Here is a 211,937-nt window from a genome sequence, read left to right as displayed (position 1 = left end):
ACCCAACACCACCAACGGCCACACCCGCCGCACCGCCAACACCACCACCACAAAAACCTGCAACCCCAACCCCACCCACGGCCCAAACCGCGGATCCTCTTCACGCGGGAAGCCGCCCCCGAAAGCGATGAAGACGTTGAGTGCGACGAGTGTGGTGACGAGGATGGTGTCCTGAACGGCGCTGCGGCCCAACCATCGAATCGGCTCTATCACGCGGTCACCCTACTGTCACCCATACGCTGCGGAAGCAGACCTGATCCCTACGAAACAGCGGAGGGTACGAAAGTGGGTAGCGCGCCGCCGAAGTTGCAACCTTGGTCGCTTCCACTCCACACGAACCGCTCTGCCTGCTTCACCGTCCGGCTTGTTTGGCTGTTCAGGAACGGAACAGCCAAGGGGTCGGAGGAGCAGTGCCAGAGCAGATGCGGCAGTCCGCACGGGACGGGTCGGAGCAGGCGGTGCCCGGCGGCGTCGCCCCGCGCCCGCTCTGTGCGCCGCGGCCCGGACGCCGTCCGGACCGCCGCGCCGTCCACTGGTGGCTGACGCAGAACCTCCTGATCGTCGTGCCGGTCCTCGCCGGACTGGCGGCCCTGGCGCTGCTGCCGCACGCCCCCGCCTGGCTGTGGCCCGTGTTCGCGGTGCTGTGCCCGCTGGGGGCGGGGTACGCGCTACTGACGCCCTGGTACCGCTACCGCATCCACCGGTGGGAGGTGAGCACCGAGGCCGTGTGCGCCACGTCGGGCTGGCTCGTCCGTGAATGGCGCGTCGTGCCGTTCACGCGCATCCAGACCCTGGACACCGAGCGCGGCCCGCTGATGCAGCTCTTCGGCCTGTCCGCGGTGACCGTGACGACCGCTTCGGCGGCGGGGCCGGTCACCATCGTCGGCCTGGACAAGGATCTCGCGACCGCCCTGGTGCAGGACCTCACCGAGCGTGTCCGGGCCCTGCACGAGGACGGCACGTGAGCACGCGTACGCCGGTGCTCGACGCACCCGAGACACCCGACGAGCCGCGGCTGCCCGCTGGACAGTCGTGGCAGCGGCTCCACCCCCGCATGATCGTGGTCAGCGTGAGCTGGCTCGTGGGCCCGGCGGTGCCGCTGCTCGGCGCCATGCTCGTGGCCCGTGACCTGCTCAACTCTCACGGCCTGATCGTCCTCGGCTCCTACATCGTGGTGGCCGGTGTCCAGGCCGGACACGAGTGGGTGCGCTACCGGACCACCCGCTTCCGGATCACCGACAGAAAGGTCGAGCTGCACTCCGGGCTGTTCTTCCGTACCGACAAGTCGATTCCCCGCGACCGCGTCCGCAGCGCCGACCTGACCGCGAACCCCGTGCACCGCCTTTTCGGGCTCGCGGCCGTCAAGGTCGGCACCGGTCAGCACACCGCCCGCAGCGAGGACGACGAGCTGGTGCTCGACGGGATCTCGCGCGAGCAGGCGCTCCAGTTCCGGGCGCTGCTCCTGGACCGGAGCGGCACGACGAACCCCGACGGCACCGCCGCGAGCCCGGAGCTGCCCGTTCCGCTCGCGCGGATGCGCTGGTCCTGGGCCCGGTACGCGCCGCTGACCGTCACCACCGTGGCCGGGGTCCTGGCCGTGGTCACCGGTGGCTCCAAGCTCCTCGACACCCTCGGCCTCGACATCACCGACAGCGGCACCGCGCGGAACGTCTGGGACTGGCTGTCCTCCGTGCCGCTCGCCCTGGCCATCGCCGCCGTGGCGGTGGTGCTGCTCGCCGTCGGCGTCGCGGGCTCCTTGGTGGGCTTCGCCGAGGCATGGTACGGCTACCGGCTCGAACGTGAACCGGAAGGCTCCCTTCACCTGGTCCGCGGGCTGCTCACGTCCCGGTCGGTGTCCGTGGCCGAGCGGCGGATCTGCGGGGTGGAGCTGACCCAGCCGTTGCCGCTGCGCCTGCTCTCCGCGGCTCGCCTCAACCTCCTCGCCACGGGGCTCGGCGGGCACAGCGCCCGCTTCTCCAACCCGGCGCAGCTGATGCCTGCCGCGCCACTCGACTCCGCGCACCGGATCACGGCGGACGTCCTCGACCTGACGTCCTCGCCGATCACCCAGGCAGCGCTGCGGGGCCACCCCCGGCCCGCCCTGCGCCGCCGTCTGGTGCGCGGATGCCTGCTGGCCCCGGCAGGGGCGGCCGCCCTCGCCGGGGCGGGCGCGGGCAGCGGTCTGCTGCCCTGGTGGACCGTCGCCGCGGCCGTCCTGCTCACCGCGGCCTGCGGCGCCCCGCTCGCCCGGGACGCCTACCGCGGCCTCGGCCACGCGCTGCACGGGGACTACCTCGTCGTACGACAGGGCACCTTCGTCCGTCGCACGGTGGCGCTCAGGCGCGAGCGGATCGTCGGCTGGACCGGTAGGCAGTCGTACACACAGCGCCGCGCCGGGCTGTGCACGCTGACCGCCACCACCGCCGCGGGCAAGGGCTCCGTCCGGATCCGCGACATCGGCGTCGCCGAGGGACTCGGCTTCGCGGAGGCGACGCTGCCGGGCCTCCTCGCCCCGTTCTGTGGCACGTCGACCGAGCAGCACCACTAGCACCACCCGATGCCTCGCATCACAAGACCAAGCCCGAACCACAAGTCCCTTGAAAGACCAAGTACTCCGGTGTGTTCCGGAGTGGAGGAAGGAACCGTGTTCAAAGCACTAGGACGTTTCGTCGTCGGACACCGCTGGCTGGTGATCATCGGCTGGCTCATCGCCGGGGCGGCCGTGATCGGCTACGCCCCCTCCCTGGCCACCACAACCGATCAGGCAGAGTTCCTTCCCAAGCACTACGAGTCGATCCAGGCGCAGAAGATCCAGGAGAAGGCGTTCCCGAAGGGCTTCAGCCCCTCGGCGATCGTGGTGTTCATGCGCGAAGACGGCAAGGCCCTGGACAAGGCCGACTCGGCCGAGATCACGAAGGTCGGCAAGGCCCTTCAGGCCAAGAAGTACGAGAAGGTCGAGGAGGTCATCACCGCGCCGCCGTCACCGCACAGGACGGTGCAGACGGTCATGGTGTCGATGACCGACGTGAAGGCGGGCGACAAGGGCCAGCAGCACGCGGTCAAGGACATGCGGGACGACCTCAAGCCTCTGGTCGCCGGCTCGGGTCTGAAGGTGGGCGTCACGGGTGACGCCGCCAGTCAGCTCGACAACGAGGAAGCCTCCAAGAAGGCCGACGGGCTGATCTTCATCGGCACCATCGTCCTCATCATCCTCCTGATGACGATCATCTTTCGCAGCCCCACGATCACCGTCCTCACCATTGTCGGCATCACGCTCGTCTCCCAGATCGCCAACGGACTGATCGCGATCGCCGCCAAGGAGTTCCACCTCAAGGCCGACAGTTCGGTGTCGTCCCTGCTGATCGTGGTGCTCTTCGGCGTCGGCACCGACTACATCCTGTTCCTGATGTTCCGCTACCGGGAGCGACTGCGGCTCGGTGAGGACCCGAAGAACGCGATGATCTCCGCCGTCGGCCGGGTCGGCGAGGCCATCGCCTCGGCCGCCGGAGCCGTCATCGTCTGCTTCCTGGCGCTGCTGCTCTCCTCGCTCAGCTTCCTCGTCTCCATGGGCCCGGCCCTGGCCATCGCCATCGGAGTGACCCTGCTCGCCAGTCTCACCCTGATCCCGGCGATCATCTCGCTGATGGGCACCAAGGTGTTCTGGCCGTCCAAGTCGTGGCAGCGTGAGCCGCGCGCGGCCCGCTTCGAGGCCGTGGGCAAGTCCGTGGCCCGCCGCCCCGGCCTGTTCGTCATCGGCTCCGGGCTGCTCATGATCGTGCTCGCCCTTGGCTCGTTCGGCTACAAGCCGACGTTCGCGAGCCAGGAGGACGAGAACTCCAAGAAGGAGTCCCAGGTCGCGCTGCACGCCATGACCAAGGACCTGCCGGCGGGCAGCACCAATCCGAGCACCGTCCTGATGCGCTCCACCAACGGCGCGAAGCTCCGCGACGCGGACATGAAGTCCTTCGTCACCCACCTTGAGCAGGTCAAGGGCGTGGGCAGCGCCTCGCGCACCCAGCTCAGCAAGGACGGCACGACCGCCGAGTTCAACGCCGTTCTGACGATGGACCCCAACGGCCGCGAGGCGATGGATCTGGTACGAGGACCGCTGCGCACCGCGGCCCACGAGGCGGCACCGCCGGGCACCGAGACGAAGGTGGGCGGCATCACGTCGGTGTTCGTCGACATCAACAAGGCCATCAACCGGGACTTCTCGGTGGTCTTCCCGACGGCGGCGGCGCTCATCATGCTCATCCTCGGCCTGCTGCTGCGCAGCATCGTCGCGCCGATCTATCTGATGGTGTCGGTCGCGCTCGGCTTCGGTGCCACGCTCGGCGCCAGCGTGCTCCTCTTCCAGCAGGTCGAGGACCAGTCGGGCCTGACGTTCTTCCTGCCCGTCATCATGTATTTGTTCGTCGTCGCCATCGGCACCGACTACAACATCCTGATGGTGGCGCGCCTGCGGGAAGAGGCGAAGGAAGGGCTTGGCGCGCGTGAGGCCACCGCCAAGAGCATCCAGCACGCGGGCCCGACGGTGGCCGCGGCCGGTGTGATCCTCGCGGGTTCGTTCGCGTCGATGATGCTCGCCAGCGATGTCTCGCTCGCCCAGATCGGGTTCGCGGTCGCCTTCGGCATCGTCATCGGCGCGTTCGTGATGGCGATGTTCTTCACGCCCGCGCTCACCGCTCTGCTCGGGCGGGCCGCTTGGTGGCCGCGCCGCATCAGGCCGGAGCAACCGCGGCAGGGCGTGCCTCCGCACGGCGGGCCCCACCACCAGCAGCCGGTTCCGGCCCGGGGCGGCGATTCGTACGCCCAGGGCGGCCGACGGGACTGACCAACTGCCCCGACCTCCACAAGGTTCGTGCCCCACCGCCTCTCGCGGTGGGGCACGAACCTTGTGGGGGAAATTCTTGCGTGTGGGGGGGATGTTCGAAGCCGGACTCTCGCCTGTTGCTCTTATTCGGCGATTTTCGTGCGGCCGACCCAGCGCAGCTTCAGCGGGCCTGACACGCCGGATTCCTCGGCACGGGCGGTCGAATTGAAGTGGACCGGAGCGTCGATGAACTCGTAGTGCTCATAACCGTTTCCGAGCCGAATCTTGATCTTCTCCTCGGAGCAGATCACTTCGTTGAGCTCGGCGAGGACGACAGTCCCGGAAAGCGTGCTCGGACCGCCTTCGAGGTGGACGGAGTCCAATGTGATGGCGGAGATGCTGTTGTCGATTCCTCGCATGGGTCACCTCTCGGCTTGGCGCCTCTGACGTGTGAGATTGTTCTGCGGCCGCGCGGGGTTCGGATAGCCCCAGGGGACCCCTCAATAACCCCTATCGCACTGGCGCTTCACACGTGGCCATGACCCGGAGCGGTTCACGAACGCACAGCCGAGCGTCCGCGAGCTCGCTGAACTTCTCCCCGAGGGGCTGGATGACGTTCTTCTCGACCTCGTAGTAGTTGGTGAGCGCGGACAGCGGCACCCGGCGCAGGTGCCAGCGCCCCGAAAGGTTGCAGCCGACCGCCGAGTTGGGCGTGAAATGGCCGGTCATCCAGCCGTGGCGCTCGCCGTCCTGGGTGCGCTCCAGGCGGAAGTGGTTGAACAGGCTCTGCGCGGTGGTGCGCACCGTCTCACCCGGGTCCTCCGGCTGCGGGTCAGCCACACCGAACCAGCACTCGGGCTCCCCGGCGTCCTTGACGTAGGCGTCGTTGAAGCCGAGCCACGGCCAGACGAAGGCGATGTGACGGGCGTCCGCAGTGCGTACGTCGTCGGCCCGCCACTCCTCGGGGATCCGGTCGGCGTCGATGTAGAAGCGGCCGAGCCAGCTCGGCAGCCACAGGTAGTACGGGTAGGAGCTGTCGTCGGACAACAGGTAGCTGTTGGCATTCGAGAACAGTTCGTTCCCGGCTATGGGGCGCAGTCGCACCCCGTACTCCGGCAGGCTGAAACGCACGCTGAGGACTTCGAAGAACGACCGTACGTCCTGGAAGTAGGCGGACAACGTGCCATATGCGTCCGAGGTTTCGGCGACGACATCTTTGCGGAAGATCATGAGTTTCTCTCCGGCGTGCTAAGACATGTACGTGAACGCGACTGTAGATCAACAGGAGAGTGGGGTAAACCATGCTGCGGCAAACACGGATACGCAGGCGAACGCGCGAACTCACCGGCCGTTTCCGGCCGTTTCGTGGCTCGATATCGCGATAGTCGGCGCCGGAATCGGCGGCTGCCTGCTGGCGTATCGCCTGGCACGCCACAGAGAACGCGCGGGGGAATTGCGCCCCGAGCGGGTGGCTCTATTCGAGCGCACGCACCGGGTGGGCGGCCGATTGTGGTCGGTGCCGATGGGGGAGGGCCTCCATGCCGACCTGGGGGCGATGCGCCTGCACCGCGGCCTTCGCCAGGTGCTAGGCGTCGTCCAGGAGGCCGGCCTCGCCTCCGACCTCGTGCCCTTCGACTTCGGACGGCCTGAGAACCCCGTCCACGTACGCGGAAGGAGCCTGCGTCAACGCCACTTGACCGACGCCGCGAGACTTCCGTACGACCTGGCGGACGGCGAGCGCGACCTGAGCCCCGGAGACCTGGTCCTGCGTGCGGCGAACACGCTCGTGCCCGGCTTCGGCGAGCTGCGCCGGGCCCACCACGAGGCGCTGGAGCAGGGGGACGCGCGCCGGGCCGCGCGGTGCGTGTCGGAATGTCGCGGGCGCATCTCCCAAGTGGCCGTCGGCGGGCGCCCGTTGGCGCAGGTTACGTACCCCGAAGCCCTGCGGGCGGTGCTCGGTGCCGAGGCTGTCGCCCTCCTTCATGGCACGGGTGGGTACGACATCGTCGACAGCGGCGAGAACGCCGCCGAACAACTCGGCATTCTCTTCCGCACCCCGCCGCACGCCGAATACGTCACGCTGCGCCGCGGCATGCAGAGCCTGCCGCTGGCCCTGTGCGACCGGTTCACGGCGGCGGGCGGCACCCTCCGCACCGGGCACCGGCTCCTGCGCGTCGACCGCGCGACCCCCGGGCAGCGGAGTCGGGCGGCACCGGACGACACCACACACACGGGCCCCGTCGGCTACCGGCTGACCTTCGCCCTGGAGGACCCCGAAGGCCGCGCCACCGGGGAACACGTCCACATCCACGCGCGCACCGTCGTCCTCGCCCTGCCGCAGGGCCCGCTGCTCCGGCTCGACCAGGAGGGGCTGCCCTTCACGCCCCGGCTGCGCGCCGACCTGGCCGCGGTCGAGGCCGTGCCCGCCCGGAAAGTCTTCCTGCTGTACCGGACGGCCTGGTGGGAGGGGCTCGGCATGACGCGCGGCCGCGCCACCACCGACCTGCCGCTGCGGCAGCTCTGGTACGGCGGCACCTGCCCGCTGCCGGGCCCCGCCCGCGGCGACGGCCCCGCGCTGCTGCTCGCCGCGTACCCGAGCGGTTCCGCCACCAGGACGTGGGACGCCCTGCGCGAGCGGCCCGGCGCCATGGCCGACTACGCCCACCGCCTCGTCGCGCGGATGCATGACGTGCCCCACCTGAAGGCCCCGCTGTCCGCGCTCTCGCAGGACTGGAACAGCCCGCCGCACGACGGCGCGTGGCACGTGTGGCGCCCAGGGTACGACCCCGACGTCGTCGGGCCCCGGGTCCGTACGCCGCTGCCCGGCGAGGCGGTGCACATCGTCAGCGACTGCTGGAAGGCCGACCCCGGCTCGGTCGAAGGGGTCGTCGCCGACGTGGAAGCGGTGCTGAGGGAGCAGCTGGGATGCGGTCGGCCGCCGTCGCCGCAGGCTCCTACCACCGGCTAGATACGGATCACGGGATTCAACGTGGTGTGTCTCTTCCATCCTGGAGGCGGCCGTCGATGACGGGCGGCTCGCCGATAACCCCATGCACGCGAAGTCCGTGCGGTGGCCCAAGGCGCCGCAGGGGCGGCGCGAGGCTTGGCCGTTGGAGAGAGCGCTGCGAGTCCACGACGTCATCGACCCGCGCAATCGGACAGCTGTCGTGGTCGGTCCGGGGTGCGGGCTCCCTCCGCGCTTCGGTAACGCTGTCGCGGCGAACTGGAAGGCCGGAGGGTCCGTCGTGACCTTGGCATGGTGGCTCGGACACCCTTCCCTGGCGATCACCCTCGGTTACTATGCTTGCTTCATGCCCGATCCGAGGCAGGGAGCAAGGGGCGTACTGCCATCGACGGTCTGCTCGGGGCGCGGGAAGGGCCGGATGACCGGTGGAAATTCCCCAGATTTTCCCCAGGACCGTTGGACGGCGATTCCCGCTGTTGCCCCGCTCTGAAGCGGGTCGTTGGTTTGCGAGGCTGAAGAGACGGATGGCCCGGGAAAATGTTGAGTGAGGTCGTTGCGACCCGTTATGTGACACCCCTGCGTGAGGGCGGGTCGCTCCCCGGCATCGTCGAGGCCGACGATCTCGGGACGTATGTCATGAAGTTCACCGGGGCCGGCCAGGGCCGCAAGACGCTCGTCGCGGAGGTCATCTGCGGCGAGCTCGCCCGCAGGCTCCGGCTGCGCGTTCCGGAGCTGGTCACCATCCAGCTCGACCCGGTCATCGGCCTGTCCGAGCCCGACCAGGAGGTGCAGGAGCTCCTCAAGGCGAGCGGCGGCCTCAACCTGGGCATGGACTACCTGCCGGGTTCGCTCGGCTTCGACCCGCTCGCCTATGAGGTGGGCGCGGCCGAGGCCGGCCGGGTGGTCTGGTTCGACGCGCTGATCAACAACGTCGACCGGTCGTGGCGCAACCCCAACATGCTGGTCTGGCACGGCGACCTGTGGCTCATCGACCACGGCGCCACCATGATCTGGCACCACAACTGGCCCGGCGCCGCGGCCTCCGCCGCCAAGCCCTACAACGCCTCCGACCACGCGCTCGCGCCCTTCGGGCCGGACATCGCCGCCGCTGCCGCCGAGCTCGCGCCGCTGATCACCGAGGAACTCCTGACCGAGGTCACCGCCCTCGTCCCCGACGAGTGGCTGGTCGACGAGCCCGGTTTCGGGACGACCGACGAGCTGCGCCGCGCCTATGCCGAGCCGCTGCTCGCCCGCGCCGCCACGATCCACGAGCGGATCGTCCTCGACGCTCCCGCGGCCACCAAGCCCTCGCGGCCCCCCGGCTGGCTGACCGACCAGATCAAGCCCTGGCCGCACCCGACCAAGCAGAGCAAGAAGGACGCCGACCGTTGAGCAAGCGCGATGTCTTCGAGTACGCGCTGCTGCGCGTGGTGCCACGCGTCGAGCGCGGCGAGTGTTTCAACGCCGGAGTGCTGGTCTATTGCCGCGCCCACTCCTTCGTCGCGGCGCGCACCCATCTGGACGAGACGAAGCTGAAGGCCCTGGACCCGGATGCGGACGTCGTGGGCGTACGGGCCGCGCTGCGCGCCGTGGAGGGCGTCTGCGGCGGTGGCGAGGCGGCCGGTCAGGCGGCGGGTGACGACGCGGGGCGGCGCTTCCGCTGGCTGATCGCGCCGCGTTCCACGGTCGTCCAGCCCGGTCCGGTGCACACCGGCCTGACCGCCGATCCGCGGGCCGAGGCCGAGCGGTTGCTGGACCTGCTGGTGCGCTGAACCAGCCCCGGCGGGGGTGTGACATGCGCCGGGGGATCCGTGGGCCGTTGACACCGGGTGCCAGGGCTTCTAGCGTCACGTCTGCTGAAGCTACTAAGCGGTTGCTCAGTGACTGAGGGCCGCGGATCCCAGGGCGAGGAGAACAGCATGTCCACCACCGAGCAGCGTGTCGCCATCGTGACCGGGGCGGCGCGGGGCATTGGCGCCGCGACCGCCGTCCGGCTTGCGGCCGAGGGCCGGGCCGTCGCCGTACTCGATCTCGACGAGGCGGCCTGCAAGGACACCGTCGACAAGATCACCGCGGCGGGCGGCCGGGCCGTCGCCGTCGGCTGCGACGTCTCCGACAGCGCCCAGGTGGAGGCGGCCGTGGAGCGGGTGGCCGCCGAGCTCGGCGCGCCGACCATCCTCGTCAACAACGCCGGCGTGCTGCGCGACAACCTCCTCTTCAAGATGAGCGAGTCGGACTGGGACACGGTCATGAACGTGCACCTCAAGGGCGCGTTCCTGATGGCCAAGGCCTGCCAGAAGCACATGGTGGACGCCAAGTGGGGCCGTATCGTCTCGCTCTCCTCGTCCTCCGCGCTCGGCAACCGCGGGCAGGCCAACTACTCCGCCGTCAAGGCCGGCCTCCAGGGCTTCACCAAGACCCTCGCCAAGGAGCTCGGCAAGTTCGGCGTCACCGCCAACGCGGTCGCCCCCGGCTTCATCGTCACCGAGATGACCGCCCAGACCGCCGCCCGCGTCGGCATGGGCTTCGAGGACTTCCAGGCCGCGGCCGCCACCCAGATCCCGGTCCAGCGCGTCGGGCACCCCGAGGACATCGCCAACGCCATCGCCTTCTTCACCGGCGACGCCGCGGGCTTCGTCTCCGGGCAGGTCATGTACGTGGCCGGCGGACCGCTCAACTAAGGCCGGGGGCAAGGAACATGACTGAACTTCCTGAACTGTCGGGCAAGGTGGCCCTGGTCACCGGAGCGAGCCGCGGCATCGGCTACGGCATCGCGGAGGCGCTCGTGGCCCGCGGCGACCGGGTGTGCATCACCGGACGCGGCGAGGACGCCCTCAAGGAGGCCGTCGACAAGCTCGGCTCCGACCGCGTCGTCGCGGTCCCGGGCAAGGCCGCCGACGAGGCCCACCAGGCCGCCGCCGTCGAGCGCACGATGGAGGCGTTCGGCCGGGTCGACTTCCTGGTCAACAACGCCGGTACGAACCCGGTGTTCGGCCCGATCGCCGAGCTCGACCTGAACGTCGCGCGCAAGGTCTACGAGACCAACGTGATCTCCGCGCTCGGCTTCGCACAGCAGACCTGGAAGGCCTGGCAGAAGGAGAACGGCGGCGCGATCGTGAACATCGCCTCGATCGCCGGAGTCTCCGCCTCGCCCTTCATCGGCGCGTACGGCATGAGCAAGGCCGCCATGGTCAACCTGACCCTCCAGCTGGCGCACGAGTTCGCGCCGTCGGTGCGGGTCAACGCGATCGCCCCGGCCGTGGTCAAGACCAAGTTCGCGCAGGCGCTGTACGAGGGCCGCGAGGCGGAGGCCGCCGCGGCCTACCCGATGGGCCGGCTCGGCGTGCCCTCCGACATCGGGGGCGCGGCCGCGTTCCTCACCTCCGACCAGTCGGCCTGGGTCACCGGACAGACCCTGGTCGTCGACGGCGGCCTCTTCCTGAACGTCGGGGTGCACTGACGCGACAGCGCCGGGGGCGCACTGCGGCACCGTCCGTCACCCCTGAGCGGTTTTGCTCCTGAATATGCCAAGTGCCCTGCTGAGACAGTCGGTTGACCCAGCGGGGCACTGCGGTATGGTCTGCCGATCCATGGCCGACCGAGGAGCGTGCACGTGTTCAGAGGGACCAACTGCCGACCCGCCGTGACGGCCCTTGCGTCCATATCCCTGCTGGCCGGATGCGGTCTGATTCCGGGCGGATCGTCCGGCGCTCCGCAGGAGATCACGGTGGGTACGACCAGTGAACCGAGCACGCTCGACCCGGCGGCCTCCTGGGACGGATCGTGGGAGCTCTACCGCAACGTCTTCCAGACCCTGGTGGCCTTCCCGACCGGCAGCAGCGCCCCGCAGCCGGACGCCGCGCGGTCCTGCGCCTTCCAGGACAAGTCGAGCCGCACCTTCACCTGCACCCTGCGCAAGGGGATGACGTTCTCGGACGGGACGAAACTCGACGCGAACGCCGTCAAGTACTCCTTCGACCGCATCGTGAAGATCAATGTGAAGGCCGGCCCCAAGGGACTGCTCAGCAGCCTCGACAAGGTCACCGTCGACAACGACCTGACCGTCACCTTCCACCTCAACAAGCCGGACGCCACCTTCCCCTATGTGCTCGGCGCGCCCGCCATGTCCATCGTGGACCCCGCGGCGTACCCGGCGGACAAGCTCCGCGACGACGGCGGGCTCACCGGCTCGGGCCCCTACACACTGGAGTCGTTCAAGGCGGGCGACCGGGCGGTCCTCAAGAAGAACAGCAGTTACCAGGGGTTCGCGCAGCGCCAGAACGACGGCGTCACCATCCGCTACTTCCGCGACTCCCAGGGCATGCTGGACGCCCTCAAGGGCAAGCAGATCGACATCACCTACCGCGGCATCACGGCCGACGAGGTCGAGGACATCCGGGGCGAGAAGGCTGCGGGCAAGCCGTACCAGCTGGTCGAGAACACCGGCACCGAGATCCGTTTCCTGGTGTTCAACCCCAAGGACCCCGAGGCCGCGAAGCCCGCGGTGCGCCGCGCGGTCGCGCAACTCGTCGACCGCGACGCCCTGGTCGCCAAGGTCTACAAGGGCACCGCCGAGCCGCTGTACTCGATGGTCCCCACCGGGGTGAACGGGCACACCACCAGCTTCTTCGACACCTTCGGCTCGCCCAGTGTCCCCAAGGCGAAGGACATCCTGCGCAAGGCCGGCATCACCACCCCGGTCCCGCTCACGCTCTGGTACACCACCGACCGCTACGGCTCCTCCATGGCGGCGGAGTTCAAGGAACTCAAGCGACAGCTCGACGCCTCCGGGCTCTTCGACATCACGCTCAAGAGCAGTCCCTGGAAGGTGTACAGCGAAGGGTTCCAATCCGGTGACCTGCCCGTCTTCGGACGCGGCTGGTTCCCCGACTTCCCCGACCCGGACAACTTCATCGCGCCCTTCGTCGGCAAGGAGAACGCCGTCGGCACGCCCTACGACCAGCCCGAGATCACCAGCCAACTCCTCCCGCAGTCCCGCGAGATCTCCGACCGGGGCGCCGCGAGCAGGCAGTTCGAGCGGGCGCAGGACATCCTCGTCGACGACGTACGGCTCCTCCCGCTGTGGCAGGGCAAGATCTACCTCGCGGCCAGTGACGACATCGCGGGCGGCGAGCGCGCCATGGACCCGCAGACGGTCATGCAGATGTGGGAGCTGCACCGCAAGACCAGCTGGTAGGAGCGGGCGCGGGCGGCGTTGTCAGTGGCGGCGGGTAGGTTCGGGATTCCGCGAGAGAGTGCGGGAACCGAATGTCCCACGGAGGTTGTTGACGTGACCGATACCGCCATGCTGCCCGAGTCCTGGCAGGGCGTCCTCGGCGAGGAGCTCCAGAAGCCGTACTTCGAGGAGCTCACCGCGTTCGTCGAGGAGGAGCGGGCGAAGGGCCCCGTCTTCCCGCCCCGCGACGAGGTGTTCGCGGCGCTGGACGCGACCCCGTACGACAAGGTGAAGGTCCTGGTCCTGGGACAGGACCCCTACCACGGCGAGGGCCAGGGGCACGGCCTGTGCTTCTCGGTGCGGCCCGGGGTGCGGACGCCGCCCTCGCTGCGCAACATCTACAAGGAGATGCGCGACGAGCTGGGTCTGGACGTCCCGGACAACGGCTATCTCATGCCGTGGGCCGAGCAGGGCGTGCTGCTGCTCAACGCGGTGCTCACGGTGCGCTCGGGCGAGGCCAACTCGCACAAGGGCAAGGGCTGGGAGAAGTTCACCGACGCGGTGATCCGGGCCGTCGCCTCGCGGCCCGACCCGGCGGTCTTCGTGCTGTGGGGCAACTACGCGCAGAAGAAGCTCCCGCTGATCGACGAGGAGCGCCATGTCGTGGTCAAGGGCGCCCACCCCTCGCCGCTCTCGGCCAAGAAGTTCTTCGGGTCCCGCCCGTTCACACAGATCAACGCGGCGGTCGCGGCGCAGGGCCACGCCCCCATCGACTGGCGCATCCCCAACCTGGCCTGAGCTCCACCGGGCGGAGGCCGGGCGGCGGGCGCCCGTCGGCGGGACGTGTGACGGCGTCCGGCTGACAGGTCGGGGCGCCCGCCCGAGCCTCAGGCCGATTGTCAGTGGCGGCGGTTAGCGTCGAAGCCGTTGGAGTTTCGGGACGACGGGCGGAGACAGCGGTGACGGACATGCAGGAAGCCCCGGGGGACCTCGTGATGACCCGGATCGGGCAGGCGATGATGCTGCTGCACGGCGGGGACCGCGAGGAGGCCCGCAACCGATTCGGCATCCTGTGGTCGGAGATCGGTGAGAACGGTGACGCGCTGCACCGCTGCACCCTGGCCCACTACATGGCGGACGCGCAGGACGACGCCGGGGACGAACTGGCCTGGGATCTCAGGGCGTTGGCGGCGGCCGACGGCTTGACCCAGTCCCGTCTCGAAGAGCACGACGCCTCGGCCGCGGTCCGCGCCTTCTACCCCTCGCTCCACCTCAACCTCGCGGCCGACTACGTCAAGCTGCACCGCCCCGAGGACGCCCGGCTCCATCTCGACCGCGCCCATGACGCACTGGACACGCTGTCCGACGACGCGTACGGGTACAGCATCCGTGAGGCGCTGCGCCGCCTGGAGCGGCAGCTGGACACGGTATGAGGCAGCGGCTTCGGCGCCGGTGCTCTGACGTAGCGTCAGTTCCCATATGTGGCATGACAGATGCGGGCCTCGGGGCTGTCCTCGCGCCAGCCGCCGTAGCGTCGGCCTAGGGCACAGATGTCACCGCCCGGGGCGGTCGGCGGCGGGGCGGTACGGGGGCGGCGCTTCCCGGGGGTGGCGGCGGGGCGCGTCGGCTCCTGCTCCTCGTCGCGTGAGTGCCGCTCGCGGCGGGGCGGGTCCGGCCGGGCGTGCGGCTCCCGGGGTGGCTCCGGGACCGTGGGTGGCGCGGAGGCTCTGAGGGAGGGGGCATCGGGAGGCTGGACCGTGTCCAGCGCCTCGCGTGCCGGGGCCTGGACGGCCCCGGGGGCCTGTTGCTGCCGGGCCGGCGGGGCGGGTGGCGCGGCGGGAGCGGGACCGCCCCCGACCGCGACACAGCCCGCGACGCATCCGCAGACGGCCAGGGTGGCCGCGGCCGTCAGGAGCCTCAGCGCGTTGCGGGTGCGGTGCATCCGTCAACTGTGCTGGCTGTGGCCGCCGTTGGGCCACCTCGGCCGGGCACAATGGCCCGCACGAGTGACCCGCCGGCTGCCCGAGTGACCCGCCCGCTCAGGCTCCCGTCGAGCCGTCGATGGCCTCGCGCAGCAGATCGGCGTGGCCGTTGTGACGGGCGTACTCCTCGATCATGTGGGTGTAGATCCAGCGCAGGCTGAAGTGCCGGCCACTGCGCGCGGTGCCGACGCTGAGTTCGTCGAGGCCGTGTCCGGCCGCGGCGGCGCGTGCGGCGGCCACCTCGCTCTGCCAGGTGGCGAGGGCCTCCGCATAGGTGTCCTGGGGGCCGAAGTGGAAGTCGCCGTCCGGATCCTCCTCGGTGCCGTACACGCCTTCGTCGGTACCTCCGGCGAACACCGAGACGAACCACCAGCGTTCGACCTCGCAGAGATGGCGTTGCAGGCCGAGGAGGGTGAGCTCGGAGGTCGGCACGGCGGCCCGTCTCAGCTCCTCGTCGGTGAGCCCCGAACACTTCTGGGCCAGGGTCTCGCGGTGGTACTCCAGCCAGCCTTCGAGCATGGCCCGCTCGGGGGCGTCCAGGGCGGGCTCGGTGCGCTCGGGGGTTTCGGCGGACGGGACGGGGGACGGTACGGCGGAGGTCGTCATGCCGCCCATCCTGTCGGCCCACCCGCCCCCCGGCCACCGGTTATCGCCCCGCCTCGGCCCGCACCGGTCCTGCCGGGGATTGGGGAAAGCTCGCCGCCCGTACCGCCCGGCACGGAGAAAGCTCGCCGCCCGTATGCTGACCAGCAAGGACGACGGACACCGCTCGGCGACAGGAGAACCCCCGTGAAGGTCGGATGCATTGGGCTCGGGGACATCGCGCAGAAGGCATACCTGCCCGTGCTGAGCGCCCTGCCGGGTACGGAGCTGCACCTCCAGACCCGCACCCCGGCCACCCTCGACGCCGTGGGCGACGCCCATCGGATACCGGCCGGGCAGCGGCACACCGACCTCGCGTCCCTGCTCGCGCAGGGGCTGGACGCCGCGTTCGTGCACGCGCCGACCGCCGTGCACCCGGAGATCGTGAGCCGGCTCGTCGAGGCGGGCGTGCCGACGTACGTCGACAAGCCGCTGGCCTACGAACTCGCCGAGTCCGAGCGGCTCGTGGCGCTCGCCGAAGAGCGCGGGGTCGGCCTCGCCGTCGGCTTCAACCGGCGCCTCGCCCCCGGCTACGCCCAGTGCGCCGACCACCCGCGTGAACTGATCCTCATGCAGAAGAACCGGGTCGGCCTCCCGGAGGACCCCCGCACCCTGGTCCTCGACGACTTCATCCACGTCGTGGACACCCTGCGCTTCCTCGCCCCCGGCCCGATCGAGCACACGGTCGTACGGGCCCGCGTCCGCGACAGTCTGATGGAGCACGTGGTCCTTCAGCTCTCCGGCGACGGTTTCACCGCGATCGGCACCATGAACCGGATGAACGGATCCACCGAGGAGATCCTGGAGGTCTCGGGCCAGGACACCAAGCGCCAGGTCCTGAACCTGGCCGAGGTCGTGGACCACAAGGGCCAGCCGACCGTGCGCCGCCGCGGCGACTGGGTCCCGGTCGCCCGCCAGCGCGGTATCGAGCAGTCGGTCCTGTCGTTCCTCGACGCCGTACGGGCCGGAGAGACGCTCAGCGCGCGGGACGCGTTGGCGACCCATGAGCTGTGCGAGCGGGTGGTGCGGGAGGCGTGGGAGCAGGCTTCCTGAGCACCCGCGCCGCCTCGCCCGCGCAGAACAGGGCGAGCGCCGCGAGGGCCGCGTACACCGCCCAGTCGCCGAGGCGCACATAGGGCGTGGTGCCGGTGGCGAGCGGCACGTCGTACACCGCGGCGGTACTCGCGGAGGTGGGCAGCCACCTGCCGACGCGGCCGCCGTCGGGGCCGTAGGCCGCGCTGATGCCGGTCAGGGTCGCGTGCACCATCGGGCGGCCCGTCTCGGCGGCGCGCAGCGCGCCGAGCGAGGCGTGCTGCGCGGGCGCCCAGGTGTCCTGGAACGACGAGGTCGAGGACTGCGCGACGAGCAACTGCGCGCCCATGCGCACCAGATGACGGCTCATGTCCGGGAAGGCGGACTCGAAGCACACCAGCGGCCCCACCCGCGCCGCGTCCGGCAGGGTCATCACCACGGGAGTGGTGCCGCGCTGCCGGTCCTCGTCGGCGGCCTTGCCGACCGACGTCGCCCAGCCGAGCAGCGACCGCGCCGGGATGTACTCGCCGAACGGCACGAGCCGCATCTTGTCGTAGCGCTGCCCGGTCGGCCCGTCGGGCCCCACGAGGACCGAACTCTTGAAGATTCCCGGCTTGTCCGACCTGCGCGCGTCCACGTTCACCAGGATGTCCGCGCCGAGGTCCTGGGAGAGCTTCGCGATCCGCGCCGCGAGATCCGGCCGGGACGTCAGGTCCTGCCCCACGCTGCTCTCGCCCCATACGACGAGGTCCACATGCTGCCCGGCGAGTGAGCGGGTCAGCGCCTCGCTGCGGGCGAACCGGGCGTCCCCGTTCTCGATCACGCCCGGCTGCACCACCGCGACCTTGAGCCGGCCGTCGCTCGCCATGTGCGGAGCCCACATCCACACGGCACCCGTGGCGAGCGCGCACACCACGAGCACGGAGACCATGGCGGTACGCACCCGGGAGAGGGCCACGCAGAGGGTGACGGCGGTGTTCACCGCCACCACCAGCAGGCTCACCAGCCACACCCCGCCCACCGACATCAGCCGCAGCGCCGGAGTCACCTCCCACTGGCTCGCGCCGAGCAGCCCCCACGGCCCGCCGAGCCCCTGCCACGACCGGACCAGTTCCACCGCGAGCCAGCCCGAGGGGACCACCACGACCGCCACGAGCGCGCGCGGCACGGAGGGACGGCCACCCATGACGGACCGGACCAGCACACCCCATGGTGCCCACAACAGCCCGAGCAGCGCGGCCAGGACCACGATGAACACGTTGAGGCTGGGGAAGAGCCAGTGGTGCACCGCGAGCATGAACCCCGTACCGCCGAGCCAGCCGTCGAGAGCGGCCCGCCGGACGCTGCTCGCGGAGCGCACCAGGAGCAGCAACGGCACCAGCGCGAGGTAGGCGAACCACCACAGCGAGGGCGCGGGGAAGGCGAGCGCGGGCAGCGCGCCGGCGAGCACCGCGGCCGCGCCGCGCCACCAGGCCGAACTCAGACGCGGACCGTGACGGCCGACCGTGATCCGCATGCCGCGCCTCCTCGCCCACCCCCGTGATCAGTGGTGTTCTCGCCCTGCCAGTGTGCGGGAGAGCCACCGCCGCGCACAGATGACCCGGCGCGCGGCGCGTCCCTCCCGTCGCTCATGCCCCGGCGAGGGCCCCCGACACCCGCCGCCACTTCTCGTGCACGGTCACCGACCGCAGCCGCCAGCCCGTGTCCGTACGGACGAGCGAGAACGCGTAGCGCCCCCCGGACTCGAAGCCGGGCGCGGGCGGTGTGCCGTCGCCGTCGGTGCCGAAGCACATGGGGTTGAGGTAGTCGGCGCTGAGCTCCGCCCGGTCGCCCGGGTAGCCGCCGAGGTCCTGGAGGGTGAGCAGGCGGTTGGTGATCAGGTGCTGGCGGACCGGGAAGAGCCGCATGGTCTCTTCGAGCCAGCGCGCCACCTCCTCGGCCGGTCCTTCGATGCCGCCCGCCGGGCGGTAGTCCGCGCGGCCGTCGGCGGCGAACAGGGCGCGGTAGGCGGTCCAGTTCCCGTCGTCGACGGCCGCGGCATATCCGGTGATGAGTTCGTCGATGGCCAAACGGTCGAGCAGGGTTCCGAGATCCACGCGCTGCGTCATCGGGTCAGTCTCCGGCAGTGGGCCGCGAACGCCAAGAGGCCCGCACTTGTGGCTGCTTGGGACCACGTGCTACCGCTGGCGCCATGACAGACGAGACGGTTCCGGTGGTACGCAGCGAACGGCGCGGCCCGGTCACCACGGTGATCCTTTCGCGGCCCGGAGTGCGCAACGCGGTGGACGGCCCCACCGCCCGCGCGCTCGCCGACGCCTTCCGTGCCTTCGAGGCGGACGAGGCGGCGGCGGTCGCCGTGCTCTGGGGCGAGGGCGGTACGTTCTGCGCGGGCGCCGACCTCAAGGCGATCGGCACCGCACGCGGCAACACGGTGACCGAGGACGGCGACGGGCCGATGGGCCCGACCCGGCTGCGGCTCTCCAAGCCGGTGATCGCGGCGGTGGCCGGGCACGCCGTGGCGGGTGGTCTGGAACTGGCGCTCTGGTGCGATCTGCGGGTCGTGGAGGAGGACGCGGTGTTCGGGGTGTTCTGCCGACGCTGGGGCGTGCCGTTGATCGACGGCGGGACGGTCCGGCTGCCGCGCCTCATCGGGGCCGGCCGTGCCATGGACCTGATCCTCACCGGGCGCCCGGTGGACGCCGCCGAGGCCCGGGCCATCGGACTGGCCGACCGGGTCGTGCCGAGCGGTACCGCCCGGGCGCGGGCCGAGGAGCTCGCCGCGGAGATCGCCGCCTTCCCGGGCACCTGTATGCGCCACGACCGGATGTCGCTGCTCGAACAGGAGGGCCTCGCCGAACCCGAAGCGCTGCTCAACGAGGTGCGGCACGGCGTGCACGCGCTCGGGGAGGCGGCGGAGGGCGCGGCGCGGTTCGCGGCGGGAGCGGGCCGCCACGGGACGTTCGAAGGACAGGACTGAGGAACGGCGGCCCTCTCCGGCCTCCGGGGGAGGCGCGTTCCTCCCGTGGGGCGGCCGCCTTCCCGAGGGGCGGCCGCCTGTCCTGAGTGCGGGCGGCGCGGTGCCGTGCGGTGTCACGTCCGGCGCGGGCGGCTCCGCGCGGTGGCGTGTTACGGCTCGCGCACGTACGGCGTGGTCACCGTCAGCGGGACGAAGCCGAGGCGCTGGAGGATGGGCCGGCTCTGATCGGAGGCGTCGACCTGGAGGTAGCGGTAGCCGCGCTCGGCGGCGATACGGGCGCGATAGGCGATCAGGGCACGGTAGATGCCCCTGCCGCGCCACTCGGGGACGGTGCCGCCGCCCCAGAGACTGGCGAACTCCGTGCCCAGGTGGAAGTCCATGCGGGCCGCGCTCACCGGAAGGTCCCCGGCCATGGCGACGACCGCCGTCACGCTGTCGGGTGCCTCGGCGAACTGGGCGAGCAGGCGTTCACCGAAGCGGGCGGAGCCGTTGCCGAAGGCCCGGTCGTGCACCAGCGCCACCAGCTCCACCCCGGCCTCGTCCGTCACGGGGTGGAGGGTGATGCCGGCCGGGGGTTCGGGGGCGTGGGGGAGGTCCGCGACCCGGGCGACCATGACGGTCTCGGCGGGCTCGGCCTCGAACCCGGCTGCCAGCAGCCGCTGTCCGAGGTCGGCGGGCCGGTCGTGGGCGTACAGCTTCCACTCCCACGCGTGGCCAAGCGAGGCGAAGTGCCGTACCTGGGCGGCGATTTCGGCGTCCGCGTCCGACTCGGTGAGGCGCGACCAGAGGACACCGTTCCACACATGGCCGGGGCCGACCTGCCGGAGGACACCGCCGGACCGCTCCACCGTGGCGCTCGGTCCGTCGGGCCGGGCCCGCTGTCGCAGCTGGAGGTCGAAGACCGTGAGCAGTGCGTCGTCGGTGGCGCCGTCCGGCGCGGGGGTGGTCTGCATTCGGCCACTTCAACACCGTGAGGAGGGCCGCGGCAACCGGAATTCGGGGGCGGGGATCAGCTTCGGCGGATCGGGGCTCAGGTTCGCGGCTTCGCGGCCGTTCCCCCGGGGAACGGGGCCGGTTCGCCGACCGCGGCAGCCCAGTCGGCAAGCAGCCGCTCGTACTCCTCCGCGGGCCACTGCCCGTCCGCGCCGTCGACGAGCGCACGGATGGCGTCGTTGGCGGCATCCGCGTCGGACGGCGCGGGGCCGGGACGCTCGGGGGAGGTAGACATATGACCAGGCTACGGGTCAGGTCGGCCGAACGACCCCGCCGAACCGGCCGAACCCCAGGTGGGAGCGGTGCGGGGTGGGAAAGGTCACAGGCCGAGGGGGGTTTGGAGCGACGTACGTCACGCCGCCTGGGCGGTGTCGCCCCGTACGGCGGCGGCCCATTCGACCAGGAGCCAGTGGTAGCGCTCCTCCTCCTCGGGCGAGAGGCGGCCGTCGGACTGATCCCACAGGGAGCGGATATCCGCGTTCACCACGTCGGCAGGGCGAAGGAATCGGCGGTCGGAAGTCGGGGGCATGGGACAAGCCTACGGCCATGAGGTGACCCACCGCCACGGAGTGGGAACTCTCAGCCAACATTAAGCAGTTGGAGAGGGACGGGGCGGTCGACGGGTGCCGCGCCGGAAGGGGCAGCCGGGCGGCGGGATCCGGCCGTCGCCCGGGGCCCGCGACAACTGACCGGGGCGGTGCGGGCGTTGACCCGCGCCCGGAGCGGTGGGGGCGCCTATCCTCGCGGCATGGAGCAGAGCGAGGTTCTCAAGCGAGTGATCGGCATTCTCACCGAGGCCGGGGACTACCGCCGCCGGATCGAGGAGGACGGCGAACGAGGGCCCCGGGACACGGAGATCGGCATCGTCACCGCCCTGCTCAACGAGACGATGCCGCATATCGAGATCCCGGCCGACGCGACGCCCCAGGAGATGGCCACGCTCGTGGCGAGGGAGGTCGGCGGGGCCATCCGTCAGCTCGTGGCCGCCTTCAGCCTGGCGTTCGTGGCCCTCGCCCAGGTGCACGACTCCGGCGAGCCGGACGTGTCGTCGGCCGATGTGCTCCAGGACCTGGCCCTGCGCGCGGAGGAGGTCAGGGGGGAGGGCCCGGAGGCATCGGAGGGCTGAGTCCTCAACTACCGCCCCAGGAGACCCGGTTCGGGCCCCCGCCCCGGTGGGCGGCGGGGTCAGAGGCCGCCGCCCGCGTCCGGGCTCAGGGTGCCGGCCGCGATGAGGGCGAACAGGGCCACGCCGAGCACGATGCGGTAGACCACGAACGGCATGAAGCTCTTGTGGGAGATGAAGGCCATGAACCAGGCGATCACCGCGTAGCCCACCGCGAAGGCGATGACCGCGGCGAAGAGGGTGGGGAGCATCGGCGCCTGGCCGGGGCCGCCCGCGTCCTTCAGCTCGAAGACCCCGGAGGCCAGTACGGCCGGGATGGCGAGCAGGAAGGAGTAACGGGCCGCCGCCTCGCGGGTGTAGCCCATGAGGAGGCCGCCGCTGATGGTGGCGCCGGAGCGGGAGACGCCCGGGATGAGGGCCATGGCCTGGCAGATGCCGAAGATCAGCCCGTCCTTGGTGCCGAGTTCCCGCAGCGACTTGCGCTCCTTGGCGGCGCGATGCCGTCCGCCGGACTCGTCGCGGGCCGCGAGCCGGTCGGCGATGCCGAGGACCACGCCCATCACGACCAGCGTGGTGGCGATCACCCGCAGATCGCGGAAGGACGTGTCGATCTGGTGCTTCAGGACGATGCCGAGCACCCCGATCGGGATCGAGCCGACGATGACGAGCCAGCCCATCCTGGCGTCGTGGTCGTCGCGCAGCGAACGGTCGGTGAGCGAGCGGAACCAGGCCGAGACGATCCGCGCGATGTCGGAGCGGAAGTAGATCAGGACGGCCGTCTCGGTGCCGATCTGCGTGATCGCCGTGAACGCCGGGCCCGGATCGTGCCAGCCCGCGAACGCCGCGGTCAGCCGCAGATGTGCGCTGGAGGAGATGGGCAGGAACTCCGTAAGCCCCTGAACGAGCCCGAGTATGAACGATTCGAACCAAGACATGGGTTACTGCGCCATCCAAGGGGGGTCGGGGCCACGGCCGGTCGGCACGACGGGGACCGGCCGGAGCACCGGGGCGGCGGCACGGCCACACCGGTGATCTTGCGCGGATCGAGCCGCACGGTAACGGGCCCGGGTTAACGGATGGTTGACGCCGGGCGGCCTGCGGGAAGCGGCCCCGCCGGACCCGAAACGGGCCCCGATCTCCGCATCCCGCCTCCGCATTCGATCTCCGCACCCCGGCTGCGCCGCCCGGGCGCTGCGCAGCCCGCGCAGCGCCGGCGCATCAGGCCCCGCTACCGCCCCGCCCGCGCATACCGCCCCGCTTGCGCCACGCCACGACGGCGGCCCCGGCCCCGCTCAGCACGATGAAGCCCATCGCGATCAGGAACGCGGGCGATGTCGGGGACGAGGCGCTGCCGCCCGCGACCACGTACGCGAGGGTGTTGGGCACCGAGCCGAGGCCCGTCGCCACGAGGAAGGGCGTCCAGCTCATGCGCGAGACCGCCGCGCAGTAGTTGGCGGCGGCGAACGGCACACCGGGGAACAGGCGGATCGCCATCATCGAGCGGAACCCGTGCCGCGAGAGCTGACCGTCCGCCGCCTTCAGCCAGCGCCCCCGCACCAGTGGCCGCAGCGCGTCCTGGCCGAGCACCCGGCCGAGCCCGAACGCGATGCCCGCGCCGAGGACCGTGCCGACGAGCGAGGACACGAATCCGGCCGGCGTCGCGAAGAGGGCACCCGCGGCCAGATTGAGGATCGGGCGCGGTACGAACGCGGCCGTGCACAGCCCGTACGCCACCGCGAAGAGCACCACCGCCCAGGCCCCGCCCATCGCGGGTGGCCAGCCGTCGGCGAGCAGCCGTTGCGGCTGGAGGACCAGGACGGCACTCCCGGCGGCCGCGAGCACCACCACGAGCAGCGCGAGCCGCGACCACGGCGAGAGCAGTGCTCTCCCACAGCGGGCGGCGAGACCTGGCGTCGGTCGGGCAACGGGCTCGAACATCAAGGGAGACTAACCGACCGGGGCGGGCGCCCGTCGTAAGGGAGCCCTTCCGGCCCACTGCGACCGGCCGGCATCAGGCAGGCGCCCGGTGCGAGCGCCCCCCCGCGGCTCTTTCGCCGCACACAACTTCCGCCCGCGGAAAACCATTCGACGCGCCGTCGCCCGCCAGGGATGATCGGCGGCATGTCCAGGTACGCCTTCCTCGCAGCGCCGTCCGCAGTCGCGGACGCGCCGAAGGCTGCCGTCCTCATCACGGCCGACGCAGTCGAGACCGTGGCGCCCCTCGGCGGCGCCCGAAGCTGACCCTTCCCGGAAAGTCCGGCGGACCCCACACGGGGAGGGTCGGCCGGATCCAGGGGTCCAAGCGATGCTCCGCGACCATGCGAGGACACTCAGCCATGCCCAAGACGGCATACGTACGCACCAAGCCCCACCTCAACATCGGCACCATGGGCCATGTCGACCACGGCAAGACCACCCTGACCGCCGCCATCACCAAAGTGCTCGCCGAGCGCGGCACCGGCACCTTCGTGCCGTTCGACCGCATCGACCGTGCCCCGGAGGAGGCCGCCCGCGGCATCACCATCAACATCGCGCACGTCGAGTACGAGACCGACACCCGTCACTACGCCCACGTCGACATGCCGGGCCACGCCGACTACGTCAAGAACATGGTCACCGGCGCCGCCCAGCTGGACGGGGCGATCCTGGTGGTCTCCGCGCTCGACGGGATCATGCCCCAGACGGCCGAACACGTCCTGCTGGCCCGCCAGGTGGGCGTCGACCACATCGTGGTGGCGCTCAACAAGGCGGACGCCGTCGACGACGGCGAGGACGCGGTGCTGAGCGACCTGGTCGAGCTGGAGGTCCGTGAGCTGCTGTCGGCGAACGGATACGGCGGGGACTCCGTGCCCGTCGTGCGGGTGTCCGGCCTCAAGGCCCTTGAGGGCGAACCGCGTTGGACCGAGGCGATCGGCGCGCTGCTCGACGCGGTCGACACCTATGTTCCGATGCCGGAGCGCTACGTGGACGCGCCGTTCCTGCTGCCGGTGGAGAACGTGCTCACCATCACGGGCCGCGGCACCGTCGTCACCGGGGCCGTGGAGCGCGGCACCGTGCGCGTCGGCGACCGGGTCCAACTCCTGGGCGCGGACGTCGAGTCGGTGGTCACGGGCCTGGAGACCTTCGGCAAGCCCATGGACTCGGCGCAGGCCGGCGACAACGTCGCGCTGCTCCTGCGCGGGGTGCCACGCGACGCGGTCCGCCGCGGGCATGTGGTCGCCGAGCCGGGCAGCGTCACCCCGAGCCGGAGGTTCACTGCCCAGGTGTACGTCCTTTCCACGCGCGAGGGCGGGCGCTCCACACCGATCGCGACCGGCTACCGGCCACAGTTCTACATCCGCACCGCGGACGTGGTCGGGGACGTCGACCTCGGCGATCTCGCCGTCGCGCGGCCCGGCGACACGGTCACCCTCACCGTCGAGCTCGGCCGGGACACGCCCCTGGAGCCGGGCCTCGGCTTCGCCATCCGCGAGGGCGGCCGCACCGTGGGCGCCGGAACGGTGGCCACGCTGCTGTGACCGGTCGGCCCGCCGCCCCCCAACACCCCGGGGGCGGCGGGCCGTTGGTGTTGCGGCACACTTCGATCATGACGGACACGGCACTGGTACTCGGATCGGGCGGGCTCACCGGCGTGGGCTGGGAGATCGGCATCCTGCACGGCCTTGCCGAGGCGGGCGTGGACCTGACGGACGCCCGTCTGGTCGTGGGGAGTTCGGCGGGCGCGGTCGTCGGGGCGAATATCAGCGCGCGCCGCTCCACTCTCGCCGACCTGTACGAACGTCAACTCGCCTGGCCGGCGGGGGAGATACCCGGGCACCTGGGCCCGGGCAAGCTCTTCCGCTTCGCGCGAGCGGTGCTCTCCTCCGCCACCCCCGAGGAGTACGGGGCGAAGATGGGCCGGATGGCGCTCGCGGCCCACACCCCGAACGAGGCGGACCGCCGCGCGGTCATCGCCGGGCGGCTGCTCACCCACGAGTGGCCCGAGCGGGCCCTGAAGCTCACCGCGGTCGCCGCGGACACCGGCGAGTTCCGTGTCTTCGACCGGGATTCCGGGGTGTCGCTCGTCGACGCGGTCGCCGCGAGCTGCGCGGTCCCGCTGGTGTGGCCCCCGGTCACCATCGAGGGACGCAAGTGGATCGACGGCGGGCTGCGCTCCACCTGCAACGCGCATCTCGCGGCGGGCTGCGACCGGGTCGTCGTCCTCGCGCCGGGCCCGGCGGGCGGCGGCCCGCTCGATTCGCCGGCCACCCAGGCGGCCGCCCTCACCGCCGCGGGCGCGCGGGTCGAGCTGATCACCCCCGACGCGGCGGCGAAGCGGGCCTTCGGGCGCAACAGCCTCGACCCCGGGCGCCGCGCCCCGGCGGCCCGGGCCGGCCGGGCCCAGGCCGCGGCCCACGCCCGGGCGGTGGCGGCACTGTGGACCGGGGCGTAGGGCCCGGCAGCCCGCGACCGGCGGCCGGGCGCACAATGGGAGGGTGAACGACGACCCGCGTGCCGAGCCGATACCCGTCGTCCGGGAGGTCGACTGGGGCACCGCCAGACTGCTGCCCGACGTCGACCGCGAGCGCGCCTGGCTGCTGACCGTGGGCGGTGCCCCGCAGTCGTACGTGGACCTGGACGACCCCACCTACATCGAGTTCGAGTACGTACGCCGCCTCGCCCATGTCGTGGACTGCGCGGCCGGTGACGGCGACCCCCTGGACGTGCTGCACCTCGGCGGAGGCGCGCTCACTCTGCCCCGCTATGTCGCGGCGACCCGGCCGGGCTCGCGCCAGACCGTGGTGGACGCGGACCGCGCGCTCCTCCAACTCGTGCGCGAACACCTGCCGTTGGCCCCGGACGCCGGGATCGAGGTGCACGCGGCGGACGCCCGGGCCTGGGCCGAAGCCGCACCGCCCGGCTCGGCGGACCTGTTGATCGCGGACGTCTTCGGCGGCTCCCGCGTGCCGGCCCATCTGACCTCGGTCCAGTACGCGCGCATCGCCCAGCGCGTCCTCAAGCCCGGCGGAACCTACGTCGCCAACCTCGCGGACGGCGCGCCCTTCGCCTTCCTGCGCTCCCAACTCGCCACGTTCCGGGCGGTGTTCGCGGAGGTGGCGCTGATCGCGGAGCCGTCGGTGCTGCGCGGCCGGCGCTTCGGCAACGCGGTGCTGCTCGCCTCGGCGCGCCCGCTGGACGTCGCGGCCCTCGCCCGGCGCACGGCGGGGGACGCCTTTCCGGCCAGGGTCGAGCACGGCGATTCGCTGCGGCGCCTCATCGGGGACGCGGGCCCCGTCGACGACGCGGACGCCCGGCCCTCACCCGAGCCGCCCGACGGCGCCTTCAGCCTCGGCTGACACGTCGGGTCCGCCCACGGCCACCGGCTCGGTGCGCCGGGTCAGCCGGCGTACGTCCGGTACGCACAGCACGGCGGCGGTCAGCAGCACGACAAGGGCCGAGCAGCCCCACAGTGCGCTGGTGCGGCCGACCGCGCTCTGCGCGGGGCCGGCGAGGGCGGTGGCGAGCGGCACCATCGCGATCGAGCCGAGCCAGTCGTAGGCGGACACGCGGGAGAGCTTGTCCTCCGGGATCTCCTGGTTGAGGGCGGTCATCCAGGAGACGCCGAAGACCTCGATCGAGACGCCGGTCAGGAGCATGACCGCCGCCAGCGCGCCCACCGGCAGCGGCACCGCGAGCGCCGCCGAGGGCAGGGCGAGCGGGAACACGCAGAGGCTGCCGGCGAGCAGCAGCCGGCGCGGCTTCCAGCGCATCATCAGGAACGCCCCGCCGACCGTGCCGGCGCCGAACGCGGCGAGTGCGAGACCCCAGGGTCCCGGCCCGCCGAGATCGTCGCGGGCGACCAGTGGCCCGTAGACCGCCTCGGCCGCCGCGACCACGGCGTTGACCACCGCGAACTGCACGACGATCGACCACAGCCACGGCCGGGAGACGAACTCCCGCCAGCCCTCGCGGAGATCGGAGATCATTCCGCTGCCCGCCTCGCGCGGCGGAATGTGGCTCACATCCAGGAAGGCGCGCAGCGCGCCCGCGACCGCGAAGGCCGCCGCGTCGATCGCGAGCACCCAGCCCGCGCCGAAGGCGGCGATCAGGGCGCCGCCCAGGGCCGCCCCGCCGATGCCCGCGCCGTGCATCGCCATCCGGTAGAACGCGAAGGCGCGCCCCGCCTCCGCGCCGCTCACGCTGGACATCAGCATGCCTTCGGAGGCCGGCCCGAAGAAGGCCTGGCCCACACCGCCGAGCGCGGTGAGCGCCATCATCTGCCAGAGCCGGGGCTCGCCGGTCAGGACCAGGAGCGCGAAGGCGCCCTGGGAAAGGAAGTTGAGGGTGTTGGCCGCGACCATCACCCGGTGCCGCGGCAGCCGGTCGGCGAGTGCGCCGCCGACCAGCAGGAAGAGGACGAGCGGCACCGTGCGGGCCGCCGCGACCAGGCCCACGTCGCCCGCGCCGCCGCCGGACTGCAACACCGCGAACGCCGCCGCGATCAGTGCGCCCTGGCTGCCCAGGTTCGTCACGACCGCTGCGGCGGTCAGCAGGCTGTAGTTGCGGCCGGCCCACGAGGGGCGGCGGGTCGGAGCGGGGACGGCGGCGGAAGTCACCCGAGGACTATCGCCGCCACCGCCCCCGCACGCCAAACGGTTTGTCGCCGGCCGGCGTCAGGAACTGGTGGTGGGCACCAGACGGATGGTGGTGAGGATCTTCTGGATGGTGTCCTCGTCGACCGCGCCGGGCACGCCGGTGTTCGCGATGAGGCTCCAGGCGGCGAGGTCGCCCTTGGCCGTCTTGAAGCCGAACAGCACGGACTGGCCCTCGGTGGAGCACTTGTCCGTCTTCTTCACCCCCGTGGTCTTGGCGCGCACCACGCTGCCCTGGAGCCCGGACTTGGTGGTGTACGGGACCGGCTTCTCGGAGGTGATGTGGTTCTTGTCCGGCTGGGTGTAGGCGTAGTACAGCCAGTCGTCGGCCTGCTCGGCCGCGTCCCCGGTGGACTTCGCTCCGTTGGCGCCCTTGGTGCCGACGCTCGCCAGCGCGGTGTTGTCGTCGTGGCCGCCGGCGTTCTTGGAGGTGCACCACTTCGACTTGAAGTAGGCCGGAGCGGACATCATCATGCCGCCGAACCCGTTGGGGTCCGCCTTGTCGGACCAGCCCACGCTCATCCCGGGGCTGTCGACCTCCCAGTCCGGCGGCACGTCGAAGGCGTCGCCGCGGGTGGGGTTCACCACGACCTTCCAGCCCGCGATGACCGGCTTCACGTCGGTGCCGGCGCCGCGCGGGTTGGCCGCGGGGGAGGAGGGCGCGGCCGGGTCGGTACCCGGGGCGGACGGCGACTTCGTGCTCTTGCCGTCGGCCTGGCTGCTGGACTTGCCGTCGTCCTTGAGGACCACGAAGCCGGTCACGCCGGCGGCCACGACCACGGCGACGGCCGCCACGACGGCGATGATCGTGGTCTTCTTCTTGTCGTTGTTGCCCGGCGGCTGCGGCGCCCCGGGCGGCCCGCCCACGGGGTACTGCGGCACCGTCGGCTGCTGGTACGGATTGGGTGCCTGGTAACCCTGCGGCGGATACCCGGGCTGCGCCGGCTGCTGATACGGATTGGGCTGCTGGTACCCCGGCTGCTGGTACGGGTTCTGATTCGGATCCTGCGGGTTCTGCTCGCCCCCGGGCGGCTGCTGTCCTGGCCACATGGCGAGTAACCATAGAGGTGCGCCCCGGCTGCTGCTACGGCCGCCCCCGCAAGGGATGGCCAAGGCTCGCTACCCATGGGTAACATCGGGCCCCATGAGCGCAGATCAGATGTCCGTGGGCGAGATGCTCACCGCGACCGTCCCCATGGCCCGCACCCTGAACCTGGAGTTCCTGGAGACCACCCCCGAGCGTGCCGTGGTGCGCCTTCCGGACCAGGCCGACTACCACAACCACGTGGGCGGACCGCACGCCGGAGCGATGTTCACGCTCGCCGAGTCCGCCAGTGGCGCCATCGTCATCGCCGCCTTCGGCGACCAGATGCACCGCGCCGTGCCGCTCGCCGTGAAGGCGGAGATCGGCTACAAGAAGCTCGCCAAGGGGGTCGTCACCGCGACCGCCACCCTGGGCCGCCCGATCGCCGAGGTGGTGGCCGAACTGGACGCGGGACAGCGCCCCGAGTTCCCGGTCCACATCGAGATCCAGCGCGCGGACGACGCCGTGACCGGCGAGATGACCGTCGTCTGGACCCTGCGCCCCCACTCCTGACCCCTCCGAGCGCAGGCTACGGAACCCGAAGGCGTCCCGGCTCCGGCCGGGGCGCCTTCTCCATGTTCCGAACGCCGACCGCGCGCCCGCATTGACTCTTCCACCGGACGGTCCTACGTTTCCCGGCGCCTCGTGGCGCCTGACGGGTTGTCAACTGGGTCGTGGCGCATAGTGCGTTCACACCTCGAACGTCGGCCCGCCGCCTGCTGTGCCGCGGTCCACCACGTCGTGCCCGCACACAAAGGAGTGACGGTCCATGTCCGACACCGTTTCCCGAAGGTCAGCACTGCGTCTGCTCGGCGGCGCCGCCATGGTCGCGGCCGCCGCGACCGGCACCCTCGCCGCCCCCGCCCGCGCGCTCGCCGCGGCCCCGGCCTCCCGCAGGGTGGAGGACCTCCTCGCGCGCCTCACCCTGGACGAGAAGATCGGCCTGCTGCACGGCGCCGACGACCCGGGCAGCCTCGGCCAGGCCGGTTACGTCCCCGGCGTGCCGCGGCTCGGCATCCCCCCGCTCAGACTCGCCGACGGGCCGGCCGGCGTCCGCGTCGCCGCGCACGCGACCGCCCTGCCCGCGCCGGTGCTGCTCGCCTCCGCCTTCGACCCCGGACTCGCCCGCGAGTACGGCGAGGTCATCGGCCGCGAGGGCCGCGCGCTCGGCCAGGACGTCCTCCTGTCGCCCATGGTCAACCTCATCAGGACCCCGTACGCCGGACGCAACTACGAGACGTTCTCCGAAGACCCGCTGCTCAGCGCCGACCTCGTCGCCGAGGAGATCCGCGGCATCCAGAGCCAGGGGCTCATCGCCACCGTCAAGCACTTCGCCCTGAACAACCAGGAGAAGGACCGCATGACCGTCGACGTGCGGATCGCCGAACAGCCCCTGCGCGAGCTCGAACTACGCGGCTTCGAGGCGGCCGTCGGCGCCGGAGCGGGCGCGGTGATGGGCGCGTACAACAAGGTCAACGGAACCTTCGCCTGCGAGAACAAGCCAATTCTCAGCGACATCCTGCGGGGCGACTGGGGCTTCGAGGGCTGGGTCATGACGGACTGGTTCGCCGCGCACAGCACCGGCGCCGCCCTCGCCGCCGGGCTCGACATGGAGATGCCGAGCGGCGACTACTTCGCCGATGCCCTGGGGGACGCCGTGCGTGACGGCAGCGTTCCGCAGGCCCTGGTCGACCGGGCGGTGCGCCGGATCCTGACCGTCATGGACCGCTTCTCGCTGCTCGACGGGAGCGCCCCCGCCCGCCCCGTCCGCGACGCCCGGCGCGGCGCGCGCACCGCGCTCAAGGTCGCCCGGGCCGGCGCCACCCTGCTGCACAACCGGCATGCCACCCTGCCGCTCACCGGCACGGCCGCCCGCTCCATCGCGGTCATCGGCCCCACCGGAAGCATCCCGTTCGTCAGCGGCGGCGGCAGCGCACACGTCGTGCCCGACCACGCCCAGAGCCCGCTCGACGCGCTGCGCGCCCGGGCCGGCGACGGCGCCCGCGTCGACTACGCGCTCGGCGAGGACCTCTTCGGCAAGCCGCTGCCCGGCACCTCACCGGGCGCCGACTTCGAGGCGCAGCACGTCGAACCCGGCGCCACCTGGACGTACGACGGCACCCTCACCGTCACCGGCGACGACGAGTGGAGCTTCGTCATCCACTACTCGGGGGACCGGCCCAAAGTGCTGCTCGACGGCACCGACCTCTTCCCGCCCGCCCCCGGCCTCGGTGAACTCTTCGCGGGCGGCCTCGTCAGCACCGCGCCGGACGGACTCGCGGTCCGCCGCAGCAGCCCCCTGCGCCTCACCGCGGGTACCCACCGGCTCGCCGTCACCGCCAAGGGCCGCGACCGGGGCCAGCTGTTCCGCCTGCGCCGCACCACCGGAGCCACCCGCGCCGCCGACGTCGCCGAGGCGGTGCGCACCGCCCGCGCCGCCGACAGCGTGGTGCTGTTCGCGTACGAGGACGCCACCGAGGGCGCCGACCGCACAAGCCTCGCCCTGCCGGGCCACCAGAACGAGCTGATCGAAGCGGTCGCCGCCGCCAACTCCCGCACCGCGGTGGTGCTCAACACCTCGTCGTGCACCACCATGCCGTGGCTGGGCCGCGTCGGGGCGGTCCTCCAGATGTACTACCCGGGCCAGGAGGGCGCCGAGGCCACCGCCGCCGTCCTGTTCGGGGACTGCGACCCGGGCGGCCGCCTCACCCAGACCTTCCCCGCCGCCGAGGACCGCCACCCCATGGCCGGGAACCCCCGCCGCTACCCCGGAGTGAACGGCACCGAGGAGTACTCCGAGGGCATCCACCTCGGCCATCGCTGGTACGAGACCGAGGGCGTGACGCCGCTGTTCCCCTTCGGGCACGGCCTCTCCTACACCACCTTCGCCTACACCGACCTGAGCGTGCGGCCCGACGGCGACGGGCTCGCGGTCCGCTTCACCGTGCGCAACACCGGCGCCCGTACCGGCATCACGGTCGCCCAGGTCTACCTCGGCCCCTCGCCCGACCTCCGCCTCGACCAGGTCCGCCGCGCCCTGGCCGGCTACCGCAGACTGCGCCTGGAGCCGGGCCGGGCGCAGGAGGTGACCGTGCACATCACGCGGCGCTCGCTGTCCTCGTGGGACGGCGACCGGCACGGCTGGGTGCTCGGCACCGGAACGCGTGAGGTGAGCGTGGGGGTCTCGGCGGCCGAGCCGCGCCTGGTGGGCCATGGCCGGGTCGGATCGCGGCCGCCCGGCGGCCGGGCCTGAGCGGGTAGGCTTCCCGGCGTGCGCCAGGGGGGCGCACGCCGGGCTCCGGCCCGGGGCTAGCGGGAGGAATGCGGCGTTGCACATCCAGGATTGGCTGGAGAACATCCCCGCCGTCAGTGTCTATCTTCTGGTGGCACTGGTCATCGGGGTCGAAAGCCTCGGCATCCCGCTGCCCGGCGAGATCGTCCTGGTGAGCTCGGCACTGCTCGCCTCCCAGCAGGGCCACATCAATCCCGTCGTGCTCGGTGCCTGCGCCACGGCCGGCGCGGTCATCGGCGACTCGATCGGCTACGCGATCGGCCGCAAGGGCGGCAGGCCCCTGCTCGCCTGGCTCGGCCGCAAGTTCCCCAAGCACTTCAGCGAGGGCCATGTCGCCATGGCGGAGCGATCCTTCCAGAAGTGGGGCATGTGGGCCGTCTTCTTCGGCCGTTTCATCGCGCTGCTCCGCATCTTCGCGGGGCCGCTCGCCGGTGTCCTGCACATGCCGTACTGGAAGTTCCTCATCGCCAACGTGCTGGGCGGCATCTGCTGGGCGGGCGGCACCACGGCCGTCATCTACTACCTCGGCATCGTCGCCGAGTCCTGGCTGAAGAACTTCTCCTACCTCGGCCTGGTGGCGGCACTGCTCATCGGAGTCGCCTCGATGCTGGTCGTCAAGAACCGCGCGAAGAAATCCATGGCGGAGGCCGAGGCCGCCGGCTCCCCGCGGGAGAACGTGCCCGCCGGCGACTGATCACCACCGGGGGCGGGTCCGTCCGGGTGTCAGCTTCAGCGCTCCGGGTCCTTCAGGAGCACGCTCATGGCGTGCCCGAACAGGAGCCGCCCCGCGCGAGCCGTCAACGCGTCCAGCGCGCGCGGCAGCCCACGGACGCGCAGGTCCTCACGCCAGATCAGATACGTGCCGGCCCCCGGTGCATGTCCTGGGGGCCCGCCCTCACCGGCCGTGCCCACCTCGATCTCGGCCCATCCCGTGATGACCCGGCCCCGCTTCTCCAGGCGGCACACGCCCGGCGCTGCCCCGGCCGGCGGCTCCCAGCGGGTGATTTCCATGCGGTCGTCGAAGCCCAGCGGGCCGAGCCGGGTGCGGGCCACGAAGACCGTGCCCCGGCCGCTCGGCGGCGGGGTCTCCACGGTGATCCGGGTCAACGGCACGCCCTGGGCGTGCCGTTCCCAGTCGGTGAGCCGGCGCCAGGCCTCGGCGGGGGCGAGCGGTGTGCGGCGGTCGATACGGAACAGTGCCATCGCGCGATCGTAAGCGGGCCCCCGGCCGCGCGGGCCCAGGCGCGGTCGCTTAGCGTGACACCCGGCGCGATGGATCCGTCCCGAGTGGAATCCGTTCAAGGAGTGGCGCATGGCAGAGCAGGCGTTGGTCGTGGCAGTGGGCGGCAAGACGCCCGGCATCGCCCCGACCGCATTCACCGCACCCACCTCGGTGGTGCTCGGCGAGGTGACCCTGGGCGCGGGGGCGAGCGTCTGGTACCACGCGGTCCTGCGGGCCGACTGCGGGCCGATCGTGATCGGCGCCGAGAGCAACATCCAGGACAACTGCACCGTGCACGTGGACCCGGGCTTCCCGGTCACCGTCGGCGAGCGCGTCACCGTCGGGCACAACGCGGTGCTGCACGGCTGCACCGTCGAGGACGACGTGCTGGTCGGCATGGGCGCCACCGTCCTCAACGGCGCCCGGATCGGCGCGGGTTCGCTGATCGCGGCGCACGCCCTGGTACCGCAGGGCATGGTCGTGCCACCGGGTTCGCTGGTCGCGGGCGTACCGGCCAAGGTCCGGCGCGAGCTGACCGACGAGGAGCGCGAGGGCATCAAGGTCAACGCCCTGATGTATCTGGGCCTGGCCGAGGACCACCGCAAGGCGCACGCCGGCTGACCGGCCGTCCTCCCGCGCCGCCGGCCGGGGTCCCGTGCTGAGCGGAAGATCACAGGCGTCGGCCCTGATCGGCCGGGTCGGCGATGAGTACCGTGAGCGGGTGCCCAAGAACAGAAACACGTTCTCGTCGCTGACCGCCTGGCGGCGTCGCATCGCCTCCCGCGCGGTCCACGCCGGCTGGGCCCTGGTCAGGGAGGCGGGCGCGGTCACCGCCGAACGTCCGGGGCGGCTGCGCTTCCGCCGGATCGGCTCCGGCACCCGCCTCGCCTTCCCGCAGGGCACGGTCTTCGGCGAGCCGTGGATCGAGCTGGGCGACCACTGCATCATCGGCGAACAGGTCACCCTCACCGCCGGGATGATGCCCGGCCTCGACCTCGGCGCCGAGCCGATCCTGACCCTGGGCAACGGTGTCGTACTGGGCCGGGGCAGCCATGTCATCGCCGACACGACGGTCAGCATCGGCTCGGACACGTACTGCGGCCCGTACGTCTACATCACCTCGACCAATCACAGCTACGACGATCCGCGCGAGCCCGTGGGCAAGCAGTGGCCGCGCATGGAGCCGGTGGAGATCGGCCCGGGCTGCTGGCTCGGCACCGGGGCCGTGGTGCTGCCCGGGGCCCGGCTCGGCCGCAACGTGGTCGTGGCGGCCGGCGCGGTGGTGCGCGGCGAGGTGCCCGACCATGCGGTGGTGGCCGGCGCGCCCGCGCGGATCGTACGGACCTGGGACGAGGAGAACGGCTGGCAGCCGCCGCTGCGCACGCCCGCGCCGGTGCCCATCCCCGAGGGCATCACTCCCGAACAGCTCCTCGCCATCGCGGAGTTGGCGCCCGAAGAGGCCTGAGAGCCGTGGCCGGGCCGCCGCCCGGGTCCGGACGGGGACTCGGCCCTGGGCTCCGGTCAGCCGCTCGCGAGCAGGACCGTGCCGACCAGCGCGAGACCCGCCCCCGCCGCCTGCACCGCCCGCAGCCGCTCCTTGAGGACCCCGCGCGCGGCGAGCGCGGTGACCACCGGGTAGAGCGAGGCGAGCACCGCCGCGATGGTGACCGGACCGTGCTGGGCGGCGATGGAGTACGTCCCGTTGGCGGCCACGTCGGCGAGGCCGACGAAGGCGAGCGCGGGCAGGGCGAGCCACACCGCGCGCGGCCCGCCCTGCTCGGGCAGCGCGCGGGCGCCGCGCCGTACCGAGACGAACAGCGCGGTGCCGCCGACCGCGACGTTGGTGACGCGCTGCACGAAGAGCGCGAGGAAGAGGCCGGTCACGGTGGTGGACGCCTCGGAGATCAGCGACATGACCGCCCCGAAGCCGAAGGCGGCGAGCAGGGTGAGCAGCACGGCCTGGCGGCGCACGGCGGCGCCCCGGAACTCCGGGCCGCCCGCGAGCAAGATGCCGGCCACGGCCACCGCGATCCCGGCGAACTGCAACACCCCCGGCCGCTCTCCGAGGACGAGCCCGACCCCGACCGGCACCGCGACGCCCAGCGAGCCGAGCGGGGAGACGACGCCCATGGGGCCGAGCGCGAGGGCCTTGTAGAAGCTGAGCATGGCGACCGGACCCACGGCCCCCGCCGCCACCGCGAACCAGAGCTGCGGGCCTGCCTCGTGCCACCCGCCGGTGGCGATCACGACCGCGCCGAGCACCACCACGGCCACCGTCTGCGAGGCGACCACGACGGTCAGGGCGGGCATCCGCCGGGTGAGCAGCCCGCCGCCGAAGTCGGCCAGTCCCCACAGGAGGCTGGTGGCCAGGGCGAACAGTGCTGTCATGGGGGCCTCGCAGTACAGTGCGGTGACACAGGAGAACAGTGGCGTGTACCGCAGGATAGTGCACTGTATTGAACTGTGTCATCAAAGATATTGGACGGCCCCTCTCGGGCCCACTTCATGGACGGAATGTGTCGGACCTCGAACTGCTGACCCAGTCACTGGCCCGCAACGTCAAGCGCTGGCGCACCGAGCGCGGCTTCACCCTCGACGCGCTCGCGACCCGGGCCGGCGTCAGCCGCGGCATGCTCATTCAGATCGAGCAGGCCCGGACCAACCCCAGTGTGGGCACGGTGGTGAAGATCGGTGACGCGCTCGGCGTGAGCGTCACCACGCTGCTCGACTACGAGAGCGGCCCCAAGGTCCGCATCGTCCCGCCCGACCAGGCCGTCCGGCTCTGGTCCACCGAGCGGGGGAGCTACAGCACGCTGCTCGCCGGCACCGAGGCGCCCGGCCCCCTCGAAATGTGGCACTGGCACCTGATGCCGGGCGACGGCAGCAACTCGGACCCGCATCCGGCGGGCACCATCGAGCTGCTCCACGTCACCGAAGGCACCCTCACGCTCGTCGTGGACGGGGTCGACCACGCCATCCCCGCCGGCCATTCGGCGTCCTTCGAGGCCAACGCCGCGCACACGTACCGCAATACGGGCTCGGAGCCCGTCACCATGACGATGGCGATCTCGGTCCCGTTCGAACGCTGAGCCCCCAACTGCCTTTCCGGCAGGGCCTGTTAGCGTTGATGGTGGACGTGACCGGTTCGGTGTCGCCTTCTGGACGATTTCGGCCCGGGTCTGGCAATGGGGGCCGAGTCGGGTGGAGGCTGGCTATCGTCACTCCCGCGACTCCGGGGGGCGACGCGAAGCGGAGTTCACCTTGGACGAAACCACTCGTGCGAGTGGATTCCGCGCCGACGCCGAACCTGGGCACGGGCCAAGGCAGTTGTGGTGTCCCGGGGAGGCGGCAGTGGCCGGACCAGTCGCTCGTGGCGCTTGAGCGCACATGGGCACGGCGTGCGGCCGCATTGCACGAGGTACCAAAACCCATGCTCGCTCTATGAGCCCCGTCCACGCGGTGACCCGGAGAAGACCCCGCCGCGAGGACGGCGCGCTACGATCCGAAAGGCGCTCACGTGGACGCTCTCGTCTCGGCGGCCGTACGGCCCGGCCCCGCCCTCCACAGGCCGGCCCCTCAGTGGCTCCCCCTGGTGCAGCGGGCGGCGGCGCAGGGCGCCGGCCGGGCCCCGGCGAATCTGACCAGGGTGATGGCGGCGTACGGGAGCCCCGCGGTTCCCGCCGCGTCCGCCTTCCAGTCGGCGCTCTGACGGGCGGAACGACTCAACCCATGGACCGGCCGATTCCGCCTGCCCTGTCGCAGTTCGTGCTGAAGGTACACAGCCGATGCGACCTGGCGTGCGACCACTGTTACGTCTACGAGCACGCGGACACCAGTTGGCGGGGCAAGCCCCGCGCCGTCTCGGAGGACATCCTCGCCCAAGTGGCGAACCGTATCGCCGAGCACGCCCGACACCATCGACTCCCCGCCGTCCACGTCGTCCTGCACGGCGGCGAGCCCCTGCTGGCGGGCCCCGGCCGGCTGCGCCGCGCCGCCGAGGAACTCCAGCGGGCCCTGCACGGAGTGTGTTCCCTCGATCTGCGCATGCACACCAACGGTGTGCTGCTCGACGAGACGTTCTGCGAACTCTTCCTGGAACTCGGCATCAAGGTCGGTGTCTCCCTCGACGGCGACAAGGTCTCCAACGACCGCCACCGCCGCTACGCGGACGGCCGCAGCAGCCACGCCAAGGTCATCCGGGCGGTCGAACTCCTCAACCGCCCGCGCTACCGGCGCCTGTTCGCCGGGCTGCTCTGCACCATCGACGTAGAGAACGACCCGGTCGCCGTCTACGACGCCCTCGTGGAACTGTCGCCGCCGCGCATCGACTTCCTTCTGCCGCACGCCACTTGGGACACGCCGCCGCCCCGCCCGGGCGGCGCGGCCACCCCCTACGCCGACTGGCTCGACGCGATCTACGGCCGCTGGGACGCGGCGGGGCGCCCGGTCCCGGTCCGCATCTTCGACTCCGTGCTGCGCACCCTGCGCGGCGAGAGCAGCCTCACCGAATCGCTGGGGCTCGCGCCCGCCGACCTCGTCGTGATCGAGACCGACGGCACCTTCGAACAGGCCGACAGCCTCAAGACGTCCTACGACGGCGCCCCCGCCACCGGCATGAACGTCTTCACGCACTCGCTCGACGACGTCCTCCAGCACCCCGGCATGCTCGCCCGCCAGCAGGGCGCCGAGCGGCTCTGCGAACAGTGCCGCGCCTGCCCGGTCGTCCAGTCCTGCGGCGGCGGACTCTACGCCCACCGCTACCGCTCCGGCGGCAGCGAGTTCGACAACCCCTCGGTGTTCTGCCCCGACCTGTTCGCCCTGGTCACCAGCGTGCGAGACCGGGAGGCGGCCAGGCCCGCACCGACCCCGTCAGCCGCCGAACCGGCCCTGCAAGAGGCCGACTTCGAGGCGCTGGCGGCCGGTTTCGGCGGAGCGGACACCGTGACCCGGCTGGCTGCGGCCCAGCTCGACATCAACCAGGAACTGCTCGCCGCCGTCAGCGAGCAGCGCATCGCCCCGTCCGACCGCGAAGGCGCCGCCGCCTGGGACCTGTTGACCCAGCTCGACGCCGAGGTGCCCGACGAACTCGCCGGTGTCCTCGCCCACCCCTACACGCGGCCGTGGGCGCTGAGCGTGCTCGAAGGCCGGGTGGCACCCGGCCCGGGCCTCGCCGAGATCGCGGCCACCACCGCGCTGCGCGCCCGCCTCGACCGCGCCGTCGCGGTGCCGCTGCGCGACGGCCTGCTACGGCTGCCCGGGCTCGGCACCGTACGGCTCGACGGCTCGGCCACCCATGCCGAAGTAAGCGCGGGCGCCGAGGGGTTCACCGTGCGGGCCGGCGCGTTCGGGCTCGACATCGGCTGGCACGAGGGCATGGACGGCCCTTCCCCGCACTGGCGTCCCGTACGCCTCTTCGCGGGCGACGGCTGGAGCGTGGCCATCGAGGACACCGACCCGCTGCGCGACTGCCACGAGTGGCCCGTCGCCGAGCGGCTCGCGTCCGGCGAGGCCAAGCTGTGGTCCGAGGACCTGACCGGGGCCTGGTCCCTGATCCGGCGCGAACTGCCCGCCTACGCCGACGGCGTGGCCGCGGGGTTGCGGCTGATCACGCCCCTGCACGCGCCGGACGGCAGCGATGTCAGCGCCGCCTGCAAGGACGCCTGGGGCGCGATCGGGGTGGCGCGGCCCGCCTCGCCCGAACAGCTCGCCCTGCTGATCGTCCACGAGTTCCAGCATGTGAAGCTCGCCGCGGTCCTCGACACGGTCGACCTGTACGACAAGGCCGACCGTGACCGCTACTACGCCCCCTGGCGCGAGGATCCGCGCCCGATCGGGGGCCTGCTCCAGGGAACGTACGCCCACATCGCGGTGACCGACTTCTGGCGGGTGCGCCGCCAGAAGGCCGGTACGGACCGCGAACGGGCCGCAGCCGAGGCCGAGTTCACCCGCTGGCGGCAGCAGACGGGGGAGGCCGTGGAGGTGCTGCTCGGTTCGGGATCCCTCACCGACCTGGGGCAACGCTTCGTCGGACGCATGGGTGAGACCGTCTCAAGGTGGCGGGGCGAGGCCGTCTCGCCGGCCGCGCTCACCGCCGCACAGGACTCCGCCAGGCGTCATCGTGCCGCCTGGAAGACCCGAGTCGAAGGCGGCTCCGAGTGAATTCACCTGCGAATTGAGCGAATTCTCCCCCTAATTGGTTGATCCACTCGACGAACGCCGCATGATTTCGGTCATGATCTGATCGAAACTCCGTGAGTGGATCGACCCATGGGTTTGTTCGTTCTGTTCCGCCGGAGAATCCTCCGTTCCTACACTGAGGTCCCATCCACTTGGACCGGGGGAGACAGTGGTGCAGGGATCAGTGGGGGCCGGGGGAGATGAGCAGAAGCCGTACTTCTTCCTCAGCTACGCGCACACACCGAAGAGCGACCCCAAGGACAAGGACCCCAACCTGTGGGTCCAGCGGTTCTTCCGGGACCTCTGCGCCCATGTGATGCAGCTGACGCCTCTCCCGGCCGGCAGTGCCGGCTTCATGGATCAGCAGATGCAGCCCGGTGAGGGCTGGCAGGAGCGGCTCTCGGAGGCGCTGGCCTTCTGCAAGGTGTTCGTACCGCTCTATTCGCCGCGCTATTTCCTCAGCGAACAGTGCGGCAGGGAGTGGTTCGCCTTCTCCAGCCGGGCCGCCTCGCAGAACACCCGTCACAGCAACAACAACAGCAATCCCGTCACCGGAATAGTGCCCGCACTGTGGGTGCCTGTGCCGACGAGACAGCTGCCCCAGCCCGCCGAGCGGCTCCAGTTCAACCACGCCACCTTCGGCGACGAGTACGCCGACGAGGGCTTCTACGGGCTCATCAAGCTCAACTACCTGCGGGACCAGTACGAACGCGCCGTCTACCGGCTGGCCAAACGCATCGTGAGCGTGGCCCAGCAAGCCCAGCTGGAGCACGGCGACCCGCACCAGGACTATGCCAAGGTGCCGCCCGCCTTCGGACCGACCGGTGGCCCGGCCCGTGAGATGGAGGTCTCCGTCCTCGCCTGTTCGCGCTCCAGCCTCCCCACCGGACGCAGCCCGGACTGCTACGGAACCGAGGCCCTCGACTGGAACCCCTACCACCCCGCCTCCTCCAGACCGCTCGCCGACCACACCGTCGACGTCGTACGCAACCTGAACTACACCGTGCACCTCAGCGACTTCGAGGCCGAGCCCCAGCGGCTCCTCGCCTCCGGCCCACCCGGGCCCGGTCTGCTGCTCCTCGACCGCTGGGCCCTGGACGCCCGGCGCCGCCGCGAACTCCTCGACCAGCTCGGCGCCGGCCGTCGGCCCTGGATCAGCGTCATGGTCCCCGGGAACGTGGACGACCCCGAAACCCGCGCGCGCAACGAGGAGTTGTCGCAGCAGACCGACGCCGCGCTCGCCACCCGGGTCGACGAGAGCGACGGGCACCGCACACCGAGCGCCGGACTGCCCACCCTCGAAGCCTTCAGCAAGGCGATCCCGGGGGCCGTGAAGGCGGCGGTCAAACACTACGAGGCCAACGCGCCGACCTATCCACCGCCCGGAAGCGGTGGGCCGATGCCCCGAGTGCTTCCGGGCGGCATCGGCTACGGCGCGGGTGGCCCCAGCGGCCGCGGTCAGAGCACGGACCAGGACAAGAACCACGGTGATAAGGCGGAGGGCTCATCAGATGACTGAGAACCGCAACGGGACCGTCGTCACGTTCTACTCGTACAAGGGCGGCACCGGACGGACCATGGCGCTGGCGAACTGCGCCTGGATCCTGGCGGCCAACGGGTACCGGGTCCTGGCGGTGGACTGGGACCTGGAGGCGCCGGGTCTGCACCGGTTCTTCCACCCCTTCCTCGACCTCGCCGACCTGGAGGCGACCCCGGGTCTGATCAACCTGATCACCGACTACCAGGACGAGGCCCGGCGCCCGGCCGACCGCGAACCCGACTGGCACCGCGAGTACGCCCGGGTGCGCCCGCACGCCACCTCCCTCAACTGGAACTTCCCCCAGGGCGGCAGCCTCGACTTCCTCTCGGCCGGCCGGCGCAACCGCGACTACCCCTCCATCGTCGGCAAGATGGACTGGGACGACTTCCACGAGCGCTTCGGCGGCGGCCAGTTCTTCGACGCCATGCGCGACGACATGCAGCGCCACTACGACTACACCCTGATCGACAGCCGCACCGGGCTCAGCGACATCGCCGACATCTGCACCGTCCAGATGCCCGAAGTCCTCGTCGTCTGCTTCACGTTGAGCGACCAGAGCATCGACGGCGCCTCCGCGGTGGCCCGCGACATCGAGGAGCGCTACCACGAGCGGCGCATCCGCATCCTGCCCGTCCCGATGCGCATCGACGACGGCGAGAAGGAGAAGGCGGACGCCGGACGGGCCCTGGCCCGCGAGAGCTTCCCCGGGTTCCCCAGCGGCCTCAACCCCGAGGAGCTCGGCAACTACTGGGGCACGGTGGAGGTTCCCTACCGCCCCTTCTACGCGTACGAGGAGATCCTCGCCACCTTCGGCGACGCCCCCAACGTCAGCAGCTCCATGCTCAGCGCCTGCGAACGGCTCACCTCCGTGCTCACCGGCGGACTCGTCAACTCGCTGCCGCCCATCGACGAGGCCGACCGGCTCACCCATGTCGCGGCCTACACCAGGCGCCGGCCCATGCCGCCGTCGAACCTGGTCCTCACCCACGTCGCCGAGGACCAGATGTGGGTGGACTGGCTGGTGCACGTGCTGACCGTGGCCGGCTTCCATGTCGTGCCGGTCGATGTCCGCGCACCCCGAACCGGCACTCCCGAGGTCGAGTTCACCACCGGGATCGGCTACCGCGTCATCCCCATCGTCTCGCAGTCCTACCTCAACTCCGAGCGGGCCAGGAGCTCCTGGGAGACCGGCAGCGGGCTCGACGCGGCCGGCGTGCGGCGCCACATCCTGCCGGTGCGCGTCGGTGACGTACGGCTCAGCCCGCCGCTCAGCAACCGCGGTGTCATCGACCTCGTCCGCCTGGACGAGAACGACGCGGCGGCCGCCGTTCTCAACGCGCTCGACCGGTCCGAGGCGGTCGCGGCCTTCGTCTCCGCGCCGGCCGGGCCGCGCTATCCGGGCAGCGTGCCCAAGATCTGGAACGTCCGGCCCCGGCACGCCTGGTTCACCGGACGCACCACCGTCCTGGAGCGGCTGCGCGACCAGCTGCGCGGCGACAGCCGCTCCGCCCAGCGCTTCCCGCAGGTCCTGTACGGCCTCGGCGGCGTCGGCAAGACACAGGTGGCCCGGGAGTACGCGCACCGCTTCCGCGCCGACTACGACCTGGTGTGGTGGATCGAGGCGGAGCAGCCCGACCGGGTGGTGTCCTCGCTCGCCGAACTCGCCGCCGAGATGGACCTCAGGGCCGGTGACGTGGTGGCCGAGGCCGCCGCGGCCGCCCTCCAGGCGCTGCGGCGCGGCGCTCCGTACTCCCGCTGGCTGCTGATCTTCGACAATGTCGAGGACCTCGACCGGGCGCTGAAACTGCTCCCGGAGGAGATGGAGCCCATCGCGGGCGAGACCTACGGCCACATACTCGCCACCTGCCGCAACAAACCCGCCTCGACGAGGGTGGAGGGCATCGAGGTCGAGGTCTTCACCCGCGCCGAGAGCATCGAGCACCTGTGCCGCCGGGTCACCAAGCTGCCCGTCGCCGACGCCGACCGGGTCGCCGACGCGGTCGGTGACCTGCCCCTCGCGGTCGAGGTCGCCGCCGCCTGGCTCGCCGAGACCGCGACGCCGGTCGACGCGTATGTGGAACAGCTCAGGGAGCAGAGCACCAAGGTCCTCTCCCTCGGCAAGCCCGAGGACTACTCGGAGCAGATCGGCGCCACCTGGAACATCTCCATCAGCCGGCTGCGCGACGAATCCAAGGCGGCGGTACGCCTGTTGGAGCTCTGCTCGTTCTTCTCGGCCGAGCCCATCTCGATGCGGCTGATCGGCAGCGACTCGATGTTCGAGTCACTCCTGCCGTACGACCCGGATCTGCGCGAGCGGTACATGCTGGGCAAGGTCATCCAGACGCTGAACCGGTTCGCGCTCGCCAAGGTCGACCCGGCGGACAGCAGCATCCAGGTGCACCGGCTGGTCCAGGCCGCGGTGCGGGCCGGGCTCAGCGAGGAAGAGGTGGACACCGCCAAGCACGAGGTGCACCGCATCCTCGCCGAGGCCCGTCCGGTCGAGGGCGTCGACCGGGACAACCCCGTCAACGACCCCAAGAGCTGGCCCAGTTTCGAGCTGATCTGGCCGCATCTGAGCGCCTCCGGCATCGCGGACTGCGACGAGGAGAAGGTCCGCCAGCTGATGGTCGACCGCATCCGCTACCTGCTCAAGCGCGGCGAACTGGAGAGCGCCCGGGTGCTCGGCACCCAGCTCAACAAGGTCTGGACGCGCGAGCTCGGCGAGAACGACCTCCAGACCCTCAACATCCGCTTCGAGCTGGCCAACGCGCTGCGCGCCCAGGGCAAGTACCAGGAGGCCCGGGCGATGGACGAGGACACCCTGGCCCGGCAGATCAGCGTCCTGCACAAGGACCACCCCAACGACGACCACCCCAGCATCCTCATCACCACCGGGAGCCTCGCCGCCGACCTGCGCGCGCTCGGCCGGTTCGACGAGGCCCTCACCCGGGACCTGCGGATCTACCACGGGCTGCGCCAGATCTTCGGCGAGAACCATCCCCGTACCCTCATCGCGGCCAACAACCTCGCCATCGACTACCGGCTCAGCGGCGACAGCGAGGCGGCCCGCCGGCTGGACGAGGAGACGGTGGAGCGGCGCAGCGCCCTGCTGGGCGAGGAGCACCCCTTCACCCTCACCACCAAGGGCCACCTGGCGAGGGACCTGCGCGAGAGCGGCGAGTACACGGCCTCCATCCAGGTACTGCGCGCGGTGGTGGCGGCGTTCGAGCGCGTCCTCAACGCGGACGTGCCCGAGGCGCTGCGCACCGCCAAGAGCCTCGCGGTGTCCCTGCGCAAGGCCGGGCACCCGCACGAGGCCAAGCGGCTCACCGAGGAAACGTACAACCGCTACCGCGGCCGGTACGGGACCAAGGCGCCGGACGCGCTCGCCTGCTGCCTGAACCTGGCCGCGGACTTCTCGGCGACCGGCGACAAACAGGCCGCCCTCGACCTCGCCCTCCAGGCCTACGAGGGCTACCAGAGCACCCTGGGCGAGGAGCACCCCTTCACCCTGGCCTGCCGCAACAACCTGTACATCTACCAGCGGGGCCTCGGCGCCGCGGAGGAGGCGGCGCGCGGCGGCGAGGACGTGCGGGCGGCCCTGGAGGAAGTCCTCGGTTCCCGGCACCCGTTCACGCTGTGCGCGGCGATCAACCTCGCCAACGCCTACGGCGACCTCGGCCGCCCCGACCTGGCCGAGCGCTGGGAACGGGTAGCGCTCAAGGGCCTGTTGGAGCGGTTCGGGCCGACCCACCCCGATGTGCTCGCCTGCCGCTCCAACCTGGCGATCACCCTGCGCGCGGCCGGCCGGGAGGAGGAGGCCCAGCGACTGCGGGCCTCCATCCTGGAGCCGGCCGCCAAGCAGCTGGGCGTGGACCACCCCATCGCCGAGGCGGCCCGCGCCTGGCGCCGGATCAACCGCGACCTGGAGCCGCAGCCGGTGTGAGGGGTGGGCGGGGGAGTGCCCGGGCCGGACGGGCCCGGGCACTCCCGGCTCGGCGTGCTCCTTCAGCGACTCACCAAGTGGCCCAGCTCAGTACGCGTCACCAAGTGGCCCAGCTCAGCACGCGGGTGAGCACCCGCAGTGCCCCGAAGTGGGCCGCGCCCCGCTCGACGATCAGCTGGGCCCCCGGGATCCGCTCGGCCAGCCAGCGGGTGTGCTGGACGGGCGCGAACACGTCCTGCTCGCCGTGCCAGAGCAGCACCGGCGCGGTGATGGCCTCAAGCCGGAAGTCCCAGTCGGTGCTGAACGCCATCACGTCGTCGACCCAGCCGTCGGCCGAACTCCGCAGTCCTTCCTCGAAGTTGCGCTCCAGCATCGCCCGGATGCCCGCGTCCGCGACGATGCCCCGGTCCGGCTTGGGAAGACCGTGCCGCATGTCGTTCACCGAACGCCGCGGATCGGACCGGATGGTGATCGACCGCATCTCCAGAGCGGTGGTCAATTGACCTTTTCCGGCAGCCGCGTTGATGTACTCACGCACATTGGACTCGGTCATTCCCTCGAACCAGTCGAGCCCTTGGGCATCGCGCGGCGCGAGTCCGACCAGGGCCGCCGCCCGCGCCGTGCGGTCCGGGAGCAGTGCCGCGCAGGCCAGCGCGTGCGGGGCGCCGCCGGAGCGTCCGACGACGGCGAACTCGTCGAGGTCCAGGGCGTTTGCGATGGCTTCGACATCGGCCGCCGCGTCCGCCACCCGGCGCCCCGGCAGCCGGTCCGAATCGCCGTAGCCCGGCCGGTCGAACGTGATCAGGCGGACCCCGAGGCGGTAGAGGACCGCGCTGCGGGGTGCCGGGCCGAGCCGGCTCCCCGGGGTGCCGTGCAGCAGGAACACCGGTCTGCCCTTCGGGTTCCCGTAATTCTCAACCGCTAAGTCCCGCCCGTCCCGGGTACGAATCAGCTCCCCCAACTGGTGCCTCCCGCTAGGTCTGGTTGGCGCCAGTATGAGCGTGTGTCATTCAGTGGTACATACCCGCACTCGTCGAATGCGGGCGGAGCCCGGGTCCACTCAGCCGAGGCGCGGGATCTCGATCGCCGGGCACCGGTCCATGACCATGGCGAGCCCCGCGTCCCGGGTGCGCCCGTAGGCGTCCTCGTCGACGACCCCGAGCTGGAACCAGACGGCCTTGGCGCCGACGGCCACGGCCTGATCGGCCACCGCTCCGGCGAGCTCGCTGTTGACGAAGACGTCCACGACGTCGACGGGGAAGGGGATCGCGTCCAGGGAGGCGTAGCCCTGCTCGCCGTGGACGGTCTCGGCCTTGGGGTGGACGGGCACGATCCGCTTGCCGAACCGCTGGAGGACCTCGGCCACGCCGTAGGCCGCGCGATGGCGATTGTTGGAGAGTCCAACCACGGCCCAGGTGTCGCCGGTGTCGGTGAGGATCTTGCGGATGGTGTCCTGATCGGCGTACACAGCGGTCTCCTGGGGTGTCCTCGGTCGGTTCACGGTCGATGGGGCCACGGGCCGCGGTCGCCGGTGGGCGAGCCGCGGTCCACGGCCACTGGGACAACACCCGCGGCCGTCACCGGCATTCCTGTCACGCGCCCGGAGTGCGCCCCGAACGGTCGCCGTCGACGGCCGTGTGCCGCAGCCGGCGCGCCCGCCCGTACTCCCGGAGCAGGACCCGTACGGCCCCCGGCACCGAAGGGCGGGCCGATGCCTTCAGGAGCCCGGCGCCCTTGCGGGCGGCGGCAGCGGCGGTGAGTCCGTCGAACGCGATGAGCGCGCGCACCAGGGGCCGGCCCGGCGCCGGGACGGTCGTGACCAGCGGGCGGCTCGCCGCGAGGGTCGCCCGGGCCTGCCCGAGGACGGCGGTGATCAGCGCCCGGGTGCCGGGGAGATCACGGGCCTGTTCCAGGTCGTCACGGGTGACCCCGTGCCGCTCCAGCGTCTCGCGAGGGATGGTGAGGCGCCCGTCGGCGAGGTCCTCCGCCAGGTCGTTGACGAAGTCGAGGCGCTGGCTCGCGTCGATGAAGGTACGGCACCTCGCGCGGAACTCCGCGCCGTCACCCTCCGGCGCGAGCAGACAGGCGACGAGCATGAACGCGGGCAGCGAGTACGCGTCGATGTACGCCTGATGGTCCGCCTCGGTCGCGAATCCGGCGAAGTCCAGATCGGCACGGGCGGTCCCCAGGTACTCCTCGATGTGGCCGCGCAGCCGGGGGTGGGCCGTGAGGGTGTCCAGGACCGGGCGGATCACCGGGTGGTCGGCCGTGCCGGTGGCGAGCGCGTCCCGGACCTGCCGCTCCCAGGTGGCGTACGCCGCGGCCCGCCCTTCCTCGGGGCCGCTGTCGAGCAGGTTGTCGCTGTGGTGCATGAAGGCGGTCATGGCCACCACGTGCGGGAACAACGGCCGGGGCAGCAGCAGTCGGGCGGCCAGATGGGCGCTGCGCTTGAAGCGGGCGGCCAGTTCGCGCTGGCGCGTGTAGTCGTCGCGCAGCCCGGGGTCGCGGATGCCCGCGGCGTCGAGTGCCTGGTTCCACGCGCTCATCGTGGCCTCTCCTGGGGGTGTGGATGCGGGTCCCCAGTTGATCACGGTGGCGCGGTGCGACCGTTGCCGGAAAACCCGGTGCACCTCTTGCGCACCGCTCCCTAGACTCGCCCTGCGCGGCACCGACCGGGTGGCGCGCCGCCCGTCGAGTGACGGGCGAACGAGCGAAGAGCAGGGGAGTCGGGCCATGCGTACGCAGCGCGCCGTCGACTTCGCCCCTTCGAGCCGGTACGACGTGATTTTGGTGTCTCGCGTCGCCCGGTGACGGCTGCGCGGCCTTCACCGCATGTCCTCCGACATTTCTGACGTAACGTCAAACTCCTGCGCACACAGTGCTGTTGGAGTGCCCCGCACGCCGAGTGCCCCGACGTCGTCCCCCATCGCGCTGTCACCTTCCGCCGCTTCCCGAGCCCGCTCGGCGAAGACGCCCGAAAGGCCTCAGGCCATGCGCACCAACCGGCTCGACCCTGCCGCCACGTACCTCTCCGCCGTCCGCAACCTCGGTATCCTCGCCCATGTGGACGCGGGCAAGACGACGGTCACCGAACGGATCCTGTTCGCCACCGGTGCCGTCCACAAGCGGGGCGAGGTTCACGACGGGACGACCGTCACGGATTTCGACCCGCAGGAGCGCGACCGGGGCATCACCATCTTCGCCGCCGCCGTCAGCTGCGACTGGGACGGGCACCGCGTCAACCTCATCGACACCCCCGGCCACGTCGACTTCGCCGATGAGGTCGAACGGTCCCTGCGGGTCCTCGACGGGGCGGTCGCGGTGTTCGACGCCGTCGCCGGAGTCGAGCCGCAGAGCGAATCGGTGTGGCGGCAGGCGGACCGGCACGGTGTGCCGCGGATCGCGTTCGTGAACAAGCTGGACCGGGCGGGCGCCGACCTCGACACCGCGGTCGCCTCGATCAGGGAGCGGCTCGGCGCCGTGCCCCTGGTGGTGCAGCTGCCGATCGGGCGCGAGGACGGCTTCACCGGCGTCGTCGACCTGGTACGGATGCGCACCCTGGTGTGGCACGACGACCTGTGCACCGCCGGGCCGGTCGGCCCGGCGCTGCTCGACGAGGCACGGCGACGCCGCCGCCTCCTGGAGGAGACGGTCGCGGAGCTCCATCCGGACGCGCTCGAAGAGTTCTGCGCGGCCTCGGAGCTGGCCGAGGACACCCTCGAACGCGCCCTGCGCGAGCTGACCTTGAGCGGGGACGCCGTGGTGGTGCTGTGCGGCTCGGCCTACCGCAACCGCGGTATCGAGCCGCTCCTGGACGCGGTGGTCGCCTATCTGCCCTCGCCCGCCGACATGCCGCCGGTCCGCGGTATGGGGGAGGGCGAGGGCGAAGGGCAGGAGCGGGCGCCCGACCCGGCCGAGCCGTTCGCCGCGCTCGCCTTCAAGGTGAACGCGACGGCACGTGGCCGCCTGACCTGTCTGCGGATCTATTCGGGCACCCTGCGCAAGGGCGACTCCGTCCGCGACGCGGCGAGCGGACGCATCGAACGGATCGCCCGGATCCTGCGGGTGCAGGCCGGCCGGCACGAGGAGAGGGAGGAAGCGATGGCGGGGGACATCGTCGCGGTGGCGGGCCTCAAGGCGGCCCGGCCGGGCGCGACGCTGTGCGCACCGGACGCACCCGTGCTCCTGGAGCCGCCCTCGGTGGCCGACCCGGTGGTGTCGGTCGCGGTCGAGGCCGGCCGCGGCACCGACCCGGAGCGGCTCTCCGCTGCCCTGGCCCGCCTGGCCGAGGAGGACCCCTCGCTCGTCGTGCGGACCGATCCCGAGACCGGGCAGACCGTGCTCTCGGGTCTGGGCGAGCTCCACCTGGAGGTCGCGGTGGAGAAGATCCGCCGCGACCAGGGGGTGGCGGTCAACGTCGGACGGCCGCGGGTCTCGTACCGCGAAACCGTGCTGCGCGGCGTGAGCGGCCTCGTGTACCGGCATGTCAAACAGGACGGCGGGGCAGGGCAGTTCGCCCAGGTGGTCCTCGATGTCGAACCCATGAGGGAAGGGGGATTCGAGTTCCGCTCGACGGTGGTCGGCGGCCGGGTGCCGCAGGAGTACGCCCGTGCCGTCGAAGCCGGCTGCCGTGACGCGCTGGCCGAAGGCCCGCTCGGCGGTCATCCCGTCACCGGACTGCGGGTCACGCTCACCGACGGGGCGACCCACTCCAAGGACTCCTCGGAGCCGGCGTTCCGCGCGGCCGGCCGCTTCGCGCTCCGCGAGGCGCTGCGGACCAGTGTGATGGGGCTCCTCGAACCGGTCGCGGAGGTCACGGTGACCGTCCCCGAGGACGGCGTGGGGGGTGTTCTCGGGGACCTCGCCGCCCGGCGCGGCCAGGTGTCGGCGTCCACCGCCGGCGCCGGGTCCGCGGTGATCACGGCGACGGTCCCGCTGGCCGAGCTGTTCGGGTACGCCTCGCGGCTGCGCGGTCGGACCCAGGGCCGGGGCACCTTCAGCACCCGGCCCGCGCCGCTCGCGCCGGTACCGGCCGCCGTGGCCGACGCGCTCCTGGCGCGCTGACCCGCCGCCGCCCCGCCCCGTCCCGGTCCGCCGGGGCGGGGCGGGCGCGCGACCGCGCATAGGGTGGCCGGATGCAGGAGCAGTACCGGACCATCGCCCGAGAGGGCGTGCACGAGAGCGAGATCAACAGGTCCCGCTTCCTCTGCGCGCTCGCGCCCGCCGCCACCGAACAGGAAGCGCAGGACTTCGTCGCCCGCGTCCGCAAGGAGCACCCGACGGCCAGCCACAACTGTTTCGCGTACGTCATCGGCGCCGACGCCTCCGTACAGAAGGCCGGCGACGACGGAGAGCCGGGCGGCACCGCCGGAGTGCCCATGCTCCAGATGCTGACCCGGCGCGAGGTGCGCTATGTGGTCGCTGTCGTCACCCGTTACTACGGCGGCGTGAAGCTGGGCGCGGGCGGTCTGATCAGGGCGTACGGCGGTGTCGTCGGCGAGGCCCTGGACGCGATCGGCACCATCGTGCGCCGGCGGTTCCGCCTCGCCACGGTCACGGTCGACCACCAGCGTGCGGGCAAGCTGGAGAACGACCTGAGGGCGACGGGGCGCGCGGTGCGCGAGGTGCGGTACGCCGAGGCCGTGACGATCGGCATCGGCCTGCCCGAGGCCGACGTGGAGGGCTTCCGCGCCTGGCTCGCCGACGCCACCGCCGGCACGGCGACCCTGGAGCTCGGCGGAGAGGTGTACGGGGACGCGTGAAGCACGCGGAAAGGGATGTTCAGGACAAAAGCCCCCCAGTATGTGGCGCCCCGGGAACGGGACTTCGGGCGCGGGCCGGAGCGCGACGTCGAAGGCGGGCCGGAGCGGGGCGTCGGGGCTGGGCCGAAGTGTGACTTCGGGGGCAAAGGGGGCGGAGCGGACAGGGGTGTGTGGGGCCCGGGACGAAGGGATGTCACCGTTGCCGCCCGGGCTGTCGTACCCCACCGTTACTCTCGGGGATCATGAGAGTTCTGCACACCTCGGACTGGCACCTGGGCCGGTCCTTCCATCGGGTCGACCTGCTCGGTGCCCAGGCCGCGTTCATCGACCACGTGGTGGCGACGGTGCGTGACCGGGGTGTGGACGCGGTCCTCGTGGCCGGGGACGTGTACGACCGCGCGGTGCCACCGCTCGCCGCCGTCGAGCTCTTCGACCGGGCACTGCACCGCCTCGCCGACCTCGGGGTGCCGACCGTGATGATCTCCGGCAATCACGACTCGGCGCGCAGGCTCGGCGTCGGGGCCGGTCTGATCGAGCGGGCCGGCATCCATCTGCGCACCGACCCGGCGGGCTGCGGCACCCCCGTCATGATCGGCGACGTCGCCTGCTACGGGCTTCCGTATCTGGAGCCGGCCCTGGTCCGCGACGAACTGGCCGCGCCGAAGGCCGGCCACGAGGCGGTGCTGGCCGCAGCCATGGAGCGGGTACGGGCCGACCTCGCGACCCGCCCGGAAGGGACCCGCTCCATCGTCCTGGCCCACGCCTTCGTGGCCGGCGGCGAGCCGAGCGACAGCGAACGGGACATCACCGTGGGCGGAGTGGCCGCCGTGCCCGCCGGGGTGTTCGACGGCGTGGACTACGTGGCCCTCGGCCACCTGCACGGCAGCCAGACGATCACCGAGCGGGTGCGCTACTCGGGCTCGCCGCTCGCCTACTCCTTCTCCGAGGCCACCCACCGCAAGTCCATGTGGCTGGTCGACCTCGCCGCCGACGGAGCCCTCACGGCCGAGCGGATCGACTGCCCGGTGCCCCGCCCGCTCGCCCGCATCCGCGGCCGCCTGGACGAGCTCCTGGAAGACCCGGCCCTGGCCCGGCACGAACAGGCCTGGGTGGAGGCCACGTTGACGGACGCGGTGCGCCCGGCCGACGCGATGGCCCGGATCGGTGCCCGCTTCCCGGGCACCCTCAGCCTCGTCTTCGACCCGGAGCGGGCCGACGGCGACCCACGGGCCTCGTACGCGCAACGGCTCAGTGGCCGCAGCGACCAGCAGATCGCGGAGGACTTCGTGGCGCACGTACGCGGCGGCAGCGGCCCCGACGATCGCGAACGGACCGTTCTGCAAGGGGCGTTCGACGCCGTGCGGGTGGACGACGGAGTCCGCGAGGTGGCCCGGTGAGACTGCACCGCATGCGCGTCACCGCCTTCGGCCCCTTCGCGGGCAGCCAGGAGGTCGACTTCGACGCGCTGTCCACGGCCGGGCTCTTCCTGCTGCACGGCCCGACGGGCGCCGGCAAGACCTCGGTGCTCGACGCGGTCTGCTTCGCCCTGTACGGAGCCGTGCCCGGCGCCCGCCAGAGCCCCGGCACGCCGCTGCGCAGCGACCACGCCGCGCCGGACGTCTTCACCGAGGTGCTCCTTGAACTGACCGTCGGTGGGCGGCGGTTGGAGGTAACCCGCCGTCCGCAGCAGGACCGGCCCAAGAAGCGCGGCAACGGCTTCACCACCGAAAAGGCGCAGACCTGGCTGCGCGCATACGACCCGGCGCAGGGCGCCTGGCAGGCGCTCAGCCGCTCGCACCAGGAGATCGGCGAAGAGCTCGGGCAGCTGCTCGGGATGAGCCGCGAGCAGTTCTGCCAGGTCGTGCTGTTGCCGCAGGGCGAGTTCGCCAAGTTCCTCAGGTCGGACGCCGAGGCACGCGGCAAGCTGCTCGGCAGGCTCTTCGACACCCGCCGGTTCGCCGCCGTGGAGGACCGCCTCGCCGAGCTGCGCAGGACCGCGGAACGCCAGGTCAAGGAGGGCGATGAGCGGTTGCTCGCGCTCGCCCAGCGGATGGCGCAGGCCGCGGGCGACGGCGCGGAGGCACGCGCCTGGCCGCTGCCCGACGCCCGGCCCGGCGACCCGGGCCTCGCCTCCGCGGTCCTTCAGTGGGCGGCGGTCGCGCGCAGCGCGGCGACCGAACGCCTCGACATCGCCTCGGCCGCGCTCGCCGCCGCCGAGCACAGGCAGGACCGCGCCCGCCGCCTCGCCGAAGAAGCCCGGCACCTCGCCGCGCTCCAGGCGCGGTACGCCGAAGCCCGCGCCGAAGCCGACGAGTTGGCGGCCCAAGGCCCCGAGCAGGACGAGCTGCGGGCTCGCCTGGAGACCGCCCGCAAGGCCGAACGGGTCGCGCCCGCTCTGGAGTGGCGGGAGCAGGCCCAGCGTGAGCACCGCACCGCGACCGCCGAACGGGACCGCTCGCGCGAACGCCTGCACCCCGACCTAGCCGATGCCGGAGCGGATCAACTCGCCGCCCTGGAACGCCGGATGCGCCAGGACCTCGGCGCGCTGGAGTCCGCCCGCCGCGCCGAGCGCCGCAGCATCGAGATCGACGAGGAGCGCTCGCGGCTGGACCAGCGGTCCCGCGCCGACGAGGGCGTCCTCACCGACACCGCGGATTGGCTCGGGCGCTGGGAGGACACCCGGCTCGACCACCAGACCCGTATCGAGGCCGCCCATGAGGCGGCGGCCCACGCCGAACACCTCGCCGGACAGCTCGAACCGGCCCGCCGCCGCCTCGCGGCCGCCCGCGAACGCGATGCGTTGCAGGACCGCCTGGGCGAGGCCGAGCGCCGCCACGAGGGCGCCCGCGAAGCAGCCAACGCGGCGCACGAGCGATGGCTGACGCTGCGCGAGGAGCGGCTGCGCGGCATCGCGGCCGAGCTGGCCGCCCGCCTCCGGGAGGGCGAGCCCTGCACGGTGTGCGGCTCGGCCGAGCACCCCGCGCCCGCGCGCCCCGGCACCGGCCAGGTCGACCGGGCCACCGAGGACGCCGCGCAGCAGGCCCACCGCGAAGCGGAGCGCCGGCGGGCCGAGGCCGAGGCCACCCTCTCCTCGGTGCGCGAGGAGATCGCGGGCGCCCGGGCCGGGGCGGGAGCCGCGAGCGTGGCCGAACTGGCCGACGCGGCGCGCGAGTTGGAGCGGGAGCACCGAGTGGCGCGGGACGCGGCGGGCGGGCTGCACGAGGCCCGGCTCGCCCTGGCCTCGGCGGAGCGGGAGTACGAGCAGCGCCTGGCAGCCCAGCGCACCGCGCAGCAGAACATCGCCGCCCGGACCGCGAGCCGTGAGGCCCTCGACCGCGAACAGGCCGCATTGGAAAGCGAGTTGAGCCAGGCACGGGCGGGCGCGGCCAGCGTCGCGGAACAGGCCGGTCTGCTCGAACACCGCGTGGCCATCCTCGCGGAGGCCGCGGAGGCGGTCCGTGCCGTCGAGGACAGTGCGGCCCGGCTCAAGGAGGCCGACGGGCGGCTCTCCGAGGCGGCGTTCCGGGCCGGCTTCGACACCCCCGCCGCGGCGTCGGCCGCCCTGGTAGACGAGCGCGGCCAGCGGGACATCCAGCACCGGCTCGACGCCTGGCAGCAGCGGAAGGCCAGCGTCGGCGCCCGCCTCGCCGAGCCGGAGACGGCCGCCGCGGGCCGGGCCGCACCGGCCCGCACCGAGGAAGCGGCGGCCTCGGCCGCCGCCGCCGAACGAGCCCTGCGGGACGCGGCATCCGCCCTCGCGGCGGCCCGGGCCCGCTGCGCGGAGCTGCGCACCCTGAGCGCCCGCTCCGTCGAGGAGACCCGGAGGGTCGGCCCGCTGCGCGAAGAGTACGAGCGCGTGGCCTCGCTCGCCGGGCTCACCGCGGGCACCTCCGCCGACAACGAGCGCAAGATGCGCCTGGAGTCCTACGTCCTCGCCGCCCGCCTGGAGCAGGTGGCGGCCGCCGCCACCGCCAGGCTCCAGCGCATGTCGGGCGGCCGCTACACCCTGGTCCACTCCGACGCCCGGGGCGGCCGGGGCCGCTCGGGCCTCGGGCTGCACGTGGTGGACGCCTGGACGGGCCGGGAGCGGGACACCGCGACCCTGTCCGGCGGGGAGACGTTCTTCGCCTCCCTCGCCCTGGCCCTCGGCCTCGCCGACGTCGTCACCGACGAGGCGGGCGGCGCGCGCCTGGACACCCTGTTCATCGACGAGGGTTTCGGCAGTCTCGACGACCAGACCCTGGACGAGGTCCTCGATGTCCTGGACTCGTTGCGCGAACGCGACCGCAGCGTGGGCATCGTGAGCCACGTGGGCGATCTGCGCCGCCGCATCCCCGCCCAGCTCGAAGTGGTGAAGGACCGTAGAGGGTCCGCGGTGCGGCTGCGGGGGATCGAGGGGTCCGGCTCAGTGGCCGATCGCGCGCCGGGGCAGCGGGGATGAATAGACCACGCTCGTCGTGACGGAGCCCAGCGTGCCGATCCGCCCGGCGATCTCCTCCAGGTGGCTCATCGAGCGGGCGTTGACCTTGATGACGAAGCAGTCGTCGCCCGTGACGTGGTGGGCCTCCATGATCTCCGGGGTCGCCTGCACCAGATCGTGGAACGGCTTGTAGTTCCCGTTCGGATAGCGCAGCCGCACGAAGGCGAGAATCGGCCGGCCGAGGCGTTCCTGGTCGACGACGGCCGTGTAGCCCGCGATCACCCCGGCCTCCTCCAGGCGGCGCACCCGCTCGGTGACGGCGCTGGCCGACATCGAGACGGCCCGGGCCAGCTCGGCGAAGGTGGCCCGGCCCCGCTCCTGAAGGGCTTCCAATATGCGCCAGTCGGTGGCGTCCGGGGAATACGCGTTCATGCCGCCCAGACAACCGTGAAATCCCCGGCAGATCAAGGGTTGCCCCGGGGATCGGACCTTCCGCGCGGGATCGGCGGACCCTAGATTTTCAGCCATGACGACACAGCTCACCGCCCCCGCCGATCCGGCCCCGGACAACCCGGTCCCGCACCTGTCCCCGGACCCGGCCCCGGACAACCCGGTCCTGCGCGTCGCTCCGGCCGCGCCGGCGGACGCCGCCGCCTATTTCCGCGCCTCCCTGGTCTTCCACGCGGACGTCTCCGACGTGGCCGCCGCCCTCGGCGACGGGCGCGACCCCGGGTTCGTCGTCCTGGACTCCCGTTCCACCGCGTCCTGGGACCAGGGCCATGTGCCCGGCGCCGTCCACCTGCCGACCGCGCTGATCGCGGAACAGGCCGAGCGGCTCCTGGACAAGTCCGTGCCCGTGGTCACCTACTGCTGGGGCCCCGGCTGCAACGGCGGCACCCGCGCCGCCCTGGCCCTCGCCGAACTCGGCTTCCGGGTCAAGGAGATGCTGGGCGGCTTCGAGTACTGGGTGCGCGAGGGCTTCGCCTTCGAGACGTGGGAGGGAAGCGAGCGGCGCGCCGCCGATCCGCTGACCGCGCCGCTCGGCGCGGACGACTGCGGCTGCTGAACCGCTTCGCGGCGGTGCCCCCGGGACCGCCGAACTCCTGGGTGGCGGCACCCCGAAACCGCCGAACGCCCGGGTGGCGGCGCCCCCGCGACGGCTGAACTCCCTTGCGGGGGCGGCCTGTTGAGCAGGTCGCCCCCGCCGAGGACTCAGAGCTTGGAGAGCTCGTCGACCAGGTCGTCCAGGCCGAGCGAACCCTGCGAGAGGGCCGCCATGTGCCAGGCCTTCAGGTCGAAGGCGTCCCCGTGACGGGCCCGGGCGTTCGCCCGCCCGAGGAGCCAGGCGCGCTCGCCCAGCTTGTAGCCGATCGCCTGCCCCGGCATCGACAGATAGCGGATCAGCTCGCTCTGCACGAAGTCGGCCGGCCGGCTGCTGTGGCCGCTGAAAAACTCGTGGGCCAGCTCCGGCGTCCAGCGCTCGCCCGGGTGGAACGGCGAATCCGCCGGGATCTCCAGCTCCAGGTGCATGCCGATGTCGATGATCACCCGGCAGGCGCGCATCATCTGCGCGTCCAGGTAACCCAGTCGGCGCTCGGGATCGGTGAGGAAGCCGAGCTCGTCCATCAGGCGTTCCGCGTACAGCGCCCAGCCCTCGGCGTTGGCGCTGACCTGGCCGACGGTCGCCTGGTAGCGCGAGAGCTGGTCGGCGATGTGCACCCACTGCGCGATCTGGAGGTGGTGGCCCGGCACGCCCTCGTGGTACCAGGTCGACACCAGGTCGTACACCGGGAAGCGCGTCTCGCCCATGGTGGGCAGCCAGGTGCGGCCGGGGCGCGAGAAGTCCTCGGAGGGGCCCGTGTAGTACGGGGCCGCGGCGCCGCCGGGCGGCGCGATGCGGGACTCCACCTTCCGTACCCGCTCGGCGAGTTCGAAGTGGGTACCGTCGAGCGCCTCGATCGCCTCGTCCATCAGGGACTGCAGCCAGTCGCGGACCTCGTCGACGCCCTCGATGTGCGCGCCGTGCTCGTCGAGGTGGGCCAGCACCTCCCAGGGCCCGGCGTCGGGCAGGATCTTGGCGGCCTCGGTCTTCATCTCGCCGAGCAGCCGGTGGTACTCGGACCAGCCGTAGGCGTACGCCTCGTCGAGGTCGAGCGCGGTGCCGTTGTAGTACTGCGACCAGCGCTGGTAGCGCTCGCGGCCCACCGTGTCGGAGGCACCCTCGATGCCGGGCGCGTACACGTCGCGCAGCCAGTCGCGCAGGGCGGTGAGGGCGGCGGACGCCTCGGCGGCGGCCGTGTCGAGTTCGGTGCGCAGGGACTCGGGTCCGGGGGCGGCGAGGCCCTCGAAGAAGCCGGTGCCGACCCATTCGCCGAGTTGGCCGACGACGGTCTCGGTGGCTCGCGGACCACCGAACAGCTTGCGTTCCAGGCCGAGTTCGAGTGAGGCGCGGTAGCCCTCCAGGGCGGCGGGCACCGCGCGCAGCCGGGAGGCGAGCGCGCGCCAGTCCTCCTCGGTCTCGGTCGGCGAGATCGTGAACGCCATCCGGACGTCGTGCACCGGCGAGTTGAGGTTGCTGACCTTGCGCAGCCCCTCGTCGGCCTCGTGCACGCCGAGTTCGGAAGTGAGGCGCTCCCGCAGCAGCCTGCCGCAGCGCCGCTCGGCGTCGCTGTCCGCGCCGGGCTGGCGCTCGGCCTCGTCGAGGCGGGCGAGCGTGGCGCGCGCCAGGCCGGCCAGGGCCGACTGTCCTGCGGGGGAGAAGTCGGGCAGCAGGGCGTGGCTCGCCCTGACGCCCAGATAGCTCCCGGTGATCGGGTCGAGTTCGATGAGTGCGTCGACGTAGGCGTCGGCGACCTGGCGGGGCAGCGCGCTGCTGGAAGTGTCTGGCATGCGGACATCCTCTCTGAGCGCGGGCTCCGCGTCACCACCCATCTTGCCGGGACACCTGGCAGGGGTGCCCGAAGCACCCGCGCCGGGCCTACCCGCGTCGCGTGGTGGAGCTCATCCGGGCGCTCTTGGCGAGGCGGGCCGTGACCACCAGGGTGCCCTCCTCGATCTGGTAGTCCAGGGGCAGCCCGAGGCCGCGCATGGCCGCGACCATGCCGGTGTTGGAGGACTGGGTGACGGCGTACACACTGTCGCAGCGGGCCTCCACGGCCAACTCGACCAGCCGGCGCAGCAGTTCGGAGCCGATGCCGCGACGCTGCCAGGAGTCCTCGACGAGCAGCGCGACCTCGGTCTCGTCGCCGTCCCAGAGCAGATGGCCGAGCGCGACCAGGCGCCCCGACGCGGTCTGCACGGCGAGAGTACGTCCGTAACGTGGGCTGAGCAGGTGCCCGAGGTAGCGGTCCGCGTCCGCCACGGGCCCGTGGTAGCGCAGGCCGAGGGTGCGGTCGGAGCAGCGCTCGTGCAGCGCCTTGGCTGCTTCGAGGTCGCTCGGGGCGGCGCGTCGCACGGTGATCTCGTTGCCCTCGGGCAGCGTCAGGACGTCCTCGCCGCGCGGCACGCGGGGGCCGAGCCGGGCGTCCAGCTCGACCAGGGCGCGCGCCCTGGCGAACTCGGTCGGGGTGAACGGCAGATGGGGCCGCTCGATGGTGATCGCCCCGCCGCTGGGATCGCGCAGCCGCATGACGGTGGATTCCAGTACGCCCTCGACCGGGGCGGTCTCGCCGGTGGCGCGGCCCGTCAAGGAGACCGCGGGCAACGAGTGGATGGTGCAGCGGCCGAGCAACTGGCGCAGCGCGAGCGGGAGTTCGGCCGCGTCCAGGGCGGTCCGGGTCGCGAGGCCGAGGACCCGGGTCGGCGCGTCCACCAGGTCGTGGGCGTCGGCCCGTTCGGTCCAGGTGTCGGCGCCGCCGGCCGCCGCTACGGCCCGGGACAAGTCGGCGGCCGACAGTTCGGCCGGGGTGCGCAGCAGGAACTCGTCCACGGTGCCGTCGGCGAGCGGGTGGGTCTGGAGCGTGAGGATGTCCACACGGCGCTCGGCGAGGACGGTGCACAGCGCGGCGAGGCTGCCGGGCGCGTCCCGTACGGTCGTCCGCATCCGCCACAGCGCCGTCTCGCGGGGCGTGCTGTCGCCCTCGCCGTCGGCCGCCGTGGCGTCGGTATCGCTCGTGCCGCCGGTGTCCGGGAACGGGGGAGCGTGGCTGTTGCGGCGGGCCCACCAGATGTGGAAGACCGCCGTGGCGATGAGTGCCACGGCCGACGCGACCAGCAGGAACGGCCCGTCGGGACCGTGTGCGACCACATTCGAGAGCCCATCGGCGACGGCCACCGCCGTGAAGAGCGCGGCCAGTTCGACGAGGTCCCGCCGCCAGTGGTGACGGCGGCGGGCGGGCTGGTGGGAGAGCTGTCCTTGGATATCAGTCATGGCATCACTGTGACGCAGCGGTGTTGCGTGATCACGAACGTTTTGTGACTGACGGGTTAAGTGTGCTTCTGATGCTCTTTTGGCTGTTTTCCACAGGTCGTGGCCTGGAGCGATCGCCTCCGCCTCGCGGCCTGTTCGCCCGTGCCGTCGGCCTCACTGCCCGACGAGGCCGGCCCGCAGCACCTGGGTGAAGAGTACCGAACCTCCCTGCGCCCGCAGCCGCACGGTGAGGTCGCCCGAAGCGCCGTCGATCTCGATCTCGCCGTAGTTGGGCGGGGCCTCCATGGGTGAGGCATTGGCCGCGGCCGGTGCGTGGGTGAAGACCGGACGCGGGCCGAACGTGCCGTCCAGCTTGTTCGCGGGGAAGCCGCCCGCGGCGAGCGGCCCCGACACGAACTCCCAGAAGGGCGCGAAGTCCTGGAACGCCGCGCGCTCGGGCTCGTAGTGCGTGGCGGCGGTGTAGTGCACGTCCGCGGTCAGCCACAGCGTGCCCGTGATGCGGCGGTGCTTGATGAACCGCAGCAGCTCCGCGATCTGGAGCTCGCGCCCGAGCGGGGTTCCCGGGTCGCCCTGGGACACGGCCTCGAAGTCGGTGGCCCCGTCCACGACGACGATCCCGAGCGGCATGTCCGCGGCGATGACCTTCCACACCGCACGTGAACGCGCCAACTCACGCTTCAGCCATTGGAGTTGCTCGGCGCCGAGGATCCCGACCCGGTCGTCGGGCTGCCGGTCGGGGGAGTTGGCGTTGCGGTAGGTACGCATGTCGAGCACGAACACGTCCAGGAGCGGACCGTGCCGCAGCACCCGCTGCACCCGGCCCGCACGGTCACCGGTGCCGAGCGTCGAGATCGGGAAGTACTCGCTGAACGCCCGCCGCGAACGGGCCGCGAGGACGTCGATGTCCTTCTCCGTGTAGCGGGCGTCGTCCAGGATCTGCCCGGGGTACCAGTTGTTCCGGACCTCATGGTCGTCCCACTGCACGATGGACGGCACCTGGGCGTTGAACGCGCGGACGTTCTCGTCGAGCAGGTTGTAGCGGAAGTTGCCGCGGTACTCGGCGAGGGTCTCGGCGACCTTCGACTTCTCCTCGGTGGTGACATTGCGCCAGACCCGCCCGTCCGGCAGCGTGACGCTCGGCAGGATCACGCCGTCCGCGTAGATGTTGTCGCCGCTGCTCAGGAAGAAGTCGGGGTCCAGGCGCCGCATCTCGTCGTAGACGCGGTAGTCGCCGAGGTCCGGGTTGATGCCCCAGCCCTGCCCCGCGATGTCCCCCGACCACAGGAAGCGCACGTCGTCGTGCCGATGGTCGGGCGCGGTGCGGAAGGTGCCGGTGACCGGGCGGCTGGTGCGGTCCGGGTCGTCGGGATCGGACAGGGTGACCCGGTAGTGGATCTGCTCGCCGGCCGGCAGGCCGTGCAGCGCGGTCGTGCCGGTGAAGTCCGTCCCCGGGCCGAGCAGTGGACCCCGCCATCTGCGGGCGCGGCGGAAGGATTCGGTGGCGGACGTCTCCACCAGCATCCGGGCCGGACGGTCCGAGCGCGTCCAGATGAGCCCGGACGAGGCGGTGATGTCGCCGGCCTGGACGCCCCAGGAGGCACTCGGGCGCCCCGAGCGGGCGAACGCGGGGGCCGCGGTGAGCCCGGTCGGCAGGGCGAGGCCCGCCGACGCGGCGAGGGAACCCTTCAGTACGGAACGGCGGTTGGGCATCGGTGTCGCCTCCTGGGGAGGGTGGTCGCTGGCTGCCCTGCCATGCCTAGTGGGCGCCTGCGGCGCGGGTGCGAACACCGGGTGAACAACCGGCCCGCGCCCCAGGGGGCCGGGCCGGGGCATTGGTGCGGGGGAGCGGATCAGGCGAGCCGGATCGTCGGACGCACCGGAACGGTGTCCACCGGGCGGCTTCCGTCCAGGATGACGCGGGTGACCAGGGCGGGATCGTCGTTCATCGGCACATGGCCGCAGCCCGGCAGTCGTACGAGCCGGGCGCCGGGGACGGTCAGCTTGGCGCGCACGCCCTGGCGGCGCAGCAGCAGCCGGTCCTTGCTGCCCCAGGCGACGGTCACCGGAACGCCGGGTACGTCGTCCGCGAACCGGACCCCCTGCCCGGCGAGCAGGGTCTGCTCGAAGCCCGGGGCGTTGCGCAGTGCCAGCGTCTCGGCCATCACGGCCTCGGGGGAGCGCCGGGCGGGCCGGGCGTAGATCATGCTGGTCAGCGCGGTGCGCCCGGCGGCCGTGCGCGACATCCGCTCGATGGCCGGGAGCGGCAGCGCCTTCGCGACGTGTCGCATGGTGCGCAGGACGGAGAACGCGTACTGCCGCTCGGACGGTGTCCAGAAACCGGCGGGCGAGAGCGCCGTCACGGACCGTACGAGCTTCTCGCGGCCCAGCTCCAGGGCGAGCAGCCCGCCCAGCGAATTGCCCGCGACATGCGGCCGGTCGATGCCGAGGGCCGCGCACAGCGCGCCGAGGACCGGCACCACGGTGGCCAGGCCGTAGGAGACGCCGTCGGGCAGTGCGGACGAGGCGCCGAAGCCGGGCAGGTCGATCGCGATCACATCGCGGTCGGCGGCGAGGAGATCGACGACCGGGTCCCAGGCCTGGTGGTGGTGGCCGATGCCGTGGAGCAGAAGGAGCGGCTCGCCGCTGCCTTCGCGCCGGTAGGTCACCGAGGTGGAACGGCTCCCCAGGGGAGTGTCGATCGTGAACGAGACCTCTGCGCTCATGGAGCTGCTCCCTGTCCTGCGGTCCGCGGTTAGACGTCCTGTCAGCAACAACTACCGCTCAGTAGCTTGGAGTTCAAGAGACATACCGGACAGGGGGGCGGGCCCGCGGTTACCGCCGTTCGTGGTCCGAGCCCCGGCCGTTCCCGAAGCGGGCCCTTTGTCGCAGAGCCTTCACGGCGGCACGAACGCCGTGTGAACGCTCTGCGGCAACCCTCGTGTGCGCTCCGTAACGGAACGAGGATTGGTCTTGACCAAGGGGGTGGGCCGCCCTATGGTCGCAGAGTTAGTGCAGGAACCTTTAATAAACAAGGGCACGGAAAGCCGCCGCGGACACGGCGATTGCGGAGGATCAGGGTGGGGACCACGCAGCTGGAATCGGTGCCGGAACCGAAGTACTGGCACCTCAAGACGGTACTCAGCGAGGCGCTCGACTCGGACTTCGCGGTGGGCGAGATCCTGCCCAATGAGCGTGACCTCGCGGCCCGGTTCGGCGTCGCGCGCGCCACGCTCCGCCAGGCACTGGAGCAACTCGAACTCGAAGGCAGGCTCCAGCGCCGCCGCGGCGTCGGCACCACGGTCGCCCCGCCGCGCACCGCCGTCTCGGTCGCCACCGCCCGGCACGACTGGCCCGGCGCGCCCGGCGACGACTGGCAGACCGCCGACGCGACGACCGCCGTACCGCCCGCCGCGGTGCGGAGCCTGTTCGACGCGGCCGGCGGCGAGGAGATGCACATCGTCCGTCGCACCCGCGTGGCACACGGCCAGGCCGTCGCCGCCGAGCTCCTCTACGTTCCGGCCGGCTCGGTGCCCGAGCTGTCCGCGATCGACGTGCCCCCGAGCCCGGCCCGCGGCCGCGCCGTGCTGCGCGAGCTCCAGCGTCTGGACCTCGAAGGCCAGGACCGCGCCGTCGAACTGGGCTCGGCCCGCGCCGACGACGCCAAGGAACTCGACCGGCTCCCCGGCGCGCCCGTCCTCGTCGTGACCACCCGCTACTTCGCCGAAGGCCGCACCATGGCGGTCTCGGTCGCGACCTACCGCGCCGACACCTGCCGCCTCACCTTCGGCGACTCGGGCGATGTGGAGATCAGCCACCCGGGCCAGCAGCGCCGCGCCTCCTGACTCACGATCCACCGCCGGAAACGGTACGGCCCGCGGCTCCCGAGGAGCGGCGGGCCGACGCACGGTGACGGAGCCCCGGACGTCGTGGGCTCGTACGCGGGGCGGCTCAGCGCCGGGCCGTCACCGTTCCCTCGACGGCGAACAGCTCTTCCTCGACATGGTCCAGGGCGAGCCGCAGCGCGCCCGTCGCCACGGCCGCCTCGCCCAGCAGGGAGAGCACCACGCGGGGCGGGCGCAGACAGTAACGCGCCAACTCCCTGCGCAGCGGCTCCAGTACGCCGTCGATCCCGGCCGCCCAACCGCCCACGACGACCAGCTCCGGGTCGAGGGCGAGCACGAGAGCGGCCACATCGTGCACCAGCCGCTGAAGGAATCGCTCCACCGCCGCCTGCGCCCGCTCGTCGCCCTGCCGGGCCAGTGCGAACACATCGGCGACGGCCTGCTCGTCCAGCGGATGCAACGGCTCGCCCGTCGTCGAGAGCAGCTTCTCCGGGGTGACATCGCGGCCGAGCAGATGCAGCGCGCCGATCTCACCCGCCGCCCCGCCGAAGCCGCGGTGCAGCCGGCCACCGATCAGCGAGCCCGCGCCGGGGCTCAGTCCGGCCATCACGAAGACGATGTCGTCGGAATCGGCCGCCGCGCCCTTCCAGTGTTCGGCCACGGCCGCGGCGTTGGCGTCGTTCTCGACCAGGACCGGGCAGCGGAAGGAACGCCGCAGCCGCTCGCCGAGCGGAAGCCCCGTCCAGTCGGGCAGCGCGGTGCCAAGCCGCACGGTGCCGTCGGCCTCGACGATCCCGGGGCTGCCGACGCCGACCGCGCGCAGCGAACTGCGCGCCACCCCGGCCCGGCGCAGCACATCGGCCACGGTCATCCGGACCCGCTCAAGCCGCTCGTCGGCCGAAGCGGTCTCGGGGACCTCGCGCGAACCCGCGCCGAAGATCCGGCCGTCCAGGCCGGAGAGCAGCGCGGCAACCCGGTGCGGGCCGATCTCTATGCCGAGCAGATGCCCGGCCTCGGCGCGGAACCGGAAGCGCCGCGCGGGCCGTCCCTGACGCCGGGCCTCGCCCTCCTCGGGCGCGGACTCGACGACGAGCCCCGCCTCCATCAGGCCGTCGACGACGCCCTCGACCGTGGGCCGGGACAGACCGGTGATCCGGGTCAAATCAGTCAGCGTGGGAGATTCCGCACCTCTGAGGGCGTGCAGCACCACCGCGGAATTGATCCTCCGCAGCAGAGAGGGGTCCCCGCCGGTCAGCCGCCCCAACGTGTGTCCTCCCAGCTCGTGCGCGTGTCTGCCGGATCGTACTCGCTGGTCAGGTGTACGGCGAGCGGCGGCCGGTAACGGAGGCGCATCAGCTCGGGGCCACGAATCCGGACTCGTACGCGGCGATGACCGCCTGAGTGCGATCCCGGGCGCCCAACTTCTGGAGCACCGCGCTGACATGGGTCTTCACCGTCTCCGTACCGACGATCAGCCGGCCGGCGATCTCCGCGTTGGAGAGCCCGCGGGCCATCAAGCGGAGGACCGCGGCCTCCCGCTCGGTGAGTGCCGCCTCCGCCAGGGCGGTCCGTGGGGAACCCTTGCCGTACTCGGAGGCGAGCGCGCGCACCGCGGCCGGGAACAGGAGCGAGTCGCCCTCCGCCACCAGCCGCACCGCGTGGACGATCTCGGCCGGCCGGGCGCGCTTGAGCAGAAACCCGTCGGCCCCGGCACGCAGCGCCTCGTACACGTACTCGTCGTTCTCGAAGGTCGTCACGACCAGGATCTTCGGCGGGTCGTCGACCGTGCGCAGCACCGCTCGTGTCGCCTCTATGCCGTCCAGGAGCGGCATCCGTACATCCATCGCGACCACATCCGGCCGCAGTTGCCGCACCAGGGGGATCACCGCCGCGCCATCGGCCGCTTCTCCCACCACCTCGATGTCGGGCTGGGCCTCAAGCACGGCCCGCAGACCCGCGCGGACCAGGGGCTCGTCGTCGACCAGAAGTACGGTTACCGGCATTCGGCCAGCCTAGTGGCTGCCCCGGAAGCGGCCGGACGGCCTGTGGACAACCCGTACCCGGACCGGGACCACCGCGAACGGGGCGACAACTGTGGACAGGTGCAGAGCGAGGCCGGGGCCGGAACCGGGGCCGGAACCGGGGCCGGAACCGGGGCCGGTTCCGAGACGGCCCGGGGCCGACCACCCGGTCCCGAAACCGCCCGGGACCGGGTGGTCGGCCCCGGGTCAGATCAGGGTGTCCAGGGGCAGCCGCACCCGCACACGCCACTCGCCCTCGTACGCCCCCGTCTCCGCCTCCCCTCCGAGCAGCGCGGCCCGCTCCCGCATCCCCCGTAGACCGCTGCCGCCCTTTCCACCCGGTGGCACTCCGGTCAGCGGATTGGTCACGTCCATCTCAAGTCGCTTGCCGAGCACGGCCATGCGGATCCGCACGGGCACCGGCCCCGAATGCCGCAGAACATTGGTGAGCGCCTCCTGGAGGATGCGGTACCCCTCCCGCGACACCGGTCCGGGGACCAGTTCGAGAGGGCCGGTGAACTCCGCCTCCACCTCGGCACCCGAGCCACGGGCCGAGTCGATGAGCCGATCGGCCTCCAGGAGCGTGGGGCGCTGGCTGGCCGGAAGCCCTGTCTCGCGCAGCACGAGCAGCACCCGCTCCAGATCCTCCAGAGCGGCCCGCCCCGTCTCCTCGATCGCGGCGAGGGCCCGGTCGGTGAAGGCCGCGTCCCCGGCCGCACGCGCCGCACCCGCCTGCACCACCGCGACGGTCAGCGCGTGGCCGATGGAGTCGTGGATCTCGCGGGCGATGCGGTTGCGCTCCAGCAGCAGCTCGGTCCGCTCCTCCAGCGCGGTGAGCCGCTCGGAGGCCGACGGCCCGAGCAGCGTGCGGGCGATGAAGGTGATGAGGCGTCCGGCCGGCACCAGACAGAGCAGCATGACCGCGACCGGCACCAGGGCGAACGGTATGAGCCAGACGTGGGCCGGCAGCCAGGGTGCCATCCATCCGTAGACGACCGGAGGGCCGCCCAGGCCACGCGCGACGAGGTCCACGGACATGGCCGGGAGCCAGACGGTCCCCACCATGGTGACGGCGGACAGGACGAGCCGTGCCTCCAGCCAGAGCACGGTCCGCCAGCGGTCGCGCCAGGTGGCCGACGGCGCGACCGCGATCGAGGCGTCGGGCCTGCCGCGCTCGCGGGGGGTGAGCAGTAGCTGCGCCTGAATGCCCTCTTCGAGCCGCACCGCGGGTATCAGCCCGAGCGGCACGACGAGCAGCCCGACGACCCACGCGTGATCCATGTCGATGAAGAGCCAAATGGCCACGAACGCGGTGGGAATGAGCAGGTGCAGCCATCGTGTGTAGGTGACCGGGCGGGCCAGCAGGCGGAGGAAGCGGCGCATTCGCCCATCGTCCCAGCGTGATCCACGTCGCGGCTCCCCCGTACGGGGGAGCCGTTCCCCTCCGTCGGGGGAGGTGCCCGACCTGCGCGGGCGGCCACGCTTGGGGCATGACACGGATCGACGTCCAAGACCTCCGCAAGGAGTACGGCTCCACCCGGGCGGTGGACCGGCTCACGTTCGCGGTCGAGCCCGGCCGGGTAACCGGCTTCCTCGGCCCCAACGGTGCGGGAAAGTCCACCACGCTGCGCATTCTGCTCGGCCTCGACCGGCCGACGTCCGGCACCGCGCTGATCGGCGGCCGCCGGTACGCGGACCTGGCGGAGCCGCTGTGTGAAGTGGGGGCGCTGCTCGATGCTCAGGCCGCGCACGGCTCGCGTACCGCCCGCGCCCATCTGCGCGCCCTCGCGGCGAGCAACCGCATACCGGTGCGGCGCGTGGACGAGGTGCTTGAGGAAGCGGGGCTCGCGGCGGTCGCGGGGCGCCGTATCAAGACGTTCTCCCTCGGAATGCGCCAGCGGCTCGGCATAGCGGCCGCCCTGCTCGGTGACCCGGCCACCGTCATCCTGGACGAGCCGTCCAACGGCCTGGATCCCGAAGGGATCGTCTGGACAAGGGAGTTGATGCGCGCACTGGCCCGCGAGGGCAGGACGGTGCTCGTCTCCAGCCATCTCATGCATGAGACCGCGACCTTCGCCGACCACTTGGTCGTCCTCGGCCGCGGCCGGCTCCTCGCCGACACCGCGATGCGCGATTTCATCGACTCCCGCATCAGGTCCAGGGTCCGGCTGCGCACCACGGAGGGGGGCCGCCTTCGGAGCCTTCTGCTCGGCAGGGGCTTCGACCCCGTGCAGCGGGAGGACGGGCGCTGGACGGTGGAGGGCGCGCGCGTCGAGGACATCGGCGCGATCGCCGCCCGCGAGGGCATCCCGGTCCTCGAACTCGCCCAGGAGGAGGCCACATTGGAGCAGGCCTACCTCGACCTGACCGCAGACGACGCGGAGTACGTGTCCGCCGTCCCGACCTCGAACCAGGAGGCCTGAACCGTGTCCTTCCCCGCGGCCCTTCACACCGAGTGGATCAAAATACGCTCGCTGCGCTCCCTGGTGGGCACCCTGCTGGCGGTGCCCTTGGCGACGGCGGGCCTGTCCCTCCTCATCTGCGGCACCCTCGGCCGCCCGACGGCCGGCAGTACGGACTTCGACCCGGTGCTCTTCTCCTACTACGGCCTGAACTTCGGACAGTTGGCCGCGATCGTCTTCGGCGTCATCGCGATGGGAGGGGAATACAAGAACGACGGCATCCGGATATCCCTGGCGGCCGTGCCCAACAGGACGCTGTTCTACGCGGCCAAGCTCGCGACGCTCGGCGGATCCGTTCTCGCGGTCGGTCTTGTGGCGAGCCTGATCAGTTTCCTCGGGGGCCAAGCCTTGATGGACCACGGTTTCGGCGTAGGCATCTCCGCTCCGGGAGCGCTGCGCGCGGTGGTCGGCTGCGGCTGCTACCTGGCTCTGATCAGCCTGCTGGCCGCGGGGGTCGCCGCCGTGCTGCGCAGCGTCACCGGCGCCCTCAGCGTGCTCGTGCCGCTGTTCCTGATACTGCCGTTCGTGGTGGGAGACATGTCGCAGGGTGGTGGCGCGGCCGACTTCCTGCCCGATCGGGCAGGACAGCAGATCCTGCTCCAGCACCCCGCGGGGGCGCTCGGGGCGTGGAGCGGGACGACGGTTCTCGTGGCGTGGACGGCGCTCGCGGTGGGCGCGGGCTGGTGGGCACTGCGGCGGCGCGACGCCTGACCGAATGGCGTCGCAACAGAGGCTGACGGCACGCCAATTGTCAGTGCCCGGCGGTTTACTGACGGCATGACCACCGCCCTGTATCTCCAGCACATCGACTGGTTGCGCTCCCGGGAGTTCCCCGCGGAGCGCAGCCGAAGCGGCTCGGGTGTGAGCGGGCCGGGATATCACTGCTCATGCCTGAGCGCGGACGAAGAGGAATGGGAGGACCTGACGGAACGCCTCGAAAAGCGAGCCCAGTGCGTCGTCGATCACGATGCCCTGGTGGCGGAGCTCACCCGACGCTGGGAGGAGCCGCAGTGGATAAGTCTCTGGAGCGCCCAGGCCCGGCTGGTCGCCGGAGAGTCGATACCGGAGCCCTGGGCCGAGTTCGCCGTCGGGTTCGACTTCCTGCACCTGTGGCGGATGGATGGCCGCTGGATCGCGATCGGCCTCGATCTGGAGGCGGAGGGCCCGGGCTGGGACCTCAGCGTCACGGTGACGGAGATCGACCCGCCGTAGCGAGGAGACCGGCAGACCGTGATGCGGGGATCGACCCGCCGTAGCGAGGAGACCGGCAGACCGTGGTGCGGAGGTCGACCCGTCCTGGCCGGGGGGCCACGGCGCCCCCGCCCTGGCCGGGGCCGCCGTCCTCGATTCAGGACGGCCTCGGCCACGATTCAGGACGGCCTCGGCCACCCGCGCCACTCCGCGCATCGGGGTCCAACTCCCCACTACCGCAAGGGTTCCGCCCCCGCGCTCGTATCCGGGGCAGGCCTAGACCGGGTCGCCCTGCGCCGCGAGGCGCAGCCGGGCGTACTCCTCGGCCATGGTCTGGGCGGTCCAATGGGCGTTGAGGCCGCTGGGGTTGGGCAGCGCCCACACCCTGGTCGTGCCGATCGTGTGTTCCTGCGGTCCGATCCTGGCCTTGCGGTCGCCGAAGGCCGTCCGGTAGGCGGTCACACCCACGACGGCGAGCCATTGGGGTCGCAGCCGCTCTACCTTCGCCGTGAGGAGGCGTCCGCCCTCGCGGAACTCCTCGGCGTCGATCTCGTCGGCCCGCGCGGTGGCGCGGGCCACCACATTGGTGATGCCGAGTCCATAGGAGAGGAGTTCGTTCTGCTCGGCGGGCTTCAACTGCCTCGGGGTGAAGCCGGACAGATGCAGCACCGGCCAGAAGCGGTTGCCGGGGCGGGCGAAGTGGTGGCCCGTGGCACCCGACATGAGGCCCGGGTTGATGCCGCAGAACAGGACGGACAGACCGCCCGCGATCACGTCGGGGATGACGGTGTCGCGAGCGGCCTGGAGTTCCTCGGGAGTCAGCACGGGGGCAGGCTCAGAGGATCGAGCCGGGCGCGTAACCGGCCGCAGCGGGGTGCTGCTTGACGATCTCCTCGATGCGGGAGACCACGGTGCCCACCTGGTCGCCGGCCGCACCGGTGAAGGACAGCTTGTCGGCCATGAGCGCGTCCAGCTGGGCCCGGTCGAGCGGCATGCGCTCGTCGGCGGCCAGCTTGTCGAGGAGTTCGTTGCGCTCGGCGCCCTGCTCGCGCATGGCGAGGGCGGAGGCCACCGCGTGCTCCTTGATGACCTCGTGCGCGGCCTCCCGGCCGACTCCGGCACGGACGGCGGCCATGAGGACCTTCGTCGTCGCCAGGAACGGCAGGTAGCGGTCCAGTTCACGGGCGACGACGGCCGGGAACGCGCCGAACTCGTCGAGCACCGTCAGGAACGTTTCGAGCAGGCCGTCGAAGGCGAAGAACGCGTCGGGCAGCGCGACCCGGCGGACCACCGAGCAGGAGACGTCCCCCTCGTTCCACTGGTCGCCCGCCAGCTCGCCGGTCATCGAGGCATAGCCACGCAGGATCACCATCAGGCCGTTCACGCGCTCGCAGGAGCGGGTGTTCATCTTGTGCGGCATCGCGGACGAGCCGACCTGGCCCGGCTTGAAGCCCTCGGTGACCAGCTCGTGCCCGGCCATCAGGCGGATCGTCTTGGCGACCGAGGACGGCGCAGCGGCCAGCTGTACGAGCGCGGTGACCACGTCGTAGTCGAGCGAGCGCGGGTAGACCTGACCGACGGAGGTGAAGGCGTGGGCGAAGCCGAGGTGGCCCGCGATGCGCTGCTCCAGATCGGCCAGCTTCGAGGCGTCGCCCCCGAGGAGGTCCAGCATGTCCTGGGCGGTGCCGACCGGGCCCTTGATCCCGCGCAGCGGGTAGCGGGCGAGCAGGTCCTCCAGGCGGCCGTACGCCACGAGCAGCTCGTCGGCAGCGGTCGCGAAGCGCTTGCCCAGCGTCGTGGCCTGCGCGGCCACGTTGTGCGAGCGCCCGGCCATGACCAGCTCGGCGTACTCGCCGGACAGCTTGCCGAGGCGGGCCAGGACCGCGACCGTACGGTCCCGCATCAGTTCGAGGGAGAGCCGGATCTGGAGCTGTTCGACGTTCTCGGTCAGGTCGCGCGAGGTCATGCCCTTGTGGACCTGCTCGTGCCCCGCGAGCGCGTTGAACTCCTCGATGCGGGCCTTCACATCGTGGCGGGTGACCTTCTCGCGCTCGGCGATGGAGGCGAGGTCGACCTGGTCGACGACGCGCTCGTAGTCGGTGAGCGCTGCCTCGGGCACCTCGATCCCCAGGTCCTTCTGGGCACGCAGCACGGCGAGCCACAGCCGGCGCTCCAGCTTGACCTTCTGCTCGGGGGACCAGAGGACGGCGAGCTCCGCGGAGGCGTAGCGGCCGGCCAGGACGTTCGGGATGCGAGGCTTCGCAGACACAGCAGTCACGGGTCCAGAGTCTACTGGCGATTTCTGCAGGCCAGCGCCCCACCCCGGTTTGTGCCTTGCTACGAGAGGGGGTGCCGCGCACGGAGTGCGACAGGTCATCGGCTCCCGGTGACGGCCGGGCTCACGCCTCGGTGCCGGTGCCCAGTTCGAAGCCGAGGGCCTCGGCTGCGGCGGCCGGAGTGGGCTGGGCCCAGCGCTCCACCATCGCCTCTCGCGAGGACAGCGAGCGCAGCTCCGCCCGGTCCAGGTACAGCACGCCGTCGAGGTGGTCCGTCTCGTGCTGGACGATACGGGCCGGCCAGCCCGTGAACACCTCGTCCACCGTGCGGCCCCGCTCGTCGAGAGCGCGCAGCCGCACGCTCTCGTGCCGGGCGACGACCGCGCCCCAGCCCGGCACGCTCAGGCAGCCCTCGAAGAATGCCGCCCGGCCGCTCCCCGCGGGCTCGTACGACGGGTTGACCAGGACCCGGAAGGGCTGTGGCACCCGGCCCCTGACCTGCCGGATCTCCTCGGAGACCGCCGCCGGGTCCTCGATGACGGCGAGCCGGAGCGGCAGACCCACCTGTGGTGCCGCTAGGCCGACGCCCGGTGCGGCACGCATCGTCTCGCGCATCGCCTCGATCAGCCGGTCCAGGCGCCTGGCGTCGAGCCGGCCGTCGAGCGGCTCGGTGGGACGCCGCAGAACGGGGGCTCCGGCGGAGACGATCGGCAGCGGGCCGGAACCGGCGAGGAGTTCGTCGACGAGGTCGGTGAGCGAGGAGGACGACATGTGCACAGCATGCCAAGAACGATCACCCGGTGAGCGCTCGGGTCCGTGTCGGCTGCGTGAACGATCCGACCGCGATCCCGCTCGATCCCGCTCGATCCGGCCTCGATCCGGCTCTGATCCGACCGCGATCCGGCTCGGCCGCGACCTCGATTCGCCTCCCATCCGACCGCACGGGAATGCGCGAGCCGCCCCGGATCTTTCCTCTAGGGGTGCGCATGGCTGGGGAGAGCGCACATCCCGGTCCGCGCACCGCCCCATGCCGAGATTCCGAACACCGAGCGAGGAGACCATGCCCCACGCGTCCGTCCGCACCGAGATTCCGGCGCACCCCCTGGACAACCCCGCCTACGCCGCGCTGACCGGTCCGCACGCACGGTTCGCCGAGGGGCGCGGCAGGGTGCTGCGGTACGAGACCGACGTCTCGCCCTGGCTCGGGCTGCCCGTGGAGCCGGACGCCGCCGACTGGGCGGACCTCGCGGCTCTCGTCGGCCCCGGCGCCGAGGTGGCGCTGCCCGGAGTGCGAGCCGTGCTGCCCGAGAGCTGGGAGATCACCTTCGATGTGCCCGGCGTGCAGCTCGTCGACGAGTCGCTCGACGCGCGCCACGACGACGAGGCGGTCCCGCTCGGCGCGGCCGATGTCCCCGAGATGCTGGCCCTCGTGGAGCGCACCCGGCCCGGCCCGTTCCTGCCCCGCACGGTGGAGCTCGGCACATACCTGGGCATCCGGCGCGAAGGCCGGCTGATCGCGATGGCGGGGGAGCGGCTGCGCCCGCCGGGCTGGACCGAGATCAGCGCGGTCTGTACGGACGAGGCATTCCGCGGCCAGGGCCTGGGCACCCGCCTGATCCGCGCGGTCGCGGCCGGCATCCGGGAGCGCGGCGAGACGCCGTTCCTGCACACTGCGGCCGCCAACACCGGCGCCATCAGGCTGTACGAGTCCCTCGGCTTCCGCGTCCGCCGTGACGCACGCTTCGTCGGCGCCCGGGTTCCGGAGCGGGACGTCGTGGGATGACGGCCGCGGTGCCCTGAGGCGCCCCTGGGGCGCTCAACTTCCTTGCTGCGGGCCCGAGCTGACGGATCATCCGGCGGCGCGGGCTCTCGGGCAGCGCAGCCTCAGTCGTCGGCCTGCCCCCGGTCGTCGACCCGCACCCACTCCGACACCGGCCCCACCGGCCCGCCCTCGGCCGGGGTGACAAAGAACGCCCGGCCCTCGGCGGGGCTGTAGTGCGCGCCGTGGCGGCCGTCCCCGGTGGAGCGGCCGGTGAGGCGGCGTCCGATCCACGGCCCCAGGTGCTGGCGCGCGAAGCGCAGATCGGCGCTGCGGCTCGCGGCCCAGCCGGGGCGGGCGGGCGGCGGCAGCGGCGATCGCCAGTCGTCCTCGGCGTCCAGGCCCAGCGTCTGCCAGACGGCCTCGGCCACCCTGCGATGGCCCTCCGCCGTCAGATGCAGCCGGTCGAAGTCCCACATGTGCTGCTCGGCCAGCGCCGGAGCGCCGTAGAGGTCGACCACCAACGCCCCGTGCCGCTCGGCGAGTTCGTCGACGTGCGCGAAGAGTTCCTCCATGCGCGGCCGGAAGCGGTCGAGGACCGGTCCGTTGCGGCCCGGGCTGCGCATCAGGACCAGCTGCTTGCACGACGGGGCGAGCTGCTCGACCGCCTCCGTCAGGAGTCCGCGCACCCGGTTCATGTCGCACTTGGGGCGCAGGGTGTCGTTGAGGCCGCCGACCAGGGTGATGACGTCCGGGCGCAGCGCGGCCGCCGCGGCCACCTGCTCCTCGACGATCTGCCCGATGAGCTTGCCGCGCACCGCGAGGTTCGCGTAGCGGAAGCCGGGGGCCCGGTGCGCGAGACGGGTGGCGAGCACATCGGCCCAGCCGCGGTAGGACCCGTCGGGAAGCCGGTCGGACATGCCCTCCGTGAAGGAGTCCCCGATCGCGGCAAAGCTGGTGTATGAGGCATTCATCTCCATGGCGGGAGCGATCCTACCGCGCGGTAGCCGGTCGGCTCGGGGCGGTCGGAGCCCTGGCCGGGACCGTGATCCCAAAGAGGCCGGTCAGGCCCTGTCGGTGCGGCCGATTACGCGGTATGCCAGGAACACATCAAGTTTTACGATCCCGGCCGGTACGACGGCCGGTGAGAGAGCGAGCGTGCGATGTTGTTCACCGCGGCCTTCTGGAAGGCCACCGCCGAGCGTGCGATCCGCACCTTCGCCCAGGCGCTCGCCGCCGTGCTGACGGCCGGCGCGACGAATCTGCTCGACGTCCACTGGACGGCCGCGTTCGCGACCGCCGGAATGGCCGCGCTGCTCGCCGTGCTGATGGCGGTCGGCTCCTCGCAGCTGGGCCAGCCGGGCCCGGGTCTCACCGAGACCACGAACCCGGCCCGTCCCGCCAAAGCCTCCAAGTAGCGGGAGAACGCGGTGGCGGGGCGGCGGCGCGGCGTCGCTCAGGCAGCGGTCGCGGGCGGGCGCCCCACCAGCTCGCGCAGCACGTCCTCCATGGTGACCAGACCGGCCAGCTTGCCGTCCTCGTCGAGCACGGCCGCCAGGTGCGTACGGCTGCGCCGCATCGCGGTCAGCACGTCGTCCAGCGGGCTGGCCGCGCGGACCCGGGCGATCGGCCGCAGCGCGGCGACGGGGAACGCCACCTCCCGGGGCGTCGCGTCCAGGGCGTCCTTGACGTGCAGATAGCCCAGGATGCGGCTGTCCTCGTCGACGACCGGGAAGCGCGAGAACCCGGAGCTCGCGGCGAGCCGCTCCAGCTCCTCCGGCGTGGTGCCGACCGCGGCGCGTACCACCTCGTCCAGCGGTACCACGACGTCCCGCACCGGCCGGCGCCCCAGTTCCAGGGCGTCGTGCAGGCGCTCGGCCGCCCGGTCGTCGAGCAGTCCCGCGTCGCCCGCGTCCGTCACCAGACGGGCCAGCTCGTCGTCGGAGAAGGTCGCCGCCACATGGTCCTTGGCGTCCACCTTGAGCAGCTTCAGGATGGCGTTGGCGAAGGCGTTGATCGCGAAGATCACCGGGCGCAGGGCTCGCGCGAGGGTCACGAGCGGCGGCCCGAGCAGCAGCGCGGTGCGCGCGGGCTCGGCGAGTGCGATGTTCTTCGGCACCATCTCGCCGAGCAGCATGTGCAGATAGGTCGCGACCGCCAGGGCGATCACGAACGACACCGGGTGGATGAGCCCGTCCGGTACGCCCACCGCCTCGAAGACCGGCGCCACCAGGTGCGCGATGGCGGGTTCGGCGACCACACCGAGCACCAGGGTGCACAAGGTGATGCCGAGCTGCGCCGCGGCCATCAGGGCCGAGACGTGTTCCAGGCCCCAGATGACGCTGCGGGCACGGCGGTTGCCGTCCTCGGCGAGCGGTTCGATCTGGCTGCGGCGCACCGAGATCAGCGCGAACTCGGCCCCGACGAAGAAGGCGTTGACGACCAGGGTGGCCAGGCCGATCAGGATCTGGATCACGGTCATCGGCCGGCCTCCTCGTCGTCCTCGGTGTGCAGCGGCGCGTGCAGCAGCACGCGGGCCGCGCGCCGCCCGGCGGCGTCGACCACGTCCATGCGCCAGCCGGCCAGCTCCACCCGGTCGCCGACCCGCGGGATCCGGCCGAGCTCGGTCGCCACCAGACCGGCGAGGGTCTCGTAGGGGCCGTCCGGGACGCGCAGGCCGATCACGGCGAGCTGGTCGTCGCGGGCGGCGCCGTCCGCGGAGTACAGGGTGCGGCCGTCGGCGTCCTGGCCCGCGGGCGCGAGGTCGGGGGTCTCGTGCGGGTCGTGCTCGTCGCGCACCTCGCCGACGACCTCCTCCACGATGTCCTCAAGCGTCACGACGCCCGCGGTGCCGCCGTACTCGTCGATGACGACGGCCATGGTGCGCTTGCCGTACAGCTGGTCCAGGAGCCGGTCCACGGTGAGCGTCTCGGGGACGAGCAGCGGTTCGCGCAGCAGCGCGGTCACCGGGTGCAGCCGCCGGCGTTCGGCCGGCACGGCCAGGACGTCCTTGATGTGCGCGATGCCGACGACCGAGTCGAGGCTGCCCCGGTAGACGGGGAAGCGGGACAGGCCGGTGGCGCGGGTCGCGTTCGCGACATCCTCGGCGGTGGCCTGGATATCGAGCGCGGTGACCTGCACGCGGGGCGTCATCACGTTCTCGGCGTTGAGTTCCGCGAGGCTGAGCGTGCGTACGAACAGCTCCGCGGTGTCCGCCTCCAGGGCGCCCTCCTTGGCGGAGTGGCGGGCGAGGGCGACCAGCTCCTGGGGGCTGCGCGCGGAGGCCAGCTCCTCGGCGGGCTCCAGGCCGAAGCGGCGCACGAGGTGGTTGGCCGAGGTGTTGAGGTGACTGATCAGCGGGCGGAAGGCCGCGCTGAAGGCGCGCTGCGGGGCCGAGACGACCTTGGCGACGGCGACCGGCGAGGAGATGGCCCAGTTCTTGGGGACCAGCTCACCGACGACCATCAGGAACACGGTGGAGAGCACCATGCCGAGCACCAGGGCCACCGAGCTCGCGGTCGCGCCGGACAGGCCGATCGCTTCGAGCGGACCGGTGAGCAGCTTGGCGATCGACGGCTTGGCGATCATGCCGATGACGAGCCCGGTGACGGTGATGCCGAGCTGGGCGCCGGACAGCTGGAAGGTGAGGCTGCGTACGGCCTTGAGGGCACTGGAGGCGCCGCGTTCACCGCGCTCGACGGCCCGTTCCAGGTCGCTGCGCTCGGCGGTGGTGAGGGAGAATTCGGCCGCCACGAAGACCGCGCACACCAGCGAGAGCAGTACGGCCGCCAGGAGCAGGAGCACTTCGGTCATCGGGTCACCTCCGTCCCATGATCGGGCAGCGGGAGGCGGTGCGCGCGGTGTCGCGCGGCGGTACTGGTACTGGGAGGCTCGCCCATGGGCGGACGCTCACACCTTTCAGTCGACGGGTGGGGGTCCACCCATGGTAAAGCACTGGCAAAGTACGGCTGGGGCCGACCGCTCAGGCCGGCGGCTTCACCCAGCGTCGCCACTGCTCCTCGACCTTGTATCCCGCGGCCGCCCAGGCATGCCGCGCGAGCTCGTTGCGTACCAGCACCATCGCATCCGCCCGGCGGCCACGAGGAAGGCCTGGCCGATGCCGTTGCGGCGCCGGCCGGGATGGGCGGCGAGCCGGTACGGATGGCAGCGCCGGCCGTCGAATCTGATGCCCTCACGTGACGGTACTCCGGTTGCGGGTATCCACCTGCGCCACTGGAGTGGATGGCGTGAGGCACAAGGACGCTACGCTCGGCCGGGCTCGCGGGCCTCGGGCATCTCGTTGTCCACGGCGTCAGTGCTCTCGTGGCCGGTAGGGCATCTGAGTGTCTGAGTTCCCTTCCACTTCCAGGGTTCCGGCCCTGGACATGGATCGGGTCGAGGTGGGGCGACAGGTTCCCCGCACGGCAGGCAGTAGGTCCATCCTGTGTCCGGGTCGGGGGTGCACTCCGTTCCACAGGTGGGGCACCGAGTGGGGGACCCTTCAGGCGATGTCGTCGTACCCGCCGGCCTTGATGGCAGCGAAGAAGTCGGCCCATGACTCCTTGGTCATGGTCACCACGTCGTCAGGGGCGCCGCTGTCCCGGAACGCGATAACGCCGGGCACGTTCGTCGCGATCTCGGGGCAGTTGTTCTGAGTGCGTGGTCGGCACAGGCTCACAGGCTGATGAACTCGAACGGCTCCGTACGGGATTCCATCGTGTGCTCCTTCGGCGGTTGCGACTGGACAGCGCCCATTCGGCGGGCCTCGGCCATGAATGCGTAGGGGCCCAACCCTCGGGCACCGGTAGTGATGACCGAACGGTTCTGCCGCGCGATGCTGAGCGCGAGCAGGTACAGAGCGGTCAACGTCTCATCCGGGCTCAACTCACTTGGTGCAGACGTGACGTCCTCGGTCACGAGACGTGCTCTCGGCCGGTAACGGCGGCCGTGGTCTCCGCCCTGATCACATCTGCCAGCTTCGCGGCCAGATCGGCGGGCAACTGCCCCACGTCCACCCAGGTCGTCCCTCTGCGGGTCACCATCGGACGGAGGTGCATGATCTGAGATGCCCCGGCCCCCATGTCACTCAGGGCCACTCTGAGCGCGTCCGTCGCGTCCTGCGCATGATCCCACGCCTCGTCCCAGTCCTGCGTGTTCATCATCGACGGCCCCCTTCACGTGCGGGTGGTTGCGCACCTCCGCCGCAGCGTCGTACGCCGCACTCCACTTCTCGGCCTTCCTGGCCTCTTCCAGCTCGGCGATGAGCGCCTTGCACACTCCGCAGCCTTCGGCGGGGGTGCAGTCGTACAGAAATGCTTCTACCGCCCCGACCAGTTCCACGGGCGGCTGTGGGTACTTGGCAGGTGTGGTCATGGCATCTCCTCTTCGGCAGCGTCCTTGATACCTGACCAGTGTCGTCCGAATCGCGACAACTCCCCACATTCATGCACGTGTTGGACTAGAAATCATCGGCGGCAGCGTTCGGCCCATGCCGTCAATTGCTCTCTCGCTGAGTTCCCGAACAGGGCTCGCTCCTCGTATCCGGTGAACCGGCGGATGAGTTCTTGGATGTCTCGGCTGTCGCGGAACACGATTGCGCCTAGGTCCAGTTCTGCCGTCGCCAGGGCATCGTCGTAGACCGTGAAGGTGTTCAATGCGCCGGGGCCCAGGTGAGTGCCCATGGGGATCACGCCCAGCCGGATGTTCGGCCGGCGACTCAGTGAGACCAGACGGTCGATCTGCATCGCCAGCTCATCGGGCGGGATGAGTGGGTAGCGCACTGCTTGTTCCGTGAGGAGAAACGTGAAGTGCTTCGACCGGTCGAAGAGAACCCGTTGCCGGTCCAGCTTCATTGCTACCGCTTTGGCGTGCTGCTCTGGCGGTGCGCTTGAAAGGCTCGCGCGTACGTACTCAGGCGTCGCCAAAAGGCCGGTAACCATGGACAGCAGGAAGTACCGAAACACGGTGGAAGATGCTTCGAGCCCGGCTAGCTGTGCCTGTTTCTTGTCCAGTCCTTTCCTGCGGAGCGTCCTTCCGTCCTGCCACTCGGTTTGAGCTATCCGCGCGAGGGCCATCACCTCAGCGGCCATGGCAGGGGATGCTCCAAGGCCCCTGAGGAGCTGTTCTACGTCCAGTAGCGAGGGGCGGCTTCTATTGCCCTCAATACGGCTGATCTTTGATTGGCTCATATTGCAACGTGTGGCAAGCCGGACCCCTGAGAGCCCGGCTTGCTTCCGCAGGTGTCTGAGCATGGCCGCAAGCTCGCGGCCCGACTGGTCCAGCTGCTCAGGCTCGATGGCCACCGTTCACGTACTCCCTGAACGGCACCGATTCGGCAAGCGCGATGCGCTGGTACTCGACGAACGGGCCGGGATCGCCCTCGTACAGTTCCCGGCTGATCTGCTTGCCGTCCGGCTGGTAGTGCATCAAGACCACGGTGGCGTGGTCGAAAATCCAGAAGTCACCGACGTCTTCCGGCAAAGGGTTCAGCCGGTCGGTCACGTCGAGAATCCGGATGTCTTCACCGGCTGGAGCCTGGTGCTGGTAGTAGCGCTCGAACTCGAACCTCAGATAGTCGCTCAGCGGCTGCCGGACGATGTGCACGCGTCCCACGTTCCGCGTCCGCACCATCGCGATCCAGGAATCTTCGTACGGCCCGGGGAAACGGGCCCCTGCCTTGAACGCTGCGAACTCTTCCGCTTCCTGCGGTACGAGGTACTGGGGCAGGGTCTCAAGGCGCCAGGCCTCCCGCTGGAAGGTCTTGAACTTGGCCGCCCACTCCTCACCATCCAAGAGCACGGAACGCCTCCCTGAGTGTCTCCTCGGGGATCTCTACGAGCCCCTCGCCGGTCGGCGGGTCGAAGGCTGCGGACGTGTCGCCCTGGACGACGAACGTGCCTCGCTTGGTGCGGTAGACGTTCGGACAGTCTCCCTGTCCGCACTCGCCGTTCCCGTTGCCTGTCAGCCGGGTCAGTTCCTCACGTGCCATGGCGCTTCGAACCCCCTTGCACGGGCCCCTGCGGGCCGGTCGGGTCGACGGTACGAGCGGGACGGGTGGGTCGTCCATGCAGGAACGCGACTATGCGCGTTGTCGCATAAAGAGGTCCGGGTCAGGCGTAGGCCAGTGTTCTGAGCTGAAGGTTGGCGACCCGTCGAACCCGGCGATCACCGTGCCGGCCAGTTCACCGTCCAGCACATCCCAGCACCGTTCTCCGGCGCGGGGCGAACCGTCGTGGCGTGCGGGGCGGCGAAGAGCCGCAGCCGCTCCAGGACGCTCGCGGAGGTCGGCCGGTCCATCCGGTCCACGATCCGGCCGTCCGCCAGGAAGAGCACCCGGTCGGCGCGGCCCGCGGCGCCCGGGTCGTGCGTCACCATCACCACCGTCCGGCCGAGCGCGTCCACCGCCTCCCGCAGGAACGACAGGACCTCGGCGCCGGCCCGCGAGTCCAGGTTGGCGGTCGGCTCGTCGGTGAAGATCAGCTCGGGCCGCGAGGCGAGCGCCCTGGCAGACGCGACCCGTTGCCGCTGGCCCCCGGACAGCCGAGCCGGGCGGTGCCCGAGCCGGTCGCGCAAACCCCAGGGTGTCGATGGCCCGGTCCACCCACGCGCGGTCCGGGGAGCGGCCCGCGATGTCCAGGGGAGGGTGATGTTCTCGGCGGCGGTGAGCGTGGGCAGCAGGTTGAACGACTGGAACATGAAGCCGATCCGGTCCCGCCGCAGCCGCGTCAGCTCCCGGTCCTTGAGACCCGTGATCTCGGTGTCCCCGACCCGGACCCGCCCTGCCGAAACGGTGTCGAGCCCGGCCAGACAGTGCACCAGAGTCGATTGGCCCGAGCCCCGAACGGCCCATCACCGCGGTGAACACGCCCCGGGCGATGTCCACGTCGACCGAGTCCAGGGCGCGGACCGTGGTCTCACCGCTGCCGTACGCCTTGGTGAGCCCGCGCGCCCGTGCGGCGAATCGCGCCGGGGGATCCGTGCAGTACGCGTGTGCCGTCGCGGGTATGGACAGGGCCGCCTCCCGGGCAGGGCGTCGGGGTCGCGCTCCATTCCCTTGCCGGACAGCGCTCCATTCCCGTGCCGGACAAGGGAGTAGAGCCACGGGGGAGCGTAGGGCTCATTCGCCCGGGCCGAGCGGTGGGCGCCGGGCCGTCCCCAGCACACAGGGGGAGGAGGGCATCGCGATGCCCTCCTCGGGCACCCGTAGACGGCGGTGGTCCACGATCTCGAAGCCCGCCGCCGCGATCGCGCCCAGCGGGTCGCGCGCGGTGTGGCAACCGCCGAACAGCCTCGGCCACACCGTGCGGTCCAGGCCCCGCTGCACCGCCGCGAGCGCCCGGCCCTCGGCCCGGCCGTGCTCGAAGAACCGCAGCTCGCCGCCCGGACGCAGCACCCGCCGGATCTCGCCGAGCGCCCTCGGGAGATCCCGTACCGAGCACAGCACGAGCGAGGCGACCGCCGCGTCGAAGGCCTCGCTCTTGACCGGGAGGGCCTCCGCGGAGCCGGGTACCACGTCCACCGGGACCTCGGCCCGCAGCGCCGCGCGGACCGCCAACTGCCTTAGCGTGCGCTCCGGTTCGAGCGCCACCACCTCGGAGACCGCCGCCGGATAGTGCGCGAAGTTGAGCCCGTTCCCGGCCCCGATCTCGATGACGCGCCCCGAGAGCCCGCCGAGCAGTTCGCGGCGGTACGCCGAGATCCCGGCCCGCAGATCGACCGCCTCGCTGTAGCGCGCGTAGAAGCGGGCGAAGACGGGGTGGTGCACGGCATCCGGGGCGATCTTGGTGCGCTGCGCCATGTCGGACCTCCTGAGCCTGGGCAGCCGGTCGGGGCCCGCGCCCCGGACGGTCGGGGCCCGCCTGCCGGAAAGCACCGTCGGACGGGCCCCACCGGGATTGTCCCCGCGCCCGGCCCGCTCACCCGTCGGCGCCCGCCACGAAGCAGAACTCGTTGCCCTCGGGGTCGCACATCACCTGGAAGGACCCCTGGGCATCGGTCACCGCTGCGCCCACCGGCGTCGCCCCCCGCCGAACGGCCGCCGCCCGTGCCCGGCGCACGTCCTCGACCGCGAGGTCCAGATGCAGCCGGTTCTTGGCGGCCTTCGCCTCCGGCACCCGCTGGAAGGCGAGGCGAGGCGCGCCCGGCGGATCGACGTACGCCCACGACGCGTCCCGCGCCACGGTGCGCCCGCCGAGCAGCCCGGCCCAGAAGCGGGCGAGCCGCCCCGGGTCGGCGCAGTCCACGACGAGCTGCCCGAGGCGGGCCCGTAACACAGCCATCAGATACTCCAAACGCCGCCGAGCGCCGGGGCGAGCCAACCGGCCGCTCGGGTACGGAAGTCGGCGGGCGCCAGCCGTCCGGCGCCCTCGGGCACGGTGCCGAGCAAGGGCGCGCCGGCCGACTCCGGAAGGTCCACGAGGTTGCACCGCGAGGCCAGGTCCGGTTCGGCAGGCCAGCTGCCCACGACGACCCCGGCGAACTCGATGTCCCGGGCCCGCAGGGCCTCGCCGGTCAGGGCCGTCGAGTTGAGTGTGCCCAGTCCGGCGGGCGTCACCACCAGAACGGGGGCACCGAGCAGCCGGGCCGCGTCCGCGAGGGTGCCGCCCTCGTCGTCGAAGCGGACCAGCAGACCGCCCGCGCCCTCGACCAGGACCAGGTCGTGCTCGGTGGCCAGCTTGGCCGCCGCCTCGGCGACCTCCTCGGGCCCGACGGGGGTCATGCCCGCCCGGCGGGCCGAGGTGTTGGGCGCCAACGGCTCGGGGAACCGGGCCAGTTCGGCCCCGGTCACCGCCTCGCCCGCGAGCCGCCGCACCTCCGCGACATCGCCGGGTTCGCCCGGCGCGACCCCCGTCTGGGCCGGTTTCAGGACGGCCACCGAACGGCCGCCGGCGAGTGCCAGGGCGGCGACGGCCGCCGTGGTGATCGTCTTGCCGATCTCGGTGCCCGTACCGCTCACCACCAGAATCGTCATCTCAGCCCTCCCGCGCCGCCGCGCACACCGCGCGGCAGACGCGCGCCAGATCGTCCTCGCCCGTCACATAGGGCGGCATCGTGTAAATCAGGTCCCGGAACGGGCGCAGCCACACGCCCTCGCGCACGGCCGCCGCGGTCGCCGCCTGCACATCGACCTCGTGGTCCAGCTGGACCACGCCGATCGCGCCGAGCACCCGCACATCCCGTACACCCTCGATCGTCCGGGCCGCGCCGAGCCCGTCGAGCAGACCGGCCTCGATGCGCTTGACCTCGCCCCGCCAGTCCTGGCCGAGCAGCAGGTCGATCGAGGCGAGCGCCACCGCGGCGGCCAGCGGATTGCCCATGAACGTCGGCCCGTGCGCGAGGACCGGGACCTCGCCCGAGGAGATGCCCTCGGCGACCCGGGTGGTGCACAGCGTCGCCGCCATGGACAGATAGCCGCCGGTCAGTGCCTTGCCGACGCACATCACATCCGGCGAGACGCCCGCGTGGTCCGCGGCGAACAACGCCCCCGTGCGGCCGAAGCCGGAGGCGATCTCGTCGAACACGAGCAGCACGCCGTACGCGTCGCACGCCTCGCGCAGCACCCGCAGGTACTCCGGTGCGTGGAAGCGCATTCCGCCCGCGCCCTGCACCACCGGTTCCACGATCACCGCGGCCACCTCGTCGGCGTGGCGCGCGACGGCCTCGCGCAGCTCCCGCGCGTACGCCTCGTCGAACTCGGCCGGAGGAGCGTCCACGAAGACCTGTCGGGGCAGCGCGCCCTGCCACAGCTCGTGCATCCCGCCCTCGGGGTCGCACACCGACATCGGCTGCCAGGTGTCCCCGTGGTAGCCGCCGCGCCAGGTGAGCAGGCGCTGTTTGCGCGGCTGTCCGACCGAGCGCCAGTACTGGAGGCACATCTTCACGGCGACTTCGACCGAGACCGACCCCGAGTCGCTCAGGAAGACGTGCTGGAGCGGCTCGGGGGTGATCTCCACGAGCCGCGCGGCGAGCCGGACGGCGGGCTCATGGGTGAGGCCGCCGAACATGACGTGGCTCATCCGGTCCAGCTGGCCGCGCACCGCCGCGTTGAGCACCGGATGGTTGTAGCCGTGCACGGCCGACCACCAGGACGCCATGCCGTCGATCAACTCGCGCTGCCCGTAGGCCGGTTCGGCGAGCCGGAGCCGTACGCCCGACGCCGACTCGACCAGCAGCTGCTCCTGGCGGTTGGGCATCGGGCCGTACGGATGCCAGACGTGCCGGCGGTCCAGGTCGAGCAGTTCCGCGGGGGAGTGCTCAGACATTGGGCGCGAGGTCCGTTCCGGCGCCCCGGCGACGCACCGCCACCAGGTCCGTGCGCGCCTGGTCGGCGGGCACCTGCTCGGGCACCTCGGCTGCGCCGTGGCCGCCGCAGGGGCCGCAGCCGCCGCCTTCGTGGGAACCGCAGGCGCTGTCCTCGTGCGAGCCGCAGCCCGCGGGGCTCGTGCCGCAGGCGGATGCGGCGAGCGCGTCGGCGCGATGGCGCGGCAGGGTCGTGGTGTCGGCGCCCTCCACCTCGAACCCGGCGTCCGCGATCATGTCGAGGTCGGCCTGTCCGGCCTGGCCCTCACTGGTCAGGTAGTCGCCCAGGAAGATCGAGTTGACCAGGTGCAGCGCGAGCGGCTGCATCGAACGCAGATGCACCTCGCGGCCCCCGGCGAGCCGCACCTCCACGTCCGGACACACGAACCGGGTCATGGCGAGGATGCGCAGGCACCGCTGCGGGGTGAGGTTCCACTCCTTGGCGAGCGGGGTGCCCTCGAACGGGATCAGGAAGTTCACCGGCACCGAGTCAGGGTCGAGCTCGCGCAGCGAGAAGACCACGTCCACCAGGTCCTCGTCGGACTCGCCCATGCCCGCGATCAGACCCGAGCAGGCCGAGAGGCCGGCGCCGTGCGCCTTGGTCACGGTGTCCACGCGGTCCTGGTAGGTGTGTGTGGAGGTGATGTCCCCGTACGTCGCCTCGGACGTGTTCAGGTTGTGGTTGTACGCGTCCGCGCCGGCCGCCCGCAGCCGCTCGGCCTGGCCGTCGGCGAGCAGCCCGAGACAGGCGCACACCTCGACGCCCTCGTTCTGCTCCTTGATCGCCTCGATCGTCTCGGAGACCCGGTCGATGTCGCGGTCCGTGGGGCCTCGGCCGCTGGCCACCAGACAGACCCGCTTCGCGCCGCCCGCGACGCCCGCGGCCGCCGCCTTGGACGCCTCGTCCGGCTTGAGCCAGGTGTACTTCAGGATGTCGGCCTTGGAGCCGAGCCGCTGTGAGCAGTACGAACAGTCCTCGGGGCACAGGCCCGACTTCAGGTTGACCAGGTAGTTCAGCTTCACCCGACGGCCGAACCACTGGCGGCGCACCTTGCCGGCCGCGGCCACCACATCGAGCAGTTCGTCGTCGGAGGTCGCCAGTACGGCGAGTGCCTCTTCGCGGGTCGGCAGTTCGCGCCGCAACCCCTTGTCCACCAGCGTGTTCAGCAGGTCCATGGCGCCGATCTTCGCGCACGGCACCGCCCGCGGCCAAGGTAGGGATCCCACAACACAGCCCGTTGGAGGTGTGTGTATCGCCACACCATGCCCGGGCATGGCAGCGGCTAGGGTCTGTCGGCAGCCTACAAAAGGGACTCCACCATGCCGCGAGCGCCGTTCGACTGGATCGACGCGGAATCGGAGCGCCGCGAGCGCGCCGGTCTGGTCCGCACCCTGCGCCCGCGCGCCGCAGGGCAGGACCTCCTGGACCTGGCGGGCAACGACTACCTGGGCCTCACCCGGCACCCGGCGGTCGTCGCGGGCGCGGCCGGGGCGGCCCGCCGCTGGGGCGCGGGCGCCACCGGCTCGCGCCTGGTCACCGGCACCACCGAGCTGCACGCGGAACTGGAGCGCGAGCTGGCCGATTTCTGCGGCTTCGAGGCCGCCCTCGTCTTCTCCTCCGGGTACGCGGCGAACCTGGCGGCGCTCACCGCGCTCGGCCCGCACGGCTCGCTGATCGTGTCCGACGCGGGCAATCACGCCTCCATCGTGGACGGCTGCCGCCTGGCCCGGGCCCGTACCGAAGTGGTGCCGCACGCCGAACCCGAGGCCGTCCGCAAGGCCCTGGACGCCCACGGCGGGCCCGGGCTCGTCGTGACGGACTCGGTGTTCTCGGTGGACGGGGACGCCGCTCCACTTCACCCACTCGCCTTCGCCTGCCGGGAGTTCGGGGCCGCTCTGGTCGTGGACGACGCGCACGGGTTCGGGGTGCTCGGCGAGGGGGGCCGCGGCGCGCTGCACGCGGCCGGGCTCGCGGGCGCCGTCGACGCGGTCGCCACCGTCACCTTGTCGAAATCGCTCGGCAGCCAGGGCGGCGCGGTGCTCGGCCCGGCCCGGGTCATCCGTCACCTGGTGAACGCGGCCCGCACCTTCATCTTCGACACCGGCCTCGCTCCGGCGGCCGTGGGCGGCGCGCTCGCGGCCCTTCGACTGCTGCGTACGGAACCGGAGTTGGCGGACCGGGCCCGTGCCGTCGCGGCCGAGCTGCACACCAGGATCACGGCCGCCGGCCACCAGGCGGTACGCCCCGACGCCGCGGTGGTCTCCGTGCGGGCCCCCTCGCCCAGGGCCGCGGTCGGCTGGGCCGCGGACTGCCGGGCGGCCGGGCTCGTGGTGGGCTGCTTCCGTCCCCCCTCGGTGCCGGACGGCATCTCGCGGATCCGGCTGACCGCGCGCGCGGACCTGACGGAGAGTCAGGTCGACATGGCGGTGGGCGCGATCCTGAGGACCGCGCCCACGATGTGACGATCCGTCAACTCGGCTGCGTGACGGTGGAGACGAAGCGTTGCCAGGCGGGTGCGCCGAAGAGCAGTGCGGGCCCGTCGATCCGTTGTGAGTCGCGTACGGCAAGCAGCTCGCCATTGAGCCGGGCCGTCTCGACACAGTTGTTCATGCCCACGCTGCGGCTGCTGCGCCGCCAGGTGGCACCGGTGAGGGATGTGCTGGAAGGAACGTGCGCAGGGCGTGCGGACATCATGCCTCCCCACTCGCCCGACCTAGCCCGGTCCTTCCCGGGCCGTCCTGGCGATGAGATCCAACGATTCCGTGGAGGAAAGCGCGAGTGCCTGGACGGTCTGGAACGCGGCACTGTACGCCTCAAGGTCTTCTCTCCGCTCCAGATAGAGGCTACTCGTCAAGTGGTCGATAACAACCACATCCAGATCAGAAATGGCCGGAAATGAAAACATAATGAAAGGGCCGGTGAGCCCGACATAGCCGCCGCGCTGGAACGGAATGACCTGTAACCGCACATGCGGCAGTGAGGCCATATCGAGCAGATGCCGCAATTGCTCCCGCATGGCGGCCCGGCCGCCCACCCACCGGCGCACCACCGCCTCGTCCAGGACCGCGCTCAGTGTCAGCGGTGCGTCTCCGCGCAGCACCTCCTGGCGCGCGATCCGCACCTCCACGAGCGAGTCCACCTTGTCCGGCGGCAGCCCCCGGAGCGCGGCCCGCGTCACCGCCCGCGCGTACGCCGGGGTCTGCAACAGGCCGGGCACCACCGAGGTTTCCAGAGTGCGCGCCGAACGCGCCTGCGACTCCAGGCTGATGAAGTCGCGGTACTGCGGCGGCAGCAGGCCCCGATAGGCGTGCGCCCAGTCGGCCCCGCCGCCGCCCGCCGAGTCCGCCAACGCCTCAAGCAGTGAACGGAGTTGGGGGTCACCGACTTCGTACGCGTCGAGGAGGCGGGTGACGTCCGCCGGTTTCACACCACTGCGCCCGGTCTCGATCCGGCTCACCTTCGACTGGTGCCAGCCGACCAGAGCGGCCGCCGCCCCGCTCGTGAGCCCCGTGGCATCGCGCAGTTTGCGCAGCTCCTCGCCGAGCTTGCGTCTGCGCACCGCCGGTCCATGCCCCATGACGGCCTCCTTCGCCTCCGGCGATGGGTAAGTGTGAGCCCAAATACGCTCTGCCGTCGGACAGTTCACCGCTTTGAGCGACAGATATATGCATATCTTGGTGGATCGCACCCGAGACCGGCACGATGAGTGGCACTCTGGCGCGAAGCACAATCCGAGGCCGTAGTCGTCTTCGCGAGCGCTCTTCCGCCACGAGTCAACTGCCGGTCCGGGTGGGAAAGGGACAGCGTCGCCATGGCAGACCACCTCGAAGCAACCGTCACTCTGCCGAGCGCCCCCGCCTCGGTCTCCGCGGCACGGCGGTATGTCGCCGGGGTCCTCACCGAATGGGGCCTGCCCTCCGGCGCCGAGGCCGCCGACACGGTTCGGCTCATCGTCTCGGAGCTCGCCACCAACGCGGTCCAGCACACCTTCGGCCAGTCGCCCACGTTCACCGTCGACATCCGGCTGGAACGCGAGGAAGAGCTGCGGATCGGCGTCACCGACAGCCATCCGCGCTGGCCGAAACGATTGCCCGCGGCCGTTCAGCAGGACAACGGCCGGGGCATGGTGATCATCCGCTGGCTCGCGGCCGAGTCCGGCGGCCGGCTCTCGGTCGCGCCCACGGCGGACGGCGGCAAGACGGTCTGGATCGCCCTGCCGTGGACGGCGTCGGTCCAGAGCGGCTAGCCGGCCCGCGAGGCCCGTCGGGCCCGTGAGGCGGCCCGGGCCGCCCGAGGCCCGGTCAGGCCCGTCAGGTCCGCGAGGCGCGCCCGGGAGCCCCCGGTGGGCCCGGCGCGCACCGGGGACCGTCCGACGGGGCGTCAGCCCACCCGCCCGTACCAGACGGCGCTGCTCCAGATCCGCTCCAGGCGGACCACGGCGCCGGTCTTGGGGGAGTGCCAGATGCGGCCGTTCCCGGCGTAGATGCCGACGTGGTAGACGCTGCCTCCGGAGTGGAAGAAGACCAGGTCCCCCGCCTTGCGGGCGGACGCGGTGACATGCCGGGAGCTGTTGTACTGCTGCTGCGCCGAGCGCGGCAGCTTGCGGCCCGCCTGCTTGAACGAGTAGAGCGTGAGCCCCGAGCAGTCGAAGCGGGAGGGGCCGGAGGCGCCGTACTGGTAGGGCGATCCCTTCTTCGACGCGGCCACGTGGAGCGCCCGGGAGGCCACGGCCGCGGCGCTCGCCCCGGACGTGCCGCCCGGAGCCAGCGTCGTGCCGCCCGTGATGGCGAGGGTGAGGGCACAGACGGTGCCGAGCCGGACCGTCAGGGACGGGACGTGTGTCTGCGCGGTCATGCGCAACCCTTCGTCAAACCGCCTGCGAAGGATGACCTGTCGGGTTCGGACTGGCGAAGATGCCCGGCCGCGCGAACGGCTTCACCCCGAGGGACGGCCAAGGCTCGGCCGCCCCGAAGAAATCGGGTCCTCCACTCCTGCCGGTCCACTCCTGTCGACCAGACGTCCGGAACGGCGGCAGGACTCGGCGTCCGCCCGGACCGCCCCGCCGCGGTGGCGGGGGCTTGTCGTCTCAGGGATCTTCACGCACCGACTGTCGGATTTGCGGCCCGAAACGGCTTTCTGTGAGGCTCCTCACGAGTGCCCCATTCGGGTGGACACGGGCGAATGCATGCTGCTCCAAACGGGCTTGGCGAGCCTCGTACCTGCGAAGAAGGATCGTTTCAGCACGGCGGTCACGGGCCGTAAGCGGCTCATAAGGGTCAGGGAAAAGTGCCGCCGGTGAGCCGAACGGGGGTAGCCCGTTTGGTTCGTTTCGCGCGGTGTTCGAGCGCGTCGCGTATCCCCGGCCCGCTCACAGCGTCGACTGCGGGGGGACCGCGAGCCGTCCCGCGCGCCGTTCGCCGTCCAGCACGCGCAGTGCCCGCGTCAGCGTCGGCGCGTACACCCGTGTCTCGCCCCGCGCGTGCATCAGCGTGAGGGCGTCCTTGAGCTCGGCGGCCCGGACCACCAGCGCCTGGGCCGCCCGTAGGGCTCCGTAGGTGTCATGGCCGTGGGCCGGGTTGATCCGGCCGAGCAGATCGACCACCGCGAGATAGGAGTCGATGAACTCGGCCTCGGCGCGCGTGAGCGCGGGCAGCGGCGGAAGCTCCGGTGGCAGCACGGCACCTCACCTGCCGTGCCGGGACGTCTTGCGGCTTTCGAGCACGTGGTCGGCGAGTCCGTACGCCACGGCCCCCGCGGCGTCGAAGACCACGTCCCGCTCGATGTCGGCGGCCACCCGCTCGGCGTCCTTGCCGGTGTACCGCGCCAGGAGACCGGTCAACAGGGCCCGCCCACGCAGGACTTCGGCCGCCTGGAGCTCCAGATCGGAGGGCCGGCCCCGCATCGGTTCCTCGATGGACGGCTGGCGCAGAAGCACCCGGGAGCCGGGCTGCACGGCCCGCTTGCCGGGGGTGCCGGCCGCGAGCAGCACCGCGGCAACCGAGCCCACCTGGCCCAGGCAGAAGGTCCGCACGTCACAGGTGACGAACCGCATCGTGTCGTGGACCGCGGTCATCGCGGTGAGCGAGCCGCCGGGGGAGTTGATGTAGAGCGAGATGTCCCGGTCCGGGTCCGTGTGTTCCAGGTGCATGAACTGGGCCATCACGTCGCTGGCGCACGCGTCGTCGACCGGGGTGCCGAGAAGGACGATCCGCTCCTCGTAGAGCTTGGAGTACGGATCCAGGGTGCGGATGCCGGCGGCTGTGCGCTCCTCGAACTCGGGGAGTGCATGGCGGGCGGCAGGGCGGAAGTTCATGGCGTACCTCTCCTCGGCCGGAGGGCCTGACGGCCTCTGTGAGAAACGTACAGGATGTACAGAACGCGGGGAGAGGGAGGGAGCGGCACCCTGGGAGAAGCCGCAGCTCGGAGGGTGTGCCGCTGTGAGCGAGCAAAGGATTTGCGCCGTTCCGGGCCCCTGTTGCCCGTCCGGGTTGGCGCACGGGGCGCTCTCCCCCGAGCGGCTCGCGGATGGCTAGCGTGCGTCGGCACGGGGGTCACCTGGGGAGAGGGCTCATTGAAGTGTTCTATTTCGCGTTCCGTCTCGTGCTGCTGCCGCTGCTGCGGTGGCTGTTCCGTCCGACCGTGGAGGGGGCCGGGCAGGTGCCCGGGACAGGAGCGGTGATCCTCGCGGGGAATCACCAGTCGTTCACCGATCAGTTCCTGCTCGGTGTGACGCTGCGGCGCCGGCTCACCTTCCTGGCCAAGCAGGAGTACTTCACCGGGCCGGGCCTCACCGGCCGGGCGACGGCCGCCTTCTTCCGCGCGCTCGGGCAGATCCCGGTCGACCGCTCCGGCGGGGAAGCGGCCCGGGCCGCGGTCGACACCGCGCTCGAAGTGCTGGGCGGAGAAGGCGCGTTGGGGATCTTCCCGGAGGGGACCCGCTCGCACGACGGACGCCTGTACAAGGGCAAGGTCGGGGTCGCGGCCATGGCGTTGCGCTCCGGCGCCCCGGTGGTCCCGGTCGCGATCATCGGTACGTTCGAGGCGCAGCCGAAGGGGCGCAGGCTGCCCCGGCGCGTACCGGTCACCATCCGCTTCGGCGAACCCCTGGACTTCTCCCGCTATGCCGGGATGGAGGAGGAGCGTCTCGTGCTGCGGGCGGTGACGGACGAGATCATGTACGCGGTGCGGACGCTGTCGGAGCAGGAGTACGTGGACGTGTACGCGGTCGAGGCCAGGACCGCGTGGGAGGCGGCCGCCGCGGCCGCCTGACGCCCGCGCGGCGGACGGCGGGTCGCCTCGGGACGGCGGGTCTCCCGGCGGGGCCCGCCCGTCCGTGCCGCATGCGCCGGAGCCGGGCGGGTCGCCTCTGACCTGCGTACTTGCCGTCCCGTCCGGAGCTCGTCGGCTTCGGTGGGCGGCGTCTAAGCTTGACGGCATGGCCTACGAGATTCCGGTGACGCAAGCCCGCGCAGAGCTCGCGGAGCTGATCAACCGCGTGGTGTACGGCGGGGAGCGGGTCGTGGTGACGCGCCACGGGAAGCCGCTCGTCGCGCTGGTCTCCGCCGCTGACCTGGAGAAACTGGAGGCCGAGCCGCAGCAGGAGGAGCAGGTGATCACGTCCCTGTCCGCGGTGCGCCCGCTGCCGACCGCCACCCCCGCCGAACCCCGGCGCTTCGGGATCGCCGCCGAACACCGCGATCCCCGCATCGGGGACTGAGCGGAGCGCCACGGCCGTCGAGCCGTTCGTCGGTGGACCAGCCATCGCCGTTCAGGTCGAGCCGTTCACTACGCGTGCGACGGGCCGGGTGACCCGCTTCCGGCGCCCCGAGTGCCCTATACACGCACCTGGCCCGGTTCGGCGCTCCTTGAACGATCATGACTTTCTAAAGTGTCAGTTAACGCGCCGGAAAAACTTCCGCCCTAACGTGCAATGGCTGGCCAAGGGGCCGGGAGATGGTCGTCAACAACCTGTTGAAGTCGGATACGGTTCCGCTGCGTTCGGGCGGGAGGTGCCGGTCCGATCCGTCTCCGCCCCGGACGCTCGCTGGGCCCGTCCACGGCTGTCCGTGACGGGGAGGGCACGAGTGTGAGGTGGGAAGCGTGCAACTGACGCCGCACGAGCAGGAACGCCTGCTCATCCATGTAGCCGCGGACGTGGCGGAGAAGCGCAGGGCCCGTGGGGTGAAGCTCAATCATCCCGAGTCCGTCGCCCTCATCACCTCGCACATCCTGGAAGGCGCCCGTGACGGCCGTACCGTCGCCGAGCTCATGGCGTCCGGACGGAAGCTGCTCTCCCGCGACGAGGTCATGCCGGGCATCCCGGAGATGATCCACGACGTGCAGGTCGAGGCGACCTTCCCGGACGGCACCAAGCTCGTCACCGTCCACGAACCGATCGCCTGACGGGGGCCGCCGCCGTGATTCCCGGAGAGATCCTCTTCGCCGAGGACCCCATCGCCCTCAATGAAGGCCGTCCGGTCGTGCGGATGACCGTCCTCAACGCCGCCGACCGGCCCGTCCAGATCGGCTCCCACTACCACTTCGCCGAGGCCAACCCGGGCCTCGACTTCGACCGTACGGTTGCCCGGGGCAAGCGACTCAACATCGCCGCGGGCACCGCCGTCCGCTTCGAACCCGGTATCCCCGTAGACGTAGAACTCGTCCCCCTGGCCGGCCGGCGCATCGTGCCCGGGCTGCGCGGCGAGACCGGAGGCTCCCTCGATGACTGACCTCGACCGTGCCGTCTACGCCGATCTGTTCGGCCCCACCACCGGCGACCGCATCCGGCTCGCCGACACCGCACTCCTCGTCGAGATCGAGGAGGACCGCTCCGGCGGGCCCGGACGCTCGGGCGACGAGGCGGTGTTCGGCGGCGGCAAGGTGATCCGCGAATCGATGGGGCAGGCGCGCACCACCCGCGCCGAAGGCGCGCCCGACACCGTTGTCACCGGCGCCGTGATCATCGACCACTGGGGCATCGTCAAGGCGGACGTCGGCATCCGCGACGGCCGGATCACCGGCATCGGCAAGGCCGGCAACCCGGACACCATGGACGGCGTCCACCCCGACCTCGTCATCGGCCCCGAGACCGAGATCATCGCGGGCAACGGGAAGATCCTCACCGCGGGGGCCGTCGACACCCACGTCCACTTCATCTCGCCCACCCTCATCGACCAGGCCCTCTCCTCCGGCATCACCACCCTGGTCGGCGGCGGCACCGGGCCCGCCGAGGGGAGCAAGGCCACCACCATCACCCCGGGCCCCTGGCACCTGGCCCGGATGTTCGCCGCCCTGGAGAACTCGCCCGTCAACATCGGCCTGCTCGGCAAGGGCAACACCATGTCGCGCGAGGCCATGCACTCCCAACTGCGCGGCGGCGCACTGGGGTTCAAGATTCACGAGGACTGGGGCGCGACCCCCGCCGTGATCGACGCCTGCCTGAGCGTCTGCGACGAGACCGGCGCCCAACTGGCCATCCACACCGACACGTTGAACGAGGCGGGCTTCGTCGGCGACACCCTCGCCGCGATCGCGGGTCGCTCGATCCACGCCTACCACACCGAAGGCGCGGGCGGCGGACACGCACCCGACATCATCACCGTGGTCTCGCAGCCCCATGTGCTGCCCAGCTCCACCAACCCGACCCGGCCGCACACCGTCAACACCATCGAGGAACACCTCGACATGCTGATGGTGTGCCACCACCTCAACCCGGCCGTGCCGGAGGACCTCGCGTTCGCCGAGTCCCGCATCCGGCCTTCCACCATCGCCGCCGAGGACTTCCTGCACGACCTCGGCGCCATCTCGATCATCTCCTCCGACTCCCAGGCCATGGGCCGGATCGGCGAGGTCGTGCTGCGCACCTGGCAGACCGCGCACGTCATGAAGGTGCGCCGGGGCGCGCTCGCCGGTGACGGGCGGGCCGACAACCACCGGGTGCGGCGCTATGTCGCCAAGTACACGATCAACCCGGCCGTCGCCCAGGGCCTGGACCGCGAGATCGGCTCCGTCGAGTCCGGCAAGCTCGCCGACCTGGTGCTGTGGGAGCCCGCGTTCTTCGGCGTGAAGCCCCAACTCGTCATCAAGGGCGGCCAGATCGCGTACGCGCAGATGGGCGACGCCAACGCGTCGATCCCCACCCCGCAGCCGATCCTGCCGCGCCCCATGTTCGGCGCGCTCGGGAAGGCGCCCGCCGCCAACTCGCTCAACTTCGTTTCCCAGGCGGCGATCGAGGACGGCCTGCCCGAACGGCTCGGCCTGGACAAGCGGTTCGTGGCCATCGAGAACACCCGTCGGGTGAGCAAGGCGGACATGCGCGAGAACGATGCGCTGCCGGACGTCCGCGTCGACCCGGACACGTTCACCGTGACCATCGACGGGGACGTGGTGGAGCCCGCGCCGGCCGCCGAACTGCCCATGGCCCAGCGGTACTTCCTCTTCTGACGGGCTGTCATCACATGAGTCGCGCTGCCCTGCTCGTCCTCGCCGACGGCCGCTTCCCCGCCGGGGGCCACGCCCACTCCGGCGGGGCCGAGGCGGCCGTCAAGGCGGGCCGCATCCGTACCGCCGCCGACCTCGCGGAGTTCTGCCGGGGCCGGCTGCACACCGCGGGCCTCACCGCCGCGGCCCTCGCCGCGGCGGCGGCCGCCGGCCTCGACCCGCTCCTCCTGGACGAGGCCGCCGACGCCCGCACGCCCTCACCGGCCCTGCGGGCCACCGCCCGCAAGCTGGGGCGCCAGATGATGCGGGCGGCCCGGGCCACCTGGCCGTCGGCCGGACTCGACACGCTGGCCGCGGCCCGGCCGCGCGGCGCCCACCAGCCCATCGTGCTCGGCCTCGCCGCCCGTGCGGCCGGGCTCGGGCCCGAGGACGCCGCGCACTGCGTGGCGTACGAGGTGGTGAGCGGGCCGGCCACGGCGGTCGTCCGGCTGCTGAGCCTCGACCCGTTCGACGCGACGGGCGTCCTCGCCCGGCTCGCCCCGGAGCTGGACACGGTGGCCCGGCGGGCGGCCGTCGCCGCGGCGGAGGCGGTGGTGGAGGGGATCGACGCGCTGCCCGCGGCATCGGCCCCACTGCTCGACGTCATGGCCGAGGCGCATGCGGCCTGGCCGGTGCGGCTGTTCGCCTCGTAGGAGCCGCACCCTCCGTCCTGGGGGCTCCCGCCCCCAGACCCCCGGCCCCGCCCGAACGGCGCTCGTCCTCAAGCGTGGGACGGGCCAAGGGTGTTGAAGCCCGCCCGAACCTCGAAGGCCGCCCGCCCAAGGGTGGTGCCGGCCGCTCCCGACACTCAACCTGGAGACCTCCATGCACCTCGACCACTCCCACGACGGCCCCGCCCCCGTCAGCGCCGACGCCCACCGCCCCGACGGCCGGCGCCGGGCGCTGCGCGTCGGCCTCGGGGGGCCCGTCGGCTCCGGGAAGACCGCCACCGTCGCCGCGCTCTGCCGGGCCCTGCGCGACCAGCTGTCCATCGCCGTCGTCACCAACGACATCTACACCCGTGAGGACGCCGCCTTCCTGCTGCGCAACGCCGTACTGCCGCCCGAGCGGATCCAGGCCGTGGAGACCGGGGCCTGCCCGCACACCGCCATCCGCGACGACATCTCCGCCAACCTCGAAGCCGTGGAGGACCTGGAGGACACGGTGGGGCCGCTCGATCTGATCCTCGTCGAGTCCGGCGGCGACAACCTCACCGCCACCTTCTCCAAGGGCCTCGTCGACGCCCAGATCTTCGTCATCGACGTCGCCGGGGGCGACGACATCCCGCGCAAGGGCGGCCCCGGGGTGACCACCGCCGACCTGCTGGTGGTCAACAAGACCGACCTCGCGCCGTACGTCGGGTCCGACCTGGAGCGGATGGCCCGGGACGCCAAGGAGCAGCGGGGCGAACTCCCCGTCGTCTTCCAGTCGTTGAGGTCCGACGAGGGTGTCGCCCGGGTCGCCGGCTGGGTGCGGGAGCAGCTCGCGGCATGGGCGGCCTGACCCTCGGCGCGCGCGGGGTGCGCGCCACCGCCCGCATCGTCGCCACCCCCGAAGGCCTGCCCGTCCTTGAGGGCGGGGGTCCGCTCGCGCTGCGGCGCACCCGGGCCCGCGGCCCCTACCACCGGGTCACCGTCGTCGGCGCGATGAGCGCCCCGCTCGGCGGCGACCGGATCGCCGTCGAGGCCGAGGTGCGCGACGGAGCGGGGCTGCACGTCGACTCGGCGGCCGCCACCATCGCCCTGCCCGGCCGCGAGGGCGAGCGCGCCCACTACGACGTACGCCTCACCGTCGGCGAGGACGCCGAGCTGCGCTGGCTGCCCGAGCAGCTCATCTCGGCATCCGGCAGTGACCTCGCCATGCGCACCCGCGTCGACCTCACCCCCGGCGCCCGCCTCGTGTACCGGGAGGAGCAGGTGCTCGGCCGGCACGGCGAGCCGCCCGGCACCCTCACCACCCGCCTCACCGTGTACCGCGCCGGGCACCCGCTCCTCGACCAGGAGCTGGCGTACGGTCCGGGGGCACCCGGCGGCTGGGACGGGGCGGCGGTACTCGACGGGCACCGGGCCGCGGGACAACTGCTGCTCGTGTCACCGGAGTTGGCCGACAGCCCGACCGAGGCCAGAATGCTGGGGGACCATGCGGTCCTCACCCCGCTGGCCGGGCCCGCCCTGCTCGTCACGGCCGTCGCCCCGGACGCACGGCTGCTGCGCCACACCCTGGACGACGCCCTGAGAAGCCACCTCGCGACACGCTGACCGCTGAGCGGAACACACACACCGGCTATCGGTTCGGTAAAAAAACACCTGTACGGCCTGTGCACAGTGGGCTCACAGACGAAAGGATCCCCCGACAGGCCCAAATGGAGCGCTGAGACTGACAGCGCACTTCAGCAGGGGGAGGTACCACTTGAGACGCACCGCAGTGCTCGGCTCGGCCGGCACACTGATCGCGGGCACGCTGATGGTGGGCGCGATAGCGGCTCCGGTCGCCAACGCCGACAACCGCGACCACGGTCGGTCCGAGGCGCGTGGCGCGCAGGTCGCTGCCGACAGGGCGGCCAGGCAGGGCATCGACTGGACGGACTGCCCCACCGACTGGGCGATCGCCAAGCCCATTCAGTGCGGCTACGTCAGCGTCCCGCTGGACTACGCCCGGCCCAACGGCAAGCAGATCAAGCTCGCCGTCGACCGGATCGGCAGCACCGGCACCAAGGCCGAGCGCCAGGGTGCCCTCATCTACAACCCGGGCGGTCCCGGCGCCTCGGGCATGCAGTTCCCGACCCGGGTGACCAAGAAGAACCCGCTCTGGACCAACACCTCGAAGGCGTACGACTTCGTGGGCTTCGACCCGCGCGGCGTGGGCCACTCCACGCCGATCTCGTGCGTGGACCCGCAGGAGTACGCCAAGGGCCCGAAGGCCGACCCGGTTCCGAGCAGCGAGGCCGACAAGCGCGCGCAGCGCAAGCTCGCCGCCGAGTACGCGGACGGCTGTGCCGAGCGCAGCGGCTGGATGCTGCCGTACATGACCACGCCGAACACCGCGCGCGACCTGGACGTCATCCGGGCCGCCCTCGGTGAGAAGAAGCTCAACTACCTGGGCGTCTCCTACGGCACCTACCTGGGCGCGGTCTACGGCACGCTGTTCCCCTCGCACGTCCGCCGCATGATCGTGGACAGCGTGGTCAACCCGGACCAGGACAACATCTGGTACCAGGCCAACCTGGAGCAGGACGTCGCCTTCCAGGCCCGCTGGAACGAGTGGGAGGACTGGGTCGCCAAGTACGACGCCACGTTCCACCTCGGTACCACCCGGGCGCAGGTCGAGGCGCAGTGGCTGAAGCTGCGCGCCGACGCCAAGAAGAATCCGCTCGACGGCAAGGTCGGCCCCGCCGAACTGCTCGGGTTCTTCCAGAAGGCCCCGTACTACGACTCGTACTGGGTCCCGGTCGCCAAGGCGCTCAGCGCCTATGCGGCGGGGGACAGCAAGCCGGTGGTCGCGGCAGCCGCGTCCGACATGACGGACATCGCGGGCAACATCGCCTCCGAGAACGGCAACGCGGTCTACACGGCCGTCGAGTGCGCGGACGCCAAGTGGCCCACCAGCTGGCGCAAGTGGGACCGGGACAACACCCGGCTCAACAAGGACTATCCGTTCCTGACCTGGTCCAACGCCTGGATGAACCTGCCGTGTGCCACGTGGCCCACCAAGCAGCAGAACCCGGTCGAGGTCAAGACCGGCAGGGGCCTCCCGCAGGTCCTGATCGTGCAGTCCACCAACGACGCCGCCACCCCGTTCCAGGGCGCCGTCGAGCTGCACAAGGCCTTCAAGAACTCGCGCCTGATCATCGAGAAGGGCGCCGGTTCGCACGGTGTGACCGGTCTCGTCAACCCGTGCATCAACTCGCGCGTGGACGACTACCTGCTCACCGGCAAGACCGACAAGGCCGACTACACCTGCACCCCGCACGCGACGCCCGTTCCGTAGGCGGTGGTTGAGAGCAGTGAGTGATGGAGGGGCGGCCGGGAATTCTCCGGTCGCCCCTGTTCTCATGGCGCCGCGCTTCGTGGCGCCGACCCTTTCATGGCGCCGCGCTTCATGGCGCCGACCCTTTCATGGCGCCCGGCGACGCGCGGACCCGGCGGGCTCAGCCGATGAGGCCCCGGAAGCGCCGCGACTCCTCCGCCTTCACATCGGCCGCGTACCGGTCCACGTACTCCTGGCCCGACAACTCCATGACCTTGTACATGATCTCGTCGGTGACCGCCCGCAGCACGGCCTTCTCGTCCTCCATCCCCTCGTACCGGGAGAAGTCGAGCGGCTCGCCGAAGCGGATCGACACCCGCTTGATCCTCGGCACGACCTGGCCGGGCGGCTGGATCTCGAAGGTGCCGACCATGGCGCACGGGATGACCGGAGCCCCGCCCCGGATGGCCATCACCGCGACGCCCACCTTGCCCTTGTACAGCTTGCCGTCGGGCGAGCGGGTGCCCTCCGGGTAGATGCCGAGCAGCTCGTCCTTGGCGAGCACCCCGAGCCCCTCCCGGATCGCGGCCTTCCCCGCCTCCTTGCCGGACCGGTCCACCGGGATCTGTCCGACCGCCCGGAAGAACGCGGCGGTCAGCCGGCCCTTGATGCCGGGCCCGGTGAAGTACTCCTGCTTGGCGAGGAAGGTGATGCGCCGCTTCAGCATCACCGGCATCAGGAAGTGGTCCGAGAAGGACAGGTGGTTGCCGGCGACGATCGCGGCGCCCTCGTCGGGAATGTGCTCAAGCCCTTCGAGCCGGGGCCGGAAGAGCAGTCTCAACAGGGGCCCCAGGACTGCGTACTTGAGGATGTAATAGAGCACCCGCGAGCTCCTCACCATGCAGAAGGGTGGCCAGTGTAGGGCGAGGTCCGGGCCGCTGTAACCACCGACGGCCGGTCCGGCGGGGGATCGATCAATCGATCATTTGTGCGCGAGTTCTTGAGCGGACGAAGCCCGGCGTGTACAAACCGTTCACGTCCCGTGCGCATCCCCCTTCCACTGCCGCCCCTTCCTCCCCCTTTCCCCCGTTCCGGGCTGGAGTCCCCATGACCACTCCCTGGTCCCGCCGTGGCTTCCTGTACGCGACCGGCGCCTCGGCCCTCGCCCTGGGGACCGTCGCCGCCTCGAGGGCGAGTGCCGCCGATGCCTACGACGCGCTGCGCGCGACCTGGCGCACGCTGATCCTCGGATCCGGCTTCGCGCCCACCGCCGAGCCGTTCAAATCCCGGCTCGCCGACCTCGGCACCTCGGCCGCGTCCCTCCTGGCCGCCATGGCCCCGGCGAGCGGATCGCTGTGGCCCGACGCCGGGTACGCCGACCCCGATCCCGACACCGACCAGGAGTCCTTCGGCTACTCGGCCAGGATGAACGACAGCTACAACCGGCTCCGCACCATGGCCGAGGCCTACAGCCGGCCGGGCACCGGCCTGACCGGCGACAGCGGTCTGGCTTCGGCCGTCGCCACCGGCCTCGACCACCTCCACGCCGACGTCTACGGCGAGAGCAGGTCCAGCTTCGGCAACTGGTACAACTGGCAGATCGGCGCCCCGCAGGCCCTGCTCGACATCTGCGTCCTGCTGTACGACCACCTCTCCTCGGCCCAACTGGCCGGCTATCTCGCGGCAGTCGACCACTTCGTGCCGGACAGTGCGGTCGCCGCGTACTCCGGCACCAGCACCGGCGCCAACCGGGTCGACCTGTGCCGGGTGCTCGCCCTGCGCGGAGTCCTCGGCAAGAGCTCCGCGAAGCTGTCCCTGGCCGCGAGCGCGCTCTCCCCGGTCTTTCCGTACGTGACGGCGGGAGACGGCCTCTACGCCGACGGCTCCTTCATCCAGCACACCTATGTGCCCTACACCGCCTCCTACGGCTCGGTGATGCTCGGCGGCCTCGGGATGCTGTTCGCCCTGCTGGCCGGATCCGCCTGGGCGGTGTCGGACCCGGCCCGGCAGATCGTGTTCGACGCGGTCGAGAACGCCTGGGCGCCCTTCCTCTACAACGGCCTCGCGATGGACGGCGTCGCCGGGCGCGCCATCAGCCGGGGCGTCTCGGCGGGCGATCCGGCCGCCCGCCAGCAGGACGACCATGTGCGCGGCCACGCGATCCTCGCCGCGATCGTGCTGCTGGGCCAGGGGGCGTCCAGCGCCGAGAACACCCGCTGGCGCGGGCTCGTCAAGGGCTGGATGCGGCGCGACTACTACAGCCCGCCACTGAGCGACGGCTTCCTCACCGTCCCCGACCTCGCTCGGCTGAAGGGAGTCGAGGACGACAGCGCGCTCGCCGCGATCGCCGAGCCCGTCGGCCACCGGCTCTTCACCCACATGTCCCGGGCCACCCACCGCCGCCCCACCTGGGCCGCCTCGATCAGCATGGCCGACCGGCGGATCACGTACTACGAGACCGGCAACGGCGAGAACCTGCACGGCTGGCACACCGGCTCCGGAATGCTCTACTGGTGGGGCGACACCTACGCCAACGGCCAGTACAGCGACGCCTTCTGGCCCACCGTGGACCCCTACCGGCTGCCCGGCACCACCGCCTCGCGCAAAGTCCTCGCGGACGCGGCGGGCGGTGACTGGGGAGCGTCCCGGCCCGATGTGAACTGGGTGGGCGGAGCCACCGACGGGCAGCGCGCCTCGATCGGCCAGTACCTCAAGGGGCTGCAGAGCACCCTGGTCGCGAAGAAGTCCTGGTTCTGCCTCGACGACGCGATCGTGTGCCTGGGCGCCGGCATCACCTGCCGGGACGGTGCCGTCGTCGAGTCGACGGTCGACAACCGCAACCTCGGGCCGACCGGCGGCTCCGCCCTCACCGTCGACGGCGTGGTCCAGCCGTCCGGCTACCCCTGGTCGGCGACGCTGACCGGCGCCTCCTGGGCGCACCTCGCGGGCCACGCCGGCTATGTGTTCCCCGGCCGGGCGACCGTACGGGCCCGTCGCGAGGAGCGCACCGGACGCTGGAGCGACGTCAACAAGGGGAGCGCACCGGCACCGGTCAGCCGTCGCTACCTCACCCTGTGGGCCGACCACGGCACCGACCCGTCCGGCGCCGGCTACGCCTACGTCCTCATGCCGGGTGCCTCCGCGGCCCAGACCGCGGCCCGCGCCGCCGACAGCGGCTGGCCGACCGTCCTGGCCAACACGGACGAACAGCAGGGCATCGCGGTGCCGGCGCTCGGCTTCACCGGGGTCAACTTCTGGTTCGGCGGGAGTGCCGGCGCGCTCACCGCCGACGCCCCCTGCTCGGTGCTGGTGAGTGAGCGCGGCGACGGGACGGCCGTGATCTGCGTCAGCGACCCGATGCGCGCGCGGACCTCGCTCACCCTGACCTGGCGACGGTCCGTCGCCTCCGTCACCACACGCCCGGCCACGCTCACGGGCGCCACCACCGGAGCCTCGCTGACCCTCACCTTCGGGGACCTGAGCGGCACCGGGGGAGCGACCCAGCAGACCGTCGTACGCCTCGGCTGACCCCGCCGGACGGGGCGCTAGGTGCTGCGGGACGTCGCGGCCGTCCCGAGCGTGGTCAGCCCGAGCACCACCCAGCCGAACCACAGCCAGCCGTTGCTGCCGAGCGCCACCGTGTACGCCGTGATCACCACCAGCATCACCAGGGTGAGCACCGTCATCGACTTCGTCGAACGGGGCATCGCGTCCCCTTCCTCCCGGCAGGTGCCGTGAGGACCATGGTCCCCCCGCGAGGGGCCCCGGCGCTACTGGCCGCGCGTGTTCAGCGAGGCGAGATAGGCGTTGTAGGCCTGAAGCTCACGGTCGCCGTCCCGCTCGGCGGCACGGTCGGTGCGGCGTGCCTGGCGCTTCTCGGTGGCGTACCACTGGAAGACCAGCGCGATCAGGACGAGCACCGAGGGGATCTCGCTGAACGCCCAGGCGATGCCGCCGGCCGCCTGCTGGTCGGTGAGCGCGTCGATGGCCAGTGAGGCGGGCGGGTTCTTGTACGTGCTGATCATGGGCTCGCTGGCCATCATCAGGGCGATACCGAAGAAGGCGTGGAAGGGCATGCCGGCGAAGAGCTCCAGCATCCGCATCACGTAGCCGGGCCGGTGCGGCCCCGGGTCCACGCCCATGATCGGCCAGAAGAAGACCAGACCGACCGCGAGGAAGTGGACCATCATCGCGATGTGCCCGGTCTTGGACTCCATCAGGAAGTCGAAGATCGGCGTGAAGTAGAGCCCGTAGAGGCTCGCGATGAACAGCGGGATGGTGAACGCCGGATGTGTGATGATCTTCATGTACCGGCTGTGCAGCAGCATCAGGAGCAACTCGCGCGGGCCCTTGCGGCCGCGCGTCGCGGAGACCGGCAGCGCGCGCAGGGCGAGGGTGACCGGCGCGCCCAGCAGCAGCAGGATGGGCGACAGCATGCTGATCACCATGTGCTGCACCATGTGCACGCTGAACATGACCATGCCGTAGTCGTTCAGCTTGGTGCACATGACGAATGCGATGGTCAGGACGCCCACGGTCCAGAAGATCATCCGGCTGACCGGCCAGCTGTCGCCGCGCCGCCGCAGCCGCACCACCGCCCACGCGTACAGGGCGAGCCCGAGCAGGCAGCCGATGAGGAAGAAGGAGTCCGCCGACCATGCGAGGCCCCGCGCCAGCGTGAACGGCGGCAGGTCCATGTTCATGTCCATGCCGTGCCCGCTGTGATCCATCCGCTGACTCCTGATTCGTACCGGTTGTCCCGCACCAGACTAGAACCGCCCCCGGCCGGCGATGCGGGCGGGGGCGGTTCATCGCGTACGAAACGATCCGGAAGCGGCCTCTGCGACGGAGGCTAGAGCACGCACTCCGCTTCGGCGTACCGCTCGGCCGGGACGGTCTTCAAGGTGGCCGTCGCCTCGGCGAGCGGGACCATCACGATGTCGGTGCCGCGCAGCGCTGTCAGCATCCCGAACTCGCCGCGGTGGGCGGCCTCCACCGCGTGCCAGCCGAAGCGGGTGGCGAGCACCCGGTCGTAGGCGGTGGGCGTGCCGCCGCGCTGGACGTGGCCGAGGATGACCGGGCGCGCCTCCTTGTTCAGGCGCTGCTCCAGCTCGATGGAGAGCTGGCGGGCGACGCCGGCGAAGCGCTCGTGGCCGTAGACGTCGGTGCCGCCCACGTCGAACTGCATCGAGCCCTCGCGCGGCTTGGCTCCCTCGGCGACGACCACGATGGCGAACTTCTTGCCCGCCGAGAAGCGCCGGCCGACCAGCTCGGTCAGTTCGTCGATGTCGAAGGGACGCTCGGGCACGACGATGGCGTGCGCGCCGGCGGCCATGCCCGAGTGCAGGGCGATCCAGCCGGTGTGCCGGCCCATGACCTCGACGATCAGCACCCGCTGGTGCGACTCGGCGGTGGTCTTCAGACGGTCGAGCGCGTCGGTCGCCACGCCCACGGCGGTGTCGAAGCCGAAGGTGACATCGGTCGAGGCGATGTCGTTGTCGATGGTCTTGGGCACACCGACGATGGGCAGACCCGCGTCGGACAGCAGGGTCGCGGCCTTCAGGGTGCCCTCGCCGCCGATCGGGATGATCGCGTCAAGACCCAGCTCGGCCACATGGCCCTTGGCCCGCTCCACGCCGTCGCGCAGATGCGCGGGCTGGACGCGGGAGGAGCCGAGAATAGTGCCGCCACGGGCCAGGATGCCGCCGACCGCGTCGAGGTCGAGCTTGCGGTAGTCGGCTTCGAGCAGGCCCCGCCAGCCGTCGTGGAAGCCGATGACCTCGTCGCCGTGGTCGACCACCGCACGGTGCACGACGGATCGGATGACAGCGTTCAGGCCGGGGCAGTCGCCGCCGGAGGTGAGCACACCAATTCGCATTGCCCGGAGAACCTTTGCAACGTGGGCCGACGACCGGACCACGTCGTCCGGTTGGATCCCCGTCACCCTACCGGCGCAGGGTGACGGGGGCCGAATCGGAGGTCCGACTGATGGACGTAGTACGAACGTACGAACCGTCAGGCGGGCTGGGTCGCCGACGCGATGCGCTCCGCGCGCAGCGCCTCGTACCAGCGGTCGTCGGTCGGCGGCAGCGCGTTCACGTCGAGCGCCAGCTTGAGCAGCAGGTCCGCGATCTGCGGATTGCGCGCGAGGACCGGGCCGTGCATGTAGGTGCCGAACACGGTGTCGTTGTACGCGCCCTCGGTGCCGTCGCCGGTGCCGTTGCCCTTGCCCAGGCGCACCCGGGCGAACGGGCGGGCCGTCGGGCCGAGGTGGGTGACGCCCTGGTGGTTCTCGAAGCCGGTCAGCTGGGGCAGGCCGAGCCGCTCGTCGATGTCGCCCAGCACATCGCCGACGCAGCGCTCGCCCTCGCCGCGGGTCGAGACGACGTCGAGCAGTCCGAGGCCCGGCTCGCGTTCGCCGAGGTCGTTGATGAACTCGTGGCCGAGGATCTGGTATCCGGCACAGACCGAGAAGATGATCGCGCCGTTGGAGGCGGCGCGGCTCAGCCCGGTGTCGCGGCGCAGCCGCTCGGCCGCGAGCCGCTGCGGCCGGTCCTCGCCGCCGCCGATGAGGTAGATGTCACCGGAGGTCGGGATCGGCTGGTCGCTGCGGACGTCGAGCCGGTGCACGTCCAGGCCGCGCTGGCGCGCCCGCCGCTCCACGACCAGGGCGTTGCCCTGGTCGCCGTAGGTGCTCAGCAGGTCGGGGTAGACCCACACGAGGCGCAGGCTGTTGTCTGCCATCGCTTGTTTGCTCCTGCCTTGCTCAGTTGCCGACGACGCGGCGGACGTCCTGGAACGCGGTGTAGTTGGCGATGAGTTCGATCCGCCCGGGCGGCGCCAGCTGCGCGCACTCCTCCAGGTTCTCGCAGACCCGGAAGTCCAGGTTCGCGACCTCCAGGCGGACCGCCAGGTCCAGCTTGCGGTCGCCGATCACGAAGATCGGGTGCCCGGCGAGCCGGGTGTAGTCGACGTCCCACAGCCACGAGGTGTCCGTGCCGTCGGCGCCGCGGGCGTTGACGGACAGGACGACCGGGGTCGGCGGCGGGTCGATGAGGGAAAACGTTTCGAGCCAGCCCGCCGGGTTCTTCGCGAGCAGCAGCCGCAGCTCCCGGCCCTGGAAGCTGACCACGTCGTAGCGCCCCGCGACCGCCTGCACCTGGTACATGCGCTCCAGGGCGACCTGTGGCGGCACCCCGAACACCGCGGCGACCGCGGCGGAGGTGGCGGCGTTCGCCTTGTTGGCGCGGCCGGGCAGCTGGAGGTGGATCGGCCAGGCCGAGCCGTGCGGGTCGAGGACGTAGTCGCCGTTGAGCACCCAACTGGGCGCCGGGCGGCGGAAACCGCACTCGCCGCAGAACCAGTCGTCGCCCGGGCGCTGCATCACACCGCCGCAGGCGGGGCACGACCAGGCGTCGTCCTTCCACTCCTGACCGGCCGCCACCCACACCACGTTGGGGGAGGACGACGCCGCCCACACGACCAGCGGGTCGTCGGCGTTGGCGATCACCACGGCCTTGGAACCGGCGAGCCCCTCGCGCCACTTCTCGGCGAGCATCCGGGTCTCGGCGGCACGGTCGAGCTGGTCGCGCGAGAGGTTGAGCAGCGCGATCGCCTTCGGCGTCACATCGCGCGCGACACCCGCCAGATACTTCTCGTCGACCTCGATGACGCCGTACTTCGCGTCCGAACCGCCCGCGAGCGCCGACGTGATGCCGGCCGGCATGTTGGCCCCGAGCGCGTTCGACACCACCGGGCCGCTGGCCCGCAGCGCCTCGGCGATCAGCCGGGTCGTGGTCGTCTTGCCGTTGGTCGCCGACACCAGGACGACGTCCAGATGAGTGGCGAGCCGCCCGAGCAGATCGGGGTCGAGCTTGAGCGCGACGCGCCCGCCGATCACCGATCCACTGCCCCGCCCCGCCGCGCGCGACACGGCCGCGGCGGCCTTGCCCGCGGTCACGGCCAGCTTGGCTCGCGGTGACAGGGGCCCGGCACCTCCATCGTGTCCTGACATCGTCCTTGATCCTCCTTGCGCCTGGGTCAGGTGTCAGCCTATCGAGATCCGGTCAGCGGCCCGAACCGCGCCACCATCCGGAATGCCGCCCGGTCACCGGAACGTACGCTTGCGCCCATGCGCCACCGTCCCATTCCCGGCAGTTCCGGCTCCGTACGAGAGATGAGTCTCCTCGGTGCCGGGTCGCTCCACGCACCCTGCGAGCCCGTCACGGACTTCGGTCCCGCCCTGCGCCGGCTCGTCGAGGACATGTTCGCCACGATGTACGCGGCCGACGGTGTCGGCCTGGCGGCCAACCAGATCGGCGTCGCCCAGCGGGTGTTCGTGTACGACTGCCCCGACGACGAGGACGTCCGGCATCTGGGGTACGTCGTCAACCCCCGTCTGGTGGCGGCGGACGGCGTCGAGGTGCGCGGCCCCGAGGGCTGTCTCTCGCTGCCGGGCCTGGAGGCGCCGACCTCGCGCTTCGACCGTGCGGTGGTGGAGGGGGTGGACCTCTCCGGCGCGCCGGTGCGGGTCGAGGGCACGGGGTTCTTCGCGCGGTGCCTCCAGCACGAGTGCGACCACCTGGAGGGCGTGGTGTACGCCGACCGGGTGGCGGGCCGCCACGGGCGCCGCTTGCAGCGCGCGATCCGCAAGGCCGGCTGGAGCTGACATGCCTGGGGCTCCGCCCCAGAACCCGGTTCGCGCCTGAACGGCGCTCGTCCTCGAACGCCGGACGGGCCGAGGTGGCCCGCGCTGCCCGCCGTCAGGGGCGGGGTCGGGGTCAGAACCCCGGGCCGCCCACGCGGTCGCCCGCCGCCGCGAGCCGCCCCCACAGCAGGTCGGCCAGGGCCCGCACCAACTCCGCGCGGGAGCAGGGGCGTTCGCCCAGCCACCAGTCGCCCGCCGCGTGCATCATGCCGACGATCCCGTGGCCCCAGACCCGCGCGAGCACCTCGCTGCCCGGCCCCAGATCGATCCGCTCCGCGATGACCACGCCCAGGTCCTCGCCCATGCGGCGAAGGAGCGGCGCCGAGTGCCGGCCCACGTCGAAGCCCTGCTCGGACTCGGGCGCCGGCGCGTCCTCGGCGGGGTGCATCAGGAACCGGTACACCTGCGGGCGCGCCTCGATCGCCGCGAGATAGGTCTCCAGGGTCGCCTCGACCCGCTCGCGCCGCTCGGCCGGCGCGTCGAGCGCGGCCCGCAGCGCGGAGAGCAGGGCGTCGGTGTGCCGCTTGGCGAGGGCCCGGTAGAGCCCGCCCTTGTCGCCGAAGTGGCGGTAGAGGATGGGCTTGGTGATGCCCGCCTCCGCCGCGATCGCGTTCATCGAGGCCTGCGGGCCGTCCCGGAGCACCACCCGGTCCGCCGCCTCCAGCAGCTCGCGCCGTCGGCGCTCCGCCGCCGTGCGCTGCTGTTCGGCCTGCTGCGTGGTCTCCATGGGTCTCTTCTCCCCGCCCGTACTGCGCGTCCCGCACTTGCGTCTTCCGTGGGTTTCCTGGTCTCGGAAGCCTTGCGCAACGTAACACTCCGCCCGCCTGCGGTGCTGCGCGGCCGGTGGCCGGTTGACAGGGGCTACCCGTCGGTAACAGACTGCGGTTACCGCAAGTAACGCTTGGAGTGGTGGAGGGGAACATGGCCGAGTTCACGATGGATCTCAACGACGACCAGAAGCAGGTCCGGGACTGGCTGCACGGCTTCGCCAAGGACGTGATCCGCCCCGCCGCCGCCGAGTGGGACGAGCGCGAGGAGACCCCCTGGCCGGTGATCCAGGAAGCCGCCAAGGTGGGAATCTACTCCCTCGACTTCTATGCTCAGCAGTTCTTCGACCCGACCGGCCTCGGCATCCCGGTCGCCATGGAGGAGCTGTTCTGGGGCGATGCGGGCATAGCGCTCTCCATCGTCGGCACGGGCCTCGCCGCCGTCGGCGTCCTCGCCAACGGCACCGAGGAGCAGATCGGCACCTGGATACCCCAGATGTACGGCGATGTGAACGACGTCAAGGTCGCCGCCTTCTGCTCCTCCGAGCCGGACGCCGGTTCCGACGTCGCCTCGATGCGCACCCGGGCCGTGTACGACGAGGCCAAGGACGAGTGGGTCCTCAACGGCACCAAGACCTGGGCGACCAACGGCGGCATCGCGGCCGTGCACGTCGTCGTCGCGGTCGTCGACCCCGAGCTCGGCTCCAAGGGCCACGCCTCCTTCATCGTGCCGCCGAACACCCCGGGCCTGACGCAGGGGCAGAAGTTCAAGAAGCACGGCATCCGCGCCTCGCACACCGCCGAGGTCGTCCTCGAAGACGTCCGCGTCCCGGGCAGCTGCCTGCTCGGCGGCAAGGAGAAGCTCGACGAGCGGCTCGCCCGGTCCCGCGAGAAGGCGAAGGCGGGCGGTGGCGAGCGCGTCAAGAACGCCGCGATGGCCACCTTCGAGGCCTCCCGCCCGGCCGTCGGCGCGATGGCGGTCGGCACCGCCCGGGCCGCGTACGACTACGCGCTCGAATACGCCAGGACCCGGGAGCAGTTCGGCCGCCCGATCATCGACAACCAGGGCATCGCCTTCCAGCTCGCCGACATGCGCACCCGGATCGACGCGTCCCGCCTGCTGGTGTGGCGTGCGTCCTGGATGGCGACCACGGGCAAGAAGTTCGAGTCGGCCGAGGGCTCGATGTCCAAGCTGTACGCGAGCGAGACGGCGAAGAAGGTCACCGGCCAGGCGATCCAGATCCTCGGCGGCAATGGCTTCACCCGCGAGTACCCGGTGGAGCGTATGCACCGAGATGCGGCGATCTACACCATTTTCGAAGGCACCAGCGAGATCCAGCGCCTGGTCATCGCCCGCACCCTGGCGGGCATGCCGATCCGCTAGCGCCCGGAGCGCGGCCCGAAGATCCGGTCGAGGTGATAGCCGAGCGCGGCGATCACCTCGGCCGCTTCGCGCCGCCCGTGCAGCATGTCCCCGCCGAGCCCGACGGCCCCCGACACCAGGAGGCCGGCCTCGTGGCGCGCGTCGGGCCCGCCACGGCAGACGCCGGCCTCCTGGGCCCGCGTGATGATGTCCGCGGCACGCGAAGGCGCCCCGCCCTCGAAGGAGGGGGAGCGCCAGGGGTTCGCGGAACCGGGTCAGGCGGGCAGGTTCGCCTCGACCAGCGCGACGACCTCGGGGGCCTCGGGCTCGGTGCGGGGGCGGATGCGGGCCGCCACCTCGCCGGTGGGGGAGATCAGGAACTTCTCGAAGTTCCACTGGATGTCGCCGGCCTCGCCCTTGGCGTCCGCGGTCTTCGTCAGCTCGCTGTAGAGCGGGTGACGGCCCTCGCCGTTCACATCCGTCTTCTCCAGGAGCGGGAAGGTCACCCCGTACGTGGCCGAGCAGAACGTGCCGATCTCCTCCGCCGTGCCGGGCTCCTGGCCGCCGAACTGGTTGCACGGGACGCCGAGCACGGTCAGACCGCGCTCGCCGTACTGCTGCTGGAGCCGCTCAAGACCGGCGTACTGCGGGGTCAGACCGCACTGGGACGCCACGTTCACCACGAGCACGGCCCGGCCCTTGTAGTCGGCGAGCGAGGTCGGCTCGCCGGTCAGGGTGCGCAGCGGGATGTCGTACAGGCTCATCGGTAACTCCTTCTGGAAAAAGGTGAGTTGATCAGTCGGTGGCCGGGGTGAGCGGACGGAAGAGCCCCTCCTGGACCACCGACACGAGCAAGTGGCCCGCGCGGTCGTAGATCCGGCCGCGGGCCAGGCCCCGGCCGCCCGTGGAGACCGGGGACTCCTGGTCGTACAGGAACCACTCGTCGGCCCGGAAGGGGCGGTGGAACCACATCGCGTGGTCGAGCGAGGCCATGTCGAAGCCGCGCGGTCCCCACAGCGGCTCGACCGGGATGCGCACCGCGTCCAGGAGCGTCATGTCGCTCGCGTACGTCAGCGCGCAGGTGTGCACCAGCGGGTCGTCGCCGAGCGGGCCCACCGCGCGCATCCAGACCGCGCTGCGCGGATCGGCGTCCTTGATCTCCTCGGGCGTCCAGCGCAGCCGGTCCACGTAGCGGATGTCGAACGGCTGGCGGCGCGCCATCCGCTCAAGGGCTTCCGGCAGCGCACCCAGGTGTTCGCGGATCTCCTCGGTGACCGAGGGCAGTGACTCCGGGTCGGGGAACGCCAGGCGCGGCGGCAGCTGATGCTCGATGCTGCCGTGCTCCGGGCGGTGGAAGGAGGCCGTCAGATTGAAGATCGTGCGGCCCTGCTGCACCGCCGTGACCCGCCGGGTGGTGAAGGACCGGCCGTCGCGGACCCGCTCCACCTGGTAAACGATCGGCACCCCGGGCCGTCCCGGGCGCAGGAAGTAGGCGTGCAGCGAGTGCACCGGGCGCTCGCCGTCCGTGGTGCGCCCGGCCGCGACGAGGGCCTGGCCCGCGACCTGGCCGCCGAAGACCCGCTGGAGGGACTCCTCGGGGCTGCGGCCGCGGAAGATGTTGACCTCGATCTGTTCGAGGTCGAGCAGATCGACGAGTCTCTCCGCCGGGTTGGTCATGTCGTCGCGGTCCTCTCCGAAAGGGGGGTGGGTCAGAGTTCGCCGACGTCGGTGACGCGCAGCACCGCACGGCCCTCTTCGTCAGAGGCCGCCAGGTCGACCTCCGCGCTGATGCCCCAGCCATGGTCGCCGTTCGGGTCGGCGAACGTCTGGCGGACGCGCCACAGGCCGTGCGCCGCGTCCTCCTCGATGGAGAGCAGCTTGGGGCCGCGCGCGTCGGGCCCGGTTGCGAGGTCGTCGTACTCGTCCCAGTACTTGTCCATCGCCTCGCCCCACGCGTCCGCGTCCCAGCCGGACTCCGCGTCCAGCTCGCCGAGCGCGGTGAGGTTGTCCAGGGCCGCCAGCTCCACCCGGCGGAACATCGCGTTGCGCACGAGCACCCGGAACGCGCGGGCGTTGGCCGTGACCGGCTTGACCTCGTCGGCCTTCTCCTGCGCCTCCTCGGCGGTCTGCACCTCGGGGTTGGCGAGCTGCTCCCACTCGTCCAGGAGCGAGGAGTCGACCTGGCGGACCATCTCGCCGAGCCAGGCGATCAGGTCCTCCAGGTCCTCGGTCTTGAGGTCGTCCGGAATGGTGTGGTCGAGCGCCTTGTACGCGCTCGCCAGATAGCGCAGGACGATGCCCTCGGTGCGCGCCAGCTCGTACCACGAGGTGAACTCCGTGAAGGTGAGCGCCCGTTCGTACATGTCACGGATGACGGACTTCGGCGACACCGGGTGGTCGCCGACCCACGGGTGCGACTTCTTGTAGACGTTGTAGGCGTGCCACAGGAGCTCCTCCAGCGGCTTCGGATACGAGATGTCCTGGAGCCGCTCCATGCGCTCCTCGTACTCGACGCCGTCCGCCTTCATCTGCCCGACGGCCTCGCCGCGCGCCTTGTTCTGCATCGCGGCGAGGATCTGGCGGGGGTCGTCCAGCGTCGACTCGACGACCGAGACCATGTCGAGCGCGTACGACGGCGACTCGGGGTCCAGGAGGTCGAAGGCGGCGAGCGCGAAGGTGGACAGCGGCTGGTTCAGCGCGAAGTCCTGCTGGAGGTCGACGGTGAGCCGGATCGTGCGGCCCTCGGCGTCCGGCGTCTCCAGCTGCTCCACCACACCGCCGTCGAGCAGCGAGCGGTAGATCGCGATGGCCCGGCGGATGTGCCGCAGCTGCGCCTTGCGCGGCTCGTGGTTGTCCTCCAGGAGGTGGCGCATCGCCTCGAAGGCGTTGCCCGGCCGGGCGATCACCGAGAGCAGCATGATGTTGGTGACCCGGAAGCGGGAGGTCAGCGGCTCCGGCTCGGAGCCGATCAGCTTCTCGAAGGTGGTGTCCGACCAGCCCACGAAGCCCTCGGGGGCCTTCTTGCGCACCACCTTGCGGCGCTTCTTCGGGTCGTCGCCCGCCTTGGCGAGCGCCTTCTCGTTCTCGATGACGTGCTCGGGCGCCTGCGCCACGACATAGCCGGCCGTATCGAAGCCGGCCCGGCCCGCACGCCCCGCGATCTGGTGGAACTCGCGGGCCCGCAGGGTGCGCACGCGGGTGCCGTCGTACTTCGTCAGGGCCGTGAACAGCACCGTGCGGATGGGGACGTTGACGCCGACGCCGAGCGTGTCGGTGCCGCAGATGACCTTCAACAGGCCTGCCTGCGCCAGCTTTTCGACCAGGCGGCGGTACTTGGGCAGCATCCCCGCGTGGTGCACGCCGATGCCGTGCCGGACGTAACGGGACAGGTTCTGGCCGAACTTGGTGGTGAAGCGGAAGTTGCCGATCAGATCGGCGATCTTGTCCTTCTCCTCGCGCGTACACATGTTGATCGACATCAGCGACTGCGCCCGCTCGACCGCCTGGGCCTGCGTGAAGTGCACGATGTAGACCGGTGCCTGCCGGGTTTCGAGCAGCTCGGTCAGGGTCTCGGTGATGGGCGTCGTCACGTACTCGTACGAGAGCGGCACGGGCCGGCTGGCCGAGCGGACGACCGCGGTCTCGCGGCCGGTGCGGCGCGTGAGGTCCTTCTCGAACATCGAGACGTCGCCGAGCGTGGCGGACATCAGGACGAACTGGGCCTGCGGGAGTTCCAGGATCGGGATCTGCCAGGCCCAGCCGCGGTCGCCCTCGGCGTAGAAGTGGAACTCGTCCATGACGACCTGACCGACGTCGGCGTGCTTGCCGTCGCGCAGCGCGATCGAGGCGAGGACCTCGGCGGTGCAGCAGATGACGGGGGCGTCCGCGTTGACGGAGGCGTCGCCGGTCAGCATGCCGACGTTCTCGGTGCCGAAGAGCTTGCACAGGTCGAAGAACTTCTCCGAGACCAGCGCCTTGATCGGCGCGGTGTAGAAGGTGACCTCGTCCCGGGCCAGCGCGGCGAAGTGCGCACCCGCCGCCACCAGGCTCTTTCCCGATCCCGTCGGGGTGGAGAGGATCACGTTCGCCCCGGACACGACCTCGATCAGCGCCTCCTCCTGGGCCGGGTACAGGGTGATGCCCTGGCCCTCGGCCCAGGTGGAGAAGGCCTCGAAGAGGGCATCGGGGTCGGCACTCGGCGGCAGCTGATCGATAAGGGTCACGACCCCATCTTGCCTGGCGCGGGGCCGGAAGCGGGAACCGGCCACCGGCGCGAAGATCATCGCAGGTAGGCTGCCAGCTCGGCCCGTCCGCGGACGGGCCGTCAACTGGGTTGCTGAGCAAGAGGAATGGGGCGGGGCACGGCCATGATGGGACCAGCGCACTCACTGTCGGGGGCCGCGGCCTGGCTCGGGGTGGGCGCGGCCGCGGCCGCCGCCGGGCACGCCATGCCGTGGCCGGTGCTGGTCGTCGGGGCCCTGATCACGGCGGGCGCGGCACTCGCGCCCGACCTCGACCACAAGTCTGCGACGATCTCGCGCGCGTTCGGGCCGATCTCCAAGGCGCTGTGCGGCATCGTCGACGACCTCTCGCACGCGGTCTACAAGGCGACCCGGGGCCCCGGCGACCCCCGCCGCAACGGCGGCCACCGCACCCTGACGCACACCTGGCTGTGGGCCGTCCTGATAGGGGCGGGCGCCTCGGCGGCGGCGGTGTTCGGCGGGCGCTGGGCGGTCCTCGGCATCCTCTTCGTCCACCTGGTGCTCGCGGTCGAAGGCCTGCTGTGGCGGGCCGCGCGCGTCTCCAGCGACGTCCTGGTGTGGCTGCTCGGCGCGACCAGCGCGTGGATCCTGGCGGGTGTCCTCGACAAGCCCGGCAACGGGTCGGACTGGCTGTTCACCGGCCCCGGGCAGGAGTACCTCTGGCTGGGCCTGCCGATCATTCTCGGCGCCCTGGTGCACGACATCGGCGACGCGCTGACGGTCTCGGGCTGCCCGATCCTGTGGCCGATCCCGCTCGGCCGCAAGCGCTGGGCCGCCCTCGGCCCGCCCAAGGCCATGCGCTTCCGGGCGGGCAGCTGGGTCGAGCTGAAGATCCTGATGCCGGCGTTCATGGTGCTCGGCGGGGTCGGGGCGGCGGGGGCGCTGAACTTCATCTGAGGCCTTGGGGGCCGCCCCGGGCGAGCGGCGGTGGGTCCGCCTCCGGCGGGGATCGACCCGCCCCACCCCTTCCCGAAACCCTCCGGGGGCATGGGTGAGGTGCGTCCTCGACAGCGGCACGTGGGCGGCCGCTCGCGCAGTTCCCCGCGCCCCTGAAGGCGTACCGACCCGCGCCCTGCGAGACGCCGACCGTCAGGAAGGGTGCCGTCGGGGGCGCGGGGAACTGCGCGCCGAGCCCCGCACGGCCGGCAGCGAGGAGTGGGCCGGGGGCTCGGCCATGTGGCGCCGGTAAGGGGATGCCGCCGAGGGGCACGGGGAACTGCGCGACCAGCCCCGCACGGCCCGCAGGGAGCAGTGGACAAGGGGCTCTGCCATAACGCGCCGAGGGCGAAGGGCGCCGCTAAGGGACGCGGGGAACTGCGCGACCAGCCCCGCACGGCCCGCAGGGAACAGTGGACAAGGGCTCTGCCATATCGCGCTGGGGCGAAGGGCGCCGCTGAGGGGCGCGGGGAACTGCGCGACCAGCCCCGCACGGTCCGCGGTGAACGGCGGGTGAGGGGCTCGGCCATGTGGCGCGGGTAAGGGGATGCCGCTGAGGGGCGCGGGGAACTGCGCGACCAGCCCCCCCCGCACGGCCCGCACGGCCCGCACCTCCCGCCCACCCCGCAGCGAAGAGCGAACAAGGGGCCGGGGCCCAGCGCCCCGGTGGGCCAGGGCCGGGCAGGGGCCCGGTGCCGGAGTGCCGAGCCCCCTGCCGCGCGCCGCAGGCTAGCCGTGCCAGGAGCGCCAGAGCGCCGCATACGCGCCGTCCGCCGCCACCAGTTCCTCATGGCTGCCCAGCTCCGCGATCCGCCCGCGCTCCACCACCGCGATGACATCCGCGTCATGCGCGGTGTGCAGCCGGTGCGCGATCGCCACCACCGTGCGCCCGTCCAGGACGCGGGCCAGCGAGCGTTCCAGATGGCGGGCCGCGCGCGGGTCCAGGAGCGAGGTCGCCTCGTCCAGGACCAGCGTGTGCGGGTCGGCCAGGACCAGCCGGGCCAGCGCGATCTGCTGGGCCTGGGCCGGGGTGAGGGACAGGCCGCCCGAGCCGACCTCCGTGGCGAGGCCGTCATCGAGGCCCCGCGCCCATCCGTCCGCGTCGACCGCGCCGAGCGCCGCCCACAGCTCGGCGTCCTGCGCACCCGTGCGGGCCAGCAGCAGGTTGTCCCGGAGCGAACCCACGAACACGTGGTGCTCCTGGTTGACCAGGGCGACATGCTCGCGCACCCGCTCCGCCGGCATCCGCGACAGCTCCGCCTCGCCCAGCGTGACCCGCCCCTCGCGCGGCGAGTAGATCCCGGCAAGGAGGCGGCCCAAGGTCGACTTGCCCGCGCCGGACGGGCCGACCAGGGCGACCCGGGTGCCGGGCGCCACCGAGAGCGAGACCTCGTGCAGCACGTCCACGCCCTCGCGGTAGCCGAAGCGGACCTCGTCCGCCTCGACGTGCCGCCCCTCGGGACGTACCCCCGGGTCACCCGCGTCCGGCTCGATGTCCCGGACGCCGACCAGGCGCCCGATCGACACCTGGGCCACCTGGAGCTCGTCGTACCAGCGCAGGATGAGCCCGACCGGCTCGACCAGCATCTGGGCGAGCAGCGCGCCCGTGGTGAGCTGGCCGACCGTGATCCAGTCCTTGAGGACGAAGACCCCGCCGATCGTCAGCACCGACACCATGATCGTCATGTGGGTGATGCTGACCACCGGGAACAGCACCGACCGCAACCACAACGTGTACCGCTCCCACGCCGTCCATTCGGCCACCCGCCGGTCGGACAGCGCGATGCGGCGCGCGCCCAGGCGGTGCGCCTCGACCGTGCGCCCCGCGTCGACCGTCTCGGTCAGCGCGGAGGCGACCGCCGCGTACCCGGCGGCCTCCGAGCGGTAGGCCGCGGGGGCCCGCCGGAAGTACCAGCGGCACCCCACCACGAGCACGGGCAGCGCGATCAGCACCGCGAGCGCGAGGGGCGGAGCCGTGACGCCGAGCGCGCCGAGCAGCAGCGCCGCCCACACCACGCCGATGGCGAGCTGCGGCACGGCCTCGCGCATCGCGTTGGCCAGGCGGTCGATGTCCGTGGTGATCCGGGACAGCAGGTCGCCCGTACCGGCGCGTTCGAGGACGCTCGGCGGCAGCCCCACCGAGCGCACCAGGAAGTCCTCGCGCAGATCGGCCAGCATCTCCTCGCCGAGCATCCCGCCGCGCAGCCGCACCATCCGTACGAACACCGTCTGGATGATCAGGGCTGCCGTGAACAGAGTTGCCACACGGCCGAGTTGAAGGTCCCGGGACCCGTTCGACAGGTCCTCCACGACGCCGCCGAGGAGGTAGGGGCCGACCATCGACGCGATCACGGCGACGGCATTGACCCCGACCAGGACCGTGAACGCCCCGCGGTGGCGCCGCATGAGTTCGCGTACGTACGCGCGGACCGTCGCCGGGGTGCCCACCGGCAGGGTGGTGGCCGAGTGCGGGGCCGCCGGGTCGTACTCCGGTGCTGCCACGCCGATCATGCCGACTCCTCCACTTTCTCCATGGCCCGGGCGGTCTTCCGCGCCGTCGCCTTCGACTCCTCCTGGTCCGTCTCACGGGTGACCACCGCGCGGTACCGGGCGTCGGTGCGCACCAACTCGCGGTGCACGCCCACCGACGCGACCTCGCCCTCGTGCACGAACACGATCCGCTCGGCCAGGTCGAGCAGCAGCGGTGACGACGTGAACACGACCGTCGTGCGTCCGGCGCGCAACCGCTTGATGCCGTCCGCGACGCGCGCCTCGGTGTGCGAGTCGACCGCCGAGGTCGGCTCGTCCAGGACGAGGACCTCCGGGTCGGTCACCAACGACCGCGCCAGCGCGAGACGTTGACGCTGGCCGCCCGAGAGCGAGCGGCCGCGCTCGGTGATCCGGGTGGCCATCGGATCCTGCCCCGGGTCCACCGACGCCTGCGCGAGGGCCTCCAGTACGTCACCGCACTGCGCCGCCGCCAGCGCGTCCGCCGCCTCGACCTGCCCGGACGACGGCACGTCGAGCAGCTCCCGCAGCGTGCCCGAGAGCAGCACCGGGTCCTTGTCCTGTACGAGGACGGCGGTGCGGGCGCTCTCCAGCGCCAGCCCGTCCAGGGCCACCCCGCCGAGCAGCACCGAGGACTCCCCGGACGATTCGGCGGGGTGTCCGCCGAGCCGGTCCGCGAGCCGTCCGGATGCGTCCGGGTCGCCGCACACCACGGCCGTGAACCGGCCCTCGGGTGCCAGCAGCCCGGTCGCCGGGTCGTACAGATCACCCGACGGCGGAGCCACCGACGGCCCGGACGACACCCCCGTGTCCGTCCCGGCCGGGTCGGTGACCCGCTGGAGCGCGAGCACCCGCGCGGCCCGCTTCGCGGAGGGCCGCGAGAACGAGTACGCCATCGCGATCTCCTCGAAGTGCTGCAACGGGAACATCATCAGCGTCACCGCGCTGTAGACGGTGACCAGTTCGCCCACCGAGATCCGCCCCGCGAGCGCCAGGTGCGCCCCGTACAGGACGACCGTGATGAGCAGAACGCCGGGCAGCAGCACCTGGACCGCCGAGATCAGCGACCACATGCGGGCGCTGCGCACGGCGGCCCTGCGGACCTCCTGCGAGGCCTCGCGGTAGCGGCCGAGGAACAGTTCCTCGCCGCCGATGCCGCGCAGCACCCGCAGACCGGCGACCGTGTCGGACGCCAACTCCGTTGCCCGGCCCGCCTTTTCGCGCTGGACGTCCGCGCGCTTGGTGGCGTGCGGCAGCAACGGCAGGACGGCCAGGGCGAGTACGGGTGCGCCGATCGCGACGACGACGCCGAGCACGGGTGCGTAGATCAGCAGCCCGACACAGATGACGACCAGGGCCGCGGCGGCCGCGGCGAACCGCGAGAGCGCCTCCACGAACCATCCGATCTTCTCGACGTCACCGGTGGACACGGCCACCACCTCGCCCGCCGCCACCCGGCGCGTGAGCACCGAGCCGAGCTCGGCCGTCTTGCGCGCGAGCAGCTGCTGCACCCGGGCGGCAGCCGTGATCCAGTTGGTGACCGCCGTGCGGTGCAGCATCATCTCGCCGAGCGCGATGGCCACACCGAGCAGCACGTTCAGACCCGCGGCGAGCGCCAGCCGATCGCCCGAGCGGTCGATGGCCGCCTGGACGGCGAAGCCGACCGTCAGGGGCAACCCGGCGATGCCGCACTGCTGGAGCAGCCCCCAGCCGAGGGCCTTGAGCTGGCCACCGAGCTGATTGCGGCCGAGCCAGTAGAGAAAACGGGGACCCGAGCGGACATCCGGTTCGCCTGGATCCGTGTAGGGAAGATCGCGAATCTGCATGGCGTCCCGGGATTCCTTGCATCGAGTGGTGAAGCGTCACGTGGTGGCGCGTCGAGTGGTGGAAGCCGTGCAAGGTTCGCTCCATCCGGTTGCTGATTTCAATCGGTTTTTCCGCGTTGGGGCCCAGAACCCGCCATGGTCCGGGCCCCGGGTCTGGCGCCCCGGCCGCGCCCGCGCTTCACTCCTGACCCATGAGACGACGAAGGATCATGTCCATGCTCGGCGGCCTCACCCTGGCCGCCGGGCTGCTGCTCGGCGCGGGCCCGGCCCACGCGGCCGGCACCCCGCCCGCCGAGTTCGGCACCGACTGGCACGACCCGCTGACCGCGGCGCCGCCGGTGGCAAAGCCGCACACCCGGTCCTGCCAAGTCACCCTGGCCGAGGCCCGGTTCCGCGACTTCACGCCGTACAGGGGGAGTTACACACCGCCCAAGGACTGCGGCGACCGATGGAGCAAGGTGGTGCTCCGCCTCGACGGCAACGTCAAGGGCCGTCAGTACGACCGGCTCGGCTACCTCCACGTGGGCGGCACCGAGGTGCTGCGCACCTCCACGCCGGAGCCCTCGGTGGACGGCATCGCCTGGCACGTCGAGAAGGACGTCACCCGCTACAGCCCCGTCCTCCGCTCCGCGCAGCCCGTCGAGATGCTCATCGGCAACACCGTCGACGACACCTACACCGGCGTCATCGACGTCAAGGTGACCCTCACCTTCTACGCCGCCGACCGCCGCACTCCGCCCGCCGCGACCCCCGACGCGGTGCTGCCGCTGGACACCGCGGCGATCACCACACCGCGCAACAGCGAACGCGTCGTGGCCGAGGTGTACGCGACCGGCTCGGGCGGCGGCTGCGAGGAGTTCTGGTACCTCGCCGTGCCCGAACCCGCCCCGTACTCCTGCAAGGCCCCGGCCGGTCCCAACCGCGAGGTGCAGATCAAGGTGGACGGCCAACTCGCGGGCATAGCAGCTCCGTTCCCCACCGTCTGGACGGGCGGCTGGTCCAACCCGTTCCTCTGGTACGTCCTGCCCGCGCCCCGTGCCTTCGACGTCAAGCCCGTCGAGTACGACCTGACGCCGTACGCCGCGCTGCTCAACGACGGGCGCCCGCACCGGGTCGAGGTGTCCGTCGCAGGGGTGCCCGCCGGCCAGGCCGGCTGGTCCACGCCCACCAATCTCCTCATCTGGCAGGACCACGGGAGCAGGGTCGTCACGGGCTCGCTGACCCGGCACGAGGAGTCGACGCCGGTCAACTCGACGACGTATAAGCCCGGTTCACCCGAACTGCGGCTCGACGCCGCGAGCGACCACCGCCTCACCACGGCCGGATACCTCGACACCTCGCACGGCCGCGTCACCACGACCGTGACCCGCTCGGTGTCGGCCGACTCGGTGCACCGCTGGACCGAGGGCGAGAACACCGATGCGCTGAAGGGGAGTTGGCGCGACGACCAGAGCGTGACGACCTCCGGCCGAGGCCCCTCGGTGACGGCACGCGACCACCGGACGTACACGATGGACGGCGCGACGACCATCGGCGCGGACAGCCGGCTGCGCACCGCCATCACGCTCGGCGACCGCGCGGACTCGATCACCCTGCGCGGCGCGCGCCCCACCGCGTTCTCGCACCTCGACGACACCTACGCGGGCGACGCGTCCTGGACGATGAACGTGCCGCGCGAGCAGCGCCACGCGACCGGCACCTCCGCCGAGCGCTACCGCTTGTACGGCTCGGACGGCTGCTACGACCGGGCCCTGAAGACCGCCCAGGGCACGCTGACCGAAGACATGCGGCGCTGCTGAACTCCCCGGTGCTCCCGGCCCGCACGGGGCCGGGAGCACCGGGCCCTCACGCTTCGGCGGGCTTCTCGGAGTCCATGCCGGGACGCGACCTGCGCCACTCGCCCCGGGTGAAGTCCGGGATCTGCTGCGGCAGTCCGCGCTGCTTGATCGACTGATGACTCAGCGGGACCGGCGAGGTCCAGGTCGCCGCGTCGTACACGTCGAAGTCCGGCACGAGACCCAGGCGCATGCACTGCATCAGGCGGAACACCAGCATGTAGTCCATTCCGCCGTGCGCGCCGGGCGGGTTGGCGTGCTCCTTCCACAGCCAGTGGTCCCACTCGGCGTACTTCGAGAAGTCGCCCCACTCGTCGTTCCTGTGGTCCGGCTCGATGTAGATCCGCTCCGGATAGTCCTCGAACAGGCCCTTGGTGCCGCCCAGGCTGTTGATCCGGCTGTAGGGGTGCGGCGTCGACACGTCGTGCTCAAGGCGGATCACCCGGCCCTTGGCGGTCTGCACCAGGCTGATGGTGCGGTCGCTCCCGATGTACGACTCCTTCCAACTCGGGTCGCCGGAGGGCATGTTGGCGGCACGGTACTGGGAGAGGCCGAGCGAGGGGGAGCCGACGCTGACGATGCTCACCGCGCGGTCGCCCCGGTTGAGGTCCATGTAGTTGGCGACCGGGCCGAACCCGTGGTTGGGGTACAGGTCGCCGCGCAGACGGGTGTGCCAGAGCCTGCGCCAGGGGCCCTCGTAGTAGGCGGGGTCGAACATCAGCGAGCGCAGGTCGTGGTTGTAGGCGCCCGCGCCGTGCAGCAGGTCCCCGAACTTGCCCGCGTGCGCCATGCGCAGCACCCGCATCTCGTTGCGCCCGTAGCAGCAGTTCTCCAGCTGCATGCAGTGTCTGCGAGTCCGCTCGGAGAGGTCCACCAGGGCCCACAGCTGGTCCAGCTGGAGCGCGACCGGACACTCGACACCGACATGAACCCCGTTCAGGAGCGCCGACCTGGCGATCTCGAAGTGCGAGTCCCAGGGGGTCGCGACGTGGGCGAAGTCGATGTCGCCGCGCCGCAGGAGCTGCTCGTAGTCGTGGTCGCCGTGGACGTAGACGGCGGGCGCGGGCTGCCCGGCGGCGGTCACCTTGGCGGCCACCCGCTCCGCCTTCGCCTTCACGGGGTCGCACAGCGCCACCACCCGCACGCCCGGCACGGCCAGATACAGCTCGGCCATCGCGGCGCCGCGGTTGCCGAGGCCGATCATCGCGACCCGCACGGTCGAACGCCGCTGGAACGGCACCCCGATCATGGTTCTGCCCTGACGCGGAGGCTCCTTGGCGGCGGTCCCTTCCGCCGCCGTCCCCGCCTCCTGTCCGCCCGGCTGCCGTACGGGCTGTTCCGCCGCCTCGGCCGTGCCGCCGAACGCCCCGAGCCCGAGCCCGGCGCCGGCCGCCCCCGCGGTCCACAGAACGGAGCGCCGGCTGACGTCCTGGTGCTCCGGTACTGCGTCGTTCATCGAGCCTCCTGGTGATCGACAGGAATTCCATGGGCTGAGATTTGCGCGACCTTTGCCGAACCTGGGTAGCGACCTTGAAGGAAGGTCCGGCCTGCGCGCAAGAGCCCCGCCGGTCTCTTGATACCGGCCCAGGAAGGCTTGGTGACGTTTCATCAGGGAACGGGGGCGTACGTGTCGCCCGCGCGGCCCGCCCCCGTGTGCCCGTCCATCAGCTCCGGCGGAGGTACTCCGGTCCCGGGCGCGTGGCCCGCTCCAGCTCCAGGAGCACGGAGTAGTACCGGCGCCCCGTACCGCGTTCGAGGCCCACCTCACACATCCGGTTCGCCGACAGATGCGCCTCGTACGGCCGCGCCCGCACCTCGGCGGCCTCCCGGGCGGTGGCCGACGCGGTCAGCTCCGGATGCAGCATCCCGCGGTCGCCCGCGAAGGCGCAGCACCCCGCGTCGTCCGGGACGACGACCTCGTCCGCACACGCCGCCGCGACGGCCCGCAACTGGGCCTCGTCCCCCAAGTGCCCCATGGAACAGGTGGGATGGAGGACGGCGGAGCGCGCGGTGCGCAGGATCGTGAGCCGCGGGAGGAGTTCCTCGGCGGCCCAGACCACCGAGTCGACGACCGTCAGCTCGCGGTGCAGCTCCCGGTTGTCGTCGCTGAGGTAGGGCACCACCTCGTGCGCGATGCCGAGCGTGCACGACGAGGCGTCGACCACCAGCGGGAGCCGCCCGCCGGCGGTCCAGCCCCAGGCGGCCTCGACGATGCGGTTGGCCATCACCGCATTGCCCTCGGTGTACCCCTTGGAGTGCCAGATGGTGGCGCAGCAGGTGCCCGCCACACCGTCCGGAATCCACACCGGCCGCCCGGCCCGTTCGGAGACCGCGACCAGGGCCTCGGGCAGCGAGGGCCCGCGGAAGCCGTCGGGCTCGCCGAAGATGCGGTTGACGCACGCCGGGTAGTAGACCGCCGAGGCGCCGACGCGCTCGGTGCGCGGCAGCCTGGCACTCGCGGCCCCGGGAATCTGCGGCAGCCACTCCGGTACGAGGTCGGGGCGCACGGCCTTGCGGGCCAGGCCGGTGACGCGCTCCAGGAGCCGGTCGCCGATCCTGTCGGCCGCCGCGACCGCGAGCCGGGCCGACGCCTCGACGGCTTTGAAGTTCCGCGCGGCGAGCGCGGCGACGCGCTCCTCGCGCGCACTGTGCCGCTGGTGCCGGAAGCCCTTCATCAGGGCGCCGGTGTCGATGCCGACCGGGCAGTCGAGGGCGCATGTGGAGTCCCCGGCGCAGGTGTCGATCGCGTCGTAGCCGTAGGAGTCGAGCAGCGCGGCCTCGACCGGCGAGCCGTCCGGCTGGCGCGTCATCTCCCGCCGGAGCACGATCCGTTGGCGTGGGGTGGTGGTCAGGTCCTTGCTCGGGCACGTCGGTTCGCAGAAGCCGCACTCGATGCAGGGGTCGGCGACCAGCTCCACCTTCGGGATGGTCTTGAGGCCCCGCAGATGCGCCCGTGGATCGCGGTCGAGCACGATGCGCGGCGCGAGCACCCCGTCCGGATCGATGACCTGCTTGGTGCGCCACATCAGCTCGGTCGCCCTGGGGCCCCACTCCAGCTCCAGGAACGGCGCGATGTTGCGGCCCGTGGCGTGCTCGGCCTTCAGCGATCCGTCGAAGCGCTCCACGGTGAGGCGGCAGAACTCGTCCATGAACGCGGCGTAGCGGTCCACGTCGGACTGCTTGGAGGCGTCGAAGGCCAGCAGGAAGTGCAGGTTGCCGTGGGCGGCGTGACCGGCGACGGCGGCGTCGAAACCGTGCCGCGCCTGGAGTTCGAGCAGGGCCGCACACGCCTCGGACAGGCTGGACGGGGGCACCGCGAAGTCCTCCGTGATCAGTGTCGTACCCGAGGGGCGGGAGCCGCCGACCGCGGTCACGAACGCCTTGCGGGCCTTCCAGTACCCGGCGATCGTTCCCGGATCCCGGGTGAACTCGTTGGTCACCGAGGCGACGGGGGCGACCAGTTCGAGCCCCGCGAGCACCTGGGCCGCGGCCCGCTCGTACGCCTCCTGGGCCGCCGGCGCGGGCGCCCGGAACTCCACCAGGAGCGCCGTGGTGTCCTTGGGCAGGCCGGCCCAGTCGGCGGGCACTCCCTTGACGCTGACGGAGGCCCGCAGCGTATTGCCGTCCATCAGCTCCACGGCGATCGCGCCCGCCTCGTTGAACAGCGGCACGGCCGCCGCCGCGGCGGGCAGCGAGGGGAAGAAGAGCAGGGCGGTGGAGACCAGGCGGTCCAGCGGCAGGGTGTCGAAGACGACCTCCGAGATGAACCCGAAGGTGCCCTCGGATCCGACCATCAGCCCGCGCAGGATCTCGACCGGCGTCGACCCGTCGAGGAAGGCGTCCAGACGGTAGCCGTTGGTGTTCTTGATCGTGTACTTGGCGCGGATCCGGGCGGCGAGCTCCGCGTCCGCCTCGATCTCCTCCTTGAGCTCCAACAGGCCTGCGCAGAGCCGGGGTTCGGCATGCGCGAGGTCGTCGTCGGCCCTCGGGTCCCCGGTGTCGACGACGGTCCCGCTCGGCAGGACGAAGGTGAGGGAGGAGACCGTGCGGTAGGAGTTGCGGGTGGTGCCCGCCGTCATGCCCGAGGCGTTGTTGGCGACGACCCCGCCGATCGTGCAGGCGAGGGCACTGGCCGGGTCGGGTCCGAGCACCCGGCCGTGCCGGGCGAGCGCGGCATTGGCGCGCACGACGGTGGTCCCCGGGAGCACCCGGGCCCGCAGCCCGTCGTCGAGCACCTCGATCCCCGCCCAGTGCCGGCGCACGTCGACCAGGATGTCCTCGCCCTGGGCCTGTCCGTTCAGGCTGGTGCCCGCGGCCCGGAAGACGACCTCGCGGCCCTTGCCGTGCGCGTACGACAGGATCGCGGAGATGTCGTCGATGTCCTCCGCGACGACGACGGCCCGCGGCACGAAGCGGTACGGGCTGGCGTCCGAGGCGTAGCGCACCAGGTCGGAGACCTTCCAGCGCACCTTGTCCGCGCCGAGCAGCGCGATCAGCTCCGAGCGCAGTGGCTCCGGGGTGCCGGCCGCGAGGCGGTCGGGGACCCGGTCGGGGGAGGGCTGGCGGCGCCCCGTGGGGCGCAGGCTTCGCGGATCGGGCTCCAGCAGCGGCATGACCACGGCCTCCTCGGGTCCGTCAGCAGCGGCGCTCCGGGGATCCGTCCACCAGAGCCGTCAGCAGTCCGCCGAGCACCTCGCGCTGGTCGGCGTCCAATGGAGCCAGGATCTCCTCCGCGGCGCCCCGGCGCGCGCTGCGCAGCGCGCGCAGCGTGCCGCGGCCCGCGTCCGTGAGCTCGATCCGGATCACCCGGCGGTTGGTGGGATCGGGCACCCGCCGCACGTCGCCGCTCTCCTCCAGGGCGTCCACCAGCGTGGTCACGGCCCTCGGCACGACCTCCAGCCGGGCGGCCAGGTCGGCCATGCGCGGCGGCTCGCTCCAGTGGGCGAGGGTGCGCAGCAGCCGGGACTGCGCGGGCGTGATGCCCACCGGCTCCAGGTGCTGCTTCTGGATCCGGTGCAGTCGGCGGGTCAGCCGCAGCAACTGCTCGGCCAGCAGGCCGTCGGCATCGGGGGCCCGGGAAATGTGTGGCTGCATACGGGAACAATAACAGGACCTGGTTCATTGTGAGTATAGGTAACAATGAGCTATGCTCCCGAAGTCATCACCGCGCCGCCCCCGGGCGGACGCCCTCACACCCCTCGAAGGAGCCCATGCGCCCCGAACAATCCACCTGGACGCCCCCGCCCCGCGGCTCCGAGCCGCAGGAGCCGGCGCAGATCCGCCGCATCCTCGGCCTCTTCCGCCCCTACCGCGGCAGGCTCGCCGTGGTCGGCCTTCTCGTCGCCGCCTCCTCGCTCGTCTCGGTCGCCTCGCCGTTCCTGCTGCGCGAGATCCTCGACGTGGCCATTCCGCAGAACCGCACGGGCCTGCTGAGCCTGCTCGCCCTCGGCATGATCGCCACGGCGGTCGTCAACAGCGTCTTCGGCGTGCTCCAGACGCTCATCAGCACCACCGTCGGCCAGCGCGTCATGCACGACCTGCGCACCGGCGTCTACGCCCAGCTCCAGCGGATGCCGCTCGCGTTCTTCACGCGCACGCGCACCGGTGAGGTGCAGTCCCGGATCGCCAACGACATCGGCGGCATGCAGGCGACCGTCACCTCCACCGCGACCTCGCTGGTCTCCAACCTCACCGCCGTCGTCGCCTCCGTCGTCGCGATGCTCGCGCTCGACTGGCGGCTGACCTGCGTCTCGCTGCTTCTGCTCCCCGTGTTCGTGTGGATCAGCCGCAGAGTGGGCCGCGAACGCAAGAAGATCACCACCCAGCGCCAGAAGCAGATGGCCGCGATGGCCGCCGAGGTCACCGAATCGCTCTCGGTCAGCGGCATCCTGCTCGGCCGCACCATGGGCCGCGCCGACTCCCTGACCAAGAACTTCGCCGACGAGTCCGAGCGCCTGGTGGACCTCGAAGTGCGGTCCAACATGGCCGGGCGCTGGCGCATGTCCACCATCGGCATCGTCATGGCCGCCATGCCCGCCGTCATCTACTGGGCTGCCGGGCTCGCCCTCCAGACCGGCGGCCCCTCCGTCTCCATCGGCACCCTGGTCGCCTTCGTCTCGCTCCAGCAGGGCCTCTTCCGGCCCGCCGTGAGCCTGCTGTCCACGGGCGTCCAGATGCAGACCTCGCTCGCGCTCTTCCAGCGGATCTTCGAATACCTCGACCTGCCGGTCGACATCACCGAGCCCGCCGAGCCCGTACGGCTGCCCCAGGCGCGGGGCGCGGTCCGCTTCGAGGGCGTCGACTTCCGCTACGACGAGAAGCAGGAGCGGCCCACCCTCTCCGGCATCGACCTCACCGTGCCCGCCGGCGGCAGCCTCGCCGTCGTCGGCCCCACCGGCTCGGGCAAGTCCACGCTCAGCTATCTGGTGCCGCGTCTGTACGACGTGACCGGTGGCCGCGTGACGCTGGACGGCGTCGATGTGCGCGAGCTCGACTTCGACAGCCTGGCCCGCTCGGTCGGCGTGGTCTCCCAGGAGACGTACCTCTTCCACGCATCGGTCGCGGAGAACCTGCGCTTCGCCAAGCCCGAGGCCACCGACGAGGAGCTGGAGGCGGCCGCCCGCGCGGCCCAGATCCACGACCACATCGCCTCGCTGCCGGACGGCTACGACACCCTGGTCGGCGAGCGCGGCTACCGGTTCTCGGGCGGTGAGAAGCAGCGTCTGGCCATCGCCCGGACGATCCTGCGCGACCCGCCGGTCCTCATCCTCGACGAGGCGACCAGTGCGCTCGACACCCGTACCGAGCAGGCGGTGCAGCAGGCCATCGACGCGCTGTCCGAGGGCCGCACCACCATCACCATCGCCCACCGCCTCTCCACCGTGCGGGACGCGGACCAGATCGTGGTCCTCGACGGCGGCGTGATCGCCGAGCGTGGCACCCACGAGGAGCTGCTCGACCAGGGCGGCCGGTACGCGGCCCTGGTCCGCAGGGACGCGCAGCTGGCCCCCGTCCCGAGCTGAGACGCCTGTCCGGAGCCGAGACGCCCGTACACGGCGACGCCGCCGCTCCCGTGGGACGGGGAACGACGGCGCCGGGCGTGACGATCGTCAGACGAGCCAGCCGATGAAGTGGAGGACGCCGGCGAGCAGGTCGGTGATGAGGTTCATGGTGGTGCTTTCTCCTTGTACAGATGGCTGCGGCATGGGAACAACGCCGCTGTGGGACCGCGCAACCCCGGTCTGCAGCCCGTCGCTTGCGCCCTGCAAGCATCCTTCGCCACAAGGGAGTTGAGCAACGAATCCGGTGACGATCACGCGTACCGGCGAACATCCGATCCCCTGTTCGTGTGTTCCCCGCGGGGCGGGATCGCGCGTGTCGGCCCCGATTGGATGTCTCTTTTGTCCGATCTATGGGGGTAGCGTGCCGCCATGAGCGAGACCGCAGACCGACGACGCCCCCGACTGACCCGCCGTGGCCGGCTGCTCCTGCTGCTGTTCGCGCTGCTCCTGGTGATCGCCGTGGTGCTCGTCCTGGTGCTGCGCCGGACCGGCGCCCCGGCCCGCACCCTCCTCGTGCCCGAGGGCTGGCGGGCGAGCCAGGTCTACGCGGCCGTCGACAAGCGCCTCGATGTGCCGCCCGGCACCACCAGGCAGGCCGTGGCGAAGGCCGGCCTCAAGCTTCCGCCCGAGGCCAAGGGCAACCCCGAGGGGTATCTGTTCCCCGCGACCTACCCGGTCACGGACGACACGACCCCGGCCGGTCTGCTCGCCTACATGGTCGAGACCGCCACCAAGCGCTTCGGGCAGGACCGCATCACCGAGGGCGCCCGGCGCGGCGCGCTGACGGTCTATCAGGTCGTGACCATCGCCGGAATCGTGCAGGCCGAGGCCGACACCACGGCCGACATGGGCAAGGTCTCCCGGGTCATCCGCAACCGGCTGGCCCGGGGCATGCCGCTCCAGATGGACTCGACGCTCAACTACGCGCTCAACCGCTCCACCCTTGCCACCACCACCGGCGACACCAGGACCGACAGCCCGTACAACACCTATGAGCACAAGGGCCTGCCGCCCACCCCCATCGCCAACCCCGGCCAGGAGGCCGTCGAGGCCGCCATCAACCCGACCCCGGGCGACTGGCTGTACTTCGTGACGGTGGCCCCCGGAGACACCCGCTTCACCGACAGCTACGCCCAACAGCGCCTCAACGTACGGGAGTTCAACGAGAACCAGAAGAAGTCGACAGCGGGCGCGGGCTGAAACCGGAACCGGGCCCGGTGCTCGGCTCGGGGCCGAGGTCGCGATCGAGCAGCCGCTTGATCTCCCGTACCGCCGAGCGGCCGGCCCGGTTCGCGCCGATCGTGGACGCCGAGGGGCCGTAGCCGACCAGATGGACGCGCTCGTCCCTGGCCGCCCTCGTGCCCTCCAGGCGGATGCCGCCGCCGGCCTCGCGCAGCCGCAGCGGGGCGAGATGGTCGATGACCGGCCGGAAGCCGGTGGCCCACAGGATGACGTCGGCCTCGACGCTCCGTCCGTCGTTCCAGGCCACCCCGTGCTCGGTGATCCGGTCGAACATCGGCAGCCGGTCCAGGACACCCCGGGCGCGCGCCGCCCGTACCGCGTCGTTCACCGGCAGCCCCGTCACCGACACCACACTCCGCGGCGGCAGCCCGAGCCGTACCCGCTCCTCGACCAGCGCCACGGCCTCGCGCCCGGCGTCCTCGTCGAAGGGCCCCTCGCGGAAGACCGGCGGGCGCCGCGTCACCCACGTCGTGTCCGCGGCGACCTCGGCGATCTCCATCAGATGCTGGGTGCCCGAGGCCCCGCCGCCCACCACGATCACCCGCAACCCGGCGAACGCGTCGGGACCCGGATAGTTCACCGTGTGCAACTGCCGTCCCCGGAACGCCTCTTGACCCGGATAGCGCGGCCAGAACGGCCGGTCCCAGGTCCCGGTGGCGTTGATCAGCGCGCGGGTGGCGTAATCGCCCTCCGAAGTCTCCACGAGCAGCCGGCCGCCCTCGCCCTCGCGCACGGCGTGCACGTCGACGGGCCGGTGCACCCGCAACGCGAAGGCGTCCTCGTACGCGGCGAAGTACGCGCCGATGACCTCCGCGGACGGGCGGTCGGCAGCAGCGCCCGTCAGCTCCATGCCCGGCAGGGCGTGCATCCCGTGCACCTTGCCGTAGGTGAGCGAGGGCCAGCGGAACTGCCAGGCGCCGCCCGGCCGCGGCGCGTGGTCGAGCACCACGAAGTCGCGTCCGGGCTCCAGACCCGCCCGCCGCAAGTGGTAGGCGCCGGACAGGCCCGCCTGCCCGGCGCCTATGACCACCACGTCCACGTCTCGCACCCCGAAGTCGTCCACGGTTCTGCCAACCACACGGGGTGCGGGGATCTTCCCGGGCTTCGCTCAGCGGCCGCCGCCCACGAGCAGCGGGGCGCCGCCGGGCGCGGAGGCCGGGCGTCCGTTGGCCGCGGGCACCCCGAGCAGCGGCGAAGCCGGGATGGTCGCCAGGAGTCCGCGCGCGGCGAGCTCGGGAGTCACGCCCTCGCCGAACCAGTACGCCTCCTCCAGATGCGGATAGCCGGACAGCACGAAGTGCTCGACGCCCAGGTCGTGGTACTCCTCGATCCGGTCGGCCACCTCCGCGTGGCTGCCGACGAGCGCCGTACCCGCCCCGCCCCGCACCAGGCCCACGCCCGCCCACAGGTTGGGCGAGATCTCCAGTCCGTCCCGCGAGCCGTTGTGCAGGGCGAGCATCCGCTGCTGGCCCACCGACTCGCTCTTGCCGAGCGCCTGCTGGGCCGCCGCGATCGTCTCCGCGTCGAGATCGCCGAGCAGCCGGTCGGCCGTGGCCCACGCCTCGCGCGAGGAGTCCCGCGAGATGGTGTGCAGCCGGATGCCGAACCGCACCGTGCGCCCGCGCTCCTCGGCGAGCCCCCGGATCCAGTCGATCTTCTGCTTCACCTGCGCGGGCGGCTCGCCCCAGGTCAGATACACGTCCGCGTGATCGGCGGCCACCGGCCCGGCCGCGGGCGACGAGCCACCGAAGAAGATCTCCGGCAGCGGGTCCGGCGGCAGCGCGGTCAGACCGCCCTCCACCTGGTAGTGCTCGCCGTGGAAGTCGTACGGCAGCCCGCTCCACACCCCGCGCACCACGGACAGGAACTCCGAGGTCCGCGCATAGCGCCGGTCGTGGTCCAGATGGTCGCCGAAGCGCCGCTGCTCGGTCGAGTCGCCGCCGGTGACCACGTTGAGCAGCAGCCGGCCGCGGGTGATGCGCTGGTACGTCGCCGCCATCTGGGCCGCGAGCGTGGGGGAGATGACGCCGGGCCGGAAGGCGACCAGGAACTTCAGCCGCTCGGTGTGCTGGGCGAGCGCGACCGTCGTCAGCCAGGCGTCCTCGCACCAGGTGCCCGTCGGCGTCAGGACCGCCTCGAAGCCCAACTGCTCGGCCGCCTTGGCTATTTGGGCCAGGTACTCGATGTCGGGCGCCCGCACCCCGGTCACCGGAGTGATCCGCGAGCGCTTGATGCCGCCGTCGGTGTAGGCGTGCCGGTCGACCAGGGTCCGGCCGTCACCGCCGGTGGGCAGGAACCAGTGCAGATGGACGGTCATCAGGAGGAGGCCTTTCCGTACGAGCGGGGCGCGGTGGTGGAAGCGGGCAGGGAGCCGTTGAAGCGGGTGTCGACGTAGTCCTTGAAGATGAAGCGCCGCGGGATCAGCTTCAGACCGGCGAAGGTGTCGGCGATCTGCTGCTCGGAGGCGATGGCGGCGTCGTCCACGGCGACCGGGACCCGGGTGCCGTTGCTGCGCTTCACCGAGTCGAGCGCCACCGAATAGGGCAGCCCGGTCTCCTTCGACCAGACCTTCGCCCAGGCCTCCGGGTGCTTGAACACCCAGTCCTGGGCGCGGTTGAGGCGCTGGAGGTAGTCCCCGATCGCCTTCGCCTTGACCGGGTCGCCCAGGGCGTCGGGCGCGGCGACCTGGAAGCTGAGGCCGTTGACCTGGCCCTCGCCGGTGGTCAGGATCCGCCCCTTCCTGGAGCCGAGGACCTGCGAGGTGTACGGGTCCCACACGGCCCAGGCGTCGACCTTGCCGCGGTTGAAGGCGGCCAGGGCGTCGGCCGGCTGGAGGTAGTTGAGCTTGACGTCACCGATGCCGAGCCCGGCGTTCTTCAACGAGGCGAGCAACTGGTAGTGGGCGGAGCTGCCCTGGGCCACGGCGATCGACTTGCCCCGCAGATCGGACGCCGTCTTCAGCGGCGAGCCGTCGGGAACGAGGATCGCCTCGCCCGCGGAGGAACCGTGGCTTGCCGCCACGACCTTGATCCTGGAGTTGGCGCCCGCGGCGAACACCGGGGGAGTGTTGCCGACCGCGCCGATGTCGACGGCTTTGGCGTTGACCGCTTCGAGCAGCGGCGGCCCGGAGGTGAAGGTGGACCACTTGATCTTGTAGTCGAGGTGGTCGAGTTCACCGGCCGCCTTCAGGATGGCCTCCGAACCGCCCTTCTGGTCACCGACGTTGAGCGTGACCGAGCCGGAGCCCGAGCCGGATCCGGTCTTGGTGTCGGCGGCCGAGTTCCCGCCGCAGGCGGCCAGGAGCACGGTGAGCGGCAGGAGCGTCAGGACGGGCAGGGTGTGGCGTCGCATGAGTACGTTCTTTCCTTTGCGGTGTGCGCAGGCGGGTGCGGGGTGTGCGGAACTCTCCGGGGTCCGGAGCGGACGGGTTTGGGTGCTGCCACCGGGCGGCCGGGGCGGAACCGGAGGCGTCAGGCGGCCGGGGCGGAACCGGTTGCCGTGGGCTGCTCCACGCCCAGTTCAGCCAGGAGGCGGGAGCGCAGCGCCGCGAAGCCCAGGGCGCCGACGGTGCGGGGCCGGTCCAGCGGGACGGGGGTGTCGTGCGCGATGGCGCCGTCCCGCATGACCAGGACGCGGTCGGCGAGCAGCAGCGCCTCGTCCACGTCGTGCGTGACGAGCAGCACCGCGCAGCCGCGCCGCTGCCACAGCTCGGCGACGAGCTGCTGCGCCTTGATCCGGGTCAGCGCGTCGAGCGCACCGAACGGCTCGTCGAGCAGCAGCAGATCGGGCTCGCGCACCAGGGCCCGGGCCAGTGAGGCGCGCTGGGCCTCGCCGCCGGACAGCGTCTTGGGCCAGGCCCCGGACCGATGGCCGAGCCCCACCTCCTCCAACGCGCTCTCCGCGACGGCCCGTTCGGGCTTGCCGGGCAGCCCGAGCAGCACATTGCGCCACACCCGCTTCCACGGCATCAGGCGGGGTGCCTGGAAGGCGACGGCCCGCCGCCTGGGCACGAGGACCGTGCCCTCGATCTCCCGGTCGAGCCCGGCGAGCACCCGCAGCAGGGTGGACTTGCCGCAGCCGCTGCGGCCGAGCAGCGCGGTGAACTCCCCCGCGCGCAGGGTGAGATCGAGCCCGTCGATGACCGGTCGTCCGTCGAAGGCGCGGGTCAGGCCCTCGACCCGGACGGCGTCGGCGGTGGCCGTGCCGGTCACTGGCCGGTGAAGGTCGGTCGCCATTGCAGGAGCAGCCTTTCGAGAGTGCGGACGACGGCGTCGGCGAGCAGGCCGAGGAAGGCGTACACCACCAGGCAGACGACGATCACATCGGTGCGGAAGAACTCGCGGGCCTGGTTCATCAGGAATCCGATGCCGGCGTCCGCGTTGATGGACTCGCCGAAGACCAGGGCCAGCCAGGCGGTGGCCAGCGAGTAGCGCAGGCCGGTCATCGCGCCGGGCAGCGCGCCCGGCAGGACGACATGGCGCACCAGACCCCAGCGGCCGAGCCCCAACGCCTGTCCCGCTTCGACGAGTTGGGCGTCCACGCCACGGATGCCGGCGTACACGTTCAGGTAGAGGTGGAAGGCCACGCCGAGCGCGATCAGGGCGACCTTCGGCGCCTCGCCGATGCCGAGCCAGATGATGAACAGGGGGATCAGCCCGACCCACGGCACGGTGCGCAGCATCTGCACGGTGGCGTCGATCAGGTCCTCGCCGAGCCGGGAGAGCCCGGACACCAGGGCAAGGGCGATCCCCGCCACGCCGCCGATGAGCAGACCGACGGCGACCCGCTGGAGCGAGATGGCCATCGCCGAGGGCAGCGTGCCGTCCGAGACCAGATCGGCTCCGGCGCGGGCCACGGTGCCGGGCGAGGCGAGGGTGTCGGGGCTCAACACCCCGGTGGCGCTGAGGACTTGCCACAGTACGAGCAGGGCCACCGGCCCGACGGTGCGGCGCAGCCAGCGCGGCACCGAGCGCAGCGGGCCGCGCCGGGAGGCGGCGGGAAGGACCGGTTCGAGGGCGGGGCCGACGGGCGACGCGGCCTTTTCGGCTGGGGCGGATACGTCCGGCGGGGCATGGTCGACGGTCATGGGGGCTCCATGGTCGGGAGAGGAGGGGACCCGGGACCCCGGCAGCGTCGGCCGCCGCACCACGGCACGGGCCCACGCCGAAGCGGGGCCGTGCGGGGCGGTGGTGCGGGGCGTGCCGACCGGCCGTACGCGTCAGCGGGCGGCGGCGGGGCTCAGGAGGAGAAGAAGGCGTACGAAGGTGCCGGGAGGGACGTCACACCCGCGACCGGCCGGGGAAGGGGCCGTCGGGCGCCGCAGGGCGGAAGGGGACGTCAGCAGCCGCGACAACAACAAGCGGCGGACGCCACCCGCAGCAGGTCGATGTGACCGCGCGTGGTGAGCAGGGCTGTACGCGACATGGCGTGAACGTAGCGACCCGTTCCGGACGAGGTCAACGGTGTCTCGCTCCTCGGACGCCCGATCTTGCCCGTTGGGCAGGCCGCCGGTGCGGCTGCCGCGTGTACCGGGTGGGTCGGCGGGAAGATGGGAGGCATGTCCGACACCTTCACCACCCACGTACTGAACCTCACGACCGGCTCCCGCGAGACGGTCACCGATCTGACCGGGGACTGCGCGGAGTTCCTGCGGCAGCGCGCCGCGGGCCGCGACGGCCTGCTCAACGTCTTCGTGCCGCACGCCACCGCCGGAATCGCCGTCCTGGAGACCGGCGCGGGCAGTGACGACGACCTGCTCGCGACCCTGCACACCCTGCTCCCGGCTGACGACCGCTGGCAGCACCGGCACGGCAGCCCCGGCCACGGCCGCGACCACGTGCTGCCCGCGCTGGTGCCGCCGCACGCCACGCTGCCCGTCGTCGACGGCCGGCTCGCGCTCGGCACCTGGCAGTCGGTGTGCCTGGTGGACACGAACAAGGACAATCCGAACCGCCAGGTACGGCTGAGTTTTCTCGGCTGAGTACGGTGAAAGCCACTTCAACAGTGGGTGAGTTGACGGTGTGGCATCATGGCCGCGTTGTCCGCCCGGGGTCGGGAGCCTGAATCCGGGGAACCAGTCGAATCGGCATTGCGACAGCCTGCTTCTCCGGCGTGGAAGGCGTGGAAGGCTAAGGATGAAGGTGTCTGGCTCTGCGTTACCGTCGCCGGAGGACCGTCGGCTCAGGCGCCGTCTCAAAAAGGTTCGTCAAACCTGTGAGGCGCTGCTCGCGGACTGGGGCATGGAGCACGGCTGCGGCATTGATGAACTGCACGGCTATCTCAGCGCACAGAACCAGCGGCCGATCCATCTGATTCCGATGCCCTTCCCGGAACGTCATCTCTTCGGCCTGTGGCTGAAACTCGACGATTTCGACATCATCGCTTACGAGAAGGCGGCCTCGGCATCACACAAAGAACACATCATTGCCCATGAGCTCTCCCATATCGCCTTCGCGCACCGGGGTTCCGTGGAATTCGATCACAGTGATACGAGTCAGTTGTTCACGGATGTCGAACCGGCCGTGGTGCAGAGCATGTTGATGCGTTCCCGCTACAGCGACGACGAGGAGCAGGAGGCCGAGACGATGGCATCGCTGATCCTCGCCCGCGCCACCAAGCGCTGGCTGGAGCCGGCCTGGGGCGTCCCCGAGGAAGCCGCGGAGATCGTCGCCCGCATCGAGAACGGCGTCGGCCACGCGGACCCGTCATGAACGCGGTCAACGGAGTCCTCACCTGGGTCTGCGCGCTCGGCGGCATCGCGGCCTTCGGCTACCGCCTGCCGGACCTGGTGCGCAGGAAGCACGACGTCGCGCTGTGGGCGCTGTGCATCTACTTCCTGTGTTCCGGGATCAGCTTCCTGGTCGACCTGGACGCCCTCAGGGTGCACATCTCCAACCTCTTCGGGCTGCCCAACATAACCTCGCTGATCGTCCAGGTGGCCGTCGTCGTCCTCACCGCGGCCCAGCAGGTCGTCCTCGTGTACTGGTCGTCCCCGCCCGAGGAGGCCCGCAGCCGGGCGCGGCGCCGGGTGCTGTTCTTCGGTGCCGCGCTGTGCGTCCTGATCGTGGCCTCCCTCGCCGTCAGCCCGGTCGCCAGCGCCAAGACGGCCACCTCCACGATCCTGCTCAGCATCCAGGACTCCCGGTACGCGCTGTACATGTCGTTCTACCTCGTCATCTGCGGCATCGGGCAGTTCGAGACGGTCCGGCTCTCGCTGCGCTTCACCAAGATGGCCAACCGGCAGTGGCTCAAGGTCGGCATGCGCACGGTCACCGTCGGCGCCAGCCTGATCCTGGTCTACTGCGTCACCCGCAGCATCCAGATCGCCGGCACCCAACTGCGCTTCGACGCCTCGGAGCTCGATCCCATCCAATGGTCGTGCGGCACCATCGGCGCCCTGCTCCAGATCACCGGCTGGACCATCCCGTCCTGGGGCATCCACATCACCCGCGCCGGGGGCTGGCTGCGCAGCTACCGCTCCTACCTGCGGCTGCGCCCCCTGTGGTGGGCGCTCTACGAGGCCTCGCCGGACATCGCGCTGGACCCGCCCCACTCTTGGGCGCGCGACCTGATCCCGCCGCGCGATCCGCACTACAGCCTCTACCGGCGGGTCATCGAGATACGGGACGGCCAGCTGATGCTCCGCACCTCGCTCTCGCTCGCCGACTTCTCCCGCGTGGCCCGCTCCCTCGGCCTGCCCGAGGACCCCACCTCGCCGCTCGGCGAGGCGCTCCAGGTGCGGGCCGTCCTGGACCGCCCGGCCGATGAGCGGGAGGAGGAGGCCGACGCCGCGGAGATCCCCGCCCGGCCGCCGTACGACGACTTCCGCGACGAGGTGGAGTGGCTGACGCGGGTGGCGTCCTCGTTCACCGCACTCACCCAGGGCCGGGCGGTGCGCGCACCCGACAGAATTGCCTCATGACCGAGCCGCCCCACCCGTACGCCATGGCATCCGGGGCCCTGACCGCCGTGGCGCGCATGGCAGTTCAGCACCTGGTGGCCGTGGACGCGGCACACGGGGCGACGGCGGCGCTCCCCGCCGTACGCGATCTCCTGGCGGACGTCCCCGAGCTGACGGCCGCCCCCGGCGCCCCGCACGGCCGGGACGCCGACACGCTCGCGGCGCTCGCGGAACTCTGCGAAGTGATCGGCTGGATCCTCTTCGACGCGGGCCTGGACGGCCGGGCCCACCGCATGAACACCCGGGCCCTGGCGCTCGCGGAGCGCTGCGGAGACCGGGCCACCGCCCGCCTGGTCCTGCTCAACGACAGCATGCTGCACACCCGGGCCGGCCGCCCCCGGGCCGCCCTGGACGCCGTGGCCCGCGTATCCGGGCCCCGGCCCCTGCCGGCCCTGGTCGCCACCCTCGTCCTGGTCCGCCGGGCCCACGCGGTGGCCCTGCTCGGTGGGCGGCGGGATGCGGACCGCCTCATCGCGCGCGCCCGGAGCCGGTTCCTCGACGGCGCCTCGCGCCAGGACCCGCCCTGGGCCTGGTGGATCGACCGGGCCGAACTCACCGGCCACCACGGCTGGGTGCTGGCCCGCCTCGGCGACTGGGACCGGGCGATTCCCCTCCTGTACGAGGCCGCCACCGCCCCCGGGCCGTCCTACCGCCATCTGTTCACCGCCGAGCTGCTCGCGGCGCTGAGCGGCGCCCGCGCCTGGCGTGATGCCGAGGAGCTCATCGCGGAACTCGCCCCGCGCGCCGGGGACATCGGCTCCGCGAGGACCACCGAGCGCCTCGCCCGTACCGCCACCCGGCTGCGCGGCTGCGCGCAGGCGCCCGTGAACCTGCGGGCGGCGGCGGCCTTCCTGCTGGAGTCGGTGCCGCCGCCCCCCGGTGGCCGCCAGGACGGTCCCTCCCGCTAGGGTCCCGCCAGGGCCGGCAGGACAGCACCACCCTCACCACCTCCACCAGAACCCGACAGACAGGGATCACATGCTGCACATCAGGGTGTCCACGCCCGCGGCCGCCGCCCTCGTGGCGGTCGCTCTCCTCTTCGTCACCGGCGGACAGGTCTCCGAGGTCGCCTACGGCAGGACCGTCACGCAGGCGGAGACGTCACCGGCCGCCACCACGACCAGCCCCTACGTGGCGACCCACCTCTACTTCGGAACAGGCCGCCACAACGGCGAACCACCCATAACGGACGACCAGTTCATGAAGTTCGTCGCGGACGTGATCACCCCCCGCTTCCCCTCGGGCCTGACCATCCAGCAGGGCCGAGGACAGTGGCGGGACAAGACCGGCAGCATCAACAAGGAGATCTCCTACGAGCTGACGGTGCTCTATCCCGCCGGAGAGGCCCGCACCCACAACCCCGACATCGAGTACATCCGCAAGCTGTACTGCTCGATGTACGGGCTGGAGTCCGTCGGGCGCGCCGACGTCAAGGCCCAGGCCGGCTTCTGACCCGCCCCGGCCCGTCCGCCCGGTGCACGGGCTCGCGGGCCCGCGCGCGCTCACGGACCTGCGTACGCCCGCAGGCCCACGCACGTACGCCCGCAAACCCACGCACGCTTACAGCGCGAGCTGGCGCACCACGAAGAGCATCGCGCCGAGCAGCACCAGCACCGCGCCCGTGACCAGCGCGTCCAGGTCGGTGACCCCGGCGAACGAGAGGCGCCTGCCGCCGACCCCCGCGGCGCTCTCGCGGGGTGCGGCGGGGGCGGGCCGGATGACGGGCGCCCCCTCGGCGCCCGCCGCCCGGTCCGCGCCGTCGGCGGGCGTCGGGGCGGGAGCGGGCGAGGCGCAGTTGAGCACCCCGGCGACATCCTGGCGGAAGCCGCCGGGGCCGAGGACGCTGAACCGGTAGCTCTGCCGGTCGGCGACCGGCACCAGGATCGTCCGCGCGCCACCCGGCTCGACCGAGGCCGCCACGCCCGCCAGTTGGAAGGTGAACGGGACGTCGCCGCCGTTGCGCGCGGTGACGTCCACACCGCCCCGCGCACAGTCGTCCACGGCGGCGACGGCCGGTTCGGGTCCCTTCGCGGGCAGTGCCGCGCCCGTGCCCGCGACGGTACTCACGGCCGCGAGCACGACGGCCCAGCGGGCCGCCCGCTGCTTCGGTACGTGCCTCACGGAAATCCTTCGGAGTGGGGGAGGGGCGGAGCGGGGACACCTTCCAGTACGTGCGTCGATGCCCGGGCGTTCAACTGCCCCCGCCCACGGCTCTGTTGGAGCAGCTCCCGCACGTCACCCCGTGCCCGCGTCACAGGCCCGGCGCGCCCCAGACCGGGAACCAGCGCGACAGATCGCCCTCGACGCGCAGGTCGTCGGCGACGACCGCCCGGACGCGCAGCTCCAGCGCGTTGTCCCGCTTCTCCCCGGGCAGCGGCGCGAAGGGATAGAAGGTGCCGCGCTTGTAGAGGTACACCAGGGCGAACGACGCTTCTCCGGGATGCTCGAACCCGACCATAGAACACAGGAGTTGGGGACCGAAGCCACTGCCTTCGAGGGCGGTGTTCACGGCGTGCAGATCGCCGACGAGCGCGGCCAGGTCGTCGGGAGCGCGCCGGGAGAGCAGCCACGAGTAGCCGTAGGCGTCCCGGCTGAACTCCACCGACTCCGCGTCCCGTGCACTGTCCGCGTTCAGCAGGTCCGTCAGGTCCGCGCGGATCCCCGCGAACGCCGAGCCCTCCACCGACGTGAAGCACACCGAGCCCCGGCCCGTCGGCGTGAACCCGGCGGCCGCCCGAAGCGTGACGGCGGCCGACGGCAGGGCGAACAGCCGGTCCAGATCGGGCGCGGCGGGCCGGGTGCGGCCGAGCAGGATGTCCAGGAAACCCATGCGCTCCGTCCTCCGTGCGGGATGAGGGGGCCGTGCCGTCCTCGGCGACCCTGCCGGGACTCAGGCCGGGCGGCCCAGCTCGGTGGAGATCTTCGCCAGGCCGTCGAGCCGCTGCTCCAGGCTCGGGTGGGTGGAGAAGAGCCGGGCCAGCCGGCTGTGGTCGCCGAGCGCCGGGATGAAGTAGAAGGCGTTGAACGCGCTCGCCGTGCGCAGGTCCTTGCTCGGGATGCGGGCGATGTCCCCGTCCAGCTTGGTCAGCGCCGAGGCGAGGGCGGACGGATGCCCGGTGAGCAGCGCCCCGGCCCGGTCGGCGGCCAGTTCCCGGTAGCGGGACAGGGCCCGGATGAGGAGGAAGCTCAGCGAGTACACCACCGCCGAGACGGCGATGACGGCGGCGAGCACGGCCATGGTGTTCTGGTCGCGCCGGCCGCGTCCCCCGTACAGCTGGGAGTAGAACGCGAAGCGGACGACGAGACCGGCGATGACCCCGAGGAACGAGGCGACGGTGATCACCGCGACATCGCGGTGGGCCACGTGCGACAGCTCGTGCGCGAGGACGCCCTCCAGCTCGTCGGGCTCCAGGCGGCGCATGAGCCCCGTGGTGACACACAGGACCGCGTGGTCGGCGTTGCGTCCGGTGGCGAACGCGTTGGGCAGATCCGTGTCGGAGACGGCGATCTGCGGCCGCGGCATGTCCGCGGTGGCGCACAGCCGGTCGACGATGCCGTGCAACTGGGGCTGCTGCTCACGCGTCACCACCCGGCCGTGCATCGCGTACAGGGCGATCCGGTCGGAGAACCAGTACTGCGACACGAGGACGGCCGCGGCCACCACGACGACCACCAGCGTCGACTTGAGCAGGACGAGCAGGGCCCCCACGAACGCCACGTAGAGCAGGCCGAGCAGGAACAGCGTGACCAGCATGCGTACGGTCAGCTGCCGGTCGGGCTCGAAGCGACTGTGCACGGCTTTCACACCCTCCCCGGAGCGGCGCGTCCGGTACGGGCCCGCGCGGCCGGATCCGGGAGCCGGCGGCGGGACGGCACATTCTTCTTGATCATGGCGCTCTCCAGGACCGGTGAAGTGGTGCTCACCCTCCACCATGCCACCGCGCCGGGCGTTCAGCGCAGCTGCCGGCGGACCAGTTCACGCAGGCGCCCCTGCGGGTCGGCGAGGAGCTCGGCGGGTGGGCCCTCCTGCACCACGCGGCCCTCCGACAGGACGATCACCCGGTCCGCGTCCAGGACGGTGGAGAGGCGGTGGGCGATCACGATCCGGGTGGCCGCGAGGGTGCGGGTGCTCTCGGTCACGATGCGCTGGGTCTCGTTGTCGAGGGCGCTGGTGGCCTCGTCGAAGAAGAGGACACGGGGCCGCCCGACCAGCGCCTGGGCGATCATCAGGCGCTGGCGCTGGCCGCCCGAGATCGCCCCGCCGCCGGAGATCATGGTGTGCAGCCCCATCGGCATCCGCTTGATGTCCTCGGCCAGACCCGCCATCGCGGCGGCCTCCCACGCCTCCTCCTGGCTGAACACCTCCGCCCCGCAGATGCAGTCCAGGATCGACCCGGAGAGCGGCTGGGCGTTCTGCAGCACCACCCCGCACTGACGGCGTACGGCCGCCCGGTCCAGGGACGACAGGTCCTGGCCGTCGTAGCGGACACTCCCCGAGACCGGGTCGTCGAATCCGATGAGCAGCCGCAGCAGCGTCGACTTGCCGCAGCCGCTCGGCCCCACGACCGCCACGAACTCGCCGGGTGCCACCTTCAGGGACACCCCGTCCAGGACGAGCGGCCCGTCGTCGCCGTACCGGAACGACAGGTCCCGCGCCTCGATCTCCCCGCGGAGCGCACCGGGCTGGGTGCTCGCCCCGCGCACCTCGGGAGCCTCGTCGAGCACCGGCTTGATCTGCTCGAACAGGGGCAGCACCGCGGCCGCGGAGATGAACGCCCCGGTCAGCTGGGTGACCGAGGTGAGCAGCATGGTCACGGCCGTGTTGAAGGTCAGGAACGCGCTCGCCGAGAGGGAGTCGCGGGCCGGTCCGGCGAGCAGCACGAACAGGAGCAGTGAACACAGCGGCAGATAGACGGAGTTGACGGCGGTCGTCAGGTTCTTGATGCGGCCCGCCCGCTGCTGGAGCTCCCGGCTGCGCGCGAACTCCCCGGCCCACGCCCCGTACGCGAAGCTCTCCGCCGCCGCGACCCGCAGCTTGGGCAGTCCGCGCAGGGTCTGGAACGCCTGGTTGTTGAGCTTGTTGCCCAGCTCGACCAGGCGGCGCTGCCAGCGCAGCTCCCACATCCCGAGGGCGAGGAACACACCGGCGATGACGGTCAGGAGGGCGATCGCCACCAGCGCCAACGGCACGCTGAAGCACAGCAGCAGGACGAGGTTCATCGCCCCGACCGTGCCCGCCTGCACGACGACCGGGCCGATCCCGGAGAGCACCCGCCGGATCGCGCTCACGCCCATCGCGGCGCTCGCCAGCTCACCGGTGGAGCGCTCCGCGAAGAACTTGGTCGGCAGCCTCAACAGCCGGTCCCACACGGCGGGTTGGAGGGTGCTCTCGATCCGGCCCTCCATCCGGAGGACGGTGAGGTTCTGGAGCAGCATGAACGCGGCCGACACGACGCCCGTGACGACGACGGCGAGCGAGACCTGCGCGATGAGGCCGTTCTGCGCCCGCGGTACGTACACCCCGAGCACCTGGCCGGTCGCCAGCGGCACCAGCGCGCCGAGCGCCACCGTCACCAGACCGGCGAGCAGCAGCCGGCGCAGGTCGGGGCGGGTGCCGCGCAGACCGAAACGGAGCAGTTCCCATCGGCCCAACGGGTGGTCGGGCAGCGGCCGGTAGAGCATGACGGCCCGCCGCTCGAACTCCTCGGCGTTGCCCGCGTCCACGCGGGTGCGCCGCCCGGAGACCGGATGCACCGCCTCGTACCCGCCGCGCCGCCACAGCAGGGCGACCGGGGTGCCGCTCGTGCGGTGGCCGACGAGCGGCCCGGCGTCCTCGCGCCACCAGCGGCCGTCGAGCCGCACCTGCCGGGTACGGATCCGCGAAGCGACGGCGACCCGCTCGACCGGCTCGATCCGGTCGCTGACCGCGCCGCCGAGGGCCGGATCCGTGAGGGTGATCCCGGCCGCCTCCGCGACCAGCCGGCAGGCCGCGTACGTCGAGTCGTCGGACGCCCTCCCGCGTGGACTCGCCCTGTGGGGGCGGCCGATCGAGCTGAGCAGCGCGCGGTCGGCCTCCTCACGGACGTCCTCGCCCGCCTTGATCCCGGCGGCCGCGCGTTCCTCGTGGGCGCGCTCCACCCGCTCGATCCAGCGGTCGAGCGCGGCGAGCAGCCGGTACTGCTGATGGACCATGCCCTGCCACAGGGCGCCGTCGACGAGCAGATCGCCGGCCGCCTCCGCGCTGAAGGCCGCCCCGTACTGCACACTGCCCGGCGCCACCGGCAGCCACAGGATGTCGTCGTCCGCGACCGGCTCGTCGACCGTGGTGCGGCCGTCCAACGGGGCCTCGAACAGCACCCGTTGACCCCGGCCGACACCGAGCGAGAAGGCGTGCTCCAGGAGGCTGAGGGCCGCGTCACCGGTGTCGTACCGGCTCGGATACCCGCCGCCGTACCCGCCTTCGTGTCCGCCGGATTCCGGATGCCGGTACAGCTCGCGCAGCGGGATGCGGCGCAGCACGCACTCCCGCAGCGGGCGCCCGACCAGGGTGTGCCGCGGGCCCTCGACGGGGCCGAGCAGCAGGGTGCCCGGTTCGAGCCGGCCGAGGAAGTGCCAGTGGCCCCGCTCGGCCGCGTCCACCGCGAACAGGTCGAGGGCGCCGCTCACCACGAGCCACAGAACCTGGGGCCCTTCGAGCGAGAAGCCGCGCAGCCCCGCGCAGTCGATGTGCTGCCCGAGGCCGCCGAGCGCGCCGACCACGGCGTCCTGGCCGGCGGTGCCCGGGTGGGCGAGGGGAGGTACGGAACTCACCTCAGTGCTCCCTCACGAGCCGGGCGTACGGTCCGGCCGCGCCGACGAGATCCTCGTGGCGGCCCCGTTCCACGACCGTGCCGTGGTCGAGCACCACGATCTCGTCGCTGTCGCGGACCGTGCTCAGCCGGTGCGCGATGACGACGCAGGCACAGCCCCGGCGGCGCAGATTGTCGATGATGAGGTGCTCGGTCTCGGCGTCCAGGGCGCTGGTGACCTCGTCCAGGACGAGGATGCTGGGCCGCCGCACCAGCGCCCGCGCGATCTCCAGGCGCTGGCGCTGGCCGCCGGAGAAGTTGCGCCCGTCCTGCTCGACCCGGCTGTGCATGCCGCCCGGCCGCCGGGCGACGACCTCGTACAGGGCCGCGTCCTTCAGTGCCGAGACGACGGCGTCGTCCGGGATCGAGGGATCCCACAGCGCGACGTTGTCCCGGACCGTGCCCTCGAAGAGGAAGACGTCCTGGTCGACGAACGAGACGGAGGCGGCGAGCGCCCCGCGCGGGATGTCCTCCAGACGCTGCCCGTCGATGCGGATGGTGCCCTCCCAGGGTGCGTACAGGCCTGAAATCAGCCTGGAGACCGTCGACTTGCCGCTGCCCGAGCCGCCGACCAGGGCCACCTGCTGCCCCGGCCCGACGGTCAGGGAGAACCCGGTGAGCAGGGGCTTGTCGAGGGGGCTGTAGCCGAAGGTGATGTCGTCGAGCGTCACATGGCCCTTGAGGCGGCGGGTGCTCGCGGGCGGTTCGGGGCGGCTGTGCAGCGCGTCCACGGGGAAGTTCTCGACGTCCTTGAGCCGGGCGACATCGGCCGCGAAGTCCTGCACGCGGCCGGCCACCCCGTTCAGCCGGGTGAGCGGCGCGGTGAAGCGCGTCACCAGGGCCTGGAACGCGACGAGCAGCCCGATCGAGAGATGCCCCTCCACCGCCCGCAGCCCGCCGATCCACAGGATCAGCGCACTGTTGAGGGTGGCGAGCGCGGGAGCCACCACCCCGAGCCAGGCACTCGGCACCCCGAGCCACTGCTGCACGTCCAGGGTGGTGGCGTGCTGGCCCGCCCAGCGCCGGAAGTACCCGTTCTCACCGCCGGTGGCCTTGATCGACTCGATCGACTGGAGCCCGGTGTAGGAGGTGTTGGTGAGCCTGGCGCTGTCGGCCCGCAGTTTCTGGGTGCCGGTGGCCCGCAGCCGTACGACGATGCGCATCGCGACGACGTTGAGCAGCGCGATGCCCACCCCGACGACCGTGAGCTGGGGGTCGTAGGTCCACAGCAGGACGGCGTACAGCAGCACGACGACGCCGTCCACGGCCGCCGCCGTCAGGTCGCGGGCCAGCGTCTCGGCCACCGCGTCGTTGGACTGCAGCCGCTGCACGAGGTCGGCGGGGCTGCGCTGCGCGAAGAACGTGACCGGCAGCCGCAGCAGATGCCGGAAGAAGCGGGCGCTGCTGAGCGTGGAGGAGATGATCCGCCCGCGCAGCAGGTTGGCCTGCTGGAGCCAGGTCAGCACCACGGTGAGCGCCACCATGAGGCCCATCGCCGCGAACAGCACACCCAGCAACGAAGTCTGATGACCTATCAGGAACAGATCGATGTACGTACGGCTGAGCGCGGGCAGTGTCGCGCCGACGGCCACCAGGAGCAGGCTGGCGAGCAGCGAGGCGAGCATCGTGCCGGTGGTGCCGCGCAGCCGGGCGGGCAGCGCGCCGAGGACGCCGGGCTTCCTGCCGCCGGGCCGGAAGTCCGGGCCGGGTTCCAGGACCAGGACGACACCGGTGAAGCTGGTGTCGAAATCCTCCGACGCCACGAAACGCCGGCCCTTGTCCGGGTCGTTGATGTGCACGCCCCGGCGCCCCAGGCGGCGGCCCGTGCCGTCGTACACGACGTAGTGGTTGAACTCCCAGAACAGGATGGCGGGCGCCTGGACCTCGGCCAGGGCGGCCGGCTCCATCTGCATGCCCTTGGCCGTGAGCCCGTAACCGCGCGCCGCCTTCAGGACGTTGCTGGCCCGTGAGCCGTCGCGCGAGACACCGCAGGCGATGCGCAGCTCCTCAAGCGGCACATGGCGCCCGTGGTGGGCGAGCACCATGGCGAGGGAGGCGGCGCCGCACTCCAGGGCCTCCATCTGGAGGACGGTGGGGGTGCGCACCACCTTGGCGGGGCGGCTCTTCGGCGCCTTGCGGCTGTGTGAACGCCGGCCGCCGCCAGGGGAGTCGGGTGGGCGCCGGCGCCCGTGGCCGGCCGGCAGCCGGGGAGTGGACGGCGAGGAGTGGGGTGCGGTCACGGGAGCAGCCAATCGATGGGGCGCCGGTCGGCCAGATGGACGGTGCCGGTGGCCAGGGTCATGGAGTCGACCGCGTACGGCGGGCCGTCGGCCGACGACCAGCGGTAGCCGGACCTGGTGCCGGGCGTCCGGTCCAGGCGGACCGCCACCCCCACCGGCCTGCCGTCCCGCGCGAACTGCTCGGCGAGCTGCCCGTCGCCGAGGAACGCGGCGATCTGCTGCGGGGTCTGCGCCGCCCTGCCGACCGAGGCCACCGTGCCGCGCAGCACCCCGTAGCGATCAGCGGGCACGGACTGCACGGCGAGGTCGACGGGGGCGCCGACGGGGACGCTCGCCGCGCGGTCGCCCGGCACGTACAGCATGACCATCAAGGGGTCGTCGCCGCCGTCCGTCCGCTCGACGCTCGCCACGTTCGAGCCGGTGGCGACGACCGCGCCGATGGTGGCGGCGAGGCTGGTGAGACGGCCCGCGGCGATCGCGCGGACGGTCCGGTCGCCCTGCGCGGTGCGGACCTTGAGCAGAGGGGCGTTGGCGGCCAGGCTCTCGCCCTCCTTGGCGAACACGCCGGTCACCTGGCCCGCGACCGGGCTCTGCAGAACGTAACTGCCCTGTGCGTGCGTGAGGATGCCGGGTGCGTCGATGGTGGAGGAGACGGAGCCCGTCATGGCCCAGAAACAGGCGGCGGTCATGACCAGCACGGTGACCAGGAGAACGAGTCGTCCTTGCGGGCGCGCGAAACGCACCGGCAGGTCGAGTTCCTCCGGCGACTGCATTCTGGAAAGGGCCTGCTGACGATACTGCACAGAACTCTTTCCCTAACCCGTTCCTTGCCCGCGAAACTTCCGCAAAGTGTGAATCACTCGCAATGAGCCCCGGAACCGGAGGGTTCCGGGGCTCGTGCGCGATCTCAGAGACCGGCGACGAGGCCGGTGGCCAGGCCCGTGACGGCGCCCGTGTTCACGCCGGTGGTCGAACCGACCAGGCCGGTCACCGAGTTGACGATGCCGGAGACGGGGAGAACGGAGTCGGCGGTGCCGGTCACGTTGCCGAGCGCGGTGCCCACGAGGCCGCCGGAGACGTTGTCCAGGTCGGCGTCGGAGATCTCGCGGGTCTCAACCTGGGGAGCGTTGTTCATGGTGAGTACTGCCTTTCATGGGGACATTTCCTATCGGGAACTCCTTGTCGGGGCTCCCGCAGTGGCCAGGATCAAAACACGCCGACGGCAGGGACAGCCAATCCGCCGGGGGATGGACAGGGCTTTCTTCCGGCCTTGAATTGCCGTCACGTGCAGACCCGTTCATGTTTCGGGGGCATCTTCTTCACGAGCTTCACGGGATGAATTCCTCAAGCTCCGACATCACTTCTCCCAACTGGGGCACTCCCGCACCAATGCCGCGCGATTTCATCCGCGCCCCGGCGGGATCACGGGCCCCGTGACGGGTCCGCGCACGCCCTGTGCAGATTCTCGGAAGGTGTCCTTCCGCTTGTCTGTGGGGCACGGAAGCCGGGGTGACCGCGAGCCGTCGGGCACGGATCGGCCACCGGGCACATCCCGTGGGTGGACGGGGGTGGTCCTGCCGGTGAAGTGTGCGCGAGGATGGCGCCATGACCGCGGCTCATCGCGCCATGGATCAGTTGGAGTCATGGCCGAACCTGGTAAGTGGCCCGCCCCGATGCGCTGTCGGGCAAGCGCTCTTCGCCGCGGAGTGCGAAGTGGTGCACTTCCACTCCGGCTTCGCGGCGGACCTCCACCTCACGCACCCGGCGATAGAGCGACTGCGCCCCGAGCTGCGGCACAGCAGCGCCATACGTCTGAAGCCCGGCTCGGCGTGGGTGACGGTGCTGCTCGACTGCGACGCGGACGTGGACCTGCTGCTCACGCTGGTCAGCATGGCGCTGAAGGCGCAGACCGCCAGTCCGCCCAACTGCCCCTTCGCGCCGTGTACGTGGTACCGGCCCGCCGTCCCTCCCCAACGGGTGGCCGAACCGACGGCGCTGTCGTCGGCGGCGAGGCCGGGCGTGTTCCCCGCGGCGCGGCGAGCGGTGGGACGCCTCTTCCTGCCGCACGGGGCGGGGCCCGTCTGAGGGTTGGTGCGCACCGGACCGGTGAACAACGGTGGGCGATGACGGGCGCGAGCCCCGCTCGCTCCCGCGGACGACAGGGCGATGACGGGCGCGAGCCCCGCTCGCTCCCGCGGACGGCAGGGCGATGACGGGCGCGAGCCCCGCTCGCTCCCGCGGACGGCAGGGCGATGACGGGCGCGAGCCCCGCTCGCTCCCGCGGACGACAGGGCGATGACGGGCGCGAGCCCCGCCGGGTGAGGCCCGGGCGGGGCTCGGCCGTTGTCGGTCGCTGTCCGTCCCGGCCGGTCAACGCCCTTGCAGGGACTTCACGTTGTTGCCGAACGTCCAGTTCTTCGAACCGTCCCAGTTGAGGGACCAGGTCATCAGACCCTTGAGGGCGCCCCCATAGGTGTTCCACGCCTGCGCGACCTGACTGGTGGTCAGGTAGCCGCCGCCCGCGCCCGGCTGGGCGGGCAGGCCGGGGACCTGCTTGTCGTAGGGCACCTTGATCGTGGTGCCCTGGACGACCAGGCCCTTGTTGAGGCAGTTGGTCTGGGCCGTGAACCCGGCGACCGTGCCTGCCTCGTAGGAGTCGCCGGAGCAGCCGTACATGCTGCCGTTGTAGTACTGCATGTTCAGCCACCACAGCCGGCCGTTGTCCGCGTACTTCTTCACGATCGGCAGGTACGCGCCCCAGATCGACCCGTACGTCACGCTGCCCCCGGTGACGTACGCCGTCTCCGGGGCCATCGTCAGGCCGAAGCCCGCCGGCATCTGGGCCAGCACGCCGTCGATGATGCGGATCAGGTTGGCCTGCGAGGGCGACAGGGTGTTGACGTTGCCGCTGCCCACCAGGCCGGTCTCGATGTCGATGTCGATGCCGTCGAAGTTGTACTGCTTGAGGATCGGCACGATCGATGCCACGAACCGGTCGGCCACCGCGCTGGAGCTGAGGTCGATGCCGGCGGCGGCTCCGCCGATGGACATCAGGATGGTCTGGCCCGCCGCCTTCGCCTGGCACATCTCGGCGGGGGTGGGGACCTTCACCGTCGCGTCCATGCCGTCCTGCCACAGCACGGTGCCGTCCGAACGGATCACCGGGAACGCGGCGTTGATGACGTTGTAGCCGTGGGCGGCGATGCGCGCGTCGGTGATCGGGATCCAGCCCAGCGGGGGATGCACGCCGTTGGACGCGCCGTCCCAGTTCTCCCAGTAGCCCTGGAGCACCTTGCCCGCGGGCCTCGGCTTCACCGCGCAGGTGTCGGCCTGGGGAGTGCCCGATGTGGCGGCCACCGGGGCCGGGGGCCCGCCCGGCGCCGCGGCGACCGGGGCCTGGATGGCGAGCGCCAGGACGAGCCCGGCTCCCAGCAGACGTACCGTACGACCGATCATGCTGTGCTCCTTGCCTCCGGGAGCGGGCGCGACGAGGCCGCGCGGCTCCTGGACCGTGGGGGGACCTGAGGAGGTGCGAGGGGGTGGCGCCCCACACCGTAGATTGGTCCAGACCTTCCGTCAATCGTGCCGGAGGTACCAGGTCATGGACCTGTGTACGCGTCAGGTCCCTTGCACACAGCGGTAGTTGAGCCGGATCCGGTGCTCGGGTTCAGGCTGTCAAGACGTCGCGCTCAGCCACGCGTACGCCCGCTCGGCGCTGAACTCCCGCTGACCGCCGGGGAACAGCAGGCCGGCCGTGGCGAACGCCGGGTCGTCGGAGCTCTGCGGCAGATAGGGCACGGCGATGCAGCGCATTCCGGCGGCGTGCGCGGCGGCCGCTCCGGGCGGAGCGTCCTCCAGGACCACGCAGTCGGCGGGGTCGGCGCCGAGGCGGCGGGCGGCCTCCAGGAAGACGTCGGGCTCTGGCTTGCCGTGCTCGACCTCCTCCGCCGACACCACGAGGTCCATGGCGGATGCCAAGCCGGTGCCCGCGAGGACCGCGTCGATCGTGGACCGTGAGGAGCCGGACGCCACCGCCGTCCGGACGCCCTCGGCGCGCAGCCGCTCCACGAAGGCGCGCATCTCGGGGAAGACCTCGGTCGAGGCCCGGGCCAGTTCCAGATAGGCCGCGTTCTTCGCCGTCAGCATCTCCTCGACCGTGCCGGTCAGGGTGTGCTGCCGGTCCAGGATCTCCAGGGTCTCGCGGGTGCCGATGCCGATGAAGCGGGCGTGTTGCTCCCAGCTGAAATCGGGCAGGCCGTAGCGGGCGAGCACCTGACGCGCGGCTTCGTAATAGTTCGGCTCGCTGTCCACGAGAGTGCCGTCGAGATCGAAGATGACCGAAGTGTTACCTGGTGTGCTCATGTGTCCCAGGATGCCAAGGGTGGCGGCGTTCCGTGCCGCCACACGTGCGCGGCGGCGTTCCGTGCCGCTCACTGTGCGGCGGCCCGGCCCACCGACTCCACGAGCGGCAGCAGCCGGTGTGCGACGCGCTCGCGCAGCGCCACCTCGGTGCGGGTGCGCACGACGCCCGGGAGCTGGATCAGCCGCTGGATGACGTCTTCGAGGTGGCCGTTGTCGCGGGCCGCGACCCGGGTCAGCAGATCGCCGCCACCGGTGATCGAGAACGCCTCGATGATCTCGGGGACCGCCGCGAGCGCGTCACCCACCTCGTCGAGGTGTCCCTGGGTCACCTCGATGTGCACGAAGGCCAGCACCGGGTGGCCGAGGGCCGCGGGGGAGAGCACGGGCCCCGTACCGGTGATCACCCCGTCCCGCTCCATCCGGTCGAGCCGCGCCTGGAGTGTGCCGCGGGCGATCCCCAGGAGGCGCGCGTACTCGCGGATGCTGGTGCGCGGCCGCTCGATGAGCAGCCGCAGGATTCGGGTGTCGAGTGTGTCCACCGTCATGTCCCGTTGGCTCCTTCCTGGTCCTGCTGATGGGTCAATGACTGTACCAATGGCCCAGTGAGGAGGAGGTCGGTTGAGCCACTGTCCCTCCGGGTGTTTTCCTCTGGTGGTTGATGGCGCCGCGCAGCGCGCGGGACGGCGACGACGCCGGTCCGGGCCCCGCGGCGCCTTTGTCATGCCTGAGGCCGATTGCACGTAAGGGGGCGCGGCGACCGCCGTGAAGAGGATGTTTGTGGCTCCGGACCCGGGGCTTCTGCGACTGCGGGTGTCCCTGCGGGCCGTTCTCGGTGTGGGACTTTCGGTGACCGCCGCCGAACTGTGCGGGCTCTCCCTCGCCGCGTCGATCACCGCCGGCCTCGCCGCGCTGCTCGCGCTGTTCACCGTCGGCGACGCCACCGTCCGCGCGCAGGCCGCCACCACCGCGCTGCTGCCCGTCGTCGGCTTCCCGGTGCTCGCCCTCGCGGCCGCGCTGCACGGCACCCCGACGGCGCGTGACGCCGCCTGGCTCCTGGTGATCTTCGCCGGGGTGTACGCCCGGCGCTGGGGTCCGCGCGGCCATGCGCTCGGCATCTTCGCCTTCATGATGTTCTTCGCGACCCAGTTCCTGCACGCCGTCACCTCCCAACTGCCCGAGCTGTACGGGGCCATCGCGCTGGCGATCGCCGTCTCGGCGTCGGTCCGGTTCGGACTGTGGTGCATCGAGCGCCACCTCCGGCAGCCCGCCGCCCCGGCCCCGCTGGCCGGCCGCGGCCTCGCCCGGCACACCACCCGCCAGGCCTTCCAGGCGACCGTGGCCTGTGGCTTCGCGCTCGGTGTGGGCCAGGTGCTCTCCGAGGACCGCTGGTACTGGGCCGTCGGCGCCGCCTGGTGGATCTTCGTCAACACCGCCTCGCGCGGCGAGACCCTGGTCCGCGGCTTCCGCCGGGTCCTCGGCACCGTCGTCGGCATCGTGGCCGGGCTGCTCATCGCGATCCCGCTGCACGGGGCGCCGGCGCCGACCGCCGCGCTGGTCGCGGTGTGCGTGTTCGGCATCTTCTACACGGCCGCGCCCAGCTACAGCTGGATGATGTTCTTCGTCACCGTCATGGCCGGCCTGCTCTACGGGCTCCTCGGCGTACTCCACCCCGGGCTGCTCGTGCTCCGCGTCCAGGAGACGGCGGTGGGCGCCCTCGGCGCGGTCATCGGCGTCGCCGTCGTGCTGCCGGTCACCACGCACACCGCCACCGACGCCTGGATCCAGCGGGCCCTGCACTGCGTGAGGCGCTGCACCGCCGCGGCGGCCCACCGGCTGGCCGGGGACGAGAGCGCCGACCCGGCGCCCCGCGCCGCCGAACTGGAGCTGCTGCTCGCCCGGGTACGGCTCTCGCTCGCCCCGCTCGTGCACCCGCTCAGCCCGCTGCGCGCCCGCCGGGCCCGCGCCCACCAGGTCCTGGTCCTGCTCGACGAGTGCGCCCGCGAGGTGCGGGGCCTGGCGGCGGTGGCCGCCGACCCGGCCGCCTCCCACGACGCCCGCCTCACCGCCGCCTGCCAGCGCGTGGAGGCCGCCGTGGCGGCCCTGGTCGCGCCCGAGCCCGACCACAAGACCTGGTCCGCCCTCGCCGCACTGCCGGCCCCGCACCACCACCCCGGCGCCGAGGCCGCGCTCACGCATCTGCACGGACTGGAGCGCGCCCTGGGCGAACTCGCGGCCCCCCTGCGCTCCGCGCCGCGCGCACCGCTGGCCACGGCCTGAGCCCCGGCACCGGCTCGCCCCACCCGTTGGTCTAGACCCCCTGCTACGGTCGCCCCAGCACAGCGGTGTGCGGGGCGGCCCCGGTTCGCGGGGCCTTCGGCGGAGAGGGGTGGCAGGGTGGGCAGGGACAGGGCCGCGCGGGCGTTCATCGGGTCGTTCACCACGGCGGGCGGCAACGGGGTGACCGCGGTCGCCGTGGACGGGCGGAGCGGGGCGCTCACGCCGCTGGGATCCTCGGCAGCCGTCGCCAACCCGTCGTATCTGGCGGCCTCCGCGGACGGCCGCGTGCTCTACGCCGTGGGCGAGAGCGCCGACGGAACGGCCGCCGCCTTCGACATCGCCGCGGACGCACCCCGGCCGCTCGGCGAGCCGGTGTCCGTGGGCGGGGCGGGCCCGACGCATCTCGCCCTCGCCGCCGGGCACCTCGTCACCGCCAACTACGACTCCGGCAGCGTCACCGCGCTGCCCGTGCGGCCCGACGGCGCCCTGGGCCCGGCCGCGTCCGTCCTGGCCCACCACGGGTCGGGCCCCGACCCCGACCGGCAGCGGGAGCCGCACGCCCATCAGGTGCTCGCGGATCCCGGCGGGCGCTGGATCGTCAGCGTGGACCTCGGCACCGACTCGGTGCGCGTATGTGAACTCGCGCCCGCGACCGGCACGTTGAGCCTGCACACCGAGACCGCCATGCGGCCCGGCAGCGGCCCGCGCCACCTCGCGTTCCACCCTGGCGGCCGGTACGCCTACGTCCTCAACGAACTGGCGCCCACGCTGACCGTGTGCCGCTGGGACGCGGAGGCCGGCGCCCTCGAAGCCCTCCACGAGGTGCCTGTCGTCGAGGACGGGGTGAGCGTGGACACCTACCCCTCCGAGGTCGTCGTCGCGCCCGACGGGCGCTTCGCGTGGACGGCCAACCGGGGGCACGACTCGATCGCGGTACTCGCCCTCGACGCGAGCGGCGAGCAGGCCCGGCTCGTCACCACCGTGGACTGCGGCGGACACTGGCCGCGCGATCTCACCCTGGACCCCTCGGGACGCCGTCTGTACGCCTCCAACGAGCGCTCCGGCGATGTGACCTGGTTCGACATCGACCCGGCCACCGGCATCCCGGCACGGGCGGGTTCCCTCGACGCGCCCGCCGCGTCCTGTCTGGTCTTCGCCTGACGGCGGCCACAGCGAGGCGGGGCCCGCACCGGACGTCCGGTGCGGGCCCCGCCTATCGTCGCGTGCGGACGGTCAGTGCACCGGCGAGCCCTGCGGCTGCGCGGAGATGCCGAGGGCGGCCGCGTACTTCGACAGGACCAGCTTGCCGATCGCCGGGTAGGCGCCGAGCGCCTCGGCGACCGAGCACTCGGCCTCCTTGGCGGCCGCGTCGAGCAGCCCGTCGGCCACCTCCGGGCCGATCAGGTACGGGGCGACGGCCAGCTGCGCCGAACCCGAGCCGCGCAGCTGTGCGGCCATCGCCGCGATGGCGCCCTCCTGGTCGAGCGCGGCGGCCATCACCGGCACGGCGAGCCGTGCGGCGAGCAGCATGCCGGTGATGCCGGCGGCCTGCACGGCCTCCTCGCCGCCGACCGTCGCCAGGATGATTCCGTCGGCGGCGGTCGCGACCGTGAACAGCCGGGCGCGGTCGGCGCGGGCCAGACCGGCCTCGGAGAGCCGCACGTGCAGGCCTTCGGCGAGCAGCGGGTGCGGGCCGAGCACATCGGTCAGCTCGGCGGCGGCACGGCTGTCCATGACGGCCTGCCGTATCCGCCGGATCAGGGCGCTGTCGGGGCCCGCGAGCAGCGGGACGACCACGGCGACCGGGCCCTCGGGCTCGGCGGCCTCGCGGCCCGCCGCACGCGCCTGCTCGACGCGCGCGGTGCGCTCGGCGGCGGTGTGGGCGAGCACGGCGTCGAGCGTGGGGTACTCGGCGGACTCGGCCTCGTTGCTGTCCAGGTAGCCGATGCGGGCGTGCAGGCCCGGCAGCTCGGAGCGGGCGATGCTGATGACTTCTTCGGCCAGGCTGCGCACAGCGGGGCCGGGAGTGCCGGGAACGGCGAGAACGAGCGCGGGCGCGCCCTCCGGAGCAACCACCGGTTCCGGGCGGCGGTGCCGGCCGGACTGGCGGGGTCGCGGCATTCGTACGGGCAGGCCGGATGCTGGCCCAGTGGGGGTGCTCATGGCGTCGCATGCTACTGGTTTTGCGTGGGCGGCTGTTCGGGGAGGGGACAGCTGAGCGGTATCTGCCCCGATTTTCCCGGAGAGTGGCATAAAGATCAACTGTCCTGATCTGTCTTGGCACTCACTCGGTCGTGATCCGTCACGCCGTTTGCGATCCACAACATGCGCGGATCGCGCGGCAGTCGCAGTTCACCGTCCGCGAGTGCCGCCGCGATGAGCAGCGAGCCGTCGAGCGGATCTCCGGCCGCCCCGGTCGGGCACGCCTGCGGCAGCCGGCTCCCGAACTCCTCGCGCAGCGGTACGAGAAGGGGCGGACCGAGCTTCAACAGGCCTCCGGTGAGCGCCACTTGGGGCTGCTCCCCGGTGCTCGGCGGGCAGACGGCGGCGGCCGATTCGACGATGTGCCGGGCCGCCTCGCGCAGAATGCCCGCGGCCACTGGATCGGCCGCGGCGCAGCCCGCGACCTCGGGCGCGAACGAGGCGAGCACGGCGGGCCGGTCGGTGCGCGGGTAGAGCAGCCCCGGCAGTTCGCCGGGGCCGCCGAACACCGCGTTCAGCCGGGCCAGGAGAGCCGCCGAACCGCCGGGGCGGCCGTCGTGTTCGCGCAGCGCCGCGTCCAGACCGGCCCGGCCGATCCAGGCGCCGCCCCCGCTGTCGCCGAGCAGATGTCCCCATCCGTCGGCCCGCCGCCACGTGGTGAGATCCGTGCCGAGCGCGATCATCCCGGTCCCGGCCGCCACCACCGCACCGGACCGCTGCCCGAGCGCGCCCGCGTACGCGGTGACGGCGTCGGCGGCCAGGGCGAGCGCGCGCACGCCGAGCGAACGGGCCAGGGCGCCCGGCAGTTCGGCGCGCAGCGCGTCCCCGAGGGTGGCCATCCCGGCCGCGCCGACCGCGACGGCCGCGATCCGGTCCGCGCCGGTACGCAGCATCAACTCCCGTGCCGCGGGGAGCAGTTGGTCGAGCAGATGCCCCGCGTCGATACCGGCGGGGCCGGTCCGCACCGGTTCCTTCGAGGTGATCGTCCCGGCCGGTGGACCCGGCTCGGTGCGGCGCAGCGCGAACCGCACACCGGACCCGCCCGAGTCGACCCCGAGCACCCAGGGTGCCCCGGTGTCCGTCACGGCAGTCGCCAGTCGACCGGCTCGGCGCCCTGCCGCTGAAGAAGTTCGTTCGTACGGCTGAAGGGGCGCGAGCCGAAGAAACCACGGTCCGCCGACATGGGGGAGGGGTGGGCGGACTCGATCGCCGGGAGGTCGCCGAGCAGCGGGCGCAGATTGCGGGCGTCCCTGCCCCACAGCACCGAGACCAGCGGCGTCCCCCGCGCGACCAGGGCCCGGATGGCCTGCTCGGTGACCTCTTCCCATCCCTTGCCGCGGTGGGCGGCGGGCTTGCGGGGTGCCGTCGTCAGCGCCCGGTTGAGCAACAGGACCCCCTGCCGCGTCCATGGCGTCAGATCACCGTTGGAGGGCCTGGGCAGTTCCAGGTCGGAGTGCAGCTCGCGGAAGATGTTCTCCAGGCTGCCGGGCAGCGGCCGCACCTCGGGCGCCACCGAGAACGACAGGCCGACCGCGTGCCCCGGTGTCGGATACGGGTCCTGGCCGACGATCAGTACCCGCACATCGTGGAACGGCTGCTGAAACGCCCGCAGTACATGGGCTCCTGACGGCAGGTAGGTTCGTCCCGCCGCGATCTCCTCACGGAGGAAGTCGCCCATCGCGGCGACCCTTCCGGCCACGGGTTCCAGTGCGTCCGCCCAGCCGGGCTCGACGATCTCTTTCAACGGTCGTGCTGCCACGGCCGTCACTCTACTGGCGCAGCCGCCCGCGTCTCGCCGCCCGGTCGACCGGTCACCGCCACCGCCGATGCCTCGCGGCTCCGGTCGACCGCTCACCGCAACCGTCCGTGCCTCGCCGCCCCCGGTCAACCGATCACCGCCGCCCGTACGCACAGCACGTCCGGCAGATGCGAGGCGAGCAGCCGCCAGGTGTCGCCGTCGTCGGCGCTGGCGTACACCTCGCCGTTGCGGTTGCCGAAGTAGACGCCGGCCGGATCCGCGTCGTCGGTGCACAGCGCGTCGCGCAGCACCGTGCCGTAGTGGGCCTCCTGCGGCAGGCCCGCCGACAGCGGCTCCCAGCTCGTGCCCGCGTCCTCGGTGCGGAAGACCCGGCACTTGTTGTCCGCCGGGACCCGGTCGGAGTCGGCCGTGATCGGGAAGACATAGGCCGTTCCGGCGCGGCGTGGATGGGCGGCGGCCGCGAAGCCGAACGTGGAGGGCAGCCCCGCGCCGATGTCCGTCCACTGCTCCCCGGCGTTGTCGCTGCGGTAGACGCCCCAGTGGTTCTGCAGATAGAGGCGGTCCGGGTCGGCCGGATCCTGCGCGATCTTGTGGACGCACTGGCCGAACTCGGGGTCGGGATCCGGCAGGAAGACCGCCGATACGCCCTTGTTGGCGGGTGCCCAGCTCGCCCCGCCGTCCCGCGTGCGGAACACCCCCGCCGTGGACACGGCTACGGTGAGGACCTGGGTGTCGCGCGGGTCCGTCACGATGGTGTGCAGGCCCTCGCCACCGCCGCCGGGCACCCATCGCGAGCGCGTCGGGTGCTCCCACAGGGGGCGGACGAGGTCGAAGCTCTCGCCGCCGTCCGTCGAGCGGAACAGGGCGGCCGGCTCCGTCCCCGCGTAGACCACGCCCGGTGCCTCCGGGCCCGCCGGACGCAGCTGCCACACCCGTTCCAGGGACGTGCCCGTGAACTCGGGGAACTTCACGGCCGGACGCTTCGGCTCGGTCCACCCGCGGCCCAGGTCGTCGGAGTGGAACACCGACGGCCCCCAGTGCGCGCTGTCCCCGCCGACCAGGAGCCGGGGCGCCGGGCCGTGCCGGGTGTCGATGGCGACGGAGTACACCGCCTGGGCGTTGAAGTGCGGACCTTCGAAGTCCCAGGTGCCGCCGCGTCTGCGGCCGAGAAAGAGCCCCTTGCGCGTACCCACGGTGAGCAGTACCTCAGTCATGCCGTCCCTCCAAAACGCCGTTGTTCCGGATGGTTGCCAGTGTGCACCCGGTCACTGACAACGGCTCTCAACTGGAGAAAGCGGCAGTTCAGGGCAGCTGCGGCACGGGTTCCGTCACGGCTTCGACAAGGAAGGGCAGGAAGCGCTCGGCCAGTGCGCCGGGTGCCAGGGCGGCAGGCTCCACATAGCTCTGCCCGAGCGCTCCCTCACGCAGCGCCACCACGGCCCGGATGAGTTCCGCCAGCTCCCCGCGCGGCCGCAGGCCGGCCCGTGCGAGCAGCGCGCCGAGCAGGGCGGCCGCCTCCTCACGCAGCCGGGCGTCGTGGTCGGCGAGCCGGGCGGCGGCGCCCGGATTGCGGATCGCGTACAGCGTGAACTCGGTGGTCACCAGGAACCAGGTGCGCTCGTCCGGCCCGATGTGCGCGAGCAGCTCCGCGATCCGCGCCACCGACAGGTCCCGGTCGTCGGTCGCGGCGGCCAGCTGGGCGATCCGCTCCAACTCGCGCGCCGCGTGCGCGTCGAAGAGCGCGAAGAACAGCTCCTCCTTGGAGGAGAAGTTGGAGTAGAAGGCGCCCCGCGTGTAGCCCGCGCGCCGGCACACGTCCTCGATCCTGGCCGCCCCGAACCCGGACTCGGCGAACACCTCAAGCGCGGCGTCGAGCAGCCGGGCCAGCGTCTGCGGGCGGCGCTTGGTCGTTCCCTTGGGCACGTCGGGCTCCCGGACTCTTGACAGGGCGAACGCCCTCGGAAAGCATCCAGGCGCGTATCGGATACGTGAATGTATCCGATGGCGGCCCCCAGCGACTCGCGACTCCAGGAGGAACGCTCATGAGCGACGACGTCACGGCCCCGGTCCCGGCGCCCGCCGAGGTGATCGCGGGCGCGGCGGGCCCGATGCCCGAAGGGGTGACCATCCCGATGCCGCCCGCCTTCGACGACATCGAGGACGAACGCCGCTACCGGAAGGAACAACTCGCCGCCGGATTCCGCCTGTTCGGCCGCTTCGGCTTCTCCGAGGGCGTCGCGGGACACATCACCGTCCGCGACCCGGAGCACCCCGACCGGTTCTGGGTGAACCCGTTCGGCATGGCCTTCGGCCGGATCAAGGCCTCCGACCTGATCCTCGTCGACCACGAGGGCAACCTCCTGCACGGCACCCGTCCGGTGAACCGCGCCGCGTTCGTCATCCACGCCGCGGTGCACCAGGCGCGCCCCGACGCGCTGGCCGCCGCCCACTCCCACTCCCTGCACGGCAAGGCGTTCTCCTCACTCGGCGTCCCGCTCGACCCGATCACCCAGGACGCCTGCGCCTTCTTCGAGGACCACGGCCTCTACAGCGACTACCGGGGTGTCGTCAGCGACGCCGAGGAGGGCAAGCGCATCGCGGCGGCGCTCGGTGCCCACAAGGCGGTGATCCTGCAGAACCACGGGCTGCTGACCGTCGGCCGGTCGGTCGCCGAGGCGGTGTGGTGGTTCATCACGATGGAACGCTCCTGCCAGGCCCAACTCCTCGCCATGGCCGCCGGCACCCCCCGGCACATCGACCGTGAGACGGCCCTGCACACCCGGGGTCAGATCGGCGGCCACTTCGCGGGCTGGTTCCAGGCCCAGCCGCTCTACGAGCAGATCGCCGACTCCGACCCCGACCACGTCAACTAGCCTGCTCCGCATGGGACTTCGAGCCGGACGCGGCATCGCCGACATCACCGGGGAGGCCGCCGAGTGCGGCCTGCTCGGCTACGGCAAGGCGGACCAGCAGAGCGCGGGGCTGCACACCCGTCAGCGGGCCCGCGCCTTCGCCTTCGAGGAGGGCGGGGCACGGCTGCTCCTGGTCGTGTGCGAACTGCCCCTGATGTCGGACGCCGTCGTACGCGAGGTGCTGCGCCGACTGCCCGAGGGGTACGGGGCCGCCAACGTGATGCTGACCGCCACCCACACCCACTGCGGGCCCGGCGGCTACTCCCACCACCTGCTCTACAACAGCAACACCGGCGGCTTCCGCGCAAGGACCTTCGACGCCATCACCGACGGCATCACGGAAGCCGCCCTCGCGGCGATCCGCGACCTGGAGCCCGCCCGATTGCGCCTGGCACACGGCGAGTTGAAGAACGCCAGCGTCAACCGCTCGCGCCGTGCCTTCGACCGCAACCCGGCCGCCGACCGCGCCCACTTCCCGGACGCCATCGACCCGGCGACCACCCTGCTCACCGTCGAGCGCGCGGGGCGGCTGCATGCCGCCGTCAACTGGTTCGCCACCCACAACACCAGCATGACCAACCGCAACCGTCTGGTCAGCGCCGACAACAAGGGCTACGCGGCCCTGCACTGGGAGCGGACCGTGGCCGGTGTCGACCATCTCGCCGCCACCGCACCGGAGTTGGTGGCCGCCTTCGCGCAGACCAACGCCGGTGACATGTCACCGAACCTGGGCCTGGCGCCCGGACTCGGCCCGACCCGCGACCAGTTCGAGAACACCCGCGTCATCGGCCTGCGCCAGTACGAGGCCGCGGCCGCCCTCGTCAGCGCCGCACAGGCCTCGGGGGGCGACCTGACCTCGGGGGGCGAGCCGGCCTCCGGCGTCCGGGAGATCTCCGGCGGGCTCGACTTCCGGGCCACCCACCTCCACCTGTCCGCCGTCGAGGTACGCCCCGAGTTCACCGGGGACGGACGCGCCCACCGCACCTCCCCGCCCGTCGGCGGGGCCGCCGCCTTCGCCGGGGCGTGGGTCGACGGCCCCGGTTTCAAGGGCTTCCGGCCGGGCGCCAACCCGCTGTGGGACGCGGTCTCGCGCCGGCTCGTCTACCCCTTCGCACCCGCGCTCCGCGACGCCCAGTACCCCAAGGCCATCGCCCTCCCGGCGGGCCCGGTCAACCGCTTCGTGCCGATGATCCCGCAGAGCGCGCCGGTCCAACTCCTGCGCATCGGGCCGCTGTTCCTCATCGGCATACCCGCAGAGGTCACCATCGTCGCCGGACTGCGGCTGCGGCGTACGGTCGCGGCGATCGTCGGCGCCGCGCTGTGCGACGTCCTGGTCGCCGGGTACAGCAACGGCTACCTCCACTACGTGACCACGCCCGAGGAGTACGACGCGCAGGAGTACGAGGGCGGCAGCACGCTGTTCGGGCGCTGGGAGCTGCCCGCGCTCTGCCAGACCGTGGCCCGTCTCGCCACCGCGATGCGCGACGGGATGCCGGTGGACCCGGGACGCCCCGAACCCGCCGTGCCGGCGCGCGCCGGGCGCCGCCGTGCGGCGGCCGACGCGCCGCACCCGGGCCGGCGGTTCGGTGACGTGCTGGACTTCTCGCTGATCGGCCGCCGCGCCACCGTCGCCTTCGTCGCCGCGCACCCCTCCAACAACCTCCGCAGAGGCGGGAGTTATCTGTTCGTGGAGCGCCTGGACGGTGACGGGTCATGGGCCAGGACCGCGGACGACGGTGACTGGTCGACGGTCTTCCGCTGGGCCCGCTCCGGCGGCGCGACCTCGGTCGCCACGGTCACCTGGAACATTCCCGAGGGCGCGGAACCGGGAACGTACCGCATCTCCTACCACGGCGACAGCACGCCGAAGGGCCCGTTCACCGGAGTGAGCGAGCCCTTCGAAGTGCGGTGAGCGGCAAGAGATTTGGGGCCTTTGCCGACGGGCTCGGCCCGGCCGGGCCCGGTCAGACCGAGCGGTGGTACTGGTCCGGAACGTGCACCTCGTCGCCGAATTCGCGGGCGGCCCGGCGGGCCCAGGACGGGTCGCGCAGGAGTTCGCGGCCGAGCAGGACCGCGTCCGCCTCGCCGTTCGCGAGGATCTTCTCCGCCTGCCGCGGCTCGGTGATCATGCCGACGGCGGCGACCGCGAGCGGGCTCTCGTTGTGCACCCGTTCGGCGAACGGCACCTGGTAGCCGGGGCCGGTCGGAATGCGTACGCCGGAGGCGTTGCCGCCGGTGGAGACGTCGAGCAGGTCCACGCCGTGCTCCTTGAGCAGGGCGGCGAGGCGGACCGTCTCGTCGGCGGTCCAGCCGCCGTCCTCCAGCCAGTCGGTGGCGGAGATCCGGAAGAACAGGGGCAGTTCCTCGGGCCATGCCGCCCGTACCGCGTCGGTGACTTCGAGGGCGAAGCGGACGCGGTTCTCGAACGAGCCGCCGTAGGCGTCGGTGCGCTTGTTGGAGTGCGGGGAGAGGAACTCGCCGATCAGGTAGCCGTGCGCGCCGTGGATCTCGACGACCTTGAACCCGGCGTCCCGGGCCCGGCGGGCCGCTGCCGCGAACTGGCCGACGATCTCCTGGATCTGTTCGACCGTCAGCTCGGTGGGCACGGTGTGGCGCTCGTCCCAGGGCACCGGGCTCGGGGCGAGCGGCTGCCAGCCCTCCGCGCTGTCCGGCGCCAGCGGCGCGCCGCCCCGCCAGGGCCGGTCCGTGGAGGCCTTGCGTCCGGCGTGCGCTATCTGGATGCCGGGCACGGTGCCCTGGCTCTCCAGGAACGCGGTGATCCGGCGCAGCGCCGCGACCTGGGTGTCGTTCCAGATGCCGAGGTCCGCGGGCGAGATGCGGCCCTCGGGGCTGACGGCGGTCGCCTCCACCAGGATCAGCCCCGTGCCGCCGGCGGCACGGGCCGCGTAGTGGGCGAAGTGCCAGTCGTTGACCACGCCCGCGTTCGGCCCGAAGACCTCGGCCGAGTACTGGCACATCGGCGCCATCCAGACCCGGTTCGGGACGGTCAGGGACCGCAGGGTGTAGGGCTCGAAAAGGGCACTCGCAGCAGCCACGGCAACTCCACTCGAAACGGCTCGGGGCGCCTGTGTGGCGCCGGGATCTCTTCGTACGATAACTCTCGTAGTACGGGGGATGTCAAACTACGATGATGCTCGTACAATGAGGCGGGTGAGCACCGTGACGAACACCCGTGAACTCGCCCACCCGGCGCGCGAGGAGATCCGCCTGGAGGGCATTTTGCACGCGCTCTCCGACCCGATGCGGATGCGGGTCGTCCGAGCGCTCGCCACCACCGAGGACGAGCTCTCCTGCTCGCACTTCGTGCTGCCCGTCACCAAGTCCACGACCACCCACCACTTCCGTGTGCTGCGCGAGAGCGGTGTGATCCAGCAGGTCTACCGGGGCACCGCCAAGATGAACGGCCTGCGCCGCGCCGACCTCGACGCGCTCTTCCCCGGGCTGCTCGACAGCATCCTGGACGCGGCGTCCCGCGAGGCCGGGCGGCTGGGCGACGAGGCCTGACCGCGGGCCGTTCTCAAGGTGCCGCTCCCTCACCGGCGGCGCCGGCCCCGGGAGGTTCCTCTCCCGGCGACGCGGGCCCGGGACGGCTCCTCACCCGGCGGGGCGGACCTCAGCTTCCTTCGCGACCGGCCGCGAGCAGCCCGTCCCAGTCGGGGATCTTCACCGAGCTCCGGCCGAGCGAGCGGCCGAGCTCCGCCTCGGCCCGCTCGATCGCCAGCCAGCCCTGCCAGGTCACCGGGCGCAGTCCCAACTCCCTGAGCGCGTCCAGGGGTTCGGCCGCGACCGTCCGCCCGGCGAGCAGCGGGGCATCGGCGAGCAGCGAGGTCACCGTCTCCTTCGCGCAGGGCCGGTTCGTGCCGATCACGCCTGTCGGGCCGCGCTTGATCCAGCCGGCCACGTACTCGCCCGGCGACGGCTTCCCCGCGCGCAGCACCCGTCCCGCCGCGTGCGGCACCGTCCCGGTCGCCGGATCGAACGGCAGGCCCTGCGGCGGCACCCCGAGATAACCGACGGCCCGCAGCACCAGGTGCGCCTCGATGTCCTCGTACGTGCCGGTGCCGAGCACCCCGCCGCTGCCGTCCGGCGTCGTCCGCTCGAAGCGCACCGCGCCCACTCTGCCGTCCCGCTCCAGGATCTCCACGGGCCGCAGATAGAACCTCAGGTTCAGGCGGCGGGCGCCGGGTCGCACCGGGCGCCCGACCCAGCCGCGCAGCACCGCCACATTGCGGCGTACGGGAGCGGGCAGCGCGGCCGGGTCGACGAAGTCGGGGTCACGGGCCAGCTCGTCGACGGCCACCGTGGCGTCGGCACCCGGCAGCGAGCCCAGCTCGCGCAGCTCCTTCGTGGTGAAGCGGGCCTGCGAGGGGCCGCGCCGGGCCGTCATGTGCACCTCGCGGACCTGGCTGACGGCGAGCGCGCCGAGCGCGGACTGCGGCACATCGGTCGACCGCAGCTCGTCCGCGCCGCGGGCCAGCATGCGCGCCACGTCGACCGCCACATTGCCGGCGCCGATCACGACGGCCGAGCGCGCGCCGAGGACGAAGGCGTCCGGATCACTGTCGGGATGCGCGCTGTACCAGGACACGAACGCGGTCGCCGAGAAGCTGCCGGGCAGCTCCTCGCCCGGGATGCCCAGGTGCCGGTCCGATTTGGCCCCCACGCAGTAGACCACCGCATGGTAGAGCCGCCGCAGTACCTCCGCCGGAACACCGCCGGGGCCCACCTCGACATGTCCGAGGAACCGGATCCGGCCGTCCTCCAGCACGGAACGCAGGTTGTTCTGAAGCGACTTGATCTTCTCGTGGTCCGGGGCGACCCCGTATCGGACCAGACCGTACGGACACGGCAGCCGGTCCAGGACGTCCACCCGGACCGCGTCGGCCGCGCTCTGCTCCACCAGGTTCTGGGCGGTGTAGACACCGCTCGGCCCGGACCCGACGACGGCGATGCGCAGCATGGCGGGTGCTCCTTGACGACAGGACCGCAGAGGACCGCGGGGAATTCAAGGATGGCACCGCCGCCCGCACGACGGGTAGAGGTGCGCCGCCGGCCGGGGGACGGACCCGGGGGTCGGACCCGAGGGTCGGGGCATGGGCCCGGCGGCTAAGGGACCGGCTTCGGCGGAACGCCCAGCTCCCAGTCGAGCCCGTACCGCTGGAACAGCTCGGCCCGCAGCTTGGCCGCGTCCATGGGGGCGCCCGGCAGCAGCGCCGCGAACACCGCCCCCATCAGGTTGGCGCGCAGCAGCGGGTACTCGGTGTCCACGTCCCGGCAGCCGTACCGTACGACCGTGTCACGCAGCAGCGCGGCGAGACGCTGCTGCTCGGGGCACTGGACGAAGCCCTGGGCCTGGAGGATCCCCGCCATGTGCGCCCGCATGAGGACCGGCTGGGAATGGGTGAGGCCGAGGATCGCGTCGATCGCCCGGGCCAGGCGCTCGCGCCCGTCGGAGGTCCGCGGCTCGCGCTCAAGACCCTCCTCCAGGGTCAGATGCATCAGGCGGTGCACAGCCGATTGCAGGAGCTGGCGCTTGCCCGGGAAGTAGTACGACACCAGCCCCCGGGCCGAGCCCGCCCGGTCCGCGATGTCGCCGAGGGTCGTCGATTCGTAGCCGCGTTCCGCCACCAGCTCCACCGTGGCTTGCAGCAGCCGCTCGCGAGAACGTCTGCGCAACTCTTCATTGACCGATGCGCTGCGCGGGGACATGCTGTAACTCCTGCGTTGACTGGCTCTGAGCCAATATACTCAGGCCGTCGCAGGGCGGTAGCCCCTTCGCCGGGGCCCGGCCTGGGCGCGGGGCTGCTCGTTCGGGGTGACGCGGGGGATCACCTCGAACGGGTGGCCCCTTTTCGCACCCCTCGCCTTCACGCCCTCCGCCTCCCGTCGTGCCCGCCCCTTTCGCGGCGTACCCGTCACGAGCCTGTCGTGCGCGTCACGCCGCTCACGTCCGCGTCCCGCTCGTCGCTCAGCGGCCCTCGCCGACCAGCGCGAGCACCGGCAGCAGACCCTCCGGGCGCTCGTCGGCCGGCAGATGGTCCACGAAGTGCACCGCACAGCCCAGGGCCGCCGCGCCGCCGTCCGCCCGCCGGTCGTCGCCCACCATCAGGACCTCGCCGGGGTCCTGTCCGAGCGCCTCGCAGGCCGCCCGGAAGAGCCGCTCGTCCGGCTTCTGCACCCCGTGCTCGAAGGACAGGGCGTACACGTCCACGAAGTCGTCCAGGCCGTGCTCCCGGAAGACCGGCCGCAGGTCCCAGCCGATGTTGCTCACCACGCCGATCGCGATCCCGCGCTCGCGCAGCCCGGCGAGCACCGCCCTCGCGTCGGGGTAGGGACGCCAGGCCGCCGGGGTCATGTGACGGTCGTAGAGCAGGTCGTACAGGCGGTCGTCGGGCAGCGCCACCTCGCGGGCGAGACCCGTGTACGCCCGGCGGTGGAGCTCGCCGCTCCTGTCGCGCTCGGACCACAGCTCCGTCAGATGACCGGGTATCCGCAGCGGGTGGGCGCCGCCCGGCAGGGCGCCGGCCTCCTCCAACGCCCTTGTGCGGTCGGCGAGTTCGGCCTCCGTCAGGGTGATCCCCGCGGCGTCGAGCGCGGAGCTGAGCCAGTCGCCGGCCGGTTCGATGCGAAAGAGGGTGCCGGAGAAGTCGAGGAGAACGCCCTTGATCGTCATGCCCGCGATCCTCGCGTGTTCATGTCCGCCGGTTCAAGACCCAGCGGCGGTGGGCCGCCGCGCTCAGGGTGACGACGGCCACGCCGATCAGCCAGCCGCCGACCACGTCCGAGAACCAGTGCACCCCCAGGAACAGCCGCGTGAACCCCACGCCGAACGCGGACACCACCCCCACCACCAGAGCCGCCGTACGCGGGCCCCGCTGCGCCCCGTGCAGCGCGAGGACCCACACGAGCAGTCCGAAGGCGACGGTCACGCCGATGGCGTGACCGGACGGGAACGCGGCATACCCGGCGGAGTCCACCGGGTCCGGCCAGCGCGGCCGGTCCCGCCCGACCGCCGCCTTCAGGCCCTGCTGCACGGCCGTGCCGAGACCGCTCGTCGCCGCGACCCACAGGGCCGACAGCCGCTCGCCGCGCCACAGCAGCACCGCGACGACCACCGCGAGCAGGGCGCGCATCGCCCAGGGATCCCACACCCAGTCGGTCAGGATCCGGTTGGCGTGGGTGAGCCCGGGATCCGCCACCGCCCGGCGGTGCAGCCCCTCCGCGACCGACCGGTCCAACGACATCAGCGGACCCCACCGGACGACCACGAGGGCCAGCAGCACGCCGGCGGCCAGGGTGCACACGAGCCCCGCGCGCAGCGGCAGGGTCGGGCGGGAACGGGCTTCGGGGGCAGTGAGGAGCATGGGGAAGATCCAAGCCGATGCGCGGCGCCGCGGCCAGGGTGCCGGTCAGGGGGAGCCACCGGTCACGGGAAGGGACCGCCGGTCAGGGGAAGGGACCGCCGGTCAGGGGGAGCCACCGGTCACGGGAAGGGACCGCCGGTCAGGGGGGAGTCGCCGGTGGTCAGGAGAAGGGACCGCCGGTCAAGGGGCGGGATGCTAGCCCAGTGCGTGCAGTCCCGGCACCAGGGCCACGATCAGGGGTACGGCCGGGACCAGCGCGGCGTACGCCGTCAGGCGCAGGCGGTGGCTCGCGGGGAGGCGGGGGACCGCGGACAGCAGGCGGTGCACCCGCTGCGGGAGCTGTCCGTCCGGCGCGGGGCAGGGGCCGAACACCCCGCGGTGCTCGTTGAGTTCGACCAGCGCGAGCGCGATCGTGAGGCGGCCGAAGCGGCGGGACGCCACGTCGTCGGCGGCCAGCTCCACCAGGCGGTGCATCTCGTCGCGGAACGCGGCGAAGACGGGCACCTGGGGGAACCCCCGTGCCAGCGCGCCCGAACAGTGCAGCAGCCAGTCGTGCCGGGCCCGTGCGTGCCCGAGCTCATGGGCGAGCACCGCATCGAGCTGACGGCCTTTCAGACGCTGAAGTGCCGCTGTGGTGATGACCAGTTGAGGTGTCTGGCCCGGCAGCCACCAGGCGTCCGGCCGGGCCGCCTCCAGGACCACCAGACGCTCGCCGGACGGCTCCTCGCCGGGCAGCAGCGGCGAGCGCAGCCGCAGCTCCGCCCGGCGCCGGCGGCGGCGCGCCCAGCTGTCCCGGATCTCCCGCGTGAGCATCGCCCCGGTCCAGGCACCGCCCAGGAACAGCACCACGGCGAGCGCCGCCGACCAGGGGCCGTACGGTCCCAGCGCGTACGCCTCGACCACCGCGCGGGGCGCGGACGCGAACACCTGGCCGCGCACGGTCTGCCAGGCGGACGCGGCACTGAACACCATCGCGAGCCCGAAGCAGAGCAGCACCGCCGCCACCACGCACTGCCACACCCACAGCGCCACCACCGGCTCGCGCTCGACCCAGTCGGCGCGGGCGAGCAGTCGCGGGGCGGCGACGGCGGACACCAGGCCGAGCAGCAGCAACGCGAGGGAGACCGTCATGGTCTCAGCCTATGAGCGGGGCCGCCGTCATAGGTATGTCCGTGGACGTCAAGTGACGCACGCCACGAACGGAGAGCCGCGCGGCCCGTCGGCCCGGGGTCCGCTCAGACGGTGATCAGCATCGCCAGCATGGCGATCCCCATCGACAGACGGCAGGCCAGCGCCAGCTCGGGCCGCGCCCCCCACGACACGGCGGCCGTCGGCGCGCTCCCGGCCGCCGCCGCCGGCAGCAGCCGCACCCCCGTCGACAGGACGTACCCCGCGAAGTACAGGAGCAGCACCCCGGTCAGCAGCGGCACCCCGCCCGCCGTATGCCCCTCGTGCCCGGTGTGGGCGGCGCCCCCGCCCGTCGGCGCCATCGCCAGCGCCATGTAGACCATCGAGAGCGACCCCACCACGTGGTGCAGATGGTGCGCCCCGCCCCGGGCCAGCCACAGCGCCCGCAGCGCCGCGCCCCCGAACACCACCGCGTACCCCGCGATCATCCACGGCGGCGGCGCGAGGAACGCGGCCGGCACGGCCATCGCAGCCATCCCGAACCCCATCACCGCCTCCCCGCCCGCCGCCCCGCGGGCCCGCGGGGAACCGCTGCGCATCCGCAGCAGGCAGTACGAGCCGGTCGCCGCGCACAACGCGACGAGCAGCCATCCGGGCAGCACCGGACCGTGCACGGCGTACCTCCCCGCTCTCTGTGACGCCCTGCCGACAGGTCGATGCCCAGGCACGGGGCCGCATACGCGGGCGCAGGGACACACAGGGGGAGCGCGCGGAAGGTCTTCGCCGGTCAGGGCACGGGCGGTCAAGGCGGGCGAGCGGGACGGGCCACGGCCGCCGGGCAGCCGGTGGCGTCAGGGGCGATAGCGCAACGGGTGGTCCGCGGGGATCTCCACGACCACGATGCGCACCCCGTCCGGGTCCTCGATCCACATCTCGATCAGACCCCACGGCTCGCGCACCGGTGGCCGGGCGATCGTGACCCCCTGTGCCGCGAGCTCCTCGTGCGCGGCGGCCGCGTCCGCGACCTGGAGCCACAGCTGGAGCCCCGGGGCGGGCGGCCGCTCGGCGCGGCCGGACACCTCCAGGAAGCCGCCGCCCAGGAAGTACACCGTGCCGCGCTCGGGTCCCGTACCGAACTCGCGGTAGACGGGAAGGCCGAGCCGCTCGCCGTAGAACGCACGCGAACGCTCCGGGTCGGTGGGGCGCAGAAGGGTCCGGCTGCTCAGTACATGCACCATGACAGGCGACCCTAACGGGCGGGTTAGGCTCGGGAGGCCGCCGCAGCGCAACCGACGAGCAGGGAGAGCGAACGATGGACACCGCAAGGCGCGCCGCCGGAGAGCTGAGCTACCGGGACGCCACCGAAGCCGACATCGAGGCGCTGGTGCCGCTCATCGAATCGGCCTACCGCGGAGACGCCAGCCGGGCCGGCTGGACCACCGAGGCCGACATCCTGCAAGGGCAGCGCACCGACCCCGAGGGCGTGCGCGCGGTCATCACCACTCCCGGCAGCAAGCTGCTCACCGTCGAGCGCGACGGCTCGCTCGTCGCCTGCTGCCAGCTCGAACACCGGGGCGACGCGGCCTACTTCGGGATGTTCGCCGTCTCTCCCGCACTCCAGGGAGCCGGTCTCGGCAAGCAGATCATCGCCGAGGCCGAGCGCCTCGTCCGCGCCGAGTGGGGCGTCGGCGAGATGCACATGACCGTGATCTCGGTACGCGACGAGCTGATCGCCTTCTACGAGCGCCGCGGCTACCGCCGTACGGGAAGGATGACACCCTTCCCGTACGGCGACGAACGCTTCGGCCTGCCGCAGCGCGACGACCTCCAATTCGAGCTGCTCGTCAAGGAGTTGGGCTGAGTGGGCCCGCCGCGCGCTACGCGGTGAAGCGGCCGGTGCGGCGGATCTCCGGATAGTCGGTCGTCGCGCCGTCCAGTTGCAGGGCGCGCGCCAGGCGCAGATGGTCCTGGGTGTTCACGGTCCAGCCGATCACCCTGAGGCCGGCGGCATGGGCCCGCTCGACCGTCTCCAGGGTGAGCCGGGTGATGTCCAGGACCAGGCTCCGGGCGCCGACGGCCGTGGCCCGCTCGACGAGATCGGGACCCCAGTCGTCGTCGACGAGCGCGGTGCGCACGCCCGGTACCAGCGAGGCGACCTCGGCGAGCGCCGCGTCGTGGAACGACAGCACCTCCACCCGGCCCACCAGGTCGCGCCGCAGGATCACCTCGGCGAGCGCGCGGGCCGCGGCGGTGTCCTTGATCTCGGCCTGGATCGGGGTCTTCACGGCGTCCAGGACTTCCTCGAACACGGGGACGCGTTCGCCCTGGCCCGCGTCCAGCTCCCGCAGTTCGGCCAGGGTCAGCTGGCCGACGGGGCCCTCCCCGTCCGTGGTGCGGTCGACCTCGGCGTCGTGCATGACGACGAGGGCGCCGTCCTTGCTCAGGTGCAGATCGAGTTCGATGACATCCATGCCCACGCGTTCGGCGTGGACGAAGGAACGCAGGGTGTTCTCCGGCTCGACACCCATGACCCCGCGATGACCGATGGTGAGGAACGTCAAGACAGGCCTCGCTTCCGTCGACGGCGCTAGTGGCGCGCGATGCAGTCCCGTGCGCACGCGGCAGCCGCAGCCTAACGGCCCGCCACCGCAACGGACCCCGGCTCGCGCGGCGCATCGGAGTCGTCCGCCCGGGTTGACGCGATCCCGAGCACGAGGCCGGTGATCAGGGCTGCGACAAGGACGGCACGGGTGCTCACGGGGGCGGCTCCGGGGCGCGGGGGGCGGGGCGGGCGGACACCGTCCTACCGGTGCGCACCCGTCCTGGGCCACCGCGCGTCACCCTCTCGTGGGCGAGTCCTTCAGCTCTTGACGATCCGGCGTGCCCCCCTCATCCCGGGCCGGGCCAGCCGTCGTGATGGGCCGGATCTCCCTCCTGTGGCGGCGTCAGACGGTCCAGGTCCGCCAGCATCGCCCGGGCCAGCTCCAGCTCGGCCAGCTCCCGCAGCTCGCTCCAGCGCAGCGCGATCCTGGGATGCGCCCACTCGGCGTTGTCCTCGGCCCGCGCGAGCGCCGCCCGCACCTGGCCCAACTCGGCCTCGGTGCGCGCCAGATGCTCCTCCACCAGGGCGCGCAGCCGCTCCGGCGCCGCCAGATGCCCGAGCCAGATCCGCAGCACCAGCGGATGCTTGAGGACCGTGGGGCCGGCCGCCTCGGGGGAGTCCGCCCACTCGGTGAGCGCGGCGCGGCCCGCCTCGCTGATCGCGTACCGCCGCTTGGTGCGTGGCTCCTCGGGGCCGGAGCGCCGCGAGGTGGCGTACCCGAGCGCCTCCAGGCGGCGCAGTTCGGCGTAGATCTGGCTGATCGCGGGCGACCAGTAGAAGAACCGCAGCGAGGCGTCGGCCCACTTCTTGAGCTCGTAGCCGGTCCGCTCGCCGGGGAACGAGAGCAGCCCGAGCACCGCCCATGCCGTCGGCGGCAACTGGCGTTCCGTGTCTTGCTTGTTGGAGAACTGACGACTAGTCATATGGCGAATTGAAGTAAGCGAGACACGCGGACACAACCCCTGGAGGGCCCGTGAAATTCTCCGTGATCTTCGAGGCGCAGTTGGCGGATCCCACCGTCGAGCGCGAGCACCGGCTGTTCCACGACTGTGTTCAACAGGCCGTGTACGCCGAGCGGATGGGCTTCGACCGCATTTGGGCGGTGGAGCACCACGCGCTGAAATGGTATGCGCACATGAGCGCCCCCGAGATCTTCCTGACCTGGGTCGCCGCCCGCACCTCCACCATCCGGATCGGGCACGGCGTGGTCTGCATGCCGTTCCGGTTCAACCATCCCGTCCGCGTCGCCGAGCGCGCCGCCACCCTCGACCTGCTCTCCGGCGGCCGGCTCGACCTCGGCGCGGGGCGCGGCGGCACCGAGCAGGAGACCTCGCTGTGCGGCGTCGACCGGGACCGTACGACGCGGGAGGTGGAGGAGGCGCTGCGGATCATCGGCGCGGCCTGGCAGAAGGAGGAGCTCGAATACCACGGCGAGCTGATCGACATCGCCCCGCATCCCATCCTGCCCCGGCCCGCACAGGCGCCCCACCCGCCCCTGTTCCTGGCGTGCAGCCGCACCGACACCCTGGCCCGCGCGGCCGAACTCGGCGTCGGCGCCCTGGTGATGGGCTTCGCGGGGCCCGACTCCATCGCCGAGATGCGCCGCACCTACGACAGCGCGCTCGCGGCCCGCACCGGCGAAGGGTTCGTCTCCACCGCCGTCAACGACCACTTCGCGGTGCTCTGCCCCACCATCGTCTCGGACGACCGCGCGGAGGCCCGGCGCATCGGCATCCGGGGCCAGCGCTTCTTCGCCCAGTCCATCGGGCACTGGTACGGCGGCGCGGGCATCCCCGACGAGGCCGTCGTCGAGGGCTCGGACGAGGCCGCCGCGATGCGCGTCGCCGCCGAACAGGTCGCGGCCCGACTGCACGAGCAGCACATCCCGGTCCGCCCCACCTCCACCGCGACCTTCAACGCCGATCACGCCTACGGCACCGCCGACGACGCGATCGCCCACGTCGAACGGCTCAGGGACGCGGGCGCGGACGAGGTGATGTGTCTGATCCAGATGGGGACCGTGCCGCAGGAGGCCTGCATGGAGACGCTGCGGCAGTGGGGCGAGAGGGTCATCCCGCACTTCACGACGGACACCCGCCGTGGCTGACGGCCGGCGGCCCGCGGCCGGCCCGGCCTCGCCGGCGGCGGAGGGGGCCCCGCCCGCGCCCGACGCTCAGCGGCGCGTAGCCGGCCCGGCCTCGCCCGCGACGGAGGGGGCCCCGCTCGTGTCCGGCGGGCAGCGGCCCGCAGCCTGGCCGGACGCGCGCCCAACGGGCGAGCGGAGAAAGGGAGTTGACCGTCTCGCGCCCGAGGCCCGCCGCTGGGCCGATGTGCTCGCCTCGGTCTTTCCCGATGTGGGCGGTATGGTCACCGACGCCACCGAGGCCCGGCGGATCCTCGCCGGCGCGTCCTCCTCGCCGGGCGTGCCGCCCCCGGTCGGCGCCGTGACCGACCGCCCGGTGCCGGGCCCGGCCGGCGCCCCCGACATCCCCGTCCGCGTCTACCGGCCCGCCGCTTCCGGCCCCGCCCCCACCGTGGTCCACCTGCACGGGGGCGGCTGGGTCCTGGGCGGCCTCGACCTGTACGACCGCACCTGCCGGGCGCTGTGCCGGGCCGCGGGCGCGGTCGTGGTCTCCGTCGACTACCGCCTGGCCCCCGAGGCCCGCTTCCCCGCCCCCGTCGAGGACGCGTACGCGGCGCTCCTCTGGGCCGGGCGGCATCTCGGGGACCTCGGCGGGGCCGCGGGCCCGCTCGTCGTGGCGGGCGACAGCGCCGGCGGCAACCTGGCCGCGGCGGCAGCCCTGCTCGCCCGCGACCGCCACGGCCCGCCGCTCGCCCTCCAGGCGCTGCTCTACCCGGCGCTCGACGCCTCCCGCGACACCGCTTCGTACCGCGCCAACGCCCACGGCTTCTACCTGACCGCCACACATCTGCGCTGGTTCTGGGAGCAGTACCTCGGCCCGGGCGGCGACGGCGGCCATCCGCTCGCCTCCCCGCTGCGGGCCGACCTCGCGGGGCTGCCGCCGGCCCACGTCGTCACGGCGGGCTGCGATCCGCTGTGCGACGAAGGGCGCGCCTACGTACGGGCCCTGCGCGCGGCCGGGGTCCACGCCGTCGACGACCACTGCCCGGGGATGTTCCACGGCTTCGTCGGCCTGGCCGACGTGCTCCCCGAGGGCCGGGCCGCCCTTACCCGGCTCGCCGCAGCCATAGCCGTGCCATTGCCCTGACACAGGAAGAAGAGCGGCGCAACTGAAAGATCGCAGGATAATTTATTGTGCTTCCTCTTGAGGGGAAGAACCGAACGCGGATACGGTGTCTTGACGCTAGGTTCTCCTGTGGAGGAAGTGACATGACGGAAATTCTTGTGCAGGACCCGGCCGTGGGGGGCGCAACAGCCGACCTGCGGGTGGTCGACCACCCCGCATGGCCCGCGCTCAAGAATGCCGTCGAGGAGATCCGGCCCTGGCAGTCCAAGGACGGCTCGATCGACTTCGATGCCGAGGGCGCCCCCGCCCGCGCCGTCGTCGACGCGACCCTCGACCAGGTGATAGCCGCGGTGGAGCAGCTCTCCCCGCTGCTCCCGCACGACGCCGACTACCACCGCGCGCTCGTCGACGACCTGCGCAAGTGGTCCGACAGCGCCTTCGACGTGCCGGACTTCCTGGACTCGCTGATGCGCTTCCACCCGGCCGCCGACCGCGCCGACGGACTCCAGCGCCTGGTCCTCTTCCCCATGTACACCCAGAACGGCAACCCCGACCGCAACCTCGAAGCGGTCGTCCTGCGCATGGTCTGGCCGGAGTGGCTCGCCGACCTGGAGGCCACCCGCTACGACAACCCGCTGTTCTGCGGCATCACCTTCGAGGACTTCACCGCGGGCTACGACACCCACTCCGCGGTCCTCTTCCCCGAGACCATCGCCGTGCGCGAAGCCCCCGAGCGCTTCACCTGGGGCGGCATCTTCTGCGACCGCGAGGCGGCCCGCTTCCGCGCCGTCACCGAGGCGTCCGTCGACATCCTCGGGCTCGAACTCCCCGCGGACATCCGGGAGTTGGTGGCCGACCAGGAGCGCTGCGAGAAGGCCTTCGTGCTGTGGGACATGGTCCACGACCGCACCCACAGCCACGGCGACCTGCCGTTCGACCCCTTCATGATCAAGCAGCGCCAGCCGTTCTGGATGTACGGCCTCGAAGAGCTGCGCTGCGACCTCACCGCCTTCAAGGAGGCCGTGAAGCTGGAGGCCGAGGGCAACCAGCACGGCCGCGACGTCCAGTACGCCGTGCTCTTCGACCGGATGTTCCGCTTCCCCGTCTCCGGCGACCGGGTCCGCAACTACGACGGGCTCGGCGGCCAGCTCCTCTTCGCCTACCTGCACCAGCACGACGTGGTGCGCTGGACCGACAACAAGCTGCACATCGACTGGGACCGCGCCCCGCAGGTCACCAACCAGCTGTGCGCCGACATCGAGAAGCTCTACCGCGACGGCATCGACCGCCCCAAGCTGGTCCACTGGTTCGCCGCCTACGAGCTGGTCTCCACCTACCTCGCCCCGCACCCCGGATCGCGCTGGGCCAAGGGGCCCGACGCCCTGGACCTGACGCAGCCGCCGCGCAAGCTCGTCGACGACGTGCTTCCGGACGAGTTTCCGCTCAGCATGTTCTATGAGGCGCTCTCCAAGAAGCTGAAGAACGTGATCGCCTCCACCAAGGGGATCACCGCCGCTTCCGCTCCGGCCGGAGCCGCCGCGTGAGCTCTCGTACCGAAGGCTCCGAAGGTTCGGAAGGGGCGAGGAAAATGAACAACGGACCTCTCAACGGCGCCGTCGTCGCCGTGGCCGGCGCGGCGGGACCCGCCGGCCGGGCCGCCCTGCTCCGGCTCGCCGAGGCGGGCGCGGTCGTCGTGGGCGCCGACGCCGACGTGGAGCGCCTGGCCTCGGCCGTGGACGCCGCGCGGTACGCGCACGGCGGCGCCACCGTCACCGGTGACACCGTCGACCTCCTCGACCTCCAGGCCACGCGCGACTGGGCCGACCGCATCCAGAAGGACTTCGGCCGCGTCGACGGCCTGGTCCACCTCGTCGGCGGCTGGCGCGGCGCCACCTCCTTCCCCGAGACCGACCTGGCCGACTGGGACCTGCTGGAGAAGCTCCTCGTCAAGACGGTGCAGCACACCTCGCTCGCCTTCCACGACGGGCTGCTGCGCAGCGACCGGGGGCGGTTCGTCCTGGTCAGCCAGTCCGGCGCGCACAAGCCCACCGCGAACAACGCCGCCTACAACGCGGGCAAGGCCGCCGCCGAGGCCTGGACGCTGGCGCTCGGCGACGCGTTCCGCAAGGCGGGGGGCGAGGACGGCCCGGGGGCCGCTGCTGCGATCCTGGTGATCAAGGCACTGGTGCACGACGCGATGCGCGCCGAGCGACCCAATGCGAAGTTCGCGGGCTTCACCGACGTCACGGAGCTGGCCGACGCCATCGCCGGAGTCTGGGACAAGCCCGCCCAGGAAGTGAACGGACAGCGCCTGTGGCTGACCCCCAAGCCGTGAGGACGGACGCGCGAGCGCACCACGACCCGGCGGTGCGCGGCTTCGCCAGCGACAACTACGCCGGCGCGCACCCCGAAGTCCTCGCAGCCCTCGCCCTCGCCAACGGCGGTCATCAGATCGCGTACGGCGAGGACGACTACACCGACCACCTCCAGCGCGTCATCCACAGCCACTTCGGCTCCGGCGCGCAGGCCTACCCCGTCTTCAACGGCACCGGGGCCAACGTCACCGCACTCCAGGCGCTGACGGACCGCTGGGGCGCGGTGGTGTGCGCCGAGAGCGCGCACATCAACGTGGACGAGGGCGGTGCGCCCGAGCGCATGGCCGGGCTCAAGCTGCTCACCGTGGCCACGCCCGACGGCAAGCTGACGCCCGAGCTCATCGACCGGCAGGCCTGGGGCTGGGAGGACGAGCACCGCGCCATGCCGCAGGTCGTCTCGATCACCCAGAACACCGAACTGGGCACGGTCTACACGCCCGACGAGATCCGGGCGATCTGCGAGCACGCCCACGAGCGCGGCATGAAGGTCCACCTCGACGGGGCGCGGATATCCAACGCCGCCGCCTCCCTCGACGTGCCGATGCGTACGTTCACCAGTGTGGCCGGCGTGGACGTCCTGTCGTTCGGCGGTACCAAGAACGGCATGCTGTTCGGTGAGGCGATCGTCGTCCTCAACCCGGACGCCGTCCACCAGATGAAGCACATCCGCAAGATGTCCATGCAGCTCGCCTCCAAGATGCGCTTCGTGTCGGTGCAGTTGGAGGCCCTGCTCGCCAAGGACCTGTGGCTGCGCAACGCCCGCCACTCCAACGCGATGGCCCAGCGCCTCGCCGAGGGAGTGCGCCAGGTCGACGGCGTGGAGATCCTCCACGAAGTGCAGGCCAACGCCGTGTTCGCGCGCCTGCCGCACGACGTCAGCGAGCGGCTCCAGAAGCGCTACCGCTTCTACTTCTGGGACGAGACCGCCGGCGACGTCCGCTGGATGTGCTCCTTCGACACCACCGAGGACGACGTCGACGGCTTCCTCGCGGCACTGAAGGAAGAAATGGCGCGCTAGCGCGGGCCCGCCTGAATACCTATGCGGCCGACCGTAAAGTCATTGACTTGCGGTCGGCCGCATTCGTACGCTCACGGGCCATGGAGCTCATCCAGCACAAACCCCAACTCGCTTCCTATCTCGTCGCGGACGAGGTCGTCGACCATGGACACCCGGCGGTGCGCGACCTGGCCGCCCGGCTCAAGTCCGAGACCAGCGACGCATACTCATACGCCCAAGCGGCCTTCACCTATGTGCGGGACCGGATCCCGCACTCCTCGGACTCCGGTGATCCCCGCGTGACCTGGCGCGCCTCCGACGTGCTCGCGTGGCGCACCGGGATCTGCTGCGCCAAGGCGCACGCCCTCGCCGCGCTGCTGCGGGCCGAAGGCATCCCGACCGCGTTCTGCTACCAGCGCCTGACCGAGAACGGCGCCGGCCCGGCGCTGCACGGTCTCATCGCCCTCAGGCTGCCCGGCGCCGACGCCTGGGCGCGGCAGGACCCGCGCGGCAACGTGCCGGCCGGCGTGGACGCCCAGTTCTCCCTCGATGAGGAGCGGCTGGCCTGGCCCGTACGGGCAGAGTTCAGCGAAGTGGACTATCCAGTACTCTTTGATGAACCGCACCCGGCGGTGGTCGCCGCGCTCAAGGCCGCGCCCGACCGGCCGTCGCTGTGGCCGATCTATCCGACCGAACTGTGAGGCACCACCGATCATGACGCTCGCACTCACCGTGTCCGACGAGGTCCGGACGCTCGCGCCCGCCTTCACCCATGTCGCCGTCGAGGCCACCGGCCTCGTCAACGCGCCCAGCGACGCGGCGAGTTCGGCCCTGCTCGACGACGCCGCGCGCCGCCTCGCCGAGCGCCTCGCGGGCCGGGCCCCGCACGAGGACCCGCACATGGCCGCCTGGCGCGCCGTCTACACCGCCTTCGGCTCCAAGCCCAACCGCACCCGCAACTCGGCCGAGGCGCTCGCCAAGCGGGCCCTGGCCGACGGCGGCCTGCCGCGCGTCAACCGGCTCGTCGACGTGTACAACGCGATCAGCGTCGCCCACCTGGTGCCGGTCGGCGGTGAGGACACCGCGCACATCAAGGGCTCGATGCGGCTGGTGCGGGCGCGTGGCGAGGAGGCGTTCCACACCGTCGCGGGCGGCGAGCCCGTCGTGGAGCACCCGGACGCGGGCGAAGTGGTGTGGCGCGACGACGAGGGCGTCACCTGCCGCCGCTGGAACTGGCGCCAGGGGGTGCGCACCCGCCTCACCGAAGAGTCGTCCGACGCGCTGTTCCTCCTGGAGGGCATGGCTCCGCACTGCGACCTCGTCACGGCCGGCGCCGAACTGGCCGGACTCCTGGAGAGGTTCAGCCCGGGGGCGCGGATCACGGTCCACCCGCCGGTCGGCGGCTTCGAGCCCGTCACACCCGCCGTGCAGGAGTGACGATTCAGCCGGCCGCCTCGGCGGCCTTCACCTGCTCGGCCGTCGGCGCGGTGCCGCCCAGGTGCGCCGGCACCCACCAGGTGTCGCTCGCGTCCTTGGGACGTACGGGATAGGCGCGCTGCGCGGCCTCCAGGAGCTCCTGGCAGCGCTCGCGCAGCCGCCGGGTGATGGCGCCCGCGTACTGGTCGGCGGGAGCCTCCACGGGCTCGCCGACACGAATGGTGACCGGGATGTGGCTGCGCTTGAAGTTGCGCGGGCGGCCCTTGGTCCACACCCGCTGCGTCCCCCACAGCGCCATCGGGATCAGCGGCACCCCGGCCTCCTGGGCGAGGCGCGCGGCACCCGACTTGAAGCTCTTCAGCGTGAACGACTGCGAGATGGTCGCCTCCGGGAACACCCCGATCACCTCGCCGGAGCGCAGCGAGGCCAGCGCGTGCTGGTAGGCGTCCTCGCCCTGCTTGCGGTCGACCGGGATGTGCTTCATGCCGCGCATCAGCGGGCCGGAGATCTTGTGCCGGAACACCGACTCCTTGGCCATGAAGCGCACCAGGCGCTTCTGCGGCAGCGCCGCGAGCCCCGTGAAGATGAAGTCCAGATAGCTGATGTGATTGCTGACGAGCACCGCCCCGCCGGTGCGCGGGATGTTCTCCGAACCCTGGGTGTCGATCTTCAGGTCGAGCGCCTTGAACATCGCACGTGCGGCGCCGATGACCGGCCGATAGACGAGTTCTGCCATCAGAGGGGAGACCCTTCGTGTGCCCGGGGAGGGTGCTCCCGGAGTCATAAGTTACGCGCCCGTAGGTTTCGGGCTTTGGGCAGATGGTGCCCGATGCGAGCCGAGCTGGCCAGTCCTGGCGCTCTGCGCAGGGGAGATTCTCGTCACGTCTTCGCAGGTCGGGGCCCGGGGGGAATCATTGCGAGCCGATGCGTGCTGCAACCGTACGTCAGAGCAGGTAGTGGCCGCGTGAAGACGCGGACGGACAGGTGAGGGTGGACGGCGCGTGGGCGACGACGGCGGGCGCAGGCTCGGCGAGGCCGAGTTGGGGGCCGTGCTCGGCAGGCGGGCCACGCTGGTGCAGTTCTCCAGCGCGTTCTGCCAGCCCTGCCGGGCGACCCGGCGCACCCTGGCCGGGGTCGCCGCGATGGTGGACGGCGTCGCCCATGTGGAGATCGACGCGGAGGAACGGCTCGTTCTCGTACGGGAGCTCGGCATCGAGCGCACCCCGACCGTGCTCGTGCTCGACGCGGCGGGCCGCATCGTGCGCCGCGCGGCCGGTCAGCCGCGCCGGGCGGACGTCATCGCCGCCCTCGGGCAGGCGGTCCGGGACACGGCCCCGGGGGCGCAGTGAGGGATCTCCCACATCCCGGAAGGCACTTGACGGTGAGCGTGCTCAATCGTCAGTCTGACGATGTGCCGACAGACCTCCTTCTCTATGGACGCGCCCATGTGGACCTCGCCCGCAACGCGAGCGCGCGCTGTCCGGGCTGCTGAAGACCCGCAGCCCTTGTCGCACCTCTTGCAGAAGGACAATTCCATGACGGCTTCGCCCGAGCTCGGTACCGCCCAGACCGCCTCTCCCGAACTGCTCAGGTCGGTCTTCCGCCAGCACGCCGCCGGTGTCGCGGTGATCACCGCCCAGCGCGCCGGCCGGCCCGTCGGTTTCACCGCCACCTCCCTCAACTCCGTCGCCGCCGAGCCCCCGTTGCTCTCCTTCGGGATCGGCACCGGCTCCTCCAGCTGGCCCGTCGTCGCCGAGGCCGACCACATCGGCGTGCACATACTCGGCGAGCACCAGCAGGACCTGGCCGCCACCTTCGCCCGCAGCGGAGCCGACCGGTTCGGCCCCGCCACCGCCTGGCGCTCCGGCCCCGAGGGCGTGCCCGTCCTCGACGGCGTCCTGGCCTGGCTGGTGTGCAAGGTCGTGGCCCGCATCCCGGCCGGCGACCACCGCATCGTGCTCGGCCAGGCGGTCGTCGGCGACCCGGCGGGAGCGGGCCGCCCGCTCCTCTACCACCAGGGCCGCTTCAACGCGTTGCGCGACTGAAAGTTCCCTGATCACGTCGATTGCTCACCGTTGGCAACGTCACAGTTCAAAGCGCTTGCTCAGTGGGCACAAGCTGGGTGTACTGACGAGTAATATTTCGTTCGGAGCGCCGGTCGCCCCGACCGGAAACCGCCCCATCAGGCGCCTATGCTGCGTGCAACAAGGCAGCCCAGAAATGACGATGCAGTAGGAGAGCCGGCGTGAGCTTGAGGATCGTTGTCTGTGTGAAGTACGTGCCCGACGCCACCGGCGACCGGCACTTCGCCGATGACCTGACCGTCGACCGCGACGACGTCGACGGCCTCCTTTCGGAGCTCGACGAGTACGCGGTCGAGCAGGCACTGCAGATCGCCGACGAGGCGGACGACGCGGAGATCACCGTGCTGACCGTCGGCCCCGAGGACGCCAAGGACGCGCTGCGCAAGGCGCTCTCCATGGGCGCCGACAAGGCCGTCCACGTCGAGGACGACGACCTGCACGGCACCGACGTGATCGGCACCTCGCTGGTCCTGGCCAAGGCCGTCGAGAAGACCGGCTACGACCTGGTCATCTGCGGCATGGCCTCGACCGACGGCACCATGGGCGTCCTTCCGGCGCTCCTCGCGGAGCGCCTCGGCGTCCCGCAGGTCACGCTGCTCTCCGAGGTCTCGGTCGCGGACGGCGTCGTCAAGGGCCGCCGCGACGGCGACACCGCCTCCGAGCAGCTTGAGGCGTCCCTGCCGGCCGTCGTGTCCGTGACGGACCAGTCGGGCGAGGCCCGCTACCCGTCCTTCAAGGGCATCATGGCCGCCAAGAAGAAGCCGGTGGAGTCCCTGGACCTGGGCGACCTGGACCTGGAGGCCGACGAGGTCGGCCTGGAGGGCGCCTGGACCGCGGTGGACTCCGCGGCCCAGCGCCCGGCCCGCACCGCCGGCACGATCGTCAAGGACGAGGGCGAGGGCGGCAAGCAGCTCGCTGAGTTCCTCGTGAGCCAGAAGTTCATCTAAGTGCCGCACCGGTCCGGGAACCCTTCGGACCGAGTCCGCACTTAGGGCTCGCCGAGCCCCTCAACTGCCCGCCTTTTCTTCGCACTTGCAGGAGATTGAAGTCCCATGGCTGAAGTTCTGGTCTACGTCGACCACGTGGACGGCGCCGTCCGCAAGCCCACCCTCGAACTGCTGACGCTGGCCCGCCGCATCGGCGAGCCCGTCGCCGTCGCCCTCGGCGCCGGTGCCGAGAACACCGCCGCCACCCTCGCCGAGCACGGCGCGGTCAAGGTCCTCACCGCCGACGCCCCCGAGTTCGCCGACTACCTCGTCGTACCGAAGGTGGACGCGCTCCAGGCCGCGTACGAGGCCGTCTCCCCGGCCGCCGTGCTCGTCCCGTCCTCCGCCGAGGGCAAGGAGATCGCGGCCCGCCTCGCGGTCCGCATCGGCTCCGGCATCATCACCGACGCCGTCGACCTCGAAGCCGGCGACGAGGGCCCGGTGGCCACGCAGTCCGCGTTCGCCGCCTCCTTCACCACCAAGTCCCGTGTCTCCAAGGGCACCCCGGTCATCACGGTCAAGCCGAACTCGGCCGCCGTGGAGGCCGCCCCGGCCGCGGGCGCCGTCGAGGCCCTCTCCGTCACCTTCTCCGCCCTCGCCACCGGCACCAAGGTCACCTCGCGCACCCCGCGCGAGTCGACCGGCCGCCCCGAGCTGACCGAGGCCGCGATCGTGGTCTCCGGCGGCCGCGGCGTCAACGGCGCCGAGAACTTCTCGGTCATCGAGGCCCTCGCCGACTCGCTCGGCGCGGCCGTCGGCGCCTCGCGCGCCGCGGTGGACGCCGGCTGGTACCCGCACTCCAACCAGGTCGGCCAGACCGGCAAGTCCGTCTCGCCGCAGCTCTACATCGCCAACGGCATCTCCGGCGCGATCCAGCACCGGGCCGGCATGCAGACCTCGAAGACCATCGTGGCCGTCAACAAGGACGCCGAGGCCCCGATCTTCGACCTGGTCGACTACGGCGTGGTCGGCGACCTGTTCCAGGTCGTCCCGCAGCTCACCGACGAGGTCAACTCCCGCAAGGGCTGACCTGCGAGTTCAATCCGGTCCCGGGGCCGCGTGGTGATCCTCACCGCGCGGCCCCGGGCCGTTTCGGACAACCATTGACGCAGGCGGACCGGCCTACTAACTTCGCTATACGGATTGTTGATTCCGTGAAGCGGAAAAGTTTCGACCGTGTGGAGGATGCAGGATGGGTCAGCAGGAGCAGGTGGCAACGAGCCTCGCCGGCGTCGTCAGCGAGGAGATCAGTGCCTCGCTCGTCGCCGTGGACGAGGAACTCGCCCGCCGTTACCCGGGCGACCCCGGCACCCGCCAGCCCGTACACACCGTCTACGTACCCGGCGACACCTTCACCGCGGACACCATCCGCACCTGGGGCGACCAGGCCCTCGCCGCGCTCGACGAGCACGCCCCCGACGCCGCCTCCTTCGCCCGCGTCCTCGGCATCGCCGACGAACTCGCCGCCCCCGTGTACGACCGGGTCCGCGCCAAGCTCCAGCGCGAACCCGTCGAAGACCTCCGCGTCGACTTCGAGGACGGCTACGGCCCGCGCCCCGACGCCGAAGAGGACGCCGACGCCGCCCGCGCCGCCCGCCTCATCGCCGAAGCCTTCAAGAACGGCACCGCCGCCCCCTACATGGGCATCCGCATGAAGTGCATGGAAGCCGCCGTACGCGACCGCGGCATCCGCACCACCGACGTCTTCCTCACCACCCTCATGCACAACGGCGGCCTCCCCGACGGCCTCGTCCTCACCCTGCCCAAGGTCACCTACCCCGAGCAGGTCACCGCCTTCGTCCGGCTGCTCAGCGCCTTCGAGAAGGCCCACGGTCTGCCCGAAGGACGGCTCGGCTTCGAGATCCAGATCGAGACCAGCCAGTCCATCCTGGCCGCCGACGGCACCGCCGCCGTCGCCAAGATGATCGACGCCGCCCAAGGCCGCGCCACCGGACTGCACTACGGCACCTTCGACTACAGCGCCTGCGTCGGCGTCTCCGCCGCCTACCAGGCCAGCGACCACCCCGCCGCCGACCACGCCAAGGCCGTCATGCAGGTCGCCGCCGCAGGCACCGGCGTACGCGTCTCCGACGGCTCCACCAACGTGCTGCCCATCGGCACCACCGCACACGTCCACGAAGCCTGGCGCCTCCACTACGGCCTCACCCGCCGCGCCCTGGCCCGCGCCTACTACCAGGGCTGGGACATGCACCCCGGCCACCTGCCGACCCGCTACGCGGCCGTGTACGCCTTCTACCGCGAAGGCCTGGAGCAGGCCGCAGGACGCCTCGCCGCCTACGTCGCCAAGACCGAGGGCGACGTCATGGACGAGCCCGCCACCGCCAAGGCCCTCAGCGGCTACCTGCTGCGCGGCCTCGACTGCGGCGCCCTCGACAACGCCGAAGTCGCCCGCCTCACCGGCCTCACCCGCGCCGACCTCGACGCGTTCGCCTCACCCCGCCGAGGCAGCCTCACCGTCACCGCCCCGTAACCGCACCGGGACCCCACGGCCGCAAGGCCCGCCACCCCTGCCCCGTACCCTGTACGCGACCACAATCGCCACACAGGGACGGGGCAGCGGTGAGCACGGGGGAGAGCCAACTACTGGCCGGCCGGTACCGGGTCGTCGAGCGGCTCGGCCGCGGCGGCATGGGCGTGGTGTGGCGCGCACACGACGAAGTCCTCGGCCGCGAAGTCGCCGTCAAGGAACTGCGCACCTTCACCGACGCCTCCGCACCCGAACTCGGCGACCTCAAACTGCGCATGCAGCGCGAGGCCCGCGCCGCCGCCCGCGTACGCCACCCCTCCGTCGTCGCCGTCCACGACGTCACCGAACACGACGGCCGCCCCGTCATCGTCATGGAACTCATCGACGGACCCTCCCTCGACGGCGTCCTCACCGAACGCGGCCTCCTGGAACCCGGCCAGGCCGCCGCCATCGGCGCCGACGTCCTGCACGCCCTCGCCGCCGCCCACCGGGCCGGCGTCCTGCACCGCGACGTGAAACCCGGCAACATCCTCCTCGACGCCTCCGGCCGCGTCGTCCTCACCGACTTCGGCATCGCCGCCATGGACGACCCCGGCGACGGCTCCGCCACCCACCTCACCCGCAGCGGCGAGCTCGTCGGCTCCCTCGACTTCCTGGCACCCGAACGCGCCCAGGGCCACCAGCCCGGCCCCGCCTCCGACATCTGGGCACTCGGCGCCACCCTCTACGCCGCCGTCGAAGGCGCCGCACCCTTCCGCCGCACCTCCACCTGGTCCACGCTCAACGCCATCGTCGTCGAACCACTGCCCCCGGCCCGCCGGGCCGGCCCCCTCGGGCCCGTACTGCTGCGCCTGATGGACAAGGACCCCGCCCGCAGGCCCGACGCCGCGACCGCGGCGCGCCTCCTCACCGAAGCCGCCGAAGCCGCCGAAGCCGCGGCAGCCACGGACGCCCGGCCCACCGCACCGACAGCCGTGACCACCACCCCGATACGGGCCGCGGCCCAGCCGCCCGCCCAACCCCCGCGCGACGCGACCGTACGCGACGTGGCACCGCACCGCCCCGAGGGATTCGGCCCGGCCACCACCCCGGCCCCCGACCCCGCACCACAAGCCACCGCCCACCGGCCCGAGGGCTTCGGCCCCGTGGTGACCGACCTGACGACCGCGGGACCGGCACAGCCCGAACGACCGGCGGCGGCCGGACGCGGACGCGGCAGAGCCCTGATCGCAGCCACCGCGGCCGCCGTCGTCCTCATCGGCGGGGGAGCCGCCTACGCACTCCTCGGCCACGACGACGCCAAAGCCGACGCACACGCGGCGGGAGCCACGAACGGCGCGGCCCCCGGCGCCGCGGACGACCGGGTCGGCGCCGCCGGCCTCGGCACGGCCGGACCCTCCGCACAACCCACCCCCAACTCGCCCACACCCAAGGCGAGTTCCAGCACCAAGCCGCCCGCCAAGGACGACCCCGCCAAGGGAGCGAAGCCCGGCGCGCCGACCGACCCGAAGAAGAACACCCCGAACACCCCCACCACCGGAGGCACCGCAGGCACCGCAGGCACCGGGGACAAGGGAGCCGGGGGAGGCGGCGGCGCACCCCCCGCGGGCAGCTGCGCGCCCATCGCCGGCGGCAAGTTCAACTGCCAGGTCTGGCGCGCCGCGAAGTCCGTCCGCCAGAACGGCGCCGCCGCGGGCGTACTCAACACCGGCACCAACTACTTCTACTGCCAGACCGACCTGGGCCGCCGCGAAACCTACGGGAAGTGGACCAACACCTGGTGGGCCAGGACCGACGACGACAGCGGCAACACCAACGTCTACGTCAGCGTCGTCTACCTCAAGGGCGGCGACAACAACCAGCCCGTCCCCGGACTCAAGACCTGCTGACCAACCGCACGAGCCACCGGCGCACCCCCACCCGCCCGCTGCCACCGGCGCACCCCCACCCGCCCGCTACCCCTCGGCGGGCGGCGGGAGTTCGCCCGAACCACGCTGGATCAGAACGGTGGGCAGCTCCAGCCGGGCGGGCGTCTCCTCCGCCCCGTCGAGCCGCCGGAAGAGCAGCTCCGCCGCCGTGCGGCCCAACGTCGCCGCGTCCTGCGAGATCACCGTGATGCCGAGCAGATCGGCGAGCTCGATGTCGTCGAACCCCACCAGCGCCACCGGCCGCTCCCGCCCCGCCAGCACACGCACCGCCGTGACCGTCACCCGGTTGTTGCCCGCGAACAGCGCCGTCACCCCATCCGGCCCCGCCAGCATCGACTCGGCGGCCTCCCGCACCCGCTCCGGGGACGTCGAGCCGAGCGACACCCACGCCTCGTCCACCGGCAACTCCGCGTCCGCCATCGCCGCGTGATAACCCCGCAACCGCTCGGTGGCCGTATGGATGCGCGGCTGGTCACCGATGAAACCGATCCGCCGGTGCCCATGCGCGATCAGATGCGCCACACCCGCCCGAGCGCCGCCGAAACTGTCGGACAGCACCACATCGGCGTCGATCCGCCCGGCCGGACGGTCCACGAACACCGTGGCGACGCCCGCCTTTATCTCCGGCTCCAGATACCGGTGGTCCGACCCGGCCGGAATCACGATCAGACCGTCCACCCGGCGCGCGCAGAACGCGAGGACCAGCTCCTGCTCACGATCGGCGTCCTCCGCGCTGGAACCGTTGATGAGCAGCGCCCCGTGCTCCCGCGCCACCTCCTCGACCGCCCGGCTGAGCGGCCCGTAGAACGGGTCGGCGAGGTCCTCAAGGACCAGACCGATCGACGCGGTACGCCCCTTGCGCAGCACCCGGGCACTGTCATTGCGCCGGAAGCCCAGCGCCTCGATGGCCTCCTGCACCCGCCGCTCGGTGTCCGGGGTCACCCCCGGTTCGCCGTTGACCACCCGGGACACCGTCTTGAGGCCGACACCGGCGCGCGCGGCGACATCCTTCATCGTCGGGCGGTTGCCGTAGCGGGACTCGGGGTGGCGGGCGTTATCGGCCACAGTGCGCTGTCCTGTCGTCGTCGGGGGGCGTCCGGCGGGATCCGGTGCCATAACGGTCTGTGTGGCGTCGAGCATAGGCCCTGGACAACGTTGTCACATGCAGGGAGACTCTCATCTTGACCTGCTGTTACCCGTCCCTCACCAGGAGATCCGACCTCGATGCACACCGATTTCGTGGCCGCGCTCGACATCGGCGGCACCAAGATCGCCGGAGCCCTGGTGGACGCCGAAGGCCGGCTTCTGCTGCGGGCCCAGCGGCCGACTCCCGCCCACGAGGACGGCGACACGGTGATGCGCGCGGCCGAGGCGGTCCTGGCCGAGCTGACCGGATCGCCACTGTGGGAGCGCACGGGAGCCATCGGCATCGGCAGCGCCGGGCCCGTCGACGCGTCGGCCGGCACGGTCAGCCCCGTCAACATCCCCGGCTGGCGCGGCTTCCCACTGGTCGAGCGGGTGCGCGCGGCCACCGGCGGCCTGGACGTGGAACTCGTCGGCGACGGCGTCGCCATGACCGCCGCCGAACACTGGCTCGGCGCGGCCCACGGCCACGACAACGCCCTGTGCCTGGTCGTGTCGACCGGCGTCGGCGGCGGGCTGGTCCTCGGCGGCACACTGCACCCCGGCCCCACCGGTAACGCCGGCCACATCGGTCACATCAGCGTCGACCTCGACGGTGACCCCTGCCCGTGCGGCGCACGCGGCTGCGTCGAGCGGATCGCCAGCGGCCCCAACATCGCCCGCCGCGCCCTGGACCACGGCTGGCGCCCCGGCCCCGACGGCGACACCTCGGCCGCCGCCGTGGCCTCGGCCGCCCGCTCCGGGGACCCGGTGGCCGTCGCCTCCTTCGAGCGCGCGGCCCAGGCGCTGGCGGCCGGAATCGCGGCGACCGCGACCCTCGTCGAGATCGACATCGCGGTCGTAGGCGGGGGAGTGGCGGGCGCGGGCAACGTTCTGTTCGCACCATTGCGCCGTGCCCTGCGCGACTACGCGACGCTCTCGTTCGTCCAGAACCTGACGGTGGCGCCCGCGCTGATGGGGACGGACGCCGGTCTGGTGGGGGCGGCGGCCGCGGCGTGGGGGAGGCGGCGATCGGAGGAGTCGGCGCTGCTGAAGTGACGGACAGAATCTGAAAGCTGATAGCTGCCAGCCGTGATCCGTGATCCGTCCATCATCATCCGCCTCCTGCTTCTCTGCCCGCCCGCCGCCCGCCTGCCCGCCCGCCCAACGCTCCGACGACTGACCCCACCTCCGCCAAACAGCACCCCCACCGAAGCGATCTGACGCCCAGTAACTTCCAGCACCCCAGGCACCACCCCAGTCACCCCCTCAGTCATCCCCATCACTCTCGCCCCTCCATCTCCGCGAGGTAGGACGACATCATGCCCCTGCCAACCACCCTCGCCCGGCGAGCGTTTCCGGTAGGGCTTGTTGGACTCTGTTGGGAGTGACGCGGTAACGGTTGTCTGGCATCACGTCAAAACCCTTGACGGCACCGGGAGTTGACGGTGTTATCCAAGCCTCGCGTTTGGTTGTGTTGGGTTGCACCCCGGAGGAGGGGGACATGGCGCAGTCATCGTTCACTGGTCCTGTAGTGCCCGAAAGCGTGGCAGGACATCGGATGTCTCGGCGGAGTCTTCTGCGGGGCGCGGCGATGGGCGCCGGGGCGGTCGCGCTTCCCTCGCTGCTCGCGGCGTGCGGCAGCGGGCCCGGGGGTGACGCCAAGACGATCCGGCTGGGCTCGAATGCATCGGACGCCGTCCCCAAGAAGGCCTTCGCCGACGCGTTCGCCGCGTACGAGAAGCAGTCCAAGGAAGGCCGCAAGATCAAGGTCAACACCGTTGACCACAACACCTTCCAGGAGAACATCAACCGCTATCTCCAGGGCAAGCCGGACGATGTCTTCATGTGGTTCGCGGGCTACCGCATGCAGTTCTTCGCGCAGAAGGGGCTGCTGTACGACATCAGCGACCTCTGGACCGGTTTTCAGGGCTTCTCCGACGCGCTGAAGGCGCAGTCGACCGGCGCGGACGGCAAGCAGTACTTCGTGCCGTACTACTACTACCCGTGGGCGGTCTTCCACCGCGCCAGCGTCTTCACGCAGCACGGCTATACGGCGCCCAAGACCTTCGACCAGTACGTGGACCTGGCCAAGCAGATGCAGAAGGACAAGCTCGACCCGATCGCGTTCTGCGACCAGGACGGCTGGCCCGCCATGGGCACCTTCGACTATCTCAACATGCGCAGCAACGGGTACGAGTTCCACAAGAGCCTGATGGCCGGCAAGGAGGCGTGGACCGACAAGCGGGTCAAGGACGTCTTCGACAGCTGGCGCCGGCTCCTCCCGTACTGCCAGCAGGGCGCGAACGGCCGCACCTGGCAGGAGGCGGCGCAGAGCCTCCAGAAGAAGCAGTCCGGAATGGCGGTGTTCGGACTGCCGCACGTGGGCCAGCAGTTCCCGAAGGCCGAGCAGGACGACATCGCGTTCTTCCCGTTCCCGGAGATGGACCCGCAGTACGGGCAGGACGCGGTCGAGGCCCCCATCGACGGATTCCTCCTCGCCAAGAACGCCAAGGAGCTGAAGAACAAGCAGTCCATGCAGAGCGCCAAGGACCTGCTCGCCTGGCTCGCCACGCCGAAGGCGGAGGACGTCTATCTCGCGGGCGACCCGAACAACATCGCGGTCAACAGCGGGGCGGACACCTCCGCGTACAGCCCGTTGCAGAAGAAGGCGGTCGAGCTGGTCGCCGGGGCCAAGCAGATCTCGCAGTTCCTGGACCGCGACACCCGGCCCGACTTCGCGTCCACGGTGATGATCCCGGCCATCCAGAAGTTCATCGGCAACCCGAAGGACGTGGACGGGCTCGTGAACGACATCGAGCGCCAGAAGAAGAGCATCTTCGCCTCGGAAGGCTGAGGTGCGGGCCGCGGCCCGCACCGCTCTTCCAACCCACCCGCCTCCGTTGCGACTTGGAGTACTCAGCCGTGGCGCTCACCACCGCGCGGCGCGGTGGGCGACGGGGTCCCAGGCGGTACACCGCCCGCGATCTCGTCGTCCTCGGCGTGCTGCTTGGTCTGCCCGTACTGCTCGACATCGCCATCGTGTGGGGGCCGACCCTGGCCTCCGTCGTCCTGTCCTTCACCAGCTGGGACGGTGTCGGTCCCGTCAAGTGGGTCGGCACGCGGAACTACACCGACCTCTTCACCAACTACCCGCCGTTCTGGCCGGCGGTCCGGCACAACCTCATGTGGCTGGGCGTACTGGGCTTCGTGGCAACGCCGTTCGGTCTGCTGCTCGCCGTGCTCATCGACCGGGGCGTGCGGTTCAGCCGCTTCTACCAGTCGACGCTGTACATGCCCGTCGTCCTCTCTCTCGCCGTGGTCGGCTTCATCGCACAGCTCGTCTTCTCCCGGGACCAGGGGGCGCTGAACGCCCTGCTCGGCAACACGGACCACCCGATCGACTGGCTCGGCGACCCCGACCTCAACATCTGGATGATTCTGCTGGCCGCGGCCTGGCGGCACACGGGGTACGTGATGATCCTGTACCTGGCGGGTCTGAAAGCCGTCGACCCCTCCCTCAAGGAGGCCGCGGCCATCGACGGGGCGAGCGAACGCCAGACCTTCCTCCGTGTCGTGTTCCCGACGCTGCGGCCGGTCAACGTGATCGTCGGAGTGATCACGGTCATCGAGTCGCTGCGCGCCTTCGACATCGTCTACGCCGTCAACCACGGGCGCAACGGCCTCGAAGTGCTCTCGGTACTCGTGACCGACAACATCATCGGCGAGGCGAGCCGCATCGGGTTCGGCTCGGCGATCGCGGTGGTGCTGCTGACCGTCTCCCTCGGGTTCGTCATCACGTACCTGGTCCAGGAGACCCGAGGGGAGAAGGACCGATGACCACCACCACGCATACCGCATCCCCAAAGCTCCTACAGAACAAGCCTGTTGGCGGCGGACGGCGCCGGATGCGCCCGGGCCGCCTGGGCGTGCACGCGTTCCTCATGGCGGTCTCGCTCGCCTTCCTCGCCCCGCTGCTGCTCGCCGTGTACGCGTCGCTGCGCCCGTACGCGGAGACCTCGCGCGACGGCTACTTCTCCCTCCCCGAGCACCTCTCCTTCGCTTACTACGAGCAGGCGTTCAGCGACTCGGGCATGACGAAGTACTTCGTCAACACTCTGATCATCGCGGTGCCGGGGGTGGTGCTCGTCCTGTTCTTCGCCGCGTTCGTGGCGTTCGCCGTGTCCCGTCTGCAACTCCCCGGCAAAATGGCCCTGTTGATGCTGTTCACGGCGGGAAACCTGCTCCCGCAGCAGGTGATCGTGACCCCGCTGTACGTGGTGTTCAACCGCGTTCCGCTGCCGTACTGGATGTCCGACTCGATGACGTTGTTCGACTCGTACTGGGCCGTCGTCGCCGTCCAGGTGGGCTTCCAGATCGGGTTCTGCGTCTTCGTCCTCGCCCATTTCATGCGCACCCTCCCGCAGGAGATCCTGGAAGCGGCGATCGTCGACGGTGCCGGCGTGTGGACCCAGTACTGGCGGATCACCCTGCCGCTGTGCCGCCCGGCCCTGGCGGCCCTGGCCACCCTCCAGTTCACGTGGATGTACAACGACTTCCTGTGGGCCCTGGTCTTCATGTCCGACGGCGACAAGCTCCCCATCACCTCGGCCCTGAACAACCTGAGGGGGCAGTTCTTCACCGACTACAACCTGTTGGCGGCAGGCTCGGTCATCGTCGCCCTGCCCACCCTGATCGTGTTCCTGCTCCTGCAACGCCACTTCATCGCGGGGCTCACGCTGGGGTCGAGCAAGGGGTAGGCGGCCCGGGCCGGTGCCGGTCCGACACGTCCCGGTCATGGCCGGCGCCCGTCGCCGAGGAGCCGTTCCAGCTCCGTCCCGGCGTCCTCACTGCCGGCGTCGCAGAGCCGTTGCAGCTCCCGCAGATCGCGCCGTTCGACGGCACGCCGGGTCAGCAGTCGCCCGGCGTGCGCGCTGCCCTCGTCGAGCAGCTCCGACAGCTCGTCCAGTCGGTCGCCTGCGTCGGCGAGGTCGGCGAGACGGTCCAGCGCCTTCTCATTGCCCTCGTCCGCGAGCGCGCGAAGGACGTTCTCAGGGACATCGTGATCAGTCATGGAAACAGCCTGCGGCCTTGCCCCAGGGGCAAGGTCAAGAGCGATGATGGGGGATGCTTACGATCGGCCAGCTCGCCCAACAGGCAGGCGTATCGACCAAAGCCATCCGCGTCTACCATGCCAAGGGCCTACTGCCCGAACCCGACCGGGACGCCTCCGGATACCGACGCTACGACGCCCGGGCGATCATCGACCTGACCCGGATCGTCACCCTTGCCCAAGCCGGTGTCCCGCTGGCCCGCGTCCGGGACGTGCTGGACGCCGATGCCGACCGGGCCGCGGAAGAGCTCGACCGGATCGACGCCGAACTGCGCACGCGCATTCGCCAGCTCCAGCAACGCCGGACCCGGCTCCGACAGCTCGACCAGCCCGACCGCCTCTGCCTGCCTCCCGAGGCCGTCGAGTTCATGGACCGGCTCCGTGCCATCGGCCTGTCCGAACGCCACGAGCACGCGATCCGCGACGGTTTCATCCTCGGCCACGCCCTCGCCCCCGACCTCACCCGCGCCCTCCTGCCCTCGCGCACGGCCCTGCTGGGCGACGACGAGTACGTTGCCGTCCTGCGCGGCTACGACGCCGCCCTCGACTGGAGCCCGGACGATCCCCGGCTCCACGGGCTCGCCGACGCGGTGACGCGACTCGCCCTGCGCATGACGATGTTCTCCGACCTCCCCGGCTTCGACCGCGTGCCACCGGAGACCGTCGACCTGCTCACCGGGCACCTCGGCATCGACAGCCCCGCGTGGGCACGCCTCGACCAACTCATCACCCGGCGGCTTGCGATCGCCGCGGAAGTCCCTGTCACCGCCACAGAAGGCCACACGACCGGCACCGAAGTCCGTCCTGCCGCCACCGAAGGCCGCCCCGCCCGGACGAACCGCCGGCGCGCTCGCCCGTCCGTGTCCGGATCCCCCCGACGTGGACGCGGTCGTCGACCATAGCCCCAGGTCAGGTGCATCAGCCACGGGTTTTCACCCGGGGTGGCGACGGTCGTGACGGGGGATCGAAAATCCCTGGCCCATTCGCTTTCCCGCGGTCAAGCTGCTGTTGACAGCCCACCCATCGGGAGCAGCAGTGATCGACCTCGACCGTCTCATTCCGTCCGCGCGACTGGCCTCCGCCGTCGCCGCGGGGCACGTCGTGCGCAAGGCGCACCCCGAACTGCCGCTCTCCCTCTACTCGTACAGCAGGGCGTGCCAGTACGAACAGGCGTGGGACGAGGTCACCACACGGTGCCGCGGGCTCGTCGTGGACGACGAGCGCGAGGTGGTCGTCGCGCACTGCCTGCCCAAGTTCTTCAATGTGGGGGAGCACGGTGCCGGCCGGCACTACGCGCCGCCGCTGCCCGACGAGCCCTTCGAGGTGTTCGACAAGGTCGACGGGTCGCTCGGCATCGTCTTCCACTACGCGGGGCGCTGGCGGGTCGCCTCCCGGGGGTCCTTCACGTCCGGGCAGGCCGCCTGGGCGGGCGCCTGGCTGGACGGCCGGGACACCGGAAAGCTGCGGCCGGGGGTGACGTACCTCGCGGAGATCGTCTACCCGGAGAACCGGATCGTGGTCGACTACGGCGGCCGGCGCGACCTCGTGCTGCTCGCCGCGTACGAGGCGACGGGCGAGGAGATCGCGCTGGCCCGGGCCGCCGAGGACTGGGCGGCCGTCGGGTCCGTGGCCCGGGCCTGGCCCGCGATGCCGCTCGCCGAACTCATCGAGCGCACCGGTTCCAACGCGCACGCCGACGGCCGCGAGGCGACCGGCACCGATGCCGAGGGCTATGTCGTCCGGTACGCCTCCGGGCTCCGGGTCAAGGCGAAGATCAGCGAGTACGTACGGCTGCACAAGGTGCTGACCGGCATCACCGAACGCGACATCTGGCGCTTCCTCGGCATCCGCCGGTTCGCCGGGCGGGACCCCCAGCGGGTCGCGCAGGCGCTCGGCTGCGGACCCGGCGAGATCGCCGCGCTCACCGCGGACGGCGCCGACCCGCTGGAAGTTATGCTTCAGCAGGTCCCCGACGAGTTCGACACCTGGGTGCGGAGCGTCGCGGACCGCCTGGACGCGGAGGCCGCCGAGCCGGCCCGGCTGGCCGCCGAACGGTTCGAGGAGATCGCCCATCTCGCCCAAGACCGGGGCGCGTTCGCCCGCGCCGCCCAGCGAATCCCGGACCGTACCGTACGCGCGGCCGTGTTCCAGTTGCTCGACGGCCGGGACATCGACCTGATGATCTGGCGGTCCGTCAAGCCGACGGCCGCCGACCCGTTCACGAACGACGAAGAAAGCTGAACCCCGCCATGCCCACCGTGCACGTCATGACCGGACTGCCCGCCTCCGGCAAGACCACCGCCGCCCGCAAGCTCGTATCGGACTCCGACGGGCGGTGCCGTCGCGTCAACCTCGACGACCTGCGCGGCATGTTCGACGACGCGGGCGCCCGGCGGGAGCGGTCGCACATCGCCGAGCAGAGCGTCCTCGCGGTCCAGGACGCGGCGGTGCGCGAGACGATCGCGGCCGGGTTCGACGTCGTCGTCGACAACACCCATCTCACCTCGCGCATCCCCAAACGCCTCAAGGCGGCCGTGGCCGGGCGGGCCCGTTTCGTCGTGCACGACTTCACGGACGTGCCCGTCGAGGAGTGCCTGCGCCGCGACGCGGCCCGCGCGAACCCCGTCGGTGAGGACGTCATCCGGCTGCTCGCCGACAAGCACGCGAAGGCGGTGCGGGGTGGCTGGCGCCTGACGGACGCCTGGATGAACGACACCGTCGTCCTCGCCGAGGTCGAGCCCTATGTGCCGGACACGTCCCTGCCCAGTGCGGTGATGTGCGACATCGACGGCACGCTCGCGGTCAACACCGGCCGGAACCCGTACGACTTCACGCGCTGCGAGCAGGACGGCCTCAACGGTTCGGTCCGCGACGCCCTGATCGGCTTCCGGCAGGCGCACGGGGACACGATCGTCCTGCTCTCGGGCCGGGGCGAGGAGCACCGGACCCGGACCCGGGCGTGGCTCGCGGCGCACGACGTGCCGTACGACGAGCTGTGGATGCGGCCGGCCGATGACGGGCGGCGTGACGACGTGGTGAAGGCGGAGCTCTTCGACGCCCATGTGCGCCACCGGTTCCACGTGCGGGTCAGCCTGGACGACCGCGACCGGGTGGTGGCCGTGTGGCGTCGCCTCGGGCTGCCCACCTGGCAGGTCAACTACGGTGATTTCTGAGGAAGCCCGAGCCCGCCGGGGAGCTACGCGGCGTCATGGAAGACGAGGCCGAGGGTGCGCCGGCGGCCCGAGCGTATCGTGCTGACGCCGTGCCGCACCGGCGCGGCCGACCAGCCGCGCCGGGAGGCCACCGGCCGGTCCCGGGTGGTGAAGACCAGCCCGTGGCCCCGCGGAACCGGTGTCGCGGTGCCCCGCGACTGGGCGCGGGGGCGCTGCTCGACCAGGAGGAACTCGCCGCCCGTGTAGTCGGTGCCGGGCGCGTCCAGGCCGACGACGACCTGGAGCGGGAAGTACGCCTCGCCGAACAGGTCGCGGTGCAGGGCGTTCCAGTCGCCGGGACCGTACCGCAGGAGGATCTGCGCGCACTTGGCCTGCCCCGCGGCGTGGCAGTGGGCCAGCCATTCCTCCAGGGTGTCGGGCCAGGGGGCGGGCCGCCCGAGCCGCGCGGCCCAGTCGCGGGCGATCGGGAGCAGCAACGGGTAGAAGGCGGCCCGCAGTTCCCGCACGAGGCCGGGCAGCGGCTCGGTGAAGTAGCGGTACTGCCCGGACCCGAAGCGGTGGCGGGCCATGTCGACGGTCGAGCGGAACCGTTCGGTCCGGTCGTAGCTGTCGGCCAGGGACCGGCACTGGGCCGCGGTGAGCAGACGGTGCGTGGGCGCGCAGCCGTGGGCGTCGAGTTCCTCGACGATGCTCGCCCAGTCGCCGGCGCCCACGCGCTCGGCCGTGCGGGTGCTGGACATGGGACCCTCCGATGTGCGGGGCGGTGGGCGTGGAGCCCGGGCCCGAGCGGTGCGATACATCGAGGATGTCCCGTGGTGCCGGCTGTGACCGGCGGGAATCGGACGTCGCGTCCCGGCGGCCGGGGGACCGGCCGCCGGGGGCGTCAGACGGCCGGCTCCGGTGCGGGACGCGGAACGACGACCAGGAAGGCGTCGCTCTCCAGGTCCATCACGACCTCGGCCGCCAGTCCCTCGTTCCTGCGGTCCCGCGCGAACTCCTCGGCAGGCCAGTGGCCGCGCGGACCGCCCGCGGGAAAGCGTTCCAGTACTGTACGACGCATTTTTCGCGCCCCCTTGTGTCTCTTTCGGCACTCGCACAACGACGTCTCCGCCGTCGGCGTTACGGCCCCCCGTGGCCGGTGCTCGTACAGGAGGACGCCTGCCGGGGCCCGTCGGTGGCACCCCGCAAGCAACGGCCCGGCCACAGTTGTGTGCGTGATCAAGGACGGTCGAGGACGGCCCGAGCCCCGCGCGGGGTTTCCGTGGCAGGGTGTTGCGGGCAGTCCACTGGGGGCTACGAAGAGGGGGAACCGTGATCGTCTGGGTCAACGGCGCATTCGGCGCGGGCAAGACGAGCACCGCGCGCGAGCTGATCGACCTGATCCCGAACAGCACGTTCTACGACCCCGAGGTGATCGGCGGGGCGCTGCGGCAGCTGCTGCCGCAGAAGTTGCTCGACCAGGTCGGCGACTACCAGGACCTGCCGATCTGGCGGCGGCTCGTGGTGGACGGCGCGGCCGCACTGCACGCCGAGGTGGGCGGAGTCCTCGTGGTGCCGATGACGTTGACGCGGCAGGAGTACCGGGACGAGATCTTCGGCGGTCTCGCGGCCCGCCGGATTCCGGTGCGGCATGTGCTCCTCACCCAGGAGGAAACGATCCTGCGCGGGCGGATCGCGGCCCGCGTCGAATGTCCCGACGACCCCGAGGCCGATGAGCAGCGGGTCCGCGCCTGGGCCTACGAACACATCGAACCCTTCAAGGACGCGCTCGGCTGGCTGACCGCCGACGCCTTCGCCGTCGACAACGGCACGCTCACCCCGCGCGCGACCGCCGAGCGAATAGCCGACGCGGTCCGCTCCGGGGCGGCCCGCGCCTGCGACATCGTGCAGACCCCCGAACCCACCGCCGAGACGCTGGCCGCCGGGGTGCTGCTCTTCGACGAAGAGGACCGGGTGCTCCTCGTCGACCCCACCTACAAGCCCGGCTGGGAGTTCCCCGGCGGTGTGGTCGAGCGGGGCGAGGCCCCCGCCCGGGCCGGGGTGCGCGAGGTGGAGGAGGAGCTCGGCGTCCGGCTCGGCCAGGTGCCGCGGCTCCTCGTGGTCGACTGGGAACCGCCGAGACCGCCCGGCTACGGCGGTCTGCGGCTCTTGTTCGACGGCGGACGGCTGGAGAGCGCACGGGCCGGCGAGGTCCTGCTGCCGGGCGCCGAACTGCGCGGCTGGCGGTTCGTCAGCGAGCAGGAGGCGGCCCAACTCCTGCCGCCCGTCCGCTTCGAGCGGCTGCGCTGGGCGCTGCGGGCCCGGGAGCGGTCGACCGTACTCAACCTGGAGGCCGGGATCCCGGTCGGCTGAGGCAGCTGTGGCGGCCGGCGCGTTCACGGGGGCGGATCGCCGCACCCGACGCGGGCGGCGTCCGCGGCGAGCGCGCCGGCCGCGCCGCAGTGGCCGCGATGCATGCGGCGAACGTACGTCGCCGGCCAGGTCCGCCGCATCCATCCACGCTCCGGGCGATGCCCGCCGAGCGCTGAACGCCCGGCCGGCTCCGCCATCAGGAAGGGGTCAACTCCGCTTGGACTCCGCGTAGTTGACCAGGAAGTGGGCCTCCGCGACCGACAGGCGCTCCAGCTCCTCGGGGGACACGCTCTCGTTCACGGCGTGGATCTGCGCCTCGGGCTCGCTGAGACCGATCAGCAGGATCTCCGCCTGCGGGTAGAGCGCGGCCAGTGTGTTGCACAGCGGGATCGAGCCGCCCATGCCGGACGACTGCATCTCCTCGCCCGGGTAGGCCACCGCCATCGCCTCGGCCATCGAGGTGTACGCCGGGCTGTTGATGTCCGCGCGGAACGGCTGGCCCTGGCCGACCTGCTCGAAGGAGACGCGGGCGTTCCACGGCACGTGCTTCTCGATGTGCGCGTACAGCAGCTTGGTCGCCTCGGCCGCGTCCTGGCCCGGCGGCACCCGCAGGCTGACCTGCGCGCGGGCGGTCGCCGGGATGGACGGCGTGGCGCCGGCGACCGGGTGGCAGTCGATGCCGACGACCGTGACGGCCGGGCGGGCCCAGATGCGGTCGGCGACGGTGCCGGTGCCGGGCAGCGCCACCCCGTCGAGGACCTTGGCGTCCTGGCGGAACTCGTCCTGCGGGTACTGAAGGCCGTCCCACGCCGAGTCGGACGGCAGGCCCTCGATGACCGTCTGGCCGTGCTCGTCGCGCAGCGAGTCCAGCACGCGGATCAGCGCGGCCAGCGCGTCCGGGGCAGCGCCGCCGAACTGGCCCGAGTGCAGGTTGCCCTCCAGGGTGTCGATCCGTACGCGGATCATCGTCATGCCGCGCAGCGTCGCCGTCACCGTGGGCAGGCCGACCCGGAAGTTGCCGGTGTCGCCGATCACGATCGCGTCCGCCGTGAGCAGCTCGGGGTGCGCCTCGGCGTACTGCTCAAGGCCGCCCGTTCCCTGCTCCTCCGAGCCCTCCACGATCACCTTGACGGAGACCGGGACACCGTCGTTCGCCTTCAGGGCGCGCAGCGCGAGCAGATGCATGATGAACCCGCCCTTGCAGTCCGCCGCGCCGCGGCCGTACCAGCGGCCGTCGCGCTCGGTCAGCTCGAACGGCGGGGTCAGCCACGCGGACTCGTCCAGCTTCGGCTGCACGTCGTAGTGCGCGTACAGAAGAACGGTGGGCGCGCCCTCGGGGCCGGGCAGCAGGCCGTAGACCGACTGGGAGCCGTCGGGGGTGTCGAGCAGGGCCACGTCCTGGAAGCCCTCGGTGCGCAGCGCTTCGGCCACCCAGTTCGCGGCGGCCTCGCACTCGCTGCGGGGCGCCACCGCCTCGTCCGCCACCGACTGGAACGCGACCAGCTCCGTCAGCTCCGCCTTCGCGCGGGGCATCAGCGATGCGATGGTCTCGGCGATCGGATGTGCGGTCATGGGCACGCTCCTCGTGGGTGCGACGTTGTAAGTACGGACACACATCGATGCATGTGCGTGTACGACGGAGATACGGCCGATCCTCCCACAGCGGGCCGGGACAGGAGGGCGGGGCTACCGCCCCGTAGGATGCGGACGTCAACACGAGCCACTGGTCGGACGGGGAGCAAAGGCACATCGTGAGCAGCGAGAACACAGCCGCCGGAAGCGACGGACCGCTGGAGGAGAGCCAGGGCGAGCCCGCAGCCGCATCGGTGACCGGGCCCGCCGAGGGGCCCGTCTGGGACGTCGTCGTGGTCGGCGCCGGGCCGGCCGGAGCCTCGGCCGCGTACGCGGCGGCCGTCGCGGGGCGCAAGGTGCTGCTCCTGGAGAAGGCCGAGCTGCCCCGCTACAAGACGTGCGGCGGCGGCATCATCGGGCCGTCGCGCGACGCCCTGCCGCCCGGCTTCGAACTGCCGCTCCAGGACCGGGTGCACGCGGTCACGTTCTCCCTCGACGGGAAGCTGACGCGCACGCGCCGGTCCAAGACGATGCTGTTCGGCCTGGTCAACCGGCCGGAGTTCGACGCCGGTCTGGTCGCCTTCGCCGAGAAGGCGGGCGCCGTGATCCGCACCGGCGCCGCCGTCTCCAAGGTCGAGCAGCACGGCTCGGCCGTGCCCGACCGGCGCACCGTCGCCGTCGTCCTCGCCGACGGCGAGACCGTGCTTGCCCGGTCCGTGGTCGGCGCCGACGGCAGCGCCGGCCGCATAGGGGCGCACGTCGGTGTGAAGACCGAGCAGGTCGACCTGGGCCTGGAGGCCGAGATCCCGGTGCCGGCGAGCGTCGCCGAGGACTGGAAGGGCCGGGTGCTCATCGACTGGGGCCCCATGCCCGGCAGTTACGGGTGGGTCTTCCCCAAGGGTGACACCCTGACCGTCGGCGTGATCTCGTCGCGTGGCGAAGGCGCCGCCACCAAGCGCTACTTGGAGGACTTCATCGCCCGGCTCGGTCTCGCCGGGTTCGAACCGGCCATCTCCTCCGGGCACTTGACGCGCTGCCGCAGCGACGACTCGCCGCTGTCCCGCGGCCGGGTCCTGGTCTGCGGTGACGCGGCGGGCCTTCTGGAGCCGTGGACGCGGGAGGGCATCTCCTTCGCGCTGCGCTCGGGCCGCCTCGCCGGTGAGTGGGCGGTACGCATCGCCGAGTCGCAGGACGCGGTGGACGCGCGCCGGCAGGCGCTGAACTACGCCTTCGCCATCAAGGCCGGGCTCGGTGTCGAAATGGGCGTGGGCCGGCGGATGCTGACCCTCTTCGAGAAGCGCCCGCTGCTGCTGCACGCCGCGATCACCGGCTTCCGTCCGGCGTGGCGGGCCTTCGCGGACATCACCCGCGGCGCGACCACCCTGGCCGGCCTGGTGCGCAGCCACCCGCTGGCGCGGCGCGCGCTGGACGCCGTCGACCGCTGACCTGACCCGCACGGGCGGGGCCGGAGCCGCTCCGGGCCCGCCCGTGCGGCGTCGGCCGCCTCCGTCACCGCGCCGCGCACCGGGTGCCACGGGCGGGCGCGCGACCCTTGACGTCCGCCCGCGCGGGGCGCTTTCATCCCACAGTGGCCCGGACCGCAGCGCGGTCCCGCCGCCAGAGGTGCGCCCAGCCGGCAGGTCCCCGACCGGGGTCCCGGGCCGGCCCGAGTCGCCAGGGCCGATATGCCGGGCCCGAGGCGGGGACGTACCCGCGAGGGATGGAGCGGACGATGCCCGCCGACCCGAACCGCGCCACCGCCGCTTCGCCCCGCTCGTCCCGGGACCGTGCCGCCACCAGCCCGCCCCGGTCGGCCCCGAACCGCGCCGCCGTCGCTCGACCCCGCTCCGCACCCGACGGCTGCCTCGCCCCCGGGTCCCGCCCGGCCCCTGATCGCTCGGCTTCCCCGGCCCTGGCCCCGCACCCGGCCCCGGCCCCGCCCCTGGCCCCGTACCCCGGCCCCGGCCGCCGCGTGGTCCTGCGGGCCGGGGCGGGCTGCGCGCTGGGCGCGGTCGCGTCACCGGTCCTCACGGCTTGCGGATCGTCCGGCGGGGACGGGGTCGGCCCCGACGGCAAGGTGGGCGTCGAGCTGTGGCACGGGCAGACCGACACCCTGAAGCAGTCCATCGAAGCCCTGGTCGCCGAGTTCAACCGCACCCACCCCACGATCCATGTCGACCCGGGCGGGGGAGCCACGGCCGATGTGATGCTCCAGAAGGTGACCGCCGCGCTCGCCTCCGGCTCCTATCCCGACATCGCCTACGTCTTCGGCTCCGACATCGCGAACATCGCCCGCAGCCCCCGCGTCCTGGACCTCACCGGTGCCCTGCGCGCCCCCGGCCCCGTCCCCTGGAACGCCTACTGGCCCTCACTGCGGGAAGCGGTGACCATCAACGGAAAGGTGCGGGCCGCGCCCGCCCTGGTCGACTCCCTCGCGGTCATCTGCAACACCCGCCTCTTCCGGCGCGCCGGGCTCGCACTGCCCCAACCCGGCTGGTCCTGGGCCGAGTTCATCGACACCGCCCACCGGCTCACCGACTCCTCCCGGGGCGTCTTCGGCACCGGCTGGCCCGGCGTCGGCGACGAGGACACCACCTGGCGGCTGTGGCCGATGGTGTGGGACCTCGGCGGCGACATCATCGCCCCGGACGGCAAGAGCATCGGCTTCACCGAACAGGGGACCCGGGCCCTGGCGACCGTGGCATCGCTCGCCACGGGCAACAGCGTCTACGTCGACCCCAAGCCGGGCAGCGCCCAGCTGTACCAGGTGTTCCTCTCGGGGCGCATGGGCATGGTGCTCGGCGGCCCCTGGTCGCTGCCGGACATCGTCGCGGCCAAGGTGGACTACACCGTCGTCCCCCTGCCCTCCTTCAGCGGCCGCCCGGTCACCATCTCGGGCCCCGACACCTGGACCGTCTTCAACAACGGCTCCGCACGCTCCAGCGCCGCCGTCGAGTTCGTACGCTGGCTCAACGCGCCCGCACAGGACGTCAGTTGGGACATCGGCGCGGGCAGCCTGCCGCTCAGCACGCAGAGCGCGCGCCTTCCCCGGTGGCTCGACCACTCCGCGGCGACCGTCGGGCTCCCGGAGTTCACCAAGGCCCTGGAGTCGGCCAGGGTGCGCCCGGTGCACCCGGCCTACCCGGCGATCTCGCAGGCGGTCGGCGAGGCCGTCGTGAGGATGCTGCTCGGCCGCTCGTCCCCGGAGCGGGCGATGCGCGACTGCGCCCAGAAGGCCGACGCCGCCCTGCTGATCCCGCGCTGAAGCCCATCCCGCGCCGAAGCCGACCCCGCGCCGACGCCGACCCCGCGCCGAAGCCGACCCCGCGCCGACGCCGACCCCGCGCCGAAGCCGACCCCCGACCGGAAGGGCCCGAGATGCGAACCACCGGGCAGCGCACCCCGCGCCCGCTCACGCTCGACCCGGACCGGGCGCGTGATCCGGACCGGGCCGCCCGCGTCGCCAGGCGCCGCCGGGCGCGCGGCGAGACCGCGACCGCCTGGGCGTTCGTCGGCCCGGCCGTCCTGGTGATCATCGGGCTCGGCGTCGTCCCGCTGCTGTGGTCACTGCTGCTGTCGTTCCGCGCGGACGACCTGGTGACGCCGGGCCGTTGGGTCGGGCTCGACAACTACCACGCCCTCAGCAAGGACCCGGCGTTCCGCACCGCCGTGAAGAACACCCTCGTCTACACGGGCGGCTACGTCCCCCTGAGCCTGGCCGCCGGTCTCGCGCTCGCCCTCGCGCTGAACCGGCGGATCCGCCTCGTCGGGCTCTACCGCACCCTGGTCTTCATCCCGTTCGTGGTCTCCGCCACCGCCCAGGGCGTGCTGTTCTCGTTCATCTTCGACCCCGACTTCGGCGTCGCCAACGCGCTCCTGCACCACATCGGGATCTCCCCGCAGGGCTTCCTCGACGACCCGGGCCAGGCCCTCTTCGTCCTGTTGCTCATCTCCCTGTGGAGCGGCATCGGCTTCTGCGTCATCGTCTACCTGGCCGCCCTCCAGGACGTGCCCGCCGAACTCGTCGAATCGGCCCGCCTCGACGGGGCCGACCGGAGCCAGGTGCTGCGCCACGTCACGCTGCCCTCGCTCACCCCGGTCACCGTCTTCCTGGTCCTGTGGCAGTTCATCACCGCCCTTCAGGTGTTCGACCTCGTCTACGTCACCACCAAGGGCGGCCCGCTGGGAGCCACCACCGTCATCGTCTACTTCGTGTGGGAGCAGGCCTTCCAGAACTTCACCGCCGGATACGGCGCCGCGGCGGCCTATGTCCTGGCCGTCGGCCTGATCGCGGCGGCCGTCGTACTGCGCCTCCACCGGCGTCATCGCGAACGAGTGGAGCCAACAGCCCTACCAGGAAGCGGTGTTGAGCACGGGAAAGGAGTGATCCGATGAGCGCGTCCGCCATGACCACCCCGGGGGAGGCCGTCGCCGTGGACGGCCGCGATCCACGAGCCCGGCGCCGACGGCGGCTGCCGTTCAGCCCCTGGCACCTCCTGCTCGCGCCGCTCGCGGCCGGCTTCGCGCTGCCCCTGGTGTGGCTGATCGTCAGCTCCCTGATGAGCGACGCCGAGATCAACCGCTTCCCGCCCGCGCTGTGGCCGCACGGCATCGACCTCGGCGGCTACCGGTACGTCCTCGGCAACGCGATGTTCCCCCGCTGGTTCCTGAACTCCTGTGTCGTCGCGGGTGTCGCCGTCGCCTCGAACCTCGTGCTGGGCGCGCTCGGCGGCTACGCCTTCGCGCGGATGCGGTTCGCGGGCTCCCGCCTGCTGCTCGGTCTGATGCTCGCGACGATGGCGGTGCCGTTCCAGCTGACGATGATCCCCACGTTCCTGGTGATGAAGTGGCTCGGGCTCATCGACACCCTCGGCGCTCTCATCGTGCCGTCCCTGGTCACTCCGTTCGCGGTGTTCCTCTTCCGGCAGTTCTTCCTCTCGCTGCCGAGGGAACTGGAGGAGGCGGCCTGGATCGACGGCTGTTCGCGGCTGCGGGTCCTCGTCTCCATCGTGGCGCCGCTCGCCCGCCCGGCGCTCGCCACGGTCGCGGTCCTCACCTTCCTCACCACGTGGAACGACCTCTCCTGGCCGCTCATCGCCCTCAACCACGACGTGCGGTACACCCTGCAACTGGGCCTCACCACGTTCCAGGGCCAGCACCACACCAAGTGGTCGGCGGTGATGGCGGGCAATGTCATCACGGTCCTTCCGGTCCTGCTCGCGTTCCTGTTCGCGCAGAGGACGTTCATCCAGTCGCTGACGACGAGCGGCCTCAAGGGCTGAAGGTCGCGGCGCCGAAGGTCCGGCGGCCGCGCACCGGCGGTCGCCGTCATCCCAGTCGTCCGAGAGGACACGCATGACCGAGACCAAGATCGCCTTCATCGGCGCGGGCAGTGTGGAATTCACCCAGGGCCTGCTTGCCGACCTGTTCGCCTTCCCCGAGTTCGCCCGTGCCCGCATCGCGCTCCACGACATCGACCCCGAACGCCTCGCCACCAGCGAGGCCGCGGCCCGCCACATCGCGGCCGAGCGCGGCGCCGCGCCTCACCTCAGCGCCCACCCGGAGCGGCGCACGGCTCTTGAGGGCGCCGACTTCGTCATCAACACCGTCCAGATCGGCATGAGCGAGGCGACCCGCACCGACTTCACGGTCCCCGCCCGCTACGGACTGCGCCAGACCATCGCGGACACCCTCGGTATCGGCGGCATCTTCCGCGCCCTGCGCACCTTCCCGCTGTTGCGCGCGCTCGCCGCCGACATGGCCCAACTCTGCCCGGACGCCATCCTGTTGAACTACACCAATCCGATGGCGATGAACCTGCTCTACCTGCACCGGGTGGCGCCGGCGCTGCGGGCCGTCGGCCTGTGCCACTCGATCCACTGGACGATGCACGACCTGTCCGCCCTGATCGGCATCCCCTTCGAGGAGGTGTCCTACCTCGCGGCGGGGGTCAACCACCAGTCCTGGGTGCTGCGTTTCGAACGCGCCGGCCAGGACCTGTACCCCCTCCTCGACGAGACCATCGCCAAGGATCCCGAACTGCCGCGCCGGGTACGCGTCGACATGTACCGCAGGCTCGGGCACTACCCGACCGAGACCAGCGAGCACTCCTCGGAGTACGTGCCCTGGTACCTGCACCACGACGAGGAGATCGAGCGGCTGCGGCTGCCGGTCGGCGCCTACCTCGACATGACCGAGGAGAACCTGGCCGCCTACGCCCGCACCCGCGACGCGCTCGCCTCGGGAAGCCCGCTTCCGGTGGAGGGGACCATGGAGTACGCCCCGCAGATCATCCACAGCGTCGTCACGGGCACCCCGCGCAGGATCTACGGCAACGTCCCCAACCGCGGCCTGATCGACAATCTTCCGGCCGATGCCGTCGTCGAAGTCCCTTGCCTGGTGGACGCGTTGGGCGTGCAGGCCACGGCGGTCGGTGCGCTGCCGCCGCAGTGTGCCGCGCTCAACCGGGCGTATCTGTCGGTGACCGACCTCGTGGTGCGGGCCGCCGTGCTGGGGGAGCCGCGCCACATCCGGCACGCCGCCATGTGCGACCCCGCGACCGCGGCCGCGCTGCCCGTGGCACGGATCTGGGAGCTGTGCGACGACCTCGTACGGGCCCATGCGCCTTGGCTGCAACCGGAGTTGAGGGTGCTGCTCGGGGGTACGGGCGGGGTCACTGGGTGAGGGTGATCCGGAAGACCGGGTGGTCGGGGGCGATCCGGCGCAGTTCCGTGTCGCTGGAGTCGGGTCCGACGCCGTTGAAGAAGACGCCGACCTCGGCCTTCCAGCGCTTGAGGTAGGCACGCAGCAGGGCGGGTTTGTCGTCGTCGGCGACCTCGACGGCGGTGAACGCCTCGGCCGTCCTGCCCAGCCTCAGCTCGCCGCCGCCGGCCGCCCGCATGTTGTGCGTCCACTGGACGTGGCCGCGCGGGGCGACCAGGAACCGCTCGCCCTGGAAGGTCAGCAGGTTGACGGGGGTCGTGCGCCACTCGCCGCTCTTGCGGCCACGGACCGCGAGGACGCGCGAGCCCCAGACGCTGATGCCGCGACGGGTCATCCAGGCGACCGCCCGGTTGAAGACGTTGACCGTGAACCAGCCGGGCTTCTGGACATGTGCGGAAGCGGACATGGTGCTTCTCCCCTGAAGGTTGCGAGAGCGGTGCTCTCGTTCGTGAGCAGTGTGCACCGAGGTGGCGCTCCAAAGCAAGAGCACCGCTCTCGCATGTGTGCATCGATCCGGTCTGTGAGCGGCAGACGCATTCTTGGCCACTGCTCTCGGAGCTGGCAGACTGGACCGCATGAGTACCGTGCAGGGAGCCCGCGCAAGGGCACGTGTCGAAGTCACCGCCGCCATCAAGGACGAGGCCAGAAGGCAGCTCGCGGCGGACGGCGCCGCCAAGCTCTCCCTCCGTGCCGTCGCCCGTGAGCTGGGCATGGTCTCGTCGGCGCTGTACCGCTACTTCCCCAGCCGGGACGACCTCCTGACCGCCCTGATCGTCGACGCGTACGACGCCGTGGGCGAAGCCGCCGAAGAGGCCTTGGCGAAGCAGCGTGCGGCCGCGTCTCCCGCGGCCCGCTGGACGGCCGTCTGCCGTGCGGTACGCACCTGGGCGCTCGCCCACCCGCACGAGTACGCCCTCATCTACGGCTCGCCCGTACCCGGCTACACCGCCCCCGAGGCGACCGTCGTCCCCGCGTCCCGGGTCGGGCTCGTCCTCATCGCGATCGCCCGCGACGCCCACCTCGGCAAGGGCGTCGCGCCGCCGAAGCCCCCCGCGCGGCTGCTCGTCGAGGGTGAGCGGATGGCGGCCGACTTCGCCCCCGATCTGCCCCCGGCCGTCGCCGTCGCCCTCGTCGCCGCCTGGGCGCAGCTGTTCGGGCTCATCTCCTTCGAGGCGTTCGGCCAGTTCCACCGGGTGGTCGAGGAGCGCGAGGCGTTCTTCACCCACGCCGCCGAACAGCTCGCCCGCTCGGTGGGCCTGGTGCTCCCCGCATAGCGCCCCCCCGCACGTGCACGTGCCGCTTGCCGGCCGGTCGGGCGGGTCGGTCCCGTACTCCCCGTGCAGTACACGCGATCACCCCGCCCGGCTGACGCCCCGGCGCCCGGCGCCGGTCTAGCGTGGCCGGTATGGACGAGCAGCAGTCACCGCGTGACGCCGGTCGCGGCGGTCCACCCTGGCGAGGGGCGGGGCCGCCGCCCCTCGTACGGCGCTGGGTACGGGGGGCGGACGGCGAGGAGGGGCGGGCCGCCCGGCTGCCGTGGGCGTCGACGGTCGCGGTCACCGCGGTGGTGCTCGCCGGCTCCCACTTCGCCGGGCGCGCCCAGACGGGCCGCGCCCCGCTCGACGCCTTCGCCCACGCGCTGTTGCTCGCGGCGTGCGCGGTACTCCTGATCCGGTCGCGGCACCCCGTCGCCGCGGTGTTCGGCGCCTCGGCCGCGGCCATGGTCTACCTCGGCGCGGGATACCCCTACGGCCCGGTCTTCCTGCCGGTGGCGGTCGGCTGTTTCACCGCGGTCGTCGCGGGCCGCCGCCGCCAGGCCTGGGCCGCGGTCGCCATGTTGTGGCTCGGGCACCTGCTCGTGGCGCACTGGCTCTACCGGTGGCTGCCGCCCGGCGGCGACTCGGCCGCGCCCTGGGGGCAGGAAGTGGGCATCGCCGCCTGGGCGGTGGCCGTCGTCGCGGTCGCGGAACTCGTCCGGGCGCGCCGGGAGCAGTGGGCCAAGGAACGCGCCGGGCGGGCCGCGGCGGCCAAGCGCCGGGCCGACGAGGAGCGGCTGCGGATCGCCCGGGAACTGCACGACGTGCTCGCCCACAGCATTTCCGTCATCAACGTCCAGGCAGGGGTCGGACTCGCCCTGCTCGACTCGGACCCCGAGCAGGCCCGTACCGCCCTGACCACCATCAAGTCCGCGAGCAAGGAGGCGCTCGGCGAGGTGCGCCAGGTCCTGGAGACCCTGCGCGCCCCGGGCGAGGCGCCGCGCTCCCCGGCACCCGGTCTCGACCGGCTGCCCGAGCTCGTCGAGCAGGCGGCGAGTGCGGGGCTCACCGTCGCGACCACGACCACCGGCCGCCGCTCGGCGCTGCCGCCCGGTGCCGATCTGGCCGCCTTCCGCATCGTGCAGGAAGCCCTCACCAACGTCGTGCGCCACTCCGCGGCCCGCACCGCGCGGGTGGCGGTCGGCTACGAACCCGGCGCGCTCGTGCTGTGCGTCGAGGACGACGGGCCGCCGTCCTCGGGCGCGGCGGGCGGCAGCGGGAACGGGCTGATCGGCATGCGGGAGCGGGCCGCCGCGCTCGGTGGCACGATCGACGCGGGTCCGGTCCCGTCCGGCGGCTTCCGCGTGACCGCCCGGCTTCCGTTGACCGCCCTGCTCAAGGAGACCTCGTGATCCGCGTTCTGCTCGCCGACGACCAGCTCCTGGTGCGCGCCGGGTTCCGGGCGCTCCTGGACGCCCAGGGCGACATCGAGGTGGTGGGGGAGGCGGCCGACGGTGTGGAGGCGGTGGGCCTGGTGCGTGAACTGCGGCCGCACGTCGTCCTGATGGACATCCGGATGCCCCGGCTCGACGGGCTGGCCGCGACCCGCGCGCTCACCGGTGACCCCGGCCTCTCCGAGGTGAAGGTGGTCATGCTCACCACCTTCGAGCTGGACGAGTACGTCTTCGAGGCGATCCGTGCGGGCGCCTCGGGGTTCCTGGTCAAGGACACCGAACCGGACGAACTGCTGCGCGCGGTCCGGGCGGTGGTCGGCGGCGACGCGCTGCTCTCGCCCGGGGTGACGCGGAGGCTGATCGCCGAGTTCGCCGCACGCTCGAAGGAGCCGGCCGCCGCCGAGGACCTCGCCCGGCTCACCGAGCGGGAGCGGGAGGTGATGGCGCTGGTCGGCATCGGCCTGACGAACGAGGAGATCGCCCGCCGCCTGGTGGTCAGCCCCTTGACGGCGAAGACGCATGTCAGCCGGGCGATGGTGAAGCTCGGCGCCCGCGACCGGGCCCAACTGGTCGTGCTGGCCTATGAGTCGGGGCTGGTGCGTCCCGGCTGGCTGGGCTGACGGGGCCCCCGGTCGGATCCGTACGGAAAGCGCCACAGCACGTGCACGGTCCGCCAGACGAACACGACCAGTCCACCGCCGCCGCCGAGGAGCAGCAGCACCCGCCGCAGTGGGTGCGGCAGTTCGAGGGCGTAGCCGGAACCGGCGATCGCACCGAACACCACACCGGCCGCGAACAGGGCGCTGGCCAGCGCGTATCCGATCTCGATCGTGATGGCGTCCCGCTCGGCCCGGCTGCGTGTCCCCATGCGCGAAGTCTCACAGCAGGGGCGGCCGACGGGCAAACCGCGGCCGTCGGCCGCCCCTCCCCCGACTGCCCGCATCGCGCGAGTGCATGTGCGCGCATAGAGTGCATCTACACTTAATTCGTATGCAATGAAACGTGTGATTTCTGCTAGCGTGCGCCCATGGCAGCTGAGAAGCCCGAGTGCCTGCCCGAGCGTCTGCTTGCGGAGGAGTGGCGGGACATACTCGACGTTCACGCGCGCACGATGTGCGAACTCGACCGTGAGCTCCACGCGTTCGGACTCGGGGCGAGCGACTTCGAGGTACTGGACCTCCTCGCTCGGGGGCGCGACGGGAGCGAGGGGGACGACAGGGGTCCGGACGCCTCGTTCCGCGTGCAGGAGCTGGCGTCGGGAATCCACCTCAGCCAGAGCGCGCTGTCCCGCGTGATCGGCCGCCTGGAGAAGGACGGCCTGGTGGCACGCTGGATGTGCAGCCAGGACCGGCGGGGGGTCAGCGTGGAGATCACCGACGCGGGCCGCGCCCGCCATGCCGAGGTGCTGCCGCTCCAGCGCGCGGTACTCGCCCGCATGCTGGGTCCCGGCCGCGGCCGTGGCGCCGTACAGCCCTGACGTCCCCGAGCCGGTCCGGGCGGCACGTCCTTCCGCGCGTCCCCAAGCGGCCTCCACGGGCAACGTCCGCATCCGCCCTGCGCACCCAACCCCCGTGCGAACCCGGCGAGTTGGCCGTCCCGTGCCGCGGGCTCAGGCCCGGGGCGCGGTCGCGTTGCGTGCGGTCCAGCCGATGAGTGCGGCGCCCGCGGCCAGTACGGCGACCGTGGTCAGGGCGAGCGGCAGCGAGGCCCACTCGGCGATGAGCCCGATGGCCGGCGGCCCGAGCAGCATGCCGCCGTAGCCGAGTGTGGAGGCTGCGGCCACCCCGCCCGGCCCGGCGAGTGCGCCCGCCCGTGCCACGGCCACGGGGAAGATGTTGGCGAGGCCGAGGCCCATCACGGCGAAGCCGGCCAGGGCGAGCCAGGTCGTCGGGGCCAGTGCGCCGAGCAGCATTCCGGCCGAGGCCGTGAGCCCGCCCGCGACCAGGGTGCGGGTCTGACCGAGGCGTTCCAGGAGCGCGGTCCCCGAGAGACGGCCGGCCGTCATGGCCAGCGCGAACAGCGAGTAGCCCACGGCCGCGACGCC

General features: G+C 71.9%; 200 protein-coding genes, 4 pseudogenes and 1 riboswitch (1 of these 205 running past the window's edge). Of the genes and pseudogenes, 98 read left to right on the top strand and 106 right to left on the bottom strand.

Going from position 1 to position 211,937, the window contains the following annotated elements; genetic code table 11:
- Positions 1–213 (bottom strand): annotated as a pseudogene (locus ACFYNP_RS15540) (hypothetical protein); the annotation flags it as partial.
- A 209-nt stretch (positions 214–422) separates the two neighbouring features.
- Between ACFYNP_RS15540 and ACFYNP_RS15535 the strand changes: the two are divergent.
- From ACFYNP_RS15535 to ACFYNP_RS15525, 3 genes are all read left to right on the top strand, one after another.
- A complete protein-coding gene (locus ACFYNP_RS15535; protein WP_388412992.1) occupies positions 423–965 on the top strand; it encodes a PH domain-containing protein in 543 nt (180 codons plus the stop codon).
- Positions 962–2,548 (top strand): PH domain-containing protein, encoded by a 1,587-nt coding sequence (locus tag ACFYNP_RS15530; RefSeq protein ID WP_388785782.1) that lies wholly within the window; start codon positions 962–964, stop codon positions 2,546–2,548. The genes ACFYNP_RS15535 and ACFYNP_RS15530 overlap by 4 nt, the downstream gene beginning before the upstream one ends.
- Positions 2,549–2,644: 96 nt before the next feature.
- On the top strand, positions 2,645–4,834 hold the full coding sequence (locus ACFYNP_RS15525; RefSeq protein WP_388785780.1) for an MMPL family transporter: 2,190 nt from the start codon (positions 2,645–2,647) through the stop codon (positions 4,832–4,834).
- A gap of 122 nt (positions 4,835–4,956) precedes the next feature.
- Here the strand turns inward: ACFYNP_RS15525 and ACFYNP_RS15520 are convergent, their stop codons facing one another.
- Together ACFYNP_RS15520 and ACFYNP_RS15515 are read right to left on the bottom strand one after the other, a co-directional pair.
- Positions 4,957–5,232 (bottom strand): DUF5988 family protein, encoded by a 276-nt coding sequence (locus ACFYNP_RS15520; RefSeq protein WP_388412998.1) that lies wholly within the window; start codon positions 5,230–5,232, stop codon positions 4,957–4,959.
- A gap of 91 nt (positions 5,233–5,323) precedes the next feature.
- A complete protein-coding gene (locus ACFYNP_RS15515; protein ID WP_385017215.1) occupies positions 5,324–6,043 on the bottom strand; it encodes a hypothetical protein in 720 nt (239 codons plus the stop codon).
- Between the two features lie 25 nt (positions 6,044–6,068).
- Between ACFYNP_RS15515 and ACFYNP_RS15510 the strand changes: the two genes are divergently transcribed.
- The 8 genes from ACFYNP_RS15510 to ACFYNP_RS15475 all read left to right on the top strand — a co-directional run bounded on the left by ACFYNP_RS15510 (position 6,069) and on the right by ACFYNP_RS15475 (position 14,387).
- Positions 6,069–7,781, top strand: coding sequence for a flavin monoamine oxidase family protein (locus ACFYNP_RS15510; RefSeq protein ID WP_388785779.1), 1,713 nt, complete (start codon positions 6,069–6,071; stop codon positions 7,779–7,781).
- 534 nt (positions 7,782–8,315) lie between these two features.
- Complete coding sequence (locus tag ACFYNP_RS15505) at positions 8,316–9,170, top strand: HipA family kinase (protein WP_385017220.1); 855 nt, start codon at positions 8,316–8,318, stop codon at positions 9,168–9,170.
- Complete coding sequence (locus ACFYNP_RS15500; RefSeq protein WP_100572792.1) at positions 9,167–9,550, top strand: DUF3037 domain-containing protein; 384 nt, start codon at positions 9,167–9,169, stop codon at positions 9,548–9,550. The genes ACFYNP_RS15505 and ACFYNP_RS15500 overlap by 4 nt, the downstream gene beginning before the upstream one ends.
- A gap of 147 nt (positions 9,551–9,697) precedes the next feature.
- Positions 9,698–10,459: a 3-oxoacyl-ACP reductase FabG gene (fabG, locus tag ACFYNP_RS15495; protein WP_385017222.1), complete on the top strand. Its 762-nt coding sequence runs from the start codon at positions 9,698–9,700 to the stop codon at positions 10,457–10,459.
- A 17-nt stretch (positions 10,460–10,476) separates the two neighbouring features.
- On the top strand, positions 10,477–11,238 hold the full coding sequence (locus ACFYNP_RS15490) for an SDR family oxidoreductase (protein WP_388413005.1): 762 nt from the start codon (positions 10,477–10,479) through the stop codon (positions 11,236–11,238).
- Positions 11,239–11,385: 147 nt separating this feature from the next.
- Positions 11,386–12,975 (top strand): ABC transporter substrate-binding protein, encoded by a 1,590-nt coding sequence (locus ACFYNP_RS15485; RefSeq protein ID WP_388785778.1) that lies wholly within the window; start codon positions 11,386–11,388, stop codon positions 12,973–12,975.
- A gap of 93 nt (positions 12,976–13,068) precedes the next feature.
- On the top strand, positions 13,069–13,752 hold the full coding sequence (locus ACFYNP_RS15480) for a uracil-DNA glycosylase (RefSeq protein ID WP_388785776.1): 684 nt from the start codon (positions 13,069–13,071) through the stop codon (positions 13,750–13,752).
- Positions 13,753–13,913: 161 nt separating this feature from the next.
- Entirely contained in the window at positions 13,914–14,387 is a 474-nt protein-coding gene (locus tag ACFYNP_RS15475; protein WP_388413006.1) for a hypothetical protein, read from the top strand.
- Positions 14,388–14,422: 35 nt separating this feature from the next.
- Here the strand turns inward: ACFYNP_RS15475 and ACFYNP_RS15470 are convergent, their stop codons facing one another.
- Both ACFYNP_RS15470 and ACFYNP_RS15465 read right to left on the bottom strand, forming a co-directional pair.
- Positions 14,423–14,896, bottom strand: a complete 474-nt coding sequence (locus ACFYNP_RS15470) for a hypothetical protein (RefSeq protein ID WP_385017235.1) — start codon at positions 14,894–14,896, stop codon at positions 14,423–14,425.
- Between the two features lie 97 nt (positions 14,897–14,993).
- Positions 14,994–15,542 carry a DinB family protein gene (locus ACFYNP_RS15465; protein ID WP_388413008.1) on the bottom strand — a complete coding sequence of 183 codons (549 nt, stop codon included), beginning with the start codon at positions 15,540–15,542 and terminating at the stop codon, positions 14,994–14,996.
- Between the two features lie 183 nt (positions 15,543–15,725).
- Here ACFYNP_RS15465 and ACFYNP_RS15460 point away from each other — a divergent pair, with 183 nt between their 5' ends.
- Complete coding sequence (locus ACFYNP_RS15460) at positions 15,726–16,631, top strand: Gfo/Idh/MocA family protein (protein ID WP_388785774.1); 906 nt, start codon at positions 15,726–15,728, stop codon at positions 16,629–16,631.
- Here the strand turns inward: ACFYNP_RS15460 and lnt are convergent.
- Positions 16,555–18,126, bottom strand: a complete 1,572-nt coding sequence (gene lnt / locus ACFYNP_RS15455; RefSeq protein ID WP_388785772.1) for an apolipoprotein N-acyltransferase — start codon at positions 18,124–18,126, stop codon at positions 16,555–16,557. The genes ACFYNP_RS15460 and lnt overlap by 77 nt on opposite strands.
- A 112-nt stretch (positions 18,127–18,238) precedes the next feature.
- The gene (locus ACFYNP_RS15450; RefSeq protein WP_385017247.1) at positions 18,239–18,718 is read right to left on the bottom strand and encodes a nuclear transport factor 2 family protein; all 480 of its coding nucleotides are present in this window, start codon (positions 18,716–18,718) and stop codon (positions 18,239–18,241) included.
- An 83-nt stretch (positions 18,719–18,801) separates the two neighbouring features.
- Between ACFYNP_RS15450 and ACFYNP_RS15445 the strand changes: the two genes are divergently transcribed.
- On the top strand, positions 18,802–19,587 hold the full coding sequence (locus ACFYNP_RS15445; protein WP_388785771.1) for a crotonase/enoyl-CoA hydratase family protein: 786 nt from the start codon (positions 18,802–18,804) through the stop codon (positions 19,585–19,587).
- Between the two features lie 149 nt (positions 19,588–19,736).
- Here the strand turns inward: ACFYNP_RS15445 and ACFYNP_RS15440 are convergent, their stop codons facing one another.
- The 3 genes from ACFYNP_RS15440 to ACFYNP_RS15430 form a co-directional block, all read right to left on the bottom strand.
- The gene (locus tag ACFYNP_RS15440; RefSeq protein ID WP_388785769.1) at positions 19,737–20,540 is read right to left on the bottom strand and encodes a GNAT family N-acetyltransferase; all 804 of its coding nucleotides are present in this window, start codon (positions 20,538–20,540) and stop codon (positions 19,737–19,739) included.
- 77 nt (positions 20,541–20,617) lie between these two features.
- Positions 20,618–20,815 (bottom strand): hypothetical protein, encoded by a 198-nt coding sequence (locus tag ACFYNP_RS15435; RefSeq protein ID WP_385017255.1) that lies wholly within the window; start codon positions 20,813–20,815, stop codon positions 20,618–20,620.
- Between the two features lie 117 nt (positions 20,816–20,932).
- Positions 20,933–21,109, bottom strand: coding sequence for a hypothetical protein (locus ACFYNP_RS15430; protein ID WP_388785767.1), 177 nt, complete (start codon positions 21,107–21,109; stop codon positions 20,933–20,935).
- A gap of 219 nt (positions 21,110–21,328) precedes the next feature.
- Between ACFYNP_RS15430 and ACFYNP_RS15425 the strand changes: the two genes are divergently transcribed.
- Positions 21,329–21,706 (top strand): hypothetical protein, encoded by a 378-nt coding sequence (locus ACFYNP_RS15425; protein WP_385017260.1) that lies wholly within the window; start codon positions 21,329–21,331, stop codon positions 21,704–21,706.
- A gap of 59 nt (positions 21,707–21,765) precedes the next feature.
- Here the strand turns inward: ACFYNP_RS15425 and ACFYNP_RS15420 are convergent, their stop codons facing one another.
- Together ACFYNP_RS15420 and ACFYNP_RS15415 are read right to left on the bottom strand one after the other, a co-directional pair.
- Entirely contained in the window at positions 21,766–22,638 is an 873-nt protein-coding gene (locus tag ACFYNP_RS15420; RefSeq protein WP_388785765.1) for an undecaprenyl-diphosphate phosphatase, read from the bottom strand.
- A 283-nt stretch (positions 22,639–22,921) separates the two neighbouring features.
- The gene (locus ACFYNP_RS15415; RefSeq protein WP_388785763.1) at positions 22,922–23,641 is read right to left on the bottom strand and encodes a TVP38/TMEM64 family protein; all 720 of its coding nucleotides are present in this window, start codon (positions 23,639–23,641) and stop codon (positions 22,922–22,924) included.
- A 398-nt stretch (positions 23,642–24,039) separates the two neighbouring features.
- Between ACFYNP_RS15415 and tuf the strand changes: the two genes are divergently transcribed.
- The 3 genes from tuf (at position 24,040) to ACFYNP_RS15400 (ending at position 27,039) form a co-directional block, all read left to right on the top strand.
- Positions 24,040–25,221 carry an elongation factor Tu gene (gene tuf / locus ACFYNP_RS15410; protein ID WP_388785761.1) on the top strand — a complete coding sequence of 394 codons (1,182 nt, stop codon included), beginning with the start codon at positions 24,040–24,042 and terminating at the stop codon, positions 25,219–25,221.
- A 68-nt stretch (positions 25,222–25,289) separates the two neighbouring features.
- Positions 25,290–26,135 (top strand): patatin-like phospholipase family protein, encoded by an 846-nt coding sequence (locus ACFYNP_RS15405; RefSeq protein ID WP_388785759.1) that lies wholly within the window; start codon positions 25,290–25,292, stop codon positions 26,133–26,135.
- A 43-nt stretch (positions 26,136–26,178) separates the two neighbouring features.
- Positions 26,179–27,039 (top strand): spermidine synthase, encoded by an 861-nt coding sequence (locus tag ACFYNP_RS15400; RefSeq protein WP_388785757.1) that lies wholly within the window; start codon positions 26,179–26,181, stop codon positions 27,037–27,039.
- On the opposite strand, the gene ACFYNP_RS15395 is transcribed toward ACFYNP_RS15400, so the two are convergent.
- Both ACFYNP_RS15395 and ACFYNP_RS15390 read right to left on the bottom strand, forming a co-directional pair.
- Complete coding sequence (locus ACFYNP_RS15395) at positions 27,001–28,299, bottom strand: MFS transporter (protein ID WP_388413028.1); 1,299 nt, start codon at positions 28,297–28,299, stop codon at positions 27,001–27,003. The genes ACFYNP_RS15400 and ACFYNP_RS15395 overlap by 39 nt on opposite strands.
- 57 nt (positions 28,300–28,356) lie before the next feature.
- Positions 28,357–29,385 carry a hypothetical protein gene (locus ACFYNP_RS15390; RefSeq protein WP_388785756.1) on the bottom strand — a complete coding sequence of 343 codons (1,029 nt, stop codon included), beginning with the start codon at positions 29,383–29,385 and terminating at the stop codon, positions 28,357–28,359.
- A gap of 109 nt (positions 29,386–29,494) precedes the next feature.
- Between ACFYNP_RS15390 and ACFYNP_RS15385 the strand changes: the two genes are divergently transcribed.
- The 3 genes from ACFYNP_RS15385 (at position 29,495) to ACFYNP_RS15375 (ending at position 33,405) form a co-directional block, all read left to right on the top strand.
- Positions 29,495–29,932 carry a DUF4442 domain-containing protein gene (locus tag ACFYNP_RS15385; RefSeq protein WP_388413569.1) on the top strand — a complete coding sequence of 146 codons (438 nt, stop codon included), beginning with the start codon at positions 29,495–29,497 and terminating at the stop codon, positions 29,930–29,932.
- A gap of 256 nt (positions 29,933–30,188) precedes the next feature.
- Positions 30,189–32,672: a beta-glucosidase gene (locus ACFYNP_RS15380; RefSeq protein WP_388785754.1), complete on the top strand. Its 2,484-nt coding sequence runs from the start codon at positions 30,189–30,191 to the stop codon at positions 32,670–32,672.
- 76 nt (positions 32,673–32,748) lie between these two features.
- A complete protein-coding gene (locus ACFYNP_RS15375; protein ID WP_388413034.1) occupies positions 32,749–33,405 on the top strand; it encodes a DedA family protein in 657 nt (218 codons plus the stop codon).
- A 35-nt stretch (positions 33,406–33,440) separates the two neighbouring features.
- On the opposite strand, the gene ACFYNP_RS15370 is transcribed toward ACFYNP_RS15375, so the two are convergent.
- Positions 33,441–33,914, bottom strand: a complete 474-nt coding sequence (locus ACFYNP_RS15370) for an SRPBCC family protein (RefSeq protein WP_388785753.1) — start codon at positions 33,912–33,914, stop codon at positions 33,441–33,443.
- A gap of 109 nt (positions 33,915–34,023) precedes the next feature.
- Here ACFYNP_RS15370 and ACFYNP_RS15365 point away from each other — a divergent pair, with 109 nt between their 5' ends.
- Both ACFYNP_RS15365 and ACFYNP_RS15360 read left to right on the top strand, forming a co-directional pair.
- Complete coding sequence (locus tag ACFYNP_RS15365) at positions 34,024–34,554, top strand: gamma carbonic anhydrase family protein (protein ID WP_388785751.1); 531 nt, start codon at positions 34,024–34,026, stop codon at positions 34,552–34,554.
- A gap of 100 nt (positions 34,555–34,654) precedes the next feature.
- Positions 34,655–35,398 carry an acyltransferase gene (locus tag ACFYNP_RS15360; RefSeq protein WP_388413039.1) on the top strand — a complete coding sequence of 248 codons (744 nt, stop codon included), beginning with the start codon at positions 34,655–34,657 and terminating at the stop codon, positions 35,396–35,398.
- A gap of 56 nt (positions 35,399–35,454) precedes the next feature.
- Here ACFYNP_RS15360 and ACFYNP_RS15355 read toward each other — a convergent pair whose 3' ends face one another.
- Entirely contained in the window at positions 35,455–36,321 is an 867-nt protein-coding gene (locus tag ACFYNP_RS15355; RefSeq protein ID WP_388785749.1) for an EamA family transporter, read from the bottom strand.
- A gap of 128 nt (positions 36,322–36,449) precedes the next feature.
- Here ACFYNP_RS15355 and ACFYNP_RS15350 point away from each other — a divergent pair, with 128 nt between their 5' ends.
- From ACFYNP_RS15350 to fxsT, 5 genes are all read left to right on the top strand, one after another.
- Positions 36,450–37,022: a helix-turn-helix domain-containing protein gene (locus tag ACFYNP_RS15350; protein ID WP_388785748.1), complete on the top strand. Its 573-nt coding sequence runs from the start codon at positions 36,450–36,452 to the stop codon at positions 37,020–37,022.
- Between the two features lie 428 nt (positions 37,023–37,450).
- Positions 37,451–37,642 carry a hypothetical protein gene (locus tag ACFYNP_RS15345; protein ID WP_388413044.1) on the top strand — a complete coding sequence of 64 codons (192 nt, stop codon included), beginning with the start codon at positions 37,451–37,453 and terminating at the stop codon, positions 37,640–37,642.
- A 20-nt stretch (positions 37,643–37,662) separates the two neighbouring features.
- Complete coding sequence (locus tag ACFYNP_RS15340) at positions 37,663–40,092, top strand: FxsB family cyclophane-forming radical SAM/SPASM peptide maturase (RefSeq protein WP_388785747.1); 2,430 nt, start codon at positions 37,663–37,665, stop codon at positions 40,090–40,092.
- A 190-nt stretch (positions 40,093–40,282) separates the two neighbouring features.
- Positions 40,283–41,629 carry a TIR-like protein FxsC gene (locus ACFYNP_RS15335; protein ID WP_388785745.1) on the top strand — a complete coding sequence of 449 codons (1,347 nt, stop codon included), beginning with the start codon at positions 40,283–40,285 and terminating at the stop codon, positions 41,627–41,629.
- On the top strand, positions 41,622–45,596 hold the full coding sequence (gene fxsT, locus ACFYNP_RS15330; RefSeq protein ID WP_388413050.1) for an FxSxx-COOH system tetratricopeptide repeat protein: 3,975 nt from the start codon (positions 41,622–41,624) through the stop codon (positions 45,594–45,596). Before ACFYNP_RS15335 ends, fxsT begins: the two co-directional genes overlap by 8 nt.
- Positions 45,597–45,693: 97 nt before the next feature.
- Here fxsT and ACFYNP_RS15325 read toward each other — a convergent pair whose 3' ends face one another.
- The 3 genes from ACFYNP_RS15325 to ACFYNP_RS15315 all read right to left on the bottom strand — a co-directional run bounded on the left by ACFYNP_RS15325 (position 45,694) and on the right by ACFYNP_RS15315 (position 48,142).
- Entirely contained in the window at positions 45,694–46,557 is an 864-nt protein-coding gene (locus ACFYNP_RS15325) for an alpha/beta fold hydrolase (protein ID WP_388413052.1), read from the bottom strand.
- Between the two features lie 99 nt (positions 46,558–46,656).
- Complete coding sequence (locus tag ACFYNP_RS15320; protein WP_388413054.1) at positions 46,657–47,064, bottom strand: CoA-binding protein; 408 nt, start codon at positions 47,062–47,064, stop codon at positions 46,657–46,659.
- A gap of 124 nt (positions 47,065–47,188) precedes the next feature.
- Entirely contained in the window at positions 47,189–48,142 is a 954-nt protein-coding gene (locus tag ACFYNP_RS15315) for a phytoene/squalene synthase family protein (protein WP_388785743.1), read from the bottom strand.
- A gap of 445 nt (positions 48,143–48,587) precedes the next feature.
- On the opposite strand from ACFYNP_RS15315, the gene fusA reads away from it, so the two are divergent.
- The 4 genes from fusA to ACFYNP_RS15295 all read left to right on the top strand — a co-directional run bounded on the left by fusA (position 48,588) and on the right by ACFYNP_RS15295 (position 55,799).
- Entirely contained in the window at positions 48,588–50,660 is a 2,073-nt protein-coding gene (fusA, locus tag ACFYNP_RS15310) for an elongation factor G (RefSeq protein ID WP_388785741.1), read from the top strand.
- A 71-nt stretch (positions 50,661–50,731) separates the two neighbouring features.
- Entirely contained in the window at positions 50,732–51,358 is a 627-nt protein-coding gene (locus ACFYNP_RS15305; RefSeq protein WP_388413059.1) for a YigZ family protein, read from the top strand.
- 242 nt (positions 51,359–51,600) lie between these two features.
- Positions 51,601–52,755 carry an exonuclease SbcCD subunit D gene (locus ACFYNP_RS15300; RefSeq protein WP_388785739.1) on the top strand — a complete coding sequence of 385 codons (1,155 nt, stop codon included), beginning with the start codon at positions 51,601–51,603 and terminating at the stop codon, positions 52,753–52,755.
- Positions 52,752–55,799 (top strand): AAA family ATPase, encoded by a 3,048-nt coding sequence (locus tag ACFYNP_RS15295; RefSeq protein WP_388785737.1) that lies wholly within the window; start codon positions 52,752–52,754, stop codon positions 55,797–55,799. The genes ACFYNP_RS15300 and ACFYNP_RS15295 overlap by 4 nt, the downstream gene beginning before the upstream one ends.
- Here ACFYNP_RS15295 and ACFYNP_RS15290 read toward each other — a convergent pair.
- Complete coding sequence (locus ACFYNP_RS15290) at positions 55,764–56,210, bottom strand: Lrp/AsnC family transcriptional regulator (protein ID WP_388413065.1); 447 nt, start codon at positions 56,208–56,210, stop codon at positions 55,764–55,766. The two genes, ACFYNP_RS15295 and ACFYNP_RS15290, sit on opposite strands and share 36 nt — an antisense overlap.
- 94 nt (positions 56,211–56,304) lie before the next feature.
- Between ACFYNP_RS15290 and ACFYNP_RS15285 the strand changes: the two genes are divergently transcribed.
- Entirely contained in the window at positions 56,305–56,844 is a 540-nt protein-coding gene (locus tag ACFYNP_RS15285; protein ID WP_388785735.1) for a rhodanese-like domain-containing protein, read from the top strand.
- Between the two features lie 146 nt (positions 56,845–56,990).
- On the opposite strand, the gene ACFYNP_RS15280 is transcribed toward ACFYNP_RS15285, so the two are convergent.
- From ACFYNP_RS15280 to ACFYNP_RS15265, 4 genes are all read right to left on the bottom strand, one after another.
- On the bottom strand, positions 56,991–58,667 hold the full coding sequence (locus ACFYNP_RS15280; protein ID WP_388785733.1) for a DUF885 domain-containing protein: 1,677 nt from the start codon (positions 58,665–58,667) through the stop codon (positions 56,991–56,993).
- 88 nt (positions 58,668–58,755) lie between these two features.
- Positions 58,756–60,147, bottom strand: coding sequence for a GNAT family N-acetyltransferase (locus tag ACFYNP_RS15275; protein ID WP_388785731.1), 1,392 nt, complete (start codon positions 60,145–60,147; stop codon positions 58,756–58,758).
- A gap of 153 nt (positions 60,148–60,300) precedes the next feature.
- Entirely contained in the window at positions 60,301–61,857 is a 1,557-nt protein-coding gene (locus ACFYNP_RS15270) for an alkaline phosphatase D family protein (protein ID WP_388785729.1), read from the bottom strand.
- A gap of 140 nt (positions 61,858–61,997) precedes the next feature.
- The gene (locus tag ACFYNP_RS15265) at positions 61,998–62,870 is read right to left on the bottom strand and encodes an alpha/beta fold hydrolase (RefSeq protein WP_388785728.1); all 873 of its coding nucleotides are present in this window, start codon (positions 62,868–62,870) and stop codon (positions 61,998–62,000) included.
- A 354-nt stretch (positions 62,871–63,224) separates the two neighbouring features.
- Here ACFYNP_RS15265 and ACFYNP_RS15260 point away from each other — a divergent pair, with 354 nt between their 5' ends.
- Positions 63,225–63,989, top strand: coding sequence for a GntR family transcriptional regulator (locus ACFYNP_RS15260; protein WP_388785726.1), 765 nt, complete (start codon positions 63,225–63,227; stop codon positions 63,987–63,989).
- 106 nt (positions 63,990–64,095) lie between these two features.
- On the opposite strand, the gene ACFYNP_RS15255 is transcribed toward ACFYNP_RS15260, so the two are convergent.
- The 3 genes from ACFYNP_RS15255 to ACFYNP_RS15245 form a co-directional block, all read right to left on the bottom strand.
- The gene (locus ACFYNP_RS15255; protein WP_388785724.1) at positions 64,096–65,253 is read right to left on the bottom strand and encodes an ROK family transcriptional regulator; all 1,158 of its coding nucleotides are present in this window, start codon (positions 65,251–65,253) and stop codon (positions 64,096–64,098) included.
- An 88-nt stretch (positions 65,254–65,341) separates the two neighbouring features.
- On the bottom strand, positions 65,342–65,992 hold the full coding sequence (locus ACFYNP_RS15250; protein ID WP_388413081.1) for a response regulator: 651 nt from the start codon (positions 65,990–65,992) through the stop codon (positions 65,342–65,344).
- Positions 65,993–66,217: 225 nt separating this feature from the next.
- Positions 66,218–67,393: a sensor histidine kinase gene (locus ACFYNP_RS15245; protein WP_388785722.1), complete on the bottom strand. Its 1,176-nt coding sequence runs from the start codon at positions 67,391–67,393 to the stop codon at positions 66,218–66,220.
- 107 nt (positions 67,394–67,500) lie between these two features.
- On the opposite strand from ACFYNP_RS15245, the gene ACFYNP_RS15240 reads away from it, so the two are divergent.
- The 3 genes from ACFYNP_RS15240 to ACFYNP_RS15230 all read left to right on the top strand — a co-directional run bounded on the left by ACFYNP_RS15240 (position 67,501) and on the right by ACFYNP_RS15230 (position 69,684).
- On the top strand, positions 67,501–68,433 hold the full coding sequence (locus ACFYNP_RS15240; RefSeq protein ID WP_388785720.1) for an ATP-binding cassette domain-containing protein: 933 nt from the start codon (positions 67,501–67,503) through the stop codon (positions 68,431–68,433).
- A gap of 3 nt (positions 68,434–68,436) precedes the next feature.
- Positions 68,437–69,183, top strand: coding sequence for an ABC transporter permease (locus tag ACFYNP_RS15235; RefSeq protein WP_388785718.1), 747 nt, complete (start codon positions 68,437–68,439; stop codon positions 69,181–69,183).
- 66 nt (positions 69,184–69,249) lie between these two features.
- A complete protein-coding gene (locus ACFYNP_RS15230) occupies positions 69,250–69,684 on the top strand; it encodes a hypothetical protein (protein WP_100573573.1) in 435 nt (144 codons plus the stop codon).
- A gap of 255 nt (positions 69,685–69,939) precedes the next feature.
- On the opposite strand, the gene mug is transcribed toward ACFYNP_RS15230, so the two are convergent.
- The 3 genes from mug to def (ACFYNP_RS15215) form a co-directional block, all read right to left on the bottom strand.
- Entirely contained in the window at positions 69,940–70,485 is a 546-nt protein-coding gene (gene mug, locus ACFYNP_RS15225; protein WP_388785817.1) for a G/U mismatch-specific DNA glycosylase, read from the bottom strand.
- 13 nt (positions 70,486–70,498) lie between these two features.
- The gene (gene purB, locus ACFYNP_RS15220) at positions 70,499–71,941 is read right to left on the bottom strand and encodes an adenylosuccinate lyase (RefSeq protein ID WP_388785716.1); all 1,443 of its coding nucleotides are present in this window, start codon (positions 71,939–71,941) and stop codon (positions 70,499–70,501) included.
- A 121-nt stretch (positions 71,942–72,062) separates the two neighbouring features.
- Positions 72,063–72,710 (bottom strand): peptide deformylase, encoded by a 648-nt coding sequence (gene def, locus ACFYNP_RS15215; protein WP_388785715.1) that lies wholly within the window; start codon positions 72,708–72,710, stop codon positions 72,063–72,065.
- A 289-nt stretch (positions 72,711–72,999) separates the two neighbouring features.
- On the opposite strand from def (ACFYNP_RS15215), the gene ACFYNP_RS15210 reads away from it, so the two are divergent.
- Positions 73,000–73,722, top strand: a complete 723-nt coding sequence (locus ACFYNP_RS15210; protein ID WP_388413093.1) for a GNAT family N-acetyltransferase — start codon at positions 73,000–73,002, stop codon at positions 73,720–73,722.
- 101 nt (positions 73,723–73,823) lie between these two features.
- Here the strand turns inward: ACFYNP_RS15210 and ACFYNP_RS15205 are convergent, their stop codons facing one another.
- A complete protein-coding gene (locus ACFYNP_RS15205; protein WP_388785714.1) occupies positions 73,824–74,678 on the bottom strand; it encodes an SGNH/GDSL hydrolase family protein in 855 nt (284 codons plus the stop codon).
- 183 nt (positions 74,679–74,861) lie between these two features.
- On the opposite strand from ACFYNP_RS15205, the gene ACFYNP_RS15200 reads away from it, so the two are divergent.
- Entirely contained in the window at positions 74,862–75,116 is a 255-nt protein-coding gene (locus ACFYNP_RS15200; RefSeq protein ID WP_388413097.1) for a holin, read from the top strand.
- A gap of 38 nt (positions 75,117–75,154) precedes the next feature.
- Here ACFYNP_RS15200 and ACFYNP_RS15195 read toward each other — a convergent pair whose 3' ends face one another.
- From ACFYNP_RS15195 to bioB, 16 genes and pseudogenes are all read right to left on the bottom strand, one after another.
- Positions 75,155–76,180, bottom strand: coding sequence for a hemolysin family protein (locus tag ACFYNP_RS15195; protein ID WP_388413099.1), 1,026 nt, complete (start codon positions 76,178–76,180; stop codon positions 75,155–75,157).
- The gene (locus ACFYNP_RS15190; protein ID WP_388413100.1) at positions 76,177–77,511 is read right to left on the bottom strand and encodes a hemolysin family protein; all 1,335 of its coding nucleotides are present in this window, start codon (positions 77,509–77,511) and stop codon (positions 76,177–76,179) included. Before ACFYNP_RS15190 ends, ACFYNP_RS15195 begins: the two co-directional genes overlap by 4 nt.
- A 169-nt stretch (positions 77,512–77,680) precedes the next feature.
- A pseudogene (locus ACFYNP_RS15185) lies at positions 77,681–77,880 on the bottom strand (GNAT family N-acetyltransferase); the annotation flags it as partial.
- 319 nt (positions 77,881–78,199) lie between these two features.
- A complete protein-coding gene (locus ACFYNP_RS15180; RefSeq protein WP_388785713.1) occupies positions 78,200–78,322 on the bottom strand; it encodes a hypothetical protein in 123 nt (40 codons plus the stop codon).
- A gap of 50 nt (positions 78,323–78,372) precedes the next feature.
- The gene (locus ACFYNP_RS15175; RefSeq protein WP_388785712.1) at positions 78,373–78,615 is read right to left on the bottom strand and encodes a hypothetical protein; all 243 of its coding nucleotides are present in this window, start codon (positions 78,613–78,615) and stop codon (positions 78,373–78,375) included.
- Positions 78,612–78,860 (bottom strand): hypothetical protein, encoded by a 249-nt coding sequence (locus ACFYNP_RS15170; RefSeq protein ID WP_388413105.1) that lies wholly within the window; start codon positions 78,858–78,860, stop codon positions 78,612–78,614. Before ACFYNP_RS15170 ends, ACFYNP_RS15175 begins: the two co-directional genes overlap by 4 nt.
- 303 nt (positions 78,861–79,163) lie before the next feature.
- The gene (locus ACFYNP_RS15165; protein ID WP_388785815.1) at positions 79,164–79,787 is read right to left on the bottom strand and encodes a DUF5753 domain-containing protein; all 624 of its coding nucleotides are present in this window, start codon (positions 79,785–79,787) and stop codon (positions 79,164–79,166) included.
- A pseudogene (locus tag ACFYNP_RS15160) lies at positions 79,788–79,949 on the bottom strand (helix-turn-helix domain-containing protein); the annotation flags it as partial. It abuts the gene before it with no gap.
- A 34-nt stretch (positions 79,950–79,983) separates the two neighbouring features.
- Entirely contained in the window at positions 79,984–80,496 is a 513-nt protein-coding gene (locus ACFYNP_RS15155) for a DUF6879 family protein (RefSeq protein WP_388785710.1), read from the bottom strand.
- Positions 80,480–80,686: a hypothetical protein gene (locus tag ACFYNP_RS15150; RefSeq protein ID WP_388785708.1), complete on the bottom strand. Its 207-nt coding sequence runs from the start codon at positions 80,684–80,686 to the stop codon at positions 80,480–80,482. Before ACFYNP_RS15150 ends, ACFYNP_RS15155 begins: the two co-directional genes overlap by 17 nt.
- A 176-nt stretch (positions 80,687–80,862) precedes the next feature.
- On the bottom strand, positions 80,863–81,513 hold the full coding sequence (locus ACFYNP_RS15145; protein ID WP_388785706.1) for an ABC transporter ATP-binding protein: 651 nt from the start codon (positions 81,511–81,513) through the stop codon (positions 80,863–80,865).
- 301 nt (positions 81,514–81,814) lie between these two features.
- Positions 81,815–82,495, bottom strand: coding sequence for a class I SAM-dependent methyltransferase (locus tag ACFYNP_RS15140; protein WP_388413113.1), 681 nt, complete (start codon positions 82,493–82,495; stop codon positions 81,815–81,817).
- Between the two features lie 118 nt (positions 82,496–82,613).
- The gene (locus tag ACFYNP_RS15135) at positions 82,614–82,976 is read right to left on the bottom strand and encodes a VOC family protein (RefSeq protein ID WP_388785704.1); all 363 of its coding nucleotides are present in this window, start codon (positions 82,974–82,976) and stop codon (positions 82,614–82,616) included.
- Positions 82,976–83,668, bottom strand: coding sequence for a dethiobiotin synthase (gene bioD / locus ACFYNP_RS15130; protein WP_388413117.1), 693 nt, complete (start codon positions 83,666–83,668; stop codon positions 82,976–82,978). Before bioD ends, ACFYNP_RS15135 begins: the two co-directional genes overlap by 1 nt.
- Position 83,669: 1 nt before the next feature.
- Positions 83,670–84,959: an adenosylmethionine--8-amino-7-oxononanoate transaminase gene (locus ACFYNP_RS15125; RefSeq protein WP_388785703.1), complete on the bottom strand. Its 1,290-nt coding sequence runs from the start codon at positions 84,957–84,959 to the stop codon at positions 83,670–83,672.
- Entirely contained in the window at positions 84,952–86,172 is a 1,221-nt protein-coding gene (bioB, locus tag ACFYNP_RS15120) for a biotin synthase BioB (protein ID WP_388785701.1), read from the bottom strand. The genes ACFYNP_RS15125 and bioB overlap by 8 nt, the downstream gene beginning before the upstream one ends.
- Positions 86,173–86,316: 144 nt before the next feature.
- Here bioB and ACFYNP_RS15115 point away from each other — a divergent pair, with 144 nt between their 5' ends.
- On the top strand, positions 86,317–87,459 hold the full coding sequence (locus ACFYNP_RS15115; RefSeq protein WP_388785699.1) for an 8-amino-7-oxononanoate synthase: 1,143 nt from the start codon (positions 86,317–86,319) through the stop codon (positions 87,457–87,459).
- 7 nt (positions 87,460–87,466) lie between these two features.
- Here ACFYNP_RS15115 and ACFYNP_RS15110 read toward each other — a convergent pair whose 3' ends face one another.
- Together ACFYNP_RS15110 and ACFYNP_RS15105 are read right to left on the bottom strand one after the other, a co-directional pair.
- Positions 87,467–87,688: a DUF397 domain-containing protein gene (locus tag ACFYNP_RS15110; protein ID WP_388413124.1), complete on the bottom strand. Its 222-nt coding sequence runs from the start codon at positions 87,686–87,688 to the stop codon at positions 87,467–87,469.
- Between the two features lie 22 nt (positions 87,689–87,710).
- Positions 87,711–88,574 carry a helix-turn-helix domain-containing protein gene (locus ACFYNP_RS15105; RefSeq protein WP_388413126.1) on the bottom strand — a complete coding sequence of 288 codons (864 nt, stop codon included), beginning with the start codon at positions 88,572–88,574 and terminating at the stop codon, positions 87,711–87,713.
- A gap of 234 nt (positions 88,575–88,808) precedes the next feature.
- Between ACFYNP_RS15105 and ACFYNP_RS15100 the strand changes: the two genes are divergently transcribed.
- Positions 88,809–89,243 (top strand): ATP-binding protein, encoded by a 435-nt coding sequence (locus ACFYNP_RS15100; RefSeq protein ID WP_388785697.1) that lies wholly within the window; start codon positions 88,809–88,811, stop codon positions 89,241–89,243.
- Positions 89,244–89,377: 134 nt separating this feature from the next.
- Here the strand turns inward: ACFYNP_RS15100 and ACFYNP_RS15095 are convergent, their stop codons facing one another.
- The 3 genes from ACFYNP_RS15095 to ACFYNP_RS15085 form a co-directional block, all read right to left on the bottom strand.
- Positions 89,378–89,851 carry a C40 family peptidase gene (locus ACFYNP_RS15095; protein WP_388785695.1) on the bottom strand — a complete coding sequence of 158 codons (474 nt, stop codon included), beginning with the start codon at positions 89,849–89,851 and terminating at the stop codon, positions 89,378–89,380.
- Between the two features lie 4 nt (positions 89,852–89,855).
- A riboswitch (cyclic di-AMP (ydaO/yuaA leader) is annotated at positions 89,856–90,051 on the bottom strand.
- A 314-nt stretch (positions 90,052–90,365) separates the two neighbouring features.
- The gene (locus ACFYNP_RS15090) at positions 90,366–90,674 is read right to left on the bottom strand and encodes a hypothetical protein (RefSeq protein WP_388413131.1); all 309 of its coding nucleotides are present in this window, start codon (positions 90,672–90,674) and stop codon (positions 90,366–90,368) included.
- 6 nt (positions 90,675–90,680) lie between these two features.
- Complete coding sequence (locus tag ACFYNP_RS15085; protein WP_388785693.1) at positions 90,681–91,310, bottom strand: ATP-dependent Clp protease proteolytic subunit; 630 nt, start codon at positions 91,308–91,310, stop codon at positions 90,681–90,683.
- Between the two features lie 263 nt (positions 91,311–91,573).
- Here ACFYNP_RS15085 and ACFYNP_RS15080 point away from each other — a divergent pair, with 263 nt between their 5' ends.
- The 9 genes from ACFYNP_RS15080 to ACFYNP_RS15040 all read left to right on the top strand — a co-directional run bounded on the left by ACFYNP_RS15080 (position 91,574) and on the right by ACFYNP_RS15040 (position 99,463).
- Positions 91,574–92,266, top strand: coding sequence for a lysophospholipid acyltransferase family protein (locus tag ACFYNP_RS15080; RefSeq protein WP_388785691.1), 693 nt, complete (start codon positions 91,574–91,576; stop codon positions 92,264–92,266).
- Positions 92,267–92,432: 166 nt separating this feature from the next.
- Complete coding sequence (locus ACFYNP_RS15075) at positions 92,433–92,714, top strand: type II toxin-antitoxin system Phd/YefM family antitoxin (RefSeq protein ID WP_388413137.1); 282 nt, start codon at positions 92,433–92,435, stop codon at positions 92,712–92,714.
- 383 nt (positions 92,715–93,097) lie between these two features.
- Positions 93,098–93,400 carry an urease subunit gamma gene (locus ACFYNP_RS15070; protein ID WP_161247375.1) on the top strand — a complete coding sequence of 101 codons (303 nt, stop codon included), beginning with the start codon at positions 93,098–93,100 and terminating at the stop codon, positions 93,398–93,400.
- Between the two features lie 14 nt (positions 93,401–93,414).
- Complete coding sequence (locus ACFYNP_RS15065; RefSeq protein ID WP_388413139.1) at positions 93,415–93,726, top strand: urease subunit beta; 312 nt, start codon at positions 93,415–93,417, stop codon at positions 93,724–93,726.
- On the top strand, positions 93,719–95,440 hold the full coding sequence (locus ACFYNP_RS15060; protein WP_388413141.1) for an urease subunit alpha: 1,722 nt from the start codon (positions 93,719–93,721) through the stop codon (positions 95,438–95,440). The genes ACFYNP_RS15065 and ACFYNP_RS15060 overlap by 8 nt, the downstream gene beginning before the upstream one ends.
- A gap of 14 nt (positions 95,441–95,454) precedes the next feature.
- Positions 95,455–96,129, top strand: coding sequence for an urease accessory protein UreF (locus ACFYNP_RS15055; RefSeq protein WP_388413142.1), 675 nt, complete (start codon positions 95,455–95,457; stop codon positions 96,127–96,129).
- 172 nt (positions 96,130–96,301) lie between these two features.
- Entirely contained in the window at positions 96,302–96,979 is a 678-nt protein-coding gene (gene ureG, locus ACFYNP_RS15050; RefSeq protein WP_388785689.1) for an urease accessory protein UreG, read from the top strand.
- The gene (locus tag ACFYNP_RS15045; protein WP_388785688.1) at positions 96,967–97,734 is read left to right on the top strand and encodes an urease accessory protein UreD; all 768 of its coding nucleotides are present in this window, start codon (positions 96,967–96,969) and stop codon (positions 97,732–97,734) included. Before ureG ends, ACFYNP_RS15045 begins: the two co-directional genes overlap by 13 nt.
- Positions 97,735–97,939: 205 nt before the next feature.
- Positions 97,940–99,463 carry an alpha/beta hydrolase gene (locus tag ACFYNP_RS15040; RefSeq protein ID WP_388413575.1) on the top strand — a complete coding sequence of 508 codons (1,524 nt, stop codon included), beginning with the start codon at positions 97,940–97,942 and terminating at the stop codon, positions 99,461–99,463.
- Positions 99,464–99,623: 160 nt separating this feature from the next.
- Here ACFYNP_RS15040 and ACFYNP_RS15035 read toward each other — a convergent pair whose 3' ends face one another.
- Entirely contained in the window at positions 99,624–100,325 is a 702-nt protein-coding gene (locus tag ACFYNP_RS15035) for a lysophospholipid acyltransferase family protein (RefSeq protein ID WP_388785686.1), read from the bottom strand.
- A gap of 224 nt (positions 100,326–100,549) precedes the next feature.
- On the opposite strand from ACFYNP_RS15035, the gene ACFYNP_RS15030 reads away from it, so the two are divergent.
- Positions 100,550–102,970 carry a polysaccharide lyase 8 family protein gene (locus ACFYNP_RS15030; RefSeq protein ID WP_388785684.1) on the top strand — a complete coding sequence of 807 codons (2,421 nt, stop codon included), beginning with the start codon at positions 100,550–100,552 and terminating at the stop codon, positions 102,968–102,970.
- A gap of 17 nt (positions 102,971–102,987) precedes the next feature.
- Here the strand turns inward: ACFYNP_RS15030 and ACFYNP_RS15025 are convergent, their stop codons facing one another.
- The 5 genes from ACFYNP_RS15025 to ACFYNP_RS15005 form a co-directional block, all read right to left on the bottom strand.
- Positions 102,988–103,149 (bottom strand): hypothetical protein, encoded by a 162-nt coding sequence (locus tag ACFYNP_RS15025; RefSeq protein ID WP_388413149.1) that lies wholly within the window; start codon positions 103,147–103,149, stop codon positions 102,988–102,990.
- A 63-nt stretch (positions 103,150–103,212) separates the two neighbouring features.
- Positions 103,213–104,172 (bottom strand): cytochrome c oxidase assembly protein, encoded by a 960-nt coding sequence (locus ACFYNP_RS15020; protein WP_388413151.1) that lies wholly within the window; start codon positions 104,170–104,172, stop codon positions 103,213–103,215.
- A gap of 122 nt (positions 104,173–104,294) precedes the next feature.
- Positions 104,295–105,320 carry a 6-phosphofructokinase gene (locus ACFYNP_RS15015; protein WP_100572870.1) on the bottom strand — a complete coding sequence of 342 codons (1,026 nt, stop codon included), beginning with the start codon at positions 105,318–105,320 and terminating at the stop codon, positions 104,295–104,297.
- 137 nt (positions 105,321–105,457) lie between these two features.
- Positions 105,458–106,186: a type 1 glutamine amidotransferase gene (locus ACFYNP_RS15010; protein WP_100572871.1), complete on the bottom strand. Its 729-nt coding sequence runs from the start codon at positions 106,184–106,186 to the stop codon at positions 105,458–105,460.
- Between the two features lie 22 nt (positions 106,187–106,208).
- Positions 106,209–107,456 carry a MurT ligase domain-containing protein gene (locus ACFYNP_RS15005; protein ID WP_345260853.1) on the bottom strand — a complete coding sequence of 416 codons (1,248 nt, stop codon included), beginning with the start codon at positions 107,454–107,456 and terminating at the stop codon, positions 106,209–106,211.
- Between the two features lie 117 nt (positions 107,457–107,573).
- Here ACFYNP_RS15005 and def (ACFYNP_RS15000) point away from each other — a divergent pair, with 117 nt between their 5' ends.
- Positions 107,574–108,110, top strand: a complete 537-nt coding sequence (gene def / locus ACFYNP_RS15000; RefSeq protein ID WP_388413154.1) for a peptide deformylase — start codon at positions 107,574–107,576, stop codon at positions 108,108–108,110.
- 112 nt (positions 108,111–108,222) lie between these two features.
- Here def (ACFYNP_RS15000) and ACFYNP_RS14995 read toward each other — a convergent pair whose 3' ends face one another.
- Positions 108,223–108,876 (bottom strand): TetR family transcriptional regulator, encoded by a 654-nt coding sequence (locus ACFYNP_RS14995; RefSeq protein WP_388413156.1) that lies wholly within the window; start codon positions 108,874–108,876, stop codon positions 108,223–108,225.
- A 194-nt stretch (positions 108,877–109,070) separates the two neighbouring features.
- On the opposite strand from ACFYNP_RS14995, the gene ACFYNP_RS14990 reads away from it, so the two are divergent.
- Positions 109,071–110,300 (top strand): acyl-CoA dehydrogenase family protein, encoded by a 1,230-nt coding sequence (locus ACFYNP_RS14990; RefSeq protein WP_388413158.1) that lies wholly within the window; start codon positions 109,071–109,073, stop codon positions 110,298–110,300.
- Positions 110,301–110,554: 254 nt separating this feature from the next.
- Here ACFYNP_RS14990 and ACFYNP_RS14985 read toward each other — a convergent pair whose 3' ends face one another.
- From ACFYNP_RS14985 to ACFYNP_RS14975, 3 genes are read right to left on the bottom strand one after another with little or no spacing between them, the layout of a single operon-like run.
- Positions 110,555–111,043, bottom strand: coding sequence for a glutathione peroxidase (locus ACFYNP_RS14985; RefSeq protein ID WP_388785683.1), 489 nt, complete (start codon positions 111,041–111,043; stop codon positions 110,555–110,557).
- A 31-nt stretch (positions 111,044–111,074) separates the two neighbouring features.
- Positions 111,075–111,956 carry an acyl-CoA thioesterase gene (locus tag ACFYNP_RS14980; RefSeq protein ID WP_388413162.1) on the bottom strand — a complete coding sequence of 294 codons (882 nt, stop codon included), beginning with the start codon at positions 111,954–111,956 and terminating at the stop codon, positions 111,075–111,077.
- Positions 111,957–111,988: 32 nt separating this feature from the next.
- A complete protein-coding gene (locus ACFYNP_RS14975; protein ID WP_388785681.1) occupies positions 111,989–114,562 on the bottom strand; it encodes a DEAD/DEAH box helicase in 2,574 nt (857 codons plus the stop codon).
- A gap of 84 nt (positions 114,563–114,646) precedes the next feature.
- Here ACFYNP_RS14975 and ACFYNP_RS14970 point away from each other — a divergent pair, with 84 nt between their 5' ends.
- Positions 114,647–115,438 (top strand): metal-dependent hydrolase, encoded by a 792-nt coding sequence (locus ACFYNP_RS14970; RefSeq protein WP_388413165.1) that lies wholly within the window; start codon positions 114,647–114,649, stop codon positions 115,436–115,438.
- Between the two features lie 768 nt (positions 115,439–116,206).
- Here the strand turns inward: ACFYNP_RS14970 and ACFYNP_RS14965 are convergent.
- Both ACFYNP_RS14965 and ACFYNP_RS14960 read right to left on the bottom strand, forming a co-directional pair.
- On the bottom strand, positions 116,207–117,988 hold the full coding sequence (locus ACFYNP_RS14965) for an ABC transporter ATP-binding protein (RefSeq protein WP_388785679.1): 1,782 nt from the start codon (positions 117,986–117,988) through the stop codon (positions 116,207–116,209).
- Positions 117,985–119,811 carry an ABC transporter transmembrane domain-containing protein gene (locus ACFYNP_RS14960; RefSeq protein WP_388785678.1) on the bottom strand — a complete coding sequence of 609 codons (1,827 nt, stop codon included), beginning with the start codon at positions 119,809–119,811 and terminating at the stop codon, positions 117,985–117,987. Before ACFYNP_RS14960 ends, ACFYNP_RS14965 begins: the two co-directional genes overlap by 4 nt.
- Before the next feature lie 191 nt (positions 119,812–120,002).
- Here ACFYNP_RS14960 and ACFYNP_RS14955 point away from each other — a divergent pair, with 191 nt between their 5' ends.
- Positions 120,003–121,610: a peptide-N4-asparagine amidase gene (locus ACFYNP_RS14955; RefSeq protein ID WP_388785675.1), complete on the top strand. Its 1,608-nt coding sequence runs from the start codon at positions 120,003–120,005 to the stop codon at positions 121,608–121,610.
- A 46-nt stretch (positions 121,611–121,656) separates the two neighbouring features.
- On the opposite strand, the gene ACFYNP_RS14950 is transcribed toward ACFYNP_RS14955, so the two are convergent.
- From ACFYNP_RS14950 to ACFYNP_RS14940, 3 genes are all read right to left on the bottom strand, one after another.
- Positions 121,657–123,102: a Gfo/Idh/MocA family protein gene (locus tag ACFYNP_RS14950; protein ID WP_388413171.1), complete on the bottom strand. Its 1,446-nt coding sequence runs from the start codon at positions 123,100–123,102 to the stop codon at positions 121,657–121,659.
- A gap of 208 nt (positions 123,103–123,310) precedes the next feature.
- Entirely contained in the window at positions 123,311–126,259 is a 2,949-nt protein-coding gene (locus tag ACFYNP_RS14945) for an FAD-binding and (Fe-S)-binding domain-containing protein (RefSeq protein WP_388785674.1), read from the bottom strand.
- Between the two features lie 22 nt (positions 126,260–126,281).
- The gene (locus ACFYNP_RS14940) at positions 126,282–126,740 is read right to left on the bottom strand and encodes a MarR family winged helix-turn-helix transcriptional regulator (protein ID WP_388785673.1); all 459 of its coding nucleotides are present in this window, start codon (positions 126,738–126,740) and stop codon (positions 126,282–126,284) included.
- 116 nt (positions 126,741–126,856) lie between these two features.
- On the opposite strand from ACFYNP_RS14940, the gene ACFYNP_RS14935 reads away from it, so the two are divergent.
- Positions 126,857–128,668 carry an ABC transporter ATP-binding protein gene (locus ACFYNP_RS14935; protein ID WP_388413177.1) on the top strand — a complete coding sequence of 604 codons (1,812 nt, stop codon included), beginning with the start codon at positions 126,857–126,859 and terminating at the stop codon, positions 128,666–128,668.
- Positions 128,669–129,076: 408 nt separating this feature from the next.
- Positions 129,077–129,907, top strand: coding sequence for an endolytic transglycosylase MltG (gene mltG, locus ACFYNP_RS14930; RefSeq protein WP_388413179.1), 831 nt, complete (start codon positions 129,077–129,079; stop codon positions 129,905–129,907).
- Here mltG and ACFYNP_RS14925 read toward each other — a convergent pair.
- The 5 genes from ACFYNP_RS14925 to ACFYNP_RS14905 all read right to left on the bottom strand — a co-directional run bounded on the left by ACFYNP_RS14925 (position 129,867) and on the right by ACFYNP_RS14905 (position 135,035).
- The gene (locus ACFYNP_RS14925; RefSeq protein WP_388785813.1) at positions 129,867–130,997 is read right to left on the bottom strand and encodes an NAD(P)-binding domain-containing protein; all 1,131 of its coding nucleotides are present in this window, start codon (positions 130,995–130,997) and stop codon (positions 129,867–129,869) included. The genes mltG and ACFYNP_RS14925 overlap by 41 nt on opposite strands.
- Before the next feature lie 60 nt (positions 130,998–131,057).
- A complete protein-coding gene (locus ACFYNP_RS14920; RefSeq protein WP_388413181.1) occupies positions 131,058–132,266 on the bottom strand; it encodes an LLM class flavin-dependent oxidoreductase in 1,209 nt (402 codons plus the stop codon).
- Positions 132,266–133,300, bottom strand: coding sequence for an ABC transporter substrate-binding protein (locus ACFYNP_RS14915; RefSeq protein ID WP_388785671.1), 1,035 nt, complete (start codon positions 133,298–133,300; stop codon positions 132,266–132,268). Before ACFYNP_RS14915 ends, ACFYNP_RS14920 begins: the two co-directional genes overlap by 1 nt.
- Before the next feature lie 119 nt (positions 133,301–133,419).
- On the bottom strand, positions 133,420–134,184 hold the full coding sequence (locus tag ACFYNP_RS14910; RefSeq protein ID WP_388785669.1) for an ABC transporter ATP-binding protein: 765 nt from the start codon (positions 134,182–134,184) through the stop codon (positions 133,420–133,422).
- The gene (locus ACFYNP_RS14905) at positions 134,157–135,035 is read right to left on the bottom strand and encodes an ABC transporter permease (RefSeq protein ID WP_388785668.1); all 879 of its coding nucleotides are present in this window, start codon (positions 135,033–135,035) and stop codon (positions 134,157–134,159) included. The genes ACFYNP_RS14910 and ACFYNP_RS14905 overlap by 28 nt, the downstream gene beginning before the upstream one ends.
- Positions 135,036–135,506: 471 nt before the next feature.
- On the opposite strand from ACFYNP_RS14905, the gene ACFYNP_RS14900 reads away from it, so the two are divergent.
- From ACFYNP_RS14900 to ACFYNP_RS14880, 5 genes are all read left to right on the top strand, one after another.
- On the top strand, positions 135,507–135,929 hold the full coding sequence (locus tag ACFYNP_RS14900; RefSeq protein WP_388785666.1) for a secondary thiamine-phosphate synthase enzyme YjbQ: 423 nt from the start codon (positions 135,507–135,509) through the stop codon (positions 135,927–135,929).
- Between the two features lie 154 nt (positions 135,930–136,083).
- The gene (locus ACFYNP_RS14895) at positions 136,084–136,659 is read left to right on the top strand and encodes a hypothetical protein (protein WP_345259192.1); all 576 of its coding nucleotides are present in this window, start codon (positions 136,084–136,086) and stop codon (positions 136,657–136,659) included.
- Complete coding sequence (locus tag ACFYNP_RS14890; protein WP_388785665.1) at positions 136,656–137,870, top strand: MAB_1171c family putative transporter; 1,215 nt, start codon at positions 136,656–136,658, stop codon at positions 137,868–137,870. Before ACFYNP_RS14895 ends, ACFYNP_RS14890 begins: the two co-directional genes overlap by 4 nt.
- The gene (locus tag ACFYNP_RS14885; protein WP_388785663.1) at positions 137,867–138,817 is read left to right on the top strand and encodes a DNA-binding protein; all 951 of its coding nucleotides are present in this window, start codon (positions 137,867–137,869) and stop codon (positions 138,815–138,817) included. The genes ACFYNP_RS14890 and ACFYNP_RS14885 overlap by 4 nt, the downstream gene beginning before the upstream one ends.
- 70 nt (positions 138,818–138,887) lie before the next feature.
- A complete protein-coding gene (locus ACFYNP_RS14880; protein ID WP_388785661.1) occupies positions 138,888–139,361 on the top strand; it encodes a DUF3574 domain-containing protein in 474 nt (157 codons plus the stop codon).
- Positions 139,362–139,469: 108 nt separating this feature from the next.
- Here ACFYNP_RS14880 and ACFYNP_RS14875 read toward each other — a convergent pair whose 3' ends face one another.
- The 7 genes from ACFYNP_RS14875 to ACFYNP_RS14845 all read right to left on the bottom strand — a co-directional run bounded on the left by ACFYNP_RS14875 (position 139,470) and on the right by ACFYNP_RS14845 (position 148,132).
- A complete protein-coding gene (locus tag ACFYNP_RS14875) occupies positions 139,470–140,030 on the bottom strand; it encodes a phospholipase domain-containing protein (RefSeq protein WP_388785660.1) in 561 nt (186 codons plus the stop codon).
- Positions 140,031–140,160: 130 nt separating this feature from the next.
- Positions 140,161–140,739 (bottom strand): hypothetical protein, encoded by a 579-nt coding sequence (locus ACFYNP_RS14870; protein ID WP_388785658.1) that lies wholly within the window; start codon positions 140,737–140,739, stop codon positions 140,161–140,163.
- 60 nt (positions 140,740–140,799) lie between these two features.
- Positions 140,800–141,705, bottom strand: coding sequence for a zinc metalloprotease HtpX (htpX, locus tag ACFYNP_RS14865; protein ID WP_388785656.1), 906 nt, complete (start codon positions 141,703–141,705; stop codon positions 140,800–140,802).
- 155 nt (positions 141,706–141,860) lie between these two features.
- Positions 141,861–144,719 (bottom strand): NHLP bacteriocin export ABC transporter permease/ATPase subunit, encoded by a 2,859-nt coding sequence (locus ACFYNP_RS14860; protein ID WP_388785655.1) that lies wholly within the window; start codon positions 144,717–144,719, stop codon positions 141,861–141,863.
- A gap of 1 nt (position 144,720) precedes the next feature.
- Positions 144,721–146,997 (bottom strand): NHLP family bacteriocin export ABC transporter peptidase/permease/ATPase subunit, encoded by a 2,277-nt coding sequence (locus tag ACFYNP_RS14855; RefSeq protein WP_388785654.1) that lies wholly within the window; start codon positions 146,995–146,997, stop codon positions 144,721–144,723.
- A complete protein-coding gene (locus tag ACFYNP_RS14850) occupies positions 146,994–147,800 on the bottom strand; it encodes an HlyD family efflux transporter periplasmic adaptor subunit (protein ID WP_388785652.1) in 807 nt (268 codons plus the stop codon). The genes ACFYNP_RS14855 and ACFYNP_RS14850 overlap by 4 nt, the downstream gene beginning before the upstream one ends.
- A gap of 104 nt (positions 147,801–147,904) precedes the next feature.
- Entirely contained in the window at positions 147,905–148,132 is a 228-nt protein-coding gene (locus ACFYNP_RS14845; RefSeq protein WP_100572914.1) for a type A2 lantipeptide, read from the bottom strand.
- A gap of 470 nt (positions 148,133–148,602) precedes the next feature.
- Between ACFYNP_RS14845 and ACFYNP_RS14840 the strand changes: the two genes are divergently transcribed.
- Positions 148,603–149,082, top strand: a complete 480-nt coding sequence (locus tag ACFYNP_RS14840) for a luciferase family protein (RefSeq protein WP_388785650.1) — start codon at positions 148,603–148,605, stop codon at positions 149,080–149,082.
- Between the two features lie 285 nt (positions 149,083–149,367).
- Here ACFYNP_RS14840 and ACFYNP_RS14835 read toward each other — a convergent pair whose 3' ends face one another.
- The 3 genes from ACFYNP_RS14835 to ACFYNP_RS14825 all read right to left on the bottom strand — a co-directional run bounded on the left by ACFYNP_RS14835 (position 149,368) and on the right by ACFYNP_RS14825 (position 151,904).
- Positions 149,368–150,450, bottom strand: a complete 1,083-nt coding sequence (locus tag ACFYNP_RS14835) for a chitinase (RefSeq protein ID WP_388785811.1) — start codon at positions 150,448–150,450, stop codon at positions 149,368–149,370.
- Positions 150,451–150,672: 222 nt separating this feature from the next.
- Entirely contained in the window at positions 150,673–151,359 is a 687-nt protein-coding gene (locus ACFYNP_RS14830) for an HAD family hydrolase (RefSeq protein ID WP_388785648.1), read from the bottom strand.
- Between the two features lie 68 nt (positions 151,360–151,427).
- Positions 151,428–151,904 carry an Lrp/AsnC family transcriptional regulator gene (locus ACFYNP_RS14825; protein ID WP_388413211.1) on the bottom strand — a complete coding sequence of 159 codons (477 nt, stop codon included), beginning with the start codon at positions 151,902–151,904 and terminating at the stop codon, positions 151,428–151,430.
- Between the two features lie 226 nt (positions 151,905–152,130).
- Here ACFYNP_RS14825 and ACFYNP_RS14820 point away from each other — a divergent pair, with 226 nt between their 5' ends.
- Together ACFYNP_RS14820 and ACFYNP_RS14815 are read left to right on the top strand one after the other, a co-directional pair.
- Positions 152,131–153,636 carry an FUSC family protein gene (locus ACFYNP_RS14820; RefSeq protein WP_388785810.1) on the top strand — a complete coding sequence of 502 codons (1,506 nt, stop codon included), beginning with the start codon at positions 152,131–152,133 and terminating at the stop codon, positions 153,634–153,636.
- Between the two features lie 117 nt (positions 153,637–153,753).
- Complete coding sequence (locus ACFYNP_RS14815) at positions 153,754–154,797, top strand: lactonase family protein (protein ID WP_388785646.1); 1,044 nt, start codon at positions 153,754–153,756, stop codon at positions 154,795–154,797.
- Between the two features lie 72 nt (positions 154,798–154,869).
- Here ACFYNP_RS14815 and ACFYNP_RS14810 read toward each other — a convergent pair whose 3' ends face one another.
- From ACFYNP_RS14810 to ACFYNP_RS14790, 5 genes are all read right to left on the bottom strand, one after another.
- A complete protein-coding gene (locus ACFYNP_RS14810; protein ID WP_388785644.1) occupies positions 154,870–155,799 on the bottom strand; it encodes a sirohydrochlorin chelatase in 930 nt (309 codons plus the stop codon).
- 95 nt (positions 155,800–155,894) lie between these two features.
- Positions 155,895–156,923: an N-acetylglucosamine kinase gene (locus tag ACFYNP_RS14805; RefSeq protein WP_388785643.1), complete on the bottom strand. Its 1,029-nt coding sequence runs from the start codon at positions 156,921–156,923 to the stop codon at positions 155,895–155,897.
- Positions 156,920–157,597, bottom strand: coding sequence for a uracil-DNA glycosylase (locus tag ACFYNP_RS14800; RefSeq protein WP_388413217.1), 678 nt, complete (start codon positions 157,595–157,597; stop codon positions 156,920–156,922). The genes ACFYNP_RS14805 and ACFYNP_RS14800 overlap by 4 nt, the downstream gene beginning before the upstream one ends.
- Positions 157,598–157,722: 125 nt before the next feature.
- Positions 157,723–158,811: a WD40/YVTN/BNR-like repeat-containing protein gene (locus tag ACFYNP_RS14795; protein ID WP_388785641.1), complete on the bottom strand. Its 1,089-nt coding sequence runs from the start codon at positions 158,809–158,811 to the stop codon at positions 157,723–157,725.
- A gap of 88 nt (positions 158,812–158,899) precedes the next feature.
- Positions 158,900–159,520: a TetR/AcrR family transcriptional regulator gene (locus ACFYNP_RS14790; RefSeq protein ID WP_388785639.1), complete on the bottom strand. Its 621-nt coding sequence runs from the start codon at positions 159,518–159,520 to the stop codon at positions 158,900–158,902.
- 119 nt (positions 159,521–159,639) lie between these two features.
- Between ACFYNP_RS14790 and ACFYNP_RS14785 the strand changes: the two genes are divergently transcribed.
- Together ACFYNP_RS14785 and ACFYNP_RS14780 are read left to right on the top strand one after the other, a co-directional pair.
- Positions 159,640–160,470, top strand: coding sequence for a class II aldolase/adducin family protein (locus ACFYNP_RS14785; RefSeq protein WP_388413223.1), 831 nt, complete (start codon positions 159,640–159,642; stop codon positions 160,468–160,470).
- A gap of 10 nt (positions 160,471–160,480) precedes the next feature.
- Positions 160,481–162,421, top strand: coding sequence for a neutral/alkaline non-lysosomal ceramidase N-terminal domain-containing protein (locus tag ACFYNP_RS14780; protein WP_388785637.1), 1,941 nt, complete (start codon positions 160,481–160,483; stop codon positions 162,419–162,421).
- A 52-nt stretch (positions 162,422–162,473) separates the two neighbouring features.
- Here the strand turns inward: ACFYNP_RS14780 and ACFYNP_RS14775 are convergent, their stop codons facing one another.
- Positions 162,474–163,565, bottom strand: a complete 1,092-nt coding sequence (locus tag ACFYNP_RS14775; protein ID WP_388785635.1) for an NADH:flavin oxidoreductase/NADH oxidase — start codon at positions 163,563–163,565, stop codon at positions 162,474–162,476.
- Between the two features lie 106 nt (positions 163,566–163,671).
- On the opposite strand from ACFYNP_RS14775, the gene ACFYNP_RS14770 reads away from it, so the two are divergent.
- Positions 163,672–164,034 carry an ArsR/SmtB family transcription factor gene (locus ACFYNP_RS14770; protein WP_388413228.1) on the top strand — a complete coding sequence of 121 codons (363 nt, stop codon included), beginning with the start codon at positions 163,672–163,674 and terminating at the stop codon, positions 164,032–164,034.
- Between the two features lie 109 nt (positions 164,035–164,143).
- Here ACFYNP_RS14770 and ACFYNP_RS14765 read toward each other — a convergent pair whose 3' ends face one another.
- The 7 genes from ACFYNP_RS14765 to ACFYNP_RS14735 all read right to left on the bottom strand — a co-directional run bounded on the left by ACFYNP_RS14765 (position 164,144) and on the right by ACFYNP_RS14735 (position 170,260).
- Positions 164,144–165,490: an FAD-dependent oxidoreductase gene (locus ACFYNP_RS14765; RefSeq protein WP_388785634.1), complete on the bottom strand. Its 1,347-nt coding sequence runs from the start codon at positions 165,488–165,490 to the stop codon at positions 164,144–164,146.
- A gap of 146 nt (positions 165,491–165,636) precedes the next feature.
- A complete protein-coding gene (locus tag ACFYNP_RS14760) occupies positions 165,637–166,239 on the bottom strand; it encodes a TetR/AcrR family transcriptional regulator (RefSeq protein WP_388413232.1) in 603 nt (200 codons plus the stop codon).
- A gap of 259 nt (positions 166,240–166,498) precedes the next feature.
- The gene (locus ACFYNP_RS14755) at positions 166,499–167,203 is read right to left on the bottom strand and encodes an HAD family hydrolase (protein WP_388785632.1); all 705 of its coding nucleotides are present in this window, start codon (positions 167,201–167,203) and stop codon (positions 166,499–166,501) included.
- A 19-nt stretch (positions 167,204–167,222) separates the two neighbouring features.
- The gene (locus ACFYNP_RS14750) at positions 167,223–167,894 is read right to left on the bottom strand and encodes a phosphatase PAP2 family protein (protein ID WP_388785630.1); all 672 of its coding nucleotides are present in this window, start codon (positions 167,892–167,894) and stop codon (positions 167,223–167,225) included.
- 195 nt (positions 167,895–168,089) lie between these two features.
- Complete coding sequence (locus ACFYNP_RS14745) at positions 168,090–169,025, bottom strand: M56 family metallopeptidase (RefSeq protein WP_388413236.1); 936 nt, start codon at positions 169,023–169,025, stop codon at positions 168,090–168,092.
- A gap of 104 nt (positions 169,026–169,129) precedes the next feature.
- Positions 169,130–169,696, bottom strand: a complete 567-nt coding sequence (locus ACFYNP_RS14740) for a DUF5134 domain-containing protein (RefSeq protein WP_388785629.1) — start codon at positions 169,694–169,696, stop codon at positions 169,130–169,132.
- Between the two features lie 177 nt (positions 169,697–169,873).
- A complete protein-coding gene (locus ACFYNP_RS14735) occupies positions 169,874–170,260 on the bottom strand; it encodes a VOC family protein (RefSeq protein WP_388413240.1) in 387 nt (128 codons plus the stop codon).
- Between the two features lie 74 nt (positions 170,261–170,334).
- Between ACFYNP_RS14735 and ACFYNP_RS14730 the strand changes: the two genes are divergently transcribed.
- Positions 170,335–170,883, top strand: a complete 549-nt coding sequence (locus tag ACFYNP_RS14730) for a GNAT family N-acetyltransferase (RefSeq protein ID WP_388413242.1) — start codon at positions 170,335–170,337, stop codon at positions 170,881–170,883.
- A 16-nt stretch (positions 170,884–170,899) separates the two neighbouring features.
- On the opposite strand, the gene ACFYNP_RS14725 is transcribed toward ACFYNP_RS14730, so the two are convergent.
- Together ACFYNP_RS14725 and ACFYNP_RS14720 are read right to left on the bottom strand one after the other, a co-directional pair.
- The gene (locus tag ACFYNP_RS14725) at positions 170,900–171,583 is read right to left on the bottom strand and encodes a glycerophosphodiester phosphodiesterase (protein ID WP_388785628.1); all 684 of its coding nucleotides are present in this window, start codon (positions 171,581–171,583) and stop codon (positions 170,900–170,902) included.
- A 328-nt stretch (positions 171,584–171,911) separates the two neighbouring features.
- A complete protein-coding gene (locus ACFYNP_RS14720; RefSeq protein ID WP_388785626.1) occupies positions 171,912–172,547 on the bottom strand; it encodes a PadR family transcriptional regulator in 636 nt (211 codons plus the stop codon).
- Positions 172,548–172,597: 50 nt separating this feature from the next.
- Here ACFYNP_RS14720 and ACFYNP_RS14715 point away from each other — a divergent pair, with 50 nt between their 5' ends.
- From ACFYNP_RS14715 to ACFYNP_RS14685, 7 genes are all read left to right on the top strand, one after another.
- Positions 172,598–173,731, top strand: a complete 1,134-nt coding sequence (locus ACFYNP_RS14715) for an LLM class flavin-dependent oxidoreductase (RefSeq protein ID WP_388785624.1) — start codon at positions 172,598–172,600, stop codon at positions 173,729–173,731.
- A 118-nt stretch (positions 173,732–173,849) separates the two neighbouring features.
- On the top strand, positions 173,850–174,854 hold the full coding sequence (locus tag ACFYNP_RS14710) for an alpha/beta hydrolase fold domain-containing protein (RefSeq protein WP_388785623.1): 1,005 nt from the start codon (positions 173,850–173,852) through the stop codon (positions 174,852–174,854).
- Positions 174,855–174,976: 122 nt separating this feature from the next.
- Positions 174,977–176,377 carry a DUF6421 family protein gene (locus tag ACFYNP_RS14705; RefSeq protein WP_388785621.1) on the top strand — a complete coding sequence of 467 codons (1,401 nt, stop codon included), beginning with the start codon at positions 174,977–174,979 and terminating at the stop codon, positions 176,375–176,377.
- Positions 176,378–176,421: 44 nt separating this feature from the next.
- Positions 176,422–177,168 (top strand): SDR family NAD(P)-dependent oxidoreductase, encoded by a 747-nt coding sequence (locus ACFYNP_RS14700; protein WP_388413253.1) that lies wholly within the window; start codon positions 176,422–176,424, stop codon positions 177,166–177,168.
- The gene (locus tag ACFYNP_RS14695; protein ID WP_388413587.1) at positions 177,165–178,226 is read left to right on the top strand and encodes a threonine aldolase family protein; all 1,062 of its coding nucleotides are present in this window, start codon (positions 177,165–177,167) and stop codon (positions 178,224–178,226) included. The genes ACFYNP_RS14700 and ACFYNP_RS14695 overlap by 4 nt, the downstream gene beginning before the upstream one ends.
- 80 nt (positions 178,227–178,306) lie before the next feature.
- The gene (locus tag ACFYNP_RS14690; RefSeq protein ID WP_388785619.1) at positions 178,307–178,906 is read left to right on the top strand and encodes a transglutaminase domain-containing protein; all 600 of its coding nucleotides are present in this window, start codon (positions 178,307–178,309) and stop codon (positions 178,904–178,906) included.
- Between the two features lie 13 nt (positions 178,907–178,919).
- Positions 178,920–179,642, top strand: a complete 723-nt coding sequence (locus tag ACFYNP_RS14685) for a B3/4 domain-containing protein (protein WP_388785617.1) — start codon at positions 178,920–178,922, stop codon at positions 179,640–179,642.
- A gap of 4 nt (positions 179,643–179,646) precedes the next feature.
- Here the strand turns inward: ACFYNP_RS14685 and ACFYNP_RS14680 are convergent, their stop codons facing one another.
- Positions 179,647–180,378 carry a 1-acyl-sn-glycerol-3-phosphate acyltransferase gene (locus ACFYNP_RS14680; RefSeq protein WP_100572942.1) on the bottom strand — a complete coding sequence of 244 codons (732 nt, stop codon included), beginning with the start codon at positions 180,376–180,378 and terminating at the stop codon, positions 179,647–179,649.
- Between the two features lie 265 nt (positions 180,379–180,643).
- Here ACFYNP_RS14680 and ACFYNP_RS14675 point away from each other — a divergent pair, with 265 nt between their 5' ends.
- From ACFYNP_RS14675 to ACFYNP_RS14650, 6 genes are all read left to right on the top strand, one after another.
- Positions 180,644–180,991, top strand: coding sequence for a TlpA family protein disulfide reductase (locus ACFYNP_RS14675; RefSeq protein ID WP_388413260.1), 348 nt, complete (start codon positions 180,644–180,646; stop codon positions 180,989–180,991).
- 186 nt (positions 180,992–181,177) lie between these two features.
- A complete protein-coding gene (locus ACFYNP_RS14670) occupies positions 181,178–181,687 on the top strand; it encodes a flavin reductase family protein (RefSeq protein ID WP_388413261.1) in 510 nt (169 codons plus the stop codon).
- A 200-nt stretch (positions 181,688–181,887) separates the two neighbouring features.
- Complete coding sequence (locus ACFYNP_RS14665; RefSeq protein WP_351674693.1) at positions 181,888–182,673, top strand: electron transfer flavoprotein subunit beta/FixA family protein; 786 nt, start codon at positions 181,888–181,890, stop codon at positions 182,671–182,673.
- Positions 182,674–182,778: 105 nt separating this feature from the next.
- Positions 182,779–183,741, top strand: coding sequence for an electron transfer flavoprotein subunit alpha/FixB family protein (locus ACFYNP_RS14660; protein WP_388785615.1), 963 nt, complete (start codon positions 182,779–182,781; stop codon positions 183,739–183,741).
- Between the two features lie 163 nt (positions 183,742–183,904).
- Entirely contained in the window at positions 183,905–185,203 is a 1,299-nt protein-coding gene (locus ACFYNP_RS14655) for a DUF6986 family protein (protein WP_388785613.1), read from the top strand.
- 89 nt (positions 185,204–185,292) lie between these two features.
- Positions 185,293–187,089, top strand: coding sequence for a serine/threonine-protein kinase (locus ACFYNP_RS14650; RefSeq protein ID WP_388785611.1), 1,797 nt, complete (start codon positions 185,293–185,295; stop codon positions 187,087–187,089).
- A 66-nt stretch (positions 187,090–187,155) separates the two neighbouring features.
- Here the strand turns inward: ACFYNP_RS14650 and ACFYNP_RS14645 are convergent, their stop codons facing one another.
- The gene (locus ACFYNP_RS14645; protein WP_388413266.1) at positions 187,156–188,193 is read right to left on the bottom strand and encodes a LacI family DNA-binding transcriptional regulator; all 1,038 of its coding nucleotides are present in this window, start codon (positions 188,191–188,193) and stop codon (positions 187,156–187,158) included.
- Positions 188,194–188,352: 159 nt separating this feature from the next.
- Here ACFYNP_RS14645 and ACFYNP_RS14640 point away from each other — a divergent pair, with 159 nt between their 5' ends.
- From ACFYNP_RS14640 to ACFYNP_RS14625, 4 genes are all read left to right on the top strand, one after another.
- Positions 188,353–189,309 carry an ROK family protein gene (locus ACFYNP_RS14640; protein ID WP_388785610.1) on the top strand — a complete coding sequence of 319 codons (957 nt, stop codon included), beginning with the start codon at positions 188,353–188,355 and terminating at the stop codon, positions 189,307–189,309.
- Between the two features lie 502 nt (positions 189,310–189,811).
- The gene (locus ACFYNP_RS14635) at positions 189,812–191,107 is read left to right on the top strand and encodes an ABC transporter substrate-binding protein (RefSeq protein WP_388785608.1); all 1,296 of its coding nucleotides are present in this window, start codon (positions 189,812–189,814) and stop codon (positions 191,105–191,107) included.
- 68 nt (positions 191,108–191,175) lie between these two features.
- Positions 191,176–192,090, top strand: a complete 915-nt coding sequence (locus tag ACFYNP_RS14630; RefSeq protein WP_388785808.1) for a carbohydrate ABC transporter permease — start codon at positions 191,176–191,178, stop codon at positions 192,088–192,090.
- A gap of 68 nt (positions 192,091–192,158) precedes the next feature.
- Complete coding sequence (locus tag ACFYNP_RS14625) at positions 192,159–193,010, top strand: carbohydrate ABC transporter permease (protein ID WP_388413593.1); 852 nt, start codon at positions 192,159–192,161, stop codon at positions 193,008–193,010.
- 35 nt (positions 193,011–193,045) lie between these two features.
- Here ACFYNP_RS14625 and ACFYNP_RS14620 read toward each other — a convergent pair whose 3' ends face one another.
- The gene (locus ACFYNP_RS14620; protein ID WP_388413272.1) at positions 193,046–193,324 is read right to left on the bottom strand and encodes a hypothetical protein; all 279 of its coding nucleotides are present in this window, start codon (positions 193,322–193,324) and stop codon (positions 193,046–193,048) included.
- 53 nt (positions 193,325–193,377) lie between these two features.
- On the opposite strand from ACFYNP_RS14620, the gene ACFYNP_RS14615 reads away from it, so the two are divergent.
- The 3 genes from ACFYNP_RS14615 (at position 193,378) to ACFYNP_RS14605 (ending at position 196,536) form a co-directional block, all read left to right on the top strand.
- On the top strand, positions 193,378–194,265 hold the full coding sequence (locus tag ACFYNP_RS14615) for a MerR family transcriptional regulator (protein ID WP_388785606.1): 888 nt from the start codon (positions 193,378–193,380) through the stop codon (positions 194,263–194,265).
- 133 nt (positions 194,266–194,398) lie between these two features.
- Positions 194,399–195,604 carry an RNA ligase gene (locus ACFYNP_RS14610; RefSeq protein WP_388785604.1) on the top strand — a complete coding sequence of 402 codons (1,206 nt, stop codon included), beginning with the start codon at positions 194,399–194,401 and terminating at the stop codon, positions 195,602–195,604.
- Between the two features lie 8 nt (positions 195,605–195,612).
- Positions 195,613–196,536, top strand: coding sequence for an AAA family ATPase (locus ACFYNP_RS14605; RefSeq protein ID WP_388785603.1), 924 nt, complete (start codon positions 195,613–195,615; stop codon positions 196,534–196,536).
- A gap of 23 nt (positions 196,537–196,559) precedes the next feature.
- Here the strand turns inward: ACFYNP_RS14605 and ACFYNP_RS14600 are convergent, their stop codons facing one another.
- On the bottom strand, positions 196,560–197,276 hold the full coding sequence (locus ACFYNP_RS14600) for a 2OG-Fe(II) oxygenase (RefSeq protein WP_388785601.1): 717 nt from the start codon (positions 197,274–197,276) through the stop codon (positions 196,560–196,562).
- Between the two features lie 143 nt (positions 197,277–197,419).
- On the bottom strand, positions 197,420–197,596 hold the full coding sequence (locus ACFYNP_RS14595) for a hypothetical protein (protein WP_167155607.1): 177 nt from the start codon (positions 197,594–197,596) through the stop codon (positions 197,420–197,422).
- A gap of 251 nt (positions 197,597–197,847) precedes the next feature.
- On the opposite strand from ACFYNP_RS14595, the gene ACFYNP_RS14590 reads away from it, so the two are divergent.
- The gene (locus tag ACFYNP_RS14590) at positions 197,848–198,888 is read left to right on the top strand and encodes an NUDIX domain-containing protein (protein WP_388413281.1); all 1,041 of its coding nucleotides are present in this window, start codon (positions 197,848–197,850) and stop codon (positions 198,886–198,888) included.
- Positions 198,889–199,095: 207 nt separating this feature from the next.
- Here the strand turns inward: ACFYNP_RS14590 and ACFYNP_RS14585 are convergent, their stop codons facing one another.
- Positions 199,096–200,460 (bottom strand): dipeptidase, encoded by a 1,365-nt coding sequence (locus tag ACFYNP_RS14585; protein ID WP_388785600.1) that lies wholly within the window; start codon positions 200,458–200,460, stop codon positions 199,096–199,098.
- Between the two features lie 179 nt (positions 200,461–200,639).
- On the opposite strand from ACFYNP_RS14585, the gene ACFYNP_RS14580 reads away from it, so the two are divergent.
- The 5 genes from ACFYNP_RS14580 to ACFYNP_RS14560 all read left to right on the top strand — a co-directional run bounded on the left by ACFYNP_RS14580 (position 200,640) and on the right by ACFYNP_RS14560 (position 207,144).
- Positions 200,640–201,905: a geranylgeranyl reductase family protein gene (locus ACFYNP_RS14580; protein WP_388413285.1), complete on the top strand. Its 1,266-nt coding sequence runs from the start codon at positions 200,640–200,642 to the stop codon at positions 201,903–201,905.
- Between the two features lie 287 nt (positions 201,906–202,192).
- Positions 202,193–203,725 (top strand): ABC transporter substrate-binding protein, encoded by a 1,533-nt coding sequence (locus ACFYNP_RS14575; RefSeq protein ID WP_388785598.1) that lies wholly within the window; start codon positions 202,193–202,195, stop codon positions 203,723–203,725.
- A gap of 113 nt (positions 203,726–203,838) precedes the next feature.
- Positions 203,839–204,855, top strand: coding sequence for a carbohydrate ABC transporter permease (locus tag ACFYNP_RS14570; RefSeq protein WP_388785596.1), 1,017 nt, complete (start codon positions 203,839–203,841; stop codon positions 204,853–204,855).
- A gap of 11 nt (positions 204,856–204,866) precedes the next feature.
- Complete coding sequence (locus ACFYNP_RS14565) at positions 204,867–205,742, top strand: carbohydrate ABC transporter permease (protein WP_388413596.1); 876 nt, start codon at positions 204,867–204,869, stop codon at positions 205,740–205,742.
- A 73-nt stretch (positions 205,743–205,815) separates the two neighbouring features.
- Entirely contained in the window at positions 205,816–207,144 is a 1,329-nt protein-coding gene (locus ACFYNP_RS14560) for an alpha-glucosidase/alpha-galactosidase (protein WP_388785594.1), read from the top strand.
- On the opposite strand, the gene ACFYNP_RS14555 is transcribed toward ACFYNP_RS14560, so the two are convergent.
- Positions 207,134–207,589: a nitroreductase family deazaflavin-dependent oxidoreductase gene (locus tag ACFYNP_RS14555; RefSeq protein ID WP_388413292.1), complete on the bottom strand. Its 456-nt coding sequence runs from the start codon at positions 207,587–207,589 to the stop codon at positions 207,134–207,136. The two genes, ACFYNP_RS14560 and ACFYNP_RS14555, sit on opposite strands and share 11 nt — an antisense overlap.
- Positions 207,590–207,758: 169 nt before the next feature.
- On the opposite strand from ACFYNP_RS14555, the gene ACFYNP_RS14550 reads away from it, so the two are divergent.
- The 3 genes from ACFYNP_RS14550 to ACFYNP_RS14540 all read left to right on the top strand — a co-directional run bounded on the left by ACFYNP_RS14550 (position 207,759) and on the right by ACFYNP_RS14540 (position 210,513).
- Entirely contained in the window at positions 207,759–208,457 is a 699-nt protein-coding gene (locus ACFYNP_RS14550) for a TetR/AcrR family transcriptional regulator (RefSeq protein ID WP_388785592.1), read from the top strand.
- Between the two features lie 131 nt (positions 208,458–208,588).
- Complete coding sequence (locus ACFYNP_RS14545) at positions 208,589–209,851, top strand: sensor histidine kinase (RefSeq protein ID WP_388785589.1); 1,263 nt, start codon at positions 208,589–208,591, stop codon at positions 209,849–209,851.
- Positions 209,848–210,513 carry a response regulator gene (locus ACFYNP_RS14540; RefSeq protein ID WP_388785588.1) on the top strand — a complete coding sequence of 222 codons (666 nt, stop codon included), beginning with the start codon at positions 209,848–209,850 and terminating at the stop codon, positions 210,511–210,513. Before ACFYNP_RS14545 ends, ACFYNP_RS14540 begins: the two co-directional genes overlap by 4 nt.
- Here ACFYNP_RS14540 and ACFYNP_RS14535 read toward each other — a convergent pair.
- A complete protein-coding gene (locus tag ACFYNP_RS14535; protein ID WP_388413300.1) occupies positions 210,474–210,761 on the bottom strand; it encodes a DUF6332 family protein in 288 nt (95 codons plus the stop codon). The two genes, ACFYNP_RS14540 and ACFYNP_RS14535, sit on opposite strands and share 40 nt — an antisense overlap.
- 159 nt (positions 210,762–210,920) lie before the next feature.
- On the opposite strand from ACFYNP_RS14535, the gene ACFYNP_RS14530 reads away from it, so the two are divergent.
- Entirely contained in the window at positions 210,921–211,370 is a 450-nt protein-coding gene (locus ACFYNP_RS14530; RefSeq protein ID WP_388785586.1) for a MarR family winged helix-turn-helix transcriptional regulator, read from the top strand.
- 132 nt (positions 211,371–211,502) lie between these two features.
- Here the strand turns inward: ACFYNP_RS14530 and ACFYNP_RS14525 are convergent.
- Positions 211,503–211,937 (bottom strand): annotated as a pseudogene (locus tag ACFYNP_RS14525) (MFS transporter) (it continues 781 nt past the right edge of the window).

The organism is Streptomyces sp. NPDC006691, from assembly GCF_042869955.1.
Taxonomy (GTDB): Bacteria; Actinomycetota; Actinomycetes; order Streptomycetales; family Streptomycetaceae; genus Streptomyces.
Note: the sequence above shows the minus strand (reverse complement) of the source record. Positions and strands in the feature narration are given on the sequence as shown.

Coding starts and splice junctions, on each gene's coding strand:
- ACFYNP_RS15535 (WP_388412992.1), top strand. CDS start 423: ATGCGGCAGTCCGCACGGGACGGGTCGGAGCAGGCGGTGCCCGGCGGC.
- ACFYNP_RS15520 (WP_388412998.1), bottom strand. CDS start 5,232: ATGCGAGGAATCGACAACAGCATCTCCGCCATCACATTGGACTCCGTC.
- ACFYNP_RS15515 (WP_385017215.1), bottom strand. CDS start 6,043: ATGATCTTCCGCAAAGATGTCGTCGCCGAAACCTCGGACGCATATGGC.
- ACFYNP_RS15510 (WP_388785779.1), top strand. CDS start 6,069: ATGTACGTGAACGCGACTGTAGATCAACAGGAGAGTGGGGTAAACCAT.
- ACFYNP_RS15505 (WP_385017220.1), top strand. CDS start 8,316: ATGTTGAGTGAGGTCGTTGCGACCCGTTATGTGACACCCCTGCGTGAG.
- fabG (WP_385017222.1), top strand. CDS start 9,698: ATGTCCACCACCGAGCAGCGTGTCGCCATCGTGACCGGGGCGGCGCGG.
- ACFYNP_RS15490 (WP_388413005.1), top strand. CDS start 10,477: ATGACTGAACTTCCTGAACTGTCGGGCAAGGTGGCCCTGGTCACCGGA.
- ACFYNP_RS15470 (WP_385017235.1), bottom strand. CDS start 14,896: ATGCACCGCACCCGCAACGCGCTGAGGCTCCTGACGGCCGCGGCCACC.
- ACFYNP_RS15465 (WP_388413008.1), bottom strand. CDS start 15,542: ATGACGACCTCCGCCGTACCGTCCCCCGTCCCGTCCGCCGAAACCCCC.
- lnt (WP_388785772.1), bottom strand. CDS start 18,126: ATGCGGATCACGGTCGGCCGTCACGGTCCGCGTCTGAGTTCGGCCTGG.
- ACFYNP_RS15450 (WP_385017247.1), bottom strand. CDS start 18,718: ATGACGCAGCGCGTGGATCTCGGAACCCTGCTCGACCGTTTGGCCATC.
- ACFYNP_RS15445 (WP_388785771.1), top strand. CDS start 18,802: ATGACAGACGAGACGGTTCCGGTGGTACGCAGCGAACGGCGCGGCCCG.
- ACFYNP_RS15440 (WP_388785769.1), bottom strand. CDS start 20,540: ATGCAGACCACCCCCGCGCCGGACGGCGCCACCGACGACGCACTGCTC.
- ACFYNP_RS15435 (WP_385017255.1), bottom strand. CDS start 20,815: ATGTCTACCTCCCCCGAGCGTCCCGGCCCCGCGCCGTCCGACGCGGAT.
- ACFYNP_RS15430 (WP_388785767.1), bottom strand. CDS start 21,109: ATGCCCCCGACTTCCGACCGCCGATTCCTTCGCCCTGCCGACGTGGTG.
- ACFYNP_RS15425 (WP_385017260.1), top strand. CDS start 21,329: ATGGAGCAGAGCGAGGTTCTCAAGCGAGTGATCGGCATTCTCACCGAG.
- ACFYNP_RS15420 (WP_388785765.1), bottom strand. CDS start 22,638: ATGTCTTGGTTCGAATCGTTCATACTCGGGCTCGTTCAGGGGCTTACG.
- ACFYNP_RS15415 (WP_388785763.1), bottom strand. CDS start 23,641: ATGTTCGAGCCCGTTGCCCGACCGACGCCAGGTCTCGCCGCCCGCTGT.
- tuf (WP_388785761.1), top strand. CDS start 24,040: ATGCCCAAGACGGCATACGTACGCACCAAGCCCCACCTCAACATCGGC.
- ACFYNP_RS15405 (WP_388785759.1), top strand. CDS start 25,290: ATGACGGACACGGCACTGGTACTCGGATCGGGCGGGCTCACCGGCGTG.
- ACFYNP_RS15390 (WP_388785756.1), bottom strand. CDS start 29,385: ATGTGGCCAGGACAGCAGCCGCCCGGGGGCGAGCAGAACCCGCAGGAT.
- ACFYNP_RS15385 (WP_388413569.1), top strand. CDS start 29,495: ATGTCCGTGGGCGAGATGCTCACCGCGACCGTCCCCATGGCCCGCACC.
- ACFYNP_RS15380 (WP_388785754.1), top strand. CDS start 30,189: ATGTCCGACACCGTTTCCCGAAGGTCAGCACTGCGTCTGCTCGGCGGC.
- ACFYNP_RS15370 (WP_388785753.1), bottom strand. CDS start 33,914: ATGGCACTGTTCCGTATCGACCGCCGCACACCGCTCGCCCCCGCCGAG.
- ACFYNP_RS15365 (WP_388785751.1), top strand. CDS start 34,024: ATGGCAGAGCAGGCGTTGGTCGTGGCAGTGGGCGGCAAGACGCCCGGC.
- ACFYNP_RS15355 (WP_388785749.1), bottom strand. CDS start 36,321: ATGACAGCACTGTTCGCCCTGGCCACCAGCCTCCTGTGGGGACTGGCC.
- ACFYNP_RS15340 (WP_388785747.1), top strand. CDS start 37,663: ATGGACCGGCCGATTCCGCCTGCCCTGTCGCAGTTCGTGCTGAAGGTA.
- fxsT (WP_388413050.1), top strand. CDS start 41,622: ATGACTGAGAACCGCAACGGGACCGTCGTCACGTTCTACTCGTACAAG.
- ACFYNP_RS15315 (WP_388785743.1), bottom strand. CDS start 48,142: ATGAGCGCGTGGAACCAGGCACTCGACGCCGCGGGCATCCGCGACCCC.
- fusA (WP_388785741.1), top strand. CDS start 48,588: ATGCGCACCAACCGGCTCGACCCTGCCGCCACGTACCTCTCCGCCGTC.
- ACFYNP_RS15305 (WP_388413059.1), top strand. CDS start 50,732: ATGCAGGAGCAGTACCGGACCATCGCCCGAGAGGGCGTGCACGAGAGC.
- ACFYNP_RS15300 (WP_388785739.1), top strand. CDS start 51,601: ATGAGAGTTCTGCACACCTCGGACTGGCACCTGGGCCGGTCCTTCCAT.
- ACFYNP_RS15290 (WP_388413065.1), bottom strand. CDS start 56,210: ATGAACGCGTATTCCCCGGACGCCACCGACTGGCGCATATTGGAAGCC.
- ACFYNP_RS15285 (WP_388785735.1), top strand. CDS start 56,305: ATGACGACACAGCTCACCGCCCCCGCCGATCCGGCCCCGGACAACCCG.
- ACFYNP_RS15280 (WP_388785733.1), bottom strand. CDS start 58,667: ATGCCAGACACTTCCAGCAGCGCGCTGCCCCGCCAGGTCGCCGACGCC.
- ACFYNP_RS15275 (WP_388785731.1), bottom strand. CDS start 60,147: ATGACTGATATCCAAGGACAGCTCTCCCACCAGCCCGCCCGCCGCCGT.
- ACFYNP_RS15270 (WP_388785729.1), bottom strand. CDS start 61,857: ATGCCCAACCGCCGTTCCGTACTGAAGGGTTCCCTCGCCGCGTCGGCG.
- ACFYNP_RS15265 (WP_388785728.1), bottom strand. CDS start 62,870: ATGAGCGCAGAGGTCTCGTTCACGATCGACACTCCCCTGGGGAGCCGT.
- ACFYNP_RS15250 (WP_388413081.1), bottom strand. CDS start 65,992: ATGCCGGTAACCGTACTTCTGGTCGACGACGAGCCCCTGGTCCGCGCG.
- ACFYNP_RS15245 (WP_388785722.1), bottom strand. CDS start 67,393: ATGCGCCGCTTCCTCCGCCTGCTGGCCCGCCCGGTCACCTACACACGA.
- ACFYNP_RS15240 (WP_388785720.1), top strand. CDS start 67,501: ATGACACGGATCGACGTCCAAGACCTCCGCAAGGAGTACGGCTCCACC.
- ACFYNP_RS15230 (WP_100573573.1), top strand. CDS start 69,250: ATGACCACCGCCCTGTATCTCCAGCACATCGACTGGTTGCGCTCCCGG.
- def (WP_388785715.1), bottom strand. CDS start 72,710: ATGTCGTCCTCCTCGCTCACCGACCTCGTCGACGAACTCCTCGCCGGT.
- ACFYNP_RS15210 (WP_388413093.1), top strand. CDS start 73,000: ATGCCCCACGCGTCCGTCCGCACCGAGATTCCGGCGCACCCCCTGGAC.
- ACFYNP_RS15205 (WP_388785714.1), bottom strand. CDS start 74,678: ATGGAGATGAATGCCTCATACACCAGCTTTGCCGCGATCGGGGACTCC.
- ACFYNP_RS15200 (WP_388413097.1), top strand. CDS start 74,862: ATGTTGTTCACCGCGGCCTTCTGGAAGGCCACCGCCGAGCGTGCGATC.
- ACFYNP_RS15195 (WP_388413099.1), bottom strand. CDS start 76,180: ATGACCGTGATCCAGATCCTGATCGGCCTGGCCACCCTGGTCGTCAAC.
- ACFYNP_RS15190 (WP_388413100.1), bottom strand. CDS start 77,511: ATGACCGAAGTGCTCCTGCTCCTGGCGGCCGTACTGCTCTCGCTGGTG.
- ACFYNP_RS15170 (WP_388413105.1), bottom strand. CDS start 78,860: ATGATGAACACGCAGGACTGGGACGAGGCGTGGGATCATGCGCAGGAC.
- ACFYNP_RS15165 (WP_388785815.1), bottom strand. CDS start 79,787: ATGGCCGCTGAGGTGATGGCCCTCGCGCGGATAGCTCAAACCGAGTGG.
- ACFYNP_RS15150 (WP_388785708.1), bottom strand. CDS start 80,686: ATGGCACGTGAGGAACTGACCCGGCTGACAGGCAACGGGAACGGCGAG.
- ACFYNP_RS15140 (WP_388413113.1), bottom strand. CDS start 82,495: ATGGCGCAGCGCACCAAGATCGCCCCGGATGCCGTGCACCACCCCGTC.
- ACFYNP_RS15135 (WP_388785704.1), bottom strand. CDS start 82,976: ATGGCTGTGTTACGGGCCCGCCTCGGGCAGCTCGTCGTGGACTGCGCC.
- bioD (WP_388413117.1), bottom strand. CDS start 83,668: ATGACGATTCTGGTGGTGAGCGGTACGGGCACCGAGATCGGCAAGACG.
- ACFYNP_RS15125 (WP_388785703.1), bottom strand. CDS start 84,959: ATGTCTGAGCACTCCCCCGCGGAACTGCTCGACCTGGACCGCCGGCAC.
- bioB (WP_388785701.1), bottom strand. CDS start 86,172: ATGGACCTGCTGAACACGCTGGTGGACAAGGGGTTGCGGCGCGAACTG.
- ACFYNP_RS15115 (WP_388785699.1), top strand. CDS start 86,317: ATGCCGCGAGCGCCGTTCGACTGGATCGACGCGGAATCGGAGCGCCGC.
- ACFYNP_RS15110 (WP_388413124.1), bottom strand. CDS start 87,688: ATGTCCGCACGCCCTGCGCACGTTCCTTCCAGCACATCCCTCACCGGT.
- ACFYNP_RS15105 (WP_388413126.1), bottom strand. CDS start 88,574: ATGGGGCATGGACCGGCGGTGCGCAGACGCAAGCTCGGCGAGGAGCTG.
- ACFYNP_RS15100 (WP_388785697.1), top strand. CDS start 88,809: ATGGCAGACCACCTCGAAGCAACCGTCACTCTGCCGAGCGCCCCCGCC.
- ACFYNP_RS15095 (WP_388785695.1), bottom strand. CDS start 89,851: ATGACCGCGCAGACACACGTCCCGTCCCTGACGGTCCGGCTCGGCACC.
- ACFYNP_RS15085 (WP_388785693.1), bottom strand. CDS start 91,310: ATGAACTTCCGCCCTGCCGCCCGCCATGCACTCCCCGAGTTCGAGGAG.
- ACFYNP_RS15075 (WP_388413137.1), top strand. CDS start 92,433: ATGGCCTACGAGATTCCGGTGACGCAAGCCCGCGCAGAGCTCGCGGAG.
- ACFYNP_RS15060 (WP_388413141.1), top strand. CDS start 93,719: ATGACTGACCTCGACCGTGCCGTCTACGCCGATCTGTTCGGCCCCACC.
- ACFYNP_RS15055 (WP_388413142.1), top strand. CDS start 95,455: ATGAGTCGCGCTGCCCTGCTCGTCCTCGCCGACGGCCGCTTCCCCGCC.
- ureG (WP_388785689.1), top strand. CDS start 96,302: ATGCACCTCGACCACTCCCACGACGGCCCCGCCCCCGTCAGCGCCGAC.
- ACFYNP_RS15045 (WP_388785688.1), top strand. CDS start 96,967: ATGGGCGGCCTGACCCTCGGCGCGCGCGGGGTGCGCGCCACCGCCCGC.
- ACFYNP_RS15040 (WP_388413575.1), top strand. CDS start 97,940: ATGGTGGGCGCGATAGCGGCTCCGGTCGCCAACGCCGACAACCGCGAC.
- ACFYNP_RS15030 (WP_388785684.1), top strand. CDS start 100,550: ATGACCACTCCCTGGTCCCGCCGTGGCTTCCTGTACGCGACCGGCGCC.
- ACFYNP_RS15025 (WP_388413149.1), bottom strand. CDS start 103,149: ATGCCCCGTTCGACGAAGTCGATGACGGTGCTCACCCTGGTGATGCTG.
- ACFYNP_RS15020 (WP_388413151.1), bottom strand. CDS start 104,172: ATGGATCACAGCGGGCACGGCATGGACATGAACATGGACCTGCCGCCG.
- ACFYNP_RS15015 (WP_100572870.1), bottom strand. CDS start 105,320: ATGCGAATTGGTGTGCTCACCTCCGGCGGCGACTGCCCCGGCCTGAAC.
- ACFYNP_RS15010 (WP_100572871.1), bottom strand. CDS start 106,186: ATGGCAGACAACAGCCTGCGCCTCGTGTGGGTCTACCCCGACCTGCTG.
- ACFYNP_RS15005 (WP_345260853.1), bottom strand. CDS start 107,456: ATGTCAGGACACGATGGAGGTGCCGGGCCCCTGTCACCGCGAGCCAAG.
- def (WP_388413154.1), top strand. CDS start 107,574: ATGCGCCACCGTCCCATTCCCGGCAGTTCCGGCTCCGTACGAGAGATG.
- ACFYNP_RS14995 (WP_388413156.1), bottom strand. CDS start 108,876: ATGGAGACCACGCAGCAGGCCGAACAGCAGCGCACGGCGGCGGAGCGC.
- ACFYNP_RS14990 (WP_388413158.1), top strand. CDS start 109,071: ATGGCCGAGTTCACGATGGATCTCAACGACGACCAGAAGCAGGTCCGG.
- ACFYNP_RS14985 (WP_388785683.1), bottom strand. CDS start 111,043: ATGAGCCTGTACGACATCCCGCTGCGCACCCTGACCGGCGAGCCGACC.
- ACFYNP_RS14980 (WP_388413162.1), bottom strand. CDS start 111,956: ATGACCAACCCGGCGGAGAGACTCGTCGATCTGCTCGACCTCGAACAG.
- ACFYNP_RS14975 (WP_388785681.1), bottom strand. CDS start 114,562: ATGATCTTCGCGCCGGTGGCCGGTTCCCGCTTCCGGCCCCGCGCCAGG.
- ACFYNP_RS14970 (WP_388413165.1), top strand. CDS start 114,647: ATGATGGGACCAGCGCACTCACTGTCGGGGGCCGCGGCCTGGCTCGGG.
- ACFYNP_RS14965 (WP_388785679.1), bottom strand. CDS start 117,988: ATGATCGGCGTGGCAGCACCGGAGTACGACCCGGCGGCCCCGCACTCG.
- ACFYNP_RS14960 (WP_388785678.1), bottom strand. CDS start 119,811: ATGCAGATTCGCGATCTTCCCTACACGGATCCAGGCGAACCGGATGTC.
- ACFYNP_RS14955 (WP_388785675.1), top strand. CDS start 120,003: ATGAGACGACGAAGGATCATGTCCATGCTCGGCGGCCTCACCCTGGCC.
- ACFYNP_RS14950 (WP_388413171.1), bottom strand. CDS start 123,102: ATGAACGACGCAGTACCGGAGCACCAGGACGTCAGCCGGCGCTCCGTT.
- ACFYNP_RS14945 (WP_388785674.1), bottom strand. CDS start 126,259: ATGCCGCTGCTGGAGCCCGATCCGCGAAGCCTGCGCCCCACGGGGCGC.
- ACFYNP_RS14940 (WP_388785673.1), bottom strand. CDS start 126,740: ATGCAGCCACACATTTCCCGGGCCCCCGATGCCGACGGCCTGCTGGCC.
- ACFYNP_RS14935 (WP_388413177.1), top strand. CDS start 126,857: ATGCGCCCCGAACAATCCACCTGGACGCCCCCGCCCCGCGGCTCCGAG.
- mltG (WP_388413179.1), top strand. CDS start 129,077: ATGAGCGAGACCGCAGACCGACGACGCCCCCGACTGACCCGCCGTGGC.
- ACFYNP_RS14920 (WP_388413181.1), bottom strand. CDS start 132,266: ATGACCGTCCATCTGCACTGGTTCCTGCCCACCGGCGGTGACGGCCGG.
- ACFYNP_RS14915 (WP_388785671.1), bottom strand. CDS start 133,300: ATGCGACGCCACACCCTGCCCGTCCTGACGCTCCTGCCGCTCACCGTG.
- ACFYNP_RS14910 (WP_388785669.1), bottom strand. CDS start 134,184: ATGGCGACCGACCTTCACCGGCCAGTGACCGGCACGGCCACCGCCGAC.
- ACFYNP_RS14905 (WP_388785668.1), bottom strand. CDS start 135,035: ATGACCGTCGACCATGCCCCGCCGGACGTATCCGCCCCAGCCGAAAAG.
- ACFYNP_RS14900 (WP_388785666.1), top strand. CDS start 135,507: ATGTCCGACACCTTCACCACCCACGTACTGAACCTCACGACCGGCTCC.
- ACFYNP_RS14895 (WP_345259192.1), top strand. CDS start 136,084: ATGAAGGTGTCTGGCTCTGCGTTACCGTCGCCGGAGGACCGTCGGCTC.
- ACFYNP_RS14890 (WP_388785665.1), top strand. CDS start 136,656: ATGAACGCGGTCAACGGAGTCCTCACCTGGGTCTGCGCGCTCGGCGGC.
- ACFYNP_RS14885 (WP_388785663.1), top strand. CDS start 137,867: ATGACCGAGCCGCCCCACCCGTACGCCATGGCATCCGGGGCCCTGACC.
- ACFYNP_RS14880 (WP_388785661.1), top strand. CDS start 138,888: ATGCTGCACATCAGGGTGTCCACGCCCGCGGCCGCCGCCCTCGTGGCG.
- ACFYNP_RS14870 (WP_388785658.1), bottom strand. CDS start 140,739: ATGGGTTTCCTGGACATCCTGCTCGGCCGCACCCGGCCCGCCGCGCCC.
- ACFYNP_RS14845 (WP_100572914.1), bottom strand. CDS start 148,132: ATGAACAACGCTCCCCAGGTTGAGACCCGCGAGATCTCCGACGCCGAC.
- ACFYNP_RS14840 (WP_388785650.1), top strand. CDS start 148,603: ATGACCGCGGCTCATCGCGCCATGGATCAGTTGGAGTCATGGCCGAAC.
- ACFYNP_RS14830 (WP_388785648.1), bottom strand. CDS start 151,359: ATGAGCACACCAGGTAACACTTCGGTCATCTTCGATCTCGACGGCACT.
- ACFYNP_RS14825 (WP_388413211.1), bottom strand. CDS start 151,904: ATGACGGTGGACACACTCGACACCCGAATCCTGCGGCTGCTCATCGAG.
- ACFYNP_RS14820 (WP_388785810.1), top strand. CDS start 152,131: ATGTTTGTGGCTCCGGACCCGGGGCTTCTGCGACTGCGGGTGTCCCTG.
- ACFYNP_RS14810 (WP_388785644.1), bottom strand. CDS start 155,799: ATGAGCACCCCCACTGGGCCAGCATCCGGCCTGCCCGTACGAATGCCG.
- ACFYNP_RS14795 (WP_388785641.1), bottom strand. CDS start 158,811: ATGACTGAGGTACTGCTCACCGTGGGTACGCGCAAGGGGCTCTTTCTC.
- ACFYNP_RS14785 (WP_388413223.1), top strand. CDS start 159,640: ATGAGCGACGACGTCACGGCCCCGGTCCCGGCGCCCGCCGAGGTGATC.
- ACFYNP_RS14780 (WP_388785637.1), top strand. CDS start 160,481: ATGGGACTTCGAGCCGGACGCGGCATCGCCGACATCACCGGGGAGGCC.
- ACFYNP_RS14770 (WP_388413228.1), top strand. CDS start 163,672: ATGAGGCGGGTGAGCACCGTGACGAACACCCGTGAACTCGCCCACCCG.
- ACFYNP_RS14765 (WP_388785634.1), bottom strand. CDS start 165,490: ATGCTGCGCATCGCCGTCGTCGGGTCCGGGCCGAGCGGTGTCTACACC.
- ACFYNP_RS14760 (WP_388413232.1), bottom strand. CDS start 166,239: ATGTCCCCGCGCAGCGCATCGGTCAATGAAGAGTTGCGCAGACGTTCT.
- ACFYNP_RS14755 (WP_388785632.1), bottom strand. CDS start 167,203: ATGACGATCAAGGGCGTTCTCCTCGACTTCTCCGGCACCCTCTTTCGC.
- ACFYNP_RS14750 (WP_388785630.1), bottom strand. CDS start 167,894: ATGCTCCTCACTGCCCCCGAAGCCCGTTCCCGCCCGACCCTGCCGCTG.
- ACFYNP_RS14745 (WP_388413236.1), bottom strand. CDS start 169,025: ATGACGGTCTCCCTCGCGTTGCTGCTGCTCGGCCTGGTGTCCGCCGTC.
- ACFYNP_RS14735 (WP_388413240.1), bottom strand. CDS start 170,260: ATGGTGCATGTACTGAGCAGCCGGACCCTTCTGCGCCCCACCGACCCG.
- ACFYNP_RS14730 (WP_388413242.1), top strand. CDS start 170,335: ATGGACACCGCAAGGCGCGCCGCCGGAGAGCTGAGCTACCGGGACGCC.
- ACFYNP_RS14720 (WP_388785626.1), bottom strand. CDS start 172,547: ATGACTAGTCGTCAGTTCTCCAACAAGCAAGACACGGAACGCCAGTTG.
- ACFYNP_RS14705 (WP_388785621.1), top strand. CDS start 174,977: ATGACGGAAATTCTTGTGCAGGACCCGGCCGTGGGGGGCGCAACAGCC.
- ACFYNP_RS14700 (WP_388413253.1), top strand. CDS start 176,422: ATGAACAACGGACCTCTCAACGGCGCCGTCGTCGCCGTGGCCGGCGCG.
- ACFYNP_RS14690 (WP_388785619.1), top strand. CDS start 178,307: ATGGAGCTCATCCAGCACAAACCCCAACTCGCTTCCTATCTCGTCGCG.
- ACFYNP_RS14685 (WP_388785617.1), top strand. CDS start 178,920: ATGACGCTCGCACTCACCGTGTCCGACGAGGTCCGGACGCTCGCGCCC.
- ACFYNP_RS14680 (WP_100572942.1), bottom strand. CDS start 180,378: ATGGCAGAACTCGTCTATCGGCCGGTCATCGGCGCCGCACGTGCGATG.
- ACFYNP_RS14670 (WP_388413261.1), top strand. CDS start 181,178: ATGACGGCTTCGCCCGAGCTCGGTACCGCCCAGACCGCCTCTCCCGAA.
- ACFYNP_RS14660 (WP_388785615.1), top strand. CDS start 182,779: ATGGCTGAAGTTCTGGTCTACGTCGACCACGTGGACGGCGCCGTCCGC.
- ACFYNP_RS14655 (WP_388785613.1), top strand. CDS start 183,905: ATGGGTCAGCAGGAGCAGGTGGCAACGAGCCTCGCCGGCGTCGTCAGC.
- ACFYNP_RS14640 (WP_388785610.1), top strand. CDS start 188,353: ATGCACACCGATTTCGTGGCCGCGCTCGACATCGGCGGCACCAAGATC.
- ACFYNP_RS14635 (WP_388785608.1), top strand. CDS start 189,812: ATGTCTCGGCGGAGTCTTCTGCGGGGCGCGGCGATGGGCGCCGGGGCG.
- ACFYNP_RS14625 (WP_388413593.1), top strand. CDS start 192,159: ATGCGCCCGGGCCGCCTGGGCGTGCACGCGTTCCTCATGGCGGTCTCG.
- ACFYNP_RS14620 (WP_388413272.1), bottom strand. CDS start 193,324: ATGACTGATCACGATGTCCCTGAGAACGTCCTTCGCGCGCTCGCGGAC.
- ACFYNP_RS14615 (WP_388785606.1), top strand. CDS start 193,378: ATGCTTACGATCGGCCAGCTCGCCCAACAGGCAGGCGTATCGACCAAA.
- ACFYNP_RS14605 (WP_388785603.1), top strand. CDS start 195,613: ATGCCCACCGTGCACGTCATGACCGGACTGCCCGCCTCCGGCAAGACC.
- ACFYNP_RS14600 (WP_388785601.1), bottom strand. CDS start 197,276: ATGTCCAGCACCCGCACGGCCGAGCGCGTGGGCGCCGGCGACTGGGCG.
- ACFYNP_RS14595 (WP_167155607.1), bottom strand. CDS start 197,596: ATGCGTCGTACAGTACTGGAACGCTTTCCCGCGGGCGGTCCGCGCGGC.
- ACFYNP_RS14585 (WP_388785600.1), bottom strand. CDS start 200,460: ATGACCGCACATCCGATCGCCGAGACCATCGCATCGCTGATGCCCCGC.
- ACFYNP_RS14575 (WP_388785598.1), top strand. CDS start 202,193: ATGCCCGCCGACCCGAACCGCGCCACCGCCGCTTCGCCCCGCTCGTCC.
- ACFYNP_RS14570 (WP_388785596.1), top strand. CDS start 203,839: ATGCGAACCACCGGGCAGCGCACCCCGCGCCCGCTCACGCTCGACCCG.
- ACFYNP_RS14565 (WP_388413596.1), top strand. CDS start 204,867: ATGACCACCCCGGGGGAGGCCGTCGCCGTGGACGGCCGCGATCCACGA.
- ACFYNP_RS14560 (WP_388785594.1), top strand. CDS start 205,816: ATGACCGAGACCAAGATCGCCTTCATCGGCGCGGGCAGTGTGGAATTC.
- ACFYNP_RS14555 (WP_388413292.1), bottom strand. CDS start 207,589: ATGTCCGCTTCCGCACATGTCCAGAAGCCCGGCTGGTTCACGGTCAAC.
- ACFYNP_RS14550 (WP_388785592.1), top strand. CDS start 207,759: ATGAGTACCGTGCAGGGAGCCCGCGCAAGGGCACGTGTCGAAGTCACC.
- ACFYNP_RS14545 (WP_388785589.1), top strand. CDS start 208,589: ATGGACGAGCAGCAGTCACCGCGTGACGCCGGTCGCGGCGGTCCACCC.
- ACFYNP_RS14535 (WP_388413300.1), bottom strand. CDS start 210,761: ATGGGGACACGCAGCCGGGCCGAGCGGGACGCCATCACGATCGAGATC.
- ACFYNP_RS14530 (WP_388785586.1), top strand. CDS start 210,921: ATGGCAGCTGAGAAGCCCGAGTGCCTGCCCGAGCGTCTGCTTGCGGAG.